The sequence below is a fragment of the Mesoterricola sediminis genome (assembly GCF_030295425.1).
Taxonomy (GTDB): Bacteria; Acidobacteriota; Holophagae; order Holophagales; family Holophagaceae; genus Mesoterricola; species Mesoterricola sediminis.
This window is the reverse complement of the sequence record NZ_AP027081.1, coordinates 4,108,098-4,331,552: the sequence shown is the minus strand read 5'-3', so window position 1 is coordinate 4,331,552 and position 223,455 is coordinate 4,108,098. Positions and strand designations below refer to the sequence as shown.

The following is a 223,455-nucleotide window of genomic DNA, read 5'->3' as shown; positions in this document are numbered from 1 at the left end:
CTGCGAGAGCTGGAGGCTGTCCCCGACGAAGTCGGCCAGGTCCTGGATCTCGGGCTCCTGGTAGTAGTGGGCGAGGATGACGGCGTTGCGCTCCCGGCGCAGGCGCGCGATCTCCGCCGCCAGGTCCAGGGCGGGATCGATGCTTTCCAGGTCGGGGACGTAGGGGAGGGTCGGCGCGCTCATGGGCCCATTGTACCGCGTCCTCCCAGCCCTTCCCGGGCGCCCGGGCGGTTTGTTCCCTTGAGGCGGGGGCGGGGGACGCCTATGCTGGGCCAGCATCAAACCGCCACCGGTACTTCTCCGTCGGTCCATCCCCAGGAGGGCTCATGACCACAGGGCAAACCGTCAAGGGAACTGACATCCGGAGGCTGGACCAGATGAAGGCCAGCCGCTACTTCGGATGCAACACCTTCAATGAAAGGACCATGCGGGAGTGCCTGCCCCGGGAGGTGTTCAAGGCCCTGCGGGCCAGCCTCCGGCGGGGCGAACCGCTCGCGCCCGAGACGGCCCAGGGCGTGGCCCAGGCCATGATGGCCTGGGCCCTGGAGCACGGGGCCACCCACTTCACCCACTGGTTCCTGCCCATGACCGGGGCCACGGCGGAGAAGCACGACGCCTTCATCGGCTGGGACGAGCCCGGCGTGGTCATCGAGAAATTCAGCGGGGCCCAGCTCATCCAGGGGGAGCCCGACGCCAGCTCCTTCCCGTCCGGTGGTCTGCGCGCCACCTTCGAGGCCCGGGGCTACACCGTCTGGGACGCCACCAGCCCGGCCTTCCTGATGGAGAACCCGCTGGGGACGACCCTCTGCATCCCCACCGCCTTCGTGGGGTACCACGGCGAGGCCCTGGACAACAAGCTGCCCCTGCTGCGGTCCATGGAGGCCGTCGGCAAGGCCGCCCTGCACGCCCTCGGCCACTTCGAGCGCAAGGCCACGGCGGTCATCCCCCAGTGCGGGCCCGAACAGGAATATTTCCTGGTGGACCTGGAGCTGGCCCGGCAGCGGCCGGACCTCACCTTCGCCAACCGCACCCTCCAGGGCGCCCGCCCCCCCAAGGGGCAGGAGCTGGAGGACCACTACTTCGGCAGCATCAAGGAGCGGGTGCTGGGCTTCATGCAGGAGGTGGAGCTGGCCTGCTTCAAGCTGGGCATCCCCGCCAAGACCCGGCACAACGAGGTGGCCCCCAACCAGTTCGAGCTCGCCCCCATCTACGAGCCGGCCAACCTCGCCTCGGACCACAACCAGCTCCTCATGGAGATCCTGAAGGGCGTCGGCGAGCGCCACGGCCTGGCCGTGCTCCTCCACGAGAAGCCCTTCGCGGGCATCAACGGCAGCGGCAAGCACGTCAACTGGAGCATGGCCACCGACGAGGGGCACAACCTCCTGGATCCGGGCCGGACGCCGGCGGAGAACCTCCAGTTCCTCTACTTCCTGGGCGCCGTCCTGAAGGCCATCCACCGCCACGGCGGCCTCCTGCGGGCCGCCATCGCCTTCGCGGGCAACGACCACCGCCTGGGCGCCAACGAGGCGCCGCCGGCGATCATGAGCGTCTACCTGGGGACCCAGCTCAGCGCCATCCTCGACGCCATCGAGCGGGGCGACGTGGCCGAGGCCACCGAGAAGCAGCTCCTCGACCTGCGCCTGGGCAGCCTCCCCGCCCTGGAGAAGGACGCCACCGACCGGAACCGCACCAGCCCCTTCGCGTTCACGGGGAACAAGTTCGAGTTCCGGGCCGTGGGCAGCTCCCAGGCCATCGCCTTCCCCCTGACGGTCATCAACGCCGCCGTCGCCGAGGCCCTGGACGCCATGAACGTCCGGATGGACGAGGAAATGGCCGCCGGGAAGCCCACGCGGGCCGCGGCCATGGCGGTGATCCGGGAGGCCGTCACCGCCACCCGCGCCATCCGGTTCGAGGGCAACGGCTACGCGGAGGCCTGGGCCCAGGAGGCGGAGCGCCGCGGCCTGCCCCACGCCCGCGACACCGTGGCCGCGCTGCGCATCTGGGAGGAGCCCGCGAGCCAGGAGGTCTTCGCCCGGGCCGGGATCCTCACCCGGGAGGAGCTGGAGGCCCGCGTCCACATCCGCCACGAGCAGTACCAGAAGGCCATCGCCATCGAGGCCCAGGTGCTGCGCGAGATGGCCGAGACCCTCCTGCTGCCGGCGGTCATGGACGACCTGGCCGCCCGGGCCGACGCCCTGGCCAAGCTGGCCGCGGCCGGCGTCCCGGCCCCCGAGTCCCTGCGGGCCGCCCTGGCCACCCAGGCCAGGCTCGCGGGGGTGGCCCAGGACCGCCTCGCCGCCCTCAAGGAGGCCATGGTGGCCGCCGACGCCCGGGAGGACCTGCACGCCCGAACCGAGGCCTTCGGCGGCCCCGTCCGCCACGCCCAGGAGCTGCTGCGGGACGTCCTCGACCAGCTCGAGAAGGACTGCGCCGCCTCCCGCTGGCCGATCCCCGTCTACCGGGAGCTGCTCGCGCCGCTGATCTGATCCGGCCCCCGGGCCAGCAGGGTGGGCTCCGGCCGGGCGCCGGGGCCCGCCCCGCGCTCCTCCAGGAGCACCCCGCCCCGGGCGTCCCGGAGGACGACCGTGGAGGCCCGGGTGCCGTAGTCCGGCGAAGCCACGAAGACGGCGGAGAGCATGCGCTCCCAGGCCAGGCTCACCCCCGTCGCGGGCAGGAGGGGGTCGGGCACGATCTCCCGGTCCCCCAGGAGGGTGAAGAGGCCCTCGCGTCCGGGGAGGGCGCCCAGGGCTGCGCGGAAGGCCTCCTTGGCCCGGGTCAGCTTGGGCCAGGGCGTGTCCAGGAGGTGGTTGGAGACGCCGTAGACGCCCGGCTCCAGCCGCCGGGGCGGCCCGTCCCGGTTGGTGGCGTACCAGAGCTCGTCCCGGTCGGCGACCAGCAGGTTGAACCCGGAATGGCGCTCCGGCTCCAGGGCCGCGGCGTAGGCCCCCGGCGGCGCGTCGCCGAGGAGGAAGGCCCGGGTGAGGCCGCCCCGGGAGAGGGCGCCCCTGGGGGCGCCCGGCTCCCGCACGTTGGTGACGGCGGCGAACCGCCCGTCCTCGCGGATCCCCAGCCAGGTTCCCCCGGCCTCCAGGTCCCGCCCGGCGAGGACCCGGGGGTCCCCGGGCCAGGGCGCCGCCGCCGCCGTGGGCCGGGCGTAGAACTCGTCCCGGTTGGCGGCCACCACCAGGGGGAAGTCGGGGTGGGCCTTCCAGGCCACCAGGATCAGGCACATGCGCCCAGTCTGGCAGAGCCCGGGACGGATTTCGCGTTCGCCGCGGGCGCCATTGATGGGAAGATCGAAGACTGCGCGCCGGTCATGCCCATGGATCACGAAATCACCCTCCACGTCGAGCCGCCCATCCTCGCGTCCGCGTCCCCGCGGCGCCGCCAGTGGATGGAGGCCCTCCGCATCCCCTACGAGGTCTGGGCCCCCGACGTCGACGAGACCCCCCTGCCCGGGGAGGACCCCGAGGCCATGGTGGCGCGCCTGGCCCGGGCCAAGGCCGAGATCGTCGGCATGGTGAACCCCGGGCGGTGGGTCATCGCGGCCGACACCACGGTGGCCTGCGACCACCACAACCTGGGCAAGCCGGTCGACGAGGCCGACGCCGCGCGGATGATGGCCCTCATCCAGGGCCGGGCCCACCAGGTCCACACGGGCCTCTGCCTGCGCCGGGACCGGGAGTGCCACGTCCTCGTGGACACCGCCCAGGTCTTCCTGAGGCCGGTCAGTCCCGCCCAGGCCCGCTGGTACGCGGCCACCGGCGAGCCCAGGGACAAGGCCGGGGCCTACGCCATCCAGGGCATCGCCGCGCTGTTCGTGGAGCGCATCGAAGGCAGCTTCGCGACGGTGATGGGCTTCCCCGTGGAGCGGTTCGCCGAGCTGGCGGGCCGGCTCGGACTCCTGAAGTACTGGATCGGGATGCCCTGAGGCTCAGTCCCGGGGGGCGGTGCGCCCCTTCTTGGGATTGAAGTCCTCGAGCATGCGGAACTTCACCCCCTCGACGTCCTGGAACTGGCCGTCGCGGATGGCCCACAGGGCGAAGAGCACGAAGCCGGCGGCGAAGGCGAGCCCGACGGCGGTGAAGACGATGATGAGGGTCCAGTTCGGGGTTTCCATGCTAGTTCGCCACCAGGAAAAGGTCGAACTTCCAGGCCAGGAAGAGCGGCACGAAGAGCATCAGGACGAAGAACAGGATCATCTGGGCGAGGAACCGGTTCTCCTTCAGGATCCGGAGGAGGGAGACGGTGTCCTCGTCCTCCCGGGGCCGGGCGTGGGTTTCGGGATCGGGGGGCAGGGTCACGGGTTCACCTCACTTCTCGGCCACTTCGCCGAACAGCCCGACGAGGTAGAGGAGTCCGAAGAAGAACACGTAGAAGAGCAGGTAGCGGAGCATCACCACGTAGTCCACGGGGCGCGCCTCGGCCTTCTTCGCGGGGGCGGGCATGGTTCACTCCTCCTGGGCGGGGCGGGCGTCGAGGCCCGCCTTGAATTCGGCTAGGGCGGCGAGGAAGGCGGTGCGGTCCTTCATGGTGACGAAGAACATGCCCACCTTCCGGCGGTCGGTGGTCTTGCGGAGCTTGGGGCTGCGCTTGCCTTCGAGGCGCTCGCGGATCATGAGGTTCCCGGTCCGGTAGTGGCAGTCCCCGATGGCGCATCCGCACACGAAGGTGGCGTCGGCGCCCTTGGCCAGGGCCGTCTCCAGGAAGGTGGGCTTGACCATCCCCGAGCAGGGGACGATCACGACCTTCGTGTCCGGGTCGTCGAGGAGGGCCTTCCCCCCGTCGAGCATGTATTCCAGGGGCAGGCTGCGTTCGCAGACGAATCCGATGATGGTCTTCTTCGCGTCGGACATTCAGGCTCCCTTCTTCACGAGGTCCAGCAGGTCGGCCTCGAGGGTCTTGGAATGCAGCTCCGGCAGCTCGATGGCCTGGAAGGGGCACGCCCCGACGCAGATGCCGCATTCGCTGCACCTTGCCGCCTGGACGACGGCGATCTGCTTGAACTTGCTGCCCGGGGCCCGGTCGACCATCGTGATGGCCTCGAAGGGGCAGTCCTGGCTGCAGAAGGTGCACCCGGTGCACTTGGCCTCGATCACCTCGGCGATGTTGGCCCGGCGGTCCTTGGGGTAGAAGGGGGCCACGCACAGCAGGAGGGTCGCGCCGCCGAGGATGAGCCAGGTCCAGGTCACCCCCACGTTCTGGACGAGCCAGTAGGGGAACATGTACCAGGCGTCGTAGCGGATGGTGTCGACCAGGGTGCCGATCTGCGCCGGGGCGTCGCTGGCCACGTAGAGGGCCTGGGCGGCGATCCGGGGGTCCGCGGCGTACTTCTGGAGCAGCTCGCGGGTGATGTTGATGGCCGGGAGGGTGCCCGCGGCGACGAGGATGAAGCCCAGGACCATGAAGTTGGTGGCCCGGCTGGGGGTCGCCACCGGCTGCTTGAGCCGGATGAAGTGCATCCACACCAGCAGGAAGATCAGGACCGCGCCGCCGACGTGGAAGAAGAGGAACCGGGTGAGGGTGTAGTCCGTGATGCCGTCGCCCCCGACCAGGAAGCGGGAGAGGGCTGCGCCCGCCACGGGCACGGCCTCCAGGAGGCGCTGGGTGGCGACGACGATGTAGTAGGCCCGGGCGTCCCAGACGAGGAGGTAGCCCGTGAGCCCCACGAAGAGCACGAAGGCCAGGAGGGCGACCCCGGTCACCCAGGGCAGCCAGCGCCAGCTCCGGTGGCGGTCCGTGAAGTAGACCCGGAGCATGTGGAGGATCGTCGTGATCATCATCCCCGCGGCGCCCCAGCGGTGGATGCCGCGCACCACGGCGCCGTAGGGGATGCCGGCGGCCTCGTTGACGGGATCGCCCGGGACCGGCAGGGCCGAGATGTAGTTCACGCTGGACCAGGCGCGGTCCAGGGTGGGGATGTAGTACATCCACAGGAGGATCCCCGAGAAGATGAGGAACCAGAAGATGTAGAGCGGAAGGGCGCCGTGGAAGTAGAGGGGGTTGTGCTCCTGGGTCGTCAGGAAGTTGACGACCTTCTCGAAGCTGACCGTGAGGCTCTTGGTGAGGCGCAGGAATTTGCGGTACATGTCGTCCCCTACTGGTCCACGGTGGTGGACGGGCGGCGCAGGTAGGCGGCGCCGACCTCGGCGAGGGCGGCGGCGACGAAGGCCCAGCCCAGCCACTTGATCACGTCGAACTGCCGGAAGGGCTCCTTGTTCGTCGTCTCCAGGACCAGGTCCTTGGGCACCGGGAGGCCCGGGGGCGGGCCGGCCTCGGTCAGGAGGCCGCGCCCGAGCAGGTACCCGAACAGGCCCAGCCCGGTCAGGAGGAAGATCACGCCGAAGACGGGTCGCTTGCGCATGGGATCACCGGGATTCAGGTTCGTGGCGGGGGAAGAAGCGGTTGGCCCAGCGTTCCAGGCGGGGGCGGGACCGGTTGAGCCGGCCCCGGGCCCGCTCCTCGGCGTAGACCACGACGGCCAGGGACGCGAGGAGGGCCAGGAGGGCGGTGAGGGCCAGGAGGATGCCGGCGTAGGTGAGGGCGCCGGGCGCGGCCTTGAAGGCGTTCCACCGGGAGAAGGTCGCGCTGAGCAGGACCACCGCCAGGGCGGAACCGGTCCACTTGCAGGCCTGGATGCGCCGGAGCTCCGTCATGGCTCACCCCTTCGCCGCGGCCTTGGCGGCCTCGGCGTCCTTGGCCCGGCCCCAGCGGCCCAGGCCGATGAAGGTGCCGGACACGATGATCCCGATCCAGGCGATCACGTGGAGGAGCCAGAGCTCCATGCCGGCGGGCTTGTTGGGTCCCTTGTGGCTGGTGAGCCAGAGGTTGAGGCCGGGCCGGTTCTTCTCGAGCCATTCGTAGGCCTGGTCGGGGGTGGCCAGGGGGTTCGCCTTCTGCAGGGTCTCCAGCACCCTCGGCATCTCGTCCTTGGCGAGGACGTTCCACTCCCGGATGTCCCCGAAGTAGTGGTAGAGGGTGTTGGCCGACATGCACACGAGGATGAAGGCCACGAAGAACACATGGAAGGTCTCGTGCCACCGCTTCCCGTCCCGCCGCATCACGTAGGCCCAGTCCTGGACGTAGCCGATCAGGAGGAACAGGCCCATGGAGTAGTACCACAGCGGGGCATCCCGGTGCAGGTCGGCGATGCCGTTGAGGATGAGGAAGCTGAAGACGACGAAGTAGATGAGGCCGGCGACGCCGATCCAGTTGGGGATCTGGCGGGCCCCCCACTCCCGCTCCGGACGGCGGTCCAGGAACATGGCCAGCAGCACCAGGAAGGGGATCGCCACGGTGAGCACGGTGGCCAGATAGGGGTCCTGGAGCTTGAGGAAGTGGTACATCGCCAGGAAGTACCAGTCGGACAGGATGGGGTTGGGGGTGACCTCGGGGTTCGCCGGGCTGCCCTGGGCCGCCGGGATCATGATGGCGATGGCGAGGATGATCCCGAACGTGGCGAGCTTGGCCCACCTGCTGATGTTCATCCGGCGGAAGCCGCGGCGGTAGACCCGCAGCTCGAAGAACACCATGGGCACGAAGCTCAGCATGAAGTGGAAGGCGTAGAAGCGCGTGACGGTGGCGGGGCCGATGCTGGTGCCGCCGAGGAGGATCTGGGCGGTGGTCTTGCCCTGGTTGGTCCAGTTGATGAAGTCGCCCAGGGGGAGCCAGCTGGGGTTCTGGTCCAGGTAGGTGGGGAAGGTGGCCATCACCTTGGTCGCCCAGAGGGCGCGCTGGTTCCAGATCAGGAGGTAGCCGGTGAGGCCCGAGTACATCCCGATGATGAGGATCAGGAGGGCGATGATGAAGCTGAACTCGTTGCCCTGCTTGTACTCGCCCGTGAACCACATGCGGTAGACGCGCAGGGTGGCCAGGATGATGAAGGCGTCGGCCCCGTACTTGTGGAGGCCGCGGACCAGGGATCCGATGGGAACGGGGCCCCAGCGCCAGTTCTGCTGGATGCGCTCGATGGAGTGGTAGGCCTGGTCCGTGACGGGGATGTAGTAGATCATCAGCACGACGCCGCTGAGGATCACCAGCATCCAGACCCAGTACCACATGCCGCCGATGGCGTACCACGGGTTCGTGCGCGCCTTGACGACGTTGCCCTCGTCGAAGAGATCCATCTTCTCCCAGCGCGTGCGGAACCAGTCGCGGAAGGTGGCGGGGGCGCGGAGGAGACCGCGCAGCAGGTGGGGAATGGCACTAACCAACGCCGCCTCCTTCCGTTCCGGTGATGAGGATCTGGCCGTCCTTGATGTCGAAGGTCATGGTGCGGGGCGGGCGCGGGGCGGGGCCCGAGACCACCTTCCCCGGCAGGGCGCCCTGGAGGGCGACCTCCTGCTTCCGGGTCGGATCGTAGACCGACAGGTGGCAGGGGCAGGCGAAATAGGGGTGGGTGGGCGCGGGGGGCTTGTAGTTGTAGCCGCCCGAGAGCTCCTCGGGGCTCTTCACGAAGTTGAAGGTGCACCCGAGGTGGGGGCAGATGCGCTGGACGACCACGAACTTCGACTTGGGGTCCTTGGGGTCCGTGAACTCGTCGGGAACCCGGACGACGAACCCGGGGATCTTGGCGCCCTGGATCTTGCGGCTGGAATACTCCACCGACTTGCGGATGTAGATGAACTCCTTGAAGTCCCAGGGCTGGGTCAGCTCGGAGAGCGAGGCCACGGCCTGGATGCTGCTGCCGGCCTCGTCGGGGGGGGCCACCAGGCCCTTGGGGCCGCCCACCATGGTGGGCTTGAAGTAGCGGAGGATGGCGGAGGCCGCCAGGACGGCGCCCCCGAGGATGGGGATGCCGGTCACGATCCTGAGGAAGGTCCGGCGGGCGTTCTCGGTCATTCGGAGCCTCCTACTCGTGCTCATAGGTCCGGCTGCGGACGCCGTCCACCAGCATCCACCGCTGGTCCTCGGTCAGGACGCCGCGCCAGCTGGGCATGGCCGACCACTGGTGGACGAACTGCTGCAGGGCCTCCGGCGACATGGAGCGCCGCACGGCGGGCGGGATGGACTCGAACTGGCCGCCCTCGGAGATGCGCCAGAAGAGGAAGGCGTCCGTCGTCTGGGCCAGGGCCTTGCGGTCCGAGAAGTTGAAGGGGGGCGGATTGAGCGTCCGGGCCAGGGGGCCGTTGCCCTGGGCGGTGTCGCCGTGGCAGACGGAGCAGTTCTGGCCGTAGATGTCCCACACCTCCTTGAACCGGGTGGGGCCGGCGGCCGCGATGGCGCGGCTCCAGACGTAGTAGACGGCGTTCCAGACCGGGACCGGGTCGCCCGTGGCCACGAGCTGGTCGCCGCGGAGGTCCTTGATGGCGCGGATCCAGCCCTCGCCCATCCTGCCGCTGGGGCCGGGGTGCTCCATGCGGCCCTGGGAGGGGTCGCCCTCCATGCGGGGGGCGCTGCCGTAGGCGATGAGCTGGAAGAGCTGGCCCGGGGTGCGCTGGAAGCGCCAGGCGCGCTGGAGGAAGTCGGGTCCGCCCCGGCGGGCCTGGACGGGCCAGCGCCCTTCGGCGGCGAGCTCGCGCTCCTTGGCGCCCCGGTCGGGGTGCCCGGCGGGGAGGGCGGCCTGCTTCTTCAGGTCGGCCTCCTCGGCGGCGGTGAGCAGGGTGCCGTGGCAGGACGCGCAGTTGGCGGTGTAGACGGCCCGGCCCTTGAGGGCGGAGGGGAGGCCCAGGGGGTAGGGGGCCCGGTCGGCGCCGGGCTCCAGGCCCTTGGGCGCCGCAGTGGCCGACAGGACCACGCCCCCGGCGCCTTCGCGCCGGGTGCTCAGGCCCTTGTCGGAGCAGGCCAGGAGGAGGAGGGGGAGGAGGAGGGCCGTGGCCCGGGAAACAGTGCGCATGGGTGCCGCTCCTCAGGTGCCGCTGGGCCGGATCCAGGCCAGCACGGCCCAGACGAGGATGACGAGATACATGATCACGAGGGCGAAGGGCGCCTTGCCGTGGCCGACCTTGGTTCCGGAGACCTCTTCCATGAGGTCCTCGTCCTCCCGGTTGTCCTTGAGGGGATCGCTGGTCATGGTCGCCTCACTTCGCGCCTGGATGGGTCGTTTCGGGGGGAGCCGGGGCCTTCCCGTAGTCGGCGGGGACGCCCTCCAGCTTCCCGAGGCCCTTGTTCTGGGCCACGTAGCGGAGGAAGGCCGCCAGGGTCAGGCGCTGGTTGGCGTCGAGGGTGTATTCCCACCGCGGCATCTGGGTGCCGGGCACGCCGCGGCTGATCCGCCAGTACCAGGCGTCGACGGTGAAGCCGGCGTACTTGTCCTCGGTGAAGTTGGCGGGGCGCTTCGTCATGGAGAAGGCCGCCTGGCCCTTGCCGTTGCCGGTGACGCCGTGGCAGGGCGCGCACTGGTTGTTGAACAGGCCCTTGCCGTAGTTGGCCAGGAGGCGGTTCTTGTCGGTGATCTGCCCCTCGCGGAAGCTGTTCTCCGTCCAGGCGCGGGCCTCGGGGTCCTTGAGCCGGGCCTCCTCCAGGGCCTCCTTGTTCGGGAAGACGGGGGTGGCGAGGCCCTGCAGGGCGCCCTTGGCGTTGGCGGCCTCGTGGCTGGAGCCGTACATCAGCTCCTCGATCTCGGCGGAGTACTTGAAGGGCACCTCGGGGTGCTCGCCGTAGAGCTGCTCGTTGAGGGCGCGCTGGTGGGCCACGTCCAGCTTCCAGAAGGCCACCTTCTCGGTGACGCCGTCCAGGGGGCCGCCGACCCAGGTGTAGTCGCGCACGTAGGCCCAGCGGGTCTCGCCGGTGGCCGCGTAGCGGTCCTTGCCGCCCTCCACGTCCAGGGCGCGGGTGCCGTAGGGGCCGAGGCTCTGGAGGTAGGCCGTGAGGTCGGTGAGGTCCTGCTCCGGCAGGTAGTCGTACCGGGGCATGATCGAGCCGGGCTTCACGTAGCGGGGGTTCTTGTGGTGGAGCATGTGGTACTGGTCGGGGAACTTGCCGCCGATGTTGGCGAGGTCGGGACCGGACCGCTCCGAGCCGAGGAGATGGTAGGCGTCGTAGAAGTAGTCGGAGGAGCGCGAACGGCGGCCGTGGTCCCAGTCCTGGGGCCGGCTCACCATGGAGTGGCAGTACCAGCAGCCCTCCCGCTTGTAGATCTCGCGGCCGCGGAGCTCCTGGGCCGTGTAGTCGCGGAGGTCCCTCGGCTCGGGGGGCCTGAAGGTCCAGCGCGGGACCAGGACCACCACGAAGATGATGGAGGCCATGATCAGCGTGAGGCCCAGGGCGGGGTAGAGGTAGTTTGCGCGTGGCGTGGTCATGGATTCCCCGGACTCAGGACTGTGCGCCGGCGGGCTGGGCCTGGGGGGCGTCCTCGAGGGGCCCCTCCACCGCCTCTTCCGCGGCCACGAGCGTCTTGTAGACGTTGTAGACGAAGAGCACCTGGCCCAGGACGATCAGGAGTCCCGAGAAGGCGCGCATGAGCATGAAGGGGGCCACCATGATCACGCCGCGGTAGACCGGGAGGCCCTCCTCCCAGGCCGAAGCCTGGATGAGCCCGGCCACGGTGAGGGCGATGATCATGAGCGTGGTGCCGATGAGGGAGAGCCAGTAGTGGGCGTTGGCCAGCCGCCGGGAGTACCACTGGCGGCCCGACACCCGCGGCGCCACGTAGTAGATGGCGCCCCAGCCGATGAAGCCGAAGGTGCCCAGCAGCGCGAAGTGGGCGTGGCCGACGACCCAGTGGGTGAAGTGCAGGTACCAGTTGATCCAGCGGGTGGCCTGGAAGGGCCCCGTGAAGCAGGTCAGGAGGTAGAAGCCGAGGGCCGTGATGAAGAACCGCAGGGGGAGGTGGGTCGCCATCATGCCCCACTTGCCCTTCATGGTGAGGAAGAAGTTCACGAGGACGCTCATCACCGGGACGAGCAGCATGACGGAGGAGATGACGGCCACCGCCTTCAGCCACTCGGGGACGGGGCTCTGGAGCAGGTGGTGGGTGCCCGTCGGCGTGTAGAACATGGCGATCGTGGAGAAGCCGACGATGCTGAGCAGGTGGCTGTAGAGCGGATTGCGGGTGATCTTCGGCAGGAAGTAGTAGGCCAGGCCGATGCCGTTGGTGGTGAACCAGAGCCCGAGGATGTTGTGCCCGTAGAACCAGTTGGCGATGGCGTCGCCGATGCCGGGCACCGAGAAGAACACCCGGTTGCCGATGAGGTAGACGACGGGGAACCACAGCGTCGTGCCGGCGATGTACCAGATGGACACGTAGAGCTGCCGCTCCTTCCGGCTGAGCACCGTGCCCCACACGATGACGATGTAGAGGATCAGGGCCGCCATCACGGGGATGTCGATGAACCAGGGGAGCTCGGCGTATTCGCGGCCCTCGGTGATGCCGTTGGTGAGGCAGAGGATGCCGGCGAGGATCACGGTGTTCCAGGCCACCATCAGGACGTTGGCCCAGCGCTCGCTCCAGAGCCGGGTGCGGCACAGCTCGGGCACCACGTAGAAGATGGCGCCGATGTTGGCCATCGAGATGAACCCGAACGCCACGACGTTCACGTGGGTCGGCCGGAGGCGCCCGAACTGGAGCTGCGGCACGTTGTGGACCAGGTCGGGCCAGTAGTACTCGGAGGCCGCGAGCAGCCCCAGGAAGGTCCCGACCAGGGCCCACACCGCGGCGCTCACGAGGAATCGCCTGGACGCGCTGTGCTCCTCATCGAACCACAGGGCGAGCCGTGTGTCCCATGAGTTGACAACTTCAACCTTTTCAGTCATCTGGCACGCTCCGCGTTGTCAGGGCCCGGCACCCCGTATCTTAGGCGTTCTCCTCCGGGAAGCTGCACAAGGATGTCAATCGACGAACATGATTCTGCGTATCGATCGCAATCACGTCAAAGGAAAAGTGATGCTGGAATTCCGCGTACCTGCTGGGTTCAAACAGGATATTGCCGTCGTGTTTTGCCGCCGGGGGGTGTTCCGGACCACCTGGTACAATCGCGCCATGAATTCTCCGCGACCCGAGACGAGCCCGACCCCTTCCGGCGCGGAGGCCTGATGGGGCGCGGGTGGCGGCTCGGGGGCCGGTGGTTCGCGGAGGTGCGCGAGCTGGACGGACCCGCCACGGGGGCGGGATGCTCCTTCCGCGTGGTGCGCCAGGACGGGGAGGGTCCCCGGCAGCTCCTCCAGCTCTGGGAGCCCCTGCCTCCGCCCCGGGTGCTGGACGCCATCCGGGAGGACTTCCTGCGCGCCTTCGACCAGGCCTCCCCCCTGGACCCGGGCCCGGCCCGCATGGGCCACGACGCCAAGGCCGCGTGGTTCCTCCAGAAGCTGGAGGGCATCCCCTACCCGCGCCTGTGGGGCTCCGTGGACGCGCCCGGGCGGAAGGCCCTCGAGGCCGCCGTCGCGGAGGCGCTGGCCTCGTCCCGGACGCCCCGGCTCGCGGATCCGGAGGTGGTGGGCCTGAAGCCGGGCCGGGTGCTGGCGCCGCGGGTGCTGGGGCCCGAGCCCTGGCCGGGGCCGGGCCTGGCCCTCCCGGACGCGCCGCCCGGGCCCGGGACCGCGCGGGTCTGGGAGGACCTCCAGGCCCTGGCGGACCCGGCCTCGGTGCCGATCCGGGGCCGTTCGCGTGAGCTGACCTACCTCAAGTCCCTGATGCTGGGCCTCGGGTCCCCGGCCACCCCGGAGCGCGCGGTCTTCCTCACGGGGGAGGAGGGCCTGGACCAGGACCGCCTCTGCGACTGGGCGGGCGCGGCGGCCCAGACCGAGGGCCGGTGGGTGGTGGATGTGGAGCTCCTGCCCGGGGAGAGGGCGGGGGCCTTCCTGGGGCGGATCCTGGGGGAGGCCCTCACGGGCCTGGAGGCGGACCTGTACGCCGCGGAGCCCGGCCTGGCGAGGTCCCTGGCGCGGAGGATGGCCAGCTTCGCCTTCCTGAGGGGCGGGCGCAAGCCCGTCGCGCCGGACCGGCGCCTCGAGGTGGACGAGGTGGAAGCCGCCCTGGGGGCCCTGGCCTGGGCCGACGCCCTGCACCCGAGGCTCTTCCTGCTCCGGGGCCTGGAGCTCATGGGCGTCGATGTGCTGGACCTCCTCCGCGGCCTGACGGGGCATTCCCGGCTCCCCTGGATCCTGTCCTTCCGGGGGGCCGGCACCTGCCAGGGCCTCAAGTCCTGGCTGGATTCGGCGGGCAACGGGCCCGGGGCGGCCATCGTGGTCCTGGACCGCGTGGACGAGGCGGGCCTCCAGGAGACCCTGACGGACGCCCTCGGCGCCCACCGGTTGCCGGAGGCCTACACCACGGCGGTCTGCGCCTCGGCCCTGGGCAATCCCGGCCTCCTGCGCCGGATCCTCGACATGGCCATCCTCCGCGGGGACCTCGTCAGGGAGGGCGGCGCCTGGACCCTCGCGCCCGGGGCGCCCCCGCCGCCCGGACCCGGGGAATCGGAGATCCAGGCCATCCTGGCGGCGCGGGCGGCCCGCCTCGAGCCCCAGGCCCGCAGGGCCCTGAAGGCCCTCGCCCTCGCCGAGGCCCCGGTGGCGGCGGCGGTCCTGGCCCGGGTCCTCGGCCAGGATCCGGATGCCGCGGAGGCGCCCCTGCAGGCCCTGCAGGACGCCCAGCTCGCCGTCGCCGCGGATGGGCGGCTGCGGGTCCCGTCCGCGCTGGTGCGGGAGCTGGCCCTGGAGGGCTCCGCCCCGGGCGAGCTCCGCGCCGTGGCCGCCGCCCTGCTCCGGGCCCTGGAGGCGGAGGCAGGGAGCCCGGTCCTCGCGGTGCGCCTGCGGGCCCGGGCCCAGGATCCCGTCTCCGCGGTGGAGCAGGTCATCGAGGCCCTCCGGCGGGAACGCCCGGGGCCCGCGGAGGCCCAGGCCGCCGTCGATGAGGCCCTCGGGCTGGGGCCCGGACCCGTTCCCAGCGCGCGGCTCCACGCGTGCCTTTCCGACGCCTGGGCGCAGGTGGGCGACCTCGCCCGGGCCCGCGCGGCCCTGGCCGAGGCCTTCGGCGCCCTGGGCGAGCCGGCCCCGGGTTCCACCGAGGAGGAGTGGGCGGCACGCTTCCACCGGAAGGCGGCCTGCCTCGAGATCGGCCTGCGCGCCTTCAAGGCGGCCCACCAGTCCATCCGGTCCGCCGCGGCCTGCCTCGCGGACCATCCCTTCCACGGCGAGCAGGTGCGGCTCCGCCTCGCCCTGGGGCGCCTCCACGCGGCCCAGGGCGCGGTCCCCAAGGCCGCCAGGGCCCTGGAGGAGGGCCTCCTCCTCCTGGCCCGGCGGGAGACCGCGGATGGGCGCGAGGACCACGTGGCCCTCCTCCTGGAACTGGGCCGGGTGCAGGGCCAGCGCTGCCAGTTCGAGCAGGCCCTGGAGACGCTCCAGTCCGCCCGGCGCTTCTTCGAGCACGCCGGGGACCGCCGGGGGCTCGCGGCCGTGCTGGGCGCCCTGGGCCAGATCCACCTGGGCATGGGCCAGACGGAGGCGGCGTGCCGCCTCCTGGACGAGGCCCTCGTCCATGCCGGGGCCCAGGAGGATCCGGGCCTGAAAGCCGCCTGCCGGCTGGACCTGGGGATCGCCCGGGGGTTCCAGCAGAGCCTCGGGCCGGCCCTCGCCCACCTCGACAGCGCCCTCCGCCGGTTCCAGGGGCTCCAGGACCCGGTGGGCGCCTCCCGGGCCCTTCTCTGGAAGGCCCGCACCCTGGCGGTGCTGGGGGACCTGGTGCAGGCCGACTTCCTCGCCGCCCGGGCCGCGGAGGTCCGCGAGGACCTGCTCACCCCGCAGGAGCGGGGCGACGCGGCCTTCATCGCGGGCGAGCTGGATGTCCTCCGCGGGGATTGGCCCGCCGCCCTGCGCCGCTTCCAGGAGGCGGCGAACCGCTACGGCGAGGCCGGCCTCGTGTGGCGGGAGCGCCTGGCGCGCCTGCGCTACGTCCAGGCCGAGGCCCTGGAGGGCGGCGAGGCCGCGGAGGCCGCGTGGACCCACCTCGAGCGCCTCAAGGGGCCCGTGGAGGGATCCGGCTCCCGATGGCTGGAGGTGGAGTGGCGGCGGGCCCACGCGCTGCTCCTGGAGGGGGCGGGGCCCGCGGAGGCGGTGCTGGCCGAAGCGCTCTCCGCCTGGGGCGACGTGCGGAACCTGGCCCGGGAGCTCCGGTTCCCCCACCTGGCCATGGAGGCCGGCACCCGCGAGGCGGACCTGCTGCTGGCCCGGGGTGAGCGGCTGGGCGCACGGTCAACCATCCAGGACGCGGCGGCGACCTTCCAGGAACTGTGGTCGAGGGTGCCCGCCCATCTGGAGGCGGCCTTCGCGGGCCGGGCCGATGTCCGGGCCTTCCGGTCGGCGGCGGAGGCCGCCGGCGTTCCCTTCCTCCTGCCGGCCAAGTCGGATCCTCTGGCAGACTGGAGCCCGACCCAGGCGAACCTGCCGCTGCCGACTCCGCTCCGAGGACACCCATGAGCCACGCACCCGCCTCCGGACGAGGCATCACCATCCCCGACCTGCAGCGGATGCGGGACGAGGGGCGCCCCATCGTCATGACCACGGCCTACGACGCCCCCACCGCCTGGATCGCGGACGCCTCGGGGGTGGACGTCCTCCTCATCGGCGACAGCGTCGGCAACGTCTGCCTCGGCTTCGAGAACACCCTGCCCGTGACCCTGGCCATGATGGCCCACCACCTGGAGGCCGTGGTCCGCAGCAGGCCCCGGGCGCTCGTGGTCGTGGACATGCCGTACCTGAGCTACCACCTCGGCTGCGAGGACGCCGTGCGGAACGCGGGCGGCCTCGTGCGCCTCGGGGCCCAGGGCGTGAAGCTCGAGGGCGGCGCGCGGCGGGTGCCGGTGATCCGGGCGCTGGTGGACGCGGAGATCCCGGTGATGGGGCACCTGGGCCTGACGCCCCAGAGCCTCAACCGCATGGGCGGCTACAAGGTGCAGGGCCGGGAGGCCGGTGCCGCGGTGGAGCTGCTGGAGGACGCGCTCCGGCTCCAGGACGCGGGCTGCTTCAGCCTCGTCCTCGAAGGCGTTCCGGCCGAGCTGGCCGAGCGGGTCACGCAGGAACTTTCCATCCCCACCATTGGCATTGGCGCGGGCGCCGCGTGCTCCGGGCAGGTACTTGTATTTCATGACATCCTTGGGTTGATTCCCACAACACCGCCAAAATTCGTGCGCACTTATATGAATGGATTTGAAGCGCTTCGGGAGGCGCTCGCCCGATGGGGCGAGGATGTCCGGGGGGGAAGGTTTCCAGGCCCCCAGGAATCCTATATCCTTCCAGAACCGGCCCGGGAGGAACTCCGGGCCTGGAAGCAGCGAGGGCAGGACGACTAGATGCGCATCATCCGCACGATCCCCGAACTGAAGGTCGCCCTCAAGGCGCTCCGGGACAGCCACAGGAGCATCGGCTTCGTCCCCACCATGGGCTTCCTCCACGAGGGGCACGCCTCCCTCATCCGCCAGAGCACCGCCCGCTGCGACGCGACCGTCGTCTCCGTCTTCGTGAACCCCACCCAGTTCGGCCCCTCCGAGGACCTCTCCCGCTACCCGCGGGACCTCGAGCGGGACCAGAACCTGTGCCTGCGCCTCGGCGTCGCCATCCTGTTCATGCCGGAGGCCTCCGAGATCTACCCCACCGGGTTCAGCACCTCCATCTCCGTGGGGCCCATCGCGGACGCCCTGTGCGGGGCCTTCCGGCCCGGGCACTTCCGCGGGGTGGCCACCGTCGTGGCCAAGCTCTTCAACCTCGTCCAGCCGGACCTGGCCTTCTTCGGCCAGAAGGACCTCCAGCAGTGCGCCATCATCCGGCGCGTGGTGAAGGACCTGAACCTCCCCGTGGACATCCTCGTGGCCCCCACCGTCCGCGAAGCCGACGGCCTCGCCATGAGCTCGCGGAACAGCTACCTGGTCCCGGCGGACCGGGAGCGGGCCCTCGGGGTGAGCCGGGGCCTCGCCAAGGCCGAGGCGGCCTTCAGGGCCGGGGAGCGCGACGCCGCCGCCCTCGAGGCCATGGCGCGGGCCGAGATGTCGGCTGCCGACGAGATCCAGTACTGCAGCCTGGTGGACCTGTCCACCCTCGATTCCCTCGCCGGGACCGTGACCCGGCCCGCGGCCCTCGCGGCCGCCGTGGTCATCGGCGGCACCCGCCTCATCGACAACGTGATCCTGGCCCCCTCCGGGGAGGCCGCGCAGTTCATCAGCCACCAGGAGCCCTGATCCCGGTACCATGGGCCAGACTCGGCACAGGGTACAGATCGATCCGGGAGGTGGTCCGTGGGCGCAATCCGTGGCGTGGCGTGGATGCTGGCCGCCCTCCTCTGTCTCGCGGGGACGCGGGCCGGGGCCCAGGAGCGGCGCGCGGAGGGCGTCACCGGCCTGAAGGCCGGCGCGACCATCCTCGTCATGCCCCTGGATGTGGAGCTCTACGCCCTCACCGCGGGCGGCGTCCGGGAGCCCAAGGCCGAATGGACGGAGAAGGCCCGGACGAACCTCCTGGAGGCGCTCCGGGGGCGGGAACGCCCCGGCGGGCTGCGCTTCATCCCCTTCGAGGGCCCGGCGGACGAAACGGTCGCCGAACTGGGCCACCTCAACGCGGCGGTGGCGGAGGCCATCTGGTGGCACCACTTCGGGCCCATGCACCTGCCCGCCAAACGCGGCCAGCTGGACTGGACGCTGGGTGAGGAGGCCGCCGCCCTGGCCAAGGCCACGCCGGCCGACTACGCCCTCTACCTCTTCCTCCGGGACAGCACGGCCACCGGCGGCCGGGTGGCCACCATCGCCCTGATGGCGGTGGCCGGCCTGAACGTCGGCGGCGGATCCCAGGTGGGCTACGCGGACCTGGTGGACCTCCGCACGGGCCAGGTGGTGTGGTTCAACCGGCTGGTGCGGATGAGCGGGGATGTGCGGGAACCCGCCGCCGCGAAGGCCACCCTGGACAACCTCCTGGCGGAATTCCCCGAATGAGGAAGTCCGGCCTGTTGCTCGCGCTCCCGCTCCTCGCGGGGGCGGGCGCCGCGGCCCAGGATCCGCCGGCCAAACCGCACGCCCCGGCCCTCGGGTCCGAGGAGGGGGGGCTCCGGGCCCTGTGCGACCGGGAGGAGGCGAAGCTCCTCCAGAGCCCCCTCCTCGTCCGGGATCCGGCCCTCACGGCCTACGTCCAGGCCGTCTGCTGCCGGCTGGCGGGACCCCTCTGCCCCGAGGTGCGCGTCCACATCCTCCGCACCCCATACTTCAACGCCAGCATGGCGCCCAACGGGATGATGCAGGTCTGGACGGGCTTGCTCCTGCGCTGCGCGGACGAGGCCCAGCTGGCCACGATCCTCGGCCACGAGATCGCCCACTACCACCTGCGCCACGGACTGGACCAGCTGCGGGACGCCAAGTCGCGCTCGGCCTTCGCGACCCTGGCCCTCATGGTGCCCATCGCGGGGCCCCTGGCGAGCCTGGGCGCCGTCGCCGGGGGCTTCGCCTACTCCCGGGACCACGAGCGCGCCGCCGACGCCGAGGGCCTGGAGCGGCTGGCGGAGGCCGGGTACCCCGCAGGGGAGGCCCCCCGGGTGTGGTCCAACCTCCTGGAGGAGCTCAAGGCCGAGGGGGGCGGGGACGCCGCGAAGCGGAGCCGGCTCTTCGCCACCCACCCGCCCGAGACCGAGCGCCAGCGCGCGCTGGAGGCCGCCGCCGCGCGGATGGCCGGCGCGGACCGCGACCCTGGACGGGCCGCCTTCCGCGCCGCCATCGCCCCTTTCCGGATGGGCTGGATGGAGGACGAACTCAAGCGGCGGCGCTACGGCGAGAGCGTCGCCCTGCTGACCCGCCTCTGCGGGGAGGACCCCCAGGACGGCCTGGCGCGGTACTTCCTCGGGGAGGCCTGCCGCCTCCGGGATGGGGACGGCGACGCGGAGCGGGCCCGCAGGGCCTACGGGGAAGCCCTCGAGCTGCCCGGCGCGCCGCCCGAGGTCCACCGCGCCCTGGGCCGGCTCCACCGCAGGGCGGGGCGGATGCCGGAGATGCGCGCGGCCTACGCCCGCTACCTGGCGCTCCGCCCCGACGCGGAGGACGCGGAGATGATCAAGACCTACCTGAAGGAGACGCCATGAAGAAGCTGGGCGCGGCGCTCACCCTCCTGCTGCTGGCGGCCTGCCAGAAGCCCGCCGTCTGGACGGCGGTCACGCCCCTCGAATCCGAGCTCCCAGGGGGCCTCCGGGTCCGCGGCGAGGCGGGCTGGAACCGCCTGGACACCCACCAGGCGGGCACCTGGAACGTGCGCTGGACGGTCAACGGGGAGACCCTCGACCGGCTCTGGTTCTTCGCCGGCGTCCCCGCGGGGCAGCCCCTCGTGCGGGTCCGGGGCGAGGTTCCCAAGGGGGCCGCGGTCTTCAAGGAGGGGATGCAAGCCGAGGACGTGGCGGAGCTCTTCGAGTCCTTCCTCAGCGCCGGCGGCAGCACCTTCCGCCGCGACCGGCTCGCGCCCCATCCCTTCGCGGGCGGCGACGGGTTCCGCTTCGACTACACCCTCATCCGCAAGGCCGACGACGTGACCCTCAAGGGCTCGGCCTTCGGCGCCGTCCGGGGCGGGAAGCTCTACCTCATCGTCTTCCAGGCGCCCCGCGTCCACTACTTCGCCGCCCTCCTCCCCCGCGCCGAGGCCGTCGTGAAGTCGGCGCGCATCGAGCCGTAGGGAAAAAATCGAGGGTGGACGAACGGGCCAGGGAGGCCCATGCTAGGGGGTTGGCCGGGACCCCCTATCCTGGGGCCTGGACCGGAGGTGCCATGCTTCGTCAATTCCTTCTTGGCAAGATCCACCGGTGCGTCGTCACCCGCGCCGACCTGGACTACGTCGGATCCATCACCATCGACCCCGTGCTCATCCGGGCCGCGGGCTTCCTCGAGAACGAGAAGATCGACATCTACGACGTGACGAACGGCGCGCGCATCAGCACGTACGTCATCCCCGGCCAGGAGGGCTCCGGGGAGATCGGGATCAACGGCGCCGCCGCCCACCACGTGAACGCGGGCGACCTGGTGATCCTGGCCGCCTACGGCTGGATGTCCGAGGAAGAGGCGGCGGACCGCCGTCCCCGGGTGGTCTTCGTGGACGACAAGAACCGCATCGTCTCCACCCATGACCGGGAGCGGACCCCCGCGCACGCCTAGACGTCCCCCCGCTGCCGGAGGGCGCTGAGGGCGAGGATCGACAGGCAGTTCCAGTCGTCCGTCCAGGGCCGGAAAGCCCGGGCGGCGGCCTCTCCGGCGTCCAGGCGCCTGAGGGCTTCCCGGGCGCGCGCGTCCGTGCCTTCGACCCGCGCGCCGGGCAGGAAGGCCATCTGGGCGGCGCCCAGCAGGGCGGGCTCCAGGAGCCGGGCCGGATCCCGCGCCAGGACCACGAAGCTGCTCGCCTTGTGGAAGGGCGGGAGGACGGCGGGGTTCTCGGGGCTGGGGGTGAAAGAGGAGGAGCGCTCCCAGGAACGAGAGGGCGCCGGCGAACCCGGAAACTCCAGTACCGACTTTTTCTGATCGGTCTTCCCATATTTGCATAGACTTGCTAAAAGAGTCTCAGCCCCTGGTCTGGTACGGCCGGGAGTGACTGGGGGATCGCGCGAGGCGGTTCCGCCGACTTCTGAAGAGGTAAAAGCCATGGAAGTCCGACGGTCCCTCGTGGTCAATGCGACCCCGTTGGAGATGCGCATCGCGCTTCTCGAGAACGGGCAGCTCTGCGAACTTTTCATCGAACGCACCACCCAGGTGAGCCAGGTGGGCGACGTCTACAAGGGCCGGGTGGCCAAGCTCCTGCAGGGCATGCAGAGCGCCTTCGTCTCCATCGGGGGCGCCAAGGACGGGTTCCTCTACCTGGACGAGCCCGAGACCCACCGGCTCCCCACGGAGGAGGCCGCCGACGAGGACGAGGCCGCCGAGGGTTCCGACCTGCCCCCCGCGCCGGTGCCCCTGCCCCCCGTGAAGGAGGGGGAGGAGATCCTCGTCCAGGTGGTCAAGGACCCCATCGGCAGCAAGGGGCCCCGCCTCTCCCGCCACATCAGCTTCCCGGGGCGGTTCCTGGTGCTCATGCCCGGCATCGAGCACGTGGGCATCTCCCGCAAGATCACCAATCCCGCCGAACGCGAGCGGCTCCGGAACCTGATCAAGGCCCATGCCCAGCCCGGCGAGGGCTTCATCGTCCGCACCGCCGCCATCGGCGAGAAGGACGAGGACCTGATCGGCGACGTGACCTACCTGCGCGAGCTGTGGAGCGACCTCCAGGCCAACTGCCAGAGCCTCCCGGCCCCCAGCCTCGTGTGGAAGGACTTCCGGCTCCTCCAGAAGGTCCTGCGGGACCTCTTCCGCGAGGAGGTCGCCAGCTTCTGGGTGGACCGGGACGACACCTACCGCGAGGTCGTGGACTTCGTCAGCCGCCTGCACCCCGAGTGGGTGGGGCGCATCAAGCACTTCACCAGCGACCTGCCCATCTTCGAGGCCTTCGCCATCGAGAAGGAGATCGAGGCCGCGCGCCAGCCCAAGGTCTTCCTCAAGCACGGCGGCAGCATCGTCATCAACCAGACCGAGGCCCTCGTCAGCGTCGACGTGAACACCGGCAAGTTCGTCGGCAAGAAGGACCTGGAGGAGACCGTCTTCCTCGCCAACATGGAGGCCATCCCGGAGATCGTCCGGCAGCTCCGGCTCCGCAACCTGGGCGGGATCGTCGTCATCGACTTCATCGACATGATGGACCCGGCCCACCGGGAGTCGGTGATGAAACGCCTCCAGGAGGAGCTGGAGCGCGACCGGAACCACGCCCGGGCCGTGGAGATCAGCGACTTCGGCCTCGTGGAGATGACCCGCAAGCGCACCGGACCCAGCCTCGAGCGCCTCCTGACCTCCGCCTGCCCCCACTGCGAGGGATCGGGACGGCGGCTCAGCGCCGAGACCGTGGTCCTGGCCGTGTATCGGGAGATGGCCCGGCAGGGGGAGCGGTTGAAGGGGGCCCAGATCCGCCTCACCCTCCACGCGGAACTCCGGGCCGCGCTCCAGGCCGAGACCCGCGAGGGCGTCAATCAGCTGGCGCGCGCCCTGGGCGCCCACGTGCAGTGGCAGGAACGGAACGACGGTCCCGTGCATCACATCGACATCGAGGTGATTCCCAATCGCTAGGAGGCCCCCCATGAGCCGCGCGGCCCTCAAGGACGACGTCTTCCTCCGCATGGCCCTGGAGCTGAGCCGGCTGGGGACCTGCTGCCGCCTGAAGGTGGGGTGCGTCCTGCTCCGTTCCGACGGCGGCATCGCCTCCGGCGGCTACAACGGCGCCCTCCCTGGCATGCCCCACTGCACCCCCGAGACCTGCGGGGAGGGCATGCGCTGCCTCCACACGAGCCACGCCGAGGAGAACGCCCTGGGCTTCTGCGACGGCCCCATCCACACCGCCTACGTCACCGACGAGCCCTGCCTGACCTGCACCCGGGCTCTGGTGCGGCGCGGGGTCCGGCGCGTGGTCTTCCTCCGGCCCTACGCCAGCATCGCCGAGCAGGAGCGCCAGGAGCGCCAGGGCATCCTGGACCACTTCAAGGTGAGCTGGGAGGCCCTGGACCTGGCCTAGGCCCGCAGTCCCCGCCGCCGCCTCCCCGGGGAGGCGGCGGCGGGGGCCGGCTCAGGGCTTCGGTTCCGTCGAGGCCTTCAGGAGGTCCTCGACGGCGGCCTTCTCCTTCCGGAACGTGGCCTCGTCGACCTCCCGGGCCTTCTTCATCTCGTAGCCGTCGTAGACGAACTCCATGGCCCCGCCCGCCTTCAGGGGGCGGAAGACGGTGAGGGCGCTCCCCTCGGCCCGCGCGACGCTGGCGTCATGGGCCCGCTCCTCGGCGCTCTTCGTGTACTCCAGGTACCAGATCCCCTCGGGCGCCACGTAGGTGTTCACGGCGAGGTCCTTCTCGGGCTCGCACTTGAAGTCGAAGGGCTCCTTGCCGAAGGCGTCGCTGCCCACGGAGTGGTAGCGCACGGGGGCGACGGGCAGTTGGCGCTCCAGGATGGCCGCCGTGGGGGCTTCCTTCGTCCGGAGCCAGTGGGCCACGGCCATCCGCAGGGCGAGGAGGCTGATCGTGGCCTCCCGGGGCTGGGGCTCGACCCGGTCCGAGAAGCCGGGGCCCGCGGCGAGGAAGGCGCAGCGGAGCTCCCAGGGGTCCAGGCCGTAGCCGTGGTTGCCCTGGAGCTGGAAGCCGTCCACCACCGTCCGGAAGCGCTCCCCGTGGTCGGAGAAGAGGAACCGGGCGGCGCCGGCGTAGTCCGGATCCCGGGCGAGGCCGTTCCAGATGGGCTCCCAGGCCCTCAGGATGCTGTTCATGCGGATCTTGTAGGCGAGAAAGGGGTTCCGCCGGGGGTCGGGGGCCTGGACGTCCGTTGGCTTGACCTGCTGGACGGAGGCCCGGGGCTCGAAGGCGGCCGGGCTCATGGCCCACCAGCGATGGACGCCCTTCAGCTCCTGGCGGTCCAGGAAGATGGGCTGGTGGGCGAGGCAGGAATGGAACATCACCCAGCCGCTCCCCCGGCCCAGGCGGAGGGCCTCCTTCAGGCCGGCCTCGTGGGGCGCCCAGGGGTTGGTGGTGGGGAAGGGCTTCAGCCAGTTCTCCCACACCGCGTAGATGGGGAAGCCCACCGCCAGGTTGGAGTTCACGAAGTTCTCCCAGCCGGCGGCGGGGGTGATCACGTCGTCCATGTCCACGTGGCGGCCGGCGAGGCTGATGGTGCCCCCGTCATCCATGTAGAACCGGGGCTTCTCCCCCTGCTGGTAGGCGTCCCGGATGAGGGTGAGCCCGTGGGGCTGGCGGATCTCGTCGAGGGTCGCCCCCACGTGGCCGATGGTGTAGAAGAGGGGATCGCCCCCCCACAGGAGGTGCCAGAGGAGGCGGGTGGCGGGGATGGGGGTGTAGGCGTTGCGGTACCGGAGGCCCTGGAGGCCGCCGGCGCTTTCGAGGAAGGTATCGGAGCGCAGGCCGTCCAGGCCGACCATGAGGACCTGGCACTTCCGGTCGCCCGGGCGCGCCGCGGGGGCGGGGCGGGGGAGCCAGCCCGGCAGCAGGGGGAGGGCGGTCCACAGGACCAGCCACCCCGCCAGGGTCAGCCCCCGTCGGCCGGGGGTCGCGGGGGCCTGCCGCAGGAGCCACCCGATCGGGTAGGCCAGGGCCAGGGCCACCAGCACCGGGAAGAGGAGCCAGAAGGGGAGGGCGCGGAAGCCGGGCAGCACCCACAGGGCCGTGGGCACCTTCCACCACAGGACGAGGTGGGCCCACAGGAGGGCGGAGGCGCCCATGGCGAAGGCCTGCCGGCCCTTCCAGTCCCGGCTCCAGGCGGGCCGCGTGAGCAGGCCCGGGAGGTACGCGAGGATCCAGCTGAAGAGGCCCGCCATCACATACACGGGCAGCAGGATGCGGAGGCCGTACTGGACGCCGAACGCCTTGATGGGCTTCAGGGTGAAGGACATGGCCAGGAAGCCATTGATGCCCGCGTCCGCCAGGTGGAAGCGCAGGAGGGCCATCAGCACCAGGGCCACCAGGAAGGCGGGGCCGATGAGCAGCACGGCGATGAGGCGGGTCGGACGGACATCCCTTCCAAGGTTCATGAAGCGGCACCTCGACGTGGTGGAACAAAAAAAGGAGAGGGCCGGGCCCTCTCCTTTCGAGTCTAGCAAGACCGGCCGGGGACTACTCGATGGCCGTGGCCTTCTTGAAGGTGGTGCTGTTGTTGACGGTGTTGCCGAGCTTGACGGCGCCGCCGATGAAGCCGGGGGTGGTGCCGGTGGGGAACTGGATCGCCAGGGCGATGGAGCCGTTGTTGCTGGGGGCGCCGATGGTCCCGAGGAAGGCGGACTGGGTGGCGGAGCCGCCGGCGGCGGAGGTGATCGTGGAGGGATAGGCCGCGTTGGCGGGATTCCAGGGGTTCTTGTCCTTGCTGTGGTTGTTGGTCAGGTAGGTCTCGAGGGAGGTCTTGATGGTGGTGTTGCCGGCCTCCTTCAGCTTGTCGTACTGGCCGACCAGGTCGCCGATGACGCCGGTCAGGTTCTCGATGGCCGCCTTGTCACGGGCCCGGGCGCGCTGGCTGAGCAGGGCGGGGATGGCGATCGCGCTGATGATGCCGATGATGGCCAGCACCAAGAGCAGCTCGATGAGGGTGAAGCCGGACTGTTTCTTCATGATTGCTCCTTTTTTTGTCGCGGACCCCTATCCCAAGCAATGGCGGTACCAGGATTGGAAGGGCAGCCGGGTTTGTAGGCATAACCATAGCCCTACATGTTTTTCATGGGAAGAAGAAGTTTTCGGGTCCGCCCGGGGATCGACCGTTTCCGACCTGGACCTGCCGTCTCGCGTCACCTTCCTGGACGCAACGCGGCAGGTGAGCCCCCGGGGGAGGACGAATGGTTAATTATTGGCGCCGGGGCGCGAAGGCGGTCGAAAGGGGGGGGCGGATCTTGTAACGTCTAAAGGAACCAGTCCGTGGCTGGACCCTGAAGGGCGTCCCGTGAAACTCACCGGCATGAAAGGCATTGTCCTGGCAGGGGGGAAGGGCACCCGCCTCCACCCCCTCACCAAGGTAACCAATAAGCACCTGCTCCCCGTGGGGCTGGAGCCCATGATCTTCCATCCTGTTCGCCAGCTTGTGGGGGCGGGCATCCAGGACATCCTCATCATCACGAGCACCGAACACATGGGGGAGATCGTTCGGCTCCTCGGAAGCGGCAAGGACTTCGGCGCCCGGTTCACCTACCGCGTCCAGGAGGAGGCCCTGGGCATCGCGGACGCCCTGGCCCTGGGCGAGGACTTCGCGGGGGACCGGCCGATCACCGTCCTCCTGGGCGACAACATCTTCACCCATTCCATCGCCGGGTTCGTGGACCGCTTCCTGGCCCAGGGGCGGGGCGCCCGGGTGCTCCTCAAGTCGGTGGATCAGCCCTCCCGGTACGGGGTGGCCGCCCTGGACGAAAAGCAGGTCATCGAGATCGAAGAGAAGCCCGAGCGCCCCAAGAGCCCCTACGCGGTCGTGGGCGCCTACTGCTATGACCCCCAGGTGTGGGACATCCTCCGGACCATGGGCCTCTCCCCCCGAGGGGAGTACGAGATCACCTCCGTCAACAACCGGTACATCCAGCTGGGGGAACTGGCCTACGACATCGTCGAGGGGGGCTGGACCGACGCAGGGACGTTCGAAAGCCTCGCCGAGGCCAACGCGATGATGCTGGCCTGCGGGAACCGGATCACGGGCCTGGCCCTGGAAGGGAAGACGCGATGAAGGGACGGATCCTCGTCACCGGCGCGGGCGGTTACATCGGCAGCGTGCTGGTGCCCAAGTTGCTGGGCAAGGGCTACGAGGTCCGGGCCCTGGACCGGTTCTTCTTCGGGCGGGACAAGCTTCAGGACGCGCCCGGCCTCACCTGCGTCATCGAGGACGCCCGCCGGATCCAGGCCTCGCACCTCGAAGGGATCGACGGCGTGGTGGACCTGGTGGCCATCTCCAACGACCCGAGCGGAGAGCTGTACCAGGACGCGACCGCGGCCATCAATCACCGGGCCCGCGCGGCGACGGCGCGATTGGCCAAGCGGATGGGGGTGAAGCGCTACATCCTCCCCTCCTCTTGCAGCATCTACGGGTTCCAGGGGGGGGACCGGGCCGTGGACGAATCGGCACCGACGAATCCGCTCACCACCTATGCCCGGGCCAACGAGCTCGCCGAACAGGCCGTCCTGCCCCTGGCGGACGACGCCTTCACGGCTGTCGTGATCCGCCAGGCGACGGTCTATGGGCACGCTCCGCGCATGCGCTTCGACCTCGCCATCAACGGCATGACCCTGGGTGCCTGGAAGAACGGCGTCATCCCCCTCATGCGGGATGGGACGCAGTGGCGCCCGATGGTCCACGTCCAGGACACCACGGATGTGATGTGCCTCCTCCTGGAGGCCGACCCGGCCCGGATCAACGGCCAGATCTTCAACGTGGGCTCCGACCGGAACAACTACCAGCTGGGGCCGCTGGCCGAGGAGATGGTGGGGGTCATGCCGAAGCCCGTCACCATCGCCTGGTACGGGGACCCCGATCACCGCTCCTATCGCGTGGACTTCAAGAAGATCGAGCGGACCCTGGGGTGGCAGGCCCAGTGGACGGCGGCGGAAGGCGCCCAGGAGATCTGGCGGGCCCTGGAGGAGGGACGGGTCCAGGTGGGGGATCAGACCATCACCCTGACCTGGTACCGGGAACTGGAGAAATGGCACCGGATCATCCGTGACGTCGAACGCTATGGCGGGATCCTGGACATTTCCTGACTACAGGTTGAACAGGGCGACCCCGACGAGGATGATGGCGGCTCCCGCCCACTGTCTGCGGCTCAGCCGCTCGCCGAGGAAGACCCAGGAGAAGGCCCCCACCAGCACGTAGTTGAACGGCTGCACCACGGCCGCGAACCGCAGGGGCAGGGTGGCGTACGCGTAGAGGTTCACGAGGAAGGCCGCCGCCATGGCCGTCCAGGCCGCGAGGGCCGCCGGGGACCCGTAGAGCATCAGCCAGGAAGCTCCGCGCGTCCGGGTCGCGTTGCGCTTCAGGAGGACCTGGGCGACCGCGGTCAGCAGGACGGCCAGATAGGCATAGAGAAGCCGCTCAATCATGGCGGGCCTCCCGGCGGTCCGAGAGCAGGACCAGGAGGCCCGCGGCGATGGTGATCGCGCCCGCCAGGTTCCCGGCCGATAGGGGTTCGCCGAACACCCAATGGCTCACGGCCGGGATGGCCACGAAAACCAAAGTGGTCGCGAGGTAGGACCAGAAGAGGGGGTATCGGCGGAGGACCAGCGGCCAGATCAGGGCCTGGCAGGCCAGGCAGAGGACCGAGGCCAGGAGGGGCGGGTTGTGGAGCAGGTTGTCCAGGGTGAAGGGACGCATCCGGAGCGCAGCCATCTTGGCCAGGACGAGAACCAGGAGCTGGAGGGCGAGGGAGGTCAGCAGCCAGTGCACGGCAGGGAGGGCCTAGGGATAGAGTTTTCTCAGCACCGCGGACGTCTGGAGGACCCGGAAGCCCAGGCGGCCGATTTCCAGATTGAACACAGCGTGGTTGGCCGCGGAGATGTGCGTGATGCCACGCCTGACACCCGCCTCGAAGAGCACGTTGAACTCCAGGTACTCGTTGAGCAGGCCGAGGCCCATGGCCTTCACCTCGGGATGGACGCCGCCCAGCAGGAACAGGACGCTGCCGTCCTCCTGGAGGCGATGGGTCTTGAAGGCCAGCACCCGCCCCGTGGCCAGGTCCCTCAGGCGGTAGACCCGCTCCCTGGGGTCCTGGAGCGAGTTCCGGACGTAGGCGCGATAGCGCAGCCCGGCGAGTCCCGGCGGCAGGCCGGGATCGATGGACCACCGGTCGTGGGTGAAGGTCGAAGCTGCGATGTCCAGGACCTCCGCGAGATCCTCCTCCCGCTCAACCTGTTCGAAGGCGTAGCCGGGAAACGCGGACACGTCGAAGGGGCGGCGGAGCCTGACGGAGGATTGGATCTGGCACTCGATCCACTGGAACCCCTCCGATTCCAGGCCGTGGATGAGCGGAATCGAGGCCAGGGGGACCTTGGCATAGGCGTAGCCGGGGTCGAACTGGGCGACATAGTCCGCCTCGAAGGCCCGGAAGCCGGGGGCGGGCTCGGGGATCGTCAGGGCGACGACGTTCCGTCCCAGGACGTCCGAGTCGATGGGAATCCGGACCGCTTTCAGCATGCGTCCGCCCAGTGGAGGAGAAGGGGAGGGTTCACAGGGCCACCATCCTGGCCACGGGGAAGGTGGTGTCCCGGTCCATCGGATCGTGGGCGATGTAGGCGTGGACGTCGGCAGTCAGGTGCTCCCGGATCGTCTCCCAGGCCTCGGGCTCCCCGACACAGGAGATGCTGCTGTCGCCGCACGGCACCCACCTCAGGTGCCCGCGGTCCAGGAGGGTGGACTGCAGGAGCCCGTCGTCGGCCGGCACCACGCCCGCGTACCGGACGAACAGGGTGTAGGTCTCCTCCCGGGAGCGGTCCCCCTCCTGGATGCGTCCCTTGAATGGCCGGCGGTACCGGTACGGGACATCCAGGCGTTCCTCGACGTAATGGGTGTAGGTGAAACATTCCCGCGGGGTGGTGCCGAAAAACAGGAATTTGACGTCCTTCCCCTTCGCGTGAAGGCGGTCGAATGTCGACCCCGCCCCCACGGAATGGCGCCCCACCTCCAGGATCAGGTCCCGTCCGGGGCCCAGGACCACGTTGGACATGAGGGGATCCACGGACCGCGCGGCGCCCGGCAGCAGCCGGAGGTGCTCGTTCAGGGCCCCCATGCGGGAGCGGGACCGGGCCACGTCGAAGGCCTCGCCGGCGCAGAAGCTGAAGGTGAAGGCAGGCAGGCACAGGGTTTCCGCGCCGAGTTCCTGGAGGAGCTGGTGCAGGTGGTCCAGCAGCCGCGTTCTCGGCAGCTCCAGGTTGGGCAGGCCGAAGGTCATGCCGGTGTGGATGTAGAGCACGGGACAGCCGCCCGCCCCGGAGGCTTCCAGGGCCCGGCGCAGGTCCGACGAGGTGATCCACGATCCATCGGAGGCGAGGAACAGGTTCAGGTCATGCATGCGCGCCCCGGATCATTTGAGGGGGAGATGGATGGTGCGCCCGCCGTCCACCGTGAGCGACTGGCCGGTGATCCAGCCCGCGTCACGGGAGAGCAGGAAGGCCACGGCTCCGGCGATGGCCTCGGGGGTGCCGATCCCGAGCGGATAATCCGTCTCCAGGCGGGTCCGGACCTGGGGGTCCTCCAGGGCCCGCCCGGCCATGGGGGTGTCCACGGCGCCGGGCAGGACGGCGTTCACCGTCACCCGGGGGGCCAGGTCCACGGCCAGGCCCCGGGTCAGACCCTCCAGGGCGGCCTTGCTGACGACATACGCGGTATGGCCCTTCGCGGCGAACGGGCCCCAGATGCTGCCGATGAGCACGATGGACGTGAGGCTGGATCCATTGATGCGCTTGAGCGACAGCAGCCTGGCGATCTCCGCGGCGGCAAGGACATGGAGGGTCAGGGGCTCCAGCAGCTGGTCGGGAGTGACGTTGCGCAGCGGAAGGGGGTTCACGGACCCGGCGCAGTGGACGAAGGCGGAGATGGGGCCTTCCCGGGCCAGGGCCGCCACGGCCTCGGGAAGCCCTGCGAGGTCCTGGAGGTCGTAGGCCCAGGAACGGGCGGGGTGGGAACGGCGGCACTGGGCCGCGGTCCGCTCGAGTCGCGGGAGGTCCCGTCCCCCGAGTACGAGCGGGGACGATTCCGACAGCCGGAGGGCCACGGCGGCCCCGATGCCGGAGGAGGCGCCCGTGACGAGGATGGATCCGGCGGCCTGGGCCATGGATCAGTTGCCCTTCCGGGCCATCACGCCATCGAAAAGCGCCTGAACGGTCTTTCCGCCCTTGAGGTCGGCGGCGGGAAGGTTCACCCGGTACTGGCTGCTGAGAAGGGCGATCACGGAAAGGGCGGCCAGCGAATCCCACTCCTCCAGGTCCTCCAGGACGGTGTCCGGCCCGAGTTCGTCGACGTCGAGGGTCTCCTTCAGGCGGTTCAGAAACTCATCCATGGTGCCTCCCGTCATTTGAAATCGATCATCTCACAGAACCTGAGCGGGCCTACGTCGGCCAGCATGGCGCCCCAGGTCAGGCCTACGCCGAACCCCGCGAAGCAGGTGCGCAGGGTCCCGGACAGCACCTCGGCGCGGTGGTTGTGGGCGAGGGCCAGCGGAATGGTCACCCCGCTGGAGTTGCCGTAGTGCTCGACGATGTTGTTGGGCATCCGCTCCCGGGGGACTCCCATCCGGTCGGCGAGCTTCTCGAGCATGAACCGGTTCGGCTGATGGAAGAGGAAGGTGTCGATGGTGTCCAGGCCCCTGCCCGCGCGGGCCAGCAGGTCCTCCACCAGGGGCGGGACCTCGACCTGCACGAAGTTGAAGACGGCGGAGCCGTCCATCACCAGGTTGTCCGGAGCCCGGAGGTTGCCTTCCGGATCCTCGGCCATCACGGCGGTCCCGGGACTGGACGGCTGGCGGAACCCCCCTGCCGGGATCATCAAGGCCTCCCGGCGCGTGCCGTCCATCTTCAGGCTCAGGTGGATCCTGGGCGCCCCCGGGCGCCGCTCGAGCACGGTGATGGAGGCGGCATCGCCGATGAGCGGCCAGCTGTTGCGGTCCTGCTTCGAGACCTTCCGGCTGAGCAGGTCCGCATTGGCGACGACGACTTTCCGGATGGAAGGCTGGGCGAGCAGGAGGAAGCCCTGCATCAGGCCGATCAGGAAGCCCGCGCATCCCTGGTTGATGTCCAGGCAGAGGACATCGTGGCCGAGGCCGAGGCGCCCCTGGACCACATTGCTGGTCGGCGGGATGAAGTGGTCCGGCGACTGGGTCACCAGGATGAGCGCGTCGAAGCCGTCCCGTTCGAGCAGGCCCCGCTCGAACAGGTGCTCGAGGCCCCGGCAGACCAGGTCGGAGGCGCAGACCGGGCCGTCCACGATGCGGTGGCGGTCGTATCCCATGACCTCTTTCAGCTTGAGGGAACGCTTGAGCGGAGCCTTGTAGGCTTCCATTTCTTCCAGGAAGGTCCGTTCATGTTCGGGCAGGACCGTCAGCAGGCCGGTGATGGCGCAATCCTCGAAAGCCAGCATCATGGCTTGACCCCGTAGCGCTCGAGGAGGGCATGGATGCCCTCGAGGCTCGAGAAATGTTCCGGAAGGATGTCGATTCCCGCGATGGAAATGCCGAAGGCCTTGTCCAGTTCGGAGACCAGGGTGACGACGTCCATGGAATCGAGCATGCCGTCTTCGATGAAGTCCGTGGAGGTGGAGAAGTCGAATTCGGGCCGGATGTCCTTCAGGATGTCCAGGACTCTGCTCATGCGATGCCTCCCGGGCCGGCGGCCCCTTTCACCATGATCATGTCGACGGCCGGGTCCATGTGGAACCCGTAATGCGCGTACTTGGCGATGCTGTCGGCATTGTGGGCCAGGACCCACAAGGTCTGGCGGGTGCAGCCCCGGGTCCTGTCCAGGAACGTCCGCAGCAGGGCCGAGCCCGCGCCCCCGCCCCGGAACCGCGGATCCACGTGCCAGTAACGCAGATGGGCGGACCGGCCCTGCACGTGGTAGGCGAGCATTCCCGCCAGGGTGTCCCCGCGCCGGACCGTGAGCATCTCGCCGTCCGCCGCCCACCGGGCCACCTCCCGGGGGGATGGGATGCGCTCCGCAAGGGGATCGAGGAGCCGGCGGAGCATGGCCACGACGGCGTCGGCCTGGCCAGGAAGGGCCTCGTCGCAGACCGAGGGGTCCGGCGGTGCCGGGAGAGGGGTGCCCACGCGGATCATGCGCAGGAGGGAACGGTGGTGACGGAACCCGCAGGCCGCGTAGATCCCCGCTACGTCCGTCAGGGCCTCGGGCCGCCCGACGAGGTCGGACACCCAGGGCTGGGTTCTGGGCGGCTCGGGAAGGCGGGCCAAGGCTTCGGCCAGGGCCCCGGGGCAGGTGGCGGCGTGGAACAGGCGGTCGAGTCCGGCCTCCCGTTGCCTGACCAGGACGGCCCCCGGGCCACGCATCCAGGCCAGCCCACCTTCCGCGAACCAGCCGGCGATCTGGTCCAGGTTCAGGAACAGGTTGGTGTGGTAGGCCGCCGCCGCCGCCCGTGTGGAGGCCAGAGCCTCCACCAGGACCTCCGGGGACGGAACCGGGATCATGAGGCCGGTCCCTCCAGGCCCGCGGCGAGTCCGCTCCTGTCGATCTTCCCGTTCGGATTGCGGGGGAGGGCGTCCATGGGATGGTAGGCGGTCGGAACCATGTACTTGGGGAAGGCCTCCGCCAAGGCCGCGCGGACCCTGGCCGGGGTCACCGAAGGATCCTGGGCCTCGTAGAACAAGGTGATCTCCTTCCGTCCCTGGTTGTAGAGCACGCAGGCCTGGGCCACCCCCGGCACCTGGAGGGCCTGGTGCTCGATCTCCGGGAGCTCGATCCGGTACCCCAGGTGCTTGATCTGGTAATCCTTCCGGCCGACGAACATGATCTCCCCGCGCGGATTCCGCCAGACGAGGTCGCCGGTGCGGTAGATGGTCTCGGGGTAGGCCCGGTTCAGGGGATTCTGGACGAAGGCCCTGGCGGTCTTCTCCGGGTCGTTCCAGTACCCATGGGCCAGGGAGGAACCCCGCACGCACAGTTCTCCCTGGAGGCCATCGGGGCAGGACCGGCCTTCCTCGTCAAGGATGAGGATGTCCGTGTTCCGGCAAGGGAATCCGATGGGGAGGGGCTCGTCGTCCGCGAAGGCCCTGTCGACGATGAAGTAGGTGCAGTCCACGTGGATCTCGATGGGGCCGTAGAGATTGACCCAGGTGACCCCGGGCAGGGCCTTCCGCCAACGGTTGAAATGGCGGGTGGGGAAGACCTCGCCCGCGAAGAAGACCGTCCGGAGGCCGGGAAGCGGAATCTCCTCGAGCAGTCCCTGGTTCGCGATCGCCACCAGGATGGAGGGGACCCAGAACAGGAAGCTGATGTGCATGTCCCGCAGGAACGCCATCAGGGCGGCGGGGAAGGCCGCGTGGGATTCGGGAATGAGGACGAGGGTGGCCCCCCGGCCCAGGCACAGGAAGAGCTCGAGGAGGTAGATGTCGAAGTGGAAGGGCGAGAGGCTCCCGATGCGCTCGCTGCCGTCGACCGGCAGGGTATCGAAGACCCAATCCATGAAATCGACGGTGCCCCGGTGATGGAGGACGACGCCTTTCGGCGTCCCCGTGGAACCGGACGTGTTGATGATGCAGACGGGATCCGTATCGACGCGCGCCGGGAGGGGCAGGCGCTCGTCGGGCAGCCCTTCGGGCAGGTCCTCGAGGAGGAGCAGGCGCGAGGGCTCCAGCCCGGCTTCCTGGAGTCTGGAAGCCAGGCTTCTGGACGTCACGACCAGAGCCGGGTCCAGGTTGTCGAGGATGTTCTTGATGCGCCGGTTCGGCGACTTGACGTCCAGGTTCGAGAACATGGCGCCGGCCAGCATGCCGCCCAGGTTCGCGAACACCACCTCCGCGCACTTGGGGAGGAAGACCGCCACCGGCCTCCCTAGGTCGAGGCCCCGCGACCGGATGGCGGCCCCATAGGCGTGGGCCGCCGCGAGGACCTGGGCGAAGGTGAAGGTGCGTTTCGGCTCCACAAGGGCGACTCGGTCCGCCCACTCGGGGCGGGCGGCGGAAGCGAGGAAATCGAGCAGGGTCCTGGCCACGGTCACGCCTCCAGACCGTTGGCTTGGTCGCAATTCGGGGTGCCGTCCACGTTCCGGGTCTCCCGGACCAGGTAGATGGGCCTGGCCTTGACTTCGTCGAAGACCTTCCCGAGGTAGAGGCCCAGGATGCCGAGCACGACGAGGATGACACCGGACAGGAAGTAGAGGGACACGGTGATGGTGGTCCATCCGGCCACGGGAATGGCCCAGAACAGGTACCGGATGATCAGGTAGATCCCGTACAGGAAGGCCAGCGTCGCCATCCCGAAGCCCAGGTTGATGGCCATCCGGAGCGGCTTGTTGGACAGCGAGGTGATGGACTCCATGGCCAGCTGCAGGGAGCGACCGAAACTGTAGGCCGATGCGCCGGCAAAGCGGGAGCCGTGCCGCACGGGCACATAGCCCACCTTGTAGCCGCACCAGAGGATGCCCAGGCCGTAGGAGCGGGAACACTCCCTCATGCGGCGGTAGCTGTCCGCGACCTGTCGGGTGACGATGGAGAAGTTGCTGATGGCGGGGTCGATGGGGAGGGTGCTGAGGGTGTTGACCAGCCGGTTGAAGCAGCGGGACAGGGAGACCTTGAGCCAGGTGTCCTGGCGATCCATTCGGCGCGCGAAGACCACGTCCCAGCCCTCCTTCCAGGCATGCTCGAACAGCCTGGGAATCTCCTCGGGCTGGTCCTGGAGGTCGCAATCCATCACGGCGATCCAGTCCCCCTGGGCGTGGTCCATGCCCGCGGCGATGGCGTGGTGCTGGCCGAAATTGCGGGAGAGGTTGATCCCCTTGACCCTCGGGTCGAGGTCGGCGAGTCGGCTGATAACCTCCCAGTCCCGTTCCGGACTGCCGTCGTTGACGAAGATCAGTTCCAAGGAGGCGCCCGGGATGCCGCCGACGGCCTCGACGACCCGCCGGTACAGCTCCTCGATGCAGGCCTCGCAGCGGTAGGCGGGGGTGACGATGGACAGGAGGAAGGGACGGGGGGACATGGTTCAAAGGCCCATCAGTACCAGTTGATGAACAGTTCGCGATGGTCGCCGAGCTCGAGCTGCGGCATCGTGGTCAGCCGGGGCCCGATCCAGGCCACCACCTTCCTCGTGGCCCCCCTGGACTCCACCCGGTGATCGCCCTTGTCCATGTAAAGGATGACGGGATTGGCATAGTCCCTGCCGTCGATCCTGAGCACCCCGGGCTGGGCCACGCCCCCGGGCTGGATTTCGTGGAAGATCTGATACCGGCCAGGGTGGAGGCACGTCCAGGTGGTGGCGCCCGCGGGAAGCACCTGGCCCGCGACCAGCAGGTCGTCCGCGACCGGGATGTAGTGGGCGGATAGGAAGGCCTGCTCGTCCTGGCTCAGGCTGTCCAGTCGGTAGTTGGGGATGACGACGGGGGGAGGATCGGACTCCAGCAAGGACAGGATGGACGGCCAGGTTCCATCCCTGAACCGGCCCAAGGTGATCGAATGAATCAGCCACTGGTAACCGACTGGGTGACGGGTCGGGACCAGGCCGGTGCCGTCGAACACGGGGTCGGTCGCAGGATCGGTCAGAGCTTCCGCCGCCTCCTGGATGCGGATCTGCCGGTCCTGGGTCTTCTCGAAGTGCCTCGCCGTCAGCAGGAGGAAGGGCAGCAGATGGCACGCCGCGAGGACGGCCAGCGTCGCCGGCAGGACGGGGCGGGAGGCCAGGACGCCCCATTCGGGTGCGCGGAGGAGGGCGGCGCTGGCGACCAGGAGGAAGGGCGCGAACAGGACGAGGTTGTAGGGGAAGGGCGTGGGGTTGACCACGAAGGCCGCCAGCAGGAAGGCCAGGAGCGCCAACTCGGGGAAGGGAGCCACCCAGGTCAAGGTGGAGCTGCCGGCCTTCCGCCGGGTCAGCGCCCAGGAAAGGGCGAGCCCCAGGCCGCCGGCCACAAGCAGGGGGGCCTGGCGGGCAAGCCGAGCGAGCACCGGCAGCGGCGAGAATCGGGTGGTGGCCACGGAACTGGCCACCCCCATCCCGAATCCCTGGATCGCATCATGCCAGCCGCCGCTCAACGCGTAGATGCCCCGGACGGCGACCAGACCCGCCCCCAACCCCGCCAACAGGAGGCCCAGACGCCGCAAGGGCCGGATGGAGGCCAGGGAGGGCGGGGGCGCCACCAGCAGGACCAGGAGAAAGGGGGCCCAGTAGAGGAAGGATTTGAAGGACAGGAATTGGAGGGCAACGGCCAGGGGGCCAGCCATGAGGAAGGCCGCCCAAGGGTGGCGCCACCGGCGCATCAGGCAGAGCCAACCGAGGAGGAGCCCGGTCAACAGAACGTTGTCATGGCGGATCTCGAAACCATAGTCCCAGAGGGGCACGATCGTCGCGGCGCCCAGCGTCCAGCCCAGGATGGACCGGGACCGCCACCCGCCCGCGCAGATCCTGCCAATCAGGGCGATGTTGACCCAGAACACCGCCAGGTAGAGGAGGCGGTTCAGGAGAAAGAGGGACTTGGAGGTGTGGCAGGCCTTGGCGATCCACGCCATGGGGCCCAGATGGTGCAAGGGCGCGTAGACGAAATACCGGGCGGCCTCACCCCGGGCGAGGATGCAGGCCTGGTTGACCTGCTGGGCCTCGTCCACCTGCAGGATGCGGTGGGTGGCGAGATGAAGGGAGGCGAGGCCGAGGATGGCCAGGGCCGCCCACCCAAGGACCCTGGGGAAGCGGGACGGACGGAGGCCGGCTTGGGGGTCGGAACTGCTGGAAGTCATGCGTGGCCTTGGATAAAGGTGGCGGGTTTCCCTCCATGATGACAGAACCGTCCTGCCGGCACGGGGAACCCCTGGGCCAAGCCTCCCTTCGGCCTTCCGCCGGGTGTATTCAGGAGAGGTGCGCCGTGACCGACGCCACCACCCGGTCCACCTCCTCGTCGGTCAGGGATGCGAACAAAGGCAGCCTGAGCAGACAATCGGAGAACCGGTCCGAGTTGGGCAGGGGGCGGCCGTCGTGGTGGTCCTGGAAGTAAGGGCTCTTGTGGAGGCTCTGGTAGTGGAACACGGCGCTGATGCCGTCGGCCTTGAGGTGGGCCATCAGGCGGGTCCGGGTTGCGAGGTCGGGGGTGACGACGTAGAAGACGTGGCCGTTGTGGCCGTGGCCTTCGGGCAGCTCGGGCAGGGCGATGCGGCCGGCCCGGGCCAGGGGGGCGAGGGCTTCGCGGTAGCGCTCCCAGAGGGCGATGCGCCGGGTGTTGATCCGGTCCAGCTCCTCGAGCTGGGCCACCAGGACGGCGGCGGCGAATTCGGAGGGCAGGTAGCTGGATCCGAGGTCCACCCAGCCGTACTTGTCGACTTCCCCCCGGAAGAAGGCGGCGCGGTTCGTGCCCTTCTCCCGGACGATCTCGGCCTTCAGGTCGAAGCGGGGGTCGTTGACGACCAGCGCCCCGCCTTCTCCGCAGGCCACGTTCTTGGTCTCGTGGAAGGAGAAGGTCCCGAAGGCGCCGATGCTCCCCAGGGGTCGGCCCTGGTGGCGCGCGCCGATGCACTGGGCCGCGTCCTCGACGAGAAGGAGCCCATGGCGCTCCGCGAGCCGCTCCAGGGCGTCCATGTCACAGGCGGTGCCGCCGTAGTGCATGGCCACGATCACCCGGGTCCTGGGGGTGACCAGGGCTTCCACGGCCGCGGCGTCGAGGTTGGGGTGGGTGGCGAGGCTGTCGGCGAACACCAGCCTGGCCCCGCGCAGGGCGAAGGCGTTGGCCGTGGAGACGAAGGTGTAGGAAGGGAGGATGACCTCGTCGCCGGGACCGACCCCGGAGAGGAGGGCGGCCATCTCCAGGGCGGCGGTGCACGAGGGGGTGAGGAGGGCCTTGCGGAAGCCCTGGGAGGCCTCCAGCATCGTCTGGGCCTTGCGGGTCCAGGGGCCGTCGCCGCACCAGCGTCCGGAGGCCAGGCAGGCCTGGAGGTGCTCCGCCTCCCGGCCGGCGGGGACGGGACGGTTGAAGGGAATGGGGGAAGCGCTCATGGGCATGGCCGGGCTGGTTCATTCCACCATGCCAGCCATGGATGGCCTTTTCAGGAAATTTCTTTGAGCAGCTTCTGGGCCCTGGAATCCTTCGGGTCCAGGGCCAGGGCGGCCTGGGCCGCGGCCCGGGCCTCGGCCTTCCGGCCCAGGTCCTTCAGGATCTGCCCCTTCCGCCAGTGGGCGGTGCCGTAGCCGCCGGTGCCGCCTTCCAGGGGCTCCCGGAGCACCTGGTCGAGGGAGGCCAGGCCCGCCTCGCGGTTGACGCCGCTGCGGGCGGCGATCTTGCCGAGCTCCAGGCGCAGGACGCTGGGGGCGTCGGCGTGGGGGATCGCCGCCGAGGCCGCGGCCCAGGCCTCCTGGCCCCGGCCCGCGTCCAGCAGGGCGTCGCACACGCCCGAGAGGGCCCGGGCGTTGCTTCGCGCGGCGGGGAGGAGCCGGGTGGCCTCCTGGGAGAGCCGGGTCTTCTGGGCCTCCTCCCCCAGGGCCTTCCGGGTCTCCCGGCTCCCGAGGGCGTCCAGGTAGGCGTAGATGAGGTCGGGATCGCGGGGGGCGATGGCGAAGGCGGTCCCGAAGGCGCGCTCGGCGCCGGACCAGTCGCCGTCCATGGCCAGGACGGTGCCCCGGAGGGTGGCGCCCTTGACGGGGTTGAGGTGGTCCAGGGCCTCGGCGCAGGCATGGGCCCGGCGGGTGGAACCGCCGAGGATGCCCGGGAGCTGCTGGTAGGCCACGCCCAGGGCCATCCAGGCGGCGGCGAGGGTGGGGTCGGCCTTCACGGCGGCGCGGAGGTCGTCCATGGCCGCGGAGACGCCCCGGAGGGTGCCGAGGTTCTTCTGCTGGAGGGCGAGGCCGGCCCGGGCCAGGGCCCTCGCCAGGAAGCCGTCGGCGAGGCCGGGCTGGAGGGCCAGGGCCCGGTTGGCGTCGGCCAGGGCCTCGGGGAGGCGCACCAGGGCCGTGAGCGCCTGGCTCCGGGCGGCGAGGGCCAGGGCGTTGTTGGGATCGCGGGCCAGGACGGCGTCGGCCTCGGCCTGGGCCTTCAGGTAGCGTCCGGCGTCCAGGTCGACGCGGGGGGAGTAGGCCGCCTGCGCCCCGAGGGCGCCGGCCAGGAGGAGGAATGCGGTCCGGCGGATCATGCAGGGAGTATAGGCCAAGGTGGCACCCGGGACCCGTTTGGGGTATTTTGAGCCTTTGTCGCAAATGGAAGGGAGGCGGCCATGCTCATGAAAGGCAAGCGCGGTTTGGTGGTGGGGGTCGCCAACAAGTGGTCCATCGCCTGGGGGATCTCCCAGCGGCTGATGGAGGAGGGGGCCGAACTGGCCTTCACCTACCAGAACGAGCGCCTCGGCAAGAACGTGCGCGAACTGACGGAGGGTCTTGAGAATCCCATCCTCATTCCCATGGACGTGACGTCCGACAAGCAGATCCTCATGACCTTCGAACTCCTGAAGCGGGTCTGGGGGCATCTGGACTTCCTGGTCCACGCCGTGGCCTACGCGCCCCGCGCGGCCCTGGAGGGGAGCTTCGTCGCCACCACGCGCGAGGACTTCCGCATCGCCCACGACATCAGCGCCTACTCCCTCGCGGCCCTCTGCCAGAGCGCCCAGGGCCTCATGGGCGAGGGGGGCTCCGTCGTGGCCCTCTCGTACCTGGGCAGCACCCGGGTGGTGCCCAACTACAACGTGATGGGCGTGGCCAAGGCCTCCCTGGAGGCCAGCGTACGCTACCTGGCCAGCGACCTCGGCCCCCAGGGCATCCGGGTCAACGCCGTCTCGGCGGGCCCCATCAAGACCCTGGCCTCCTCGGGCATCTCGGGCTTCGGCGGCATGCAGCGCCACCACCGCAACCGCGCCCCGCTGCGGCGGGACACGGAGACGGCGGAGGTGGCCGACGCCACCCTCTTCATGCTGAGCCCCCTGTCCCGGGGCGTCACCGGCCAGGTGCTCTACGTGGACGGCGGCTTCAGCATCATGGGCGACTGAGTTCGGCCAGCTTGGCCAGCACCGCCTCCACGTGGCCCTTCACGCTCACCTTGGGCCACACGTGGCGGACGACGCCCGCGGGATCGACGAGGAAGGTGGAGCGGATGATGCCCTCCACCTCCTTGCCGTACATGACCTTCCGGCCCCAGGCCCCCAGGGGGGCCAGGAGGGTCTTGTCGGGGTCGGAGAGGAGCCGGAAGGGAAGGCCCTGCTTTTCGATGAATTTGACATGAGAGGCCACCGAGTCCCGGGACAGGCCGTAGACCCGGGCGCCCGCCGCCTGGACCCGGGACCAGGCGTCCCGGAAGTCGCAGGCCTCCGTGGTGCAGCCGGGGGTGGCGTCCTTGGGGTAGACGTACAGGACGGTCCAGGCACCCTGGAGGGTGTGGGGGGTGACGGTGGTCCCCTGGTCGTCCTGGAGGGCGAACGCAGGAAGGGGGGTGCCGGTCTGGATCATGGGGCCTCCAACCAGGGCAGGGTACACTGATCCCGGGAGGAAACGTGGCAGCACCTTCATCCGTTCGCGCGCCCTGGTGGTGGAAGCTGGTGGCGCCCCACCGGCGGAGCCTCGTCCTGGGTTTCTCGGCCACGATCCTGTGCAGCCTGGCGGCCGCCTGGGTGCCCTACTGGAGCGGCCGGGCTGTGCACGCCCTGGAGACGGGGGCCTATCCGGCCAGCCGCCGGGCCCTGGCCTGGATGCTGGCCTTCACCATCGTGGCCGGGGTCGGCCGGTACCTGATGCGCAACATCCTCATCGGCCTCTCCCGGGAGGTGGAGCGCCTGCAGCGGCAGGAGCTGTACGATTCCCTCCTGGCGCGGTCCTTCGCGTTCTTCGAGCAGAGCCGGATCGGCGATCTCATGAGCCGGATGGGCGACGACGTCAACACCGTGCGCATGGCCACGGGGCCCGGGCTCATGAGCCTGCTCCAGACGGCGAGCCTGCTCCCCATGACCTTCTTCCTGATGCTCCACGCCAGCCCCCGCCTGGCCATGGCGGTCATCGGGCCCTTCTCCCTCCTGGCGGGGGGCTTCTACGTGATCGGGAAATGGAGCCACCGGCTCCAGCAGAAGATCCAGCTGGTCAACTCCCAGCTCAACACCTTCAGCCACGAGACCATCAGCGGCGAGAAGGTGGTCCAGGCCTTCGGCCTCGAGGACCTGCGGGTGTCGGTCTTCGAGGGGCTGAGCCGGAAGCAGGCCCGCATGGGCATCGCCCAGACCATGCTGTACGGGGCCTACATGCCCCTCTCCGCCCTCACCGCGGCCATGGCGGCCCTGGTGCTGGTGGCCTACGGCGGCTCCCTGGTGCTCAAGGGGCAGCTGACCCTCGGCGACCTCACGGCCTTCACGGGCTACCTGGCCACGCTGGCCTGGCCCATCATGAGCCTGGGCTGGAGCGCCAACCTCTTCCAGCGCGGCCGCGCCGGGCAGGAGCGCATCGACCAGGTCCTCCACGACGCGACCCCGTTCCTCCCCGCCCCCGGCGAGGTGGAGGTGCCCGCGGGTCCCGCGGCCCTGAAGCTGGAGGGGGCGGTCCACCGCTTCGAGTCGGGCCGGGGCGTCGGCCCCCTGGACCTGGACCTGGCCGCGGGCTCGCGGCTGGCGGTGGTGGGCGGCATCGGCTCGGGCAAGACGGTCCTGCTCCAGATGCTGGCCGGCCTCCGCACCCTCCAGGGGGGCAGCCTCCTCCTGGACGGGGCGCCCCTGGACGAGGGGCGGCTGCGGTCGCACTGGGCCGGCATCGGCTGGGTGCCGCAGGAGGCCTTCCTGTTCTCCCTCTCCCTGCGCGAGAACCTGGCCCTGGGCCGGCCCGGGGCCCCGGAGGAGGACCTGTGGGAGGTGGCGCGCGTCGTGTGCCTGGACGACCTGATCCGGCGGCTCCCCGGGGGGCTGGACACGGTGGTGGGCGAGCGCGGCGTCATCCTCTCCGGCGGCGAGCGCCAGCGCACGGCCCTGGCCCGCGCCCTGCTGCGCCGGCCCCGCCTCCTCATCCTGGACGACGCCCTCTCCGCCGTGGACGCGGAGACGGAGAGCCGCATCCTGGAGAACCTGCGCGGCTTCCTGGGGGACACCACCCTGGTGCTGGCCACGCACCGGGTCTTCGTGGCCGAGTTGTGCGACCAGGTGCTGGTGCTCGAGGACGGCGCCGCCGCCCAGCGGGGGACCCCCCAGGAGCTCGCCCAGGAGCCCGGGCACTTCGCGCGGATCAAGCGCCTCCAGAGCCTGGAGCGGGAGATCCTGGGCGAAGCGGCTTCCTGACCGGGCCGGAGCCGGCCTGATCCCTCACCGGTCCGGGACCTCCGGCCAGGCATGCTTCGGGTACCGGCGGGAGAGGGCCGGTCTCAGCTCCTTGTAGGCCCGCTGCCAGAAGCCCGCCAGGTCCGTGGTGACCTGGACGGCCCGGTGATTGGGGGCCAGGAGGTGGAGGACGACGGGGACGGCGCCGCCGGCGACGCGGGGGCCGGCCTTCAGGCCCGCGAAGTCCTGGAGGCGGGATTCGAGCCAGGGCTGGGCGCCGTCGTAGTGGACGCGGACCTTGCGTTTGCCCAGTTGGACGGTCTCGGGGGCCCAGGTCTCCAGGAGCCGGGCGGCCTCCCCGCCCAGGGCCTGCCGGGCGACCTGGGTCCAATCGGTCCCGCCGAGCTCCCGGAGGGAGGCGAGGCCCGAGCAGGCCTGGACCATGAGGGCGCGCCGCAGGGCGTCATCCTCCGGGATCCCCAGGTCGGGGCGGACGCCCCGCAGGAAGGCGATGCGGGCCAGGAGGGGGTCGAGGGTATCCGGGACCGGGGCGGCCTGGGCCAGCAACTCGGAGGCGCCGGGGTGGCCGGGCGGGGCCGGCCTGCGGCTCTCCAGGAGGGGCAGGTCCTGGAACCAGAGGCAGCTCTGGAGGTCCACCCGGCCGGCGGAGGCGTTGAAGGCGAGGACCTCCGTCTCGCGGATGGCGTCCGGGAAGGCGTCCAGGAGCCAGTCGGGCTCGATCCGGCTGGCGGCCTGGACCACGGCCTGGGCGCCCTGGCCCTCGGCCTCCAGGGCCAGGATCCATTCGGCCCGGCGGACGCGGCAGGCCGGACCCAGGCGGGCGCCCCCGCCTCCGGCCAGGGAGCAGGTTCCCTGGCCGCCCACCTTCGCCACCCGATCGGGGTAGGCCGCCAGCAGGGCCTTCAGGAGCGCGTCCTCGTCCGCTTCCAGGGGGCCGCCGCCCAGGGCCTGGAAGGCGAGGCGGGCCTGGCGCAGGGCCGCGGGATCGGCGCCGTGCCGGTCCGTGAACTGATCCAGGCGGGCGAGGAGGTCCGAGTCCAGGGCGTGGCCCGGGGACCCGGGGCGGGGGCCCAGGTCCTGCCGGGCGCCCAGGTCCCCCGTCTCCAGGAGCACCGCCGCGAGGCGGGCCAGGTGGGGGATGCCGGCGTCCTGGCCGGCGATGACGAGCCGGGCCAGGCGGGGGTGCAGGGGTAGGCGGGCCATGCGGCGGCCCAGGGGGGTGATGGCGCCGGCCGCGTCCAGGGCGCCCAGGCGTTCCAGGAGCGTTTCGCCGCCCGCCAGGGCCTCCGGGGGCGGGGCCTCGAACCAGGCCAGGGCGCGGCCGTCGAGGCCCAGGTCGGCCAGGGCCAGCAGGGGCTCGGCGAGGTCGGTGCGCTGGAGTTCGGGGGCGTCGAAGGCGGGCCGGGCATGGAACTCCGGCTGGGTGAAGAGGCGCTCGCAGCGGCCGGGGCCCGTGCGGCCGGCTCGGCCCGCCCGCTGGACGCACCGCGCCTGGCTGATGCGCACGGTCCGCAAGCCCGGCAGGCCGGACCAGGGGGAATGGAAGGCCTCCCGCCCCAGGCCCGAATCCACGACGGCGGCGACCCCCTCCAGGGTCACGGAGCTCTCCGCCACGTTGGTGCTGAGGATGACCTTGGGCTGGCTGGAGGGCGCGACGGCCGCCTGCTGGGCCTCCGGGGAGAGGCTGCCGTGCAGGGGCAGGAGGCGCAGGCCGTGCCGCTGGGCGATGGGCTCGCAGGCCCGGAGGGCCCGCCGGATTTCCGCGGCGCCCGGCAGGAAGACGAGGATGTGCCCGTCCAGCCCCTCCTGGTGGAGGCGGTCCACGGCCGCGGCCACCTGGTCCTCCAGGGGGGCCTGGGTGGGCCGGGGGGCGTGGCGGATCTCGATGGGGTAGGGGCGCCCGGGGCAGGTGAGGATGGGCGCGTCCAGATAGGCCGCCACCGGTTCCGCGTCCAGGGTGGCGCTCATGACGGCCAGCCGCAGGTCCGGCCTGGGGCCCGCCTGGAGCCGCCGCAGGAGGGCGATGGCCAGGTCCGTCTGGAGGTGGCGCTCGTGGAATTCGTCCAGGAGGACGGCGGAGATGCCCCGCAGCTGGGGGTCGTCCTGGAGGCGGCGCAGGAGGAGCCCCTCGGTGACGAAGCGGATGCGGGTGCGCCGGGAGGCCTTCTGCTCGAAGCGCACGGCGTACCCGACGGTCCCGCCCAGGGGCTCCCCCAGCTCGTCGGCGACCCGGCCCGCGGCAAGGCGCGCAGCCAGCCGTCGAGGCTCCAGGACCCAGCATTCCCCCGCGTCCAGGAGGCCGGCGTCCAGCAGGGCCCGGGGCACGCGGGTGGTCTTTCCGGCGCCGGGTTCGGCGCCCAGCACGAGGCGCCCCCGGGTGCGCAGGGCCTCCAGGATGGCCGGCAGGTGGGCGTCGATGGGGAGGGGGGCCAGGCTCACCGGCCCCCCAGGGCCTGCGCGAAGCCCCGGAAGAGGCCCAGGGCGGAGACGCCGGCCGGGTGGTCCAGGGTGACGAGGTTCTCGGGGTGCCACTGGACGCCCACCACCCATCGGTCCGGGTCCGGGGCCTCGATCCCCTCCACCAGCGGTTGGCCGTCCCGTTCGGTGGCGGCATGCCAAGCAGACAAACGAAGGACCGGAGCCAGGCGGCCGGCGGCCTGGTGGTGGCGGCTGTTCACGAACACCTCCCCGGGGCCGACCAGGGCCCGGAGGCGGGAGCCGGGGTCCACCTCGACGCCGTGGGCCAGCCGGGGGCCCTCCTGGGAGGAGCCCAGGCGGTGGAGGCCCGGATGGCAGCCGTAGTGGGAGGGGATGTCCTGGATCAGGGTGCCGCCCAGCGCCACATTCAGGAGCTGCTCCCCCCGGCAGATGCCGAGGATGGGCAGGCGGCGCTCCCAGGCGGCCCGGGCCAGGGGGAGCTCCAGGGCGTCCCGGGCCGCGTCGGGTTCGGCGGTGGGGTGGAGGGGCTCGGCGGGGTCCCAGCGGCAGGGGTGGATGTCGTCGCCCCCCGTGAGGAGGAGGCCGGCGGCCCCGGCCAGGTCCACGGGGTCCCCGGGAGCGACCAGCTCGATGGGGCCCTGCCAGCCACCCAGTCGAATGGCCGGGAGGTAATGGGCCTCCACAGAGGATTTATTCCGGCACGTCACGACAAGCCTTGACACGTCCACTCCCGCTATCATGATTGACACCCTACCACCAGCTCAGATGGACTGAGGCGCTCGGTGAGGCGGAGAGCTCCGCCGGTCAAAAGGAGGAAGGCATGTCCGGATCGTTGAACAAAGTGATGCTGATCGGCAACCTCGGGCGCGACCCCGAACTGAAGATGACCCCCTCCGGCCAGGCCCTGGCCCGCTTTTCCGTGGCCACCACCGAAACCTGGAAGAACCCCCAGGGCGAGAAGCAGACCAAGACCGAGTGGCACAACGTGGTCGTCTGGGGCAAGCAGGCCGAGATCGCCGAGAAGTACCTCCGCAAGGGCAAGCAGGTCCTCATCGAGGGCCGCATCCAGTACCGCGAGTACACGGACCAGTCCGGCGCCAAGCGCACCGCCTGCGACATCCGCTGCGACAACTTCGTGATGCTGGGCCGCATGGAGGACGGCGGCAGCCGCCCCTCCGCCGCCGACCGCGGCATGGACGAGGAACCCTACGGCGCCCCCTCGCCGGTACCCGCCTCCTCGGGCGGCTACGACGAGGACATCCCCTTCTGAGCCCGTCCGGAGCCCAGGAACGAGAAGGCCCGCCGCGTGCGGGCCTTTTTCGTGGGGGGCGGGAGCCTGGGCTCGCCCCCCGCCCGGAGGCGCCGCCGGGTTGGGCAAGGGGCGGGTCGGGTGCCTGGAGGGATGCTCCTGCGCCGGGGGCCCGGGTCGTCCCAGGGGAGGGAGCCCTTGGGTGCAGGGCGGAATTGATTTACCTTGGGAGCATCATGAGGCCGGACTTTCAAAGGAAGAAACGCAAGCGCATCGGCAGTTGGCCCGATGGAGAAAGCGACCCCGGGACCCTCGCCGAAAGGGTCCGCTACATCGGAAGTCCCGAGCACAAGGACCACCCCAGCGATGCGGGCCCCGGTCATCTGCGAAGCTCATGAGGATCATCCTTCGCCCAGAGGAGGCCCCGGGCGTCCGGGATGGACGCTTGCGCGAGACCTGGGCCTGGCTGTCCATCCAGGTGAATGACACCACCTGCCTGACGGAAGGGATGCTTCAATCCGGGCTGCGCGCGGAGGGCGTCTATGGATCCTATCTGCCGCTCCTTGAATGGTTGTTAGAAAATTGGTGGTCCCTCCTTCACGAAGGGGCTCCGTCCGCTGTCCCCTTTGCGCGGTCCTTTTTCCCCTCCGACGCAGCCTGGGTGCGAAGGCACAACCTGGTCGCGGCCCGGGAGGGTTTCGCGCTTCCGGATTGTTCCATCTTCGCGGATGAGGATGTGATCAGGCTTCAATGGCACCCGGAACCGGCCCAGGAGGGCCAGCGCATCCGCTTCATCGGAAGCGGCGAGGCCCGGATCGGACGGGAACCCTTCACGGCCGCCCTCCGTGGGTTCATCGAGGCGGCGCTCGGGCGGTTGCGGGATGCCCTCGAAGGTGGAAGGCTCGTGGACACCCCGGACCTCCGGCAGTTGTTCGCGGCCTGGCATGCGATCCGGGAGGCGAAGGGAGCCGAGGCGGCGTTCTGCCGGGTCATGGGGGCCCTGGGCGTTGATCCCTATGACCCGGACGCGATACCGGAATCGCTGGCGGGGGTGGTGGAAGGCGTCATCCGGGATTTTGCCGATCCCCTCAGAGACGCGCTCGTGGCGGGAAGCGGGCCGGAGACGCTTGCCTCCAGGCGCGGATGCGCACCTACGATCATCTGGATGGGAAGGGGGCAGGCGGAACCCACCCAGCCAGGCGCGCCTTCGAAGCTGGTTATGAATGCGCCCGAAGACTTCGGGCCGAATGGGTCAGGTCCCAGGACCCCCTGCTGGATCTTGAAGGGTTCTTCAGGCATTGGGTCGGAGGCTTGGAAACCGAGGTGATCGAGGCGGAGCAGGTGAACGTCCAGGGCTTCCTGGGGCAGGGCGGGAACCGCCTCGTGCTCGCATTGCCGCAAGCTTTGCCGGCGCCTGCCCGACGGTTTGTCACAGCCCGGGCCGCCTATGGCCTGGCGACCCAGCTACCTGGAGGACCGCCGGGCCTCGTGACGGAGGCGGCCACCTGGACCCAGCGGGCGGGGCGCGCGTTTGCGGCGGAATTCTTGGCGCCGGCGCAGGCGTTGACCGAGAGGACGCGTGGCCTTCCGGTGCATGAGACCCAGGTCGAGGCCCTGGCCGGAGAGTTCCAGGTCAGCCCCGCCGTCATCCGGCACCAGCTCCAGAATTTCAGGATCGCCCCCATCACGCTCTGACCCCGGCCCCTGGCGGATGACGGATCGTCGGAAGCCGCCCAGGGTTCCACCCCCCGGACCCCGAACCCTTCGCCCCGTGGCGGCACCCCTCCTGCACCCGCCCTGGAGCCCCGATGTCCGAATCCCTCCGTCCCGCGCCCCCCTCGCCCTGCGTCACCCGCTCCGGCCTCGCGGGGGACATCCGGGCCCTCGGCTTGCAGCCGGGCCGGGCCGTCATGCTCCACGCGTCGGTGGGGGCGCTGGGCTGGGTGGTGGGCGGGCCCGACACGGTGATCCAGGCGGTGCTGGATGTCCTGGGGCCCGCGGGGACGCTCCTGATGTTCACGGGATGGGAGGACGACACCTTCGCCCTGGACACCTGGGACGAGGCCCGGCGGCAGGCCTACCTGCGGGAGAAGCCGCCCTTCGAGGCGGGGCGCTCCCGGGCCGACCGCCACAACAGCATCCTGGCCGAATACCTGCGCACCTGGCCGGGCGCCTGCCGTAGCGATCATCCGGAGGCCTCGGTGGCCGCGGTGGGGCGCCTGGCGGTGGACCTCACCCGGGATCACCCCCACGATTACGCCTACGGCCCCGGGTCCCCCCTGGCGCGCCTCGTGGACGCCGGCGGGGCCTCCCTCGTCCTGGGCGCGCCCCTGTCCCGGATCACCGTCCTCCACCTCGCCGAGGCCACGGCCCGCCTGGAGGGGAAGCGGGTGGTCCGGTACCGCATGCCGGTGCTGAGGGCGGGCGTGCGGACCTGGGAGACGTTCGAGGACTACGACACCACCCAGCGGCTCGTGGCGGGGGCCCCGCCCGACTATTTCGGCCTCATCGCCCGGGCCTTCCTGGAGGCCGGGCAGGGCCGGGAGGGCCGGGCGGGCGCAGCGCCAGCCTGCCTGCTGGACGCGCGGGATCTGGTGGCCTTCGGGGCGGCCTGGATGGAGCGGCACCTGGCGGGGGACGGCCGTCCGAACCCGCAGGCGCCTTGAGGTTCAGAAGCCGGGGCCGATGCGGGTTCCGGCGGGCAGGACGGCGTTCTTGGGCACGACGACGATGCCGTCCTGGACGACCCAGTCGCCGTGGTCCATCTCGGTGCCCCGGGGGAAGGGCTTGATGATGGAGCCGGCGCCGACGCTGGCGTTCTTGTCGAGGATGGCGCCCTCGATGTGGCAGTCGCTCCCGATGCCCAGGGGCGCCTGGTCCCGCTGGCGCTGGTAGTAGTCGGCGCCCATGACGATGCTGTCCTTGATGAAGGCGTTCCGGCCGATCTGGCTGCGGAGGCCCACGATGGAGTGGCTGATCTCGGCCTGCTGGACCACGCAGCCCTCGGTGAGGAGCACGTCGGAGAGCTTGGAGTCGTTGCAGATGGAGCCCGGCAGGAAGCGGGAGTGGGTGTAGATGGGGTGCTGGGTGTCGTAGAGGTTGAAGGGCGCGTCGGGGCGGGTGAGCTCCAGGTTCACGTCGTAGAAGGAGCGGATCGTCCCGATGTCCTGCCAGTAGCCGTCGAAGTCGAAGCCGGAGACCTTGAGCCGGTCGATGCTGTAGGGGATGACGTGGTGGCCGAAGTCGTCGAAGTCGGGGTGGGAGGTGAGGAGGTCCACGAGGACGTCGGTGCGGATGAGGTAGATGCCCATGGAGCCCAGGTAGGGGCGCTCGGGGTCCTCCCGGCTCACCATCTTCGCCTGGGCCTCGGGGGTCTTGGGTTTCTCCACGAAGGAGGTGATCCTGCCGCCGGGCTCGCGCTTGAGGAGGCCGAAGCGGTCCGCCTCGTCCCGGTGCACGGGCTGGACGGCCACGGTGATGTCGGACCCGCTGGCCACGTGGCTCGCGACCATGGGGGCGTAGTCCATGCGGTAGAGGTGGTCCCCGGCCAGGATCAGCACGTGCTCGGTGCCCACCACCTGGATCTGGAAGAGCTGCTTGCGCACGGCGTCGGCGGTGCCCTGGTACCAGCCCTCGCTGGTGGGGGTCTGCTCCGCGGCCAGCACCTGCACCCAGCCGGTGTGGAAGACGTCGAACTTGTAGCTCTCGGAGATGTGCCGGTGCAGGGAGACGGAGTTGAACTGGGTCAGGACGTGCATCCGGAAGATGCCCGAATTGATGCAGTTGCTGAGGGGGATGTCGATCAGCCGGTACTTGCCGGCGATGGGCACGGCGGGCTTGGAGCGCAGCTTGGTGAGCGGGTAGAGGCGCGCGCCGCGCCCCCCGCCGAGAATGACCGCCAGGACATTGCTGAGTTTGGGCATGGGAACTCCTGCCTTACGGTGTTTTCAGGGAAGGTCCGTATGCACTCAGGTTAAGCCGGTTCCCCGGCCCGGGGGGGACGTTTCAGAAACTTTTCTTCAGCGGTCGACCTTGATGACGATCGAGGAGGAGAACATGTCCTGGAAGCCCTTCCGCTCGGACCCGAGGATGAGCAGGTAGGGGAGGCAGGCCAGCCAGCCGCTGACCAGGTGGCCCACGTAGCGGAGGATCGCCTGGCCCCAGTCGATGTTGCCGGCCGGGTTGGCTTCGGGCACGACGCGGAGCCGCATCATCTTCTTGCCGATGGTGGCCCGGAAGACCACCGTGCACCACAGCTGGAAGACGAGGTAGCCGAGGCCCACGAGGGGGTAGAGGGCGCAGCCCAGGCAGCCCAGGATGCCCTTGGAGACGGCGCCCAGCACGGCCACCGCCACGAAGAAGACGAGGCCCAGCGCGAGGCCCACGCCGGCGTCGATGAGCCAAGCGAGGAAGCGGGTTCCGAAATCGCCCCGCTCGATGCCGCCGCCCGCCAGGAGGGGCTGGGCGTCGTCGGGGACGGGGGGCAGGTAGGGCTGGAGGAAGTCGGGGGCCGGGTTGGACGCGGCGGAAGGCCGGGGCGCCGGGGCGGGCGGGGGCGGCAGGGGGCGGGGCGGCGGCGGCACGGCCGCCAGCACGGGGGCGGGGGTGGGCGCGTCCGGCGCGGGCAGGTCCTGGGGGGGCAGGGGGGCGGCCTGCATCTTGGCCATGTCCTCCAGGCTCATGCGCACGGTGCCCAGGGGGCTGGCCGGGGCCGGATCCTCGAAGGTGATCTGCATCTGGCCGAGGGTGAGCCGGTCCCCGTCCTTCAGGGGGGAGACCTCGAGGCGCACGCCGTTCACGAGCACCCCGTTGCTGCTGCCCAGGTCCTGGATCTCGTAGGCCCCGTCCTTGCGGCGCAGCACCGCGTGGTGGCGCGAGATGCTGGGGTCCGCGAGCCGGAGGGCGTTGTCCAGCTCCCGGCCGACGGTGACCTCCTGGTCCACGAGCTCGAACTCACGGACTCCGTTACTCTCCTGGATGAGCAGCTTGGCCATGGTGTCCCCTCGGTTTCGGATATCAACGACAGTCTAGGGGCGGAGTCTGGGGCATGCAAACGCCCAGCCGCTCCCCGGCCCGGTTTTTTTCTAGGCCGGCCCTTGCAACTTGACCGGGCCCACCGGTTCAGCCAATCTGGCACCATTCTCCCCCCGGGAGGCGGAATGGTGCTCTTCAACGCGGCCACCAAGGAGCTGACGGCCAAGATCGTGTATTACGGCCCCGGCCTCTGTGGCAAGACGACCAACCTACAGCATGTGTATGACTCCCTTCCCCAGGACGGCAGGGGGAAGATGCTCAGCCTGGCCACCCAGACGGACCGGACGCTGTTCTTCGACTTCCTGCCCATCGAGCTGGGGACCATCCGGGGGATGAAGACCCGCATCCAGCTCTACACGGTGCCCGGGCAGGTCTTCTACGACGCCACCCGCAAGCTCGTGCTCCGGGGCGCGGACGCCGTCGTCTTCGTCGCCGACTCCCAGGCCCAGGCCCTGGACGGCAACCGGGAGAGCTTCCAGAACCTCATCGACAACCTGCGGGAGCAGGGCTCCGACCTGGAGAAGCTCCCCCACGTCATCCAGTTCAACAAGCGGGACATCCCCGGCGCCCTGCCGGTGGAGGTCCTGGACCGGGAGATCAACCGCTTCGGCGCACCCACCTTCGAGGCCTGCGCCACCCGCGGCCAGGGCGTGCGCGAGACCCTCTCGGGGGTGGCCCGGCTCGTCCTCAAGCACCTGACGGAGAAGTACGGCGGCGGGGCCCCGGCGGTGGAGGCCCCCCAGGCCGACATGTTCCCCTCCCCCCGGCCCGAGGCGGATGCCGAAAGGCAACCTCTGGAGGTGGAGGAGTTGGGTGCCGGCGAGCTGCTCGAGGAGATCGAGGAGCTGCCCGTCACCGAAGGGGGCGGGGTGCCGGCGGGTGAGCCCGGCGCCCATCCCAGCACGAGCGTGGTGGAGGTGCCCGTGGTGCTGGACCGGAGCCTCTTCAGCAGCGCCGGCCCGGTGGAGATCCGGCTCAAGCTCTACCTCAAGTAGCCGCCAGGGCTTGGGAACCCGGCCTTCCTAGGGCAGACTAGAAGGTTCAGGTCCGAGGTCCGGATGTCCAAGCCCGTCGTCACACGATTCGCTCCCAGCCCCACCGGCATGCTCCACATCGGGGGCGTGCGCACAGCGCTGTTCTGCTGGCTCTACGCCCGCAGGCACGGGGGGACCTTCATCCTGCGGGTGGAGGACACGGATCTCACCCGCTCCACCGACGACAACATCCGCATCATCGAGGAGGGCATGGCCTGGGTGGGCCTGGACTGGGACGAGGGTCCCATCCCGGGCGAGACCGACCAGTACAAGGGCCCCCACGGCCCCTACCGCCAGATGCTGCGCATGGACCTGTACCAGGCCAAGATCCAGGAGCTCCTGGACAAGGGCCTGGCGTACCGCTGCCGCTGCTCCAAGGAGGACCTGGACGCCCGCCGGGCCCAGGCCGAGCGGGAGGGGAAGGCCTTCAGCTACGACGGCCGGTGCCGGGAGATGGGCTATGACGCCTCCGTGCCCGCCGCCATCCGCCTGAAGATGCCCCGGGAGGGCGAGCTGGTGGTGGAGGACCTGGTCAAGGGTCCCGTCGCCGTGCCCGCGGCCACCCTCGACGACTGGATCATCGCCCGCCAGGACGGGACGCCCACCTACAACTTCTGCGTGGTCGTGGACGACGTGGACATGGGCGTCACCCACGTGGTGCGCGGCGACGACCACGTGGCCAACACCCCCAAGCAGATCGCCCTCTACCAGGCCCTGGGCTACGACCTGCCGGCCTTCGCCCACGTCCCCATGATCCTGGGCAAGGACAAGCAGAAGCTCAGCAAGCGCCACGGCGCGGCCAGCATCACCGAGTTCCGGGACATGGGCTTCCTGCCCCAGGCCGTGCGCCTGACCCTGGCCAAGCTGGGCTGGACCCCCAAGGTGGGGGGCAAGGCCGCCGAGAGCGCCGAGGAGGAGATCCTCTCCGACCAGCAGCTGATCGAATGCTTCGCCCTGGACGAGATCCAGAAGGCGGCCGCCGTCTTCGACCTGGACAAGCTCACCTGGGTGAACCAGAAGCTCATCCAGCGCCTGGACTGGACCGAGATCGAGCCCCACCTGCGCTGGCAGTGGCACCTCCGGGGCCTGGAGGAGGCCTGGGCCGCCCGGCCCGCGGCCTGGAAGGAACTGGCCATTGGCTGCAACAAGAACCGGGCCACCCTCAAGGACATGGCCGACACCCTGGCCTTCCTCTTCACCCGGCCGGAGACCTTCGACGAGGCCGCCCGGACCCGGTTCCTCACGGAGGCCGTGAAGCCGGCCCTGCGGGAGGTGATGGCCCTGGAGGACTACGCCCACGACACCCTGAAGGCGGACCTGGAGGCCATCCTCCAGCGCCACGGCCTGAAGCTCAAGGACCTGGCCCAGGCCCTCCGCGTCGCCTTCACCGGCACCGTCGTGAGCCCGCCCATCTACGACACCCTGGCCCTCCTGGGCCGGGACGAGGTCCTGGCCCGGCTCGCCCCCTGGGCCTGATCCGCTCCCGCGTGGCATCCGGGCCCAGCCCGGATACCATGTGAATTATGACAAGCGAGACCCCAGCCCCCGAGACCCGCAGCCTCCACTTCATCGAGGAGATCATGGAGGCGGACCGCGAGAGCGGCAAGCACGGCGGCCGCGTCCACACGCGCTTCCCCCCCGAGCCCAACGGCTACCTCCACATCGGCCACGCCAAGTCGATCTGCATCAACTTCGGCCTGGCGAAGAAATACGGCGGCAGCACCAACCTGCGCTTCGACGACACCAACCCGGTGAAGGAGGACGTGGAGTACGTCGACTCCATCCGGGAGGACGTGCGCTGGCTGGGCTTCGAGTGGGCGGGCGAGTACTACGCCTCCGACTACTTTCCCCTCCTCTATGATTACGCCGAGTACCTGATCCAGGCGGGCAAGGCCTACGTCTGCGACCTGGACGAGGAGGGGATCAAGGAGTACCGGGGCAACTTCTTCAAGCCGGGCCGCAACAGCCCGTACCGGGACCGCACCCCCGAGGAGAACCTGGACCTGTTCCGGCGCATGCGCGCCGGGGAGTTCCCCGACGGCTCCCGGACCCTCCGGGCCAAGATCGACATGCAGAGCCCGAACATGAACATGCGGGATCCCCTCATGTACCGCATCAAGCGGGCCCACCACCACCGCACCGGCGACGCCTGGCTCATCTACCCGATGTACGACTTCGCCCACGGCATCTCCGACGCCATCGAGAAGATCACCCACTCCATCTGCACCCTGGAGTTCGAGGACCACCGGCCGCTCTACGACTGGTTCCTGCAGCAGGACGTGGACGGGAAGTTCTTCCACCGGCCCCACCCCCGCCAGATCGAGTTCGCGCGCCTGAACCTCACCCACACCGTGATGAGCAAGCGGCGCCTCCTCCAGCTCGTGACCGAGAACCACGTCCGCGGCTGGGACGACCCCCGCATGCCCACCATCTCCGGCCTGCGCCGGCGCGGCTTCACCCCCGAGAGCGTGCGCGCCTTCGCCGAGCGCGTGGGCGTCGCCAAGCGCGACATGGTGGCCGACGTGGGCCTCCTCGAGCACTGCGTCCGGGAGGACCTCGCCGGCAAGGCGCCGCGCGCCATGGGCGTCCTGCGCCCCCTGAAGCTCGTGATCGAGAACCTGCCCGAGGGCGAGACCCACTGGATCGAGGTGGCCAACCACCCCGAGCGGCCCGAGCTGGGCCGGCGCAAGGTGCCCTTCACCCGCGAGGTCTACGTCGAGCGCGAGGACTTCCAGGAAGTGGCGCCGAAGAAGTGGTTCCGCCTGGCGCCCGGCGCCGAGGTCCGCCTGAAGGGCGCGGCCCTGGTGACCTGCCGCGAGGCCGTCAAGGACGCCGCCGGGGAGGTCGTCGAGCTCCGGTGCACCTGGGATCCGGCCTCCCTGGGCGGGGACGCCCCCGATGGCCGCAAGGTCAAGGGCACCCTCCACTGGGTCTCCGCGGCCCACGCGGTGAAGGCCGAAGTCCGCCTCTACGACCTGCTCTTCACGGCCAAGGACCCCATGGACGTGCCGGAGGGCGGCGACTGGCGGGACGGCCTGAACCCCCAGAGTCTGGAGATCCTGGCCGACGCCCGCCTCGAGCCCGCCCTGGGTGAGGCCGCGCCCGGCGCGACCTTCCAGTTCGAGCGCCTGGGCTACTTCGTGGCCGACCCCGACGGGAAGCCCGGGGCCCCGGTCTTCAACCGCACGGTGGGCCTCAAGGACTCCTGGGCCAAGGCCGAGGCCAAGTAGGGCCAGCCGCCCCCACCGGAAACCCCCGCCCCGAAGGGCGGGGGTTTCCCTGTACGGCCCGGGGGAACCTCCGCCGCCCCGGTGGCATTGAAGGCTGGATGCAAATAAAATATTTATGAAAAATCCAGCCCTCCTCCTCCTGACCCTCCTGGCGCTGGCCCTGGCCTGTGGAGGCGGCGGTTCCGCCGCCTCCCCCGGGGCCGAACCGGCCCCCGCGCCGGCCCCCGCCCCGGTCCCGGGCTCCCTGGCCCTGGTGGTCTCGCCCCCATCCGCGACCTGCCTTCCGGGCCTCCTCCACGCCTTCCTTCCCACCTTCCAGGGTGCGGACGGCGTGACGGTCCCGGTGGCGAAATTCACCGTGTCGGCGGTGTGGGAGGAGACGGGGACCGACGCGGGCGCGTTCAGGAGCCTCCTGGGGGGTACGATCCCGGTGATCAGCTTCAGGACGCCCTCCACCACCGGCCCGGCCACCCTGCGGGTCACGGCCGAGGTGGACGGGGCCCTGACGGCCCCCGTGCGGATCCCCCTGACCCTCGCCGCCGGGGATCCCACCCAGCCCTTCCAGGTGACGCCCTCCCTGGTCCAGGTGGCGCCCGGCGCCAGCCTGACGTTCATGGTCAAACCGGTGACCGTGGAGCCCACGGCCTACGCCTTCTCCCTGACCCCCACGGACCCGGCCGGCGGGACCGCGGTCAAGCTGTCGGACAGGGGCTTCCTCTACACGGCCCCCTCCACCCCGGGGACCTACACCCTGGAGCTGCGGAACCCACCGGACCCGACGGTCGTCACGGCGACCGTGACCGTGGTCGCGCCCGGACCCTGATGGGCCGCCGGGCGTGGTCGGCTCCAGCCCCCTCGAGGGCCCTTTTCCCGTTTGCAAGGTGCTCATGAACAAGACGTTCCTCCTCCTGCCCCTCCTGGCCGCGGCCCTGGCCTGCGGCGGCGGCGGATCCCCTTCGGCGGGCCTGGCGCCGGTGCCGGCCCCCACGCCGGCGCCCAACCCGGAGCCCGGCCCGACGACGGTGGTGCCCACCCTGGGCCTGTCCCCCCAGGCCCTGACCGCCCGGGTGGGATCGGTCGTCGCCATGCCGATCGAGTTCACCGCCTCAAGCGAGCCGGTGAGCTTGACGGGGTACAGCTTCAGCGCCACCTGGGTGGACACCGGGGCGACCCAGGCCATCGGGAACATCACGCCGAGCGGCACGGCCCTCGCGACCTTCACGGCCCCCGCCCTGCCCGGAACGCACACCCTCAGCGTCAAGGCGGCGAAGGGGCAGCTCGTCACCGCCGCCGTCCCGGTGGAGGTGACCCTCCTTCCCGAGGACCCGGGCGCGGTACTCCAGATCACCCCGTCCGCGGCCCGGGTGGCCCCCGGCAAGCAGGTGGTCTTCGCGGCCAAGGGCACCAGCGACCCGGGCACCGTCGCCCAGTTCACCCTGAACGTGGTCGAGCCGGACGGAGGCACGATCACCAGGCTGAACCGCGTGGTCTATGCGTACCAGGCGCCGGAGGCCCCGGGCACCTACCATCTGGTCCTGCAGAAGGTGGGGGATGGCACCCAGGTGACGGCCGAAGTGACGGTGGCGGCCCCGGCCCCCTGACCCTGGGTCCCGGTTGGCGGTATGCTTCAGCACCAGAACCGGGGCGACCATGATTCCAAGATGGGCATTCCTTGTGGGGCTGTTCTTGGCTGTCGGCCTGGCGCCGGGGTGCCGGAGGAAGGCCGCCGCGCCGCCCACGCCCTGGCTGGCCCTGGACACGCAGCCGCCGGAGGAGGGAGCCCTGGGCATCCTCACCGGGCCCGGCCGGGGCCAGCAGGCCTTCACCGTCACCTGGGTGAAGAAGCGCCCCGGCGACAGCCTCCCGGGGCTGGAATTCCTGGCGTGGTTCCGGGGGCCCAAGGCGGAGAAGATCCTGGCCGTGGAGTGCCTCAGCCTCTCCCAGCCCCTGGTGTCGGGGGAACCCAGCGAGCACCCCGCGGTCTTCGCGGTGGACGGGAACCGGGCCCTCATCTGGGGCGGGCCCTCGGGCTGGGGGTGGGTGGACCTGGCGAAGAGCCGGGCCCGGGTGGAGACCCTGGACGCCCATTTGGAGACCCTCCTGGCGGGCATGAAGGAGGCGCGGGAGCACCGCACCAGCGCGGAGGGGTGGACCCTCCACAACCGCCTGGTCCTGCTGCCGGCCCAGCAGGCTGTGCGCACGGAGCCCCAGGACGGGGCCCCCTTCGCCGCCGCGGGGTTCCCCGCGGGGGGGCTGGAGGGCGAGGGCGTCTGGCGCACCTCCGCGCCCAAGGAGTTCTCCCCCGGCAGCAACCGTCCGCCCCGCTCCCTGGGGGACCTGGACGTGCAGCGCGCCGCCCGGCCCATCCGGGAGGTGGTGGCCCTGCCCTTGGCGCGCCAGGGCGACTGGGTGCAGGTGGCCTTCCCCGAGGCGGGAACCCCGACCTACCGGGTGGATGCCGTGGGCCTGGGGGAGTCGGCCGAGAACCAGGCCCTCCTCGTGAAGTGGGCCCCCCCCGCGGGCTGGATCCGCCTCTACGCCCGGGGCCCGGTGGAGGGCACCCGGGTGCGGCGCTGGTCCTGGGTCTATTTCGGCGCGCAGGACTAGGGTCAATACTGTCGGTACAATGAATCATCGAGGCCGCCGGCGATGCCCTTTGGGGTTCCGGTGCCGGGGCTGAGGTGTCTCCAGGACCTCGATTTCGAATTCGACTCGCCTTGTCCCGGCCCGACTTCGTAGTCGGGTCGGCCAGTTGCTCATTTTCCTCTTGATGGCCCTGGGATTCATCCGGTCGCGGCTACAGCCTGCAGGTTCGCTCAGCAGCTCAGATAGGACGCTCTGATGGAATGCTGGCCTTTCCCGAGGGGGGGAGAGACGCGAAACGCGTCAGCTTGCGGCGAATCACCCGAACTGCGTGCAGGAACGATAAACGATCGGGATCGACATCCCCCTTCAGGGCCGCTTCATGCATCAGGCCGCGGATGGAAAAGTGGGCCATCATCATCCCGTAGAACTCCTGTCTGACCAGGTCAGGCGTCTTGCTTCGAAGGGTTACCTGGCGACCCCGGAGATGGGTCTTCAATTCATCGAACGCACTCTCGATCTCCCATCGCTCGTGATAGAGGGCAGCCAATTCCCTGGCTGGGGCTTTCTCTGGATCGAGGATGGTAGTCGCCAGGCGGTAGATCGGTTCCGCTCCCTCCATCCCCTCCAGGGTGTATTCCACAACGCGGACCCGAATTCCATTCGTGGACTTCTTCCGGTCATACCAATACTCGTAGAAGGTGCTCAGGTAGCTTCCATCCTGCAGTTGCTTCTCCCTGGGCAGGTTCATGTCCTTACGCAGGCGCCAAAGGAGATCAGCCCCGGTTCCTTGGGCCAACTTCCATAGCTTGAAGCAATTGAATCCGCGATCGGCCAGGCAGAGCATCCCTGGTTCGAGCAGGGGTAACACGTCCTCCGCCAAGGCAACCTCTCCGACCTCATAGGAATCTACGCAGCTCCCGAACATCACATGGGTCCCAAGCTCGCAGAGGCAAACAAACCGGACCTTCGGGAATGCGACTTTGCCTCGTGATGACTCTATGGATCCGAAGGCTGCCTCGTTCTCAGCCTCATCTGGAACATCAAGGGTGCTTCCGTCAATGCTCACCAGCCGCCAGTTTCGAAACCAGGCACCCCGTGTCTGAGGCGTCGCGATAGGCTTGACGATCTCGTCGTGAAGCACCTTCATCGGTTCCCAACCAAGCCGAATTCGGGCCTGGGAAATGCTGGATTTGTGGGAGACCTTCGGCTCGACAGCCTTGTCCATCAACCATTGGACGCCTTCCAGCAGGCACCTCAGCACCTCACCGTAGGAAGCCTGCATGAATAACGCGAGAGCGATCACGTAGTAGACGACGACATGGGCGGGGAGGTCCCGTTGCCGCGCACTGGTCTTGCCTGTGCGTTTTAAAACATCGTCAACGTGGGTTCGGGGGAAGGTCTTTGCCACTACCCCCAAGCTCATGTAATCGGTGATCCGACTCCCTGCCGGGAGCGTCGCCGCAGTCCTCGCCATGGTCGCCTCTTCTTGCAACTATAGGCTACCGAGGCGTCTTGGCAAGGCTTGTACCGACAGTATTTGGACTAGGGTGTGTTCGTAATCTAGGATAGTAATGGCTAATACCCATCCGTGCCGGAGCATGGAGGAGCTGGAATAGTGAGTCTGTGCTGCAGTGCCTGATGGCGCCGCGCATTCGATAGAGTCCCAGGGAGTGGTGTAAGAGCCGGGTAGGCAGACAGATGGCCACCGTCCTCCGTATGTTTGTTTTTGCGGAAACAACATAGGAGCGGAGAACGATGGCCAGAGAAAGTGTGGAGGGTCTTGGGGCCCTGGGCAAGGCTTTGGAGGAAGGCAGCGGGGATTTCCTGCGCCAGCTCGTGATGATGACCCTGGAACGGATCATGGCAAGCGACGTCACCGCTCTCTGCCAGGCGGAGGCCGGGGAACGTTCGCCCTTGCGCGAGAATCAACGGAACGGGTACCGGGACCGGGCCTGGGAAACCCGCCTGGGGACGATGCCGCTGCGGATTCCGAAGCTTCGTCAGGGAAGCTACATGCCAGACTTTCTGGAGCCGCGCAGAAGCTGGGAAAGGGCCTTCCTGAGCGTGGTCTCGGAAGCCTACGTGCTCGGGATCTCCACCCGCAAGGTGGAGCACCTGGTCGAGGCCATGGGGGCCAAGGGGATGTCGAAAAGCGAAGTCTCCAGGCTGGCCAAGGACCTGGATACCGAGGTGACGGCGTTTCGTGAAAGGCCCCTGGAGGGCCCCTACCGCTACATCTGGCTGGACGCCATGTATCCGAAGGTTAGGGAAGGTCAGCGGGTGGTGGGCCTGGCAGTGCTCGTGGCCATTGGCGTGAACCAGCAGGGATACCGGGAGGTGCTGGGCCTGGAAGTTGCTGATGGCGAGATGGAATCGGCGTGGAGCGGCTTCCTGGAGGGCCTGGTCAAGCGCGGGCTGAAGGGCGTCGAGCTGGTGGTTTCGGACGCCCACACTGGGCTGAAGGCGGCGGTGCGGCGGGTCCTGAACGGTGTCTCCTGGCAGCGGTGCCGGGTTCATTTCATGCGGAATGCAGCGACGCGGTTGCCCAAGGCGGCGCAGGAGGAGCTTCTGGACCGCCTGAAGCAGGCCTTCCAGGCGCCCTGCAAGGAGGATGCGCAGCGGTTGTTCGCAGCCCTGGCCCTGGATACCCAGCGCAAGCACCCCGGCTTCTCGGCCCTGCTGGACGAGGCGGTGGAGGACGTCCTGGTCTACATGGATTTCCCCAAAGCCCACTGGCGAAAGATCCACTCGACCAACGTGCTGGAACGGGAGAACCGTGAGCTTCGCCGGCGATCCGACGTGGTGGGCATCTTTCCGAACCGGGCCGCAGTGCTGCGCCTTCTGGGCTCGTTGCTCGCGGACCAGCATGCTGAGTGGGTTTCTGCCCGGTTCCCTTACTTGAAGGTGAAGGCGTGATGGCCCTGGGGCGAGGTCGCGACCCACCCGGCCGGGGCGGTGCGCGGGCATGGAAAGGCTGATGGATTGCCCGCTGGATTTCGCTGCGCGAAACGGGCCTCCGGCCCGCCCTCCGGGTCCACAGGCAACGCCCCTGCGGGGCGCCCTTCGGGTCCACAACCTTCCAACACCCGCGGGCTTCGCCTGGAAAACGCTGGCGCGTTTTCCACACCGCCCCGGCCAAAGGTCCATCAGCAGCAGCATTTCATTGAAATCGGATCATACGGGTACGGCGGCGCTTCGCTGGCCGCTCTTGCTACACCACTTGACGGGACTCGGGCGCGCATTCGCAGCATCCTATTGGAACGCGGAGGCGCGGAGGATCTCGCTGAGGCTCGCGGAGAAAGGATCAAGCCCACAAGCCCCCTCCACTCGATATCCAGGAAAACCTCCCGCTTCACCTTATGGCCGGCCAGTCTCAGGGAGTGCGCCAGACAGACCTTGTAGGGATCTTCCAGGAGTCCGTGCCCCAGAGCCTTCTGGATCTCGATGGCCTCCCCGATGATGGCCTGGGTGATCTCCTTGTGCGGATGATCCTCCCCGTCGACCTCTCCCCAATGCCTTCCCATCACGCCTCCCGTTGGGACGTGTCATTGGGAGGTGGCAGGTTCCAGGAGCGCTTTCCTCCGCGACCCTCTGCGAGATCCTCCGCGCCTCCGCGTTTCATAGGATCAATGAGGATCCGGAACGCTTGTCACCCTCCGCTCATAGCCTCAGCCAGATCACGATGCAGGCCAAAGCCACCTGGGCTGAGAAACTTCGCGCCGTTTTGTCGAACCTGGTGGCCAGCGCCCTGAACTGTTTGAGCTTGGCGAACCCATGCTCGATGGCATGGCGGGCCTTGTATAGGTGTGAGTCCCAGGCCGCCGGATTCTTGCGCCGGGGATGAGGTGGGATGACGGCTGTCGCACCCATGGCCTCGATCGCCTTCCTTACCGGGTTCCCATCGTAGGCCCGATCTCCGGACACGTACTCTGCCTGCCAACCGCACAGCAATCCTTCAGCAGACCGGCTTTCATGGGCTTGCCCCGGAGTGACCAGGAAATCCAAAGGATTACCGTGGGCATCGCAGATCAAATGGATCTTGGTCGAGCATCCACCCCGAGATCGTCCGAGCGCCTGGTTCCAGAGCCCCCCCTTTTGCCTGCTGAAGGTTGATGAGCGCGAAGGATGGTGCCATCCGGCATGACCCACTCCAGGTCGGCTTCCTTGCGCAGGAACTCCAGGATCCTTTGCCACACGCCGCGCTTGGTCCAGGCCTCAAATCGCGTGTACACGCTTGTCCAAGGTCCAAATTCCTCCGGCAGGTCCCTCCACGGCGCCCCAGTCCTGTGCCTCCACAGGATCGCCTCCACCATGGGACGGTTGGGGTGACGGGATCGCCCCATCCCTCCACGCTCTGGCGGAAGGAGCGGTTCAAGCTTTGCCCACATGGCATCGGTCAGGAAACTTCTCGGCATCGTTACCCCAGGAAAATTCGTGGTGTACGAGCCTTTACGTATGAGTACAAGTTAACTATTTATCTAATCTATAGATTCCGAACACAGCCTAGCCCGCCGCGCCGGCCCAACGAAAAGGACCGGGCCGGCGCGAACGCCGGCCCGGTCCAGCAGGCAGGACCCGGATCAGGCCTGCTTCCACTTCCAGGCGGCGAGGGCCGCCTTCACGGCGAAGACCGCCACGGCCAGGGCGCCCAGGCCGAAGATGACGTCGCCGGGGACGCGGAGCCAGGTGAAGCTGCGCATCAGGGGGCTCTGGACCACCTCGGCGCTGCGGGCGTACCAGGTGCCGTACTGGAGGCTCTGGACGATCTGGTGCAGGCCGCTGGGGATGAGACTCATGACGAGCATCAGGACGAGGCCGCCGTTGAGGCCCCAGAAGCCGATCTTCAGGAGCCGCGCGTCCCAGCCGGAATCGGGGGTCATGCCGCGCAGGCTGAAGAGCATCAGGGCGATGGCGAGGAAGCCGTAGACGCCGAAAAGGGCGGCGTGGCTGTGGATGGGGGTCGTGTTCAGGCCCTGCCCGAAGTAGAGGATGGAGGGCGGGTTGATGAGCATGCCGAAGACGCCGGCGCCCACCAGGTTCCAGAAGCAGACCGCGGCGAAGTAGCGGAAGGGCCACTCGTAGCCGCTCCCCAGGGCGCGGCCGGCGCGCAGGCTCTGGGCCAGCTCATAGCCCACGATGGTGAGGGGGACGATCTCCAGGGCGCTGAAGGTGGCGCCCAGGGCCGAGATGAAGGCCGGGGAGCCGGTGAAGTAGAGGTGGTGGAAGGTGCCGATGACGCCCGAGCCCAGGAAGAGGATCATGCTCAGGTTCACGCTGCGCAGGGCGGTCTTCTCGCGGAGCAGGCCCATGCGGGTGGAGAGGAGCGCGATGGCCACGGTGGCGAAGACCTCGAAGAAGCCCTCCACCCAGAGGTGGACCACCCACCAGCGCCAGTACTCGGCCAGGGCGATGTGCGTCTCGCGGTTGTACATGAAGCCCGCGGAGTAGAAGAGGGGGATGGCGACGGCGGCCAGGAGGAAGAGCTTCAGGAGGCCCAGCCGGCCCTTCTCGGCCGCGAGGGCGGGGCGGAGGGCCCGGACGACGAGCACGAGCCAGCCCACGAGGCCGACGGTGAGGAGGATCTGCCAGAGGCGGCCCAGCTCGACGTATTCGTAGCCCTGGTGGCCCAGGAGGAAGGACCCGGAAAGGCGGCCCAGGATCGCCTGCTGGCTGCCGGCGAGGGCGCCGACCACCACGACCACGAGGGCGAGGAGCAGGCCGGCCACGCCCAGGGCCTGGCCCTTGGGTTCACGGCCGGCAAGGCGGGGGCCCAGGAAGAGGCCGGTGGCCAGCCAGCAGGTGGCGATCCAGAAGACCGCCAGCTGGAGGTGCCAGGTGCGGCTGGCGGCGTAGGGCAGGATGCGGGACAGGTCCACCCCGTAAAGGGCGTTGGACTCGATCCCGAAGTGGACGGTCACCACGCCCATGAGCACCTGGACGAGGAAGAGGGCCATGGCCACGCCGAAGTAGATGGCGGACCAGCGCTGGCTGGGGGTGGCGGGCTGGGGCGCCAGGGCCTGGGGGGCGGGGAAGGGCTCCTCCTCCCGGGAGGCCTGGTACCAGACCATGAGGCCCACCCCGAGGATCAGCAGGACGATGGAGAGGATGCTCCAGAGGTGGCTGATCGGGGTGATCTGGTTGCCGGTGAGGGGCTCCTGGGGCCAGTTCTGGGTGTAGCTGACGGCCTCGCCGGGGCGGTGGGCCGCGGCCGTCCAGGCCGTCCACAGGAAGAAATCGGCCACCCGCTCCCCTTCCGCGAGGGTGGGGATCCAGCGGGCGGGGATGGACGCGTCCTTGTCGCCTTCGACCACGGTGCGGGCCAGTTCGAAGCGGGTCCGGGCGTAGGCCGACGCCTGGACCGGGTCCAGGGCCAGGGTGCCGGTGGCCGGATCATAGGTGTTGGCCTGGAACAGGGTCCGGGTCCGGGCCCGGGCCTCGGCCTCGGACAGGCCCTGGGCCCGCAGGCCCGCCAGGGTCAGCTCGGCCCAGCGGTGGAGGGCCTTGGCCGTCCAGTCCGGGGCCAGGTAGGCCCCGTGGCCCCAGATGGAGCCGATGTGCTGGCCGCCATGGCCCAGGTAGCTCTTCTGGCCTTCCAGGATCTGGCCCGGACCCACCAGGACCCCCTCGGGGCCCTGGACCGCCGCCGGGATGGGCGGGGCGTTCCGGGCGATGGACCTGCCGCCGATGCCCAGGACGCCGAAACTGGCGATGAGGACGAGGAACAGGATCAGCCAACGTTGTTTCATGGTTACCTCCGGCCTCCAGCCTGGGGGGCCGGGGCCGGGGGTGCCTTGACGGGCGTCAAGGGAACCCGCTTTTCCCCTTCCGGGAAGCCGCTATCCTAGGATCCACGCCGTTTGTCCTGACGACATCCCCCTGCTAATTTGGAAGCGCGGTGCTTCACCTTCGGAAGCCTGCCGGAAAGCTGCCTGATGGAACATTTCGCCCAACTCCTGCACCTGTCGCCCGCCATGGCCTGGATGGTCGTCAAGCTGATCATCGCCTTCGCGGCCCCCCTCGTCCTGGCCGCCGTCCTCACGTGGGTCGAGCGCCGGGGCGCCGCCATGATCCAGGACCGCATCGGTCCGAACCGGGCGGCGATCCTGGGCCGCTGGCGGCTGCTGGGCCTGGTCCAGCTCGCCGCGGACGGCATCAAGTTCTTCCTCAAGGAGGACCTGGTCACCCGCGACGCCAACAAGACCCTCTTCTGGCTGGCCCCCTTCATGGCCTTCGTGCCCGCCATGATGGGCTTCGCCGTGATCCCCTTCGGGCGCAGCTTCGTGGAGAACGGCACCGCCTACCACCTGAGCCTGCTGGATCCCGGCAACGGCATGGGCATGCTCTACCCCATGGCCATCGGGTCCGTGGCGGTCTACGGCATCCTCACCGCTTCCTGGAGCTCCAACAACAAGTGGTCCATCCTCGGCGGCATGCGCAGCTCCGCCCAGATGGTGAGCTACGAGATCGGCATGAGCGTGGCCGTCCTGGCCATCTTCATGACCACGGGCGGCTACGACCCCCACCAGATCATCGCCGCCCAGGATTCCGTCCTGCACTGGAACGTGGTCCGGCACTTCTTCGGGTTCCTGGTCTTCTTCACCTGCATGTTCGCCGAGACGAACCGCCTGCCCTTCGACTTCGCCGAGGGCGAGAGCGAGATCGTGGCCGGGTTCCACACGGAATACGGCTCCATGAAGTTCGCCCTCCTCCAGCTGTCGGAGTACGTGCACATCGTCGTGGCCTCCAGCCTCATCGTCACCCTCTACTTCGGCGGCTGGCAGGTGCCCTTCGTCAAGGATCCCGCCGTCCTCCTCTCCGTCCTCTCCTTCGCGGGCAAGGTCGTGTTCTTCTGCTGGGTCTTCATCTGGATCCGCTGGACGCTGCCCCGCTTCCGCTTTGATCAGCTGATGTTCCTGGGCTGGAAGGTCATGCTTCCCCTCAGCCTGGCCAACCTCCTGGTCCATGCTTACTTCATGCACCGCTGGGGTTGATCCATGGCCGTCGTCGTCAAGAAAGTCGAACTCAACTGGGTGGACCGCACGTACGTGATCCCCGTGCTCAAGGGGATGGCGATCACCATCGGCCACTTCTTCCGCCAGATCTTCACGCCCAGCCGGAAGCGCTTCACCGTGCAGTACCCCGACTGGAAGCGGGAGCCGGCCCCCGGCTTCCGGGGCCTCCACGAGCTCAAGCGCTTCGAGGACGGCTCCATCAAGTGCGTGGCCTGCTTCATGTGCGCCGAGGCCTGCCCCGCGCGGTGCATCACCATCGAGGCCGACGAGTTCGGCGACCTGAACCGGCTCCAGGGATTCGCCGAGAAGCGCCCGAAGAACTTCCAGATCGACATGCTGCGCTGCATCTACTGCGGCATGTGCGAGGAGGCCTGCCCCAAGGACGCCATCTGGCTGCGCAGCGACTACGAGCAGGCCTCGTACGACCGCCTCGGCATGCTCTTCGGCAAGTGGGACCTCATGAACACCTATGCGGACAAGGACGGCAAGGCCCGGATCACCCAGGATCCGACCCCCAGCGTCCCCCGCGCTCCCGGAAAGGCCTAGGCGCCATGTTCGCGATCTTCGCCCTCATCACCCTGTTCGGCGCCCTCTCGGTGGCCTTCCAGAAGAACCTGGTCGTCGCGGGCCTCTGCATGGTCCTGACCTTCTTCGGGGTCGCCGGGCTCTACCTGCTCCTCTCCAACCCCGTGGCCGCCGCCCTCCAGATCATCGTCTACTCCGGCGCCATCGTGGTGCTGGTGCTCTTCGTGATCATGCTGCTCAGCGCCCACGAGGAGGAGCCTGCGGGGCGGACGATGCCGATCCAGCGCTGGGGCTCCGCCGTGGTGGCCCTGGCCCTGGCCGCCGGCGCGGTCCGGGTCGTGCTCACCTCCGGGTTCATGCAGGCCATGAAGCCCCTGAAGATCCAGGGCCCCATGAACCTCAACCTGGTCGGCGTCGAGCTGTTCCGCGGCCACCTCGTGGCCTTCGAAGTCGCCGGCCTGCTCCTGCTGGCCACCATGATCGGGGCCGTGGCCCTGGTGAAGAAGGACCTCTGATGACCTCCCTGACCCCCATCCTCCAGGGAAACCTCCAGGGCTACATCCTGGTGGCCCTGCTCCTCTTCGTCATCGGGCTCTTCGTCGTGCTGAGCCGCCGCACGGTCCTGATCCAGTTCATGGGCGTCGAGCTGATGCTCAACGCCGCGAACGTGGCCCTGCTGGCCTTCGCCCGCGCCCGCGGCAACGACGTCCAGGCCACCGTCTTCTACCTCTTCATCATCGCGGTGGCCGCCTGCGAGGCGGCCGTCGGTCTCGCCCTGGTGGTCGGCCTCTTCCGCCTGCGCCAGACCACCGATTCCGACCGCGCCGACGCGCTCAAGCTGTGAGGGCCTGATGCTCAAGACCGCCTGGCTCATCCCCATCCTGCCCCTCCTGGGCTCCGCCTTCCACGGGCTCCTCGGACGCCGCGCCGGCAAGGCCGCCGTGACCGCGGTGGCCCTGGGCACCGTGCTGGCCTCCTTCGCCCTGGCCCTCATGGCCTTCTTCGCCGCCAAGGCCGCCCCCGGCCACCGGCTCGACCTGGTCTACTTCGACTGGATGGCGGTGGGCTCCCTGCGGGTGCCCTTCGGCCTCGTCTTCGATCCCCTCTCCACGGTCATGGCCCTGGTGGTCAGCGGCATCGGCGCCCTCATCCACCTCTACTCCGTCGGCTACATGTGGGAGGAGGAGGGCTATGCCCGGTACTTCTGCTACCTGAACCTCTTCGTCTTCTTCATGCTCACCCTGGTGCTGGGCTCCAGCCTGCCCCTGCTCTTCGTGGGCTGGGAGGGCGTGGGCCTCTGCTCCTACCTGCTCATCGGCTACTACATCGAGACGGACTACGCGCCGGCGGCGGGCCTCAAGGCCTTCCTCTTCAACCGCGTGGGCGACCTGGGCATGACGATGGGCATGATGGCCCTCTTCGGCGCCTTCGGGACCCTGACCGTCTCCGAGATCCTCGGCAAGGCGGGCCACCTGCCCCAGGAGGCCACCTTCGGCCTGCTCACCTTCGCCACCCTGATGATGTTCCTGGGCGCCACCGGCAAGAGCGCCCAGATCCCCCTGTACCTCTGGCTTCCCGACGCCATGGCGGGCCCGACCCCGGTCAGCGCCCTCATCCACGCCGCCACCATGGTCACCTCGGGCATCTACCTCATCTGCCGCCTGGCGCCCGTCTTCGTGCTGACGCCCACGACCCTGACGGTCATCGCCTGGACGGGCGGGGCCACCGCCCTCTTCGCGGCCACCATGGGCCTCTTCCAGCGGGACATCAAGAAGGTCCTGGCCTACTCCACCGTCTCCCAGCTGGGCTACATGTTCCTGGGCCTGGGCGCCGCGGGCTTCGCGGCCGGCTTCCTCCACGTGTTCACCCACGCCTGGTTCAAGGCCCTCCTCTTCCTTGGCGCCGGCAGCGTCATCCACGGCCTCCATCACCAGCAGGACCTGTTCCGGATGGGCGGCCTCAAGGCCAAGATGCCCGTGACCTTCTGGACGATGGCGATCGCCACCCTCTGCATCATGGGCTTCCCCGGCACCTCCGGCTTCTTCAGCAAGGACGAGATCCTCTACCTCGCCTACCTGAAGAGCCCGGCCCTCTGGGCCGTGGGCCTCGCCGGCGCCGCCTGCACCGCCTTCTACATGTGGCGGCTCATGGGCCTGGCCTTCTGGGGCGAGCCCCGGGACCACCACGCCTACGACCACGCCCACGAGAGCCCCTGGACCATGACCCTCCCCCTGGCCCTCCTGGCCGTGGGGGCCCTGGCCGCGGGCCTGCTGGGCATCCCCCGGATCTGGGGCGGCACCTTCGCCATCGAGCACTGGCTCGAGCCCTCCGTCACCTTCGGCATGGCCGAGGCCGGGGAGGCCGTGGAGCACGGCTCCCACGCCCTGGCCTGGGGCCTGATGGGGATCAGCACCGCCGTGGCCCTCGCCAGCGGCTTCCTGGGCTGGTCCATCTACCGCAAGGGCACCGCCGCCGAGGAGGCCTTCGAGGGCCGGCACCCCTTCCTCTACAAGGTGCTGGCCAACAAGTACTTCGTGGACGAGGGCGTCGAGGCCTTCATCCTGGCCCCGACGCGCTGGATGGCCAACCTGGCCTGGAAGTTCTTCGACGTCATCCTCATCGACGGCGTCGGGGTCAACCTGCCCGGCGCCGTCACCCGCATCGCCGGCGACTTCACCGCCCGCACCCAGACGGGCCGGGTCCGCAACTACGCGCTGGGCATGGCCTTCGGGACCGTGCTCCTGCTCTGGATCTTCTTGAAGTAGGACGCCCACGTGATCACGCCCTGGCTCAATTCACACCTCCTCACCTTCCTCGTGTTCGCCCCGTTCATCCTGGGGGCGGTCCTCCTGCTGTTCCCGGAGCGGCAGGCGCCGCTGGCCAAGCTCCTGGCCATCCTGGGCGCGACGGGCCTCCTGGCCATCGCGGCCGCCCACCTCTTCCGGATGCAGCCCGGCGCCGCCGGCGCGCTCTTCGTGGAGCGGAGCTACTGGTTCACCGCCGTGGGCGTGCCCGTGGAATACCACCTCTCCCTGGACGGCCTGAACTTCTGGCTCGTGATCCTGACAGTGTTCCTCGTGCCCCTGACCATGCTGGGGACCTGGAACAGCCTCACCAGCCGCGCCGGATCCGCCTTCGCCCTCTTCCTCATGCTGGAATCCGGCATGCTGGGGGCCCTGGTGGCCCAGGACCTGCTCCTCTTCTACCTGTTCTGGGAGGCCATGCTGCTGCCGATGTACTTCCTCATCGGCGTCTGGGGCGGGGCCGAGCGCAAGTACGCCGCCACCAAGTTCATGCTCTTCACCCTGGCGGGCTCCCTCCTCTGGCTGGTCGCGCTCCTGTATACGGCCGGCCACGCCGGGAGCTTCTCCCCCGAGGTCATGGCCCAGGCCGCGGCCCGCATGCCCGTGAAGGCCCAGAACCTGCTCTTCCTGACCTTCGCCCTGGCCTTCGCGGTCAAGGTCCCCCTCTTCCCCCTGCACACCTGGCTCCCCGACGCCCACACCGAGGCCCCCACCGCGGGCTCGGTCATCCTCGCCGGCGTGCTGCTGAAGCTGGGCTCCTACGGGTTCCTGCGCTTCGCCATCCCCATCTTCCCCGGGTCCGCCGTGCACTACGCCGGCACCCTCGCCGCCCTCTCCACGGTCGCCATCATCTACGGCGCCCTGGTGGCCATGATGCAGACCGACATCAAGAAGCTCGTGGCCTACTCCTCCGTGAGCCACATGGGCTTCGTGATGCTGGGCATCGCCTCCTTCACCGTGGTGGGCACCCAGGGCGCGATGCTCCAGATGCTGAACCACGGCATCTCCACCGGCGCCCTCTTCCTCCTGGTCGGCATGATCTACGACCGGGCCCACACCCGCCGCATCGCCGACTTCGGCGGCGTGGCCCTGAGGATGCCCGTGTTCACGGCCTTCTTCCTGATCGTGACCCTCAGCAGCATCGGCCTGCCCCTCACCAACGGGTTCACGGGCGAGTTCCTGATCCTGAACGGGACCTGGCTCTCCGGCTTCGGCTGGGGCCGCGCCACGGCCTGCTTCGCCACCCTGGGCGTCCTCCTGAGCGCGGCCTACATGCTCTGGATGGTCAAGCGCGTCTTCTGGGGCCCCGAGAATCCCGACCCCGAGAGCGGGACGCATCACCTCCACGCGGACCTCACCCCCCGCGAGATCGCCGTCATGCTGCCGCTGGTGGTCCTCATCTTCTGGATGGGCATCCACCCGCAGACCTTCCTGGGCCATTCCGAGACGCAGGTGTCGCGGGCCCTCGTCCAGGCCCAGGCCCCCGCGGCCCGGACCCCCGTGTTTGATGCCGAGGTGAAGTGATGTACCTCTCCGCGGGCGAATTCTCCGCCATCCTGCCCCTCCTCATCCCGGCCCTGGGGGCCTGCCTCCTGCCGCTGGCCGCCCTGGACAAGGACCAGGCGACGGTGAAGTGGGTCCGGGGCGCCATGTTCCTGATGGCCCTCTTCAGCCTCGCTGGCGGGTTCCTGTACGTCGCCCGCCTCTGGGCCTCGGGCGCCCAGCCGACCTACGGCCCCCTCCAGATGGACCGCCTGGGCCAGTTCGCCTGTATCTTCACCTACGTCGCGGCCGCCCTGGCGGTGCTCCAGCTGTGGGACCACCTCCACCAGGAGGGCTGGGTGAAGGGCGAGACGCTCTCCCTGCTGCTCTTCTCGGCGACCGGCATGGTCCTCTTCGCCAGCAGCTCCAACCTGATCCTCCTCTTCCTCGGCCTGGAGCTCCTGAGCATCCCCCTCTATGCGCTCACGGCCACCGTCCGCACCCGCCCCCAGGCCTTCGAGGGCGGCATGAAGTACTTCCTCACCGGCGCCGTGGCGGCGTCCTGCTTCCTCATGGGTTCGGTGCTCCTCTACGGCGTCACCGGCTCCATGGAGCTGTCCACCATCGGCCAGTTCATCGGCGCGGCCCGCCCCGACCCCCTGGTGCTGGTGGGGACCGCCCTCGTGCTGGGCGGGTTCCTCTTCAAGATCAGCGCCGTGCCCTTCCACCAGTGGACCCCCGACGTCTACGAGGCCGCGCCCCATCCCATCACCGCCTTCATGTCCGTGGCCACCAAGGCCGCGGCCGTCCTGGCCCTCCTGCGGGTGCTGGGCGCCGGCGTGCCCGCCCCGGGCGCCCTGCGCATCCAGAGCGCCGTGGCCGTGGTCGCCATCCTGACCCTGGTGCTGGGCAACCTGGCCGCCCTGGCCCAGGAGAACATCAAGCGCATGCTGGCCTACTCCAGCATCAGCCACGCGGGCTACCTCCTGCTGGGCGTGGTGGCCGGCACCGCCGAGGCCTACACGGGCATCATCTTCTACCTGGCCGCCTACCTGGCCATGAACATGGGCGCCTTCGGCCTCCTCAGCTGCTTCGGACTGGTGGGCGACCGAACCACCTTCGATGACGTGAAGGGCCTGGGCTGGAAGCGGCCCGACCTGGCCGTGCTGGCCACCCTCTGCATGTTCAGCCTGGCCGGTATTCCGCCCCTGGCGGGCTTCTATGGCAAGTACATGATCTTCAAGGAATTGATCCTCCAGGGCCACGTGGGCATGGCGGTGGCCGGCGTGCTGGCGAGCCTCGTGTCGGTGTACTACTACCTGCGGCTCCCGGTGGCCCTCTTCCTGGACAAGCGCAGCGAGAAGGCCGAGCGCGAGGATGCCGAGCGTCCCGGGTTCCGGGCGCCCCTGGCCGGTGCCGCCCTCCTGGTGTGCGGTTTCCTCGTGGTGGTGATGGGGCTCTTCCCCGGCACCCTCTACAAGGGGTTTGCCAAGCGGGTGGTCGAAGACGCCTTCCATATCGTTCGTTGATCGACCCCGTCCGCAGGCCCCCGGCGCCAAGGCACCGGGGGCCTGCGATCGTTTGCACAAAATCCGGAGACGTCTCAACCTTTTTGCCAATTGTTGCCTCACATGGCAAGGTAGAGATGTCTGAACCCTTGGTGGCGAGGTAGTCATGAATCGTAAGGCTTGGATTGGCGTCGGCGTGGCCATCGTCGCGGTGGGCGGCGGGGCCGCCCTCCTGATGCGGGGCGACAAGGATGAGGTGAAGTGGCGCACCGGGAAAGTGGACCGGGGCAACATCACCGCGCGCATCAGCGCCACGGGCACCCTCAACGCCCTCATCCAGGTGCCGGTGGGCACCCAGGTGTCCGGCCTGGTCACCAACCTCATGGCCGACTTCAACAGCCTCGTGAAGAAGGGGCAGGTCATCGGCAAGATCGACGAGACCCCCTGGATCGCCGCCGTCAACGACGCCAAGGCGACGCTGGAGCGGGCCAAGGCCAGCCTCTTCAACGCCGACAGCGACTACAAGCGGAACAAGCGCCTGTGGGAGCAGAAGCTCATCTCCGACGCGGACCTGGACGCCAAGGACCTGGCCCTGAAGACCGCCAAGGCGGCCGTGGATTCGGCCAAGGCGAACCTGGACCGGGCCAAGCTGAACCTGGACTACTGCACCCTCCGGGCCCCCGTGGACGGCGTGGTGGTCGCGCGCCTGGTGGACGTGGGCCAGACGGTGGCCGCCAGCTACTCCACCCCCAACATGTTCAACATCGCCGCCGATCTGTCCAAGATGAAGGTCCAGGCGGCCATCGACGAGGCCGACATCGGCCAGGTCCAGGTGGGCCAGCGGGCCTTCTTCACTGTGGATTCCTACCCCGAGAAGCAGTTCCGGGGGGTCGTGAGCCAGGTCCAGCTGAACCCGGTCATCAACCAGAACGTGGTCACCTACAACGTGGTCATGGAAGTCACCAACGAGCCCCGGGTGGCCGGCAGCGCTCCCGCCGAAGGCAAGGGCGGCGAGGCCAAGGGGGGCGAAGGCCGGCACGGCGACCGCCCCTGGAAGCGGGGCGAGGCCCCCGCCGGCAAGCCCGGTGAAGGCCCCGGCGCCCACCGCGGCGGGCCCCACGCCGGTGGGCCCCAGGCCGGGCCCCGCATGGAGCGCCTCGGCGGTCCCAAGACCGGCCTGACGGGTTCCCCCGCCACGGACCTGGAGGCCGGCACGGCCCGCTACATCGTGCCCGGCAGCCTCATCTACCGGGGCGACCTGGCCCTCTTCCCCGGCATGACGGCCAACTGCGCCATCGTCACCATGGAGCGCCAGGACGTGCTCCGGGTGCCCAGTTCCGCCCTGCGCTTCAACCCCAACGCCTTCCTCAAGGACACGCCGGCCCAGGGCCCGCGCCCGGCCCAGGGCGCCCCTGGCCAGGCCGGCGCGCAGGGCAACCGCCCGGCCGCGGCCCCGGGCAACCGCCAGGGCGGCGGCAAGGGCATGGTGGCCCGCCGCGAGGACCGCATCTGGATCCTCGAGAACGGCAAGCCCAAGGCCATCCCCGTCAAGGTGGGCGCCAGCGACGGCATGTTCACCGAGATCAGCGGCGACGGGATCACGGAGGGCATGAGCATCCTCCTGGGCGTCGAGGACCTGAAGAAGGCGGCGATGCCCGCGGCCTCGCCCCTCGGAGGCCCCGGCGGGCCGCGCCGCTAGGGCGCGCATCCGGGAGATCCGCCCATGAACATCCTCGACTTCATCAAGCTGGCCTTCTCCTCCATCGTCCGGAACAAGACCCGGGCCTTCCTCACCATGCTGGGGATCATCATCGGCGTGGGCGCCGTCATCGCCATGATCGGCATCGGCCAGGGCTCCAAGAAGGCCTCCATCGAGATCATCCAGAACATGGGCTCGAACATGCTGACCATCTTCAACGGCGGCGGCGGATCCAATTCCCGCATGGGCCCCATGGGCATGGGGTCGGTCCCCATCCTCCTGGAGGACGACGCGGCCCTCATCGAGCGGGAGCTCTCCAACTCGAGCGTGGTGGCTGCGACGCCCCAGGTGCGCGCCAACCGCGCCTGCATCTACCAGAACAACAACGCGGTCACCACCATCCAGGGTTCCGGCGTGCAGTTCCTCCAGATCCGCGGCTGGGAGGTGCTCAGCGGGCGCTTCTTCACGGAGCAGGAGGTCAAGGGCCAGGCCAAGGTCTGCGTGCTGGGGACCACGGTCCGGGACGAGCTCTTCCCCGACGGGGAGGACCCCGTCGGCAAGACCATCCGCATCGCGGCCCTGCCCTTCGAGGTGGTGGGCGTCCTGGAATCCAAGGGCGCCGGCATGATGGGCGACCAGGACGACGTCATCGTCGCCCCCTACAAGACGGTCATGCGGAAGATCATCGGCGTGGACCGCATCCAGAACATCATGGTCAGCGCCCAGGAGGGCAAGGCCGACCTCGCGGAGATGGAGATCACGGCCCTGCTCCGGCAGCGGCTGCGCCTGACCCCCAAGGACGAGAACCCCTTCATGATCCGCAAGCAGGACGACTGGGTGAAGATGCAGGACCAGCAGGCCAGCGTCCTCACCACCTTCCTGGCCATGGCCGCCAGCATCTCCCTCATCGTGGGCGGCATCGGCATCTCCAACATCATGCTGGTCAGCGTCACCGAGCGCACCCGGGAGATCGGCGTGCGCCGGGCCCTGGGGGCCACCCGCCACAGCGTGCTGATGCAGTTCCTCACCGAGGCCGTGGTCCTGTCCATCCTCGGCGGCCTGATCGGCGTCGGCCTGGCCTACCTCATCATCTGGATCCTCAAATACTTCGCGGTGCTGCCAGCCGTGGCCGAGCCCTGGGCCGTGGCCCTGGGCCTCGGATTCTCCGGCGTGGTGGGCATCATTGCGGGCTTCCTGCCCGCGCTGAAAGCGGCGAAGCTGGACGTCATCGACGCCCTGCGCTATGAGTGACGACCGCCACGATCCCTACCAGGCCCTGAGGTTTCCCGAGTTCCGCTGGTTCCTGGCGGGCGTGGTGACCCTGACCATGGGGACCCAGATCCAGACCCTCGTCATGGGCTGGCAGGTCTACCACATCACCCACGACCCGCTGAGCCTGGGCCTCATCGGCCTGTCCGAGGCGATCCCCTTCCTGACCCTGGCCCTCTTCGGCGGCTGGATGGCGGACCGCGAGGACCGCCGCACCATCGGCCTGCTGACCACGAGCCTGCTCCTCCTCGGGGGCGGCTCCCTCCTGGTCCTGAACGCCCGGGGGCTGGTGGACTCGGCCTGGCCCTTCTACGCCATCCAGGCCTTCGCCGGGGTCGCGCGGGCCTTCAACCGCCCCGCGACCCTCGCCCTGTCCACGGAGCTCGTCCCCCGCGAGGCCTACCAGAACGGGACCACGTGGCGCAGCTCCTCCATGCAGATGGCCCAGATCACCGGGCCGGCCCTGGGGGGCCTGCTCTACGGCTTCGGGAGCGCGGTCATCGCGTACTCCGCCGAAGTGGTCCTGATGGCCTTCGCCTTCTTCGCCCTGCTCCACATCCGCCCCCGGCCCCGGCAGGGCACCCAGGGGCCCGTCCTGAAGAGCCTCACGGAGGGGGTGGTCTTCGTGTTCACGCGCCGGGTCATCCTGGGCGCCCTGTCCCTGGACCTCTTCGCGGTGCTCTTCGGCGGGGGCGTGGCCATGCTGCCCGTCTTCGCCGCGGACATCCTGCGGGTGGGCCCCCAGGGGCTGGGCGTGCTCCGGGCCGCGCCCGCGGTGGGCTCGGTGGCCATGGGCCTGTGGCTGGCCCACCACCCCCCGCGCAAGCGGGCCGGATGGGTGCTCCTGGCCTGCGTGGCCGGGTTCGGGCTCTGCTGGGCGGCCTTCGCCCTGACGCCCTGGTTCGTGCCGGCCCTCCTCCTGCTCTTCGCCAGCGGCTGCATGGACGCGGTAAGCATGGTCCTCCGGGGGACCCTCGTCCAGATGTCCACCCCGCCGGAGATGATGGGGCGGGTTCAGGCGGTCAACGGCTTCTTCATCGGCTCCAGCAACGAGGTGGGCAGCTTCGAGTCGGGCGTCGCGGCCCGGCTCCTGGGGGTCGTGCCCTCCGTGGTCTTCGGCGGGCTCATGACGCTGGGCGTGGTGGGCGTCATCGGGTGGCGGGTCCCCGAACTGCGACGGCTGAAGCGGATCACGGGCTGAGCTTGATCCCCGCGGGCCCGCGGGGGAGCATGGGAAGGTGCGCCACCGGACCCCGCTCATCGCCGCCGCGGCCTTCCTGGGCCTGGGCCTGGCCGCGGCCCTCCAGGCCTGGACGGGCCTGGGCGGCTGCGCCTTCCGGGAACTGACCGGCCGGCCCTGTCCCACCTGCGGCGGCAGCCGCGCCGCCCTGGCCCTGCTCACCGGCCACCCCCTGGCGGCCCTGGCCTGGAACCCGCTGGCCGTGCTGGCCCCGCCCGTCCTTCTCCTCCTGGCGGCCTGCCGGCGCCGCCTGGACGGAGTCCCCCGCCGCGTTTGGATCCTCGGCGGCGTCGCCACGGTCCTCGCCAACTGGCTCTACCTCCTGGTCCGCGGCTGACCACCGTCCGGCCCCCGCGGCGCGCCTGGGGGGCGCGCCGCGGGGGCCTGCCAGGGCGAGGTCCGCTGTCTACAGGACGGCCAGGGCCTTGGTGTAGTCGGGCTCCTGGGCGATCTCGGGCACCAGCTCGGTGTGGAGGACCTTGCCGGCCTCGTCCAGGACCACCACGGAGCGGGCCAGCAGGCCGCGCAGGGGGCCGTCCACGAGCGTGACGCCGTAGGCCTGGCCGAACTCGGGGCTCCGGAAGGCGCTCGCGGGCACGACGTTGTCGAGGCCCTCGGCGGCGCAGAAGCGGCCCGCCGCGAAGGGCAGGTCTTCGGAGACGCAGAGCACGACGGTGTTGGGCAGGGCGGAGGCCTTGGCGTTGAAGGTGCGGACCGAGGTGGCGCAGGTGGGCGTGTCGATGCTGGGGAAGATGTTCAGCACCACCCGCTGGCCCTTGAGGTCGGCCAGGGTCGCGTCGGAGAGGTCCTTGCGGGTGAGGGTGAACGCGGGGGCGGGGGCGCCGACCCGGGGCAGCTCGCCGGACGTGTGGATGGGATTGCCTTTGAGGGTCACTTGGGCCATGGTCGACTCCTTGGGGCTCCTGGGAGCCCAGGTGAGGCATTCTAGCACGTTTTTTTAATAACCCCACCCGATGGGGTAAGTCTTCTGGACCACGTTGCCCCCGGCCATGACGGTGTTGGCGTCCATCCAGGCCGGGGCCGGGATTTCGCTGGGCAGGGGCAGCCGGGGCCGGAAGAGCTTCAGGTTCCCGTCGAAGACCTTGATCCCGGCGGCGAGGGTGGGGAGGGGAAGCCCGGCCTCGCCCTCCACGACCACCACCGCCTGGCCCACTTCCTTGAGCGACCAGCGGACGTAGTCGGCGACCCCCGCCCCCTGGGCCAGGGGCTTGATCAGGCCCTTCACGGGCGGCGGGGTCGGGCCGGGGGAGGGGGCGGCTGACGCGTCGGGCACGAGGGCGAGAGCGAGGACCAGGGGCAGCATGCCCCTAGCATGCCGCAGGCCGCCGGGTGGGTTCCCGGTCCCCGCCCAACGGTGGGCCGGGACCGCCCAATGCGGCTTCCGGTCCGCCGGGGATGCCACCTGTCACAGGGGGAGGCGCCTACACTGGGGGCAGGAGATCCGTCATGAAGCTGCTGCGCGTCAATCACCTGGGCATCGCCTCCCCCGCCTTGGCCGAGGCCATGGACCGCATGGACCGCCTCTTCGGCATGGCCGCCGACCACGTGGAGGAGGTCCCCGACCAGCGGGTCCGCACCGCCTTCTTCCCCGTGGGGCCCAGCACCCTGGAATTCCTGGAGTCCACGGATCCCGAGGGCCCCGTGGGCAAGTTCCTGGAGAAGAAGGGGCCCGGCATCCACCACATCGCCTTCGAGGTGGACGACGTCGACGCCGCCGTGCAGGAACTGCTGGCCAAGGGCGTCCGGATGATCGACAAGGCCCCCCGGGCCGGGGCGCACGGGTGCCGCATCGCCTTCATCCACCCGGCCGAGACCGGCGGCGTCCTCATGGAGCTCTGCCAGTCGCCCCATTAGGCTGGCGGCGGCGTCCGCGGGCCGGGGGGGCGCGGCTCCCCCGGCCCGGAGGCGCGCTACCGGGGCGCGGCGTTGATGTTCGCCTGGAGGAAGCTCCAGGCCCACCAGCAGAGCTGCCCCGCCACCAGGATGGCGATGAACCACTTGACCAAGGTCCAGGCGGTAAGGCTGGACTGGGGCTTCCGGCGCTTGCGGGCCTCCTCCCAGCCCGGGGGGCGGGTGGCGGTCGGCGAGGCGGTCTCCAGCTCGATCTTCACGGGGCTCGGCTGGGTGTAGGAAGGGACGGGACGCGCGGGGGTCGCCCGGGCCCCGGGGAGGGTGTGGCTGCCGGACCAGCCCGAGGAACTGGCCCCGGCGGGGGGCTCGGGGGTCGGGACGCCGGGCCGCAGGCGCCGGAGCGGCACGATGTCCCCGGCGTGGTCGTCGTGGCGGAAGAGCTCGTCCACGCGCTGGCGGGCCACGGGATCCAGGGGATGGGCGTCCACCAGGGGGAGGAGGAAGTCCATCAGGGTGGCCTGGCGCTCGTCGGGATCCTGGGCCAGGGCCTGGCGGAAGACCTTGGCGATGTCCCCGGACATGCCGGCGGGGAAGACGGGGGGTTCGGTGAGGATGTGGGTGATGACCGCCGCCACGTTGCCGCCGGGGTGGGGCAGCTGGCCGGTGAGGAGCTCGAAGGCCGTGACGGCGAAGGCGTAGCGGTCCGAGGCGGGGGTGGGGTCGCCGCCGCGGAGGAGCTCGGGGGCGCTGTAGGCGGGGGAGCCCAGGAACTCGCCGGCGTTGGTGAGCCGGGGGGCCATGGTCTTGGCGATGCCGAAGTCCATCAGCTTCACCCGGCCGTCCTCGGCGACGAGGATGTTGTCGGGCTTGACGTCCCGGTGGACGATGGCGTTCCGGTGCGCCGCGCGCAGGGCGCGCATGGTCTGGATGAGGATGCCGAAGCGGGTCTCCAGGTCCAGGCTGGCGTCCCGGATGAACCGGCCCAGGCTGTTGCCCTCCACGTACTCCATGGCGATGAAAGGGCCGATGCTGGGCTCCTCGCCCACGTCGTAGACCGTCACGATGTTGGGGTGGTTCAGCTGGGCCGAGATCTCGGCCTCCCGCTTGAACCGCTCCAGGGCCTGGTCCCGCTCCTCGCCGGTCGCGCGGACCACCTTGATGGCCAGCCGCCGCTTCAGGAGGGGGTCCTCCGCCAGGTAGACGACCCCCATGGCGCCTTGGCCGATGGCGCGCTTCACGGCATACCTGCCGATGGTCCTGGGAGTTTCCGCCATAATCTGGGGCCCTGGCCCCCATCATAACGATGGTGACGGATATTTCCCATCTTCTTCCGTGGGCGATTCTTGGGGGGGAGCGGACGATCGGGGATCATGGCACCATGGACCCTGGGGCCCGCCAGAACCGCCCGACCGTTCCGGCCGGCTCTGTGGGAAACTGTTGCACCGAGGAATCCATGGCCGCACTTATCGAAGCGATCTCCATCAAGCGAAAGATGTTCTTCGAATTCGAAGACACCCCCTTCCACTGCCTCGACGCGGAGGTCAGCACCCCCACCGCCCGGGGCGGCCAGACCCTGGTCCGGCTCAAGATGCGCAACCTGATCACCCGCGCCGTCTTCGACAAGACCTTCAAGGCCGGGGACAAGTTCAAGGAGCCGGATCTCGTCATGGTCCAGGCCTCCTACCTCTACTCGGACGGCGACGGGTCCCACTTCATGGACCAGGAGAGCTACGAGACCCTCACCCTCGACGGCGAGATGGTGGGCGACGCCCTCGACTTCCTGGTGGAGGGGGCCATCATCCAGATCCAGAAGTTCAACGGCAACCCCATCGGGCTCCAGCTCCCCACCCACGTGGAGCTCGAGGTCACCTACACCGAGCCCGGCGCCCGCGGCGACACGGCCAGCGGCAACGTCACCAAGCCCGCCAAGCTCGAGACCGGCATCGAGATCCGCGTGCCGCTCTTCATCAAGGAGGGCGAGAAGGTGAAGGTGTCCACCGAGACGCGGGAGTTCGCGGGGCGGGCCTGATGGTCCGGAAGTTCCGCCTCGGGCAGAGCCGGGACGCCCACGAGCTGGACGCCCCGGACGCCTACGCCCGGGAGGGCCGGGCCCAGAGCAAGCGCCGCCAGCAGACGGCGGAGAAGCTCGCCACCGAGGCGGAAGTCCACGATTCCGAATCCATGCTGCTCCTGCCGGACGCGTCCCCCTGGGCCCACCTGCAGGAGGCGACCCTCGTGTGCCGCCACAGCCAGATCGTGGACCTGGAGCTGGAGGGGCGGGTCCCCCTGCGGGCCACCCTCGCGGGCAAGCTCAAGGGGGTGAAGCTCGTGGTGGGCGACCGGGTCCGGTTCTCCCCCGTGCCGGTGGAGGCGGCCGACCCCGGCCTGCCCCAGGCCCAGGTGGTCGCGGTCCTGCCCCGGCGGACCCTCCTGAAGCGGGGGGGCATCGACGACCGGGAGCCCTGGCAGCTCATCTGCGCCAACGCCGACGAGCTGTGGGCCTGCGCGGCCGTGGTGGATCCGCCCCTGCGCCCCGGCCTCCTGGAGCGCGCCCAGACCCTGGCCCTGGCCGCGGGCATGGGCTTCCGGGTGATCGTCACGAAGCGCGACCGGGCCTCGGTCCGGGACACCCTTCCGGAACTGGACCCCCTGCGGGCCCAGGGGCTCCCCATCCTGGAGACCAGCGTGAAGACGGGACAGGGCCTGGACGCCTTCCGGGACCTGCTGCGGGGGCGGTCGGTGGTCCTGGTGGGCCACAGCGGCGTGGGGAAGAGTTCCCTGGTGAACGCCGTCGCGCCCGACCACAACCTCCGCACCGGCGACGTGAGCCGCTACGGCACCGGGCGCCAGACGACGACGAGCGCCCGCTGGCTGCCGGCGGGACCGGACGCCACCCTCATCGACACCCCGGGCATCCGGACCCTCAGCGTGCGCGGCTTCCCCCGGACGCTGCTGCCCACGGTCTTCCCCGAGTTCCCGGCCGAGTGGATCGAGGATCCCATGGCCCTGGACCCGGAGGACGAGGCCCTCGGCCTCGACTACCCCGAGCGCCTCCAGAGCCTCCAGCGCCTGTGGGCCGAGATGGAGGAGCGCAACCCCAACCAGAACGTGCACCGCTAGGCTGTGTTCGGAATCTATAGATTAGATAAATAGTTAACTTGTACTCATACGTAAAGGCTCGTACACCACGAATTTTCCTGGGGTAACGATGCCGAGAAGTTTCCTGACCGATGCCATGTGGGCAAAGCTTGAACCGCTCCTTCCGCCAGAGCGTGGAGGGATGGGGCGATCCCGTCACCCCAACCGTCCCATGGTGGAGGCGATCCTGTGGAGGCACAGGACTGGGGCGCCGTGGAGGGACCTTGCCCCGTGGAGGGACCTGCCGGAGGAATTTGGACCTTGGACAAGCGTGTACACGCGATTTGAGGCCTGGACCAAGCGCGGCGTGTGGCAAAGGATCCTGGAGTTCCTGCGCAAGGAAGCCGACCTGGAGTGGGTCATGCTGGATGGCACCATCCTTCGCGCTCATCAACCTTCAGCAGGCAAAAGGGGGGGCTCTGGAACCAGGCGCTCGGACGATCTCGGGGTGGATGCTCGACCAAGATCCATTTGATCTGCGATGCCCACGGTAATCCTTTGGATTTCCTGGTCACTCCGGGGCAAGCCCATGAAAGCCGGTCTGCTGAAGGATTGCTGTGCGGTTGGCAGGCAGAGTACGTGTTCGGAGATCGGGCCTACGATGGGAACCCGGTATGGAAGGCGATCGAGGCCATGGGTGCGACAGCCGTCATCCCACCTCATCCCCGGCGCAAGAATCCGGCGGCCTGGGACTCACACCTATACAAGGCCCGCCATGCCATCGAGCATGGGTTCGCCAAGCTCAAACAGTTCAGGGCGCTGGCCACCAGGTTCGACAAAACGGCGCGAAGTTTCTCAGCCCAGGTGGCTTTGGCCTGCATCGTGATCTGGCTGAGGCTATGAGCGGAGGGTGACAAGCGTTCCGGATCCTCATTGATCCTATGAAACGCGGAGGCGCGGAGGATCTCGCAGAGGGTCGCGGAGGAAAGCGCTCCTGGAACCTGCCACCTCCCAATGACACGTCCCAACGGGAGGCGTGATGGGAAGGCATTGGGGAGAGGTCGACGGGGAGGATCATCCGCACAAGGAGATCACCCAGGCCATCATCGGGGAGGCCATCGAGATCCAGAAGGCTCTGGGGCACGGACTCCTGGAAGATCCCTACAAGGTCTGTCTGGCGCACTCCCTGAGACTGGCCGGCCATAAGGTGAAGCGGGAGGTTTTCCTGGATATCGAGTGGAGGGGGCTTGTGGGCTTGATCCTTTCTCCGCGAGCCTCAGCGAGATCCTCCGCGCCTCCGCGCTCCAATAGGATGCTGCGAATGCGCGGCGCCATCAGGCACTGCAGCACAGACTCACTATTCCAGCTCCTCCATGCTCCGGCACGGATGGGTATTAGCCATTACTATCCTAGATTACGGACACACCCTGGCGCAGCGTCCGCAAAGCGTCCGGGACACGGGCGATTGCTTGGCCACCCTCCTGGTGGGCTAGTCCCAGGGCACGGGCGCCGCGAAGGCCGGGGCGGGGGGCAGGATCTTGAGGATCTGGAAGCTGGCCGAGAGGTCGAAATCCCGGGGCATGATGTAGCTGGGGTGGCGCACGGCGAAGGAGCCGCCCCGGGCGGTGCGGGCCACCGGGGGCTGGACCGCGAGGCCGGCCCGGTAGAAGGCCTTGGCGATGAGGGCCGAGCAGATCACCTCCCGGCTGGTGGAGCTGCCCAGGTAAAGGCTGCGGGGGCGGAACCGCCGCGGCAGGAGGTGGAAGGGCAGCAGGTAGCGCGCCAGGTCCAGGATGTTGCGCTGGTCGTAGCGCACGCCGAGGTGGTCGAAGAGCTCGGCCATCACCCGGTCCAGGCTCCCCGGGCGCAGGCCCTGGGGCCGGCAGATGCGCAGGTTGCTCTCCAGGTACTTGGAGAGGGGGACGACGACGACCCCCTCCTTGAGGTCGCTCTCGACGATGAGGTGGGCGGCCTCGCTGCCGTAGCGCTCCAGGGCCCGTTCCGCGTGGGGGCCGCCCCACCGCAGGAGGGCGTCGCCCACGTAGATCGCCGCGTGGCTCCAGCTGCTCTGGGTGAGGTACTTGATGACCTGGCTGATGCGGGTGTCCCCTTCCACGAGGACCACGTCCCCCGGCCTCAGGCGCTCCTTGAGCAGGGCCAGGTCGTTGGGGATGCGCCGCTGGTAGCCGGGGACCTGGGCGGTGAGGTACGCCACCATCGCTTCGGTGAGGGCGTCGTGGAGGAACATCAGAGCTCCACCAGCTCCACCGTCTCGAGGGGCTCGCCCAGGAAGCGCGCGCCGATCTCCTGGAGCCGCGTTCCCGCGTCGGTGAGGAGGATGCGCAGGTCCCCGCGGGCGCTGCCCGTGCGGAAGCCCAGGGAGCCCCGCAGGATGTCCTCCACCGCCTGGGCCGCGAGCTCGCCGCTGTCCAGCCACGTGGTTCCGGGCCGCGTGCGGGCCAGGCTCGGCATCAGGATCGGGTAGTGGGTGCAGCCCAGGACGATGGTGCGCACCTCGAAGGGGATCTGGTTCAGGTACCGGCGGCAGATGGCGTCGGTGATGGGATCGTCCAGCCAGCCCTCCTCCGCGAAGCTCACCAGGAGCGGGCAGGCGAGGCTGTGGATGAGGGCGCCCGGGTTCCGCCGCCGGATGGCGTCCTCGTAGGCGCCGCTCTGCACCGTGGCCAGCGTCCCCATGATCCCCACGGGGCCCTTCGCGGCGGCGGCCGCCTCGGCGCCGGGCTCGATGACCCCGATGACGGGGCAGGGGGCCGCCGCCTGCAGGGCCGCGAGGCCGTGGGCGGAGGCCGTGTTGCAGGCGATGACCATGAGCTTGGGGTCGTGCCGCCCCAGGATCTGGCCGGCCTGCAGGGCGTAGCGCTCGATGGTGGCGTGGGACTTGTTGCCGTAGGGCACCCGGGCCGTGTCGCCGAGGTAGACGATGCGCTCCCCGGGGAGCAGGCGCCGCAGCGCGCGCACCACCGTGAGGCCCCCGATGCCGGAGTCGAAGACGCCGATGGGCTGCTCCGCCCGGCCGGGGCCCCGGCTCACGCCGTCCGCTCCGCGAGGATGGCGATCCAGGCCCCTTCCTGGACGACCCGCAGAGGCCGGAAGCCGTAGGCCACCAGGCTGATGAGGGCCTCGTCCTGGCGCTCGGCGAGGATGCCCGAGGCCACCAGCCTGCCCCCGGGCGCGGTGATGTCGGCCATGCGGGGCAGCAGCATCTGGATGGTCTCCAGGAGGATGTTGGCGAGGACCGTGCACCAGGGCCCGTCGGCGCGGGGGTCGTCCAGGAGGCCCACGAAGTGCGCGTAGGGCCGCGCCCCGCCCAGGACGCCCTGGTTCAGCTCGATGAACTCCTCCATGGCCGGGCCGCAGTCCGGGTCGTTGTCCAGGGCGGTGATCCGCCGGGCGCCGCAGAGCCACGCCGCGAGGGAGAGGATCCCGGTGCCCGCGCCGATGTCGAGGACGGGGTCCTGCAGGCGGCCCTCGTCCCGCAGGTCCTCCAGGAGGGCCATGCAGAGGCGGGTGGTCTCGTGGCCGCCGGTGCCGAAGGCCAGGCCGGGATTGACGACGACCGGGGTGCGGCCGCCGGGGGCCTCGCCGCGCGCCCACAGGGGCTGGATGTGGAAGCCCCGGCCCACCTCGAGGGATCCGAAGCCCTCGCGGCTCCTGGCCAGCCAGTCCTCGTCCTCGAAGCGCTCCTCCCGGGCCAGGGCGACCCCGGGGAAGGCCGCGAGCCCGGCGGGATCGGGGGGCGTCAGGCCCGGGGGGAAATAGGCATAGAAGGTCCGGGCGCCGTCGGCCTCGCGGTAGGTCGCGGTCGCGCCGCGCTCGGTGAGCCAGTCGCCCAGGGAGTCCTCCGCGGCCTCCGGAACCACGAGCAGCCATCGGGTGTGGAGGGGTACGTTCGCCATGCCTCCAGCCTACCAGATGGCATGGGGGCCTGGCCGGCTCAGCCCTCGGCGCCCTCGGGGGCGGGGTCCTCCAGGTCCAGGCGCTTCATCTTCTCGAGGAAGGTGGTCCGCTTCAGGCCCAGGAGTTCGGCGGCGCGCTTCTTGTTGCCCCGGGTCACCTGGAGGCTCTGGAGCATGAGCTTCTTCTCCATGTCCGAGACCACCTGGTTGAGATCCACCCCTTCGGCGGGCAGGTCCAGGGAGGGGACGGACGGAACGGCGGCCGCCAGGGAGAAGCTCTCCACCGGGGGCAGCTCCTGGACGATGCGGGGCCCCTCGGGGAGACGCTCCGTGAGGAAGGTGAAATCCTCCCGGGTGAGCACGGGCCGGGCCGCGGACAGGACGATGGCGCGCTCGATGGCGTTCTCCAGCTGGCGCACGTTGCCGTTCCAGGGCAGGGCCATCAGCAGCGAATCCACGCTGGGGTGCAGGGCCTTGGGGTAGAGGCCGTGTTCCCGGGCCTTGCGATTGAGGAAGTGCTGGGCGAGGAAGGGGATCTCCTCCCGGCGCGTCCGGAGGGGGGGCAGGGTGATGGGCACGACTTCCAGGCGGTAGAAGAGGTCCTCCCGGAAATGGCCCTCCTGCACCCGCTGCCAGAGATCCTGGTTCGTGGCGGCGATGACGCGCACGTCCACCTTGACGGGGCCGCCGCCGCCCAGGGGCTGGACCTCGCGCTCCTGGAGGACCCGCAGCAGGCGCACCTGGGCGCCCATGGGCATGGTGCTCACCTCGTCCAGGAAGATGGTGCCCCCCGAGGCCTCGCGGAACTTGCCGGGGGCGTCCTTGCGGGCGTCGGTGAAGGCGCCCTTGGTGAAGCCGAAGAGCTCCGATTCGATGAGGTTGTCGGGGATGGCGCCGCAGTGGACCGGCACGAAGGGCTGGTCGGCCTGGCCGCTCATGGCGTGGATGGCCCGGGCGATGATCTCCTTGCCCGTGCCGCTCTCGCCCTGGAGCAGCACCGTGGCCCGGGTGGCGCTGGCGGCGCGGGCCTTGCCGAGCACGTCCTGCATGGCGGGCCCGATGCCCACCAGGCCCAGGGCCAGGGCCTGGGTGACGGACAGACTGGGCGAAGGCTGGACGGCGGGCCGGAGCCCCGGCTGGGGCGGGTCATCCTGGAGGAGGCCCCACCGGACTGAACCCAGGGCGCTCCACTGGGCGAGCACGGCGGGCGGCAGGGGCGCGGCGGCCGGATCCAGCACCAGGAGGATGGGCAGCGACCCCACTTCCGCGGCGGCCCGCACGAGGGCCGGGGGCGGTTCCGGGGCGCCGGCGGAGATCACCCAGAGGTCCGTGTCCCGCGGCGGGACAGCGGGTTGGCCGCTGCGATCCACCGTGAGATCCCATACGCCGGCCCAGCGATGCTCGAGCCCAAGGGTGGGCTCGCCGAGGGTGGACCAATGCAGACGGAGGAGGGAGGGCATCAAGGGTTTCGTAGTTGTAAATAGGCTAGATCCTCCGTTGCAAGGGTCAAGTCAAAAACATGACACATGGCGGGATTCCTTTTCCGGGAGGCCGCCCCGGGGCATCCTGGAGGCTGATCCGGAGGTCCCCATGCGCATGCGCCCCACCCTCGCCCTGGCCGCCCTGGCCCTGCCCCTGTCCGCCCAGGCCTGGGATGTCCGGCTGGAAGTGCCCATGCCCCAGGGCCAGAACCTGCCCGATACCCTGATCCAGGGCACCTCCCAGCTCATCAGCCAGAAGCGCCTGGACACCGGCCGGGGCTTCATCCTGACGGCCAGCCATCGCATCATCCGGGTGGGGCCCGTGCTCAAGTTCGAGTGGGGGGCCGAGTTCGCCAGCTGGCAGGCCGACGGCGTCGTCGCCAACGGCGCCGTGACCGCCGACAGCCGCCTCAAGCAGGTGGGGTTGGGCCTGGGCGTGAACGCCCAGTTCTGGGTGCCCTTCACCGGCCTGGCCGGGGAGATCGGCGCCATCGAGCGCTTCCAGTCCTACAAGCTGGACGTGGGCGGCGCCCGCCAGGACAAGGACATCGCCCGCCCGTGGCTCCGGGTGGCCCTCCGGTACAGCCTCCCCCTGCCCGTCGTGAACCCCTACCTCACCGCCAGCTACCAGCAGCCCATCACCAAGGACCGCCCCGTGAAGGTCTCCAGCGTCTCCGACCTGGGGTCCCTGCTCAGCGCCCAGGGCTCCGGGCAGGAATTCGAGCGCATGTGGACCTTCGGCGTGGGAATCGCGTTCTGATCCGCCCCGTCCCAGCTGATTTTGGGCCGGGGATGCGCGGGGAGGCCTGGGAGGGGGGCGGGAACCCCCCGGGTCCGCCCCGCCGTGCTGGCGGCCCCGCTATCGGGCGACCACCCGGAAGACGAGCCCGGCCAGGCCGAGGGCGGCCAGGACACGCCACCCGGGGAGGCGGGCCAGGATGGGGCCCATGACCCGGGGGCCGGCCTCCACCTGGCGGGTGCCCGTGTCGAGGACGAGGAGCAGCCCGGGCGCGACCCGGCCGGCCAGCTCGGGGGCCACCCGGGCCACCTCGCCGTTCTGGCTGGGGAAGGGCACCACGAGGCCTTCCCGGTCACGCCGGGCGACCCAGTCCGCCAGGCGGCGGCAGCGGGCATCCTCGGCGTCGTAGACCAGGACGAGGGGACTAGGCATGCGCGGCTTGGGTCGCCGCGGCCAGCTCCTTCGCCCAGGCGGCCACGGTCTTCACGCCCTTGGGGGCCTGGAGGGCCTTCTGGTAGCGCTTGAGGACGCCCTCGTGGTCGATGACGAAGTCGGCCTCCTCGAGGAAGGTGGTCACCGGCAGGGTCGCCGTGGCGAGGCCGCTGAGCTCGCCGGGGATCGGCTCGAGGACCAGGCTGAAGGGCGCGGCCTCGACGATCTCCCGCAGTTTCGCCGCCTCGGCCCGGCTGGAGAAGGCCTCGTCGTGGAGCAGGATCACCGACCGGACCTCGCCGCCCTTCACCTTGGCGAGGAGCTCGTCCAGGTGCCCGAAGCGGTAGCCGCGCTCGGAGAAGCCCCGGCGGTTCAGGACCCCGTCGCTGCTGAGCTGGAGGGCGGGGAACTGGATCTGGACCACCCGGTCGCCGCTGCCGTAGCGCAGCTCGGGGGCGGAGGCCAGGTCGCCGAGGCGCTGGGCCGAATCGCAGCCGAAGGTGCCCTGGCCCACCACGGCCGTGGCGCCCTCGCGGAGCGCGGCCGCGACGGCCTCGACGGAGGCCGGGGCCCCCCGGAGCACCGGGGTGGCGACGCGGACGGCGGGGTCGAGGTCGTACCGGTGCCAGGCCAGGCGCTCCTCGTCGAACATGTAGTGGGTGCTGACCTGGGTGCCCTGGGGCCGGGGCCGGAAGCGCCACACCCGGTTCTTGTCCACGTCCGCCCACATGGGGTTGGCCATGGGGCTGTGGCGGTTGATGGTGGGCACGGGCTTGAGGTACCAGACGCGCTTGTTGAAGCGGAAGTCCCGGCTCGTGAGGGCCCCCACGGGGCACAGGTCCACGACGTTCCCGGCCAGGGGGTTCTCGTCCATGCTGCGGCCGGCGTACGTGGTCACCTCGAGGTTGGAGCCGCGGTTGGCCACCGTGAGCTCGTAGGTGCCCGAGATCTCCTTGGTGAAGCGCACGCAGCGGGTGCAGTGGATGCACCGGTTCTTGTCGATGACGATCTTGGCGCCCAGGTCCTCGTAGCGGTAGCGCCGCTTGGGCTCCACCATGCGGCTGTCGTCCTGGCCGTACTGGTAGCTGTAGTCCTGGAGCTTGCACTCCCCGGCCTGGTCGCAGATGGGGCAGTCCAGGGGGTGGTTGATGAGGAGGAACTCCATGACGCCCGCTCGCCCGTCTTTGACGGCCGGGGACTCGGTGAACACCTCCTGGCCGTCCGCGGCCAGGGTGGTGCAGCTGGTCGCCAGCTTGGGCTGGCCCTTGATCTCCACCACGCACATGCGGCAGGTCGCCACCGGGGTGAGGGTCGGATGGTAGCAGTAGCTCGGCACCGGGAACCCGGCCTGGGCGCAGGCGTCCAGGAGGAGCGTTCCGGGCTCCACCTTCACTTCGACATCGTTGATCTTCAGCGTTGGCATGGTTCTTCCTGCTTCACGGCCTTTAGCATGAGGCATCCGGGCTTTTTGGACCAGGGGGGATCAGGCTTCGGCGGGGGAGGCCACCAGGCAGTGGCGGCAGAAGGCCAGGAATTCGTCCAGGTCGGGGATATCGATGTTGACCCCCGAGGGGACCACGTTCCGGATCTCGATCCGCTTGCGGAGCTCCCCGCAGGCCTCCATGGAGAACACGAACCAGGCGAAGCGCTCCGCCTCGGTGGAGAGGTTGAAGCTCACGATCCGGGTCTCGAAGAAGAGCTGGGGCCGGGTGTCCGCGTCCATGACCCGCCAGGCGGGGATGTGGGCCCGCTTCACGAAATGCTCCTTCAGCTCCTCCAGGGTGTGCTGGACCGTGAACTGGACCTCCACCTGAACGTCCATCGATGCCTCCTCCCACCTCTTCGGCGGCTCAATCATTATCCCTGAATATCTTCAAGGCCCCGGCGGGGGACCGCCAGGGTTTTCCCGGCCGCCCCTCCATGAAAGAATGGATCTTTGCGGGGATTGACATGGCTACGGCGCTGCTCTCGGTGTACGACAAGACGGGGCTCCTGCCCCTGGCGGAAGGCCTGCATGGCCTGGGCTGGCACCTGCTGGCCACCGGAGGCACGCTGAAGGCCCTTCTGGAGGCGGGGCTGCCGGTCCAGGAGGTGGCGGACTACACCGGCGCCCCGGAAGCCTTCGGCGGGCGGGTCAAGACCCTCCACCCCCGCATCCACGGCGGCCTCCTGTACCGCCGGGAGGAGGCCTCCCACGTGGCCGACGCGGAGCGCCTCGACATCCCGCCCATCGACCTCGTCGTCGTGAACCTCTACCCCTTCGAGGCCACCGCGGCCCGGCCCGGGGTCACCCCGGCCGAGTGCATCGAGCAGATCGACATCGGCGGCCCCAGCATGATCCGCTCCGCCGCCAAGAACCACGCCGCCGTGACCGTCCTGACCGACCCGGGTCAGTATGAAATGTTCCTGTCCAAGCTGGCCGAGGGCACCTGGTCCCTGGCGGACCGGAAGGCCTGCGCCCTGGCCGCCTTCCAGCGCACGGCGGCCTACGACGCCGCCATCAGCGCCTGGATGGCCATCGCCCTGGACGCGGAGGCCCTGCCCGAGCGCTTCAGCATCGGCCTGGAGGCCAAGCAGGGGCTCCGCTACGGCGAGAACCCCCACCAGCACGCGGCCTTCTACGTCCGGCCCGGCGCCCCCGAGGAGGGGATCGCCGCCAGCCGGCAGCTCCAGGGCAAGGAACTGAGTTTCAACAACCTGCTGGACGCGGACGCCGCGGCCCGCACGGTCTTCCAGTTCGCCGCCCCCTCCTGCGTCATCGTCAAGCACAACAACCCCTGCGGGGTCGGCCGCGGCCCGCACGTCCTCGAGGCCTTCCTGAAGGCCCAGGCCGGGGACCCGGTCTCCTCCTTCGGGGGCATCGTCGCCTTCAACCGCCCCGTGGGCGTCGAGGTCGCCCAGGCCATGGTCCAGAGCTTCTGGGAGGTCGTCATGGCCCCCGGGTTCTCCGCCGAGGCCCTGGCCATCTTCGCCGCCAAGAAGCAGCTGCGGATCCTGGAGACCCCCGCCACCTGGCCCCTGTCGGCCCACGGGCTCGACCTGCGCAGCATCGGCGGCGGCTTCCTCGTCCAGCGTCCCGACGACGCCTTCACCCCGGTCGAGCAGTGGCAGGTCAAGGCCACCGGCCGCGGCCCCCGGCCCCTCATGGAGGACATGGTCCTGGCCCAGACCGTCGCCAAGGCCGTCAAGTCCAACGCCATCGTCCTCGTGCGGGACGGCGGCACCGTCGGCATCGGCGCGGGCCAGATGAGCCGCGTGGATTCCGTCGAGATCGCCTGCCGCAAGGCCGGGGACCGGGCCAAGGGCGCCATCCTGGGCTCCGACGCCTTCTTCCCCTTCGCCGATGGCCTCGAGGTGGCCGTCCAGCACGGCGTCACCGCCTTCATCGAGCCGGGCGGCAGCCTCCGCGACAAGGACGTCATCGAGGCCGCCCAGCGCCTCGGCGTCTGGCTCTTCTTCACCGGCACCCGCCACTTCCGCCACTAGAGACCCAACGACATGAAGACTTCCGAACTGCGCGCACGTTTCCTCGACTATTTCGCCCACCGGGGCCACCGCGTCGTGGCCTCCAGTTCCGTGGTCGGCCCCGCCGACGATCCCACGGTGATGTGGACCAACGCCGGCATGGTCCAGTTCAAGGACCTGTTCCTGGGCAAGGAGAAGCGGGACTACACGCGGGCCGCCTCCAGCCAGAAGTGCCTGCGCGCGGGGGGCAAGCACAACGACCTCGACCAGGTCGGCTTCACGGCGCGCCACCACACCTTCTTCGAGATGCTGGGCAACTTCAGCTTCGGCGACTACTTCAAGGCCGACGCCATCCGGTTCGCCTGGGAGCTGGTCACCGGCCCCGTGGAGCAGGGCTTCCTGGGGCTGGATCCCTCCCGCCTCTGGGTGACCGTGTTCGAGGGCGCCGAGGGCATCCCGGCCGACACCGAGGCCGAGGAGATGTGGGCCGCCGCCGGCGTGCCCCGCGACCGCATCATGCGGTTCGGCAAGAAGGACAACTTCTGGCAGATGGGCGACACCGGCCCCTGCGGCCCCTGCAGCGAGATGCACTATGACCGCGGCCCCCAGTTCCCCGGCGACGACCTCCCCAACGGCGAGGGCGACCGGGTGATGGAGATCTGGAACCTCGTGTTCATGCAGTACGAGCGGGACGCGAAGGGCGTCCTCACCCCGCTGCCCCGTCCCAGCATCGACACGGGCATGGGCCTGGAGCGCGTGGCCTCCATCCTCCAGGGCGTGGACAGCAACTACGAGATCGACCTCTTCCGGCCCATCTTCGACGCCATCTGGAAGCGGGCCAAGGTCGACGCCGGCCAGCGCGCCGAGACCTCCAACCGCACCGCGAGCCAGGTCATCGCCGACCACATCCGCGCCGCCACCTTCATGATCTTCGACGGCGTCGTGCCCTCCAACGAGGGCCGGGGCTACGTGCTCCGCAAGATCATCCGCCGGGCCCTGCGCTTCGGGCGGAAGCTGGGCATCGAGGGGCGCTTCTTCGCGGACCTGGCCCCCTCGGTCTTCGTCGCCATGGGCGACGCCTATCCCGAGCTGGAGGGCGAGCTCAACCGCATCATGAAGGTCCTGTCCCGGGAGGAGGGCCAGTTCAGCCTGACCCTCACCACCGGCCTGAAGCAGCTGGAGTCCCTGGACGTGAGCGGCGGGTCCATCCCCGGCGCGGAGATCTTCAAGCTCTACGACACCTTCGGCTTCCCCGTCGACCTGGTCGAGGACTGGTGCCGCGAGCGGGGCCTCGTCTGCGACCTGGAGGGCTTCAACGACGAGCTCCGCCAGCAGAAGGCGAAGAGCCGGGCCGCGATGAAGGTGCACGACATCCGCCTGGGCGGCGACCTCGGCGCCCTGGCCGACCTCCGGGCCACCGTCTTCCAGGGCTACGAGGCCACCGAGGGGATGGGCAAGATCCTCGCCCTCTTCGACGCCGAGAACCGCCGCGTCCGCGAGCTCACCGGCAAGGGCTCCGTCGTCCTGGACCACACCCCCTTCTACGCCCAGGGCGGCGGCCAGGTCGGGGACACCGGCCTGCTCAAGGCCGAGGGCGCCACCGCCGAGGTGACGGACTGCACGGCCCCGGCCCCCCGCCGGCACCTGCACCACGTCAACGTCACGGGCCGTCCCCTCCGGGAGGGCGAGACCGTCCTGGCCTCGGTGGACGCCGAGCGCCGCGCCCGCATCAAGGCCCACCACACCGCCACCCACCTCCTGCACGCGGCCCTCCGCGAGGTCCTGGGCACGCACGTGAAGCAGGCCGGGTCCGTGGTCGACGCGGACCGCCTCCGCTTCGACTTCAGCCACTACGCCCCCCTCGAGCCGGACCAGGTCGCCGAGATCGAGCGCCTCGTGAACGAGCAGACCCTGCGGGCCTTCCGCACCACGAGCCAGATGATGCCCATCGAGGACGCCCTGGCCGCGGGCGCCATGGCCCTCTTCGGGGAGAAGTACGGCGACACCGTGCGCGTGATGACCGTGCCCGGCTTCAGCCGGGAGCTCTGCGGCGGCACCCACGTGGACAACACGGGCGAGATCGGCCTCGTGAAGATCGTCAGCGAGGGCGCCGTCGCCGCCGGCGTGCGCCGGATCGAGGCCGTCGCCGGGGCCGCCGCCCTGCACCGGCTGCAGGAGGACGAGCACGTCCTCCAGGCCCTGGCCCGCCAGGCCAACGCCCCCCGCGAGAACCTGGGCAATGTCCTCCACGCCAAGGAGGCCCGCATCCAGCAGCTCGAGAAGGAACTGAAGGAGGCCCGGCTGAAGGCCGCGGGCTCCGGCGGCGCCTCCGAGCAGGTGGAGGAGGCCGGAGGCCGCACCCTCGTCACCATGGCCGTGGAGGGCATCGACGGCAACGCCCTGCGGGAGATGATGGACCAGGTGCGCACCCGCCACCGGAGCGCCGTGATCGCCCTCGCCTCCAAGCTGGCCGAGGACAAGCTGGCCCTCCTCGTGAGCGTCAGCCTGGACCTCCAGGGCGGCGCCGACGCCGGCGCCCTCCTGAAGCTCATGGCCCCCCACGTGGATGGCCGCGGCGGCGGGAAGAAGGAGCTGGCCCAGGGCGGCGGCGCGAACCCCGCCGGCATCCCCAAGGCCTTCGAGGCCCTGCGCGCGGCGCTGAAGTAGGGCGCCGCCCTCAAGCCAGATAGCGATCGCCCGAGTCGGCCAGGACGGCGACGACGACACTGCCGGGGTGGAGGCCCCGCGCCAGCCGAACGGCGGCGTGGACCACCGCCCCGGTGCTGGGCCCCACCAGCAGGCCCTCGGCCTGGGCCAGCCGCGTCGCCATGGTGCGCCCCGCCACCGTGGCCACCTCCGCGACCGCGTCCGCCGCGCGGGGGTCCCAGATGGCCGGGGCCCGGACGGACGGCAGGTGCCGGAGGCCGGGGAGCCCGTGGTCGGGCCGGTCGGGAATCACCGCCGTGACCCGCACCGAGGGCTTGCGCCCCTTCAGGAGGCGGGAGGCGCCCACGAGGGTCCCCGACGTCCCCACCCCCGCCACCAGGTGCGTGACGGTCCCCCGCGTCTGGTCCCAGATCTCCGCCCCGGTGCCGTCCCGGTGGGCCTTCCAGTTGGCGTCGGCGCCGTACTGGTCCAGGAGGCACCAGCGCCAGGGCTCCTCCCGGGCGAGGCGGGCCGCCTCCGCCCGGGCCCCCTCCGACCCGGCCTCCGCGGGCGTCTCCAGGACGCGGGCCCCGAAGGCCGACAGCATCTGCCGGCGCGCCGGCGTGGCGCCCGCGGGGAGGCAGAGCGTGACCGGGATGCCCAGGGCCGCCCCCACCATGGCGTAGGCGATCCCGGCGTTGCCGCTCGTGGCGTCCAGCAGGGCCATGCCCGGGCGCCACCGCCCCGAGGCGGCGGCCTCCAGGATGAGGGCCCGGGCGGGGCGGTCCTTGAGGGAGCCGCTGGGGTTCAGGTGCTCGGCCTTCCCCAGGAGCAGCACCCCCGGGGGCAGGGCCGGCGCGATGCGGCGCAGGGGCAGGAGGGGCGTGTTCCCGATGATGTCCAGGAGGGGGTGGGCGGAGGCGCTCATGGGCCGCCATCCTGGCAGGACACGGCCCGAAACGGAAAAAGAGGCTCATGAAGCGACCCGGAGCCAGGCTCCTCGTGGAGGTGGATCGAATCATCGGAACGATCGTGTCCCGTTCCTTCGTAACGGCACGGGTAAGTAAACAACCCGTACACCGAGTGCGCCGAGATGCGGAGTCACGCGGAGTCGGCTTCGCGGTTCAGCACGCCGACCCATCGCGCCCAGGCCCTGGCCCGCTATTGCGGGCCGCGATGCTGCGCATCGCTCGGCTGGGGGCTCCGGGCCTTCCGCAGGCACGCCTGCGGGTGCCCTGCGCCCCCAGCCTTGGACGGGCCTGGGTTTGAGGTTCGACCCGCCGCCGACCAGCTCCAGGTGGGTTACAACCCCGTCCGGCGGTGGCGAAAGGCCAGCCTCGCGGCGGAGCGCAAGGTTCAACGGGCAGGCCCAGACGTTGAGAAGCCGTCCCACCTCCTTGGCTTCCACGATCACCGGGTCATCGATCATGGGATCGAGCAGGTAGGAGTCGGGAATCAGAAGCCCCTCGAAGGTGATGTCCAGGAGGACTTCCAGCAGGTCGGCGCGGTGGATCGCGAAGCCGGCTCAGCGCAACTCGGTGTCTCGGCGTACGGGTTCTTGACTTACCCTTGCCGTTACGAAGGAACGGGACACGATCGTTCCGGTGATTCGATCCATCCGCGCTAGCGCAGCACCCCGAGGTAGGCCATCCACAGCGCCGGCCCATAGAAGACCACCACGGGCGTCGCCAGGGCGAGGGTGCAGCCGAAGGGGAGCATCGTCTGACCGCCCGTCTTCCGGAAGAGCATCAGGGGGAGGCCCACGGCGCTGCCCAGGAGGGCGCCGCCGAAGAGGATGCCCAGCATGGGCCCCCAGCCCCAGAAGGCGCCGAGCCAGGCCAGCATCTTGAAGTCGCCCATGCCGATGCCGTCGGTCTTGCGCACGGCGCGGTAGACGCGGTTGAGGAGCCAGGGCACGCCGTAGCCGATGGCCAGGCCCAGGAGGCTGTCCAGCCAGGTGACGCGGCCGCCCAGGAAGGGCCAGGCCGGGGCGGGCTGGATCCCGTTGGCCGTGGCGTCCACCTGGAGGAGCGAGGGCCCGGGGGCCCAGACCGAGACGAGGCGGAAGGGCCACGCGAGCTGGGGCAGGGTGAGGAGCACGCCGAGGCCCATGAGGGGGAACTGGATCGCGTCGGGCAGGATGAAGGCCGTCAGGTCCGTGAAGAAGAGGACGATCAGGGCGTAGCCGCAGATGACGCCCTTGGCCCAGATGAGGGTCCCGATGGGGAACACCCACACGGAGCCGGCCAGGAGCGCGCCGCCCAGCAGCTCCACCAGGGGATAGCGGATGGGGATCCGCGCGCCGCAGGCCGCGCACCGCCCCCGGAGCCAGATCCAGCTCAGCACGGGGATGTTGTGGACGGGCCGGATGCGGGCCTTGCAGGCCGGGCAATGGCTCGGCTTGCGGACCACGTCCCGGTCCGCCGGCGCTTCCAGGGGCAGGCGGTGGATCAGGACATTGGCGAAGGAACCCAGGAGCAGCCCGAAGGGGGCCAGGACGAGGGAAAGGAACCACGTGGGGAAATCGACCGCCGGCATGGCAAAAGCATAGCAAGGGGGGAACCTCGGCGCCTTCCCTGACATTCTTGAGAAATAAATCACTTAGAATGGGCCCCGGGAGTTGTCATGAAAGCCGTCCTCGCCGCCATCCTCGCCTTCGCCCTCTGGCCCGTTCCCGCCGCCGCGCAGGCCCCCGTCCCGGAGGCCCCGAAGGCGGAGGCTCCGAAGGCGGAGACCCCGAAGGCGAAGCCCCGGGTGCGGCTCGTCACCAGCTACGGCCCGGTGGAGGTCGAGCTGGAGCCCGCCCTCGCGCCGGAGACGGTGGCCAACTTCCTCGCGTACGTGCGCTCCGGCTTCTACGCAGGCACCATCTTCCACCGGGTCATCCCCGACTTCATGATCCAGGGCGGCGGCCTGGACAAGGACCTCCAGGAGAAGCCGGGCCGGGCCTCGATCCGCAACGAGGCGGCCGAGACCAGCGCGGGCGGCCTCCGGAACGTCCGCGGGACCATCGCCATGGCCCGCACCGACGCGCCGGGCTCGGCCACCTCCCAGTTCTTCATCAACGTCGTCGACAACCCCGCCCTCGACCACAAGGACCGCTCCGACGCCGGCTACGGCTACTGCGCCTTCGGCCGCGTCGTCTCCGGCATGGAGGCCGTCGACAAGATCGCGAAGGTCACCACGGTGATCCGCAAGGGGATGCAGAACGTCCCCGAGTACCCCGTGCGCATCAAGAGCGCCGAGGTGGTCGCCGAATGAGCCGGGAGCCGGTGGTCAAGCCGTTCCTGACGCTCCTCTACGCCTTCTTCATGCTCTTCGTGTTCACCACGTGGGGCTACGTGCTGGCGCCCTTCATGGGGCGCCGCAAGGCGATGTGGCACATCGGGGAGGCCTACTTCCGGCACATGAGCCGCATCTGGGGGGTCGAGCACGAGATCGAGGGGCTGGAGAACCTGCCTCCGGAGATCCTGGACGGGCGCCAGCCGGTGATCTACATCGCCAACCATACGTCGTACCTCGACGCCATGATGCTCACCTGCTACCTGCCCAACCGCCCCACCTTCCTCGCGAAGGTCGAGATGCTCTTCATCCCCGTGCTGGGCGTGGCCTGCTGGATGGGCGGGGTCATCTTCATCAACCGCCGGAACCGCCCGAAGGCCATCGCGTCCCTCAAGCGCGCCGCTGAGCGCATCCGCGGCGGCGCCACCATCGCGGCCTTCCCGGAGGGGACGCGCACCCGGGACGGCCAGCTGCTGCCGTTCAAGAAGGGGATCTTCAACCTGGCCCTCGATGCCGGGGTTCCGCTGGTCCCCATCGGCCTCACGGGGGGCTTCGAGATGCTTCCGGCCGGCAGCCTGAGGGTGAAGCCGGGGACCTTCCGCATCCACGTCGGCGCCCCCATCCACCCCTCCGAACATCCGGACCTGGAGGTCCTCAGAGACGAGGCCTGGACCGCGGTGAAAGCATTGGTGGCCAAAGGATAGGGAAGGATGGGAACATGGGGGCTGGTCTTTCACAGCCCGTGCACCAGGAGTTTCCCATGGCTCAATTCGACCTCATCGTCATCGGTTCCGGACCCGGCGGCTATGTCGCGGCCATCCGCGGCGCCCAGCTCGGCCTCTCCACGGCCATCGTGGAGAAGGATTCCGGCCTCGGCGGCACCTGCCTCTGGCGCGGCTGCATTCCGGCGAAGACCTGGCTCGAGACCGCCCACCGGTTCGAGCAGATGTCCGACCTCGGGGACTACGGCATCGCGGGCGTGGACGTGTCCGCGCTGAAGGCGGACCTCGCCACCATCGTCAAGCGCAAGAACCGCATCGTGACGAAGAACGGCAAGGGCGTCGAGTTCCTCATGAAGAAGAACAAGATCTCCGTCCTCAAGGGCTTCGGCAAGCTCCTGGGCGGCGGCAAGGTGGACGTCGCCGGCGAAGTCCACGAGGCGAAGCGGATCATCCTCGCCACCGGGTCCGTGCCCCGCGAGCTGCCCGGCCTCGAGGCCGACGGCAAGCGCGTCCTGAACAGCGACCACCTCCTGGACATGACGGAGCTGCCCAGCCACCTGGTGATCCTGGGCGCCGGCGCCATCGGCGTCGAGTTCGCCTCCGTCTTCGCGCGCCTCGGCTCCAAGGTGACCCTCGTCGAGCTCATGGACCGCCTCCTGCCCATCGAGGACGCGGCCGTGGGCGAGGAACTGGCGAAGATCCTCGCCAAGCGCCACAAGATGGACATCCGGGTGAAGACGAAGATCGCCTCCGTGGAGCGCCTCGACGACAAGGTCGTCTGCCACCTGGAAGGCGAGAAGGGCGGGGTCGTGGAGGGCTCCCACCTCCTCGTGGCCGTCGGCCGCGGGCCCGTCACCGCCGGGGTGGGCCTCGAGGCGACCAGGGCCGTCGTCGAGAAGGGCTTCGTGGGCGTGGACGCGTTCATGGCCACGGCGGAGCCGGGCCTCTACGCCATCGGCGACATCGTCCGCACCCCCATGCTGGCCCACGTGGCCTCCGACGAGGGCATCGTCGCCGCCGAGCACGCCGCCCGGAGCCTCGGGAAGGACGTCCATCCCCATCCCATCAACTACGACCGGGTCCCCAGCGTCACCTACTGCGACCCCGAAGTGGGCTGCATCGGCCTCTCCGAGGCCGCCGCGAAGGAGCGGGGCCACGACGTCCAGACCGGATCCTTCCCCTTCATGCCCCTGGCCAAGGCGAACATCGTGGGCGAGCCCCACGGCTTCGTGAAGATCGTGGCCGACCGCAAGTACGGCGAGATCCTCGGCATCCACATCATCGGCCCCAAGGCGACGGAACTGGTGGCCTCCAGCCTCGCCCTCCTGGGCGGCGAGTACACGGTGGAGGAGCTCATCAACACCATGTATCCGCACCCCACCCTCAACGAGGCGATTCCCGAGGCGGCCCGCGCCGTCCAGGGCCGGGCGATCAACGCGTAGGCCCCTGTCCAGCACCTTCACCCCGGCCTCGGCCGGGAGGCCTGGTCGAGCCGGGCAGGAGCAACGGCAGCCTCCGGGCTCAGACCAGCCGGAGGCGCCCGCGCATCGCGATGGCCTGCTCGTAGGCACGGCGGATGGTGTCCAGGAGTGAGGGCGGGCCGGCCGGATGGCGTTCCTCCGGGGACGGCAGGAGGACGGAGGCGGCCTGGCCCACCACCCCGGCCAGGCGGCGCGCCTCCTCCTCCACCCGGGCCCGTTCCGCCCGGTCCAGGAGGGCGGTGACGCCAAAGGCCAGGGTGTCCGCCAGGGAGGCCAGGAGGCGCTGCTCATCCAGGCAGAAGGCGTCGGGCTGACGCGCGTACAGGGTGAGGGCGCCGAAGGTGTGCCCGCCGGCCTTCAGGGGCAGGGCGATGGAGGAGCCGAACCCCGTGCGCCGCGCCTCCTCCCGCCAGGGGCCCATGCGCGGATCCGTGCGGATGTCCCGGGCCACGGCGGCCTTGCCGGTGCGGATGGCGATGCCGGTGGGGCCCTGGCCCTGGGGTTCGTCCGCCCACCGGACCCGGAGGGTGTCCAGGTAGGCCATGTCCGGGCCGGCCTTCGCCACAAGGCGGACGTCGCCCTCGGCGTTCCCATCGCGGTAGCCCACCCAGGCCAGGGTGTACCCCCCCTCCTCGGTGAGAAGCCGGCAGGCCGAAGCCAGCAGTTCCTCCGGATCCTGGGCCGACTGGAGCGTCTGGTTGATCTCCTGGGTGAGGCGGAGGATCCGGACCGTCCGCCGCAGCTGGTGCTCTGATTCCCGGAGTTCAGCGGTGCGCAGGGAAATCTGCCAGTCCTGGTCCTCCCGCACACGGATCAGGCGCTCCGACATGCGAAGCCGCTCGGTGATGTCGGCGATGAAGGTCACCCGGCAGCGGCGCCCGCCCAGGCGGAGGGGGTGATTGGAAATGTGGACATATATGATTTGTCCATCACTCTTGCGGTGGCGCCACAGGGCGGCATGGGCCTGGGAGGATCCCCGGGCGTCCGCCGTGTAGGCCAGGAGGCGGGGGATGTCTTCCGGCGGCCGGATATCCAGCATGGTCATGGATTTGAAGGTCTCCCGCGGGTAGCCGTAATGGGCCTCGGCCGCGGGGTTGACCTCGACGATCTGGAGGGTCTCCTCGTCGAAGATGAGGATGGGATGAGGACTCAGCTTGAAGAAGGGCTGATCCGGCGAGAAGCGGGCCCGGCGCAGGGCGAGCCGCTTCCACTGTCTTCCCGGCTGCTGCGCCTGGTCCATGCGTCCTCCCGGCGGCCCCTGGGCCGCGTGTCTTGTCAGGAGAAATTATAAACCATTCAATGAAATCTGCAACCGGTTCCGGATCAGGGCCGGAAGACGACGAAGCCGGTGATCTCCGGGTTGGTGAAGGTCCCGCCCTTCTCGGTGAATCCGAAGCGCCAGCGGGGCAGGTTGCGGTGCCGGAAGACCCAGGTCTGCTGGAGGCCGTACTTGTCGATGCGGACGAGGCCGGTGCGGTAGGGGGTCTCGGCATAGGCCCAGGACAGGTCCAGGCCCAGGCCCCGGAGGAGGGACCCGCCCGGTCCCTCGAAGCTGGCGCCGGCGTAGGCCCGGAAGACGTGCCGGCGGCTGATGACGGCCTTGAGGGGGCTGTGCTCCGGCAGGTCCATCCAGGCCTGCTCCGCCTGGGCCCACACCCGGATGGGGCCGAGGGTGCGCCAACCCGCCAGGCCCGCGAGGAAGCCCAGGCCGCCGCTGCTCTGGAGGGTGTCCAGGTGGCCGGTGGGGATCTGGAGGCTGGCCCCGGCGCGGCCGCCGTTGGCGCCCGTCCCGAAGGGGAGCACCCAGGCCGCGTCCACGCCCTGGATCTGCAGGCGCGGCTTGCGCAGGTCGAAGACGGTCACGCCGTCGCGGTCCAGGTGGTAGACATCGTCGAAGGTGGGTGCCTGGTCCCGGCCGCCCTGCTCGACGCCCAGGAGGTCGTGCCAGTTCATGATGGCCCGGCTCGCGATGCCCGAGGACCGGTAGGTCACCCGGGTCCGCAGGTTGAACCGCCCGGGGCCGAGGGCGCAGGCCAGGTCCGAGACGAGGCTCCAGTCCTCGCCCTGGAGGTACGCGTGGGTCCGGCCGTCGGCGGTGTCCCGCCGGTCGGGGCGGAGGAACTGGTTGCTGCCCTCCAGGGCGAACTGGGTGGTCCCCTCGGGCAGGGGTTCGGGCAGGATCGACAGCCAGGCCAGACGGTTGGGGTGGGGCGTCTCCTGGGCGCCCAGGCCCAGGGACACGGCGAGGGCCGCCAGGGCGGACCGGACGTTCAGCTTCATGGCGGGTCCTATTTGAGCGCCATCTGCTCGGTGAGCACCGAGGAGAAGGCGGCGTCCAGGGCGTAGGGCCGGACGATCATCTGGTTCACGCCGTTCCTCCGGGCCGCGAGGACGATGGCCGTGGAGATGTCCTCCGCGGCCAGCACGATGGGCGGCAGCTCGTGGAAGGCCCCCCGCAGCTTCTGGACGAATTCCAGGGACTCCATCACGGACATGTTCCCGTCCAGGAAGAGCACGCCCAGGTTGGGCTGCCGCAGGAGCTCGACGACCTCCTCGGGGAAGGTGGTGGTCAGCACCCGGCCGAACCCGTCCTCCTCCAGGAAGCCCTTCAGGATCTCGTTGAAGGCGGCGGACCGGCTCAGGGCCACGACGGCGCGGCTCCGCTTCTTGAGGCGGAGGAGGGTTTCGCTCCGCCCGGCCTGCTGGGCGGCCTCGGCCTCGGCGGCGGAGGCCTCCGGGGCCGGATCCGGGGCCGGCGGAGGTGCGGCCGGCGGGGGCGGGGCGGGGGCGGCCTTGGCGGGGGTGGGCCGAGGCTCCGGCTCGGACCGGCTGGCGCCGCGGGAGAGGGGGACCAGGGGCTCGTCGTCCAGGCCGCCTCCGGAGGCTTCCGGCCGGCGGCGGGTCTTGGGCGGCAGGGAGGAGGGGATGGCCGAGGCCCGCGAGGAGACGAGGTTCCGGATGGACGACGCCACGTCGGAGCGGACCTTGCCGAACTTGATGCCCAGGGTGAGGCCGCTCGAACCGAGGTCCAGGTACACCGCCGTGCCTTCGAGTTCCAGCACCGGCGGGCACTTGGGCACCTTGTTCAGCTTGATGAGCATGAACGGCTGGCCCACGGGGACGAGGCCGGTGGCCAGGGGCAGCTTCTTCTCCCCCTTGATGCTCATGGCCTTCTCGACGCGCACCCGGGCGCCGCCCTCGGAGATGTTCTCCAGGACGCCCGTGATGCCAACGCCTTCGAAGAGGCCCGTGAGGGCCGTGAGCGTGGCGCCCTCCTTGGGGTTCAGGCGGGCCCGGGGGTGCTTCCGGCGCTCGGCCAGGTCCAGGGTGTCCGGCAGTTCCAGCACGGCGACCCCGGGGCGGCTCTCCAGGAGGCGGGCGCTGCCCCCCACGCGCAGGCTCTCCTGGATGAAGGTGAGCTCGATGGTCTGGCCCTTGTCGGCCATGAGGGGGCCCGTGATCTGGAAGGTGACCGTGCCCGCGCCCTCGTCGAGGGACTGGAGGATGGCGGGGGTCTCCGTCTTGCGGGGGCCGGCGAGGATGAAGGGGGCCCGCACGCGCTGGGCGTCCTCCAGGTAGGCCAGGACGAGCTCCTGCCCGTTCCCGCCGTCCTTCTTGTCCTTCCCGAAGCCGAAAAGGGCCATATCACCTCTGGGTTTGCTTCATGATGCACCGGAAGCCCGGATGGGTCCATGGACTCCGGCGGACCCGACAATTGATGGTAACCTCGTTGCCTATGCCGGAACTGCCCGCTCGATGTTACCTGATCGCCCACCAGGGGCCCCAGGATCATGACCATGATATCGAAGTGCACCTGACCGAGCTGGAGGAGCTGGCCCGGGCCTGCGACCTCGAGCCCGCGGGGCGGGAGCGCCTCAAGCGGGCGACGATCGACTCCCGGACCTTCTACGGCAAGGGCCAGATCGAGGCCGTCGCCGCGAAGGCCCGGAACCTGGGGGCCACCCTCCTCCTCTGCGACAACGAGCTCTCCGGGAGCCAGGTCCGGAACCTCGAGAAGGCCACGGGCTTCACCTGCCTGGACCGGACCGGCCTCATCCTCGCCATTTTCGAGCGCCGGGCCCAGACCCGGGAGGCCAGGGCCCAGGTGGAGCTGGCCCGGTACGAATACGAGCTGCCCCGCCTGAAGGGGGCCTGGACCCACCTGGAGCGCCAGGTGGGCGGCGTCGGCGTCCGCGGCGGCGCGGGCGAGACCCAGATCGAGGTGGACCGGCGCATGACCCGCCTCCGGATCAGCCAGCTCAAGCGGGAGCTGGAGCACCTGCAGCGGGTGCGGCGGACCCAGGGGCAGGGGCGGAGCCCCAAGGTGCCCCGGATCGCCCTGGTGGGCTACACCAACGCGGGCAAGACCAGCCTGCTCAAGGCCCTCACCGGCGAGGGGGAGCCCCGGAACCTGCTCTTCGCGACCCTGGACACGACGACCCGGAAGGCCTGGCTCGGCGTGGACGAGGAGACCCACGAGCCCAGGCACGCCCTCGTGTCGGACACCGTCGGCTTCATCCGCAAGCTGCCCCACCAGCTCGTGGCCGCGTTCCGCTCCACCCTGGGCGAGGTCCGCACCGCCGACGCGCTCCTGGTGGTCGCCGACGCGTCCAGCCCCGAGCTGGAGGACCATCTCAAGGTGGTCGGGTCCACCCTCAAGGAGATCGGCTGCGGGGACCACCCCCGCCTCCTGGTCCTCAACCAGGTGGACCGGGTGACCCGTCCCCGGCGCCTGGACCTGAAGCGCGCCCATCCCGGGGCCGTCCAGGCCTGCGCCCTCACCCGCGAGGGGCTGGAGGAGGTCCGGGAATGGCTCCTCGAACTGGTCCCGGGCCCGCCCCGCCCCCGGGAGCTGGAGCCTTGGGAGATCTAGCGGGTCCTGGTTCAAATTCGGCATACCGTTTGTCCGGCTGGTGTAGCATGGCGTGCGGGAGTGGCTGATGAACAGGCAGAAGCTCGCTTTCAAGATCTTCCTTTCCGTCGGGGCCGTCCTGGCCGCCGTGATCGTGGCGGTGATCTGGGTGGTGAGCGCCCGGGAGGAGGGTCTCCTGGAAGCGGCCTTCGCCGACAACCTCACGACGCTCTCGGTGGCCTCCCGCAACATGTTCCACCAGAGCGCGGAGCAGTACTGCGCCGCGCGGGGCATGACCTACCACCGGGTCGACCCGTCCCGGCTCAGCCAGGGCCCCACGGGCCAGGTGGAGCGGGCGGCGCTGGACGCCTTCCACGGCAATCCCGCGCTGGACGCCTTCTCCGGCGAGTACCGGGGGGAGAAGGGTGAGGAGTTCAAGTACGTGCTGGCCCCGGCGCGCCTGAAGGAGGAGTGCGTCCTCTGCCACACCGCCGTGGGCCTGGACACGTACAAGGACCGGAAGCTCGGCGACATGGTGGGCCTGTTCGGGGTGTCCGTCTCCACCGAGGAACTGCAGCGCGGCGTGCGCCGCACCCGCCTCGTGGCCACGGGGGCGGGCCTGGCCCTGCTGGCCGTGGTGAGCCTCCTGGTGACCACGTCCGTGAAGCGCCATGTGCTCCGGCCCCTGGGCGGGCTGTCGGAGTCCTTCGGCCGCATGGCCCAGGGGGACCTGCGGGCCCGGGCCGAGGTGGCCAGCCGGGACGAGATCGGCCAGCTGGCCGGGTCCTTCAATGCCATGGCCGAGCAGCTCAGCGGCGCGCTTCAGCAGGTACGGCAGGCCTCCCAGGAGGTGGCCTCCGGCAGCGTCCAGCTGGCCGCGAGCGCGGAGGAGATGAGCCGGACCGTGGCCGAGGTGGCGGGCACGAGCCTGGACCTCAAGGCCTCCGGCCGCGGCGTCCAGGAGGCCCTGCGGCGCCTGGACGCCAACGTGGAGCGCATGGCCGGCGAATCCCGCCACACGGGCGCCGAGGCCGACGCGGCCGTGGCGGACACGGACAAGGGCGCCCAGGAAGGCCGGGGCACCTCCGAGGGCATGCGGGCCATCCAGGACGCCACCACCCGCATCGTCAGCGCCGTCCAGGCCATCCAGGGCATCGCCCGCCAGACCAACCTCCTCTCCCTCAACGCCGCCATCGAGGCCGCCAAGGCCGGGGCCGCGGGCAAGGGCTTCGCCGTGGTGGCCGAGGAGGTGCGCAAGCTGGCCGAGCGCAGCGCCCAGAGCGCCCGGGAGATCGAGGGCATCATTCGCGTGACCGAGGACGCGGTGGCGAGCGGGGACACCTCCGTCCGCACCACCCTCGCCCACCTGGAGGCCATCCGCCGGCGCATTTCGGAGATCGCCACGCGCATCCAGGGCATCGGCGGGCTCAGCCAGGAGCAGGCGGGCACCAGCCAGGCCGTGGGCCGCCTGATGGACGCCACCACCCTCCAGCTGGACCAGAACGCCGCCGCCGCCCAGCAGATGGCCACCGCCGTGAAGGAGGTCGCCCGCACCGCCGAGGACCTCTCCCAGGTGGCCGAGGGCCTCAAGACCGTCGTGGGCCGCTTCCGGCTCTAGTCCTGGAGGTCGATCGAATCACCGGAACGATCGGGTCCCGTTCCTTCGTAACGGCAAGGGTAAGTAAACAACCCGTACACCGAGTGCGCCGAGATGCGGAGTCACGCGGAGTCGGCTTCGCGGTTCAGCACGCCGACCCATACCGCCCAGGCCCTGGCCCGCTCCTGCGGGCCGCGATGCTGCGCATCGCTCGGCTGGGGGCTCCGGGCCTTCCGCAGGCACGCCTGCGGGTGCCCTGCGCCCCCAGCCTTGGACGGGCCTGGGTTTGAGGTTCGACCCGCCGCCGACCAGCTCCAGGTGGGTTACAACCCCGTCCGGCGGTGGCGAAAGGCCAGCCTCACGGCGGAGCGCAAGGTTCAACGGGCAGGCCCAGACGTTGAGAAGCCGTCCCACCTCCTTGGCTTCCACGATCCCCGGGTCATCGATCATGGGATCGAGCAGGTAGGAGTCGGGAATCAGAAGCCCCTCGAAGGTGATGTCCAGGTGGACTTCCAGCAGGTCGGCGTGTGTGCCCGAAACCGAGGTTTACCGAGCCGGCTGAGCCCAGGCCCGTCCAAGGCTGGGGGCGCAGGGCACCCACAGGCGTGCATGCGGAAGGCCCGGAGCCCCCAGCCGAGCGATGCGCAGCATCGCGGCCCGCGGCAGCGGGCCAGGGCCTGGGCGGAATGGGTCGGCGCGGTGGATCGCGAAGCCGGCTCAGCGCAACTCGGTGTCCCGGCGCACTCGGCGTACGGGTTCTTTACTTACCCTTGCCGTTCCGAAGGAACGGGACACGATCGTTCCGGTGATTCGAGCTACCGCCTTTAGCGGCCAGGCTCCTGATCGGCCCTGCGGGGGAGGGCCGCGACCCCGGCGGCCAGGCCCAGGGCGAGGAGGAGGCGGATGAACATCAGCTGCCGGCTGATGGCATGGGCCTTCTGGTAGGCGATGCGATCAGGGTGATCCTGGGGCAGGGTCTCCACGGGCGCGGCCATGCGCGCGCGGGTGCGGCCGAGGCTCGCGGTGACGATCCATTGGCTGGTGAAGGTCATGAGGAGGGCCACCAGGAGGGCGGCGGCCCACAGGCGCTGGGGACCGACCGGGGCGTCCTCCCGCACCTCCTGGAGCCAGCGGGGGAACAGGGCCAGGATCAGGGCGGCGCCGAAGGCCACCCAGGCGGCGATGTCCAGCCGATTGACCACGCGACCAGCAATGGCCCCGGCCACGTCCCGGCTCGGGAGGGTGGAGAAGAGCAGGGGGGCGACAAGGAAGGCGAAGCCCAGGACCATGCCGACCCAGAGAAGCAGGCAGGCAGCAGCCAGGGCGTCGAACCGGGCGAGTTTGCGCATGGTCACCACTCGTTGTAGGGGATCTGGTTCTCACCGACGTCGGTGGAGCCGCTCCGGATCCGGAAGATGCCCACTTCGGCGTCGGGACTGTCGGGGTCGGGGGATTCGAACTCCGTCACCCAGGTGTCCTTGGACTGGGTCATGGGGTCCACCGGGATGTCCCGGATGTAGCCCTGGTCCCGCAGCGCCGAGATGGAGGTGGGGTACTTGCCCTTGTCCGCCCGGAATTGCTCCAGGCAGTGGTTGAGCTGGAAGAGGTCCTCCTTGAGGACCGCCTCCTTGGTCGCTCTGGTGTGGCGCCGGTACCCGACGATGCCCACCGTGGCCAGGATGGCCATGATGGTCATCACCGTGAGCAGTTCGAGAAGCGAGAAACCCCTTTGACGACCGTGCATGCTTGGACCTTACCAGAGTATGCGCCCAGGGGCGGCCAGGTTCACCGGAATCAGGAAAGGCTGGTGGCGGCCACCTTCTCCCGGGTGAAGAACTCCAGGATGTCGCCTTCCTTCAGGCCCGTGAAGCCGTCCAGGTCGATGCCGCAGTCCAGGCCGTTCTTGACCTCCGAGACCTCGTCCTTGAAGCGCTTGAGGGTCTTCAGGCTGCCTTCCCAGAGGACGTCGGTGCCGCGCTTGACGCGGACCCTGAAGGCCTTCTGGACCTTGCCCTCGGTGACGAAGCTGCCGGCGATGACCGACTTGCCGACCTTGAAGATCTGCCGGACTTCGGCGGCGCCCTGGATGGTCTCGCGCTCCTCGGCGTCCAGCAGGCCCATCATGGCCGCCGTGATCTCCTCGGTGACCTTGTAGATGATCTCGTGGAACCGGATGTCCACGCCCTCTTCCTGGGCCAGCTCCTCCGTCTTGCGCTCGGCCTTGACCGAGAAGGCGATGATGGTCGCCTTGGAGGCCTCGGCCAGGAGCACGTCGTTCTCGGTGACGGTGCCGGCGGCGGCGTGGATGATCCGCACCCGCACCTTCTCCGTGGAGAGGCGCTCGAGGCTGCCCACGAGGGACTCGACGGAGCCCGAGGTGTCGGCCTTGATGATGAGGGGCAGTTCCTTGATCTGGCCTTCCTTGAGGGTGCTGAAGAGGTTCTCCAGGGTGACGCGCTGCTTGAGCTGCGCGGCGGCCTTGGCCTTCTCCTGCCGGAAGCTGACGATGGTGCGGGCCTTGGACTCGTCCTCGACGACCTGGAGGTTGTCGCCCGAGACGGGGACGGCCTCGAAGCCGAGGATCTGGACGGCCATGGAGGGGGTGGCCTCCTCGACCTTGTCGCCCCGGTCGTTGAACATGGCGCGGACGCGGCCCATGGTGGCGCCGGCGACGAAGGTCTCCCCGGCGCGCAGGGTGCCCTGCTGCACGAGGACGGTGGCCACGGGACCGCGGCCCCGGTCGAGCCGGGCCTCCAGGATGCTGCCGGCGGCGGCGCAGTCGTAGACCGCCTTCAGGTCCTTGAGGTCGGCCACGAGCAGGAGGGTCTCGAGCAGGAGGTCGAGGCCCTGCTTGGTCTTGGCGCTGACGTGGACGCAGGGGACCTCGCCGCCGTAGGCCTCGGTCTGGACGCCGTACTGGAGGAGCATCTGCTCGACCTTGTCGGGGTTCGCGCCGGGCTTGTCGATCTTGTTGACGGCCACGACCATGGGCACGTCGGCGGCCTTGGTGTGGTTGATGGCCTCGATGGTCTGGGGCATCACGCCGTCGTCCGCCGCCACCACGAGGATGACGATGTCGGTGACCTTGGCGCCCCGGGCGCGCATCTTGGTGAAGGCCTCGTGGCCCGGCGTGTCGATGAACACCACCTGGCGCTCCTTGCCCTCGCCGTCGTGGACGTCCACGTGGTAGGCGCCGATGGCCTGGGTGATGCCGCCGGCCTCGCCCGCGGCGATCTTGCTGGTGCGGACGGCGTCCAGGAGGGAGGTCTTGCCGTGGTCGACGTGGCCCATGATGGTGACCACGGGCGGACGGCGGAGCTTCTCGCCCTGGACCTCGCTCGCTTCTTCAGCCGCCAGCTGGACGTCCTCTTCGAAGGAGACGATGTCGGCCAGGTAGCCGAACTCACGGGCGATTTCCTTGGCCAGCTCCGTGTCCAGGGGCTGGTTGATGGTGGCGAAGACGCCCCGGTGCAGGAGCTTGGCGACCACGTCCTTGGCGGGGCGGTTGCACTTCTCGGCGAGCTCCTTCACCGTCACGCCCTCGGAGAGCATCACGATGCCGATCTCGTCGGCCACGTACTCCGTGGCGATCTGCTGGGCGCGGCTGCGGGGCTGCCGGAGCTTCAGCTCCAGCTCCTCGGCGACCTTCTCGGCCTTGGAGCGCTTGTCGTCCTTCTTCTTGCCGGTGAAGTGGCCGCCGCGGCCGGGGCCCTTCTGGGCGTTGGGATCGATGGAGGTGGTGGTGGGCAGGCTCGGGCCGCGGCCAGGGCCGCCGGGCCGGCCGGGACCGCCAGGACGGCCGGGGCCGCCGGGACGGCCGGGACCGCCGGCGCGGGGGCCGCCAGGACCGCCGGGACGGGGACCGCCGGGGCCGCCAGGCCGACCGGGGCCGCCGGGACGGGAGCCGGGGCCGGGACGCTGACCGCCGGCCGGACGGGCCTGGGGCAGCTGGATGTAGCGGGCGGGCTCCTGGGGCTTGGGGGCCGGCGCCGGGGTGTCCGACATCTTGATCCGGGTGAAGCCCGTGTCGGGCCTCAGCTCGGTGATGCTGGGCGGAATGAAGGGACGGCGGGCGGGCTGCTGCGGCTGGGCCGGCTCGTGGCGGACCTCCCCCTTGCCGGTGTTGGAGGCCATGGGGAGCACCGTCTTCTCGGGCTGGGGCTGGCCGGAGCGCTGGACCTGGGGCTGCTGGCCGGGCCGCTGGATGACGGGCCGGGCCCCGGCTTCGGGGCGGACCTTGGCGGCGGCGGGCTGGGGCAGCTGGATGTAGCGGGCCGGTTCCTGGGCCTTGGGGGCCGGGGCCGGGGCCTGGGAGACCCGCAGGCGGGAGAACTCGGGCTGGGCGGGGACCTGACGGGCGGGCGCCTGGGTGGGCGCGGGTCGGGTGGGCGCGGGCTGCGCTGGCCGGGGGGCGGGAGTGGGCTCGGACTGGCGAGCTACCACGGGCGCGGCCGGGGCGGGTTCCTTGACCACCGGGGCGGCGGGGGCGGGGGCCGGCACTACGGGCTCCTTGGCCACGGGTTCGGCCTGAGCCGGCGCCGGGGCGGTGGGCTCCTGGGCCACGGGGGCCGGAGCAGGCGGAGGCGGAACCGGCGCGGGGGCGGGTTCGGCCTTCTTGATGAGGACCGGCGGGGCCGGGGGCGGAGGCGGCACGGCGGCCGCGGGGGCCTGGGCCGGCTTCACGATGCGCACGGGGGGAGGCACCGGCTTGGGGGCCGCGGGCTCCTCGGAGCCGCCCTTGCCCGTCATGACGCGCCGCAGCGAGGACACCTGGTCATCGGTCAGGTTGGAGCTGTGGCTCTTGCCCTGGATGTTCAGGCGCTTCTCGAGGGCCTCGATGACCTCGTGGTTGCTTACGCCAAGCTCTTTGGCTAACTGGTTGATGCGCAGCATGAAGGGGCATACCTCGATAGGTGGAAGGGACGGAAGGGGCGCGGGGGGCGGACCCCTGGGCTACTCTCCGAACCGGTCGTGCACGGCGTCGATGAGTCGGATGGCGAGATCCTGGTCCATCCCTTCGATGGCGAGCAGTTGCTCTACCGTCACAGTGTACAGGGATTTGGCGTCCAGATGGCCAGCGTTGGCGAGGTTTTCGACGAGCTCCTCGGTGAGTCCCTCGATGGGACCCAGCTCCTCGAGCAGGCGGCTCTGGGGCCGGACCTCCTCGGTGAAGGCGGGGGCGGCCAGGGCCTGGCCCATGGCCGCCTCGGTGTCCTTGCGCTTCTCGGCCTCGGAGCGGACGTCGATGTTCCAGCCGGTCAACTTAGCGGCAAGGCGGACGTTCTGGCCCCGTTTGCCGATGGCGATGCTCAGCTGCTCGTCGTCGACCACGACCTCCACCCGGCGGTGCTCGGGGTCGGTGACGGTGACGCGGAGGGCCTTGGCCGGGTTGAGGGCGTTGGCGATGTAGCGGCTGTTGTCGTCGTCGTAGCGGACGATGTCGATCTTCTCGTTCTTGAGCTCGCGGATGATGGCCTGGACGCGGCTCCCCTTGAGGCCCACGCAGGCGCCCACGGGATCGACGTCGGGATCCAGGCTGTGGACCGCGACCTTGGCCCGGTCCCCGGCCTCGCGGACGCAGGAGCGGATGACGACGGTGCCGTCGTGGATCTCGGGGACCTCCTGGTCGAAGAGCTTGATCAGCAGCCGCGGATCGGTGCGGCTCACCTGGACCTGGGGATCCTTGGCGGACTTGTCCACCGCGGAGATGACGACCTTGATGCGCTGGCCCTTGTCGAAGCGGTCGCCGCGGAGGGCCTCGCTGCGGCGCAGCATGGCCTCGACCCGGTCGACCTCGAGGATGATGGCGCTCTTCTCGAAGCGCTTCACCTCGCCGACCACCACCTCGCCGATGCGGTCGGCGAAGTCGGTGAAGATCCGGTCCCGCTCGGCCTCGCGGACCTTCTGGACCAGGACCTGCTTGGCGGCCTGGGCCGCGATGCGCCCGAGCTGGGAGGTGTCCTGGGGGAGCCAGAGGGTGTCGCCCTCGGCGGCGTCGGGATTGAGGGCCTGGGCCTCCTCGAGGCTGATCTCCAGGTCCTCCTCCTCGACGACGGGGACGACCTGCTTGAGGGCGTAGACGTGGAACTCGCCGGTCTCGCGGTCCATCTGGGCCTGGAAGTTGCCGTAGAAGTCGAAGCCCTGGAAGTACTTCTCCGCGGCCTTGACGAGGGACTCCTCGACGGCCTTGAAGACCTCCTCTTCGGGGATCCCCTTTTCGGCCGCGATCATCTTCACGCTGTCGAAAAAGCTGGTAGCTACGAGTGCCATGCTGTCTCCTCGCCGGCGCTTTTCTCTACGCCGGCATCCAGGGGTTGTTCCGGCGCATGCCGGGGTTTCGGCGCCTTCTCCTCGTCGAAGGGCGCCAGACGCGCTTTCTGGACCTGGTCCAGGGGGATGGTCTTCAGGACGCCGTCCTCCTCCACGGTCACGGCCTCGTCGGCCACGGCCTGGATCCAGCCCTTGAACCGCTTCTGGCCCGCGAGGGGGGCCAGGGTCTGGATGCGGCAGAGGCGGCCCATGAACCGGCGGTAGTGGGCGGGCTTCACCAGGGGACGCTCCAGGCCGGGGCTGCTGATCTCGAGGCCGAAGGCCTCGCGCAGGCTGGGGAACTCCACGTCGAGCCAGGCCACGAGGCCGTCGTTGGCGGCGACGCAGTCGTCCAGGGTGATGGGACGGGCGCCGTCCAGGTGATCGATGTAGAGGCGGAGCACCTCGTCCCGGCCCTCGCGGGCGGTCTCGAGGCAGACCAGCTCGAAGCCCAGCAGGCCGAGCTGGCGTTCGATGGGTTCCTTGAGCTTCTTGAGATCCATGGGGTACCGGGGGAAAGGCTGGGGGAGGCGGGACGGACCCACCCGACACGTCTCTTTCAAGCTCCGGGTGCAGCGGCCGGTATTCCACCGATTGCCCTTGAGCCCGGAAGATCCAGGCCGAATTCAGCAGGAAAGATTATCGCCCTTTGGTCCTATAAACAAGGAAATAATCCTTGAATTCCAAACCATCCAGGCCTCCTGGCGGGGAGGAGCTTGTGGGAACATGGGGGGGTGACGGAGACGCGACCATGACCCTCATCCTGGACGGCAAGGCCCATGCGGAACGCATGCTCGCGGAGGTGGCCGCGGGCGTCGCCGACCGGATCGCCCGGGGGCACCGCCCCCCGTGTCTCGCGGTGGTGCTGGTGGGGGAGGATCCCGCCAGCCATGTCTACGTCAGGGGGAAGGTGGCGGACTGCGCCCGGACCGGGATCCGGTCCGTGGAGCACCGGCTGCCGGCCGAGACCCCCCAGGCGGACCTGGAGGCCCTGGTCCGCACCCTCAACACCGACCCCGCCGTGGACGGCATCCTCGTCCAGCTCCCGCTGCCCGCTGGCCTGGACGCCAAGCGGGTCCTGCACCTCCTCGATCCGGCCAAGGACGTGGACGGCTTCCATCCCGTGAACCAGGGCCTGCTCCTGGAGGGCCTCCCCGGGCTGCGCCCCTGCACCCCCTCGGCATGCATGAGCCTGCTCAAGGCCCACGGCATCGATCCCAAGGGCACCCGCGCCGTCGTCCTGGGCCGCAGCGAGATCGTGGGCAAGCCCATGGCCCTCATGCTCCTGGAGGCCCACGCCACCGTCACCATCGCCCACAGCCGGACCCGGGACCTGCCCGGGCTCTGCCGCGAGGCCGACATCCTGGTGGCCGCCGTGGGGCGCCCGGGGATGGTGGAGGGGAGCTGGGTCAAGCCCGGGGCCGTGGTCATCGACGTGGGGATCAACCGCGTCGAGGACGTGGCCCTCGGGGAGCGCATCTTCGCGGCCGATCCCGCCCGGCTCGCGACCCTCAAGGCGAAGGGCGGCGTCCTGTGCGGCGACGTCCGCTACGCCGAGGCGGCCCTGGTGGCCGGGGCCATCACCCCCGTGCCCGGAGGGGTCGGCCTCCTCACCCGCGCGGGCCTGATGGCCAACACGCTGCAGGCCTGCCGCTGAACACGCAAGGAACCGGAGGAACCATGACCTACAAGCGCCGCGAGGCGTTCCTGCCCTTCACCCGCCCCATGGTCGGCCAGGAGGAGATCGCCGAGATCATCGATTCGATCGAGAGCGGCTGGCTCACGACGGGCCCCAAGGCCGCGAAGTTCGAGGAGGCCCTCCAGGCGTACAACGGGATCCCCCACGTCCTGGCCATGAACAGCGCGACCACGGCCCAGGAGATCACCATGCAGTGCCTGGGCATCCAGCCCGGGGACGAGGTGATCACCACGGCCCTCACCTGGGTCTCCACCCTGAGCACCATCATCCTCCAGGGCGGCATTCCCGTCCTCGTCGACATCGACCCGGTCACCCTCAACCTGGACCCCCGGGGCCTGGAGGCGGCCATCACCCCCCGGACCAAGGGGATCATCCCGGTCCACCTCACGGGCCTGCCCTGCCCGATGGACGAGATCTGGGCCATCGCGGAGCGGCACGGCCTCTGGGTCGTGGAGGACGCCGCCCAGGCCATGGGGGCCTCCTACCGCGGCCGGAAGATCGGCGCGGACCCGCGCTCGGTCTTCTCCGTCTACAGCTTCCACCCCAACAAGAACATGACCACGGGGGAGGGCGGCGCCATCGCCTTCCACGACGCCGCGCACGAGCCGCGCATCAAGCGCCTGCGCTTCCACGGCATCGAGCGGGACGCCTGGAAGCGGTTCGCCAAGGAGGGCAGCCCCCACTTCGACGTCACCGAGCCCTCCCGCAAGGCCAACTTCATGGACATCCAGGCCGCCATGGGCCTGCACCAGATCAAGAAGCTCGACGGGTTCAACGCCCGGCGCGGCGTGCTCTTCCGGCGCTACCTGGAGCTCCTGGCCGACCTGCCCGAGGTCGTCCTCCCCTCGCCCGGGGACGACGTCCACGCGCACTGCTTCCACCTGTTCGTGCTCCGCATCCGGCCCGAGAAGGCCGGCATGGACCGCGACGCCTTCGTGGCCCGCCTGAAGGACGAGAACATCGGCACGGGCATCCACTACCGCCCCGCCCACGTCCATTCCTTCTACCGCGACTTCTACGCCGCCCATCCCGGCGCGCTGCCCAAGGACGGCCTGCCCCACACGGAGTGGAGCGGGGAGCGCCTCATGAGCCTGCCCCTGTGGCCGGGCCTCACGGAGGACGACCAGGACCAGGTGGTGGCGGCCATCCGCCAGATCCTGGCGAAGTAGGCGATCCGGACCAACCTGGAGGGGGTGGACCCGCACGTCGCCCCCTTCGCCCTCCTTTGCCTTCTTCAAGCGCCGGCCCCGCCCCGGCCCGCCTGGGTGGAGTCCCTCCCCGAGGCGCCGGGGCGGATCTATGCCCTGGGCACGGCGGAGCTGGGCGACCAGGAAGGGCGGGCCATCGCCCAGGCCTCGGACCGCGCCCGCTTCAATGTGGTGGCCCGGCTGGGGGCGACGGTGCGGGGGGAGACCCGGGTGGCGACCCGGCTGGTGGAACCCCGGGGGGCCGGAGCGAGCGGGCGCCAGGTGTGGGAGGACGTGCAGGTCGGCGCCGCGGCCGTGGACCTGCCCGGCCTCGGGGTGGCCCGGACCTTCACCGACAGGGCGGCCCGCACGGTCTTCGCCCTGGCCTACCTGGACCTCGACCAGGCCCGCCGGGCCCTGGCCGTTCGCTTGGATCGGCTCCGGGAGGCCCGGCTCCGCCTCGGGCCCGAGGTGAGCCGCCGGGCGCTGTGGCGGACGCGGCAGGCGGCTTCGGACCTGGACCGCCTGGCGCTCGACGCCGAGCGGCTGGAGGCCGGTCCGGACTTATTGGCGGCCATGCGCGCGGAGCAGGCGGTGGTGGCGGCGCGCCTGGAGGAGCTGGGCCGGGCGCCGCTGCCCCCCCTGGACCTGGCGAAGCTGACCCTGGCCCTGCGCACCAACGCCGAGTTGCCCCCCGGCGTGGAGGCCTACCTCCGGGCCCTGGCGGCCAGCTGCGGGCCGACGCCCCGGGATGCGGCGCCCGACCTGGTGCTGGACCTGGCCTTTTCAGGCGGGGCGGCGGGGCCGGCGTTCATCTTCGCCAGCCCCGACGGCGCCCGCGGGGCCACCTACCACCTGGAGGCCCGGGCCACCCTCCTGGACGGGGGCGGGGCCGCCGTCACCCGCCCGGTGCCCATCGTCCTCGTCCAAGGGGAGACGCCCGAGGGCCTGGTCCAGCGGTTCCGGCACCAGATGGACCGTTGGCTCCCGCGGCTCCTGGATGAGGCCAAGGCGGCCTGGCGGAGGGGAGGCTGCTACTCGAGGACGACCCAGACGCGCCGGCTGTCCTTGACGCCCTGCACGAGGCTCATCATGGCCTCCGAGAGCTGCTTGCCCTTGGAGGAGCCGTCGGCCAGGTCGACGACCATGACCACGTCCTCGCTGCCGGCCGGCAGGCTCACGCTCCGGGGGAACTCGCGATCGACCTTCGCGGATTCCGGGTGCGAGGGCGGATCCGGAATCTTGAAGCCCGTGCCCGCCTCCAGGGCCTCGGTGCTCGTGCGGAACAGGGAGGCCAGCGCGACGATGGCGGAGCCCGAGGGCTTGATCTTGTCGCGTTCCCAGAAGGAGATGGAGGCCTGGTCCACGCGGAGGGCCTCGGCCATCTCCTCCTGGGACCATCGCCAGGTAAGTCGTACGGCCTTGATCCGGTCACCCAGGGTAGCCGTGGAAAGCGGGGCTTCGGAATTGGAATCGAATCGCTTCAATTTGGACGCTCCTGGTTTCATGACAGCATGACTAAATGCCCTACCTTATGCAACGGCACGGGTCTTTGATGAACAGAAACTGAAGCCTGTTCCATGCATTTTCAAGACCCGCCCTGGTGAAAAAGCTTCAGGCCTGCTCGTGCGGAAGTGTCGGAACCGGTGCATAAAGTGCGGTTGAGGGATCAACCATATACAGGTTACTGATCCGCCCAGTGTACGCGCAAGCATAGGTTTGGATCTGGTCGGCAAAGCGGGTTTGGTCGTAACCGTCCCGGAATATGCTTCCCCAGGGGCGATTGAAGGTGGCCTCCAGACGTTCGTCCAGCTGGGCGATGCGGGCGCTGTCGCGGGCGGCCGCCTCCAGGCGGGCATCCCGTTCCGACCGGAGTTGGACGGCTTCTAAGTCGAGCGCGTGCATGGCTTCAGGAGAAAGACGCCCGGAGAGGAGGTGGCGGTGCTCCCGGTTCCGCTTCAGGAGGTTGTCCAGGAAACCGGCCCGGAGTTCGGATTTCCTCCGGTCGGCTTCCAGGCGCATGAATTCCTGCAGTTCGTGCGCCTGCTCTTCGAATTGCTCCAAAGTCGCTGTGAGTTCTGGGATTAGAAGCATGGTGTGCCAGCTGACGTTCTTCTTGGAGCGGAGGATGTCGCCGTAGATGTGGTCGCCCACGTACAGGATCTCCTCCCCCCGGGCATCCAATAATTCTTCCATCCAGAGGGCATTGCCGCCCCGGTAGGCGGCCGTCTGCCCGGGAAGGGGTTCGGGCTCGGGCGTTTCCAGGAAAAAAACGGGCTTCCGGGCACTTACGACGACCAAGTCGAAATAATCGGTCCAAAGCGGCCGGCCCGGATCCTGGCCGTCCAGCAAGTAGCTGAGCACGCCTTGTGTAAAACTCCATTCACTGTTGCTGACGACGAAGAGCTTTTTACCCGCCCGCTTCCACCGGTCCAGGGCCGCGGGCAGGTCCGGGTCCCTTATGATGAACAAATCAAGATTTCCCAGGATCTCGGCTTTCATGACGCCCAGGCGGTGGGCGGAATCGATGGCCCAGCGGACATCCTGGAAGAGGAGGAGGGGGTCCTTACCCGGCAGACGACCCGCCTCGGCCGCGTCCACCAGGACGGCGTAGAGGTGGCATTCGGGGATCTCGAACAGGGTGTCGATGCTCCGGTAGCTGCCGCCCCGGCTGATCAGCCGCCGGCGTTCATAGGTGGCGTCGATCTCCTCCCGGGTGAGGGGCCGGGTGCCATGGGACGCCCGGACCACCTGGCGCTCGCTGTTCAGCTTGAGCAGATTGCCCCGCCCGCCGTCGAGCACCAGCCCGCGGATGGCGAAGGCGGGGTCGAAGCGGGTGTCGAGGAGCCAGGCGGGGTAGCCCTTCTCCGCCACCAGGAGCCGGACGGAGTGCTGGTAGGCCAAGTCCTCGATCTCGGGGGACCGGTAGTGGCTCAGGGTGTAGTCCATGTCGAACCCGACGGCCTTCACGTCCCGGAAGTGGAGGTTCCGGAGGGGGAAGATGCGCCGGGCGTGGGGGATCTCGGTGGGGCCTTCCTGGAGCGCGGGGCGGGGGGTGGGCAGGAAGGAGGGGATCAGGTTCTTCATGGTTCCGCCCGGACGGCGAAGGGCTTGAATCCGTGGTTCTTCAGCTTCTTGGCTGTCGCATCGGCCACGGCGCGCTTGGCCGCCGGTTGGACCCGGACCTTGTACAGATTCTTTTCATGGACCGTCTGGGCCTGGAAGCCCGCGGCCCTCGCCTTGGCCAGCATGGCCTTGGCCTCCGCGGCGTCCGGGGTCGACACGATCTGGAGGACCCAGAGGCCCTCGGCCTCCGCCTCCTTGGCCGGGGCCGGCTCCGGGTCCTTGCGGGCCGGTTCGGGCGCGGCGGGGGCCTTCGTCTCGGCCGGCGCCTCGGGCTTGGGCTCGACCGGCTTCTGGGGCTTGGTGAAGCCGGCGCCAGCGCCCGTCTGTTCCAGGGCCTTGAGCTGGTCGGCCAGACTCGCGGGCAATTCGTCCAGTTCCTCCCCAGCGCCCTTGGACAGGGGCCGGCGGAGGGCGGCGCTCTGCTTGCCGACCTGCACGCCAAGCACGTAACAGAGGGTCAGGAGCCCCACCCCCACCGCCGTCACCAGGAGGATGGCCTGCCGGCTGAGGACGACGGTCTGGGAATCGCGGATGGCCATGGGGGGGATTATAGCGAGGAGCCCGGGGCAAAACCCCGGCACTTGAGGCTATGATCATGGATTGGCGCTCCGACGCCCCGGAACCCCCATGACCGACACCTCCCACCCCTTCCTGCCCGTTCTGCTGCTGCTCCTGCTGGCGGCCCTCGTCGGCGCCGCCATCCTGGTGGTCTCCGGCAAGATCCTGCCCGGCCTCCTCAAGCCGGAGAACCCCCAGCCCTACAAGCTGACCCCCTACGAGTGCGGCGCCCCGCCCCTCCAGGAGGGCGCGCGGCACCGCTACAGCATCAAGTTCTACCTGGTGGCCATGCTCTTCATCCTGTTCGACGTGGAGGCGGCCTTCCTCTTCCCCTGGGCCGTCCAGTACAAGGCCCACCTCTGGACCTTCTGGGCCTGCCTGAGCTTCGTGGCCACGCTCCTGGTGGGTTACGCCTACGCCTGGGGCAAGGGCGCCCTGGAATGGGAGCGCTGACATGACCGGCATCCACCTCGACGATTCGGTGATGACGACCCGGCTCGACGCCGTGGTCAACTGGGCCCGCAAGAACAGCCTGTGGCCGCTGCCCTTCGGCACCGCCTGCTGCGCCATCGAGTTCATGTCCATGATGGCCAGCCGCTACGACTTCTCCCGCTTCGGGGCCGAGGCCCTGCGCTTCTCCCCGCGGCAGAGCGACATGCTCCTCGTCCTGGGCACCATCACCAACAAGCAGGCCCCCATCCTGCGCCAGGTCTACTCCCAGATGGCCGAGCCCAAGTGGGTCCTGGCGGTGGGCGTGTGCGCCTCCAGCGGGGGGATGTACCGCACCTACTCCACCCTGCAGGGCATCGACCGCGTGGTGCCGGTGGACGTGTACGTCCCCGGGTGCCCGCCCAGGCCCGAGTCCATGATCTACGGCGCCATGAAGCTCCAGGAGAAGATCACGCAGGAGACCCTCAAGGGCCGGCGGGAGCACATCGAGCGGTTCTACGCGTCCATGGCCCGGCAGGAGGCCCTCCAGGAGGCCCGGGGCCTTTCCAATCACCAGGTGGTCCGCGAGATGGTGCTGGCCGCCGGTGAAAACGGCGATCAACGGATCTGGTGAGCTTCGAGGACGCGCGCATGGTGACTGAACGCATTGACGAAATCCTTCCCGGGGCCGTGCTGGACAGGCACGCCTTCCGGGGCGACCAGACCATCGTCGTCGGCCGCGACCGCTTCCTGGAGGTGATCGACCTGGTCTACCGGGAGGGGTTCCAGCTGCTCCTCGACGTGACCGCGGTGGACGGCGGGCAGCGGGATCCCCGCTTCGACGTCGTCTACCACCTCCTCAACCTGGCCAGCCAGGAGCGCCTCCGCATCAAGATGCGGGTGGGCGAGGGCGAGGCGGTCCCCAGCCTCGTGAGCCGGTTCAAGTCGGCGGACTGGGCCGAGCGGGAGACCATGGACATGTTCGGCATCCCCTTCGAGGGCCACCCCGACCCGCGCCGCCTCCTGATGTGGGAGGACTTCCCGGGCCACCCCCTGCGCAAGGACTTCCCGCTGGACGGCGGGGACGTGTTCTGCAGCCAGGACATCGGCGCCTCCTATTCCCCCGACGCGAGATCCCTCAATGTCTAAGACGATGGCACCCAACCCCACCGCCCAGGCCTCCGACGGCGACCGCATGATCGTCAATATGGGGCCCTCCCACCCGGTCACCCACGGGACCCTCCACATCGTGCTGGAGCTCGAGGGCGAGATCATCGTGAAGGCCACCCCCCAGATCGGCTACCTCCACCGGGGCGTCGAGAAGCTGGGCGAGAACCTGACCTACCAGCAGTTCATCCCCCTCACGGACCGCCTGAACTACTGCAGCTCCCTCATGAACAACGTGGGCTACACCCTGGCGGTGGAGAAGCTCCTGGGCGTGCAGGACCCGCCCCGCTCGCGGGTGCTGCGGGTGCTCTGCTCGGAACTGGCCCGCATCGGGGACCACCTGGTCTGCATCGGCATCAACGCCGTGGACATCGGCGCCTACACGGCCTTCCTCTACATGTTCAAGGAGCGGGAGACCATCTACGACCTCTTCGAGATGATGGCCGGCCAGCGCCTGCACTCCAGCTTCACCCGCATCGGCGGCCTCTTCCGGGACATCCCGGCGGAGTTCGAGCCCCTGTGCGGCCAGTTCCTCGAGAGCTGCGAGCGCACCATCGACGAGATGGAGAAGCTCCTCACCCACAACCCCATCTGGGCCGACCGCACCAAGGGGGTCGGCGCGATCACGCCCGAGAACGCCATCAACTGGGGCTACACGGGCCCCTGCCTCCGCGCGGCCGGCGTGGCCCACGACCTGCGGGTCGCCCAGCCCTACCTGGACTACGAGACCTACCAGTTCGACATCGCCGTCGGCACCACCGGCGACGTCTACGACCGCTACCTGGTCCGCACCGAGGAGATGCGCCAGTCGCTGCGGATCGTGCGCCAGTGCCTGGACCGGCTCAAGGAGATCGGGCCCGGCCCGGTCATCGTGGACGACTACAAGGTCGCCCTGCCGCCCAAGGAGAAGGTCTACACCCGCATGGAGAGCCTGATCCACCACTTCAAGCTCATCATGCACGGCATCGAGATGCCCGTGGGCGAGGTCTACTCGGCCACCGAGGCCGCCAACGGCGAGCTGGGCTTCTACATCGTCTCCGACGGCACCAAGAGCCCGTACCGCATCCACGTGCGTCCGCCCTGCTTCCCCATCTTCAGCTCCTTCGACGAGCAGGTGAAGGGCCGCCTCATCGCGGACGCCGTCTCCGTCCTCGGCGCCATGAACATCATCGCGGGCGAGATGGATCGCTGAGCCCCGCCGGGTCCTCCTCCGGACGGGGGTAGGCCGCGGCGAAGGCGAGGGCCCCGGCGACGCAGCCGAGGCCGCCGAGGGCGACGGTGAGGGGGGCCCCCAGCCTGTGGGCCAGGAGGCCCATGACGAGCGCGCCGATGGGCATGGCCACCGTGAAGGTCATGGCGTGGAAGGCCATCACCCGGCCCCGCATGGCGTCCGGGATCAGCATCTGGACGAGGGTGTTGTTGCTCGTCATGTGGGAGACCATGGCCATGCCCGCCGGGACCATGAGGACCATGGAGAGCCAGAAGACCCTGGAGAAGGCGAAGGCGGTGAGGACGATCCCCACGGCGGCGGCGCCCACCCAGGCCGTGCGCTCCAGGCCCGCGTGCCCCTTCCTCCCGGCCAGGGCTGCGGCGCCCAGGACGGCGCCGAGGCCGGAGGCGCCCATGAGGAGGCCCAGGCCCCTGGCGCCGCCCTTGAGGATGCTGTCCGCGAAGATGGGCATCAGCACGGTGTAGGGCATGGCCATGAGGCACACGACCCCCAGGAGCAGGAGGAGGAGGCCCACCCGCCGGTTCGCGGCCACGAAGCGCAGGCCTTCGGCGATGTGGGTGAGGACGGGGGGATGGTCGTCCCGGGACACCCAGGGCGGGAGGTCCATCATGGCCAGGCCGGCGATGACGGCCAGGAAGCTGACGCCGTTGGCCAGGAAGCACCAGCCCTCGCCGATGGCCGCCACCAGGAGCCCCGCCACCGCCGGGCCCAGGACGCGGCTGCCGTGGAAGATGGAGCTGTTGAGCGCGATCGCGTTGGGCAGATGCTCCCGGTCCACGGTCCGGGCCACGAGGACCTGGCGCCCCGGCAGGTCGAAGGCGTTGATGACGCCCAGCCCCGTGGCCAGGGCGAGGATCTGCCAGGGGCGGATCCACCCCGTCAGGGTCAGCGCGGCGAGGACGAAGGCCTGCGCCATCTGGAGGGCCTGGGTGAGGATGAGGAGGCGCCGGGGATCGACCCGGTCCGCCAATACCCCGCCGAAGCTGCCCAGGAGGAAGATGGGGATCTGGCTGGCGAAGGCCACCAGGCCCAGGAGGGCGGCCTTGCCCGTGAGGCGGTAGACGAGCCAGGACAGGGCGACGCTCTGCATCCAGGTGCCGATCAGGGACACCAGCTGGCCCATGAAGAAGAGGCGGAAGTTGCGGAACCCGAGGGATCGCAGGGATTCAGGCATTCGGGACATGGCGCTCCGGCGGGCCCGGGGGGCCCCTTCGATCATAGGACGCCGGACCGTCCGGAATATTTGCAAAAGTGCCGTCCGCGGGCAGAACCGCTCCCGGTCCCCGTGGTTAACTAAACGAACGACCCCGGCCCTCCGTTTATTGTCCATGGGCCGCGGTCCGGGAGGTCGTTTCGATGAAACCCAAGCAGATGTGGATTCTTGGCGGCGGATTGGCCGCCGTCGTGGTCATCGGGATCGCGGCCAGCCGCGGTGACAAGGGCCTTCCCGTCCAGGTCGCCACGGTCGCCAAGGAGAACATCCAGGCCAAGGTGAGCGCCAACGGCAAGGTCCAGGCCGTCAAGAAGGTGGACATCACCGCCAATGTGATGGGTCCGGTCACCCAGCTCAAGGTCAAGGAGGGGGACGTCGTCCGCAAGGGGGACCTCCTCCTGGAGATCGACCCCGTCCGGTCCAAGGCCACGGTGGCGAGCCTCCAGGCCTCGTACCAGGCCACGAGCCACGATTTCGAGACGGCGAAGGCCCGGCTGGAGCAGGCCCGCTCCGACTTCCGGCGCGCCGAGGCGAACCACAAGGCCGGCATCATCTCCCAGAGCGACTACGAGCAGTCCTCCACCGCCTTCCGCACCGCCCAGTCCGCCTTCGCCGGCGCCCAGCAGCGCGTGGACCAGGCCAGGGCCGATCTCGCCGGCGGCCGGGACACCCTGAACAAGACCCGCATCACCGCCCCCATGGACGGCGTCGTCACCGCCAAGCGCATCGAGCTGGGCGAGACCGCGGTCATCGGCCTCCAGAACCAGCCCGGCACCGTGCTGGTCACCGTCTCCGACATGAACAAGGTCGAGGCCGAGATGGAGGTCGACGAGGCCTCCATCCCCACCGTCCGCCTCGGGCAGGAGGCCCAGGTCCGCATCGACGCCTACCCCAACCAGGTGTTCCAGGGCGTGGTCACCGAGGTGGGCGGCAGCCCCATCGTCCAGACCAGCACCAACGAGGCCATCAAGTTCAAGGTCAAGGTCCAGATCAAGAACCCCCCTATCACCATCAAGCCCGGCCTCTCGGCCCAGGCCGACATCTTCACCGGCAGCCGCGACAACGTCCTGGCCGTGCCCCTCCAGGCCCTCGTGATGAAGGAGATCAAGCTCAAGCCCGGGCAGACCTTCAAGCCGGGCGAACCCCGCGAGGAGGAGGGCGTCTTCGTGATGGAGGGCGGCAAGGCGGTGTTCAGGCCCATCAAGACCGGCCTCACCGGCGACATGAACGTGGAGGTCGCCAGCGGCCTCAACGGCGGCGAGAAGCTGGTGATCGGCCCCTTCAAGGTCCTGCGTGACCTCAAGGGCGGCGAGGACATCCGCGTGGAGAAGAAGAAGGCCGCCGCGCCCAAGAAGGAAGGCTGATGAAGCTGTACGAGCTGGTCCTCTCCGCGCTGAGGGCCCTCAAGGCCCACAAGCTGCGGAGCTTCCTCACCCTGCTCGGGGTGGTGATCGGCGTGACCACGATCGTGGGGGTCGTCGGGGTGATTTCCGGCCTGGACGCCTTCGTGAAGGAGAAGGTGATCACCTTCGCCCCGGAGGTGTTCATCATCGACCGGTTCGGGATCATCCAGTCCCAGAAGGACTTCATCCAGGCCCTCAAGCGTCCCCTGATCACCTACGAGGACTTCGAGCGCCTCAACGCCGCGGGGCTGCCCCACGTCTCCCAGGTGGCGACCCGGGCGGTGAAGTCCATGAAGGTCACCGCCGGCGCCCGGCACCTGTCCAACACCCTCATCGTCGGTTCCACGTCCAATTTCGCCACCCTCTTCCGCTTCGAGTTCGAGGCCGGGCGGTACTTCACCCAGACCGAGGACGACATGGCGGCCAACCTCGCCGTGGTGGGGGCGGACGTCAAGGACGAGCTGTTCCCCGGGGTCGACCCCATCGGCCGGACGATCCTCATCGGGGGCCTCCCCTTCCGGATCGTCGGCGTCTTCCCCCGGCAGGGCTCGTCCATCGGGTTCAGCCGGGACACCGTCGTGTGCATCCCCATCCAGGTCTACCGGAAGAACTTCCTGTCCGCCAAGGATTCGCTCCAGATCTCGGCCCAGGCTTCGGGCGGCGTCGAGGGCCTGGAGGAGGCCCTGGACGAGGTCCGGTCCTTCATGCGGGCCCGGCGGCACACGGCCTTCCGGGATCCGGATCCCTTCGGCCTCCTCACCCAGGATTCCCTCCAGGAGCTGTGGAAGCAGATCAGCCAGGCGGCCTTCATCCTCATGCTCCTGGTCTCCTCGGTGAGCCTGGGGGTCGGCGGCATCGTCATCATGAACATCATGCTGGTGAGCGTCGTGGAGCGGACGACGGAAATCGGGATCCGCATGGCATTGGGGGCCCGCAAGCGGGACATCCGGCGGCAGTTCCTCCTCGAGGCGGCCATCCTGAGCCTGGTGGGGGGCGTCGTCGGCATGCTCCTGGGCTCCTTCGCGACCTGGGTCGTGCGGGTGGCGGCGGGCTTCCCCGCCGTGATCACGCCGGGCATCGTGATCTCCAGCATCGCCGTTTCCACCCTGATCGGGCTGGCCGCGGGCTTCCTGCCGGCGCGCAGGGCCTCCAACCTGCCCGTCATCGACGCCCTCCGGGCCGAATAGGGGACGGCATGTTCAAGGCCATCCGAAACAGCCCCTTCCTCCACGCCCTGGGCCGGGAGAACGTTCTCTTCGCCTTCCGGGCCATCGTCTCGCAGAAGCTGCGCAGCTTCCTGACCCTGCTGGGCATCGTCGCGGGGGTGGCCACGGTCATCGCCATGGTGAGCTTCGTGGCGGGGTTCAACGAGGCCGTCACCGGGGCCTTCTCGGCCTTCGGGACGACCCTGGTCCAGTTCCAGAAGTACGAGCCGCGCTTCGGGGGGCCTCCGGGGCTCATCCCCGAGGACCAGCGGCGCCGGCGCGACCTGACGCTGGAGGACGCCGCGGCCCTCAAGCGCCTGGCGACCCTGGCGGGGGCGGTCTCCCCCGAGCGGTACTACCAGGCATCGGGCACCGGGGCGGTGAAGAACCGCCAGGGCACCGAGGCCAACGGCCCCACCATCGGCGGCGTGGTCCCCGACTACCTCACGGCGAACAACAGCACCCTGGAGGACGGCCGGTTCATCTCCGAGACGGACCTCACCCACGGGGCCCACGTGTGCGTGATCGGCTGGGACGTCGCCAAGCCCCTCTTCCCCGGGCGCGATCCCATCGGCCAGGAGGTGCTGGTCGGCGGCGTGGCGCTGCGGGTGATCGGCGTGCTCGAGAAGAAGGGCTCCCAGATGGGCGGCAGCGCCGACAACCTCATGCTCATCCCGCTGACGGTCTTCGACGAGATGTTCCCCCAGATCAAGAACGGGCGCGGCGACACCCTCCACATCGCCACCGTCCCCCGGGACCCGGAGCAGGTGCATGAGATGACGGACCAGGAGGTGGCCATCCTCCGCGCCCACCGCGGACTCAAGGCCCACCAGCCCAACGACTTCGCGATCCGGACCTCCGAGGAGGGCCTCCAGACCTTCCAGCAGGTCACCGGCGGCGTGACGATGGCCATGGTCCTCATCGCGGCCATCGCCCTCCTCGTCGGCGGGGTCGGCATCATGAACATCATGCTCGTCAGCGTCACCGAACGCACCCGGGAGATCGGCGTCCGCAAGGCCCTCGGGGCGACCCGCAAGGACATCGCCGCCCAGTTCCTGGTGGAGGCGGTGGCCCTCACCTGCACGGGCGGGGCCGTGGGCATCGCCGCCGGCTTCGGCATCGCCTTCCTCGTGCGGTACGCCTTCGACTTCCCCGCGGCCGCCCCGCTCTGGAGCGTGGTGCTGGGCTTCGGCATCAGCACGGCCATCGGCCTGGGCTTCGGCCTCTGGCCCGCGATGAAGGCCGCCGCCCAGGATCCCATCGACGCGCTGCGCTACGAATGACCCGCGGCGTCAGCCCTGGGGACGCCGGCGGGGGGTGGCCTCCACCCCGGCGAAGTAGTGGCGGATGCCCTGGGTGATCGCCTGGGCCGCCTTCCTGAGGAAGATGGGATCCCGGGCCCGGGCCTCCTCCCGCGGGTTGGAGATGAAGACGGTCTCGACGAGGACGGCGGGCATGGCGGCGCCCCGGAGCACGACGAAGGGGGCCTGCTTCACGCCCCGCTGGCGGACGCCCCCCAGGCGGTTGAGCTGGGCCTGGATGGCCACGGCGAGCTTCTCGGATTCCCGGAGGTAGGCTTCCTGGGCGAGGTCGTCCAGGATGCCGGCCACCACATTGGCCGGATCGGGGCTCAGGGGACCGGGGCCGGCGCCGTTCTCCTGGGCCGCGATGGCGGCGGACTCCCGGTCCCCGGCGCCCAGGCTGAGGAAGTAGACCTCCGACCCCTTGGCCGCTCGGGTGCGGGCGGCGTTCAGGTGGAGGCTGACGAAGAGGTCGGCCCCGGCCTGGTTGGCCATGCGGGCCCGGTCCCAGAGGGGGACGAAGGCGTCGGCGTCCCGGGTGAGCCGGGCCTCCATGCCCGAGGCCTCCAGCTCCCGCGCCAGGGCGGCCGCGAGGTCGAGGACGGCGTCCTTCTCCCGGAGGCCCCGGGGCCCCTTGGCGCCGGTGTCCTCCCCCCCGTGGCCCGGGTCGACGTACACGACGAGCCGGGCCCCCTCCCCGGGGCGCTTGGGGGTTTGGGCGGGAGCCAGTAGGCTGGTAAGCAGCAGCGGAATGATTCCGTGGAGTTTCAAGATGGCCCAATCCGTCAAAGGCACGCGCGATTTGTTCGGGAAGGAACTCGACTGGTTCCAGCGTATCGAGGATACCGCAAGGCGCGCCTTCCACCGCCACGGCTACCGGGAGATCCGGACCCCGATTCTCGAGGAGATCGAGGTCTTCAAGCGCAGTGTGGGGGAAAGCAGCGACATCGTCCACAAGGAGATGTACGACTTCGTGGACAAGGGCGGGCGCCACGTCGCCATGCGGCCGGAGAACACCGCGGGCGTGGTCCGGGCCGCGATCCAGCACCGGATGCTGGAGGCCAGCGACCCCCAGCTCCTCTACTACATCGGCCCCATGTTCCGGTACGAGCGCATGCAGGCCGGCCGCTACCGCCAGTTCTGGCAGATCGGCGCCGAGAGCTTCCAGGTGTCGACGCCGGAATCCGAGGCGGAATCCCTGGTCATGCTCTACGACTTCCTCCGGGAGCTGGGCCTGGAGCACCTCTCCTTCAGCATCAACTCCGTCGGGACCCCCGAGTGCAGGCCGGCCTTCCACGAGGCCTTCCGGGCCTTCTTCCAGGCGCGCGAGGCCCAGTTCTGCGACGACTGCCACCGGCGCATCCAGGAGAACCCCCTGCGCGTCCTGGACTGCAAGAACGCCTCCTGCCAGGTGGCCCTCGAGGGGCACCCGGTCATGGTCGACTTCCTCGACCCCGCCTCCCGGGAGCACCACGCGCGCCTCAAGGAGGTCCTCACGGAGCTGGGGCTGCCCTTCCAGGAGAACCCCCGCCTGGTCCGGGGCCTGGACTACTACACCCGCACGGCCTTCGAGGTCCTCTCCTCCGACCTGGGGGCCCAGTCGGCCCTGCTGGGCGGTGGCCGCTACGACGGGCTGGTCAAGCAGCTGGGCGGCCCCCAGGTGGCGGCCTTCGGCTGGTCCATCGGCCTGGACCGGCTGGCCATGCTCATGCAGCAGCTCCACGGGGAGACCCGGGGCGCCGCCCTGCCGGTCCTCATCCCCCTGGGACCCGTCGCGGCCCTGAAGGCCCTCGCCCTTGCCCGCACCTGGTGGGCCCAGGGCGCCGCCTTCACCCTGGAGACCCGGGGCTCGGCCCTCAAGAAGGCCCTCACCACCGCCAACCGCACGGGAGCCCCCCTGGCCCTCCTCCTCGGGGAGGGGGAGCTGGAGAAGGGGGAGGTCACGGTGAAGGACCTGGCGGCCGGCACCCAGGCCGCCTGGACCTGGGACGAGGTGGCCGAGCGGCTCCGGGCGCATCAGGACTGATCCGCTCGGGCAGGTAGATCGAATCACCGGAACGATCGTGTCCCGATCCTTCGGTAGGTAAAGGACCCGTAGGCCGAGTGCGCTGAGCCGCCGAGTCAGCGTGACCCGGCGTCTCAGCGCACTCGGCGTACGGGTCCTTTACTTACCCTTGCCGGCACGAAGGATCGGGACCCGATCGTTCCGGTGATTGGATGTACCTCCACTAGACTTATATCATTCATATGAACGCCTCCCCTGGATGCCCCGAATGGGCGTGTTTTGAAGTTATGAAAATGAAAATTAATTCATATGCCCAGCGTTGAGATTATGAATTGAATTTGTAAACGTTGTAATGCATAAATATGCCATTCCGGTTGTAAATGTGCAGCTGCCTGCGGGGTGGCCTGGCACATGCGCTACGGAATAGTATTTTCTGTGCCCTTTCACGGGGTTCCAAGCCGGGGGCGGCTGATGGGCGGTGGTCTGTGGAAGAAGAAATGGATAAAAGTTTTATTGACAAGCCGCGTTTTTGAATGATAATTCAATACGTCAAGTCCCCCACAGCCTGGAGGGTAAGGGTATGTCCCACTCATCAGAAATAGGCCTGGCCATCTCGAACATCGGGATGTTGATCGTCGCGGCTCGACGGTCCATTCGTCAGCTGGTCGCGGCCAAGGCCGTCCCCCTGGACCTCACCCCCCACCACGTGTGGATGCTCCTGGTGATCTCCCGGGCCGCGCCCCTCTCCCTCGGCGAGCTGGCCCGGGCCATGTGGATGGACAATCCCACCATCTCCCGCATGGTCCAGCAGATGACCCAGCGGGGTTACCTGGTGGTGGGGCCCGACCCCAATCACGGGCGCCGCATCCGGATCCGCCTCACGCCCGAGGGCGTCACCCTCTGCGAGCAGCTGGAGGCCCTCGGGGAGGGGCTCCGCCTCCAGTCGGAGCGGGGCATGACCGAGGAGGAGACGGAGGCCCTCCGGGCCCTCCTCACCAAGTACATGCGCAACCTGGACGTGATGGTCGCCAACGACCTGCCCGGGATGCCCATCCGCCCCCACCCCAAGGACGCGGAGCCCGGAAGCCTCTCCTCGGTGTCCTGAAGGACCCGTGTGCCCCGGCGCCCCGCCCCTTCCGGCGGGGCGTCCCTATAATGGGACCCCGGAGGCTCCCATGCGCGTCCGCTCCCTTTGGCCCCTGGCCACCCTCCTGGCGGTTCTTCCCCTCCAGGCCCACCCCCGGCACCGGCCGGCGCCGACCGCCCAGGAGGAGAAAGCGATCCACCGGGTGGAGAAGCTCTCGGACCACGCCTACGTCCTCTTCGGGCAGGGCGGCAACGTGGGGCTCTTCGTGACGGACGCCTACGCGGTCCTGGTGGACGACCAGTTCGAGCACCTGGCGCCGGGCCTGCTCAAGGCCATCCGCTCCGTGACGGACAAGCCCATCCGCTACCTGGTGAACACCCACGCCCACCCCGACCACGTGGGCGCCAACCTCGTGCTGGAGAAGCAGGTGATGGCCATCGTCGCCCACGCCAACGTCCGGCGCCGGATGGTGCTGGCCCAGGCCCCCCTGGAACCGGCCAAGCGAGGCGGCCTGCCGGAGCTGGCCTTCGGCGAGGAGGATCCGCGGATCCGGGCCCGGCTCGACATCCACCTGGGCGGGGCCGAGTTCCACCTGCTCCACCTGGGGCCGGGCCACACCGACGGCGACGTGCTCTTCGGCTACCCCGCGGAGCGGGTGCTCCACATGGGGGATCTCTTCTTCCATGGGCTCCTCCCCTACATCGACACGGACAGCGGCGGCAGCTTCGAGGGCCTGGTGTCCCAGGTGGAGGCCGTGGCGGGCTGGGTCCCGGAGGGCGCCCGCATCATCCCCGGCCACGGGCCTGTGGCCGGCAGGAAGGAGCTGCTGCGCTACCGGGATTTCCTGAAGGCCGTCCAGGCCCATGTGAAGGCGAACCCCGGCAAGGCCCCCGCGGCCCTGGCGGCGGCCTTCGACACGGGGGCCTGGTCCGACTACCGGCCCAGCCCGGGCTTCGTCTCCTGGGAGAACCTGTTCGCCGTCGCCAGCGGGCAGGGTCCCGGCAGAACGCCCCGGTCCTGACGCCGGGATCCTTGAGCCGGAGGCGTCCGGGTGCGATCCTAGAAGGCTATGAAACTCGATCCCTTTGGCGACTTCCAACGTACTCACCGCAACGGCGACCTCCGCATCGGGGACGCCGGCAAGCGCGTGCGACTCCTGGGCTGGTGCAAGCGCATCCGGAACCTCGGTTCCCTGGTCTTCCTGGATCTGCGGGACCGCTGGGGCGTCGTGCAGCTGGTGGCCAACGAGACGGAAGTCTCCCCCGAGCTCCTGGCCCGCCTCAAGGCGGTGCGCGGCGAGTTCGTCCTGGGGGCCGAGGGCGTCGTGGCCGAGCGGGAGCAGAAGAACCCCAACCTGCCCACGGGCGACATCGAGGTCCGCCTCACCGACCTGCGCATCCTCAACACCGCCCAGACCCCGCCCATCCCCGTGGACGACTCCGCCGAGGCCAACGAGGACCTCCGCCTCAAGTGGCGCTTCCTCGACCTCCGCCGCGAGAGCCTCCAGCGCAACATGCTCCTGCGGAGCCAGGTCGCCCAGATCGTCCGCAGCTACTTCCTGAAGCACGACTTCGTGGAGGTGGAGACCCCCATCCTGGGCAAGTCCACCCCCGAGGGCGCCCGGGACTACCTCGTCCCCTCCCGCGTGCACCACGGCGAGTTCTACGCCCTCCCCCAGTCCCCCCAGCTCTACAAGCAGCTGCTCCAGGTGGCCGGCTTCGAGCGCTACGTGCAGATCTCCCGGTGCTTCCGGGACGAGGACCTGCGCGCCGACCGCCAGCCGGAGTTCACCCAGGTGGACGTGGAGATGAGTTTCGTCCGCGCCCAGGATGTGCAGGACATGATGGAGCCCCTGCTGGTGGAGCTCGCCGCCCTCGTGGGCCGGAAGGTCCAGGCGCCGTTCCCGCGCCTGCCCTACCGGGACGCCATGGAGTGGTACGGCTCGGACAAGCCCGACACCCGGTGCGCCGTGAAGATCCAGGACGTCACCGGCGTCTTCGCCGAGAGCGCCTTCAACCTCTTCCGCGCGGCCTCCGAGTCCGGCGGCCAGCGCCGCGTCCGGGGCCTCTTCTTCCAGGGAGAGCAGGCGGGCGCGATGAGCCGCAAGCAGCTGGATGAGCTGCAGGATGTCGCCAAGCACCTGGGGGCCGGCGGCCTTCCCTACGTGAAGTGGGGGAAGGACGGCCTCTCCTCCAGCTTCAAGAAGTTCATCGACGCCGGCCTCGAGGCCAGGCTGAAGGCGGCCCTGGGCGTGGACGGCGAGGGCCTCGCGGTCTTCGCGGTGGGCGCCGACGACCAGACCTCCAAGGTGCTCGGCGAGATCCGCCTGCGCCTGGCCCGGTCCCTGGGCCTCATCGACGAGTCCACGTTCGCGTTCCTGTGGGTGGTCGATTTCCCCCTGCTCGAGTGGAGCGAGGAGAACGGGCGCTTCGTGGCCTGCCACCACCCCTTCACGAGCCCCCACCCCGACGACCTGGACCGCCTGGAGACCGATCCCGGCAGCTGCCGGGCCATGGCCTACGACGTCATCCTCAACGGCTTCGAGCTGGGCGGCGGCTCCATCCGCATCCACGACGCCGACGTGCAGAACCGCCTCTTCAAGGCGATCGGCTTCCAGGAGGACGTGATCCAGGAGCAGTTCGGCTTCCTCCTCAACGCCCTCTCCTACGGGGCCCCGCCCCACGGCGGCATCGCCCTGGGCCTGGACCGGCTCGTCATGCTCCTGGTGGGCGCCACCAACATCCGGGAGGTCATCGCCTTCCCCAAGACCGCCCAGGCCCGCTGCCTGATGACCAGCGCCCCCTCGCCGGTGGATCCCCGCCAGCTGCGGGAGCTGCGGGTGCAGATCGAGCAGGCCCAGCAGTGGCGGGCCGGGGTCATGTTCTTCGAGAGCGTCCCCGCGGAGGTCCAGGCCCCCCTGGGCGCCCTGCGCACGCTCACGACCGCCAACGCGCCCACGTCCACGAGCACGGTCGTGCTGGACGGCGAGGTGGTGAAGGTGGAGACCACGCGCCTGCCCCTGTAGGGGCCTCCGGAGCACGCATGACCTACAAGCTGGCGATCGTCGGGTTCGGCACCATGGGGCAGGCCATCTGCGGCGGCCTGGTGGAGGCCGCCGGACGACCGCCGGCGGAGGTCATCGTCTGCGACAAGGGCAAGGGCGTGCGCGCCCGGGCCGAGGCCCTGGGCGTGGCCTGGGCGGCTTCCCCCGCGGACGCGGCCCGGCAGGCCGAGGCCGTGCTCCTCTGCGTGAAGCCCAAGGACCTGGGGGCCGTCCTGGACGGCCTGCGGACCGCCGGCGCCCTGGACCACGACCCCCTCGTCGTCTCCATCGCCGCCGGCGTGGACCTGGCCTACCTGGAAGGGCGGGTGAAGCCCACCACCCCGGTGGTGCGGGCCATGCCGAACACCCCCTGCTCGATCCGCATGGGCACCACGGTCCTGGCGCCGGGCCGGGAGGCCACGGAGGCCCACCTGGCCGTCGCGCGCACGTTCTTCGAGCCCCTGGGGGCCGTCATCGAGCTGGAGGAGCCCCACTTCGACGCGGTCACCGGCCTCAGCGCCAGCGGGCCCGCCTTCATCTTCGTCATCCTGGAGGCCCTGGCCGAGGGGGGCGTGCAGTGCGGCCTGCCGCGGGCCGTGGCCGTGGAGCTGGCGGCCCGGATGACCCTGGGCTCCGCCGCCATGGTCCTCCAGACGGGGCGCCACCCGGCGGCCCTCAAGGACGAGGTCACCACCCCCGCCGGATGCACCATCGCCGGGCTCCTGGCCCTGGAGGACGGCCGCATCCGCTCCGTCCTGGCCCGGGGCATCGAGCGTGCCGCCCAGGTGGCCGGGGGACTCGGCAAGTAGCCTGCCTCTCCTCTGGGACGCGCCGTCCCGGAAGTGGGACGGCGCGGCGCCCGGCCCGGAGGATGGGCGTTGGCCTAACCTTCCCATCCTGAGCGTTTGAAGGATCCGGCACGGGGTTCGCTATCCAGGGGCAGCCCCGGAGTGCCCATGGATTTCGCCCGGACCCCCCAGCCCAACCGCAAGAAGGCCCTCGCCCTGGGCGGCGCCGGCCTGGGCGTCGTCCTGCTCACCGTGGGCCTGGCCCGGCTCAAGCCCGCCGTGCCCGTCGTGGAGCGCCCGTCCATCCTCGTGGACACGGTGAAGCGGGGGCCGATGGTGTTCCAGGTGCGGGGCACGGGCACCCTCCAGCCCGTGGAGGTGCGCTGGATCGCCACCAGCTTCGACAGCCGGGTGGAGAAGATCCACGTGTGGCCGGGCACCCCCGTGAAGGCCGACACGGTGATCCTCGAGCTCTCCAACCCCGAGCTGCAGCAGGCGGCGCTGGACGCCCAGTGGCAGTACCGGGCGGCGGAAGGGGAGTACACCAGCGCCAAGGCCCGGGTCCAGGAGGCCCTGCTGGACAAGCGCGCGGCCCTGGCCACGGTGAAGGCCGGCAACCTCGACGCGCGCATGGATCTGGAGGCCAAGGAGATCCTGGCCCGGGACGGCTACGTGGCCCGGCACGTGGTGCTCCAGGCCCGGGGCCGGGCGGAGGAACTCTCCACCCGGTACCAGATCGAACAGGACCGCCTCAAGCTGGGCGAGGCCTCCCTGGGGGCCCAGTTGGCCGCGAGCCAGGCGAAGGTCGAGCAGGCCAAGGCCCTCTGGCTCCTCAAACAGAGCCAGGTGGCCGCCCTGAAGGTGCGGGCGGGTCTCACCGGGGTGCTGCAGGCGCTGCAGGCCCAGGTGGGCCAGCGCCTGGCCCCCGGGGCCTCCCTGGCCCGGGTGGCCGAGCCCACCCGCCTCAAGGCCGAACTCCGGATCAGCGAGACCCAGGCCAAGGACATCGTCGTGGGCCAGCCGGTGGCCGTGGACACCCGCAACGGCGTCGTGCAGGGCCGCGTCATCCGCATCGACCCCGCCGTGGTGAACGGCACCGTCACCGTGGACGCGAGCCTGGAGGGGCCCCTGCCCAAGGGGGCCCGGCCCGACCTGAGCGTGGAGGGCATCGTCGAGCTGGACCGGGCGGCGGACGGGGTCTTCGTGGGGCGGCCCGTGCAGGCCCAGCCCTACGGCACCGTGAGCCTCTACCGCCTGGCCCCCGGCGGCGCGGAGGCCACGCGGGTGACGGTGCGCCTGGGGCGCGGCTCCGTCTCCACCATCGAAGTCCTGGACGGCCTGAAGCCCGGCGACCAGGTGATCCTGTCGGACACCAGCGCCTGGGACGCATCCGACCGCATCCGCATCAAGTAACCGACCCGAGGAGACCGCCATGGCCGCCCGATCCCTGATCTCGCTGGAAGGCATCAAGAAAGTGTTCACCACCGACGAGGTGGAGACCCACGCCCTGTCCGACATCCACCTGGACATCAGACAGGGGGAGTTCATCTCCATCTCCGGCCCCTCGGGGTGCGGCAAGTCCACCCTGCTGTCCATCCTGGGACTGCTGGACACGCCCACCGCCGGGGCCTACACCCTCAACGGCAAGGCGGTGGCCGGCCTCAGCCTCTCCCGGCGGGCCCGCATCCGCAACCACGAGATCGGCTTCATCTTCCAGAGCTTCAATCTCATCGGGGATCTCAACGTCTACGAGAACGTGGAGCTGCCCCTGATCTACCGCGGCCTGTCCGCCGGCGAACGGCGGCCCCGCGTGCTGGAGGCCCTGGAGGAGGTGGGCATGTCCCACCGCGCCAAGCACGTGCCCAACCAGCTCTCCGGCGGCCAGCAGCAGCGGGTGGCCGTGGCCCGGGCCCTGGCGGGCCGTCCCTCCATCCTCCTCGCCGACGAGCCCACCGGGAACCTGGACTCCACCAACGGCGAGGCCGTCATGAACCTCCTGAAGGACCTCCACCGGCGCGGATCCACCCTCTGCATGGTGACCCACGACACCCGCTTCGCCCAGCACGCGGAGCGCACGGTCCACCTCTTCGACGGCCGCATCGTCGAAGACGCCCCCTGCCAGGCCTGACCCCGGCGCCCGAGGAGAACCCCATGCACGGAACCCTCCACCACCTGCGCTGGGCGCTGCGGTCCCTCCGCAGGAGCCCCGGCTTCGCCATCACCGCCGTCCTGATCCTCGCCCTCGGCATCGGGGCCAACACCGCGATCTTCAGCCTCGTGGACCGGGTCCTGCTCCAGCCGCTGCCCTTCCCGGCGGCGGACCGCCTCGTCTCCATCGAGGGCGCCAACCCCGCCCGGGGCCGCGCCATCAACCCCCTCTCCGCTCCCGACTTCCAGGACTGGCAGCGCATGGGGACCCAGCTCGAAGGCATGGCGGGCGTCGACAACACCGTCCTCACCTACACCGGGGGCGGGGAGCCGGCGCTGGTCCCCGCGGGGCAGGTCTCCTGGAACTTCCTCGGGCTCCTCCGCGTCCAGCCGGTGCTGGGCCGGGACTTCCTGCCCGAGGAGGACCGGGAAGCGGCCCCCCGCGTCGCCCTCCTCACCCATGAATTCTGGATGCGCACCTTCGGCGGCGATCCGGCCCTGGTGGGACGCTCCATCCGCCTGGACGGCCTGGACACCCAGGTGGTGGGCATCCTGCCGCCGGGCTTCCGGTTTCCGCACCGCATCGGCAGCGCGCGGATCCTCGTCCCGCTGAGCCTGACGAAGGAACAGCTCGGCCAGCGCGGCAACCACTTCATGGGGGCCGTGGGGCGCCTGAAGCCCGGCGCCACGGTGGCCTCGTGCGCCCAGGACCTGCGGGCCGCGGCCGCGCGCCTGGAGACGGCCTACCCCGACACCAACCTCCATTTCACGGCCAACGTCGTCCCCCTCAAGGACCGGGTCGTCCTGGGCAGCCGGGGCACCCTCCTGGTGCTCATGGGCGCGGTGGGCTGCGTCCTGCTCATCGCCTGCGCCAACATCATGAACCTCATGCTGGCCCGGAGCGCGGGCCGGCAGCGGGAGATGGCCATCCGGGCCGCGCTGGGCGCGGGTCCGATGGAACTCGTCCGCAGCGCCTTCGCGGAGAGCCTCGTCATCGGCCTCCTGGGGGGCGCCGCCGGGTTGCTGCTGGCCCGTTGGACCCTGGCGGGGCTGGTGGGGCTCCTGGGCTCCCTGGTGCCCGGCCTGCGCCAGCCGTCCCTCGGGGCGGGGCCCGTGGCCTTCACGCTGGGGCTCTCGCTGGCGGCGGCCCTGCTCTTCGGCCTCATGCCCGCGTTCAACCTGCGGAACATGCGCCTCGCGGACTTCCTCAAGGAAGGGAAGGGCGGGGGCGGCAGCACCCATCCCCGCCTCCGGGGCCTCCTGGTGGCCTCGGAGACGGCCCTGGCCACGGCGCTCCTCGTGGGGGCCGGCCTCATGCTCCGCAGCTTCCAGCACCTGAGCACCGTGGACCCCGGCTTCAAGGCGGACCACCTCCTGGCGGCGCGCTTCACCCTGCCCGCCTACAAGTACGGCGAGGCCGCCCGCCGGATGGCCCTCCTCGACGGCCTCCTGCAGCGGATCCGGCAGTCGCCGGGCGTGGTCGCGGCCTCGGCGAACGACACGACCCCGTTCCTGGGCTCCACCCGCACCAGCAGCTACAGCCTGAAGGGCCGCACCGACGACGCCCTCGAGGCCATCCATCACCAGGTCAGCTCCGGCTACTTCGCGGCCATGGGCATCCCGGTCCTGCAGGGACGGGACCTGGCCCCCTTCGAGACCAACGCCTGCGTCGTCAGCCAGGCCTTGGCCCGCCGGGACTTCCCCGGGGGCGACGTCCTCCAGGGCGCCGTCTCCGTCGCCGGCGATTCGGGCCCCTTCCTGCCCATCGTGGGCGTCGTGGGGACGGTGCGCCACGACGGACTGGCCCTGGCGCCCCGGCCCGAGGTCTACTTCCCGGCGGCCTACGCCCAGGGGCCCGGCGCGAACATGGCCCGCTTCGCCCTGCTGGTGCGCACCACCACCGCCCCCTCCGCCATGGCCGGCGTCCTCCGGAACGCGGTGCGGGAGCTGGATCCCGACCTGCCCGTGGGCGCGATCCTGACCATGGAGGAGGCCGTCGCCTCGGACCGCGACGCGGCCAGGTCCCGGAGCCTGCTCCTGGGCGCCTTCGCAGGGCTCGCCCTGCTCCTGGCGGGGGTGGGGATCTACGCGGTGATCAACTTCCTGACGGCCCTGCGCACCCGGGAGATCGGGGTGCGGATGGCCCTGGGCGCCCAGGTGGGGAGCGTGCTCGGCCTGGTCCTGGGCCAGGGGCTCCGCATGGCCCTGGGCGGGATCGCCGCAGGCGTGGCCCTCTCCCTGGTCCTGGGCCGGTTCCTGGAATCGCTGATCGTCGGCGTCCGCCCCTGGGACCTGTCCACCTTCGGCCTGGTCACCGCCGGCCTCGCCCTCGTTTGTGCTGCGGCCTGCCTCTTGCCCGCCCTGAAAGCCGCCCGGGTGGACCCCTTGGTCGCCCTCCGGGACGAGTAGGATAGGGAGGTCCTCCTGAAGGGTTCCATGCCCACCTCCGCCGCCCGCATCCTGATCTCCGACGACCAGACCGGTGTGCGCGAGAGCCTGCGCCTCCTCCTCAAGTCCGAGGGCTACAAGGTGGAGACCGCCGCCTCCCCCGAGGCCGTGCTGGCCGCCCTGGAGGGGCCGCGGCCGGACCTCCTGCTCCTGGACATGAACTACACCCGGGACACCACCTCCGGCCAGGAGGGCCTGGACCTGCTCGCGCGGGTCCAGGCCCGCGAGCCCGAGCTCCCCGTCGTCGTCATGACCGCCTGGGGGAGCATCGACCTGGCGGTGGAGGCCATGCGCCGGGGCGCGAAGGACTTCATCCAGAAGCCCTGGGAGAACGCCCGCCTCCTGGCGACGCTGCGCACGCACCTGGAGCTGGCCGGGGCCCTCCGCCGCACCCGCCAGCTGGAGGCGGAGAACCAGCTGCTCCGGGAAGGCGCCCCCACCCTCGTGGCGGCCTCCCCCGCCATGCGCCGGGTCCTGGACCTGGTGGCGCGCATCGGCCCCTCCGACGCCTCCGTGCTCATCACCGGCGAGAACGGGACCGGCAAGAGCCTCCTGGCCCAGGCCCTCCACGCCGCCAGCTCCAGGGCGGACCGGCCCCTGCTCACCCTCAACGCGGGCGGGCTCGCGGAAGGGGTGCTGGAGAGCGAGCTCTTCGGGCACGCGAAGGGGGCCTTCACCGACGCCAAGGCGGCGCGGGCAGGGCGTTTCGAGCTCGCGGACGGGGGCACCCTCTTCCTGGACGAGATCGCCAACGCCCCGCTCACGCTCCAGGCCCGGCTCCTGCGGGTGCTGGAGACGGGCGAGTTCGAGCGGGTGGGCTCCAGCCGCACCCTCCGCGCCGACGTGCGCGTCCTCAGCGCCACCAACGCCGACCTCGAGGCGGAAGTGGAGGCGGGCCGCTTCCGCCAGGACCTGCGGTACCGCCTCAACACCATCGAGATCCACGTGCCCCCGCTCCGGGAGCGCCCGGAGGACATCCTGCCCCTGGCGGCGCGGTTCCTGGAGGCCCGCGCGGGGCGCTACCGCAAGGCCGTGGCGGGCTTCGACGCGGGGGCGGAGAAGGCCCTGCTGGCCCATTCCTGGCCCGGCAACGTGCGGGAGCTGACCCACGCCGTGGAGCGGGCCCTGCTCATGGCTTCGGGCCCCTGGATCACCGCGGCGGACCTCATGCTCGCCCCGGGGAACGGCCGGAGCCCGGCCCTGGAGGACCTCAGCATGGAGGACATGGAGGCCCTCCTCATCCGCAAGGCCCTGGCGCGGCACGGCGGCGCCGCCGCGGCGGCGGAGGCCCTCGGCCTCTCCCGCAGCGCGATGTACCGGCGCCTGGCCAAGCTGGGCATCCGGGCATGACCCACGACCGGCGGGTCCAGCTCGGCGCCCTCCTGGGGGCCCTGCCGGCCCTGGTCCTGGCCGGGATCCTCCTGGCGCGGGCGCCCTGGCCCCTGCCCTGGAAGCTCCTGCTCTTCGCCGCCTGCGCGGCGGCGGCGGCGGTGTCCCTGCGGGCCCTCCGGCGCCGGGTGCAGCGGCCCCTGCAGACGCTGGCCAACATCCTCACGGCCATCCGCGAAGGGGACTACTCCTTCCGGGCCCGGGAGCCCGCCGACGCCGACGCCCTCGGCGAGGTGTACCACGAGCTCAACGTCCTGAGCGAGCTCCTCCAGCAGCAGCGCATGAAGGCCATGGAAGCGACGGCCCTGCTCCGCGCCGTCATGGCCGAGATCGACGTGGCCGTGTTCGCCTTCGACGGGGAGGATCTCCTGCGCCTGGTGAACCGGGCCGGGGAGGCCCTCCTGGGCAGCCCCCAGGAGCGCCTCCTGGGGCGTCCCGCGGCGGAACTGGGCCTGGCCGCGGCCCTGGACGGGGAGGGCGCGCAGCTGGCGGACATGGCCTTCCCCGCCCGGGCGGGGCGCTTCGACCTCCGCCGGGGCACCTTCCGGCAGGGGGGGCGGGTCCACCGCCTCCTGGTGGTCTCCGACCTGACCCGCCCCCTGCGGCAGGAGGAGCGCAAGGTCTGGCACCAGGTCATCCGGGTGCTGGGGCACGAGATCAACAACTCCCTGGCCCCCATCCAGTCCCTCTCCGAGAGCCTCCTCCGCATCCTGGAGCGCCAGGGCGAGGACTGGATGGACGACACGCGCCAGGGCCTGGGCATCATCGCGAGCCGGGCCCAGGGCCTGGGCCGCTTCATGGAGGGCTACACGCGCCTGGCCCGCCTGCCGGAACCCTGCCGGGCGCCCGTGGACCTGGAGGTCCTGGTGCGGCGCGTGGCGGGCCTCGAGCAGCGCTGCGAGGTCCGCGTCCACCCGGGGCCCCCCGTGACCCTGCAGGCCGACGGGGACCAGCTGGCCCAGGCCCTCATCAACCTCGTGCGCAACGCCGTGGACGCCGGGGCGCCCGTGGACCTGGGTTGGACCGTGCAGGGGCCCGCCGTGGAGCTCCGCGTGGAGGACCGGGGCCCGGGGCTGCCCACGGGCGGGAACCTCTTCGTGCCCTTCTTCAGCACCAAGGCCGGGGGCAGCGGCATCGGCCTCGTCCTCAGCCGCCAGATCGCCGAGGCCCACGGCGGCAGCCTCGGCCTCGCCAACCGCGAGGGCGGCGGGGCCTGCGCATCCCTGAGGCTGCCCCTCGGCTGACCTCAGGCCCGGGCCCGGGGGAGGGCCGCGATGAAGTACACGAGGACGAAGGCGCCGGCCGCGAAGAGGGTGTCCCCCGGCACCCGGAGCCAGCGGATGAGGTTCATGCCGTCCGACTGCAGGAAGGCGGCGCTGCGGGCGAACCAGTACCCGTGCTCCACGGCGGCCCGGGTCTGGAGGAGGCCCAGGGGCAGGATGCTGAGGACGATCATGGCCATGAGGCCGCCGTTGATGGCCCAGAACGCGAAGCGCAGGGGCCCCTCCCGCCAGGGCTGGCCGGGGCGCAGGGCCCGGAGGCAGAAGAGCATCAGCCCGATGCCCAGCATGCCGTAGACCCCGAAGAGGGCCGCGTGGCCGTGCACGGGGGTCGTGTTCAGGCCCTGCATGTAGTAGAGCGCCACCGGGGGATTGATCATGAAGCCGAAGAGGCCGGCCCCGACCATGTTCCAGAAGGCCACGGCCACGAAGCAGTAGATGGGCCACCGGTACTGGGCGACCCAGGCCGCGGCCCGGCCCAGGCGCAGGTTCTCCCAGGCCTCGAAGCCCACGAACATGAGGGGGACCACCTCCAGGGCGCTGAAGGTGGCGCCCAGGGCCATGACGGCGGCGGGGGTGCCGCTGAAGTACAGGTGGTGGGCGGTGCCGATGATGCCCCCCGACAGGAAGATGGCCGAGGAGAGGAGGACCGCGCGGCTCGCGGATTCCGTGCGCAGGAGGCCGAGCCGGGTGAAGAGGAAGGCGATGACCACCGTCGCGAAGACCTCGAAGAAGCCCTCCACCCACAGGTGGACCACCCACCAGCGCCAGTACTCGGCCACCGCCAGGTTCGTGTGGCGGCCGTAGCCCAGGGCGGCCCCGTAGAACCCGGCGATGGCGAGGGAGGCGAGGAGGAACATGCCCAGCAGGGGGCGGGTGGCCGCGTCGGCGGTGGCGAAGGCGGGGCGCACGGCGCGCGCCACGAGGAAGAGCCAGAGGAAGAGCCCCACCAGGAGCACCACCTGCCAGAGGCGGCCCGTGTCGATGTACTCGTACCCGCTGTGGCCCAGGTAGAACCAGGCGGTGCCCGTGCCCAGGCGGTGCATGACGCTCAGCCACTGGCCGGCCATGGAGCCCGCCACCAGGACCAGCACGGCCCCGAAGAGCAGGTTCACGCCCAGGGCCTGGCCCGCGGGCTCCCGGCCGCCCACGGCGGGGCCGATGTACAGGCCCGCCGCCAGCCACGCGGTGGCGATCCAGAGGACCCCCAGCTGGGTGTGCCAGGTGCGGGTGAGGACGTAGGGCAGCCACCGGGCGAGGGGCACGCCGTAGAAGCCGTTGCCCTCCACCCCATAGTGGGCCGTGACGACCCCCATGAGCACCTGGACGAGGATGAGGGCGGTGACGGCCCAGAAGTACTTCACCGTGGCGCGCTGGCTGGGCGTGGGGACGGCGCGCAGGAGGGGATCGGTGGCCGGGGCGGCCACGGGGGCCTCCTCCCCGTGGGCGTGGCGGGCCGCGTGCCACCAGGCCATGGCGCCGATGCCCGCGAGGAGGAGCAGGATGCTCACGCCCGTCCAGATCCAGGCGTCCCCCGTGAGGGTGTTGCCCACGAGCGGCTCATAGGGCCAGTTGTTCGTGTAGGTGATGCGCTCCCCGGGGCGCTCCGTGGTGGCGGCCCAGGCCGTCCAGAACACGAAGGCGGCCAGCTGCCGGCGCAGGACGGGGTCGGGCTGGGCCCCGGCGGGAATGGCATAGGCGTCGCGGCCCCGGGAAAAGACGTCGTCCAGGTGCGCGGCCGTGGCCTGGATGGCCCGGGCCCGCTCGGCGTCCACCACGAGGGTGCCGGTGGCGGGCTGGTAGCGGTTCTGCCGCATGTGGAGCCGCAGGCGCTCCTGGTACCCCGCGCGGGTGGCGGGATCGAGGGCCGCCAGGGGGGCGCCGCGCTCCGCCAGGGCCCAGGCGTCCAGCAGGGTGGTGGCCTCCCGGTGGAGCCAGTCCGCGGTCCAATCCGGCGCGACGTAGCTGCCGTGGCCCCAGATGGAGCCCAGCTCCATGCCGCCCATGGACTGCCAAACGTTCTGGCCGGCGGCGATGTCCCCGTCCTCGAAGACCCGCTCCCCGGTCGCCGTCACCACCCGCGCCGGCACGGGCGGGGCCCCCTGCCGGATGCGCAGGCCGAGCCAGCCCAGCACGGCGAAGGACAGCCCCATCACGGTGAACAGCAGGATCCAAAGCCGGCGCACGGGACCTCCCTCCCAGCGGGCACACCGAACCCAAGGCGACCTTCCTGGGCTGGATGGGCCCAGGGCGGGACGCGGGGCGGACACCCGGAAATTGATGCAAGCATAGGTTCTTGACTGGGTTTGGCAAGTATTTAATTATTAATAAACATGGACTTGTTCCCGTGGGGCGAGGCTGGGAGGGGAAAAAAGCGGGCCGGTTCCGGGCGGACGCCGTGCTACAAGGAAGGATCCCCCGGTGTCCCATGGCCTCCCTCCCGCCCACGCTGACCGCCCACCTCTTCCGGCCGCTCCACGACCAGCTGATGGACGTCCTGGGGGCCCTCCCCGCCGAGGCCTGGCGGCGGCCCACGGTCTGCGGCCCCTGGACGGTCAAGGACCTCGCCGCCCACATGCTGGACACCCAGCTCCGCCTCCTGTCCCATGGCCGGGACGCCGAGCCGCTGCCGCCGCCGGACCGGCCCATCGCGGGCTACGGAGACCTGGTGGCCTTCCTGGACGGCCTCAACGCCGCCTGGGTGGACGTCGCCCGCCGGCTCAGCCCGCGGGTCATCCTGGACCTGCTGGCCGCCGTGGGGCCCCAGCTGGCCGACCACCTCCAGGCCCAGGACCCCGAGGGCCCGGCCCTCTTCCCCGTGGCCTGGGCCGGGGAGACGGCCTCCGCCGCCTGGTTCGACATGGGGCGGAACTACACCGAGTACTGGCTCCATCAGCAGCAGATCCGGGAGGCGGTGGGCGCGCCGGTCCTGGCCGGCCGGGCCTGGCTCCACCCCGTCCTCGAGCTGTTCATCCGGGCGCTGCCGCGCACGTACGGCCCGGTGACGGCGCCGGAGGGCACCGCCCTGGCGGTGGCGATCACCGGGCCGGCAGGGGGCACCTGGCACCTGGTCCGCGCCGAGGACGGCTGGCGGCTGGATACGGAACCCGCCGGCCAGGTGCGGGCGCGCATCGAGCTGACGGATGATGCCGCCTGGCGCCTCTTCTCCAAGGGCCTGAAGGGGGAGGAGGCCCGCCGGCGCGTGCGCATCGACGGCGACGCCGCGCTGGGGGCGCCCTTCCTGTCGGCCCTCGCCATCATGGGCTGACGGCGGCCGGGGGCAGTGCTGCGATCCACGCGCGCAGCCGGGCCAGGGCCTCCGTGTCCGGCAGGGCCGTGCCCAGGGGCGGCATCTGGGAGGCGGGCCTGCGGGAGGCCATGCGGTGGAGCAGCGTGCTGCGTCCGGGATCGCCGGGCTGGATGCGCGGGGCCCTCGGAGCGCCGGGCGTCTGGTACAGGCTGGGGCGGCCCACGGTGGTGCGCAGGGCCGGAACCTCGGCCTCCCCGCCGGAGGGCCGGAGGTCCAGGTCCAGGCCCGTCAGGGGCCGCTCCGGGCGATGGCAGGCGGCACAGTTGCCGGCCAGGTATCCCAGGATGGCGCGGGTGGTGGGGTTGTCCGCCAGAATGCGTGGCGGTCGGGTGAGCAGGTCCGGCCGGGCGCCAACGAGCAGGCGGCGCGCCACCAGCTCCCGCAAGGTCACGCCGCCGGGTGGGACCGGCTCGCCGTGGAGGGCGCCGGGGTCCCGGTCGGGGGACAGCTGGAGGGCCGTGAGGCCCAGCAGGTCGACCTGCCCCTGGCCGTGGCAGGTCCGGCAGTCGGCCCGGGACGGGAGGTCATGCCGCGCGCCCGCCCCGAGGTCGACGGCGCCGGGCCGGCCTTCCTCGGGCACGAGGAAGGCGTCGGTCTGTTCGGCGTTCCAGGCGTAGGTGGCGAGCACCCAGGTCCGGGGCCCGGTCTTCCAGAGGAGGCGCGTCTCCACCTTCCGGCCCTGGAAGGCGAATTCCTTCCAGGCCTTCGTGCCCACGGGGAAGACCCAGGCCGCCTCGTCCCGCCCGTCGATGGCGGTGCCGGCGGGCAGGTGGAGCCACCGCGCCTTGGCCGCGCCGTCGGTCCACAGGGGGTACTGGGGCGCGTAGGCGAGGTTCCGGGCAGCCACGAGGCCCGGCGCCGCGTAGAGCCCCGTCTGGGACAGGCGGGGGGGTGCTTGGAGGGTGGGCCGGGCGATCCCCGGCGCGAGGCCGAGGAGCGCCGCGCCGAGCAGGCTTCGGAGGCGCATGGACGATCCGCTCAAGGGACCGTGGGTTCGGTCGCGGCGGGCACCCGGTTGGACACCGGGGCGATGGATTTCAGGTAGGCGAAGAGGGCCTTCTGGTCCGCCTCGGTGGCGGCCCGGAGACTGTGCACCGACATGGGGGGCAGCACCGGGCGGCCCTGGCCCAGGTGGCGGCCGGTGCGGATCATCTGCAGGAACTGGGCCTCGGTCCACGCGCCCAGGCCCGTCTCCTTGTCGGGGGTCAGGTTGGCCGCATAGCTCACGCCCCAGGGGCCGGCGAAGGCGGTGGACGTGGCGGCCATGGTCACCGCCCAAGGCCCCTCCGGCAGGACGGGGGCCGGGGGCATCTTCAGGGCCTCCGGGTGGCCCGACAGCATGCGGGCCAGGTCGGGCTCGGGGCCCCGGGGGCCCAGCTTCAGGGGGGTATGGCAGTCGTTGCAGCCGCCGATCTGGACCAGGTAGGCGCCGCGGCGGAGGACGGCGTCGGGGGTGCCCGCCTGGGCCACGGCGGCGCCCAGGAGGGCCAGGAGGAAGGGGCGGGTCAGGGTCATGTTCACCTCATTGGGGGGTGGGTTGGGGGCAGGGCGGGGCCCGCCCGGGGGGCTCCCGCCGGCGCGGGGCGCCGGGGAGCCGGAAGGGGCTCGGGGCCGGGACTCCGGTCAGGCCGGGCGGCTCAGGGGGTGCGCCGGCGCATCCAACTGGGGCCCTGGTCGACACCGGGGCGGACGATCCGGCGCAGCTCGGGGCTGTGGGGGGCCTGGAGGTAGATGTCGGTCTCCCCGTCCCGGAGCCCGCTGAAGGCGATCCATTGGCCGTCAGGAGACCAGGAGGGGGCGTAGGCCCGGCCGTCGAAGTCGAAGAAGGCGGGCGATCCGCCATCGGCCGGCAGGAGGCCGATGCGGGCGGCGTCCTGGGAGAGGCGCTGGAAGGCGATCCACTGGCCATCGGGGGACCAGGTGGGGAAGTAGTCGCCGTGGGTCGCGCTCGTGGGCGTCAGCTGCCGCGCCTGGGTCCCATCGGCGGCCATCACCCAGAGGGCGGGACTGCCGGAGCGGTACGAGGTGAAGGCCAGGCGGGTGCCGTCCGGAGACCAGGCGGGGGTGACGTCGGGGGAGATCTCGGGATCGCCGGGCTGGCGCGGCGTGAGGTTGGTCCGGCCTTCCAGCGCTCCGTCCCGGAGGCGGGCCACGAAGATGTCCCCATCCGGTTCGTCCTGCTGGGAGTGGAAGGCGAGGCGGGTGCCGTCCGGGGACCAGGCCCCCTCCCGTTCGCCGACGCCCGGGGGGGAGAGGCGGAGGGCCGGCTGGCTCAGGTCCGTGACCAGCATGAGCTGCATGGGCGCCGTTTCCGTGGGGAGGCTGGCGTACACGAGGGCCAGGCCGTCGGGACGGGCCTGGGGGCGGGTGCCCAGGTAGCCACGGCCCAGCACCTGGGGGGCGCCGCCCTCCGGCCGGGCGTAGTACAGCATCCGGGAGCCGTCGGGGTTCTGGCCATCGAAGATCACCTCGTAGGCGGGGGGCGGGGCGGAGGCCTGGCTGGCCGGACCGCCCCCACATCCGGCCACGAGGGCCAGGGCCGCGGCGGCCAGGGCCAGGCGGACCGGAAGGGGACTGTGGAACCTGGGGTGCATGGAGGCCTCGATCGGATTCTGACAAGTGACGGACGGACCCGTCTGACCTTCAGGGTTCGCGAAAAAGGGGCCAAGGTGTAGCCGGCAAGTTGCCAAACCGCCGGCAGAACGCCAGAATGCGGGATGCCCAAGCGCGACCTGGACGACATGGACCGCCGCCTCCTCGCCGAACTGGGCGCGGACGCCCGCTTGACCCAGGTGACCCTGGCCGCCCGGGTGGGCCTGTCCCGCTCGGCCGTGCAGGCGCGTCTCCGGCGCCTGGAGCGGGAGGGCGTCATCCTCGGCTACACCCTGCGCCTGGGCGTGGAGAAGCGGCCCGGCATCCGCGCCTACCTCCTGGTGAACGGCAGCGGCCCCAGCCACGACCGCGCCGTCAAGCTCCTGGAGGCCTTCCCGGAGGTGCGGGTGGCCGATTCCGTGAGCGGCGACATCGACCTGGTGCTCCAGGTGGAGGTGGAGCGCCTCGAGGACCTGAACCGCCTCCGGGACGACCTGGCCCGGATGCCCGGCGTGGCCTGCACCCGCACCCTCCTGGTCCTGGCGCCCCGCTTCGACCGGCGGTAGCTACACCGTCAGCTCCAGGCGGTTCCCGTCAGGGTCCAGGACGGTGCTTTCGTAGTACCCGTCCCCCGTCGTGCGGGGCCGGTCCAGCACCGGGCGGCCCATGGCGGCCAGGCGCGCCGTGAGGGCATCGACAGCCTCCGGGGAGCCGAGGGAGAAGGCCAAGTGGGTGAGGCCCAGGCGCTGGGCGCCCGGGGGGGCCGTTTCCAGGGTCAGCTGGCGGGTCTCCATCAGCTCCAGGGTCGGGCCGCCGTCGAAGGCGAGGAAGCGGGAGGCGAAGCCGTGGGCGGGGTGCTCGTAGCGTTCGCCCACCCGGGCGTCCAGGACCTCCGCGTAGAAGGCCGCCAGCCCTTCCAGGTCGCGGGTCCAGAGGGCCACGTGGGCGATGTGGGGCATGAAGGCCACCTCCTCGACCAGGATTGCCGGGCCGGTCGCTGGATGCGACTGGCAGGTTGCCGGAAAGCCGTCATCCTGCCCAATCCGGCCGGAACCTTCCATAATCGAAGGATGCTCGTCACCGTCCGTCACCAGGCCCAGGCGATCCTCCGGGCCGCGGGCTGGGACCTGCGCCCCTGTCCCATCGTGTGGTCCCCCCGCATGAGCCGTTGCGCGGGCCTCTTCGTGGTGGAGAAGGACCGGCGCGGGGTGTGGCATCCGGAGATCCGCCTGTCGATTCCGCTGCTGCGCCGGCGCGACCGCGCGTGGCCCGTGCAGGTCTGCGGCTGCCACTGCCGCACCCCGGAGGAGGTGGTGCGCCGCATCCTCGAGCACGAGCTCATCCACTACAAGCTCTGGGCCGAGGGCGTGGACTTCGGGCACACCGACCGCTTCCGCCAGCTGGCCTGGGAGGCCTTCCAGCATTCCGCCATCACCCACGGCATCGGGCACGAGGAGCCCTGAAGGCGGCCCGGGACGACGCCGCCCAGGCGCGCGTCGGGGACGCTGCCCTGGGGCGTGTTCGGAAGGTCCAATCAGGGATGGCTAGGGTCAATACTGTCGGTACAATGAATCATCGAGGCCGCCGGCGATGCCCTTTGGGGTTCCGGTGCCGGGGCTGAGGTGTCTCCAGGACCTCGATTTCGAATTCGACTCGCCTTGTCCCGGCCCGACTTCGTAGTCGGGTCGGCCAGTTGCTCATTTTCCTCTTGATGGCCCTGGGATTCATCCGGTCGCGGCTACAGCCTGCAGGTTCGCTCAGCAGCTCAGATAGGACGCTCTGATGGAATGCTGGCCTTTCCCGAGGGGGGGAGAGACGCGAAACGCGTCAGCTTGCGGCGAATCACCCGAACTGCGTGCAGGAACGATAAACGATCGGGATCGACATCCCCCTTCAGGGCCGCTTCATGCATCAGGCCGCGGATGGAAAAGTGGGCCATCATCATCCCGTAGAACTCCTGTCTGACCAGGTCAGGCGTCTTGCTTCGAAGGGTTACCTGGCGACCCCGGAGATGGGTCTTCAATTCATCGAACGCACTCTCGATCTCCCATCGCTCGTGATAGAGGGCAGCCAATTCCCTGGCTGGGGCTTTCTCTGGATCGAGGATGGTAGTCGCCAGGCGGTAGATCGGTTCCGCTCCCTCCATCCCCTCCAGGGTGTATTCCACAACGCGGACCCGAATTCCATTCGTGGACTTCTTCCGGTCATACCAATACTCGTAGAAGGTGCTCAGGTAGCTTCCATCCTGCAGTTGCTTCTCCCTGGGCAGGTTCATGTCCTTACGCAGGCGCCAAAGGAGATCAGCCCCGGTTCCTTGGGCCAACTTCCATAGCTTGAAGCAATTGAATCCGCGATCGGCCAGGCAGAGCATCCCTGGTTCGAGCAGGGGTAACACGTCCTCCGCCAAGGCAACCTCTCCGACCTCATAGGAATCTACGCAGCTCCCGAACATCACATGGGTCCCAAGCTCGCAGAGGCAAACAAACCGGACCTTCGGGAATGCGACTTTGCCTCGTGATGACTCTATGGATCCGAAGGCTGCCTCGTTCTCAGCCTCATCTGGAACATCAAGGGTGCTTCCGTCAATGCTCACCAGCCGCCAGTTTCGAAACCAGGCACCCCGTGTCTGAGGCGTCGCGATAGGCTTGACGATCTCGTCGTGAAGCACCTTCATCGGTTCCCAACCAAGCCGAATTCGGGCCTGGGAAATGCTGGATTTGTGGGAGACCTTCGGCTCGACAGCCTTGTCCATCAACCATTGGACGCCTTCCAGCAGGCACCTCAGCACCTCACCGTAGGAAGCCTGCATGAATAACGCGAGAGCGATCACGTAGTAGACGACGACATGGGCGGGGAGGTCCCGTTGCCGCGCACCGGTCTTGCCTGTGCGTTTTAAAACATCGTCAACGTGGGTTCGGGGGAAGGTCTTTGCCACTACCCCCAAGCTCATGTAATCGGTGATCCGACTCCCTGCCGGGAGCGTCGCCGCAGTCCTCGCCATGGTCGCCTCTTCTTGCAACTATAGGCTACCGAGGCGTCTTGGCAAGGCTTGTACCGACAGTATTGTGGCTAGGGTGTGTTCGTAATCTAGGATAGTAATGGCTAATACCCATCCGTGCCGGAGCATGGAGGAGCTGGAATAGTGAGTCTGTGCTGCAGTGCCTGATGGCGCCGCGCATTCGCAGCATCCTATTGGAACGCGGAGGCGCGGAGGATCTCGCTGAGGCTCGCGGAGAAAGGATCAAGCCCACAAGCCCCCTCCACTCGATATCCAGGAAAACCTCCCGCTTCACCTTATGGCCGGCCAGTCTCAGGGAGTGCGCCAGACAGACCTTGTAGGGATCCTCCAGGAGTCCGTGCCCCAGAGCCTTCTGGATCTCGATGGCCTCCCCGATGATGGCCTGGGTGATCTCCTTGTGCGGATGATCCTCCCCGTCGACCTCTCCCCAATGCCTTCCCATCACGCCTCCCGTTGGGACGTGTCATTGGGAGGTGGCAGGTTCCAGGAGCGCTTTCCTCCGCGACCCTCTGCGAGATCCTCCGCGCCTCCGCGTTTCATAGGATCAATGAGGATCCGGAACGCTTGTCACCCTCCGCTCATAGCCTCAGCCAGATCACGATGCAGGCCAAAGCCACCTGGGCTGAGAAACTTCGCGCCGTTTTGTCGAACCTGGCGGCCAGCGCCCTGAACTGTTTGAACTTGGCGAACCCATGCTCGATGGCATGGCGGGCCTTGTATAGGTGTGCGTCCCAGGCCGCCGGATTCTTGCGCCGGGGATGAGGTGGGATGACGACTGTCGCACCCATGGCCTCGATCGCCTTCCTTACCGGGTTCCCATCGTAGGCCCGATCTCCGGACACGTACTCTGCCTGCCAACCGCACAGCAATCCTTCAGCAGACCGGCTTTCATGGGCTTGCCCCGGAGTGACCAGGAAATCCAAAGGATTACCGTGGGCATCGCAGATCAAATGGATCTTGGTCGAGCATCCACCCCGAGATCGTCCGAGCGCCTGGTTCCAGAGCCCCCCCTTTTGCCTGCTGAAGGTTGATGAGCGCGAAGGATGGTGCCATCCAGCATGACCCACTCCAGGTCGGCTTCCTTGCGCAGGAACTCCAGGATCCTTTGCCACACGCCGCGCTTGGTCCAGGCCTCAAATCGCGTGTACACGCTTGTCCAAGGTCCAGATTCCTCCGGCAGGTCCCTCCACGGCGCCCCAGTCCTGTGCCTCCACAGGATCGCCTCCACCATGGGACGGTTGGGGTGACGGGATCGCCCCATCCCTCCACGCTCTGGCGGAAGGAGCGGTTCAAGCTTTGCCCACATGGCATCGGTCAGGAAACGTCTCGGCATCGTTACCCCAGGAAAATTCGTGGTGTACGAGCCTTTACGTATGAGTACAAGTTAACTAATTATCTAATCTCTAGATTCCGAACACAGCCTAATCCACCGTCTTGAGGAGGCGCTTCTCGGCCAGGCGGAGCCAGTGCTCGGCGGCCAGGACGCCCTCGCCGTGGTGCAGGCGCTGGAAGTGGCCGAGGACGTGGCGGAGGGTGCGGGGGATGGCGGGGGCGAAGCAGGGCTTGCCCCGGCGCACCACCTGGTAGCCGAAGGTCCCGAGGGCCTTCAGGTTGCGCTGGAGGCCGCTGAGGTTCAGCTCCTCCCACAGGAGGGTCTCGCTCCAGCCCAGCTCGTCCATGGCGCCGCGGACGAGGATGCCCTGGGCCTCGGGGGACCAGTCCCAGTAGCCGTCGAAGAGGATGGAGGCCAGGTCGTAGGTGGCCGCGCCCTTGCGCGCGTCCTGGAAGTCCAGGGTCACGAGGCGGTCGCCCCGCACCATGAGGTTGCGCACGTGGAAGTCCCGGTGGGCCAGGCTGTGGCTGCGGGAATCGAGGCCGCGGTGGACCTCGTCCATGAAGCGGTCCAGCCACAGGGGCGGGTCCTTCTGGAGGAAGTCGCCGAAGAAGTGATCGCGGCAGAAGGCCCATTCGAACTCGAACTTCGCCAGGTCGAAGCGGCGCAGCATGAAGAACGCCCGCGGGGGCGCGCCCTCGGTGAGGAGGCCCAGCCATGTGCCGAGGAGGGAGGCGACTTGGGCGGCCCAGGCGCCCTCTTCCTCCGGGTGCTCGGTGAGCCGCTTTTCCAGGGTGGTGTCGCCCAGGTCCTCCACGAGCATGGCGCGCAGTTCGTCGTCGTGCTGGATGGTGGTGGGCACCCGGACGACGGGGTCCAGGTAGGCCTGGAGGGCCCGGTACTCGAAGTAGGGGTCCTCGTTGCCCGAAGGGTCGGCCGGGGGCGGGTACAGGACGACGAGGGCCGTGCCCAGCTGGGGGTGCTGGACCCGGAAGTACTGCCGCAGGCCGGCGTCGCCGGAGAGGGGGACGGGGTTCCTGCACCCCCAGCGGTCGAGGACGGTCTGGAGCACGGCGTTCATGGATACAGTCTATAGCGCCAGCCGCACAAGGTTACCCCCTTCCTCGAACCAGAAGGCGTCCCGGTCCCGCACGGCGGGCGGAACCCGGGCCCCCGGCCCCAGGACGCAGCGGGTCAGTACGGCAGGAGGTTCGGCCGTTGGGTGGACGTACGAGCCGGGGATCCGCCCCTCCGCCTCCGGGGCCACGCGGCCGGCGGCCTCGATGAGCTGGTCGGGGGAGCCGATCTCCCAGAAGGGGAAGGGCTCCACCACGATGCCGAAGGCCCGGTCCAGGTGGGGGAGCACGTGGGCCTTGGTGTCGGCGGGGCCCTCGTCGGGCAGGAGGGCCAGGGCCCGGGGGCCCCAGAGGGCGGGGCCGCAGAAGTGGTAGGGTCCCTCGCCCGTCTCGCCCGGCGGGAGGATGCGGCCCTCCCGGGAAAGCCAGACCGGGTTCCAGGGGCCGCCGGGGTGGGGCACGAGGAGCCAGCTGAGGTCCGCGCCCAGGGCCCGGTGGGCCTCCAGGAAGCGGGCCCAGGGGGGATCGGCCAGGATGTCCCCGTTCCAGACGGCCAGCGGATCGGCAGCCCGTCCCCGGGCGTGGCGCAGGCCGCCGGCGGAGCCCAGCAGGGTGGGTTCCTCGAACACCTCCACGTCCGCCTCCGCCGCGGCGGCGCGGAGGGGCCCGGGCAGGTGGTGGGCGTTGCAGGCCAGGCGGACCAGGCCCGCGCGCCGCAGGCTGTCGGCCCCGTGGGCGAGGACGGAGCGTCCCTTGAGGGGCCAGGCGGGTTTGGGCAGGGCCCTGGACAGGGGGCCCATGCGCGTGCCCAGGCCCGCGGCCAGGATGAAGCCCTCAATCGTCTCCGGCATGGTCCTCCTCGGGCAGGGGCTTGAGGAGGAACTTGCGGGGGGCCATGCCCCGCATCTCCAGCACCCGGATGCGCCATCCGGCGGTGCGCAGCTCGTCCCCGGCGCGGAGGATCCGCCCCAGGCGCTCCTGGAAGAACCCGCCGAGGCTCACGGAGCCCGCCTCCGCCTCGAGGCGGAGGCCCAGGTGGTCCTCGAGCTCCTCCAGGGCGACGTTGCCCTGGGCGAGCCAGGCGCCGCTCCGGGTCCGCCGGAGGTTGACCACCTCCCGGTCGAACTCGTCCTGGATCTCGCCGACCAGCTCCTCCAGCACGTCCTCCAGGGTCACGAGGCCGTCGACGCCGCCGTGCTCGTTCACCACGAGGGCCAGGTGCTGCTGGCGCTTCTGGAAGTCCAGCAGCAGGTCCTGGATCAGGCGCATCTCGGGGACGAGGAAGGCCGGGCGCGCCACGGACCGCAGGTCCAGGTCCTCGCCCCGCTCGTTGAGGGCCCAGAGCAGGTCCCGCAGGTGGATGACGCCGAGCACGTGGTCCAGGTCCCCGTCCACGAGGGGGAGCCGGGTGTTGGGGCAGGTGCGCGCGAGGGCGAGGTTCTCCCCGAGGCTCCGCTGGACGTCGAAGCAGGCCACCTGGGTCCGGGGGACCGCCACCTCCTTCACGGTGCGGCGGGAGAAGTCGAAGAGGTTGCCGATGAGCTCCTTGCGGCTGATCTTCATGCCGCTGCGGCTGAGCATCCTGCGCAGCTCCTCCTCGGTCGGGGCGGACTCCTCGGGTTCGGCGGGCATGTGCAGGGCGCGCTCGAGGCCGTGGGTGAGGCCGGTCAGGAGGCGGGTGACGGGGTAGATGGCCCTGGACCACATCAGGAGGGGGCCCGCCGTCCGCAGGGCCCAGGCCTGCGCGTTCCGGATGGCCACGCCCCGGGGCAGGAGCTCGGCGAGGACCACCTGCAGGAGGGTGATGAGGACGATCCCGAGGACGGTGCCCGCGATCCAGCCGGCCCGCGGCCACGGGGTGAGCCCGAAGAGGTGGCGGAAGGCCTTCACGAACACGTCCTCGCCGACGGCGCCGAGGCTGATGGTGAGCAGGGTGATGGCCACCTGGATGCTGGAGAGGTGGCGGTCCAGGTTCCGGTGCACCTCCAGGGCCCCCGCGGCGCGCGGGTCCTCGTCGAGGAGGCCCTCGAGCTGGGTGCTGCGCACGCGCACGGCGGCGAACTCCGCGACCACGAAGAAGGCCGTGGCCAGGATGAGCAGGGGCGTGGCGATCAGGGCGCCTGGATTCATGATCAGCGCGAGACGGACTTGGCCAGGTCCATGGCCTGCCGGGCCTTGGCTTCCAGCTCCGTGAGGACGGCGTTGATGGTGTCGAGGCGGGCGTCGCGGCCGTGGACGAGGTCGGCCAGTTCGGCCTTCTCGCGCTCGACGGCGGCGACCCGGTCCTTCAGGGCCTCGATCTCGGCGCCCAGGGCCCCGAGCTGGCCGTCGCGGGCGTCGATGCCGGCCATGAGCTCCATGCGCTGGGCCTCGTGGGCGGTCTCGGAGGCGTCGGCCTGGGCCTCCAGGCGGGACACGGCGGCCTCCAGGGAGCCGCGCAGCTCGCGCAGGCGCTCCAGCTCCTCGGCGGCGTCGCGGGAGGCCCCTTCCAGGAGGGCGACCTTCTCCTGGAGGAGGAGGGTCTCGGCCCCCTGGCCCTGCAGGGCCTCGTCCTGGCGGTCGCGCTCCTCCCGGAGGCGGTTCCGCTCCTCCACGAGGTTGTGGATGGTGAGGTCCTGGAAGCTGACCTGGTCCTGGGCGGAGGCCAGCTCGGCCTCCAACGTCTTCAGCCGTTCGGCCTGGGCGCCCGTCTCGGCGGCCTGGGCCTCCCGCTCCGCGAGGCGGGCTTCGAGTTCCTCCAGGCGCCGCTCCAGGTCCCCGGCGCGGCCCTCGGCCCCGGCGGCCCGGGCCTCGTGGGCGGCGCCGTGCTCCCGGGCCTCGGCCAGGGCGGCCTCCAGGGCCTGGACCTGTCCGGCCCCGGCCTCGGCCTCCTCCAGCCGCGCCTGGAGCTGGCCATGGGCCTCCTCCAGGTCCTTCAGGCGCTCCTGGGCCACGTCCTGGGCGGCCTGCAGGGTCTCCAGGGAGAGGGTCTTCTCGGCGAGGGCCTCCTGGGATTCGTCCAGCTGCTCCACGAGGCGCTTCTGCTCGTCGAGGGCGTCCTGGAGGTCCTCCCGGAGCCGTTCGGCCTCCCGTTCCAGGCCCTCGGCGCGCTCCCGGTGGGTCTCGGAGGCCTGGAGGCCGAGCTGGGCCTCGTCCAGGTTGCGGGTCACGGCCGCGCTGGCCTGGCGCAGGGCCTCGATCTCCTCGTCCTTGCGGGCCGCCTCGTCGAAGTGGTGGGCCAGCTTCTGCTCCAGATCCTTGACCCGCCAGATGAGCAGCTCGACTTCGCCTTCGTTGCGGGCGGGGGGGACGGGCGCCGACCAGCCTGGGGCGGGGGCGATGGCCTGGGGGGCGGCCGGGGTCGCCGGGGCGGGCGCGGGGGCGGCGGGCAGCTCCAGCTCGCTCCGGAGGCTCTCCAGCCACTCCTCGCCCAGGTCGACACCGGCCAGGTCGCCCAGCGGGTTGTCCGGATCCACCTCCCGCATGGGCACCAGGTCCGCCAGGGCCGGGATGAGGAGGCTGGAGACGATGGGCTTGTGGAGGTAGAGGTCGGCCCTGCCCTTGGTCTGGCGGTGGCGGGCGTATTCCTCCTCGGAGGCCTTGGCGCTGATCAGGGCGATCTTCAGGTCCCCCGGGGGCGGGGTGCGGCGGATGGCCAGGCAGAGGCCGTAGCCCTTGTTGTCGCTGGTCTCGACGCAGAGGAGGACCGCGCCGTACTCGCCGGATTCCAGCTGGGTGAGGGCCCCTTCCGTGGTGAACAGGAAGTCCACCTCGAACGCCGCCTCCAACTGGGCCTTGTGATCCTGGATGAATCTCCTATCGCTGTCCACCACGAGGAGACGCTTGCCCATGTGCGATCCTTGGAAATGCCACTCTAAGATAGCGCCTATGTAAAAAAACTGCCGGGAAAGATTCCCGGCAGTCGCGTCGGAAGGCGAAGCCCTAGCGCGGGGGGATGGCCAGGGTGATGGCGCCGCCCCGGTGGGCCTTGACGAGCAGGAGCAGGGGCTTCTTCCCGCCGGCCTTCTTCACTTCGGCGTTGAACTGGGCCAGGTCCTCCACGTCCCTGGGGCCGACGGCGGTGATGACGAGGCCGGGGGCGAGGCCCTTGTCGGCCGCGCCGGAGCGGGTGGCCACGTAGGTGACGACGACGCCCTTGACGTCGTTGGGGATGCCGAACTGGTGGCGGTTGGCGGGGCTCAGGGCCTCCACGGTGAAGCCGTAGGACTTCTCCAGGTTCAGGGTCTTCTCGCCGCCCTTGGAGTCGTTCTCGGGGGCGGGGGCGCTCTCCTCCTCGTCGGCGTCGCCCTTCTGGAGGTCGCGGCGGTCGCCCAGGACGACCTTGATGTCCTTGAACTTGCCTTCCCGCCAGACGGTGACGGTGACGGACTCCCCGGCGCGGCGGCCCGCGATGGCGGCCACCAGCTCATCGCCGCTGCGGATCTTCTGGCCGTCCACGCCCGTGATCACGTCCAGGCGCTGGATGCCGGCCTTGTCCGCGGGGGTGCCCCGGTCCACGTTGGAAACGACGGCGCCCTCCTTGATGCCCAGGCTTGACTGGAACTCGGCGTCCATGGGCCGGGTGCCGACGCCCAGGTAGCCACGGCTGACGGGCTTGCCGGACTTCAGGTCGGGGATGATGCGCTTGATCATGTTCACCGGCACCGCGAAGCCGATGTTCTGGCCGTCGGGGCGGATCGCGGTGTTGATGCCGATGACCTCGCCCCGCAGGTTGAGCAGGGGGCCGCCGGAGTTGCCGCGGTTGATGGCGGCGTCGGTCTGGATGAAGGACTCGAGGCCGGGCCCCGTCAGCTGGCGGCCCTTGGCGGAGATGATGCCCTGGGTGACCGTGTGCTCCAGGCCCAGGGGGTTGCCGATGGCCACCACCCACTCGCCGATGCGCATGGCGTCGCTGTCGCCGAGCTTGGCGTAGGGCAGGTGCTTGGCGTCGATCTTGATGAGGGCGATGTCCAGTTCCTTGTCCTTGCCCAGGATCGTGGCCTTGAAGGAGCGCCCGTCGGAGGTCTTCACCTCGATCTGGGTGTCGGAGCCGCGCACGCCGTCGATGACGTGGTTGTTGGTGAGGATCTCGCCGTCGGGGCTGATGATGACGCCGGAGCCGGCGCCCTGGACCCGCTGCTCCTCCTCCTGGGGGGCGCGCTGGCCGGGGCGCTGGGGCCCGAAGAACCAGTTGAAGAAATCGTCGCCGAAGGGGTTCTCGCCGCCGCGCCCGCGGGTCTTGACGAAGCTCGTGTTGGTGATGGAGACGACGGTGGGGTTGAGCTTGTCGGCCACCTCCGCGATGGGGGGGAGGCGGTCGAGACCCTTGGCGTCCACCGTCACGGGCTGCTCTTCCTGGGCCTTGGCCACCCAGTGGTAGCTGAGACCCATGCCTACGGCCATGCAGGCGCCGGCGAAGGCGGACAGCATGAAGAGTTGCTTGATGTGACGTTTCATAGATGGTCCTCGCGAAAGGTGCCCTGCCCGGGCCGGGAAGCGGGATTACGGATACTGGATGTTCAAAAACTGCAATAGGTTCCTGCGAGCGGGGGAGCCGCGGCACCTAGTATAGACGGGGAAAAAACCGGAGCGTTTAACGGAAGGACCGGGGGTCCGCCCATTCAGGCTTTCCAAACCGGCCCGGCCAGGGTATTCTGTCCAGTCCAACGGCGGATGTAGCTCAGTTGGTTAGAGTACTGGATTGTGATTCCAGGTGTCGTGGGTTCGAGTCCCATCATCCGCCCCAGATCGAAGGCCCCGCGACGCGGGGCCTTTTCCATGCGAGGCCCGCGGGGGTCAGGGGACGAAGGCCCGCCGGAGGATCTCCTCGGCCGCCATGCCGGCCTCGGCCTGGTGGCGGGCCGTGGCGAGGCAGAGGCCCACGTTGTGGCCCAGGCCGTGGCCCTCCAGCCGGAGGGACCCGTCGGGGAGGAGTTGGGCGGCGCAGGCGTTGCTGGGCCAGGTGGCCCAGCCGAAGGACCGGCCGGCTGCGAGCCGGAGGTCCTCCACGGGGTAGGGGCCGCTGGGCCCCAGGCGGAGGCCCCGCTGCCCGGGGGCGAGGCCGGGCCGGACCTGGCGCTTGAGGGCCTGGACCTGGGCGGGGGTGAGGCTGCGGGTCCAGGCGGCCCAGGGATCGCCGGGAACGGCGGCTCCGGGGGGCGCGTCCACCGGCCCGCGGCCCCACACGGCCGCGGGGGCGAGGGAGACCCCGCCCTGGGAGGCGCAGAACCAGATCCAGCCCGGTTCCGCCCGGGGGGCGGCGGCCGCCGATTCCCGGGCCTCCGGGGAGCCCGGGCCCCGGATCACGGCGCAGTGGGTGAGGGGGCAGAGGCTGCCGTCGGGGTGGTTGCCCCCCGGATGGGCCGCGAGCCAGGCGCCGAGCACGGCCGCCAGGGCGCGGCGGGCCTCGGCGGGCGCCCCGGGGCCCAGCTCCCCGTCCACGGCGGCGGCGATCCAGGCGGAGGCGGGCACCTTCCAGGCCACCCGCCAGCTCCTGCCCGCTGGTTCGATGCGCACCTCCCCCTCCAGGCGCGCCACGGGCGCCCCGGGGCCGAAGGTGACGCCTTCCCGCCAGGTGCGGGGCGGGCCGGGCCGGAGGGGTGCTCCGTTGACCGTCAGGTCCCGGGGGAAGCGATCGACAGGCCATACAACCGTAACCCGGGCCTCGGGGCGGTCCTCCCGCCAGCCGGGGGCTTCCGGGGGGGCGGCCGGCCGATGGGAGGGGGGCGGCATCCCCGCCAGCCAGGCCCGCAGGTACGCGTAGGCCCAGGCCTGGGCCCGGGTGGTCCCCCTGGCGAGGGCCTGGTCCAGGGCCGCCTGGTCCGCCCCCTCCGGGGGCGCGGGCCAGACGGCGGGAGGCGCGGCCTGGGTTTCGGCGGCCAGGCAGCGGGCCTCCTCCTCCCAGGGGCGGAGCCCCGCCCCGGCGAGGCGGCGGTGGACCAGTTCGTGGCGGAGGAGGGCGCCCAGGTCGCGGCGCTGGAGCTGGGCCAGGGGCCGCAGGTGGAGGGTGGCGCCCACCCAGAGGGCGGCCCGCTGGGGCGGGGCCCCCGTGGCGGCCTCGAAGGCGCCGGGGCGGGTGTGGAGCTGGACGGTCCAGGTGCCGGCGGGCCAGGGGCCCCAGGCCCGGGTCCCCTCGGCCGCGGCGGCCAGGGGCGCCCGGAGGCGGGCCTCCCCGTCCGGGTCCCCGGCGAAGACGGGCGGGGGATCCCCCGCTGCGAGCGCGTCGGCCACCGCCCGGAAGCGGGCCAGGCCCTCCGCCTTTCCCCGGCCCTCCGGAAGGCGGAGGACGAGGATCCGCCCTTCCCGGACGCCGGCCGCCCAGGCCCAGGTCCGCTGGGGGTCCGTCACCGCGGCCGCGGTGCCCGTCTTCACCCACCCGCCCCCGGCGTCGGCCAGGAGCCCGGCGGCCTGGGACCGCAGGCCGCCCTGGGCGGCGAGCCAGGCCGCGAAGGCCGCGGGGCTGGTGCGCAGCAGGGTGCCGGTGCCGATCCAGGCGGGGCCCAGGGGGCCGGCGGGGGGTTCCCGCGGGCCGAGGAAGGGGCGGAAATCCGCCGCCAGGGCGCTCCGGGCGGCGGAGGGGCCCTGCCGGGCTTCGGCCCGGGCCAGGTCGGCCCGGGCCCAGGCGAGGAAGGCGAGGTTGCAGCTGGCCTGGGCCGCGGCGGCCAGGTCCACGGGCCCGTGCCCCTCCCGGTTCCAGCAGGGGAGGCCGTCCCAGTGGCCATCGCAGCGGAAGGTGACGGCCCGGGCCGCCCAGTCGGGCCCGGACCGGGCCAGCCAGACCAGTTTCGCCAGGCTGCCCATGGGGGTCTCCCGGCCGGCCTCGCCCCAGACCCGGACGGGGCCCTCCGCCTCCGCCACCGCGAGGCCCTCCCCGGGCAGGAGGCGCGGCTCGCCGGCGCCGAGGCGGGCGGCGAGGGCCAGACCCGCGAGAAGCCCGAGCCTCATGGGTCCACGCCGCCGGGGCCCAGGACCTGCCCGCCCCTGAAGGGCGGACGGCCTTGGCGGCGGCGGGCGATCCGCGCCCGGTCCGGGTGGGCGCGCATCACTCCTCCACGTCCACCGTGCCCAGGACCACGGGGCCGGCCCCGGGGAGCAGGAGTTTCCGGAAGGACCACCGGCGTTCCCGCTCGGTGCCCGCGTCCAGGACGGCCTCCACGGTGATCAGGCCGGGCTTGCCGCCGCGCCAGACGCCGGTCCAGCGCAGGGTGTACGTGCCCGCGGGCGGGTGGGGGTGGGTGTAGCGGTTCCATTCGGCCATGCCGCCCGAGGCCGTGCGGCGGTAGGAGGCCGCCAGGGCCCCCCCGGGTTCCACCACCTCCAGGGTGCCGCCGGGGCTGTCCCCGTCGGCCGCCTGCTGGACCACGAGCCGGGCCCGGCCCGAGGCCGCCCACCAGGTCCGGACGAGGCGCTGGCCCGAGGCGGGCTCGAGGATCTCCAGCCGGTTCTCGCCGCCCAGGCAGGTGAGGCGTTCTTCCAGGGGGTAGCCGACCCGGATGAAGCGCCGCCGCTCCTCCCCGTTGAACCAGAGGATGACGGTGCGGTCCCGCCAGGCGTTCCGGGCGCGGCGGGCTTCCCAGGCGCGCTCCCGGGCCTCCCAGCGGGCCCGGCGCTGGACCTCCGTTTCCGCGGCGCCGCCCTCGTCCATGGGGTCGTCCTCGTCGGGCGCGTCATCCCAGGCGGCGGCGCCCTCCCGGGGGGGCTCGGGGTCGTTGGGGTCCACGACCTTCAGGCGGAGGGTGACGACGGAGGCGTCCATCCAGCCGCCGAGGCCGGGGGACACCTCCAGGCGCCAGGCGGACGGGTCGGGGCGGTAGGGGGGCGGCGCCGCCGCCAGGGCGGCGCAGGCGACGACGGCGAACAGGGCGGGCTTCACTGGGCACCTCCTTCGCGCACCGCGAGGTCCGCGCCGTCGCAGGTGACCCACTGGCCTTCGCTGGACATCAGGCTGAGGCGGGCCGGGCGGATGCGGTAGGTCCCGGCCATGCCGGCCCGCAGCAGGATGCGGACCCGCTGGGGGCTCCAGGGGTAGAACTTCTGCCAGAGGAAGGTCACCCGGTCCGGGTGGACCTCCACCCGGGGCTTGTCCCACCAGGCGTCGCTGGCGTCGGCGTTGGAGAAGGGCCGGCCCTCCAGGACGAAGCCCTCCAGCTTCACGCTGGGGACGAGCCCGGCGGGGATGGGGACCTCCAGGAGGGCGTAGCTGGCCTCGTGGTCACCCCCGGCCTCCAGTTCCATCCAGGCCTCGTCCCCCACCGCCAGCTTCCCGGTCCAGGGCCGGCGGACCCAGCCCCTGCGGGCGTTCCCGGTGGCCTGGGGGGAGGAGAGGGCCCAGAGGCCCCGCTTCAGGGAGAGGCGCGCCGCCCCCGAGGCGTTGGCGGCCTGCGGGGGCCTCGCGCTGCCGGGCACCTGGTAGGCGTACGTCCACACCAGGACGCCCCGGCCGGACCCGGTCAGGCGCAGGGGCTTCGGGGCCTCCATCGGCAGGAAACCGGGGCGGGGCTCCCGGGAGCCCCAGCGCCGCGGCCGGGGCGCCTCGGCGCTGGAGAAGTCCCAGGCGGGCCCGCCGTCCACGGCGGCCTTCAGGTCGCCGCCGGACCACGTCAGCGGGCGGGTCCGGGCGATCAGGGGAAGGAGGTCCAGCACCTGGGCGGTGTTCCAGGTGGACTCCCAGCCGTAGCCCTGGAAGCGCGTGGCCAGGAAGGCCTCGCCCCGGGGGATGAGGGGCGACGCGGGCCGGCCTTCCAGGAGGGCCTTGAGGGCCGCCACGGTGGGGAAGACGTCGCCGGAGCTCCACTCCAGCCAGGTCCTGCGGTTCCCCTCCCAGTGGGCGAGGCCGCCCTGGGCCTGGGCGGACTGCTCGAGGCGGTCCAGCAGGGCCCCGGCGCGGGGGTGGCGGGAGGCGACGGCGGCCTGGGCCGCCAGCGCGGCGACGTGGGCGCCCGCCCATTTGCCGGCGAGCACCTTGGCGGCGGTGGCCTCCACGAGGCCGGCGACAGGCTCCCCGGTCCGGGCGAGGGCCTGGAGGAGGAAGGCCGCGTCCCCGGCGGGATCCGCCGACTCCCCCCGCTCGGGGACGGCGCCCGGGGCGAGGGCGTCGGCCCGCCGGGCACATTCGCGGAAGAGGCTGAAGGCGGCCTGGACGCCGCGGCCGTAGACCGCGTCGTCCACGGGGTAGCCCAGGGCCCGCATGGCCGCGAAGCTCTGGAGGGCGTAGCCCGTGGTGTGCGGATTGGCCTGGAGGCCGAAGTCATGGGGCGCGTACCAGCCCCAGCCCCCGTTCGCCATCTGGTAGCCGTAGACCCGGAACACCCCGTCCCGGATGTTGCGGTCCAGGTCCACCAGCTGTTTCCAGTCCACCGCGGGCATGGCGCCCTTCTTGACGAGGGCGGCCACCTGGAGGTTGGGCATGAAGCTGGAGAGGGTCTGCTCCACGCAGCCGTAGGGGTAGGCGATGAGGTAGGGGAGGCTGGGCAGGCAGAGCTGCTCGAGGCTCCGCACGGGGGTCACCACGAGGCTGGTCTCCCCGGTCGCGCCCGGGGGCACGGGGATATCCACCGCGGCGGACCCGCCCTGGAGCTGGAGGAAGCCGCTGACGCTGGCGGGCACGAGGGGATCGGCCACGGCCACGGTGCGGCGCTCGGCGTCCTTGAGGCCCCCGCCCTCCACCCGCGCGGTGACGGTGAGGGGGCCCCTGGCGGCCGTCGAGAGGGGCAGGCTCAGCCGGTGCTCGCCCTGGTCCTGGAGGTCGAAGCCGGTGGAGGTGGTCCCGCCCAGTCGCCCATTGGTCACTTCCAGCCAGAGCCTGCCCTGGAGGGGTTTCCCGCTGAGGTTGCGCACCTGGGCCACGGCCCGGGCCTCCTCGCCCAGGGACAGGGTCCGGGGCAGGGTGAGGCTCACCTGGAGGGGCTTGGAGGCGGTCCGCTTGTCCCGGCCCACCCCCGCGCGCGTGTCGGCGGTGACGGCCGTCGCGGTGGCGCGCCACGCCGTGAGGTTGTCGGGGAGGACCAGCTGGGTGGAGGCGCGCCCGTCGGATCCGGCCGCGAGGAAGGGGACCCAGTGGGCCGTGTCCTTGAAGTTCTGGCGGACCTTGTCGGCGTCGTCGCTCTTGAACTCGCCGCGGCGGGTCTGGCGCAGGGCCCACACCGGGCGCTGGCGGCGGAGGATGTCCCAGAAGCTCCATTCCGTGCTTCCGGTGCGCAGGACGGCGTGGTGGCGGGTGGGGTTGAAGAACCGGACGATGTCGGGATGGAATTCGGGGCTGAGGGCGTAGATGGCCTCGTCCACCACGCCGACGCTGAGGTCGGCGGCGGCGGGCCGCCCCTGGTGGTCCTTGACCTGGACGGCGAGCTTCATGGGCTGGCCGGGCTGGTAGGCGTCGCGGTCCGCCTTCACCTCCACCTGGAGGCGGCGGTCGGCGCGGGGGGCGCGGATGGGCACCTCGGCCAGCTGGCGGCGGCCCTCGGACACGATCTCGAACACGGCCCAGGCGTTGGGCTGGAGCTCGGGCGTCACGGGGACCTCCACGACCGCGGTGGTCCCCTCGATCCGGCGCGCGTGGTGGCGCGCGAGGCCTTCGTGCTCCACGGTCCAGTGGAGGGTGAGGCGGGGACTGGGCAGGCGCACCAGGATCCGGGCCGTCTCGCCCGCCTGGTACAGGGTCTTGTCGGCGGAGGCGCGCAGGTCGGGGACGGCGGGCAGGGGGGTGCCTTCGGCGGCGACGGTGACCATGCACTGGGCCGTGATCCGGCGGCCCTTGGAATCGAGGGCCTCCGCCACCACGAGGTAGGCGCCGCCCTCGGCGATCGTCAGGGCGGAACGGGGGCCGCGCGCGGAGGCCACGGTCTCCCCCGGCTTGAGGGCCGAGGTCCGGGCCCACCAGTCGCGGCTCTCCTTTTCGGCCACGATGCGCGCGGCGCGGAGGGAGATGTCCACGGCGCGGAGTTCGCGGCCCTCGAGGTCGACGGCCCTGGCCGTGGCCTGGAAGGGCCTGCCGGGCGCCGCCACGGCGCGGTCCGTGCCCACGAAGAGCACCATGTCGCCCGCGGAGGCGCGCACCTGGGCGCTGCCGGAGTTCTGCTGCCCGCTTCCGTCCGTCACCTTGACGACGAAGCGGTACAGGCCGTCCTCGGCGGCCTTGAAGACGGGGCTGGCGGCGCCGCCGTCCTCGTCCAGCTCCAGCTGGCCGCTCTCCATGAGCTCGGGGGCGGGGCCCTCGTCCTCCTCGGGGGTCCACCAGCCCTGGGCGCGGGGCACGACGCGGTAGAGGAACCAGTCCGCCTTGGCCTTGCGGACGGCGGCGCCGTAGAAATAGCGGGCCGCGACCTTGAAGGCCATGGGATCGTCGAGGCCCACCTTGGGGGCGTCGGCGGTGACCGCCACGGCGAAGGCGGGCTTCACGAACTGCTCCACCTTGAATTCGGCCTGGGCGGGCCCCTGCGGGCCCTGGAAGACCCAGCGGTAGGCCCCCAGGCGCCCCTGGCCGGGGAGGACGACGCTGGCGCCGAAGGTGCAGGTCTCGGCGCTGAGGAGGCGGGCGCGCCCCTCGGCCACCTTGGTGTCCTCGGGGTCGAGCACGGTGTAGGGGAGCTCGGCCACGCCCCTGGGAACCCGGTTCTCCCCGCCCTCGACGGTGCGGAGGACGGCCTTCACGAAGACCTCCTGGCCGGGCCGGTACAGGGGGCGCTCCGTGTAGGCGTAGAGGCGCTGGCGCACGGCGGCGGAGCCCTGGCCCTCGCTGGCCAGGAGGGCCAGGTTGCGCCCGGCCTGGGCCAGGACCACCCGGCGCACGCCCGGACTGGCCTGCGTCTGGGCCTCCCCGTCCCCGCCGAAGGGGAGGGGACGGGCCTGGGCGCCCTCGAAGAGGCGGCCCTGCACGCCCGGGTAGGGGGCGCCGTCCCGGGCGCTCACGGCCCGGACCTGGAGGCTGGCGCCGTCCTGGGCGCCCAGCAGGGCCAGGTCGGTGACGAGCCAGGGCACGTAGGCGGCGTCGCCGTCCCGCAGGATCTCCACCAGGTAGACGCCGGCCTCCTGGGCCGGGAGCTCGATGCGGCTCAGGTGGCCCTCCTCGCGCTCGCCGCCGCCGTCCGCGCGCTTGGGGCTGCGGGCGATCTCCTCCGTCACCCGGGGGACCACCTCGGACACGAAGGTCAGGCCGGGCCTGCCCGCGAGGGGCACCGCCGCGCCCTCCCGGGGCTCCGTGGCGGACTGCAGGGGGGGGCGCAGGGTTCCCGCGCCCCGGGCGGCGTCCCGCAGCGCGCGGGAGGCGGTGCGGTGGACGGTGACGAAGGCCCGGCGCCCGCCCCAGAGGAAGGCCTCCCGGAGGACGTCGAGGGGATCGAGGCCGGCGCGGCTGCCCTCCAGGGCGGGATCGCCGGCGGGGGTGGCCAGGAGGCGCGCGAGGAAGGCGGGGGGATCGTCCACCCGGTGGAGGCGGAGGCGCACGTCGGTGGGGATGGGGCCCGAGGCCTCGAGCCAGGCGGCCTGACCCGGCAGGGCGGGCCGGGGCACCGCGAAGGCGCCGGTCCAGCCGCGCTCGCGCCAGGGGGCCTCCGGGGCGCGGGAGGAGGAATTGAGCATCCCCCCCAGGAGCAGGGCCGCGGACATCAGGAGCACGGAGGTGGACCAGCGCATCACAGCACCTTTCAGGGAGTCGGGTCGGCCAGCACCTTCCAGCGGTAGACACCGAGGAAGGCGGGGTTCTCGGGCACGGGGCGGAACGTGCCGTCGGGGTGGTGGAGCAGCTCGTCGAGGCGGACGCGGCGCACCTCGCCCTCCGCGCTGCCCTCGGGTCCGGTGTGGTAGAGGAGCACGGGCTGGCCGTCCACGTCGGGGCGCACGAAGGCCATGGCGTGGTCCGGCGTCGCGCGGGGGCCGCCCCGGGCGAAGAAGACGAGGTCGCCGGGGCGGGCGGCGGCGGTGTCGCGGCCCAGGTCCACGCAGGCGAGGCGCCGAAGGTACGCGCCCTTGGCGAAGGCGTTCCACCCGTCGGGGGTGGGGAAGGCCTGGGCCCAGGGGCCGGCCAGCTCCCGGGCGGGGTCGCCGCCCACGGGGGATCCGGGGAAGCCGGTGCGGGCGCGCCAGGCCTCGGTGTGCGGGGCCCAGGCCTCCCGGAAGGCGAAGCGGAGCAGGCCCGCGCAGTCGCGCTGGGCGGGCTCCCACGCCGGGCTCGGGCCGTCCAGCTGGGCCTCCAGGATCGCCACGAACCAGCGCCGGAAGGCGTCCCGGTCGCCCTGGTCCGCGCGGGCCGCGGGCATGGCGCCGGGATCGGCGGAGGGCGTCAGCGCCACGTCCCGCCGGAAACCGGGCCAGGCGGAGATCCGCACGCGGCCGGGGGCGGTCGGCGCCGCGAAGAAGCCCTCGCGGGCGCCGCCCCAGGCGGGCACGTCCCCGCCGGCGGAGGCGAACCAGGCCGTCCGGGCCAGGCCCAGGAGGGACCGGCTCTCCAGCCGGATGCGCTGGACCGGGTTGCCCTCGGCGCGCTCCACGCGCACCCGGTGGCGCACGGGCGCGAGGAGGGCGGCGGCGGCCAGGACCGCGCCCGCGGCGGCGAGGGCGCGCTTCATCGCGGCGTCGCCTCGAATCCGCCCGCGGTGAGCTCGATCTGGACCTCCCGGCGGCCCAGGGCCTTCACGGCTCCCAGGAAGGGCCCGAAGGTGGAGGCCACCTCCGCGGCGGCCTCGTCCCCGGAAGGCTCGGGCTCGCCCATCCACCAGTAGCCCCCGCCGCGGTTGGCCCGAAGGTAGGCCAGCAGCAGGACCTCCAGGTCCCGGGCCGCCCGGGGCCCGTCGAGCTCCGCGCGGCCGTAGGCGCGGGACGGGGCGTCCGCCAGGCTCGGGGCCTGGCCCAGGATGCCCGCCAGCATGGCCTTGGCGGCCTCGTCGTCGGTGGCCAGCACCAGCACGTCCCCGGCCAGGGCCCAGGAGGGCCGGAAGGCCTGGTCCGTGAGCACCCGGTGCAGGGGGACGCCCTGGGCGTAGTCCCTGGTCTGCTGCCGCCCCTTGAAGAGCCGCGGCCACAGCTTCGCCACGGCCTCCCGGACCTCGCCCCCGCGGCCCGCCTTCACGGGGAGCCCCAGGGCCAGGGCCGGCGCGAGCCCGGGCTCCAGGAACCCGCCGTACACGTCCACCTGCCGGTGGGCCAACAGGTCCGCGGCCTTCCGGGGATCCGTCTTCCGCAGGCGCTGGAAGTCCGCGAGGGCGGCGCGCTGGGCGGCCGTGAGGGGCTCCGGCGCGGTCCAGCCGTTCCAGAGGAAGGCGGCGCCGCGCAGGTCCAGAAGGCCTAGCAGGGCGCCGAGCTCCTTCTGGAGGCCGCTCCGGTCCTGGCGCCGCCGGGCCAGGGCGTCCCGCTCGCGCTCCCAGGCCTGGCGCTGCGAAGCCTGGACGGGCAGGTTGCCTTCGGGCAGGGGGGAGAGGGCGGGCATGCCGTCCTGGTCGAAGCGCAGCGCGGCCTGGAGCAGGGCCTCCGTGGGCCCCGCGCCCAGGGCCGCGGACAGGGCGCCGGTGCGGGGCGCGGCCTTGGCGATGCCCGGGTTGGCCCAGGTGGGCTGGTCCGCGCCCAGGAGCCGGCGGCGCAGCATGGCCCGCTCGAAGGCGGCCCCGGCCCCGAGGCGGGGCAGCACCCAGAGGGAGGCCTCGGTGCCGGGGCGGAGGCCGGCCAGGGCCACGCCGCACCAGGCCTGGCGCTCGGCGAGGGTGACCAGGGGGGAGGGGAAGGCCACGGCCCGCAGGGGGGCCTCCCGGTCGCAGATCCAGGTGCCCCCGGGCCCCGCGAGCAGGTGCAGGACGCCGCCCGCCCCGCGGACCTGGGTGACCTGGGCCTTGCCGCCCCGGCCGTCCTCCCAGGTGACGGTCCGGGAGCGGGCGCCGACGGTGGTGGGATTCAACTTCAGGAGGCCGAGGGCCAGGGAAACCCGGCCGGGCAGGTCGCCGGGAAGGAACACGAGGGTGCCCTCGGCGGGGGCGAAGCCCCGGGCCAGGCCGTAGTGGAGGATCCAGGCCTCCCGGTCGGCCAGGCCCTCGAGACCGCCCTTGTCCAGCCAGGGCCCCAGGTGGCGGAGGAGGAAGCCGGCCCGGGTGCCCTGGGCCAGGGCGGCGGGCAGGCCCTCGCTTCCGCCCGCCAGATCCCTCAGGCGCTGGAGCCCCGGCCGGAGGTGGGCGAGGCGCAGGAGGGCCGTGGGCGCGGGCGCGCCCTCCAGCGCGGGGGGCAGGGCGCCGCCGGCTTTGCCGGGCAGGAGGGCGGCTGAGGGGATCCACTGGAAGCGCCAGGCGGCCCCCTCCAGGTGGAGGCCCAGGCCCTGGGTCCAGGGCCGCTCCAGGCGGGAAGCGGGCTCCAGGTAGAGGAAGGGCTCCCGGTCCGGGAAGCGGTAGCCGTGCCGGTAGAGGTAGAGGGCCACTTCGTCCCGGCAGGCGTCCTTGCGCAGGCCCCGGGGGCCCCAGTCGGCCAGGGGGCGGGTGCCCAGCACCACGAGGGCCGCCCGCCGGTTCCGGGCGTCGCCCGTGGCCAGCTGGTCCAGGAGGGTGGCGTTCTGCGCCTCGTAGCCCGCCCCCATGAAGGGGGTGGCGTCCCAGAGGGGGTTCCCCTGGAGGTCGCGCTTCTGGAGGCGCCAGGTCTTGACCACGTCCCAGGCCCAGGCGCGGACCTGGGGCGCGTCCAGGGAGGGCTGGGCCAGCAGCGGCAGGACGACTGCCGCCGCGAACAGCGCGCGAACGTGACCCATCACGGTTTCCTCCAGGTTGCTGCCGACATCCTAACAGTGTGTGCGGCCAGGGAGGCGCCTCGTTCCCACCCGGCGGGCGGGGACGCCGGCCCAGATTTCCCCGGGCCCCACCCGGGTGCCCTTGGACAAGACCGAGCCGGCGGCCAGGATGGACCCGTCCCCCAGGACGCACCCGGGGAAGATCACCGCCATCAGGCCCACGGTCACGTTCCGGCCGATGACCACGGGGGCCGCGTGGAGGCGGCCCCGCTCGGCCACGTGGGCCACCAGGGTCACGTCGCCGCCGATGACGGTGTCGTCCCCGATGGAAATGAGGTTCTGGTCCGCCACCACGGCCGTGTTGATCTGGACCCGCTTCCCGATGCGCATGCCCATGAGGCGGTGGAAGGCCGGCAGGAGCGGCGTCAGCCGGATCCAGTGGACGAAGGTGAAGCGCAGGAAGAGGGTGAGGGCGTTGTAGCTGGCCCAGCGCCAGCCCTGCCAGCTCAGGTAGCTGTAGGTGCCCACCGGGGTCCCGGCGGCGAAGGTGATCCAACGGGCCAGGGGGAGCAGGACCAGGAGGGCCGCGCCGAAGACGAACCAGGCCGCGCCCAGGGCGAGGCCCAGTCCCAGGAGGCGCAGGTCCCCCCGCAGGGGCAGGTCCAGGCTCCATTCGATCACCTTGAGCGCCGGGAACGCCGCCAGGCCGAAGATCGCCGCGGCCTCCACGAAGAGGGCCCCCGTGAGCAGGACCTGGATGGGGGTGAGGAACCGCTTACGCCAGCCCGGCTGGTTCATGCGTGGCCTCCTGGAGGAATGCCCCAGTGTAGGCCGGCGGACGGTCAGATGCGGTACTTGGCCACCTTGGCCGCGAGGTTCTCGGCGACCCCGGCCAGCCCGTTGGCGGCGCCGGCGGCCTCGTCGACCCGCTCGGCGATCTGCCGGGAGGTGGCCCGGTTGTCCTCGATGCCGGCCTCCGTGGCCTCCACCTGGCGCTGGACCTCGTCCCGGGTGTGGATGCCGTCGGCCATGGCGGTGGCGATGCGCTCGGCGGACCCCGCCAGGGAGGCGATGTGCTCGCCGATGGCGCGCAGGGCCGCGACGTTCTGGTCCACCGCCTCGGCGCCCTGGAGGACGACGAGGTCCACGTCCTCGATGGTGGCCTGGATCTCGCGGGTGGACTGGGCGCTGCGCTCCGCCAGCTTCCGGACCTCCTCGGCGACCACGGCGAAGCCCTTGCCCTGGGCCCCCGCCTTGGCGGCCTCGATGGCGGCGTTCAGGCTGAGGAGGTTGGTCTGGCGCGCGATGTCCTGGATGACCGCCACGGCCTTGGCCATGCGCGCCGTGGAGCCCCGGATGGCCTCCATGGCGCGGGCGGCGGCCTCGCCCGAGCTGATGCCGCTGTGCGAGGCGGTCACGGCCTCGCCGGTGCGGGCGCGGGAGTCCTCCACCCCCGCCTCCACGTCGCCGATGATGCGGGCCAGCTTGTCCATGGACCGCGCGACCGCGGCCATGCTGGCGCTCTGGGCCTCGCCGCCCTGGGCGATCTCCCGGGAGGCGGCGCGCATGTCCTCGAGGGTCGAGCTGATGCGCAGGGAGCCCCCGGCCACCGATTCGGAGTCCTCCACGAGGCCCTGGAACACGGTCTGGAACTGCTCGTTGCTGGCGTTGTAGGCGCGGCCCAGGTCCCCGATCTCGTCGTCGGTCCCCGCGTCGATCCGGCAGGTCAGGTCCTTCCGGAGGATGCCGTCCAGCACCGCCTTCACCGGCCGGGTGAGGCGCGCCTTGACGATGGCGTTGAACACGAAGCCCACGGTCACGGACCCGGCGATGCCGATGGCCACCGTGATGAGGCGGATGCGCCAGAGGAAGTCCGTCACGTCCTGGTCGGCCATGGCCGCCGAGATCCGCCAGCCCCACGCCGCGTAAGGCCGGTCCTGGACCCGCCAGTCGAGGCCCTCCGCCCGCGCCCCGCCCAGGGCGGCGGCCACGGCCGCCGGCGCGCGGTGGGCGGGCCCGAAGAGGACGCGGCCCTCCCGGTCCTGGATGGCCAGGAAGCCCCGGTCCAGGACCTTCATGCGCCCGACCACCTCCGCCAGGTGGCCGAGCGTGGTGATGGGGATGCCCGTGTAGGCCGCGCCCACGACCCGGCCCCCGGCGTCCTTGAGGGGCTGGTACGACGTGATGTAGGGCTGGTCGAGGATGGTCACGAGACCCTGGAAGCCCTCCCCGGCGAGGAGGTGCTGGATGGCCTTGCCCTTGGGGTCCAGGAGGGTGCCCACCGCCCGGGAGCCATCGGGCTTCTTCACGTTGGTGGCGATGCGGATGAAGCTGTCGCCCCGCCGGGTGAAGAGGGTGGCGGTGCCCCCCATGTGGGTGGCCACCTCGTCCACGAGGGCGTTCTGCCCGTGCTGGGACTTGCCGCCCAGGACCAGGTCCGGGGCGGTCTCGGGCCCGACGGTCACGGGACGGCCCGGGGCCGGCGCGCCCAGGCGGCGGATCTCCAGCAGCAGCTCGCCCATGCCGGTGGCCACGCGCTCCGTCATCATGCGGTCCGTGGTGGTGAGGACCAGTTCCACGGTGTCGAGGGCCGACCGGGCCTCCTGGGCCGCGGTGCGCCGCGTGAGGTAGCCGCCGTAGGCCGAGAAGGCCCACGCCGCCGCGAGGGCCGCGGCGAAGGTCATGCCCACGGCGGGCCCCAGGATCTTTCTGGCCAGGGTGGTCGTCATGGGGACTCCCGTAGACGGCAAACCGGATGTGGGGAAGCGTCAGGAAAGCCTGATCCTAGCAGCTCCGGGAGCCTCAGATCATCCAGGCGTCCCCGCCGGCGGAGGCGGCCCGCATCCGCTCGGCCAGGTCGGCCAGCGTGTGGCGGCGCAGGACGGCCTCCATGGCCTCCCCCATCTCCCGCCACACCTCGCGGGTGACGCAGGCGTCGGACCGCTTGCAGCCCTCGGGCCCCGCGTCGCAGTCCACGGGTCGGACGGGCCCCTCCAGGGCCTCCACCACGTCCAGGGCGGTGATGCGGGAGGCCTCCCGGGCCAGTTCCAGCCCGCCGGAGGGGCCGCGCTGGGCCGTCACGAGGCCCGCGGCCTTGAGGCCGCCCACCAGGACGTGGATGTACTTGGCCGGCAGCCCCTGGTTCCGGGCCACGGCCGTCACCTGGACGGGGCCCGCGCCCTCCCGGAGGGCCAGCTCCATCATGATCCGAAGCCCGTAGCGTCCCCGGGTGGAAACCTTCATCGCCGACCTCCCCTCCCAGTATAGGGGGCAAAGGGGTTTGTTCCTATTGTCTATGGAAAAACTTGACAATACGGATCCGCCCCTCCATCCTGGGGTTCCTGGGCCACCGCCCCGAAAGGAGACCTGACATGCCCCGTCCCAACCGTGTCGACCATGCCTACGAACTCATCGGGCAGACGCCCGTCGTCCGCCTGAACCGCCTCGCCGAGCCGGGCAGCGCCACCATCTGGCTCAAGCTGGAGAGCGCCAACCCCGGCGGCAGCGTCAAGGACCGCATCGCCCTCTCCATGATCGAGGACGCCGAGGCCAAGGGCACCCTGAAGCCCGGCATGGAGCTCCTCGAGGCCACCAGCGGCAACACCGGCGTGGGCCTGGCCTTCGTCGCCGCCGCCAAGGGCTACCCCATCACCCTCGTCATGCCGGACACGATGACGCTGGAGCGCCGGGCCATCCTCAAGGCCTACGGGGCCACCCTCGTCCTGACCCCCGGCCCCCTGGGCATGAAGGGCGCCGTCGAGAAGGCCGAGGAGCTGGCCGCGGCCGATCCCCGCTACTGGGTGGTGCGGCAGTTCGACAACCCCGCCAACCCCGCCGTCCACCGCCGCACCACGGCCCTGGAGATCCTGGAGCAGGTGCCCGAGCTGGACGCCTTCGTGGCGGGCATCGGCACCGGCGGAACCATCACCGGCGTGGGCGAGGTCCTGGCCGAGAAGAAGCCCGGCACCCTCGTCGTGGCCGTGGAGCCCGTGGACTCCCCCCTGCTCACCCAGGGCAAGGCGGGTCCCCACAAGCTCCAGGGCCTGGGCGCCAATTTCGTCCCCACCATCCTGAACCGCCAGGCCTTCCAGCGCGTCGAGGACGTGGGCTACGAGGACGCCATCGCCACCGCGCGGCGGCTGACCCGGGAGGAGGGGGTCTTCACCGGCATCAGCACCGGCGCCATCGTGTTCACCGCCCTGAAGGTGGCCCGCGAGCTGGGCGAGGGCAAGACCGTGGTGGCCGTCGTCTGCGACACCGGCGAGCGCTACCTCAGCCACCCGCTCTTCGCCGAGGCCTGAGCCCGCGCGCCGTCCCGGGGGGCCCTTCCGCTGCGCGGGGGGGGCCCCCGGTGCTATGGTGTTGCAACCCGGTCCCGGGGGTGGGGGCCGCGGCGCGGGCGAGGTGGGGATGCTGGTCGAGGAGGCCGTCCAATTCCTGTCCCAGGTGCCCCCCTTCCAGTTCCTGGAGCGGGGCGAGCTGGAGGACCTGGCCCGCCACCTCGACCTGGTCTTCCATCCCCGGGGCGCCGTCATCCTGGAGCAGGGCGGGGCCACCGCCGACGCCCTGCCCATCATCCGGGAGGGCGCCGTCAAGATCACCCTCCGGGGCGGGGACGCCGGAGAGGAGCGCCTCGTCGACACCCGGGAGCGGGGGGAGACCTTCGGTCTCGTGTCCCTCCTGGGCGGGCGCCAGAAGACGACCATCGTGGCCCTGGAGGACACCCTCGTCTACCGGCTGCCCCGGGCCCGGCTCAACGCGCTGATGGCCTCGCACCCGGCCGTCACCGAGTACCTCCTGGCCTTCCACCTGGCCAAGTACGCGGGCGTCGCCGCGCGGGAGATGCAGGGGCGCAGCCCCTTCCTGGGGGGGAGCGACCGCCTCCTCTTCACGGCGACCCTGGGGGAGATCGCCCGGGCCGGCGCCGTCACGGTGCCGCCCGGGGCCCCGGTGCGGGAGGCGGCGCGGCGCATCACCGAGGCGCGGGGGAGCGCGGCCTTCGTCCTGGGCCCGGGTGGCGAACCCGTGGGCATCGTCACCGATTCGGACCTGCGGGCCCGGGTCGTGGCCGGCGGCGCCTCCCCCGAGGCGCCCGTGGCGGACATCATGAGCCGGCCCGTCGTGGCCATGGACGCGGGCGCCCCGGCCTTCGAGGCGGTGCTCGCCATGCTCCAGGCCGGCATCCACCACGTGGCCGTGACCCGGGACGGGGCCCTCGCCGGCGTGGTGTCGAACCACGACTTCATGGTGCTCCAGGGCCGGAGCCCCCTCGCCTTCTCCGAGGACATCGAGGGGCAGGCCACCCTGGAGGGCCTCGCCCCCGTCGCGCGCAAGGCCCTGGGCGTGGTCTCCTCCCTCCTGCGGGAGGGGGCGCGGGCCACGGCCGTGGTGCGGATCCTCTCCGAGCTCAACGACCGCGTGACGCGCAAGGTGCTGGCCCTCGCCGAGCGGGAGCTGGGCCCGGCCCCCGTGCCCTGGTGCTGGCTGGCCCTGGGCAGCGAGGGCCGGAAGGAGCAGACCTTCCGCACGGACCAGGACAACGCCCTCCTCTACGAGGACCCGCCCGCGGCGGACCGGGACCGGGTGGAGGCCCACTTCGCCGCGCTGGCCGGGCGCATGCGGGACGGACTGGTGGCCTGCGGCTTCGAGCCCTGCCCCGCCGGCTGCATGGCCGTGAACCCCGACTGGCGCCGCCCGCGCAGCGCCTGGGAGGCCCTCCTCGAGGCCTGGGTGTCGGAGCCCAGCCCCCAGGCCGTGCTCCGGGCCCTCATCTTCCTCGACTTCCGGCCCCTGGCCGGGGACGCGGACCTGGCCTGGGGCCTGCGGTCCCACCTGGACGCGTGCATCCGGGAACAGCCGGCCTTCCTGGGCTTCCTCGCCGCCGCGCTGGTGCGGAACCGGCCGCCCATCGGGTTCTTCGGAAACGTCTCCGTTGAACGCACCGGCGAGCACAAGGCCGGCCTCAACCTCAAGGTCCGGGGCCTCGCCCCCCTCGTGGACCTCGCGCGGCTCTTCGCCCTCGAGCAGGGGATCCGCGCCACCTCGACCTGGGAGCGCCTGGAGGCGCTCCGGGACGGGCCGACCCTCGCGGCGGACCGCGTCGACGAGCTCCAGCAGGCCTTCGAATTCCTCACCCTCCTCCGCACCCACCACCAGGCCCGCCTCCTCGAGGAGGGCCGGCCCGTGGACAATGTGGTGCCCCTCGCGTCCCTCAGCCACCTGGAGCGCACCTCCCTGAAGAACGTCTTCCGCCTGGTCCTGAAGGTCCAGGACGACGTCGCGGAGCGCTACCGGGCCTTCATCGTCTGAGGCGGCGGTGGGCTGGCGGGAGCGGATCGCGCGCCTCCTGGACCCCGGCGGGCCCGGCCTCGAGGCGGCGCGGTTCACCGTCCTCGACACGGAACTGACGGGCCTGGATCCGGCCCGCGACGGCATCGTCGCCCTGGGCGCCGTGCGCATGGAGGGCGGGCGGATCCGGGTGGGCGAGACCTGGGACGCCCTCGTGCGGCCCGGGGCGGTCCTGGACGAACGGAGCATCGTCATCCACCGGATCATGCCCGGCCGGGTGGAAGCGGCGCCGCCCATCGACGAGGTCCTCCCCGCCTTCCTGGCCTGGGCGGAGGGCACGGTGCTGGTGGGCCACTGCGTGGCCATCGACCTGGCCTTCCTGGGCCGGGAGGCCCGGCGCCTCCGGCTTCCCGTCCCGGGCCGGCGGGCGGTGGACACCCTCGCCCTCTACGGCTGGCTCCGCCAGCGCCTTCCGGCGCACCCCGCCCTCCACGCCCCCGTCCAGGCGACGACCCTCTACACCCTGGCCCGGGCCCTGGGCGCGCCGGTGGCGGGGGCCCACACCGCCCTGGGGGACGCCTACCTCACCGCCCAGGTCCTCCAGCGCCTCCTGCCGCCGCTGGCGGAGGCCGGGGTGACGGGCCTGGACGGGCTCCTCCGGGTGGGAGACCCCCGGCGGCAGGCCCAGGGGCTCCTGCCGCCGGAGGGGGGCGTCGCGTTCTGAACGGCGGGGGCCGCGCTCAGTGCCCGGAGGCGCCGGCCGCGCCGATGCCGATGAAGGTGCGCACCTTCTCGGCCTCGAACTTCTCCTCGGCCTCCTTCTCCCGCGTGAGGAGGGAGACCACGATGCCCATGAAGAAGGCCCCGAAGATGGAGAAGACGCCGGGGTTCTTCATGGGGAAGGGCGCCGGCCGCACCGCCGCGTCGGCGGTGGTCCTGGCGGCCCGCGCCTCGGCGAGCGCCGCCGGGAGCCCGCCGTCCTGGACCAGGGCCAGGTCGGCCTGCAGTCCCTTGAGCTCCGCGGTCCGCTTCACCCGGGCGGGCTCCGGCAGGCCGGGGGCGGCCAGGCCCTGCGTCGCCGCGAGGATGCGGCCCTGCAGGTCGGCCTCGGCCCGGGCCGCGTCGCGGGCGTAGCCCTCGAGCCGGACCGCCCGCGCCGACGCGGCGGCCCGCGCCTTCACCTTGCCGTCCTGGAAGACGTCCTCGTAGACCGTGGGGGACAGGGCGATCAGGGTGACCGCGACCGTCAGCCCCGTGAAGATGCTGGCGACGGCGCCGGCGGTGGTGAACCGCTTCCACATCACCGACATCACCAGGGCCGGGAAGTTGGCGCTGGAGGCCACGGCGAAGGCCAGGCCCACCATGAAGGCCACGTTCTGCTTCTGGAAGAGCAGGCCCAGGAGGATGGCGAGGATGCCCAGGATCACCGTGGACACCTTGGCCACCCGCATCTCCTCGCGTTCGTTGGACTGGCCGTGCCGGAGCACGCCCGCGTAGAGGTCGTGGGAGAGGGCCGAGGCCCCGGCCAGGGTGAGGCCCGCCACCACGGCGAGGATGGTGGCGAAGGCCACCGCCGCCAGGAAGCCGAGGAAGACGCCGCCGCCCAGGTGCTCCGCCAGGGCCAGGGCCGACATGTTGCCGCCCGCGTCGATGGCGGTGATGGCCTTCTGACCCACGAGCACGGCGGCCCCGAAGCCGATCGTCACGGTGAGGATGTAGAAGTAGCCGATGAAGCCCGTGGCGTAGAACACCGACTTGCGCGCCTCGAGCGCGTCGGGGACGGTGTAGAAGCGCATGAGGATGTGGGGCAGGCCGGCGGTGCCGAACATGAGCGCCAGGCCCAGGGAGAAGGCGTCGAGCGGCTTGGTGACGAGGCCGCCTGGCTCCAGGAACTTCGCACCGTACAGGGAGGAGGCCTTGGAGAACAGGGCCGGGTAGCTGAAGTCCACCTGGGCCATGCACAGCACCACCAGCAGGGTGGCGCCGCCCAGGAGGAGCACGGCCTTGATGATCTGCACCCAGGTCGTGGCCAGCATGCCCCCGAAGAGGACGTAGGCGATGATGAGTCCGCCGACGAGGAAGATGGCGGCCTCGTAGGGGAGGTTGAACATGAGCTTGATGAGCGAGCCCGCGCCCACCATCTGGGCCGTCAGGTAGAAGAGCACCGTCACCAGCGAGCCGATGGCGGCGGCGGTCTTGATGGGCTTCATGCGGAGGCGGAAGGCCACGACGTCGGAGAAGGTGTACTTGCCCAGGTTGCGCAGGGGCTCGGAGATCAGGAACATGACGATGGGCCACCCCACGAGCCAGCCCACGGAGTAGATGAGGCCGTCGTAGCCCTTGAGGGAGACGAGGCCGGCGATGCCCAGGAAGCTCGCCGCGCTCATGTAGTCGCCCGCGAGGGCGAGGCCGTTCTGGAAGCCGGTGATGCCGCCGCCGGCCGCATAGAACTGGGCGGCGCTCTTGGTGCGCCGCGCGGCCCAGTACGTGATGCCGAGGGTGACCAGGACGAAGGCCATGAAGAACGTGATGGCCAGGGGGCTGAGGGTGCCGATGACGGACTGCTGCGGAGCCTGCATGGTCACCTCCCCACCTTGTCCTTGATCCGCCGGACCATGACGTCGTAGCGGCTGTTGGCCCAGAAGATGTAGATCCCCGTCAGGATCCAGCTCAGGACGATCACCCCCACCGCGATCGGGATGCCGGCGGTGATGGCCGACGCCCCGAGGGTGCGCGCGAGGAAGGGCTTGTCGTAGGCCACGAGGCCGATGAAGCCGAAGTAGAGGACGAGCTCCACGATCGTGAGGACCACCGTGACGGTGTTCTTGCGCCTGACGAGGCGGATGAATTCCGGGTCCTGGAGGATTTGATGCGCGCTGGGTGCTGTCATGTCCTCTCTCCTGCCTGAAGGGGAAAGCCCCCGCGGGGGGGGCCATGGGGGGTACTGCCGGGCTGGGCGGAGCCGAGGATAGGACGGAAGGGGAGGGATAGAAAGCACTAATAAAAATTATTTCTCAATCTCAATTCGAGAGTTCATCATCCGGAAAAAGCCTTGAGGCTCAAGGGATTTCCAGGATCGCCCGCCGGGTCAATCCCAGCCCAGTTCCTCCAGGCGCGCCTCCTCGATGCCGAAGCGGTGGGCCACCTCGTGGAGGACCGTGGTGGCCACCTCCCGCTCCAGCTCGCCCCGGTTCCGGGCCGCCTCCAGGTGGGGGAGGCGGTACACGATGATCCGGGCGGGCAGGTCGCCGAAGCCCGGGACCTCCTCGTCCAGGGCGGGGCCCTCGTAGAGGCCGTAGAGGGTCTCGTCCAGGGGCACCTCCATGGCGTCCAGCAATTCGTCCGAGGGTTCGTCTTCCACGACCACGGGAATCCCCGCCAGGTAGGGTTGGAAGTCCTCCGGGATCAGGTCCAGGGCCCGCGCCACCACCGCCTCGAAGTCCTGCCGGTTCATTCTCATGGGGGCAGTGTAGCGTCCCGGGGCCCGGGACAGCCGATGTCGTTCCCGCGGCGGCATGCTGAATCCGGAGGATCCCATGCCCACACCCTGCCGCCCCGAGCCCGCCTCCCCCTGGACCGAGCTGCAGGCCCGCTTCGGTGGCGGGCCCAGGGTCCTCTACCTGGCCGGCCCGTTCCGCGGCGACGGGTCCAGGCCCGCCATCCAGCGCAACCAGATGCGCATGATGGCCCGGGCCCGGCTCGTGCAGGACCTGCTGCCCGAGGCGGTGCTCGTGCTGCCCCACACCAACTTCGCGTTCCTGGACGAATCGGGACCGGGGGGGCTGGCGGTCCGGGACCGGGCCCTGGCGGCCTGCGAGCGGCTGCTCCTGCGCTGTGACGGGCTCGTCCTCTGCGGCCGCACCCTCACCGAGGGCATGCGCCGGGAGCGGGACGCGGCCTTGGCGGCGAGTCTGCCCATCGTCCAGCTACCCGACCTGCCCGACAGCAGATGGGCCGCCCTCGCCGAGGCCCTGTGAGGGTTTGCGGGCCATGGCGACGGCCCGGTGGAAGTGGAGCCAGAGGTGGGGCCGTCCGGCCTCCTCGAGGGCGGCGGCGATGCGCCGGTCCAGGGCCTCCGGGTCCCACCGGTTGCGCAGGTAGGCCCGGGCCAGGGGGACGATGACCTCCCGGGCGCAGGTGCCCGCGGCCGCGCCGTGGAGGGCGGCGCCGTAGGCGCGCAGGGAGGGGGCCTCCAGGCCCATGCGGTCCAGCTGGTGGACGATGGTGAGGCCGACGCCCAGGTCCGAGCCCCGCTCCCGGGCCACCTCCAGGATCTGGTCCCCCAGCAGCTCGAGGTTGGGGCACGGCGGCTGGACCGAGCAGAAGCGCCGCCCCTGCTCCACGGGCTCGAAACAGGCGATCCAGCCTCCGGGCCGGATGGCGGCGGTGAGGCCCGCCAGGGCGGCCTCCAGGTCCGGCGCGTGGGCCAGGGTCAGGGACGTGAAGACCAGGTGGAAGGCGTTCCTCGGCAGGTCCAGGGCGCGGAGGTCCTGGCAGAGGAAGGAGGCCCGGGGGCCCAGGGCGGCCAGGCGCCGGCGCGCCAGGTCCAGGAGTTCGGGGGACCGGTCGAGGCAGGTGATCCGCCCCCGGGGGGCGAGGGCGGCGAGGCGCAGGGCCCAGAAGCCGGTTCCGGAACCGGCGTCGAGGATCTCCGCGTCCTCGGGCAGGGGCGGGAGCTGGGCCAGGGGATCGGCCTCCTCGAAGAGGCGGCTCTGGGCCTCCAGGCGGGCGGCTTCGCCGCCGTCGCTGTCCTGGTGGAGGCGCTCGAAGGCATAAGGGATCAAGGCGTCGGGATCGGCGCCGGAACCGGGCGTGGCGTTCATGGGACTCTCTGGGAATTGGGCGTCTGAAAAGCTCCGGGACGATCCCGGAGGGCCCCAGCATGCCACGCCCGCGTCAGGGTTTCCAGGCCCCTTCCGCCACCTCGATGTCCGCGTCCGTGCGGGCCAGGATCCACTCAGGCGGATGGGGTCCCAGGCATTCCCGCAGGAGGAACCGGCCTTCGCGCACCTCGAAGAGGCCCAGGTCCGTGACGACCAGGTCCACCTCCCGCGCCGCCGTCAGGGGCAGGGCGCAGCGCCGCCGGAGGCGCGAGGCGCCCGAGGGCTCGAAGTGCAGGGTCGCCGCCACCACGGTGCGCGCGCCGGCCACCAGGTCCATGGCCCCGCCCATGCCCGGGACGAGCTTCCCGGGCACCTTGTAGTTGGCGAGGTTGCCCTCCTGGTCCACCTCCAGCACGCCCAGGACGGTGTAGTCCACGTGGCCGCCCCGGATGATCCCGAAGCTGGCCGCGGAGTCGAAGAAGCAGCCCCCCGGCAGCACGGAGATGGGCGCGCCCCCGGCGTTCACCAGGTTCCGGTCCTCCTGCCCGGGCGCGGGCGCGGGGCCCAGGCCCATGAGGCCGTTCTCGGACTGGAGGACGATCGTCACGCCCGCGGGGAGGTGCTCCGCCACGAGGGTGGGGAGCCCGATGCCCAGGTTCACCACGTCGCCGGACCGGAAGAGCCGCGCGATGCGGCGGGCGATGACGGCCTTGTCGGGGGTGTAGTCCATGGTCACGGCTCGAGGCGCTCGGCGCGGACGAGAAGGTCCACGAAGATGGAGGGGGTGTGCACGTGGTTGGGGTCGAGCCCGCCGATCTCCACGATCTCCTCCGCCTCCGCGATGACGAGGTCGGCGGCGGTGGCCATCAGGGGGTTGAAGTTGCGCGCCGTGCCCGCGAAGACGAGGTTCCCGGCGCGGTCGGCGCGCGCGGCCTTGACGAGGGCCACGTCGGCCCGGAGGGGCAGCTCGAGGAGGTAGGCGCGGCCCTCCACCTCGATCACGGTCTTGCCCAGCTCCACCTCGGTCCCCGCCCCCGTGGGAGTGAGGATCCCGCCCAGGCCGGCGCCCCCGGCGCGGATCCGCTCCGCGAGGGTGCCCTGGGGCACGAGGACCACCTCGGTCTCCCCGGCGTTCATCTGGCGCTGGGTCTCCTGGTTGAGGCCGATGTGGCTGGCGATGATCCGCGCGAAGGCCCGTTCCCGCACCAGATGGCCGATGCCGGTGACGCGGCCCGTCCTGGCGTCGTGGATGGCCGTGTCGGTGCTGATCAGGGTGAGGCCCTTCAGGCCGCGTCCGCAGAGGGCCTGGATGAGGGTGTGGGGCGCGCCGCAGCCCATGAACCCGCCGGACATGACCACCTGTCCGTCCCGGATGCGGTCCGCGGCTTCGCTGGGGGTGAGGAGGGGTTTCTCGAGCACGCCAACAGGCTAGCGCGTCCTCGGAAAAAGAAAATGGGTCTCAAGATACATGTGCTTCTGGAGGCGCTGGCTCAGCACCTTCATGGCCGCGTGGATGCGCCCCTCGGCGCTGGCCGGGTCCGTCTCCCCCGCGAAGCCGAGCGTCAGGTCCCGGATGGAGCGGAGCAGGCCGGCCTCGGCCTCGTGGTCCCCCTCGAGCACCTTCTTGAGGGAGGCCAGGGCCTCGGGGGTGAGGCCGGGTTCCACGCCGGCCTCCCTTGCGAGGATGTAGGGGAAGAGGGTCCGCTCCTCCAGGGCCAGGTGGGCCCGCATGCCGGCGCAGAACTTCCCGATGAGGGCCCGGATCTCCAGCAGGCCGGGACTCGGCGCCTGCTCCTCCAGGGAGATCAGCTCCACCAGCGTCTCGAGCCGGGCCATGTCCACCCGGCACTCCTGGTGGCAGGAGCCCACGATGTGGCGCACCAGATCGGACAGGGGCGCGGCCTTCCAGGCTTCGCGTTCTTCCTTTTCGCCGTGCAGCACAGGGGACTCCGCAAGAATCACCCATGGTACGCAGGCGGGCGTGTGATTTTCGACAAAAAGACAATATGAAAAATTTGTAAGCACCTGATAAAGAATCATTTATTACCGGTCACCCGCCAAGAAGCGCGGTGCATCCAAGGACCCGGCGAGACGTTTCCGCCGGAGGCCCGCCCATGCTCCTGTTTTTGCCAACCCCACCACCGGTCGTCACGCTGCCAGCTCCCCTGGACCCGCCCCGCCTCCGGGTGGACCCCCCGGGGGAGGTGGACCTGGGCAGCCTGGGACCAACCGAGCGAAGGGCCCAGGCCTACCGGATCCGCAACCGCAGCGACCGGCCCATCGCCCTCCGCCTCCTGGACGTGCCCCCGGGTGTCCGGGTGGAGGGCCCGGCCCTGGAGGCCCCCCTGGCCCCGGGCGCCGAGGCCCCGCTCCGCCTGGTCTTCGACGCGGCGGGCCTGGAGGGCTTCCAGGCCCGGGACGTGCGGATCGGCACCGACGACCCCCGCCAGGGCCGGTACCACCTGCCCGTGCGCGCCCAGGTCCGGCCGGACCTGGCCGTGGACGGGACCGACCGGGACCTGGGCACCTTCCTGGCCCACGAAAGCCCCCGCTGCGTCTTCTCCTTCCGGCGGGAATCGGGGGCGCCCGCCGGCCTTCGGCTCGCCGAGGCCCCGCCGCCGCACCTGGAGCCGGACCTGGCCGAAACCGGAGGCTCGGCCCAGCTCGGCTTCACCTTCCGGGCGGACCGGGTGCCCGCGGGGGTCCGGCGCGGGGTGGACCGCCTCCGCGTCGCCACCGCCGCCCCCCTCCAGCCCGCCTTCGAGCTCACCGTCGCCTGGCGGTTCCGGCCCGCCGTGGACGCGACGCCCCCCCGCGTCGTCTTCCAGGATCCCGCGCGGCGGAGCCGCGTCCTGCGCCTCGAGGCGGCGGATGGGGGGCGGCCGTCCATCGCCTCCCTCCAGGTGATCGGCGCCGGCTTCCGGGTCGTGCCGCTCCGGGGCGGGCGCCTGCGCGTCCTCCGCGTCGGGGAGACCCCGGGCCGGGCCCTCCTGCGCCTGGGCTTCCGGGACCGGCCCGGGGTCCTGGAGGTTCCGCTGGCCTACCTGCCCTGCCGACCCCTCAAGTCCGGCGCTCCGCCACCGGGGCGGCGGCCTCCGGCTTCAGGGTGATGTGGATGACCTTGCCGGCGCGCAGCACCTCGAAGTCCAGGGTCTGCTCCGGCGGGGTGAGGTCCAGGAAGTCCATCAGGTGGGCGTCGGAGCTGAGGGTCAGGCCGTTCACCGTGAGGATGACGTCCCCGACGATCACGTCCTCGGGGGCGTAGGGGGCCTTGCTCCCCTCCTTGTAGGTGAACCCGCGGAGCCCCGCCTTGTCGGCGATGCCGCCGGGGGTCACCTCGAAGACCGCCACCCCCCGGCCGATGTTGAGGACCGGGTTCTGGTACGAGGGCAGGGCCGAGAACCCCAGCACGGGGCGGTAGGTCTGACCCCGGGCGATGAGGATGGGGACCACCTTGTTGAGGGTGTCCACGGGGATGGCCAGCCCGACCCCGGCGCTGGCCCCGGAATTGGTGGTGATGGCCGTGTTCATGCCGATGAGGCGCCCGGCCCGGTCCAGGAGGGGCCCGCCCGAGTTGCCCGGGTTGATGGCCGCGTCGGTCTGGATGGCCCCCGTGATGTGCGTGCCGAAGCTGGTGGGGATGTCGCGGCCCAGGGCGGAGATGATGCCGGTGGTGAGCGTGTGGTCCAGGCCGAAGGGATTGCCGATGGCCAGCACGTCCTGACCCACGACGAGGTCCTTGGAGGTCCCGATGGGCAGGGGCTTCATGGCGTCCAGCGGCGCGAAGACGTGGAGCACGGCGATGTCCTGCGCCAGGTTGCGGCCGATGACCACGGCCTTGTAGACCCGGCCGTCGGCGAGGGTCACCTGGAGGTTGTCGGCCTCGCCCCCGGGCCTGCCGGCGGGGTCCTCGTACGAGATCACGTGGTGGTTGGTCACCACGTGCCCCAGGCTGTCCCACACGAATCCCGTGCCCGACGCGGGGGGGATCGCGTAGACGTCCCCCCGGTTGGAGGTGTAGTAGCCGTCCGTGATGGAGTGGATGAACACCACCGAATTGCGGGCCTGGTTGAAGCTGCGGGCCCGCGCCTTCTCCTCGGCCGTGAGCGGGAGCCGCGGGAGCGGCGTGCGCGGCCGGGCCAGGCGGCGGTTGTAGTCCACCGTCTCCTGCTCCTTGGGGCTCAGCTGGGTGCGCGGATGCTCGAAGCCCTCCTGGGCCGCCAGCGGCAGGACCAGGGCCAGCGCGATCGCCACCCTCCGGAACCCCGTCCCCCGATCAGCCATGCGCGCCTCCGCAACCCTCAGACATCATGCGACAAACGCCGGCCGTCCCCAAGCAGGCACCCCGTCCGGTGGGGTCCGGACGGGGTGCCTGGGGCAGGGGGGGCTCAGGGGACGTCGGGGACCGGGGGGACCGGGGGGACCGGCGCCGCGGGGGGCGCGGGGGGTTCGGGGGGGGCGGGCGGCGGCGGCGCCAGCTTCTCCAGCCGGGCCTTGAGGCGGGCCACCTCGGCCCGGAGCGCCTCCACCTCGGCGGCCTGCGCAGGCCCCAGGCGCTTCAGGATCACCTGGTGATCGGCCGCCTCCCCCTCGCGGCCGCGGATGACGATGCGGTGGGTGCCGGAGGCGGCCAGCCCTTCCAGGCGCGCCGTGTCCCCCTTGAGGTCCTCCAGGTGCTTCAGGGCCTGGATGTCCACCTTGAGGTGCTCCAGGTCCTTCAGGCGGTGGACGTCCACCTTGAGCTGCTCGAGCCCCTTCAGGCCGGCCATGTCGGGCACCTCGACCTCCCGTGCCTCCACGTGGATGGCGGGGATGCGGACCTTCGTGGTGCGGCGCGCGGCCTCGGCCATGGCCCGCGCCTTCTCCCGCAGGTCCTTCTCCAGGCGCTCCAGCTCGGGATCGGGCTTGGCGTCCTTGCGGGCGGCTTCGGCGCGCTTGCGGAAGGCGGTGGCGGCGGCCTCCAGCTCCCGGGCGCGGCGGTCCAGGTCGGGGGCCTTCTCGGCCCGGGCGGCCGGGGCCTTGGGGGCGGCGGGTGCGGCCGGCGCCGCCGGCGCGGCGGGAGCCGGCTTCTCCTGGGCCAGGCCCAGGCCGGTGGCGGCGCCGAGGGCGGTCACCGCGAGGAGGGAGAACAATCCGGCCCGCCCCGCCGGCGAGGGCGGGAGGCTGGGCAGGAGGATGCGGCGGATGCGGTTCATGAGATGACCTCCGGTGGCCGCGGGCGCGAGCCCGGGCCGGGGTGCGATGGGAATGCGGAGCTCCTCCAGCGACGCGAGGGCGCGGGCGTAGAGGATGCGGTCACCGCAGGCGCGGACCGCCGCATCGTCGCAGCAGTGCTCGCGCTCGGCGCGGATCTGGCGGGAGATCCACCAGATCGCCGGGTGGTAGAAGAACAGCGCCTCGGCCACGGACTGGGCGAGGTTCCAGAGGTAGTCGGCCCGTCCCACATGGGCGAGCTCGTGGGCGATCACCGCCTCCAGCGCGGCCGGATCCATGGCGGCCAGGGCCGCGGCGGGCACCAGGATCACCGGCCGGATCCAGCCGAGGACCATGGGCGCCAGCGCCGTGCGGGAGCTGAGGAGGACCGCGCCCCGGCCGATGCCCATGCGCCGCGCCAGATCCGCGCAGCGCCGGGCCCAGGCCTCGGGCGCGGGTTCCGCGCCCTGGGTCCGGAGCCGCTGGATCCAGGCCCAGCCCCCGAGGAGGCGAAGGCCCATCACCGCGACCCCGGCCATCCACGTGGCCACCGCGTAGGGCAGGACGGGGGCCAGGGCCTCCCGCCAGGTGATGCCCCGGATCGCGGGGGCCAGCGGCGCCGGACCCGGGTCCAGGGGCGCGGGCCAGGCCAGGACCAGCGTGGCCAGGGCCGCCAGGGGCATGGCCGCCAGGGCCGCGCCGGCCAGCGCGTAGCGCGCCTCCGGACGCCGTCCCCGGAGGAGGCGGAGCCCGGCCCAGGCCAGGAGACCCAGGAGCGCCCCCTGCCAAAGGGAATGGACCAGGGTCCAGCCCAGGGCCTGGAACAGGGCGGATTCGGCGAGGCGGATCATGACGTCCTCCCCTCCGCGCCGTCCAGCAGCGCGCGGATGGCCTCCAGTTCCTCCCGGGAGGCGGGCCGCTCCGACAGCGCCTGCATGACCAGCTGCGCCGCAGAGCCGCCGAAGGCCCGGTCCATCAGGTCATGGACCAGGTGGGCCCGCGTCGCATCCGCGCTCTGGGCCGACCGGTAAACGTGGGAACGCTCGCGATCGTCCCGCGCCACCAGCCCCTTGTCCGTCATCACCTGCAGCAGCTTGAGGACCGTCGTGTACCCGAGGTCCTTGTCGGCCGACAACACCTCGTGCACCTGCCGCACCGTGGACGGCCCCCGGTCCCAGAGCACGCGGAGAATGGCCAGTTCGCCGTCCGTGGGTCGGGGCAGGGGATGGTTCATGGGAGGGGCCTCCAGGTCTACGAAGATATGTGTACGACGATCTTCGTAAGACGCAAGTCCCTTTTTTTCTTTCCGCCCCATTGTCGATCTCCGCATGTCGGTCGCCTCGCCTCGCAGGGCTGTGTCAACGGAGGCGGCAGGTTCCATCCAGGGCGTTTCCTGCCCGATCCATGGTTCGAAATCGCCGAGGGCCTTTCGCGGGGAGCGTTCCCAGGCTTTTGAAGGCGGGTAGGGGTCGGCTTTTCATGCGGGCCGCGATTCGGACACGCCGCGGAAGGCGGTTGGCGTCCGGGCCTTGCGCGACTGGCGTTGCGAAGGATCAAGCGGCTACCTTCTGGAGGTGAAGACGTTTGATGGTGCCGACTGGCGCATAGCCCGTTTGGGAAAGTGGAGTACTTGGGGCAGGGGATTGTTGCAACGCTTGAACCAGTTCTTCCGACAGGTCCGTGCATCTTCCCCGCGCCTCAAGGCGTCAGGGGATCCATTTCCCTGCTTGGCGCAAGGCGCCGCCGAATCGAAGGAGAATCCCATGACATCCCGCTTCTCAACGCTTGCGTCGATTGGCGCCCTGCTGGTCGCAGGCGTTTCCGTGCATGCGCAGTCGCTTCAGACAGGCGAGGTAACCGGCACGGTCCGGGACAAGTCCGGGCGGCCCGTGCCGGGCGCGAAGATCACGGCGAAATCCGGCCAGGTCTCCCGCACAGCCGTCACCAGCGCGGCCGGTGAGTACCGCCTGCCCCTCCTCAACGCTGGTCGATGGAACCTCACCGCCCTCCACGATGGATTCCAGGTGGCATCGGCCAGCCTCCAGGTCAGCATCAACGAGACGCGCATCGCCAATTTCTCGCTCGTCTCGGTGCAGGCGGTCGTGGTCGAGGTGGTCGACAAGCTCGGGGAATTGGACACGACCTCCACTCAGGTGGGGGTGAACCTCTCGGGGGAAACCCTCGCCACGATCCCCATGGACATGACGAGCATGAACGCCCTTGACGGACTCATGGCCTCCGTTCCCGGTGTGCGCGTGGCCGATACGGGCGTCTTCCAGGTCATGGGTGGCTCCAACGACCAGAACGCCTATGTGGTGGACGGCAACCTGACCAACAAGACGTATTCCAACACCTCGACATCCAACGGGGTGGGTGCCTCCGTGCAGCCGGCCCGGGAGTTCATCGAGACCGTGGAGGTGGTCACCAACGCCTTCGGGGCGGAATACGGCGTCTTCGGCGGCGTGGTCAACGCCCTCACCAAGAGCGGCTCCAACACCTTCACGGGCAGCCTCTTCTACGGCACCAACTTCCCGAAGTCCGCGGCCCTCCCCTACTATGCCGAGGGTTGGACCCCCCAGCGGGCCCGGACGGCCGAGGACGACAAGTACCACCGGTACGGCTTCACGGTCGGCGGTCCCATCATCAAGGACAAGCTCTTCTTCTTCGTCGGCTTCCAGGGCTTCCGGGACGTCGTGCCCCCCACGACCTTGGCGACGGGCTCCCTGAACTGGAACGGGCTGAAGTCGGACGACACGAAGATCTCGGGCCCCAACCAGTGGACCGCCAAGCTGAACTGGTACATCGATGCCTCGAACCAGCTCATCCTGAGCGCCACCCGCAGCCACTACCGCTCCAACACGGGCCACCAGTACAGCGACTACGGGACGCTCGATTCGGGGGCCATCCGCGAAAGCACCAACCAGAACGTCAACCTGACCTGGAACTGGCTGCCGACCTCCGACTTCTACCTGGTCGCCAGCGTGGGCAACTTCAAGAACCCCTCCAGCACGAGCCCCATCACGGGTGTCGATTACCCGGTGATGTACTACGACGGCCGCTATTTCGTCGACGGGCCCGGCAGCGCTCTCGCGAACAAGCCCGCCCAGCCGGAGTACGCCTCGTACACAACGGGCACCGGCGGCCTGTTCAACTCCCGGGGGGACAACCCCAACACCCAATACCGGGTGGACGCGTCCTGGACCCTGGGCCGGCACAACCTGAAGGCCGGTTACCTGCGCCAGGTCACGACTTATGAGGACTTCACCGGCGGAGAGGACATCTATTCCATCGGGAACTCGATCACCTCGCCGTACAGTTGGTACTTCCTGTACCGGCTCCGGTGGTCCTCGAGCTACACGAAGTACAACGGCGTGCTCCAGGGCCACTACCTGAAGGACGTGGTGACGCTCGCGCCGGGCCTCCGCCTCGACGCCGGCCTGCGGTATGACTCCTTCAACTACAAGGGCGCATTCGGACCCTACGACGGCATGCATCTGGCCGACTACGACAAGCCGGGAAGGCAGCTCCAGCCGAGGATCGGCCTCGTCTGGGACGTGGACCAGGACGGCCGGAAGAAGATCTTCGCCCACTTCGGGCGCTACTTCATGTCCATGCCCATGTCCGCCGTCTCCTGGGCCAAGACCAGCGGCATCTACTACGACATGTGGTTTCCGGGCAGTTGGACGTACAACCAGGACTACTCCGGAGGCCCCATCACCCTGGGATCGCAGACGCCGGATATGACGATGCTGCTCCTCGGCGGGACAGGGAAGCCGCAGCCTCACGCCACGGACCTACGCCTTCCCCGGAAGAACGCCTGGACCGTCGGGGCCGACTGGACGCTGGCCAAGGGCCTGAGCGTCGGTGGTTCCTGGACATTCTGGGAACTGAAGGACGTCATGGACGACAGCTACTTCCTGAACGAGGACGGTTCCGCGGCCTTCAGTGCCTTGAGCGCCACCAAGGTCATCTGGAACCCGCATCCGGGCGCCGTGACATTCGTGGACTCCGACGGCGTCCAGCACACCTGGAACAGCAACTTCCCGGAGCCCAAGAACCGCTATATCGGCCTCAACCTCCACGCCTCCATGCAGGGGGAGCGGTACGGCGTCACCTTCAACTACACCTGGACCCATCACTACGGCAACTACCAGGGCGAGAGCCAGAACTACCTCACCTACGCGACGACCGGTAACCAGACCGGAGCCGGCTCCGCGGGCCTCACCTACGACTTCGACTTCGCCAAGGGCATCGCCGACGGCAACATGGAAGGCGATCCGGTCCACGAGTTCAAGCTCCAGGGATCATGCAGGTTCGCGGTACTGGGTCACGACTTCACGATGGGCCTGACCAGCATCTATCAGTCCGGCGTCGGCCTGACTTCCACCATGAATGCCGGGGCCCGGTGGGCGGCAAGCGCCACCAGCGGCTTCGGCGGCCTCCCGACCAGCTACGTCACCGTCAACAACCTGCGTGGCGACATGGGCAATGCGCCCTGGAACCTGCTCGTCAACACGGACCTGAGCACCTCCATCCGCTTCAAGGGCATCGAGGTCCGCCTGAACGCCTCCATCCACAATGTCTTCAACAGCCGCACCGTCCTCGGCCGATGGGGCGGGAAATACGAGGGCAGCTACCAGTCCGAGATCACGGCCGACCCCAACTATGGCCTTGTGATCCGGGGCATGGCGGGACGCTCCGTTACCGCCGGGTGCTCCATCCAGTTCTGATCCCCAGCCTCCACGAAGTCGCGCCCCGGTCCTCCGGGGCGCGTCTGCGTTCGGTCCGATCCGGTGGCCAAGGCCTCCGACCCCATGAAAACTGTTAGCAATTCCGGGGGCAGGTACCGGTCGGCCATGCGTGCATGACGGCCCCAGCCCCCCAGAATTGCGGGGTTGAACAAGCTCGTTCGCAGCGGAGCCGGCGCGCTCGTTATGCGGAATTCGGGGTGGGTCGGGCTCCCTTGGGCATGCGGAGGGCCCCGACGATGCCCTGCATGGTCCGCAAGGTTCTCTGGCGACAGCCTGGTCCCGGGCTGCCGACCCATTCGGGCCAGACCCTTCCCAATCCGGGCAGGGACGCCAGGCACGGGATGGTGGTGATGGGCGCAGTAGGGACGGCAGTCATGCTGGTGTCCCCTCGGGTGGCGCCCGCGGCCTGGGCAGGTGCTTGCGGGCCATCATCGAGCCACAGTCGGGGCACAGCATGTCCCGGCATTCGACGATGGCGATGAGCCGATCCTCCACGCCATCGTCGGGAGCGGGCTTTCGCCAGAGGTCCGGGATGGCCTGGTCGCCGAGGTGGGCCTTGGCCTTCTCCAGCAGCTTGGGCGAGGCGTATAGGCCGTAGTGCCTGACCTTGGTGAACTGCTCCGGAAGCACATGGAGCAGGAACCGGCGTAGGAAGGCCACCTCCGGCAGGGTGGCCGTGGCCTTGCCCTTGGTCCGGAAAGTCACCTGGCCATCGGCAACCTCGAGGAGTCTCGAATTGGAGATCCCCACCCGGTGAACGTAGCGGCCCAGGTAGGCGAGGGCGTGCCAGGCCTCCCGGTAGGGGCGCTTGGCATAGACCACCCACTTCCGCTTGGCGAGCCTTGCCATGAGCACATTGAAGGCCACCCCCGTCAGGCCCAGTTCGCCCCGCTCCTGAGCCTCGCGCAGTAGGGCCATGAACTTGCCCTTGAACAGGGCGCCCAGGCGATGGACGTGGAACAGGAATTTCTGGGAGGTCGGGACCCACCGGCTCCCGTCCAAGGCGATGCCGCCGGCGGAGACCAGGGCATGGGCGTGCGGGTGGTAGCGGAGGTCCCGGGTCCAGGTGTGGAGCACGAACGTCACCCCCAGGGTGGCTTCCAGGTGGGTGTGCCCCAGTTCCAGGAGCGTGGCGCTGGCCGCCTGGAACAGGATCCCGTGGAGCAGGCGCGCGTGGCTCATGGCGATCGGGCGCAGTTCGGACGGCTCGGTGAACACCAGATGGAAGTGCGCTGCCGCCAGGAGCCGCCTGGCCCGGGCCTCGATCCACTTCTCCTGGGCCAGGTTCTGGCATTTCGGGCAATGCCGGTTGCCGCAGGAGTTGTAGCTGGGGTGCTCCCGGCCGCAGTCCGGGCAGACGTCCACATGACCGCCCATGGCGGCCGTGCGGCAGCGGCTGATGGCCCGGAGGACCTTCGTCTGGCGATGACCCAGGGATGCGTCCGCCTCCAGTTCAGGGAGATGGCGCCTGACGATATCCGCAATGTCGAACCGGGGTCGGGAGTAGGCCACCGCCTACGGGACCAGGTCCTCCAAGGGACTCCGGACGGCAGCGATCTGGCTGGCCGAGACCTGGGTGTAGATCTGGGTGGACTTGATGGACTTGTGGCCGAGCAGGACCTGGATGGTCCTCAGGTCCGTGCGGTTCTCCAGGAGGGAGGTGGCGAAGCTGTGCCGGAGCATGTGGGGCGTGACCACCTTCCCGATGCCCGAGGCCGCCGAGGCGCACAGGAGGGCGCGACGGGCCGTCTCCGGGCAGAGGGGACGTCCGAAGCGGGTTGAGAACAGCAGGGGTGGCGTGGGGCGCTCGTACTTCCAATATTCCCGGAGCATATCCAGCAGGACGGAGCGGAGCATGACTAGGCGCTGGCCCCCACCCTTGGCATGTCGGACGTGGATCACCCCCCGCAGGGCATCGATGTCCTGGGTCTCCAGGCCGATGGCCTCGCTGATCCGGAGGCCCGTGGCGTAGATCAGGGCGAAGAACACGCTGTACTTGGCCACAGTGAAGGACTTGAGCACCCGGCCCACCTCGGCCGCGGTCAGGATGGTGGGCAGCGGGGCATCCTTCCTGGGCATGGAGATGAAGGCCACCTTGTCGGGCTGGCCCAGGGTTTTCCGGAATAGGAAGGCCAGCGCCGAGTAGTGGCATAGCAGGCGTTCCGGGCCGATGGGCTGGGCCTGGAGGTGCTCCACCCAGCGGCGGATTTCCGCCTGGGAGGCACGGTCGGCCGACTTGCCGACCATCTCCTGGAACCGCCGGATGGAGGCCAGATATTGCTGGATGGTTCCTTTGGCACGCCCGGCCATCCTAAGATCGGACTCGAGTCGCGACAATACGGGGTTGTGGCTCATGATGAACCTCCTTGAATGTGGGGTACGGTGCTGTAACACCGCCACATTCAAGGAGCCTCATTTCAGCCAATTCCGCTAGCCGGTTCCGAATCCCTCACGCTGCCGGCGCGATCCTCCTCCGGCTGCGAGCGCAGCCTTCGTTCAACCGGCCCCTTGCGGGGCCGGTTTTCATGGAGCCCCCAGGGGGCGACAGTCGAGAAGGCACTGCCTTCCCGACGCCATAGGGGGCTATGCCCCCGATGGAAGGGCAGCGGCCGCTCCCCTCGGATGATTCAGGCAACTTTGCGGACGCTTCACTTGGGCAGCTTCTTGCGGTAGGCCTCGAGGGTGGCCTGGTAGCCCTCCACCAGGTCCTTGGTGAAGTGGCCGTCGCCCGCCTCCAGGCCCTTGCGGGCGAGGCCGAGGGCCTTCTCCTGGGAGGCGAAGGCGTCGGCGGCGCGGCCCATCCGGTCATAGATGATGCTCAGCCAGTTGAGGATGAGGGCGTCGGGCAGGCCCGGGCTGTAGGTGCCCTTGGCGAGCACGTCCTGGTACTCCTCCACCGCCGCCTCCAGGACCCGCGGGTCCAGGTCCCCCGACTTCACCTTGAGGACGGTGTCGGCGACGATGAGGCCCATCTTCGGGTCCGCTGCCTTCAGGGCCTTGCCCAGGTCCAGGAAGCGTCCGGCGTCGGACCTCACATAGACCCGCAGGCGCATGGCGTCCAGGCTCCCCTTGAATTCCGGGCCCAGCTTGGGGCCACCTTCGTCGATCAACCGCAGGGCCTTGGCGTAGTTGCCCACTTCCACTGCGCTGTTGACGCCCATGGAGATCTGCGAATGCAGCTTCATCTGGGGCGAGAGCTCCTGGTCGCGCTTGACTTCAGCCTGCAGCTTCCGGGCGGCGGCGCCCATATCGTAGGTCCCGGCCTCCACCTGTGCGAGCACCTCGTCCAGTTCCATGGGGTTGCCGATCCACACGACCTTTCCGCCCTTGACGAGGAAGCTGGCGGGGATGCCCTTCTGGCCCGCGGCCTCCATCCACTGGCGCGTCATGTGGAGGGTGCGGGTGTCCATGGCCACGTTGTAGTCCATCCGGTCGCCCATTTCTGCCACGAAGGCCTTCACCTTGGGCAGGAATTCCTCGTAGGGCTTGTCCAGGTAGCCGGATTCCCATACGTTGACGCCGATGAAGTCGATCCGCCCGCGGTGCTTGCGGGCCAGTTCGGAAAGGTGGGGCATCGCCACCCGGCACGGGGCGCACCAGGTGGCCCAGAACTCCACGACGTACATGCGGTCGGGACTGAATGCGGCGATGGGGCCGCCCTTCACCCATTTCACGGTGAGGGCGGGGGCGGGATCCCCGATGGCGAGGGGCTTGATGGGCGCCGTGGGGGGGGCCGCCAGGAGGACGGTGCCTCCCACGGCGGCGGCGAGGGTTTCGCGGATATGGGTGCGCATGGGCTTCACCTGGAAAAGGCCCCGGGCGGGGCGGGAGGGGCTAGGGCCGGCTCGCGGCGGCAGCTTCGTACGTCTTGAGGGCGGCCTCGTACTCGGCGAGGAGGGAGGGGTTGACCTGACCCTTGAACTGGCCTGCGGCAAGGGCGGCCCGGGCGGTCTCCAGGGCCTTGCCTTCGCTGGCTGCGGCCCCCTTGGGGTCGTTCATGTGGGCCTTGCAGGCGGCAATCAGGTGGTGGATGGCGGGCGTCATAACGCCGGGTACGGCGAGGAAGGGTTCCAGGATCTCCAAGGCGAAGGCGTAGGCCTCGGGGACCAGGCCCTTCCGCTCTGCGATCTCCAGGGCCAGGCCGCGCCCGACGCCGGGCTCCCTGGCGCTCTCGGCCCGGGCGAAGGCGAGGGCCCGGCCCGCGTCGAACTTCAAGAGGGTAGAGGCCTCGAGGGTGAGGAGGGCCTGCCGGAAGGCGGGATCCACCTGGTCCCTGCCCTTCTCGATCAGGTCCAGGGCCCGGGGCAGGTCCCGGGCGGCGACCGCTTCGGTCACTGCCTTGTTCAGGGCGATGTAGGGGCCCACCATCTTCTGGGACTTCTCGGCCTCCTCCTTGAACTTCCGGGCGCCGGCGGCCATGTCCCAGGTACCCTTGAGGACGGCTTCAAGCACGCCGTCCAGGTCCTTGGGGTGGCCGATCCACACGATTCGCCCCTTGTTCACGACGAAGGTCGCGGGGATGCCGTTCTGCCCCGAGGCCAGCATCCAGGCCTGGGCGGAGGGGGTGCCGTCAACGTCCATGGCCACCCGGTAATCCATCTGGTCGCCCATCTCGCCCACGAAGGCCTTCACGGCCGGGAGGGCTGTGGCATAGGGCTTGTCGCCGGTCTTCTCGAAGACGTTGAGGCCGATGAAAACGGCCTTCCCGGCATGCTTGCGCGCGAGTTCCGAGAGGTGCGGCATCGCCGCGCGGCAGGGGCCGCACCAGGTGGCCCAGAATTCCACCACGTAGGTCATGGTGGGATCGAAGGCGGTGACGGGGGCTCCCTTGATCCAGGCGACCTTGAGAGCGGGAGCCGGGTCACCGACGCCCAGGGCGGGTGCCTGGCTGAAGGCGGGCGCGGCCCCGAGGGCCACGAGAACCGGGGCCAGGCGGCGCAGGATCAGGGTGCGTGGGTTCATGGGGGACTCCTTCCGTCGGGCGCGGCCCGAAGGCCGTCAGCATCCAGCCTCCACCCGCAGGCGACCCTGGAAGGGCTCCAGTTCTGAACGTCGCAGGTACGCCAGTGACTGTCAGTCCAGGGACTTGCGCGCCTGCACCAGACGGTCCACCGCAAGGCGGAGTTCGGCCTCGTCGGCCTGGGCGAAACCCATGCGGAAGCAGGGGAGGGGCTCGTCCAGGCTGAACCAGGCCGGCGGGTTGAGGCGGAGACCCTGGACGCGCGCCGCGTGGACCCATGCGTCGGCGTCGAGGCCCTCCCGGACCTTCAGCCAGAGCCCCATGCCCCCGGTGGGGAGTTCGAAGGTCAGATCGCCGCCCAGGCGCACCCGCAAGAGGTCCGCGAGGATGTCCCGGCGGTGCTCGAAGATCCTTCGCGTGCGCCGGAGGTGGCGGGACAGTTCGCCATCCCGGATGAGGTCGCCGATGGCCCATTCCAGGGCGGCATCCCCCTGCTCCTCCAGGTGCTGTTTGACGTTGGCGAGGAAGGGTGCGAGGGGAGCCGGGACGACGAGGAACGCGATGCGGAGGCCCGGCGCGATGAGGCGGGAGAGGGAGCCGAGGTGGATGACGAGGCCTTCCCGGTCCAGGGCCAGGAGGGGCGCGGCGCGGCGGTCGCCGAACGTGATCTCGGCGTCGTAGTCGTCCTCCAGGATCGCCACGCGGTGGGCCGCCGCCACCTTCAGAAGGGCCTCGGCCCGGTCCTGGGCCAGGGTGGCGCCCGTGGGGAACTGGCGGCGCGCCGTCAGGTAGAGAAGGCGGATGCGCTCCGCACGGCACCGGCGATCGATGCCTTCGACGTCCAGGGCACCGTCCCGGGGCGGGATGCCCTGGATGGTCATCTGGGCCCCCGCCTGGAAAACGTCCCAGGCGGAGCGGTTTCCGGGCGTCTCCACGAGGACGGTCTCCCCCTGCTGGAAGAGGGCATGGGCCAGGAGGGAGATGGCGCTGCGGCTGCCCCGTGTGAGCAGGATCCGGTCCGCGTCCACGGCTACGCCGTGCCGCTCTGAGATCCAGGCGGCGATCTGCTCGCGCAGGAGGGGATCGCCCAAGGGATCGCGGCCCTGGAGCATGGCGGCCCCATGGCGGGCCATGGCCCGCTGGTAACCGCGGGAGATGGCCTCCCCGGGCGCCAGGCGTGGGTCGGGGGCACCGTCCGCCAGGAGCAGGGCCCCGGTCTGGGACGTGGAGACGGGCCGCATCAGGCTGGGCAGGTCGAAGCCCAGTTGGGTGCAGGGGCCGGGGGCCTTGGGGGCGGCGCGGGCGCCGGAGGGGAGTTCGTCGGCCACGACGGCGCCCTTGTAGGGCTCGGTGACGATCCAGCCCTCGGCCTCCAGGCGCTGGAGGCCAATGACGACCGTGCGCCGGTTCACGCCCAGCATTTCCGACAGGGCCCGGGTCCCCGGGAGGAGGGTGCCCGGCCCGAGGCGCCCGTCGAGGATGGCCGCCCTGACGGCATCGGCCACCCGGGCGTAGAGCGTGCCGGAGCCTGCGGGGATCTGGAGGAGGAGGTCGCGGGGGCGCATGGCGTCACCTTGGGGTCTGGAAGCGGCGGGCCTCGCGGAGGAGGGGGGCCAGGCGGGGCTGCAGGTCCGGGCAGAGGTGAAGGGCCCGCGTGAGGTCGCGCATGGATTCCTGGGCAGCCCGGCGCCGGGCGGCGCCCTCCAGCTCCCGGGCGAGGCAGAGGCCCAGTTCGCCTCTGAGGGCGGCCACGGGGCCCGGCCCCTGCACCGTGAGGCTGGCGCGGAGCAGGTCGGCGAAGGGGATCCGCCGCTTCATGTGGGCGAGCACCGCGTCCAGGTTGGCGATCCCCTCTCGCGCCTTCTGGGCGCTGCCCCGGCCGGCCCGGGCCCAGGCAAGGGCCACCTGCCCGGCCAGGATGCGGGCGCGCAGTTCCGTGATGAGGTCGCCGGAAGGGTCGGGACGCGCCAGTTCCGCCAGAGGGGAGAGGAAGACGCCGGGGTCCTGGCCCGCGGCCGGGGCGTGCTCGCCCAGGAGGAGGCCGGCCTGGGTCCAGGAATCCCCCGCCGCAACCGCCTGGCCCTGAGCCTTGACCCGTTCCGGCGCCTCGCGGAAGGCCTGCTCGAGGTCGTTCCAATCCGCCTTTGAGCCCCGGGCCCGCGCCCGGAGGAGGGCATCCTGGAGCTTCGACCGGACGGGCTGGGGTTCCTTCTCGAATTCCTGGGCGCGGGCCGCCTCGAGGCGCTCCAGGTCGACGTCCATGCCCCGGCCTGCCTGGACCCGGTGATCAGCTTCCATGACGGCCAGGGTCCACGGCTTCCACGCCTCGAACCCCACCCCGGGCGTGCGGAGGATGGGGCCGGGATCCTGGCCCTGGAACCCAAGGCACTGCCCGAGGACGAGGAGGTACAGACGGGCGTTGGGGATCCTGGACCAGTCCTGGCGGCAGGCCAAGGCTTCCCGGGCGAGGGGCATCAGGTCCTTGTCCCGCCAGGCGCCCTGGGGCCCGTACAGGAAGACCGCGAGGAGGACCTCGTCCCAGGGCCCCGGCGGCCTGGCCCCGATGCGGCGGATCTCGGCCCGGAGGGGCTCCACGGGGCCCGCGTCCTCGAGGATATCCCGCACCATGCAGCCGATCCGAAGCATGCCCAGGCGGGTGTCGTCCGGAGAGATCGCCAGGCCCTTTTCGACGCTGTCCCGGGCGCGGACGCGCAGCGTTTTCATGGGGGCGGGGTCCAGGCCGGGGAGATCCAGGGCGAGGTCGCAGGCATAGGCCAACCGGGCGTGGAGGCCGGGGTGGCTCGGCGCGCTGGTGAGGCCCTCATCCAGGAGGTCCCGGAAGAGCTTCCACTGGGCTTGGAGTTCGCCCAGCGACCTGCGGGGCTTCTCGTCGCTGATTGCATGGCGGACCACAAAGGCCCGCGCGTCCAGCTCCTCGAGCAAGGCCTCCAAATCCTGGGGCATCTGGCGCCGGTAGGCGGCGGCCATTTCCACCGCCCGCTCTGGCTGGGCGGGAGCCTGCGCCGCCCTTTCGGAGACCTGCATCTCCACCTGGTCCACCAGGTGCGCCATGCGGGTCTGGTCAGAGTTCCGGTGCCCCTGGAGCATCTGGCGCGCCGGTTCCAGGAAGCGGATACGCAGGGTCTCCTGGCCCGCGGCGGTGTTCGAGCCCGCCGAACGGTGGAGGGCGTCGAGGGCCTCCCGGTACGCGCGCAGGAGGGCGTAGGCATACCAGGTGCGGGCCCCCTCCGTGCGGAACCCTGCGTCCCATGCGGCCTTGAAGTGGGCCGCGACCTCCGGGCCCTGGGCCTCCCGGAGCAGGGCCAGCTGGCCCAGGGCCAGGTGGGCCGGGCCCGCCACCAACCGCCCGCCGCGGTCCAGCTCGCCCTGGATCTCGTCCGCAATGGCGCGGACCTGGGCCAGTTCCGGGCGGATATCGTGGGGCGGGCGGCGGTAGGCCCGCTCCAGGCCCACCCGGGCCTCCTCCACCCGCTTCTGGAAGTGCCGGTCCCAGTCGGTGCGTTGGGCGGTGCGGGCCTCCCGCCAGGCGCCCGCTCCCAGCGCCAGGACGAGGAGCGCGGCGCCAGCGAGGATGGCGCGCGTCGTGAAGCGGTTGCGCTGGGCGCAGCGCAGGGTCCGGTAGACCAGGCTCCGTCCCATGACGCGGAGGGGGAGGTGGCGCAGGAACCGGTCGAATTCCTGGGCCAGTTCCGCGGCGCTGGCGCAGCGCTGGGCGGGGTCCTTCCGCAGGCACTGGTGGACGAGCCGGGCCAGATCCTTCGGGAGGCGCGCCGCGCACCGCTCCAGGGGGAAGGGCTCGGCCTGGACCATGGCCACCAGGAGGGTTTCCAGATCCGGCGCCTCGAAGGGTGTCCGGCCGCCCAGGAGCACGTAGGCCATCATCCCGATGGCGTACACATCCGTTGGCGGGCCGATGCGGGCGGGATCCCCCGCGAGCTGCTCGGGGCTCGCGTAGGGAGGCGTGCCCAGGGGACAGACGTCCGGCGGCTCGCCAGAGGTGCGCACCACCATGCCGAAGTCGCTCAGGAGGGGGGTGAAGGTCCCATCCTCGTTGGCCTGAATGAGGATGTTCCCCAGCTTGAGGTCCAGGTGGAGGAGGCCCCGCTGGTGGGCGGCGTGCACCCCCAGGGCGATGTCCCGCAGACAGGCAACCTTGGCCCGCAGGTCCATGCGGGGGGCCAGGTCCGCGAGGGAGGGGCCCTCCACGAGCTGCATGACGATGAAGCCACGGCCGACCTCGTAGACCCGGCACACGTTGGGGTGCTCCACCTGGGCCTGGGCCCGGGCTTCGGTGAGTGCATGGCCTGCGCCCTCCTTGAGGGCCTTCAGGGCTACCCAGCGCTGGAGGAGGGTGTCAAAGGCCTTGAAGACCGTGCCCGCGGATCCCTCGCCCAGGAACTGGAGGTTCACGTAGCGTTCACCCAGCCCCTGCAGTTCGGCGATGGGCGCCGGGCCCTGGAAGAGCGGGTCCAGCCAGGAACCAGCCTGTCCTCCCATGCGCTCCCAGGGGATCCGGGCGAGGACGCGCTCCGAGATCTCCCCGGTGCGGGTGAGGGAGGCGAGGTCCGTGATCCAGGGGCCGGTTCCCGCAGCGGGACCGGGACCGGGCGGTTCCGGCGGGCGGGGCGGTTCCCCTTTCCCGGGGACGGGCTGGTCGGGAGCCATGGGGGGGGATCGGATCCTGCGGCGTGCGCCGGGATGCTCTGAAGTATAACCTCCTTATACGGGCGGGACGGACTCAGGGTCGGAGGGCCCCGGCCAGGGTCTTCTCCAGCTCCGCCTCCCGCAGGGCCGCGCCTTTCGCGACCAGCCGCCCGTCAGGGCCAATGAGGAAGAGGCTGGGGTAGCCCGTGACGCCGTAGGCTTCCACCATCGGGTCCTTGTGGCCGGGGCGCTCATCAAGCAGACCGTGCCGCCAGGGCATGGGGAATCCGGGTTTCCTGCGGAAGGCCGCCACAGTCTCGGCCTTGGCCTCCTTGGCCACGGAGAGGATCTCCAGACCCTTGTCCTTGAATTTGGCGTACACCGCGTGGGTGGTGGGCAGTTCCTTCACGCACCAGCCGCACCAGGTGCCCCAGAAGTCCAAGAGGACGTAGCGTCCCCTGAAGTCGGCCAGGGTGTGGAAGCGGCCGGGGTTCTCGAGGTCGGGCACGCGGAAGTCCGGGGCGGGCTGGCCGAGGGTGGTCTTGAGGCTGCCGGCCACCATGGCCGCCACCATCTTCACCAGCTGGGAGGCGGGGGCCAGGGCCTGGGCCTGGTCGACGGCGGCCTTGGCGTCCTGGGGCCGGCCCTCCTCCTCCAGGAGGCGCATGGCGTCCAGGGCGAGGAAGGCGGCCCGGACTTCGGGAATCCCTCGGGCGCGAAGGGCGGCCACATAGGGCTTCGCCTCAGCGCCCAGGACCTGCTCGAGGTGCGGCGCGAATTCGGGCGCGATCCTCCATGCTTCGGAGGCAGGGGAGATCTCCTTCAGGATCCGGTCCTTGAAGGCGGAGGGGAGCTGGCAGTTGGCGGCCAGGACGAATTCCTGGAGCATCGCCGCCTCCCGGCGCGCGCCCACGGCGCCTTCGGCGCGGGTCCGGAAGGGTGCCAGGACCGCCGGATCCACCTTGAATGGTTCCTTGGCGCCCCCGGCGCGATGGGCCTGGGCTGCCTTCTGGATCCCGGCGAGCACATCCGCCGATTCCTTCGCGAGGGAGGCATGGTCCACCGGGCCCAGGAAGCGGGCCAGCGTGCCCTCCAGATCCTTGTGGAGCGTGTCGTGGTCCGCTGCAACCCTGCCGTCGGGACCCACGAGGACCATGGTGGGAAGGGTGTGGACACCGTAATCGTGGGAGATCGCGTAGGGGCGGGTGCGGGTCTTCGGGTCGTAGACGTTGACCACGTGGTGCCAGGGCATGGGGGTTCCGGGCTGCCTTCGGAAGGCCTGGACGACCTCCGGACCCTTGTCGTCGGCCACGCTCAGCACCACCAGCCCCTTATCCCGGTATTCCGCATGGACCTTGTGGAGGTCGGGGAGCATGGCTTTGCAGGGCCCGCACCAGGTGGCCCAGAAGTCGATGAGGAGGTACTGGCCCTTGAAGGTCTCCAGGGTGGTCTCCAGTCCGGGATTCTCCAGGGTCCTCACCCGGAAGGCGGGGGCCGGGGCCCCCACCTGGACGCGCACCGCAGCGTAGTCCCGGGCCGTGGCGGTGACCTCGGCCTTCGGGAACTCCTCCTCGAGCCGGGCCAGGGCCTTGGCGGCGGCGGCTGTGTCCTTGGCCTGGTGGGCGGTCATGAAGGTGCCGAAGAGGAGGCCTTGCCGGACCTCCGGCACCGTGGTGCGGTCGGTGAACCGGGCCAGGAATGCCTCCGCCTGGGCCGCATCCTTGAAGTCCTGGGCCAGGAGGCCAGGCCCATGGGGCAGGAGGATCCAGAGCGGGGATTCCATGGGGATGGTCCGCAGGAAGGCCAGGTCGCGGGCATCCAGGGGGACGCGCTTCTTGACGTCCATCACCTTGAAGGCACAGACGGCCATCCCGAGGGCCATGCGGGCTTCCGGACGCTTCTCCTGGTCGAGACGCGCGCGGAAGGCCGTCTGGTCGGCTTCCAGGGAATCCGGGAAGGCCTGGATGGGCTTGCCTTCGGACAGGTGGGCGTAGACGGCCTTCTGGTAGGCCTCCAGGCGGGTTTTGGCCTCCTGGAGGATGGACTGGACGGTGGGCGATGGGGGTTTGGTGGCCAGCAGGGTGGGCGCCAGGCACAACAGGACGACAGCGGGCTTCATGGGGGACTCCGGAGACGTGGGAACCAGGCGGGCTTGGCCTTCCCAGTCCATTTTCCGCCCGGCCTCCCGGAGCCCAGGGGTCCAGTTCCCGCAATGGGTTCCGCACCAGTCAGGGCGGGACCATCCCGCAGCCCCCCTGGGCGATCCAGGCGGTGAGGAGCCCGACGGCCTCCTGGTCCACCAGGACCGTGCCGGTGGGGGGCATGCGCTGGAGGGGCGAATGGGAGCGCATGCGGGCCAGGAGGAGGCTCTCCTCCGGAGAACCGGGGGCGATGGCCAGGGTGCCGGCGCGGCGTCCGGGGAGCTGGCTGTGGGTGGGCCGCCCCAGGGCCGTGGAGAGCGCGCGGGAGCCCCCTTCCCGGTAGCGGAAATCCAGGTCCACGTGGGGGATCGGGTTCCCTTCGCGATGGCAGGATCCGCAATTGACGTGCAGGTAGCCCAGGGCCGCGCGGGCGCGGGGGTCCGCGGCCTGGATCCGCGGGGCGAGGTCCGGGGGGGCGGGGCGCAGGAGGCCCCGGTCCGCCAGGGTGGCCAGGGTGGCCTGGCCCGGGCGCAGGGGCTCCCCGTGGAGGGCGCCGGAATCCCGGTCCACGCTCAGCTGCAGGGCGTCGAAGCCCAGGGGCCCCGGGGCCGGATTCTCGTGGCAGGCGCGGCAGTCGGCGTGGCCGGGGATGGTGTGGTACACCCCCGGGGCGATCTCGGCCGCCCGGGGCAGGCCCTGGGGTCCCACCAGGTCCGCGTCGGACTGGTCGTCGCGCCAGGCGTAGGCGGCGTAGGTCCACGTGGTCGCCGAGGAGCGCCAGAGCATGCGCGTCTCAACCTTGCGCCCGCCGAAGCTGAATTCCTTCCAGAAGCGGGTGCCCACGGGGAACACCCAGGCCCCGGGGTCCGTTCCGTCGATGGCCGCGCCCCGGGGCAGCAGCACCCACCGGGCCTTGGCCGCGCCGTCGGACCAGAGGGGATACTGGGGCGCGTAGGCCAGGACCCCCGGGGCGATCCCGCCGGCGGGCCCGTAGAGGCCCGTCCGGGACAGCCGCTGGGGGGCCGCGTCTCCGGCGGGGATCCGGACCAGGGCGGCCAGGACGGCGAGGGTCATCCAGGGGGGGACCACGGGCGGGGCCTCAGGGGTGGGCCGGCGCCGAGGGGTCGGGCACGGCGTTGGCGATGGGCCGGATGGACCGGAGGAAGGCGAAGATGGCCTTGAGGTCCTCGTCCGTGGCCTGGCCGATGCCCTGCCAGGGCATGGGGGGCAGGATCGGGCGCCCCTTTCCGGCGTGCTTGCCGGCGCGCAGGGAGGTCACGAAGTCCTGCTCGGACCAGGCGCCCAGGCCCGTCGCCGTGTCGGGGGTGAGGTTGGCGGCGTAGCTCACGCCCCAGGGGCCGGCGAAGGCGGTGTTCGTGACCGCGCCGTGCCAGGCCCAGGGATCCTTGGGATCGAAGGCGGGGGCCGGGGGCATGACGAGGGCGGAGGGGTGGCCCGAGAGCATGCGGGCCAGGTCCGGCTCGGGGCCCCGGTCCCCCATCTTCATGGGGGTGTGGCAGTCGTTGCAGCCCATGAGGGTGACGAGGTAGGCGCCGCGCTTGACGGGGGTGGGACCGGCGGCCCAGGCGGGGACCAGGCCGAGGGCGAGGACGAGGAGGGTTCGGTGCATGGAGGCTCCAGAAGGGGAGGTGGGGTTCAGGCCAGGGTGGCGGCGGGCTCGGTGCGGCCCACCAGGTCCAGGGCCGCGGCCAGGATGGCGGCGGGCTGGGGGCTGAAGGCCTGCTCGAGGAGGAAGCTGGAGGGGGCGGGGGCGTCGGGGCCCGTGAGGCGCAGCACCGGGGCCCGGAGGCTGGCAAAGGCCTGCTCCGCGACGAGGGCGGCCACTTCCGCGCCCACGCCGCAGAGGCGCCCCGCCTCGTGGACGACGATGACCCGGCCCGTCCGGCGCGCGCTGGCGAGGATGGTGGCTTCGTCCAGGGGCTTGAGGGTGCGCAGGTCCAGCACCTCCGCGGAGACGCCCTGGGCTTCCAGGGCCGCGGCGGCCTCGAGGCAGGCGGGGACGGTCTTGGCGTAGGCGATGAGGGTCACGTCGGTGCCCTCCCTGCGGACGGCGGCCACGCCCAGGGGCACGGTGACGTCGCCCTCGGGCACCTCGCCGGGGGCGAAGGCCAGGGCCATGTCGGTGAAGAAGATCACCGGGTTGTCGTCCCGCACGGCGGATTTCAGCAGGCCCTTGAAGTCGGCGGGGGTGGAGGGCATGACCACCTTCAGGCCGGGGCTGTGGACGAACCAGGCCTCCAGGTTGTGGTTGTGCTGGGCGCCGACGGTCCAGCCGCCGCCCGTCATGGCCATGACGACCATGGGGAACTTGAACTGGCCGCCGGACATGTATCGCAGCTTGCCGGCGCTGTTGACGATCTCGTCCATGGCGAAGCAGAGGAAGGGCGCGAAGAGCAGGTCCGCGATGGGCCGCAGGCCCGTGGCCGCGGCGCCCGCCGCGGTGCCGGCGATGATGCCCTCGGCGAGCGGGGTGTTGCGGACCCGGGCGCGGCCGAAGGCCTCCACGAGATCCGGGCGCTTGGTGGCGACCCCCTCGCCGAGGAGGATGACCCGCGGGTCGCGGGCCATCTCCTCGCGGAGGGCCTGGTGGATGGCTTCCTGGACGTTGGCGGGAATCATGGGTGTCTCCTCAGGCATACACTTCGGTTGTGAGCTCTTCGGGCGCGGGCATGGGCGAAGCCGCGGCAAAGGCCTCTGCGGCGTCCACGACGGCGTCCGCCTCCGCCTCCATGGCGGCGATATCTTCCGGGGTGGCCTCGCCGCGCTCCAGCAGGGTCCGCTTCATGCGCGCGATGGGGTCCTTGCCCAGCCAGTGCTCCAGCTCCTTCGGGTCCGCCCCGGCCGCGGGCTCGGGCTCCATGTGGCCGCGCAGGCGGTACGTGTAGGTCTCCAGCAGGAAGGGGCGGGAGGTCTCCCGGACCTTGCGGGCGGCCTCGAGGGCCGCGGCGTGAACGGCCTCCACGTCGTTGCCGTCCACGGTGAGGCCCTCGATCCCGTAGGCCGCCGCGCGGGGCGCGATGAAGGCGCCGCGCATGGTCTCGTCGCGGTGGACGAAGGCCTGCCAGTGGTTGTTCTCGCACACGTAGAGCACCGGCAGGTCCCAGACCGAGGCCAGGTTCACGGACTCGTGGAAGATGCCCTCCGCCGCCGCGCCGTCCCCGAAGAAGCACGCCACGATGCCCTTCTCCTTCAGCATGGACTTGGAGAGGGCCACCCCCGTCGCCAGGGACAGCTCGCCGCCGACGATGGTGGAGGTGAGCAGGACGCCCAGCTCCTTCGCGGAGATGTGCAGGGTGCCGCTCTTGCCCTTGCAGTAGCCGGTGGCGCGCCCCATCACCTCGGCCAGCATGCGGCCCGGATCGGCGCCGCGGGCCAGGAGGTGGCCGGCGCTGCGGTGGTTGGTGAGGATGCGGTCCTCCTCCCTCAGGGCGGCGACCACGCCCACCGCGGCGGCCTCCTGGCCAACGCAGGTGCACACGTGGGGGAACGGGCCCTTTCCGCCCAGTTCCACGATCTTCATTTCGTAGGCCCGGATGAGCAGCATCTGCCGCAGCATCTCGATGGGGCCCGCAACAGGGTTCGACGACGACACGGCGTCCTCCTCCTCGGATCCGCAGCGGCCGCGCACCATGCGCTGCCTCCGGCTGCGGAACAGGGTGAGGATGGCGTCCGCGGGGCGGGGGCGCTTCTTCAAAGTTCCTTAATAAGGAAATTTTAAGAATCCGCTATGGAAAACATAGGGATGCCGGATTTTGCCATGCCCTAACCTGTCCAGGACGGGCGTCGACCCGCATTCCCGAGGAGCATCCCATGACCCACGCCGCCGCCACCCTGGCCCTTCCCGCCGCCGGGGCCCGCTACGACATCTACGCCGACATCCACAAGGCCCTGCGCGGGCTCATGTGCGACACCCTCGCGAGGCTCGGCTCCCTCGATCCCGGGGATCCCGTGGCCTGCGGCGCGGTCCTGGACCAGGCCCAGGACCTCCTGGACCTCTGCCGGGGGCACGTGGAGCACGAGAACGCCTTCCTGCACCCCGCCATGGAGGCCCGCGAGCCCGGGTCCTCCGCCGGCACCGGCGAGGACCACGCGGGACACCTGGAGGCCATCCGGAGCCTCGAGGAGGCCCTGGAGGCGGCCACCGCCTCCGGGCCCGGCCGGGACGCGGCCCTGAGGGCCCTCTACCGGCGCATGGCCCACTTCGTCGGGGAGAACCTCCTCCACATGGCCGAGGAGGAGGAGCGCAACACCGGGGTGCTCCACGCCCGCTACTCGGACGCGGAGCTGGAGGCCCTCGAGCGAGACCTGGTCGCCACCATCCCCCCGGCCGAGATGGGGCTCATCCTGTCCTGGATGCTGCCTGCCCTGAATCCCGCCGAGCGCCTCCGCAAGCTGGAGGACATCCGCGCCGGGGCCCCGGAGCCGGTCTTCCGCGGCGTGCTGGGCCTGGCCCAGGCGCGCCTCCCCGAGGGCGAATGGCTGCGGCTGGAGCGGGAACTGGCCTAGCCGGGAACCTGGAACTCCTGGAGCCGGAGGGCGCGGTCCACCTGCAGGCGGAACCGGCCCCGGCCCACCCGCTCCATGCGCACGCAGGCGCCCTTGTCCACGAGCCTGCGGCCCAGGAGGATGAGCCGGGCCTCCAGGTTGTCGCTGAGGTCCGGCAGGCGGATCCGCGGGTCCAGGCGCAGTTCGCGGTTGGAGAAGATGCACTGGCCCCGTTCCGTGTGGTCCTTCAGCAGGGTCCAGAGGATGCTGCCGGCGACGCCCTTGATCAGGTAGTCGTCGCCCAGGAAGACGCTGTCGTTCTCCGCGTAGTACCGCACCAGCACCGGCCCCTCCCCGGGCGCCGGCCCGGGGCAGGGCTCCGGCGCCGGGGCTTCGGGGGCCTCCTCCGGGGCCGCGTCCAGGGCGGCCTGGATCCGCTCCATGGCCATGCCGAGCTGGGCGGCCAGCAGCACCATGGCGTCCTCGTCGTCGTAGGAGAAGCGCAGGTCCAGCGGGCTCTCCACGTAGAGGACGCCCAGCAGCCTGCCCTGGCCCCGGATGGGCACCGCCAGCTGGCTGGAGGACTCCGCGAGGCCGGGCAGGGGGATCTGCTCCTCCAGGAGCGCGCCCAGGCCGTGGGCCTCGGCCCGGGCCGCGATGGCCTTGCCGTAGACGTACTCCTCCGTCATCCGGCCGATGCGGATGGGCGTCCCGGCCTGGGCGCACACGCCGATGACGCCGTGGCCCAGGGGGATCTCCGAGCCCGCGCCGGAATCGGGGTACCCCCGGCTGGCCACGGTGTAGAGCTTCCCGCCGCTCCCGTCCAGGAGGAGGATCATGCTCTGGTTCATGCCGAAGGCCTCCTCCAGGCACGCCAGCGTGCCCGCGAAGAGGGTCTCCAGGTCGCAGGCCGCCCCGACCCGGGCGAAGGCGGCGCGCAGGGCCGTGAAGAGGTTGGGCCGCTGCGGTGGCGGGAGGGCCGCGCCCGGGACCTGCTCGAACCCCAGGACCCGGTACACGTCCGCCCCCAGCAGCCGGAAGACCCCCCCCATGCCCGTGTGGGAGGCGATGCCCGAGAGCTTGGCCCGCATGCTCTCGAACACGGGCCCCTCCGTCTCGGTGCGCAGGTAGCGCAGGCGGAACCGGAACTGGGCGGCGGTCAGGGGGTGCACCGCCAGGAGCGTGACCTGGGGGTTGGCCAGGATGTTCCTGCGGGTCTTGTTGAAGAACTGGTACGAGAGGGCCACGTGTCCGGGATCGATGTACTGCGCCTGGGACAGGAAGATGGCGTTGGGGATCCCGTCCGCGGAGCAGGTGGCCGCCAGGCACGGCACCACGCCGTCGAGGCACTCGCGGAAGGCGTCGGGTCCCAGGGTCACGGCAGGGCCTCCAGGGGCGCGCCGGCGTCCTTGCCGGGGGTCTGGAGGAAGCCGGAGGTGGGGGTCACCGTGAGCCGGAGCAGGTCCTCGGGCCGGAAGGCGAGCAGGGTCCGGACGAGCTCCTCGGGGAAGCCCAGGGGCCGCACCTCCTCCACGAAGCGCCGCTGGTAGGCCTCCACCCGCCGGGCATCCCCGGGGCGGGGGCCCGTGACCTGGGCGTCCACCCCCTTGAACTGCCAGGACTGGTGGGTGCTGGGCTGGCTGAACACCACCGCCAGGGTCCCATGGGCCTGGATGTCCTTCACCAGGGCCCGGGCCTGGGAGGCGAGCACGAAGAGGGTGATGCGCCGGCGGTCCGCGGAGACCAAGCAGCCGAGGGCCCGCGCCAGGCTGGGCTCGTTCGCGGCGGAGCGGGAGGCCAGGCCTATGGAGATTCCGCCAGACAAACGCTCGGCGGTGGGCGGGTCGATGAGGGGGGCGGGGGAACGGGGCATGGGAAAGAAGACCGGGGTCGGCCAGCAAGGTTCAACTATCAAACCAGCAAGCGACTGAGAATCAAACTTGAATTTCCAGGCATGTCCGTTAGTTTGCTTGGACGGAAGCTTCCTTCCGGGGCCTGCCCTGGCGGCTATCTTGGTAGGTGCCGGCCGTTCCTGGCCGAACGAGGCCCCCATGTCCCTCCGCGCCTGGCTCCTGACCCCCCGGGGAACCGATCCCCTGCCGGATCCGGCGGCCCTGCCGCGGCTGCTGGGGGAGGGGGTCCCGGTGTGGCTGGACCTGACGCTTCCGGACGTCCCGGACCTGGGCCCCCTGCGCGCATGCTTGCCTGGTCACCCGCTCAATTGGGAGGACGCGGGCAAGCCGGGTCAGCGGCCCAAGCTGGAGGATCATGGCGATCACCTGTTCCTCATCGTCCGCAGCCTGGACACCCGGGAGAAGCGTCTGGCCCGCCAGCTCCAGACCCTCCAGGTGGCCTGCTTCCTGACCCCCCGTCTCCTGGTGACCATCCGCAGCGGCCCCCTGGAGGTCCTGGACCAGGTTGCGGCGCGTTTCGCCTCGGGCCAGTCGCCGGTGCCCCCCGGCCCCGACGCCGTCCTCCACGGCCTTCTGGACGGCATCGTGGACGCCTTCGCGCCGCACCTGGAGCAGTGGGAGCTGGAGGTGGAGCGCCTGGACCAGGAGGCCCTGAGGGACCCCCGGACCCCGGTGCTGGAGCGCATCCTCTCCATCCGGAAGCTCATGGTGAGGCTGCGGCGCCTCGCGGCGGGCCAGGCCGACCTCGTCCTGCACCTGGCCAAGGGGAGGGAGGGCATGGTCCAGCCGGAGGTGCGCCCCTACTTCCAGGACGTGCACGACCACCTCATGAACGTCCTGGAGGGCGCCGACAGCCTGCGGGACTCGGTGACCATCGCCGTGGACATCTACCTGAACAGCGTCAACAACCGCCTCAACGAGATCATGAAGATCCTGACGGTGATGAGCTCCATCATGCTGCCCCTGGGCCTCGTGACGGGCGTCTTCGGCATGAACTTCCTCCGCATGCCCGGGCTCCAGCACCCCGCGGGCTTCTGGTGGACCCTGGCCGGCATGGGCCTCCTGACGGCCGGACTCCTCCTGGCCTTCCGGCGCTACCGGCTCCTCTGAGCCCGCCGGGGACGGCTTGTTCCAGGTCGTCTGTTCCCAGGGTTTGGAAGCGCGTTGCGCCCCGTTAAAACCCTCCGGAAATGTCACCAGTTTTCAGGAGCCTCCTTCCGGGAGGCCGGGGTCCAATGGCAGGTGCGCGGCGGCTTGCGCGGCGCCCCTCCAACCCCCTTCCGCGAGGTCCAGCGTGTCCCTCTCCTCCAGATCCCTCCTCGTCCCCGGCCTCGTCGCGTCGGCCTTCGCGCTGCCCCTGCCGGGCCAGACCCTCCGGATCGGCGACAAGGCGCCGGCCCTCGCCGGAATCCACTGGATCAAAGGGGCGCCGGTGTCGGCCTTCGAACCCGGGAAGCTGTACGTGGTGGAATTCTGGGCCACCTGGTGCGGTCCCTGCAAGGCGACGATCCCGCACCTGACGGAGCTGGCCGCGAAGTACAAGGGTCGGGTCCAGGTCTGCGGCATCAGCATCAAGGAGAAGCGGAAGGGGCCCCAGGACACCACGTACCTGAAGGGGGTGGAGGCCTTCGTCCGGGACCAGGGGGACCGGATGGCCTACACCGTGGGTGCGGACGGGGTGGAGGGCCGCATGGCGGCGACGTGGTACGAGGCGTCCTCGCCCCAGGGCATCCCGACGGCCTTCGTGGTGGACGGCCAGGGGCGGATCGCCTGGACCGGGCACCCCAAGGACCTGGAGCGGGTGCTCGAGGCCAGCCTGGCCGGGACCTGGGATCTGCCGAAGGCGGCCCGGGACCAGGGGGTGGCCAGGGCCCAGCAGAAGAAGGACGAACCTTTGCTGAAGGCCTTCTTCGAGGCCCTGCGGAAGGAGGATTTCGCCACCGCCGACAGGGTGGGCGGCGAGCTCTTCCCCGCCAGCAGGCCGGCGGAAGCGTCATTCGGGTACGTCTATTACACCGCCCTCACCCACACGGACGCGGCGCGGGCCACCGCCTACGCGAAGCGGCTGGCGGAAGGCGTCTACCGCGGGAGCGCGCCCGGCCTCGCCATGCTCCTGGACGCCATGGCCCGGAACCCCAAGGAGGATCCCGCCGCCCTGCTGGCCCTTGCGGCCCGCGCCGCCCAGGAGATCCGGGCGCCCGGGGACCCCTTCTTCCTGGCGGCGCTGGGCCGGGTCTACGCCCGCTGCGGCCAGCCGGCGGAGGCCCTGCGCTACGACCGGGAGGCCCTGGCCGCCGCCGAAGCCCAGCCGGCGATCGACGCGGCCTTCAAGGCCACCCTCCGCGCCCGCGTCGAGGCGGCCGGCAAGTAGGCGGCCCCTCCGGGAGGCCGGCCCGGGCCGGTTAGACTGGGGCAGCGCGCCCGGGCCGCCGGGTCCGGGCGCGCGCGAGGAGCCCCCTTGATCCAGATCTACATCGATGCGGATGCGTGCCCGGTCAAGGAGGAGGTGTACCGGGTGGCGCGGCGCCACCGCCTGGGGGTCGTCGTGGTGGCCAACGGCTTCCTGAACCTGCCCCGGGATCCCCTCATCCGGCGGGTGGTGGTGGGCGGGGGGCTCGATGCGGCCGACGACTGGATCGCGGAGCAGGTGGACGCGGAGGCCCTGGTCGTGACGGCGGACATACCCCTGGCGGACCGCTGCCTGAAGCGGGGCGCCCGGGTGCTCGACCCCCGGGGGCGGCCCTTCACGGAGGCCTCCATCGGCGACGCCCTCGCCAGCCGGGAGCTGAGCGCCTTCCTGCGGGACATGGGCGCCGTGGGCGGGGGCCCCCGGCCCTACGGACCGCTCCCGCTTCCTGGGGGCCCTGGAAAACCAGATCCAGGCCCTGCTCAAACTCCAGCGCGCCCGCCCGGATCGACCCTGACCCGGTTCCGCCCCGCCGCCTTGGCCTGGTAGAGCGCCTTGTCGACCTGGAGGAGGAGTTCGTCGAAGGTGGCGCCCTCCTCCAACCCGGCGACGCCGATGCTGATGGTGAACCGCACGGGGACCCCCTCGTCGGAGGGGGTCGTGAGCCCCTTCTCCACGTGGACGCGCAGGCGGTTCGCCAGGATCTCGGCCCCCTCCGGACCGGTGCCGGGCAGGATGGCGAGGAATTCCTCCCCGCCCAGGCGGCCCACCACGTCCGTCTCGCGCACGCTGGCGACCATGGCCCGGGCCAGGGTCTGGATGACCCGGTCCCCCGTGGGGTGGCCCCAGGTGTCGTTGATGGCCTTGAAGCGGTCGATGTCCACCATCAGGAAGGAGAGGGGGTACCGGTTGCGCAGGGCCTTCTTCACCTCCATGGCGCCCATCTGGGTCAGCTGGCGCCGGTTGGCCACCCCCGTCAGGGGATCGGTGATCGCCAGCCGCTTCATCTCGTCCCGCTGGGCACGGGTATGCAGGTGGCTGCGCAGGGTCAGGACCGTCAGGCAGACCATGGCCAGGTAGCCCGCGGCCAGCTGCCAGGCCCGGTGCCGCCATTCCTCCAGGGCCTGGGCCTTGTCGAACCCGACGATGATGCTGATCGGGATGCGCTCCACCCGGCTGATGCCGTAGATGCGCTCCCGCCCGTCGTTGGGGGAGGTGTTGGTGAAGGTGGCGCTGCCGCCCGAATTGCCGAACCTGGGCTGGGCGGAGAGGTCATGGAGCTTGCCGCCGATGGCCGAGGGCCGGGGCGGATTCCGGGCCAGCAGGGCGCCCTCCCCGTCCACCATGGCCAGGGTGTCATGGCGCTGGACGGGGAACGCCTCCAGCCATTCCTGGGCCGTGCTCAGCAGGATGGCCGCGAGGGCGCCGCCCTGGAAGGACCCGTCCGGGGAAGGCAGGGGCCGCGACACCAGGAGGGCCGGCAGGTTGTTGGCGGATCGCTGGGCCGGCACATATTCCACGTGCAGCCGGGGGTCCAGGAGCCATCCCGCTTCTTCCCGGAGGCGGGAGTGGGATGTGTGGCCGACCAGGCTGGGATCGGCCGCCGCCACGTAGACGCCGCGGCGGTCCACCAGGCCCAGGCCGTAGACCCCGGGCAGGGTTTTCAGTTTCCCGTCCAGCAGGGCGGAGAGTCGCTCCCGCTCAGCCGCGCCGGTCCGGGCCCGGTCCAGCTCGGCGGGGCCCACCCGGGTCGTCACGTCCCGGAGCACGAAGTCCGCGCTGAGGAGGGTCGTCCCGAACCACTGGCACATGAACTTGCTGGTCTGGAGGGCCAGGGCGGCGCGCTCGGCAAGGATGTTGGATCGGCTGGTCATCAGGTCCGTGACCAGCCACACCCCGATGCCGCCAAAGATCACTCCAACCAAGCCATAGGCCAGGAGGACGGACCTCCCCCAGCGCTGGATGGCCCGGATGGGCGTGGACATGGCCTGCTCCTGAATCCATCCTACCCGCCCCGTTCCCACCCCGGAATTTGGCCGTCCGAGGGCGCGCCGCGCGGTCCTTCAGGGTGGAGAAAAGCCTTCCGGGGCGGCGGATGCGAGGCGCTCGACGCCCGGATCGGGGACCCGGCGCGCCGGGCAGGCCCAGAGCGTGCCGGTGCCTGGTACGCGGAGGTTGCTGTAGGGTGGAGGGATCCCCCCAGGAGTTTCCATGTTGCTCTTCCCGTTGACCGCCCTGGTCCTGGCGGCGCCCCCCGTGCCTGGGGCGCCGAAAGCCTTGAACGCGATGTGCGAGGAGGCCGTCGCCAAGTTCCGGGAAGGCTCGCTGGGCGCGGGGTTCGCGCTGCTGGACGCGGCCCAGAAGGCCTACCCCGGAGCTTCCCAGCCGCACGCCTTGCGGGCCCAGGTCTACCAGGCGATCGCCAGGAAGGCGGCGCCCCCCGCGGCGGCCTATTTCCGGGTGCGGACCGAGGACGAGTTGGAGGCCGTCTATCTGAACCCGTCCCTTTCCAGGGACGGCAGGGCCCAGGTCCAGGTGGAGCTGGAGGCGGTGCACGCCCATGCCTTTCCGTCCGTGACCTCCCGGGATCCCAAGGCCCTGGCGGCCTTCGAGGAGGGGGAGCGGAGCTTCGGCGCCCGGGACTTCCAGAAGGCCCGGGAGGCCTACGGGAGGGCGCTGGCCCAGGATCCCGGGTTCGTCCTGGCGATGCTCTACCTCGGGGACACATACCACAGCGAACGCCATCCCACGGAGGCGCTCACCTGGTACCGCAAGGCCGCCCAGGCCCAGCCGGCCTTCCCCAAAGCCTGGCGCTTCCTGGCCGACGGTTGTGCTGCGGCCGGCCGGGCCCAGGAGGCCGAGGAGGCCCTCCTGTCGGGACTCGAGGGGAATCCTGGCAACCGGTTGCTCTGGCTCAAGCTGGCGGATCTCCTCGACGCGCAGGGCCGGGCCCCGAAGAAGCTGGTGTTCGACCCACCGTTCCGCCCCTCCTGGGGTCCGGAGGGTCAACTGACCCTCCAGGCCACCGTCCCGGACCCGGGGGCCGAGGGCCTGGCGATCTGGGCGCCGCTCCTCACCGGTCTTCACGGAGGGGCCCAGGTGAAGGTGGAGCATCCCGGCCCGGGCGCTCCACCCCTGGAGACCCCCTTCCAGCTGGCCCGCTTCTTCTGGACCCTGGCCCTGGGCGCCCTGGAGGCCCAGGTCCAGAAGACCGGGACGCCCGTCCAGGACCGGTACCTGGCGGCCTTCCTGCGCTTCAAGCAGGAGGGCCGGCTGGACGCGGCCCTCTTCGTGCTGCGCTTCCAGGAGGCTTTCCGACCCGATTTCGAGGCGTGGAAGCGGGCTCACCCCGGGGAAGTCCAGACCTTCATCCGGACCTACGGCCTCCGCCCCTAGGGAGACCTTCGGGGGGGCCGGGACCCCCGCCGCTCAGAAGATGGACCAGCCCGTCCGGGTGGTGAAGACGTCCAGGGCTTCGAGCCCGGCGAGGGAGTTGCCCCGGGGGTCCAGGGCCGGCGCCCAGGTGGCGAGCACGCCCCGGCCGGGCAGGACGGCCAGGAGTCCGCCGCCCACGCCGCTCTTGACGGGGAGGCCCACCCGGTAGGCGAAGTCGCCGGCGGCGTCGTAGGTGCCGCAGGTGAGCATGACCGCGTGGATGCGCTTGGCCTCGCTGCGGGTCAGCAGGGGGCTTCCGTCGGCGCGGAGGCCGTGCCGCGCCAGGAACAGCCCGGCCCGGGCCAGGTCCTCGCAGGTCATGCGGAGCGCGCAGGTGCGGAAGTACGCGTCCAGCACCGTCTCCACGGGGTTCTCCAGGTTCCCGAAGCTGGCCATGAAGTGGGCCAGGGCGGCGTTGCGGCTGCCGTGGGCCGCCTCCGAGGCCGCGACCTCGGGGTCCATGTCCACCGCCGGATTGCCCGATTCCGCCCGCAGCAGCTCCAGCACGGCCCCGGCCGCGTCGCCGGCGAGGGAGAGGAGGCGGTCCATCACCACGAGGGCGCCGGCGTTGATGAAGGGATTGCGAGGGATGCCCCGCTCGTGCTCGAGCTGCACGAGGGAATTGAAGGGGCTGCCGGAGGGCTCCCGGCCCACCCGCGACCAGAGCCGCTCCCCGTCCCCGGCCACCACGAGGGCCAGGGCGAAGACCTTGCTGATGCTCTGGATGGAGAAGGGCGTCCGCCAGGCGCCGGTGCCCTCGATCGGGCCGTCGATGGGCGCGAAGGCCATGCCGAACTGGCGGGGCTCCACCCGGGCGAGCGCGGGGATGTACGAGGCCACGCGCCCCTGGTCGAGGAGGGGATCCACATGCTGGGCGATGGTGTCGAGGAGGGCCTGGATGGACATGCCTCCATTCTACGGGTTGACGGCCTGGATGGGATGACATAATGTTATAACAAGTTGGAGTTCTCCCATGCTCGATCCGGAAAGCCGCCTGCCCCTCTACCACCAGGTGGAGACGCGCCTGCGGGAGGACATCCAGGCCGGGCGGCTGCGGGTGGGGGAGGCCATCCCCCCCGAGCGGGAGCTCATCGCCCAGTTCGGGGTCAGCCGCATCACCATCCGGCAGGCGCTCGCCAACCTGGCGGCCGAGGGGCTGCTGATCCGGCGCCAGGGGCGCGGCACCTTCGTGGCCGGCACCCGCGACCGGGCGTTCACGGAGTCCCTGGCGAACCTCACCGGCCATCTGGAGGAGCTGCAGCTCCGGGGCCTGGATCCGGAGGTGAAGATCCTGGCCCTCGCGCGCCGGGCCCTGCCCGCGGACGCGGCCGCTGCGCTGGCCCGCCCGGAGGGGGAGGAGGCCGGCTTCGTCCGGCGCCTGGTGTGGGTGGGGCACGCGCCGCTCATGCTGTCCGAAATCTGGCTGCCCGCCTCCCTGGGGGTGGAGCTCACGCCGGACCAGGCGGCCGCGGAGGGCATGGCGCCCCTCCTCACCCGCCTGGGCCAGCCGCCCCGCTTCGGGCGCCAGCGCATCGGCGCGGAGCCCGCGGCGCCGGAGCCGGGCCGCCTGCTGGAGGTGCGCCCCGGGGACCCGGTCCTGCGCGTGACCCGCGTGCTCTACGGGGAGGGGGAGCGGCCCCTGGCCTACCTGCGCACCCTGTACCGCGCGGACCGCTACGAGTACGCCATCGAACTTCGCCGGTTGAACGGGAGGCACTGACCATGACGAGCCTGCTCATCTTCGGGTTCTCGATCCTCGCCGGGATCGTGGGCGCCATGCTCGGTCTGGGGGGCGGCATCATCCTCGTGCCCCTGCTCACCCTCGGCTTCGGGGTGCCCATGCGGACCGCCGTGGCCGCCTCGACGGTCTCCATCATCGCCACGTCGACGGGGGCGGCGATCTCGTACCTGTCCGAACGGCTTTCCAACGTGCGGGTGGCCATGTGGCTGGAGATGGGCACGGCCACGGGCTCCCTCACCGGCGCGCTGGTGGCGGCCTACCTCAGCCCCCGCCTCCTGTCGCTGCTCTTCGGGGGGCTGCTGGCCTTCTCCGCCGTCAACATGTTCCGGACCCGGCACCACGAGCTCCCCCACGGCGTGAAGCCGGACGCCATCTCCCGGCGCCTTCGCCTGGGCGGGGTCTTCGAGGACCGGGTGGCCGGGGTCTCCGTGCCCTACGAAGTGACCAACAGCCTGCCGGGTCTCGGCCTGATGTACATCTCCGGCGCGGCCGCGGGCCTCCTGGGCATCGGGGCCGGGGTCTTCAAGGTGCCGGCCATGGACCAGGTGATGAAGCTGCCCTTCAAGGTGTCCACCGCCACCTCCAATTTCATGATCGGGGTGACGGCGGCCTCCGGGGCGATCGTCTATTTCGTGCGGGGGGACGTGGATCCGGCCCTGACCGCGCCCGTGGTCCTGGGTGTGCTCCTCGGGGCGCTCCTGGGCTCCCGCTTCCTCCTCCGGCTCAAGAGCTCCTTCGTCAAGAAGCTCTTCGTGCCCGTGGTGGCCTACACCGCCTTCATCATGATCTACAAGGGACTGCGATGACCCCCGCCGACGCCCCGCCCCAGCCCGTGGAAGTCTTCCTGGTCCGCGCCCTCCGGGCCGGCTCCATCCTGTCCGCGACCCTGCTCGTCCTGGGCCTGGGCTTCCAGGTGCTGCACCGCGCGGGCCCGGCGAACCGGCTCACGGTGGCCGGCCTCCTGATCCTCCTGGGCACCCCCGTGCTGCGCGTCGTCGTGGCGGCGGTCGTCTTCGCCCGTCAGCGCGAATGGCTCTTCGTGGGCTTCTGCACCGTGGTCCTGGCCGCGCTGGCCCTGGGCTACAAGCTGGGCGCGGTGGGCTAGGGCCGCGTCCGCTCCCCTCGGAGGATTCAGGGCTGCTTTGCGGACGCTGCACTGGGCGCGTTCCCCATCCTTTCCGGTTCCGGTCGTTCCGGTTTCGGGGCGACCCACGGGCAGACCAGCTTCCCATCCGGATCGAATCCGAAGCTGAACCTGTCGGCGTCCTGCTTCGATTTCAAGAAACCTGGGGCGTTGCCAACCAGGTCAAGCTCGGCCTTCATGACTTCTCCCGGGAGGGGGTCCACTTCCACCCACTCGATTTCAGGGAACAGGATGAGGGCGCCCCGCTGCTCTTTCTCTCCCCTCTCATCGGCATGAGCGTCGCTGGCTTGGGGCTCGATATCAAAATGCTTGTATGATTCGTTAGTGGCAGATTCGCTCCGCTTGGCCACGAGCAGGTGGCCGTTGGGAAGGGGCTGGATACCAAGAATGACATTTGGAAAGGGGTGAACCCCGCCAACAAACGCGTCGCCCAGGCGATTCAGGTTGAGGGTCCTGCTGGGCCTGGTCGCTCCGTCCTTGATGACCCACACTATTCCCGACTTCAAGGAAACGAGGACGAACGCACCCGGCACCCGGATGGGGTCATCCAACAAGGGAAACAAGCCCGGCAAGTTCTTGTTGCCGAGCGCGAAAACGGGCTTGCCGTCCTTCTTGAATGGAACCATTGCAGGATGACCGTTGAACGTTACTTCAATCAGGCTTTCAAGCCTCAGTGTTCCCTTGTCTCCGCGCTTCCACCACGAAAAACAGGAGGCCTCCCCGTCCTTGGTGAACCCGCTCTCGACATTGATCCCCAGATACAAGTCGGGTTCATATGACTGGAAAAGCCTCATTGGAAAACCCCATTGGCCCGGGGTGGCCCCGATTTCGATTTCGTGATCTTCCCAGGGGCCATGAGAGGGGATGTAATAGGACCCGTAGTAAAATTTCTTATCAATTAGTCTTACCTCGGTAATGCAGTCAAAGGCAATGGTCATCCCCAAGGAATCCCTGCGCAAACTGAAGGTCTTATAAAACCCACCCTGTTCACGGCTTCCAATGCGTGCAGATAAGCCCAAATTTTCCACCACCGCGAGCGATCCGTGATCCCAGGTCAAAACGGGTTGACGGTTTGCCTTCGGCATCGCACTCAATTGAGCGAGCAGGGGTGTGCAAATCCACCCAATCGAAAATCCGAGGATCCATCGACGCATTGATCTACATCCTATGAAAAGGGTTCCTCGTTGGCACCTTTGAAAACGGCTGATATCGATCAATCGTGCCTCAGGCTGCAATCCACGATGCATCCTGTTCGCTTGATGGACGCTGCACCGATACCTGGTTCTGTTGGATTTTTTAAGCAATCATCTATATATGTGTTATGGCATTCACAAACGCATTGTGCTCCCAAATCGTGAGGGTACTTCTGGGCGCAGTCGACTTTAGCTGCATCACCTCCTCCAGCATAAAGGGGGTCATCAGGAAAGTACTTCTGTTGAATGCCGGGATGTCCACCAGTAGGGGGTTCAATGATGCCAGAATACAAAGGAACGACCAAGGCGATAACGAAAATCGATGTATTAATTTTGAGTGACACATAACATCCAATTTATGAGTGCAATTTCAGCTCACATGATAATTACAGTCCGAGTCCCGTCAAGTGGCAGGGCCGCCGCATGACCCATTCAGGAATGAGCTGCACCTGAATTCGCAAGCGGGAATCCGAGGAGCGCAGCCATCCGGTCGTCGGGGGACATGGCGGCCTGCATCCGTCTGAACGCTTACTTTCCTCTTAGCCTGCGGCCACGCGGTTCCGCCCGGCGCCCTTGGCCGCGTAGAGGGCCTGGTCGGCCCGGGAGAGCAGGGCGTCCAGGGTGTCGCCGACGGTGAGCTGGGCGGTGCCGAGGCTGGCGGTGACGGGCAGGAGCGCCTCCGCGTCGAGGCGCATCGGGGCGTCGGCGAAGGCCTGGCGGACCCGCTCGGCGGCCGCCGCCAGGGCCGCGGGGGAGGCATCGGGCAGGAGCATCGCGAATTCCTCCCCGCCGATGCGGGCCACCAGGTCCGTCGTCCGGAGGGCCTGGGTCATGCGTTGGGCCGCTTCGCAGAGGACCCGGTCCCCGGCGGCGTGGCCGAACTGGTCGTTGATGCGTTTGAAGTGGTCGATGTCCAGCATGATGAGGCCGAGGGGGTGCCCGTTCCGGGCGGCGAGCCCGAGCAGCCGGCGCCCGGTGTCCATGAAGGCGCGACGGTTGTCCAGCCCCGTGAGCGGATCGTGGACGGCCAGGGCCTGGATCTCCTGGACCTGGGCCCGGGCCTGGTGGAAGAGCCGGTTCAGGAGGACCTTGAAGTAGGCGAAGATGACGAGGATGGGGACCAGGATGGCGTAGTAGTCGAGCAGGGGGAACGCCTGGGCATAGGTGGCCCGGGCGATCAGGGGCACCGCGAGGGAGCCGGCCACTTCCAGGGCCGTCTGGCGCAGGGTGAAGGGCATGCTGAGGAGCGCGCTGATCAGGCCGGGGAAGACCAGGAGCCACAGGTTGGCCCGGACGCCGCCCGGCAGGCCCGGAAGGGCCCAGATGACGGCCACGTTCATGGCGGAGACCGTGCCGAAGAGCAGCCAGGGCAGGACGCGGCGGCTCAAGCCGATCTGGATGGCCACGGGGTAGAGGAGGCCGGCCAGGGTGGAGCCGGCGAGCCCCAGGATCGGCCGCCGGCCGAGGTCCCGCTGGAGGTGCCCGAAGAACAGGGCCAGGGCGGGGGGGACGAAGGTGGTGAAGTAGCCCAGGCGGATGGCGAAGTCCCGGAACGTCAGGAATCGGATTTCGGCATCATCCGCGGCGGCGGGGGGGGACGGCACCATGGCGCCTCCGGCAGGCTGGACGCTAGTGTGCATGAATCGGACCAGAAGGGAAGGAAACGATTGGGCCTGGGGTAGACTGGAAGGCCAACCGGAAAGGAGGTCGTGATGAGCCAGCCTGGCGAATGTGCCCCAGCCCACGCGGAACCTCCGTCCGGAGGTCTCCGCGACGAAGCCTGAACGCCCTGGCGGATCGCGTCCCGCCGGGGATCCGAAGCCGATGCCGTCCCTGGAGCCGATCATGCGCCGAACCTTCCTCCGCCGGGCCCTGCCCCGGGCCTTCGCGGGCCTCCTGGCCCTGAGCCTTCCCACGCCCCGCCTCCGGGCCGCCGACGATCCCGGGGCGACCCTGTTCGTGCACGGGCAGACCACGTACGTCCTCCAGGGCCACGGGGCCTTCCCGTCCCCCTACGCGGGGCCCGCCAGCTTCGCCAGCCGGCGGGAGGTCGCGGGCAGCTTCAGCGCGACCCTCTGCCTGGGCTGGCGGCCCTGGACGGGGGGCGAGGTCGTCGTCACCCCGGAGCTGCTGGGGGGCAAGGGCGACAGCCGCGTGCAGGGCCTGGCCGGCGCCCCCAACGGCGAGATCTACCGGGTCAGCGATCCCAAGGTCGCGCCCAACCTGTCGCGGGTGTTCCTGCGCCAGACGTGGGCCCTGCCGGGGGCCGGGGCGCGGGAGGCGGAGGGGGGGCCGCTGGCCTTCGGCGGTTCGCGGCACTCCCGGCGCCTGACGCTCACGGCCGGCAAGATGGCCATGAACGATCTCTTCGACCTCAACGGCTGGGCCGGGGATCCCCGCACGGCCTTCCTGAACTGGTCCTTCATGGACACCGCCGCCTGGGACTACCCGGCGGACACCCGGGGCTACAGCTGGGGTCTCGTGGCCGAGGTGGCCTGGGAGGCCTGGTCGGTCCGGCTGGGCAGCTTCCTGGAGCCGCGGGCGGCGAACCAGATGGCCTTCGATCATCAGGTGTCCCGGGCCCACGGCGATGTCCTGGAAGTGGGGCGGGAGCACCGGTGGGGGGACCTGCCGGGGCGGGTGGCCGTGCTGGTGTTCGCCAACCACGCGCGCATGGGGGTGTACCGGGACGCCTTGGCCCTGACGCCTCCGGCGGTGGACGCCACCCGGGCTCCCGGGCGCACCAAGTCCGGCGCCGGCCTGAATGTGGAGCAGGATCTGGCGGAGGGGACCGGCGTCTTCCTGCGGGCCGGCTGGAACGACGGCCGGACCGAGAGCTGGGCCTTCACGGAGGCGGACCGGTCCCTGGCGGCGGGCCTTTCGGCGGCCGGGAAAGCCTGGCACCGCCCCCAGGACCGGTTGGGGGTCGCCTTCGCCGCCAACGGCCTGAGCCGGGACCACGCGGCCTACCTGGCCCAGGGCGGCCAGGGCTTCCTGCTGGGCGACGGCCGCCTGGCAGAGGGCGCCGAGCGGATCCTGGAGGCCTTCTACGCCGTGGCCCTGGCCCCCGGGATCACCGTGACCGGGGATGCGCAGCGCCTCTGGAACCCCGGCATGAACCGCGCGCGGGGGCCGGTCCAGGTGTTCGCGCTGCGGGTGCACGGCGCGTTCTGACGGCCCGGGGCGCCATGAATAACCATTGACCCCGTCGGCGATTGACGGCGTAATGGGACCCTTCCCCTTCTGGACCGCCATGTTCCTGTCCGCCATGGGCCCTGCCGCCCCCCCTCCGGTGCCCTCCTCCCGGCCCGCGGAGGGCGGCGCCGAGGTGGGGCCGTGAAGCTGCGGCTCCGGAAATTCCCGGCCTGGATGGCCCCCGCCTTCGTGGCGGCCTGCGGGGCGGTGATCACCTTCGCCATCTGGCGGTCCGCCCGGGCCGACGCCATCCAGGACGGCAAGGTCCAGGTGGAACTGGAGATGCAGGACGCCATGGGCCGCATCCGCCAGCGCATGGACGCCTACGCCCAGATCCTGCGCGACGGGCGGACCCTCTTCCGGTTCGCGCCCATGGACCGGGCCCAGTTCCGGGCCTACGTGGACGGCGTGGATTTCGACCGCGCCTTCCCCGGGATCCAGGGCGTGGGCTTCGCCGCCTGGATCCCGCCGGGGAGCAAGGCCGTCCACGAAGCCCGGGTGCGGGCCGAGGGGTTCCCCGACTACGCCATCCGGCCCGACCCGGGGGCGGGTCCCGCCACGGCCATCGTCTACCTGGAGCCCCTGACCGGCCGCAACCTGCGGGCCTTCGGCTACGACATGTACACCGACCCCGTGCGCCGCGCCGCCATGGACCAGGCGGCGGCCCAGGACGACATCGTCGTCAGCGGCCCGGTGACCCTCGTCCAGGAATCGGGGAAGGACCTCCAGGCGGGCTTCCTCATGTACCTGCCCGTGCGGCGCCCCCAGGACCTGCCGTCCACGCCCCGCCCGGCCGCGGATCGGCAGCAGGGTCTCCTGGGCTGGATCTACGCGCCCTTCCGCATGGCCGACCTCTTGGAGGGTACCCTGGGGCCCCTGCCGGAGGACCTGGCCGTCACCCTGCACGACGGCCCCGCGGACGGGGCCGGCAGCCTCCTTTTCCAGGCCGGAACCGCCCCGGTGGGGGCCACGGCGCGCGGGCGTCTGGAGGTCGGCCATCGGACCTGGACCGTCACCGCGTGGCGCCGGGAGCCCGGCGTCCTGGAGCGCCTGCGGGGCCGCGAGGGCG

198 protein-coding genes, 1 tRNA gene and 6 pseudogenes (2 of these 205 running past the window's edge) are annotated in these 223,455 nt (G+C 70.6%); 91 read left to right on the top strand and 114 right to left on the bottom strand.

The features are described 5' to 3' along the window. Window positions 1-183, bottom strand: partial view of a quinolinate synthase NadA gene (gene nadA / locus R2J75_RS18870; protein WP_243331805.1) — the start only. The gene continues 789 nt to the left of window position 1, outside the view; only the first 183 of its 972 coding nucleotides appear in the window; the start codon lies at window positions 181-183; its stop codon lies beyond the left edge, outside the window. Window positions 184-326: 143 nt separating this feature from the next. Between nadA and R2J75_RS18865 the strand changes: the two genes are divergently transcribed. Further along, the gene (locus R2J75_RS18865; RefSeq protein ID WP_243331803.1) at window positions 327-2,486 is read left to right on the top strand and encodes a glutamine synthetase III family protein; all 2,160 of its coding nucleotides are present in this window, start codon (window positions 327-329) and stop codon (window positions 2,484-2,486) included. On the opposite strand, the gene R2J75_RS18860 is transcribed toward R2J75_RS18865, so the two are convergent. Further along, window positions 2,456-3,232 carry an NRDE family protein gene (locus R2J75_RS18860; RefSeq protein WP_316410797.1) on the bottom strand — a complete coding sequence of 259 codons (777 nt, stop codon included), beginning with the start codon at window positions 3,230-3,232 and terminating at the stop codon, window positions 2,456-2,458. The genes R2J75_RS18865 and R2J75_RS18860 overlap by 31 nt on opposite strands. Before the next feature lie 90 nt (window positions 3,233-3,322). Between R2J75_RS18860 and R2J75_RS18855 the strand changes: the two genes are divergently transcribed. Beyond that, window positions 3,323-3,931, top strand: coding sequence for a Maf family protein (locus R2J75_RS18855; protein ID WP_316410796.1), 609 nt, complete (start codon window positions 3,323-3,325; stop codon window positions 3,929-3,931). 3 nt (window positions 3,932-3,934) lie between these two features. Here the strand turns inward: R2J75_RS18855 and R2J75_RS18850 are convergent, their stop codons facing one another. Genes R2J75_RS18850 through R2J75_RS18790 form a run of 13 tightly spaced genes read right to left on the bottom strand, consistent with a single transcriptional unit; the run spans window position 3,935 to window position 12,603 of the window. Beyond that, window positions 3,935-4,120 carry a cbb3-type cytochrome oxidase assembly protein gene (locus R2J75_RS18850; protein WP_316410795.1) on the bottom strand — a complete coding sequence of 62 codons (186 nt, stop codon included), beginning with the start codon at window positions 4,118-4,120 and terminating at the stop codon, window positions 3,935-3,937. A gap of 1 nt (window position 4,121) precedes the next feature. Beyond that, window positions 4,122-4,304, bottom strand: coding sequence for a hypothetical protein (locus R2J75_RS18845; RefSeq protein ID WP_243331796.1), 183 nt, complete (start codon window positions 4,302-4,304; stop codon window positions 4,122-4,124). A 9-nt stretch (window positions 4,305-4,313) separates the two neighbouring features. Then, the gene (locus tag R2J75_RS18840) at window positions 4,314-4,448 is read right to left on the bottom strand and encodes a hypothetical protein (protein ID WP_279341992.1); all 135 of its coding nucleotides are present in this window, start codon (window positions 4,446-4,448) and stop codon (window positions 4,314-4,316) included. Between the two features lie 3 nt (window positions 4,449-4,451). Further along, entirely contained in the window at window positions 4,452-4,856 is a 405-nt protein-coding gene (locus R2J75_RS18835; RefSeq protein ID WP_279341991.1) for a hydrogenase iron-sulfur subunit, read from the bottom strand. Beyond that, the gene (locus R2J75_RS18830) at window positions 4,857-6,089 is read right to left on the bottom strand and encodes a cytochrome b N-terminal domain-containing protein (protein ID WP_243331794.1); all 1,233 of its coding nucleotides are present in this window, start codon (window positions 6,087-6,089) and stop codon (window positions 4,857-4,859) included. A gap of 8 nt (window positions 6,090-6,097) precedes the next feature. Then, entirely contained in the window at window positions 6,098-6,364 is a 267-nt protein-coding gene (locus R2J75_RS18825) for a hypothetical protein (protein ID WP_243331791.1), read from the bottom strand. 4 nt (window positions 6,365-6,368) lie between these two features. Further along, on the bottom strand, window positions 6,369-6,656 hold the full coding sequence (locus R2J75_RS18820) for a hypothetical protein (protein WP_243346469.1): 288 nt from the start codon (window positions 6,654-6,656) through the stop codon (window positions 6,369-6,371). Window positions 6,657-6,659: 3 nt separating this feature from the next. After that, the gene (locus tag R2J75_RS18815) at window positions 6,660-8,213 is read right to left on the bottom strand and encodes a cytochrome b N-terminal domain-containing protein (protein WP_243331787.1); all 1,554 of its coding nucleotides are present in this window, start codon (window positions 8,211-8,213) and stop codon (window positions 6,660-6,662) included. After that, the gene (locus R2J75_RS18810) at window positions 8,206-8,841 is read right to left on the bottom strand and encodes a QcrA and Rieske domain-containing protein (protein ID WP_243331785.1); all 636 of its coding nucleotides are present in this window, start codon (window positions 8,839-8,841) and stop codon (window positions 8,206-8,208) included. Before R2J75_RS18810 ends, R2J75_RS18815 begins: the two co-directional genes overlap by 8 nt. 10 nt (window positions 8,842-8,851) lie before the next feature. Beyond that, window positions 8,852-9,835 (bottom strand): c-type cytochrome, encoded by a 984-nt coding sequence (locus tag R2J75_RS18805; RefSeq protein ID WP_243331782.1) that lies wholly within the window; start codon window positions 9,833-9,835, stop codon window positions 8,852-8,854. Between the two features lie 12 nt (window positions 9,836-9,847). Further along, window positions 9,848-10,012 carry a hypothetical protein gene (locus R2J75_RS18800; RefSeq protein ID WP_243331780.1) on the bottom strand — a complete coding sequence of 55 codons (165 nt, stop codon included), beginning with the start codon at window positions 10,010-10,012 and terminating at the stop codon, window positions 9,848-9,850. A 7-nt stretch (window positions 10,013-10,019) separates the two neighbouring features. Next, a complete protein-coding gene (locus tag R2J75_RS18795) occupies window positions 10,020-11,240 on the bottom strand; it encodes a cbb3-type cytochrome c oxidase subunit II (protein ID WP_243331777.1) in 1,221 nt (406 codons plus the stop codon). A 13-nt stretch (window positions 11,241-11,253) separates the two neighbouring features. Beyond that, window positions 11,254-12,603 (bottom strand): cbb3-type cytochrome c oxidase subunit I, encoded by a 1,350-nt coding sequence (locus tag R2J75_RS18790; protein ID WP_243346467.1) that lies wholly within the window; start codon window positions 12,601-12,603, stop codon window positions 11,254-11,256. Between the two features lie 178 nt (window positions 12,604-12,781). On the opposite strand from R2J75_RS18790, the gene R2J75_RS18785 reads away from it, so the two are divergent. From R2J75_RS18785 to panD, 8 genes are all read left to right on the top strand, one after another. Then, window positions 12,782-12,973, top strand: a complete 192-nt coding sequence (locus R2J75_RS18785) for a hypothetical protein (RefSeq protein ID WP_243331773.1) — start codon at window positions 12,782-12,784, stop codon at window positions 12,971-12,973. Continuing rightward, window positions 12,973-16,350: an ATP-binding protein gene (locus R2J75_RS18780; protein ID WP_316410794.1), complete on the top strand. Its 3,378-nt coding sequence runs from the start codon at window positions 12,973-12,975 to the stop codon at window positions 16,348-16,350. Before R2J75_RS18785 ends, R2J75_RS18780 begins: the two co-directional genes overlap by 1 nt. Beyond that, window positions 16,347-17,222, top strand: a complete 876-nt coding sequence (gene panB / locus R2J75_RS18775; protein WP_243331770.1) for a 3-methyl-2-oxobutanoate hydroxymethyltransferase — start codon at window positions 16,347-16,349, stop codon at window positions 17,220-17,222. Before R2J75_RS18780 ends, panB begins: the two co-directional genes overlap by 4 nt. Continuing rightward, window positions 17,223-18,104, top strand: a complete 882-nt coding sequence (gene panC / locus R2J75_RS18770; protein ID WP_243331768.1) for a pantoate--beta-alanine ligase — start codon at window positions 17,223-17,225, stop codon at window positions 18,102-18,104. It abuts the gene before it with no gap. A gap of 57 nt (window positions 18,105-18,161) precedes the next feature. Then, on the top strand, window positions 18,162-18,851 hold the full coding sequence (locus R2J75_RS18765; RefSeq protein WP_243331766.1) for a hypothetical protein: 690 nt from the start codon (window positions 18,162-18,164) through the stop codon (window positions 18,849-18,851). 14 nt (window positions 18,852-18,865) lie between these two features. After that, window positions 18,866-19,984: a M48 family metallopeptidase gene (locus R2J75_RS18760; protein ID WP_243346464.1), complete on the top strand. Its 1,119-nt coding sequence runs from the start codon at window positions 18,866-18,868 to the stop codon at window positions 19,982-19,984. Continuing rightward, window positions 19,981-20,565, top strand: coding sequence for a hypothetical protein (locus tag R2J75_RS18755; RefSeq protein ID WP_243331762.1), 585 nt, complete (start codon window positions 19,981-19,983; stop codon window positions 20,563-20,565). Before R2J75_RS18760 ends, R2J75_RS18755 begins: the two co-directional genes overlap by 4 nt. Window positions 20,566-20,657: 92 nt before the next feature. Then, window positions 20,658-21,041 carry an aspartate 1-decarboxylase gene (panD, locus tag R2J75_RS18750; protein WP_243331760.1) on the top strand — a complete coding sequence of 128 codons (384 nt, stop codon included), beginning with the start codon at window positions 20,658-20,660 and terminating at the stop codon, window positions 21,039-21,041. Here panD and R2J75_RS18745 read toward each other — a convergent pair. After that, window positions 21,038-21,271, bottom strand: a complete 234-nt coding sequence (locus R2J75_RS18745; RefSeq protein WP_316410793.1) for a hypothetical protein — start codon at window positions 21,269-21,271, stop codon at window positions 21,038-21,040. The genes panD and R2J75_RS18745 overlap by 4 nt on opposite strands. 250 nt (window positions 21,272-21,521) lie before the next feature. Between R2J75_RS18745 and R2J75_RS18740 the strand changes: the two genes are divergently transcribed. After that, a complete protein-coding gene (locus R2J75_RS18740) occupies window positions 21,522-23,030 on the top strand; it encodes an Rne/Rng family ribonuclease (RefSeq protein WP_243331757.1) in 1,509 nt (502 codons plus the stop codon). A 10-nt stretch (window positions 23,031-23,040) separates the two neighbouring features. Then, window positions 23,041-23,472, top strand: coding sequence for a deoxycytidylate deaminase (locus tag R2J75_RS18735; protein WP_243331755.1), 432 nt, complete (start codon window positions 23,041-23,043; stop codon window positions 23,470-23,472). Window positions 23,473-23,523: 51 nt separating this feature from the next. On the opposite strand, the gene R2J75_RS18730 is transcribed toward R2J75_RS18735, so the two are convergent. Next, entirely contained in the window at window positions 23,524-25,485 is a 1,962-nt protein-coding gene (locus R2J75_RS18730) for a hypothetical protein (protein ID WP_316410792.1), read from the bottom strand. A gap of 82 nt (window positions 25,486-25,567) precedes the next feature. Beyond that, on the bottom strand, window positions 25,568-26,056 hold the full coding sequence (locus tag R2J75_RS18725) for a prepilin-type N-terminal cleavage/methylation domain-containing protein (protein WP_316410791.1): 489 nt from the start codon (window positions 26,054-26,056) through the stop codon (window positions 25,568-25,570). Between the two features lie 340 nt (window positions 26,057-26,396). On the opposite strand from R2J75_RS18725, the gene R2J75_RS18720 reads away from it, so the two are divergent. After that, entirely contained in the window at window positions 26,397-27,149 is a 753-nt protein-coding gene (locus R2J75_RS18720) for a sugar phosphate nucleotidyltransferase (protein ID WP_316410790.1), read from the top strand. Next, on the top strand, window positions 27,146-28,177 hold the full coding sequence (locus tag R2J75_RS18715; RefSeq protein WP_316410789.1) for an NAD-dependent epimerase/dehydratase family protein: 1,032 nt from the start codon (window positions 27,146-27,148) through the stop codon (window positions 28,175-28,177). Before R2J75_RS18720 ends, R2J75_RS18715 begins: the two co-directional genes overlap by 4 nt. Here the strand turns inward: R2J75_RS18715 and R2J75_RS18710 are convergent, their stop codons facing one another. The 14 genes from R2J75_RS18710 to R2J75_RS18645 form a co-directional block, all read right to left on the bottom strand. Continuing rightward, a complete protein-coding gene (locus tag R2J75_RS18710; protein ID WP_316410788.1) occupies window positions 28,178-28,516 on the bottom strand; it encodes an EamA family transporter in 339 nt (112 codons plus the stop codon). Next, the gene (locus tag R2J75_RS18705) at window positions 28,509-28,859 is read right to left on the bottom strand and encodes a hypothetical protein (RefSeq protein WP_243331748.1); all 351 of its coding nucleotides are present in this window, start codon (window positions 28,857-28,859) and stop codon (window positions 28,509-28,511) included. The genes R2J75_RS18710 and R2J75_RS18705 overlap by 8 nt, the downstream gene beginning before the upstream one ends. Before the next feature lie 12 nt (window positions 28,860-28,871). After that, window positions 28,872-29,606, bottom strand: a complete 735-nt coding sequence (locus R2J75_RS18700; protein WP_243331746.1) for a hypothetical protein — start codon at window positions 29,604-29,606, stop codon at window positions 28,872-28,874. Window positions 29,607-29,637: 31 nt separating this feature from the next. Beyond that, window positions 29,638-30,480, bottom strand: coding sequence for an AAC(3) family N-acetyltransferase (locus R2J75_RS18695; RefSeq protein WP_316410787.1), 843 nt, complete (start codon window positions 30,478-30,480; stop codon window positions 29,638-29,640). A 12-nt stretch (window positions 30,481-30,492) separates the two neighbouring features. After that, entirely contained in the window at window positions 30,493-31,242 is a 750-nt protein-coding gene (locus R2J75_RS18690) for an SDR family NAD(P)-dependent oxidoreductase (protein ID WP_243331743.1), read from the bottom strand. Between the two features lie 3 nt (window positions 31,243-31,245). Beyond that, window positions 31,246-31,467, bottom strand: coding sequence for an acyl carrier protein (locus R2J75_RS18685; protein ID WP_243331742.1), 222 nt, complete (start codon window positions 31,465-31,467; stop codon window positions 31,246-31,248). Window positions 31,468-31,478: 11 nt separating this feature from the next. Further along, complete coding sequence (locus R2J75_RS18680) at window positions 31,479-32,546, bottom strand: 3-oxoacyl-ACP synthase III family protein (protein WP_243331740.1); 1,068 nt, start codon at window positions 32,544-32,546, stop codon at window positions 31,479-31,481. Continuing rightward, entirely contained in the window at window positions 32,543-32,773 is a 231-nt protein-coding gene (locus R2J75_RS18675; protein WP_243331738.1) for an acyl carrier protein, read from the bottom strand. The genes R2J75_RS18680 and R2J75_RS18675 overlap by 4 nt, the downstream gene beginning before the upstream one ends. Then, window positions 32,770-33,603, bottom strand: coding sequence for a GNAT family N-acetyltransferase (locus R2J75_RS18670; RefSeq protein ID WP_316410786.1), 834 nt, complete (start codon window positions 33,601-33,603; stop codon window positions 32,770-32,772). Before R2J75_RS18670 ends, R2J75_RS18675 begins: the two co-directional genes overlap by 4 nt. Then, complete coding sequence (locus R2J75_RS18665; RefSeq protein WP_316410785.1) at window positions 33,600-35,126, bottom strand: amino acid adenylation domain-containing protein; 1,527 nt, start codon at window positions 35,124-35,126, stop codon at window positions 33,600-33,602. Before R2J75_RS18665 ends, R2J75_RS18670 begins: the two co-directional genes overlap by 4 nt. Window positions 35,127-35,128: 2 nt before the next feature. Then, a complete protein-coding gene (locus tag R2J75_RS18660) occupies window positions 35,129-36,112 on the bottom strand; it encodes a glycosyltransferase family 2 protein (protein WP_316410784.1) in 984 nt (327 codons plus the stop codon). Window positions 36,113-36,126: 14 nt separating this feature from the next. Then, a complete protein-coding gene (locus tag R2J75_RS18655) occupies window positions 36,127-37,857 on the bottom strand; it encodes a hypothetical protein (RefSeq protein WP_316410783.1) in 1,731 nt (576 codons plus the stop codon). 109 nt (window positions 37,858-37,966) lie between these two features. Beyond that, window positions 37,967-39,103 carry a dTDP-4-amino-4,6-dideoxygalactose transaminase gene (gene rffA / locus R2J75_RS18650; RefSeq protein ID WP_316410782.1) on the bottom strand — a complete coding sequence of 379 codons (1,137 nt, stop codon included), beginning with the start codon at window positions 39,101-39,103 and terminating at the stop codon, window positions 37,967-37,969. Window positions 39,104-39,153: 50 nt separating this feature from the next. After that, window positions 39,154-40,251: a tetratricopeptide repeat protein gene (locus R2J75_RS18645; protein WP_316410781.1), complete on the bottom strand. Its 1,098-nt coding sequence runs from the start codon at window positions 40,249-40,251 to the stop codon at window positions 39,154-39,156. Between the two features lie 63 nt (window positions 40,252-40,314). On the opposite strand from R2J75_RS18645, the gene R2J75_RS18640 reads away from it, so the two are divergent. After that, window positions 40,315-41,079, top strand: coding sequence for an enoyl-ACP reductase FabI (locus tag R2J75_RS18640; RefSeq protein WP_243331705.1), 765 nt, complete (start codon window positions 40,315-40,317; stop codon window positions 41,077-41,079). Here R2J75_RS18640 and R2J75_RS18635 read toward each other — a convergent pair. After that, window positions 41,066-41,536 (bottom strand): peroxiredoxin, encoded by a 471-nt coding sequence (locus R2J75_RS18635; RefSeq protein ID WP_243346447.1) that lies wholly within the window; start codon window positions 41,534-41,536, stop codon window positions 41,066-41,068. The genes R2J75_RS18640 and R2J75_RS18635 overlap by 14 nt on opposite strands. A 44-nt stretch (window positions 41,537-41,580) precedes the next feature. On the opposite strand from R2J75_RS18635, the gene R2J75_RS18630 reads away from it, so the two are divergent. After that, window positions 41,581-43,338 carry an ABC transporter ATP-binding protein gene (locus R2J75_RS18630; protein ID WP_243331701.1) on the top strand — a complete coding sequence of 586 codons (1,758 nt, stop codon included), beginning with the start codon at window positions 41,581-41,583 and terminating at the stop codon, window positions 43,336-43,338. Window positions 43,339-43,362: 24 nt separating this feature from the next. Here R2J75_RS18630 and hrpB read toward each other — a convergent pair whose 3' ends face one another. Both hrpB and R2J75_RS18620 read right to left on the bottom strand, forming a co-directional pair. Then, window positions 43,363-45,777 carry an ATP-dependent helicase HrpB gene (hrpB, locus tag R2J75_RS18625; RefSeq protein WP_243331699.1) on the bottom strand — a complete coding sequence of 805 codons (2,415 nt, stop codon included), beginning with the start codon at window positions 45,775-45,777 and terminating at the stop codon, window positions 43,363-43,365. Beyond that, window positions 45,774-46,460 (bottom strand): gamma-glutamyl-gamma-aminobutyrate hydrolase family protein, encoded by a 687-nt coding sequence (locus R2J75_RS18620; protein WP_243346445.1) that lies wholly within the window; start codon window positions 46,458-46,460, stop codon window positions 45,774-45,776. Before R2J75_RS18620 ends, hrpB begins: the two co-directional genes overlap by 4 nt. Before the next feature lie 137 nt (window positions 46,461-46,597). Here R2J75_RS18620 and R2J75_RS18615 point away from each other — a divergent pair, with 137 nt between their 5' ends. From R2J75_RS18615 to aac(3), 4 genes are all read left to right on the top strand, one after another. Then, window positions 46,598-47,047 (top strand): single-stranded DNA-binding protein, encoded by a 450-nt coding sequence (locus tag R2J75_RS18615; RefSeq protein ID WP_243331695.1) that lies wholly within the window; start codon window positions 46,598-46,600, stop codon window positions 47,045-47,047. A 424-nt stretch (window positions 47,048-47,471) separates the two neighbouring features. Continuing rightward, complete coding sequence (locus tag R2J75_RS18610) at window positions 47,472-48,353, top strand: hypothetical protein (RefSeq protein ID WP_316410780.1); 882 nt, start codon at window positions 47,472-47,474, stop codon at window positions 48,351-48,353. Beyond that, window positions 48,338-48,721 (top strand): ImmA/IrrE family metallo-endopeptidase, encoded by a 384-nt coding sequence (locus R2J75_RS18605; RefSeq protein ID WP_316410779.1) that lies wholly within the window; start codon window positions 48,338-48,340, stop codon window positions 48,719-48,721. The genes R2J75_RS18610 and R2J75_RS18605 overlap by 16 nt, the downstream gene beginning before the upstream one ends. Before the next feature lie 113 nt (window positions 48,722-48,834). Continuing rightward, window positions 48,835-49,692 carry an aminoglycoside 3-N-acetyltransferase gene (aac(3), locus tag R2J75_RS18600; RefSeq protein ID WP_243346442.1) on the top strand — a complete coding sequence of 286 codons (858 nt, stop codon included), beginning with the start codon at window positions 48,835-48,837 and terminating at the stop codon, window positions 49,690-49,692. Between the two features lie 3 nt (window positions 49,693-49,695). Here the strand turns inward: aac(3) and R2J75_RS18595 are convergent, their stop codons facing one another. Further along, window positions 49,696-50,949 (bottom strand): glucose-1-phosphate adenylyltransferase, encoded by a 1,254-nt coding sequence (locus R2J75_RS18595; protein ID WP_243331687.1) that lies wholly within the window; start codon window positions 50,947-50,949, stop codon window positions 49,696-49,698. Window positions 50,950-51,045: 96 nt separating this feature from the next. Then, on the bottom strand, window positions 51,046-52,020 hold the full coding sequence (locus R2J75_RS18590) for an FHA domain-containing protein (protein ID WP_316410778.1): 975 nt from the start codon (window positions 52,018-52,020) through the stop codon (window positions 51,046-51,048). 165 nt (window positions 52,021-52,185) lie between these two features. Here R2J75_RS18590 and R2J75_RS18585 point away from each other — a divergent pair. The 6 genes and pseudogenes from R2J75_RS18585 to R2J75_RS18560 all read left to right on the top strand — a co-directional run. Next, window positions 52,186-52,758: pseudogene (locus R2J75_RS18585) on the top strand (GTP-binding protein); the annotation flags it as partial. Window positions 52,759-53,118: 360 nt separating this feature from the next. Beyond that, window positions 53,119-54,570: a glutamate--tRNA ligase gene (gene gltX, locus R2J75_RS18580; protein WP_243346440.1), complete on the top strand. Its 1,452-nt coding sequence runs from the start codon at window positions 53,119-53,121 to the stop codon at window positions 54,568-54,570. Window positions 54,571-54,617: 47 nt separating this feature from the next. Beyond that, a complete protein-coding gene (locus tag R2J75_RS18575) occupies window positions 54,618-56,324 on the top strand; it encodes a glutamine--tRNA ligase/YqeY domain fusion protein (RefSeq protein WP_316410777.1) in 1,707 nt (568 codons plus the stop codon). Window positions 56,325-56,439: 115 nt separating this feature from the next. Further along, entirely contained in the window at window positions 56,440-57,147 is a 708-nt protein-coding gene (locus R2J75_RS18570; protein ID WP_316410776.1) for a hypothetical protein, read from the top strand. Window positions 57,148-57,211: 64 nt separating this feature from the next. Next, window positions 57,212-57,925, top strand: coding sequence for a hypothetical protein (locus tag R2J75_RS18565; RefSeq protein WP_316410775.1), 714 nt, complete (start codon window positions 57,212-57,214; stop codon window positions 57,923-57,925). An 85-nt stretch (window positions 57,926-58,010) separates the two neighbouring features. Beyond that, entirely contained in the window at window positions 58,011-58,931 is a 921-nt protein-coding gene (locus R2J75_RS18560) for a hypothetical protein (RefSeq protein WP_243331677.1), read from the top strand. Window positions 58,932-59,148: 217 nt separating this feature from the next. On the opposite strand, the gene R2J75_RS18555 is transcribed toward R2J75_RS18560, so the two are convergent. Then, entirely contained in the window at window positions 59,149-60,384 is a 1,236-nt protein-coding gene (locus R2J75_RS18555; protein ID WP_316410773.1) for an IS4 family transposase, read from the bottom strand. A gap of 281 nt (window positions 60,385-60,665) precedes the next feature. Between R2J75_RS18555 and R2J75_RS18550 the strand changes: the two genes are divergently transcribed. Further along, a complete protein-coding gene (locus tag R2J75_RS18550) occupies window positions 60,666-61,826 on the top strand; it encodes an IS256 family transposase (RefSeq protein ID WP_316410508.1) in 1,161 nt (386 codons plus the stop codon). Between the two features lie 230 nt (window positions 61,827-62,056). Here the strand turns inward: R2J75_RS18550 and R2J75_RS18545 are convergent, their stop codons facing one another. The 3 genes and pseudogenes from R2J75_RS18545 to R2J75_RS18535 form a co-directional block, all read right to left on the bottom strand. Next, on the bottom strand, window positions 62,057-62,434 hold the full coding sequence (locus R2J75_RS18545) for a GxxExxY protein (protein WP_316410772.1): 378 nt from the start codon (window positions 62,432-62,434) through the stop codon (window positions 62,057-62,059). A gap of 136 nt (window positions 62,435-62,570) precedes the next feature. Continuing rightward, window positions 62,571-63,298 (bottom strand): annotated as a pseudogene (locus tag R2J75_RS18540) (IS5 family transposase). Window positions 63,299-63,490: 192 nt separating this feature from the next. Continuing rightward, window positions 63,491-65,656 (bottom strand): nitric-oxide reductase large subunit, encoded by a 2,166-nt coding sequence (locus R2J75_RS18535; protein WP_316410771.1) that lies wholly within the window; start codon window positions 65,654-65,656, stop codon window positions 63,491-63,493. Between the two features lie 186 nt (window positions 65,657-65,842). Between R2J75_RS18535 and nuoH the strand changes: the two genes are divergently transcribed. From nuoH to R2J75_RS18480, 11 genes are all read left to right on the top strand, one after another. Beyond that, entirely contained in the window at window positions 65,843-66,901 is a 1,059-nt protein-coding gene (gene nuoH / locus R2J75_RS18530; protein WP_243335558.1) for an NADH-quinone oxidoreductase subunit NuoH, read from the top strand. 3 nt (window positions 66,902-66,904) lie between these two features. Further along, on the top strand, window positions 66,905-67,468 hold the full coding sequence (locus R2J75_RS18525; RefSeq protein WP_243335559.1) for a NuoI/complex I 23 kDa subunit family protein: 564 nt from the start codon (window positions 66,905-66,907) through the stop codon (window positions 67,466-67,468). Between the two features lie 5 nt (window positions 67,469-67,473). Next, window positions 67,474-67,962 (top strand): NADH-quinone oxidoreductase subunit J family protein, encoded by a 489-nt coding sequence (locus R2J75_RS18520; RefSeq protein ID WP_316410770.1) that lies wholly within the window; start codon window positions 67,474-67,476, stop codon window positions 67,960-67,962. Further along, window positions 67,962-68,291 carry an NADH-quinone oxidoreductase subunit NuoK gene (gene nuoK, locus R2J75_RS18515; RefSeq protein ID WP_316410769.1) on the top strand — a complete coding sequence of 110 codons (330 nt, stop codon included), beginning with the start codon at window positions 67,962-67,964 and terminating at the stop codon, window positions 68,289-68,291. Before R2J75_RS18520 ends, nuoK begins: the two co-directional genes overlap by 1 nt. 7 nt (window positions 68,292-68,298) lie before the next feature. Then, complete coding sequence (nuoL, locus tag R2J75_RS18510) at window positions 68,299-70,212, top strand: NADH-quinone oxidoreductase subunit L (protein ID WP_243335562.1); 1,914 nt, start codon at window positions 68,299-68,301, stop codon at window positions 70,210-70,212. Between the two features lie 9 nt (window positions 70,213-70,221). After that, window positions 70,222-71,775 (top strand): complex I subunit 4 family protein, encoded by a 1,554-nt coding sequence (locus tag R2J75_RS18505; RefSeq protein ID WP_243335564.1) that lies wholly within the window; start codon window positions 70,222-70,224, stop codon window positions 71,773-71,775. Next, complete coding sequence (locus R2J75_RS18500) at window positions 71,775-73,262, top strand: NADH-quinone oxidoreductase subunit N (protein WP_243335566.1); 1,488 nt, start codon at window positions 71,775-71,777, stop codon at window positions 73,260-73,262. Before R2J75_RS18505 ends, R2J75_RS18500 begins: the two co-directional genes overlap by 1 nt. 145 nt (window positions 73,263-73,407) lie before the next feature. After that, on the top strand, window positions 73,408-74,940 hold the full coding sequence (locus R2J75_RS18495; protein WP_316410768.1) for an efflux RND transporter periplasmic adaptor subunit: 1,533 nt from the start codon (window positions 73,408-73,410) through the stop codon (window positions 74,938-74,940). A gap of 24 nt (window positions 74,941-74,964) precedes the next feature. Then, window positions 74,965-76,191 carry an ABC transporter permease gene (locus R2J75_RS18490; protein WP_243335569.1) on the top strand — a complete coding sequence of 409 codons (1,227 nt, stop codon included), beginning with the start codon at window positions 74,965-74,967 and terminating at the stop codon, window positions 76,189-76,191. Then, a complete protein-coding gene (locus R2J75_RS18485; RefSeq protein WP_243335571.1) occupies window positions 76,184-77,410 on the top strand; it encodes an MFS transporter in 1,227 nt (408 codons plus the stop codon). The genes R2J75_RS18490 and R2J75_RS18485 overlap by 8 nt, the downstream gene beginning before the upstream one ends. Before the next feature lie 37 nt (window positions 77,411-77,447). Beyond that, on the top strand, window positions 77,448-77,786 hold the full coding sequence (locus R2J75_RS18480) for a DUF2752 domain-containing protein (RefSeq protein ID WP_316410767.1): 339 nt from the start codon (window positions 77,448-77,450) through the stop codon (window positions 77,784-77,786). A gap of 69 nt (window positions 77,787-77,855) precedes the next feature. On the opposite strand, the gene tpx is transcribed toward R2J75_RS18480, so the two are convergent. Together tpx and R2J75_RS18470 are read right to left on the bottom strand one after the other, a co-directional pair. Continuing rightward, a complete protein-coding gene (gene tpx / locus R2J75_RS18475; RefSeq protein WP_243335575.1) occupies window positions 77,856-78,353 on the bottom strand; it encodes a thiol peroxidase in 498 nt (165 codons plus the stop codon). A 54-nt stretch (window positions 78,354-78,407) separates the two neighbouring features. Then, window positions 78,408-78,773, bottom strand: coding sequence for a hypothetical protein (locus R2J75_RS18470; RefSeq protein ID WP_243335577.1), 366 nt, complete (start codon window positions 78,771-78,773; stop codon window positions 78,408-78,410). A 143-nt stretch (window positions 78,774-78,916) separates the two neighbouring features. Here R2J75_RS18470 and mce point away from each other — a divergent pair, with 143 nt between their 5' ends. Beyond that, on the top strand, window positions 78,917-79,324 hold the full coding sequence (gene mce / locus R2J75_RS18465) for a methylmalonyl-CoA epimerase (RefSeq protein WP_243335578.1): 408 nt from the start codon (window positions 78,917-78,919) through the stop codon (window positions 79,322-79,324). Between the two features lie 56 nt (window positions 79,325-79,380). Here mce and R2J75_RS18460 read toward each other — a convergent pair whose 3' ends face one another. Beyond that, entirely contained in the window at window positions 79,381-80,559 is a 1,179-nt protein-coding gene (locus R2J75_RS18460; RefSeq protein ID WP_243335579.1) for a serine/threonine-protein kinase, read from the bottom strand. 215 nt (window positions 80,560-80,774) lie between these two features. On the opposite strand from R2J75_RS18460, the gene efp reads away from it, so the two are divergent. The 5 genes and pseudogenes from efp to R2J75_RS20025 all read left to right on the top strand — a co-directional run. After that, on the top strand, window positions 80,775-81,350 hold the full coding sequence (gene efp, locus R2J75_RS18455; protein WP_243335580.1) for an elongation factor P: 576 nt from the start codon (window positions 80,775-80,777) through the stop codon (window positions 81,348-81,350). After that, entirely contained in the window at window positions 81,350-82,441 is a 1,092-nt protein-coding gene (rsgA, locus tag R2J75_RS18450; protein WP_243335581.1) for a ribosome small subunit-dependent GTPase A, read from the top strand. Before efp ends, rsgA begins: the two co-directional genes overlap by 1 nt. 88 nt (window positions 82,442-82,529) lie before the next feature. After that, window positions 82,530-82,769 (top strand): annotated as a pseudogene (locus R2J75_RS20030) (transposase); the annotation flags it as partial. Then, window positions 82,769-83,302, top strand: coding sequence for an IS5 family transposase (locus R2J75_RS18445; RefSeq protein ID WP_316410766.1), 534 nt, complete (start codon window positions 82,769-82,771; stop codon window positions 83,300-83,302). The pseudogene R2J75_RS20030 and the gene R2J75_RS18445, both read left to right, overlap by 1 nt. 136 nt (window positions 83,303-83,438) lie before the next feature. Beyond that, window positions 83,439-83,633, top strand: a pseudogene (locus R2J75_RS20025) (GxxExxY protein); the annotation flags it as partial. Window positions 83,634-83,888: 255 nt separating this feature from the next. On the opposite strand, the gene R2J75_RS18440 reads toward R2J75_RS20025, so the two are convergent. The 4 genes from R2J75_RS18440 to R2J75_RS18425 are packed head-to-tail and all read right to left on the bottom strand — an operon-like array spanning window position 83,889 to window position 87,776. Continuing rightward, complete coding sequence (locus tag R2J75_RS18440; protein WP_316410765.1) at window positions 83,889-84,647, bottom strand: YiiX/YebB-like N1pC/P60 family cysteine hydrolase; 759 nt, start codon at window positions 84,645-84,647, stop codon at window positions 83,889-83,891. Then, complete coding sequence (murI, locus tag R2J75_RS18435; protein WP_243332627.1) at window positions 84,647-85,450, bottom strand: glutamate racemase; 804 nt, start codon at window positions 85,448-85,450, stop codon at window positions 84,647-84,649. The genes R2J75_RS18440 and murI overlap by 1 nt, the downstream gene beginning before the upstream one ends. Further along, window positions 85,447-86,316 carry a 50S ribosomal protein L11 methyltransferase gene (locus R2J75_RS18430; protein ID WP_316410763.1) on the bottom strand — a complete coding sequence of 290 codons (870 nt, stop codon included), beginning with the start codon at window positions 86,314-86,316 and terminating at the stop codon, window positions 85,447-85,449. Before R2J75_RS18430 ends, murI begins: the two co-directional genes overlap by 4 nt. Window positions 86,317-86,354: 38 nt before the next feature. Further along, window positions 86,355-87,776 carry a sigma-54 interaction domain-containing protein gene (locus R2J75_RS18425; protein ID WP_243346847.1) on the bottom strand — a complete coding sequence of 474 codons (1,422 nt, stop codon included), beginning with the start codon at window positions 87,774-87,776 and terminating at the stop codon, window positions 86,355-86,357. 130 nt (window positions 87,777-87,906) lie between these two features. On the opposite strand from R2J75_RS18425, the gene R2J75_RS18420 reads away from it, so the two are divergent. Continuing rightward, window positions 87,907-88,557 (top strand): autotransporter outer membrane beta-barrel domain-containing protein, encoded by a 651-nt coding sequence (locus R2J75_RS18420; RefSeq protein WP_243346849.1) that lies wholly within the window; start codon window positions 87,907-87,909, stop codon window positions 88,555-88,557. A 99-nt stretch (window positions 88,558-88,656) separates the two neighbouring features. Here the strand turns inward: R2J75_RS18420 and R2J75_RS18415 are convergent, their stop codons facing one another. From R2J75_RS18415 to R2J75_RS18405, 3 genes are read right to left on the bottom strand one after another with little or no spacing between them, the layout of a single operon-like run. Continuing rightward, window positions 88,657-88,968, bottom strand: a complete 312-nt coding sequence (locus tag R2J75_RS18415) for a thiol-disulfide oxidoreductase DCC family protein (RefSeq protein WP_243332635.1) — start codon at window positions 88,966-88,968, stop codon at window positions 88,657-88,659. Then, window positions 88,961-90,391: a 2Fe-2S iron-sulfur cluster-binding protein gene (locus tag R2J75_RS18410; protein ID WP_243332636.1), complete on the bottom strand. Its 1,431-nt coding sequence runs from the start codon at window positions 90,389-90,391 to the stop codon at window positions 88,961-88,963. The genes R2J75_RS18415 and R2J75_RS18410 overlap by 8 nt, the downstream gene beginning before the upstream one ends. Window positions 90,392-90,451: 60 nt before the next feature. After that, the gene (locus R2J75_RS18405; RefSeq protein ID WP_243332639.1) at window positions 90,452-90,790 is read right to left on the bottom strand and encodes a hypothetical protein; all 339 of its coding nucleotides are present in this window, start codon (window positions 90,788-90,790) and stop codon (window positions 90,452-90,454) included. Window positions 90,791-90,918: 128 nt separating this feature from the next. Between R2J75_RS18405 and purH the strand changes: the two genes are divergently transcribed. Together purH and alaS are read left to right on the top strand one after the other, a co-directional pair. Beyond that, complete coding sequence (purH, locus tag R2J75_RS18400; protein ID WP_243346850.1) at window positions 90,919-92,454, top strand: bifunctional phosphoribosylaminoimidazolecarboxamide formyltransferase/IMP cyclohydrolase; 1,536 nt, start codon at window positions 90,919-90,921, stop codon at window positions 92,452-92,454. A 12-nt stretch (window positions 92,455-92,466) separates the two neighbouring features. Then, window positions 92,467-95,100 (top strand): alanine--tRNA ligase, encoded by a 2,634-nt coding sequence (gene alaS / locus R2J75_RS18395; protein ID WP_316410762.1) that lies wholly within the window; start codon window positions 92,467-92,469, stop codon window positions 95,098-95,100. Window positions 95,101-95,110: 10 nt separating this feature from the next. Here the strand turns inward: alaS and R2J75_RS18390 are convergent, their stop codons facing one another. Both R2J75_RS18390 and R2J75_RS18385 read right to left on the bottom strand, forming a co-directional pair. Next, complete coding sequence (locus tag R2J75_RS18390; protein WP_316410761.1) at window positions 95,111-96,007, bottom strand: PLP-dependent cysteine synthase family protein; 897 nt, start codon at window positions 96,005-96,007, stop codon at window positions 95,111-95,113. A gap of 695 nt (window positions 96,008-96,702) precedes the next feature. Beyond that, complete coding sequence (locus R2J75_RS18385) at window positions 96,703-97,617, bottom strand: prepilin peptidase (protein WP_243332649.1); 915 nt, start codon at window positions 97,615-97,617, stop codon at window positions 96,703-96,705. Window positions 97,618-97,704: 87 nt separating this feature from the next. Here R2J75_RS18385 and R2J75_RS18380 point away from each other — a divergent pair, with 87 nt between their 5' ends. Genes R2J75_RS18380 through lpdA form a run of 3 tightly spaced genes read left to right on the top strand, consistent with a single transcriptional unit; the run spans window position 97,705 to window position 100,525 of the window. Beyond that, on the top strand, window positions 97,705-98,340 hold the full coding sequence (locus R2J75_RS18380) for a peptidylprolyl isomerase (protein WP_243346855.1): 636 nt from the start codon (window positions 97,705-97,707) through the stop codon (window positions 98,338-98,340). Then, window positions 98,337-99,065, top strand: coding sequence for a lysophospholipid acyltransferase family protein (locus R2J75_RS18375; protein ID WP_243332653.1), 729 nt, complete (start codon window positions 98,337-98,339; stop codon window positions 99,063-99,065). Before R2J75_RS18380 ends, R2J75_RS18375 begins: the two co-directional genes overlap by 4 nt. A 56-nt stretch (window positions 99,066-99,121) precedes the next feature. Continuing rightward, window positions 99,122-100,525: a dihydrolipoyl dehydrogenase gene (gene lpdA / locus R2J75_RS18370; protein WP_243332655.1), complete on the top strand. Its 1,404-nt coding sequence runs from the start codon at window positions 99,122-99,124 to the stop codon at window positions 100,523-100,525. Between the two features lie 79 nt (window positions 100,526-100,604). Here lpdA and R2J75_RS18365 read toward each other — a convergent pair whose 3' ends face one another. From R2J75_RS18365 to R2J75_RS18355, 3 genes are all read right to left on the bottom strand, one after another. Then, window positions 100,605-101,804, bottom strand: a complete 1,200-nt coding sequence (locus tag R2J75_RS18365; RefSeq protein WP_316410760.1) for a GAF domain-containing protein — start codon at window positions 101,802-101,804, stop codon at window positions 100,605-100,607. Between the two features lie 83 nt (window positions 101,805-101,887). Then, window positions 101,888-102,844, bottom strand: a complete 957-nt coding sequence (locus tag R2J75_RS18360) for a DUF3187 family protein (RefSeq protein ID WP_243332660.1) — start codon at window positions 102,842-102,844, stop codon at window positions 101,888-101,890. 8 nt (window positions 102,845-102,852) lie between these two features. Then, on the bottom strand, window positions 102,853-104,208 hold the full coding sequence (locus R2J75_RS18355) for a response regulator (protein ID WP_243332662.1): 1,356 nt from the start codon (window positions 104,206-104,208) through the stop codon (window positions 102,853-102,855). Between the two features lie 20 nt (window positions 104,209-104,228). Between R2J75_RS18355 and hflX the strand changes: the two genes are divergently transcribed. Both hflX and R2J75_RS18345 read left to right on the top strand, forming a co-directional pair. Further along, the gene (hflX, locus tag R2J75_RS18350; protein WP_316410759.1) at window positions 104,229-105,437 is read left to right on the top strand and encodes a GTPase HflX; all 1,209 of its coding nucleotides are present in this window, start codon (window positions 104,229-104,231) and stop codon (window positions 105,435-105,437) included. Between the two features lie 67 nt (window positions 105,438-105,504). Next, the gene (locus tag R2J75_RS18345) at window positions 105,505-107,034 is read left to right on the top strand and encodes a methyl-accepting chemotaxis protein (RefSeq protein ID WP_243332665.1); all 1,530 of its coding nucleotides are present in this window, start codon (window positions 105,505-105,507) and stop codon (window positions 107,032-107,034) included. Between the two features lie 803 nt (window positions 107,035-107,837). On the opposite strand, the gene R2J75_RS18340 is transcribed toward R2J75_RS18345, so the two are convergent. The 5 genes from R2J75_RS18340 to R2J75_RS18320 are packed head-to-tail and all read right to left on the bottom strand — an operon-like array spanning window position 107,838 to window position 113,825. After that, a complete protein-coding gene (locus tag R2J75_RS18340; protein ID WP_316410757.1) occupies window positions 107,838-108,362 on the bottom strand; it encodes a DUF4149 domain-containing protein in 525 nt (174 codons plus the stop codon). 2 nt (window positions 108,363-108,364) lie between these two features. Beyond that, entirely contained in the window at window positions 108,365-108,757 is a 393-nt protein-coding gene (locus R2J75_RS18335; protein ID WP_243332669.1) for a type IV pilin protein, read from the bottom strand. Window positions 108,758-108,807: 50 nt separating this feature from the next. Then, the gene (gene infB / locus R2J75_RS18330) at window positions 108,808-111,906 is read right to left on the bottom strand and encodes a translation initiation factor IF-2 (protein ID WP_243332670.1); all 3,099 of its coding nucleotides are present in this window, start codon (window positions 111,904-111,906) and stop codon (window positions 108,808-108,810) included. Between the two features lie 60 nt (window positions 111,907-111,966). Continuing rightward, the gene (gene nusA / locus R2J75_RS18325) at window positions 111,967-113,283 is read right to left on the bottom strand and encodes a transcription termination factor NusA (RefSeq protein WP_243332672.1); all 1,317 of its coding nucleotides are present in this window, start codon (window positions 113,281-113,283) and stop codon (window positions 111,967-111,969) included. Beyond that, window positions 113,271-113,825: a ribosome maturation factor RimP gene (locus R2J75_RS18320; RefSeq protein WP_243332674.1), complete on the bottom strand. Its 555-nt coding sequence runs from the start codon at window positions 113,823-113,825 to the stop codon at window positions 113,271-113,273. The genes nusA and R2J75_RS18320 overlap by 13 nt, the downstream gene beginning before the upstream one ends. 248 nt (window positions 113,826-114,073) lie before the next feature. On the opposite strand from R2J75_RS18320, the gene folD reads away from it, so the two are divergent. Both folD and R2J75_RS18310 read left to right on the top strand, forming a co-directional pair. After that, on the top strand, window positions 114,074-114,979 hold the full coding sequence (folD, locus tag R2J75_RS18315; protein ID WP_316410756.1) for a bifunctional methylenetetrahydrofolate dehydrogenase/methenyltetrahydrofolate cyclohydrolase FolD: 906 nt from the start codon (window positions 114,074-114,076) through the stop codon (window positions 114,977-114,979). A 23-nt stretch (window positions 114,980-115,002) separates the two neighbouring features. Then, the gene (locus R2J75_RS18310; RefSeq protein ID WP_243332677.1) at window positions 115,003-116,190 is read left to right on the top strand and encodes a DegT/DnrJ/EryC1/StrS family aminotransferase; all 1,188 of its coding nucleotides are present in this window, start codon (window positions 115,003-115,005) and stop codon (window positions 116,188-116,190) included. Between the two features lie 1,052 nt (window positions 116,191-117,242). Here R2J75_RS18310 and R2J75_RS20020 read toward each other — a convergent pair. The 3 genes from R2J75_RS20020 to R2J75_RS18295 form a co-directional block, all read right to left on the bottom strand. Continuing rightward, a complete protein-coding gene (locus tag R2J75_RS20020) occupies window positions 117,243-117,593 on the bottom strand; it encodes a helix-turn-helix domain-containing protein (protein WP_394365863.1) in 351 nt (116 codons plus the stop codon). A gap of 229 nt (window positions 117,594-117,822) precedes the next feature. After that, window positions 117,823-119,295, bottom strand: a complete 1,473-nt coding sequence (locus R2J75_RS18300; protein ID WP_243332679.1) for an HAD-IG family 5'-nucleotidase — start codon at window positions 119,293-119,295, stop codon at window positions 117,823-117,825. Next, window positions 119,292-119,873, bottom strand: coding sequence for an SPOR domain-containing protein (locus R2J75_RS18295; RefSeq protein ID WP_243332680.1), 582 nt, complete (start codon window positions 119,871-119,873; stop codon window positions 119,292-119,294). The genes R2J75_RS18300 and R2J75_RS18295 overlap by 4 nt, the downstream gene beginning before the upstream one ends. A gap of 88 nt (window positions 119,874-119,961) precedes the next feature. On the opposite strand from R2J75_RS18295, the gene R2J75_RS18290 reads away from it, so the two are divergent. The 4 genes from R2J75_RS18290 to nuoD are packed head-to-tail and all read left to right on the top strand — an operon-like array spanning window position 119,962 to window position 122,680. Further along, window positions 119,962-120,345, top strand: coding sequence for an NADH-quinone oxidoreductase subunit A (locus R2J75_RS18290; protein WP_243332682.1), 384 nt, complete (start codon window positions 119,962-119,964; stop codon window positions 120,343-120,345). 1 nt (window position 120,346) lies between these two features. Continuing rightward, on the top strand, window positions 120,347-120,955 hold the full coding sequence (locus R2J75_RS18285; protein ID WP_243332684.1) for an NADH-quinone oxidoreductase subunit B: 609 nt from the start codon (window positions 120,347-120,349) through the stop codon (window positions 120,953-120,955). 17 nt (window positions 120,956-120,972) lie between these two features. Next, window positions 120,973-121,470 (top strand): NADH-quinone oxidoreductase subunit C, encoded by a 498-nt coding sequence (locus tag R2J75_RS18280; protein ID WP_243332685.1) that lies wholly within the window; start codon window positions 120,973-120,975, stop codon window positions 121,468-121,470. Beyond that, complete coding sequence (gene nuoD / locus R2J75_RS18275) at window positions 121,463-122,680, top strand: NADH dehydrogenase (quinone) subunit D (RefSeq protein WP_316410754.1); 1,218 nt, start codon at window positions 121,463-121,465, stop codon at window positions 122,678-122,680. Before R2J75_RS18280 ends, nuoD begins: the two co-directional genes overlap by 8 nt. On the opposite strand, the gene R2J75_RS18270 is transcribed toward nuoD, so the two are convergent. Beyond that, window positions 122,655-123,893, bottom strand: a complete 1,239-nt coding sequence (locus R2J75_RS18270) for an MFS transporter (protein ID WP_243332694.1) — start codon at window positions 123,891-123,893, stop codon at window positions 122,655-122,657. The two genes, nuoD and R2J75_RS18270, sit on opposite strands and share 26 nt — an antisense overlap. 182 nt (window positions 123,894-124,075) lie before the next feature. Between R2J75_RS18270 and R2J75_RS18265 the strand changes: the two genes are divergently transcribed. The 3 genes from R2J75_RS18265 to R2J75_RS18255 are packed head-to-tail and all read left to right on the top strand — an operon-like array spanning window position 124,076 to window position 127,823. Further along, window positions 124,076-125,296, top strand: a complete 1,221-nt coding sequence (locus R2J75_RS18265) for an efflux RND transporter periplasmic adaptor subunit (protein WP_243346874.1) — start codon at window positions 124,076-124,078, stop codon at window positions 125,294-125,296. Then, the gene (locus R2J75_RS18260) at window positions 125,296-126,522 is read left to right on the top strand and encodes an ABC transporter permease (RefSeq protein ID WP_243332699.1); all 1,227 of its coding nucleotides are present in this window, start codon (window positions 125,296-125,298) and stop codon (window positions 126,520-126,522) included. The genes R2J75_RS18265 and R2J75_RS18260 overlap by 1 nt, the downstream gene beginning before the upstream one ends. 8 nt (window positions 126,523-126,530) lie before the next feature. After that, the gene (locus tag R2J75_RS18255; protein ID WP_243332701.1) at window positions 126,531-127,823 is read left to right on the top strand and encodes an ABC transporter permease; all 1,293 of its coding nucleotides are present in this window, start codon (window positions 126,531-126,533) and stop codon (window positions 127,821-127,823) included. Window positions 127,824-127,832: 9 nt separating this feature from the next. Here R2J75_RS18255 and R2J75_RS18250 read toward each other — a convergent pair whose 3' ends face one another. After that, the gene (locus R2J75_RS18250; RefSeq protein ID WP_243332703.1) at window positions 127,833-128,612 is read right to left on the bottom strand and encodes an N-acetylmuramoyl-L-alanine amidase family protein; all 780 of its coding nucleotides are present in this window, start codon (window positions 128,610-128,612) and stop codon (window positions 127,833-127,835) included. 1 nt (window position 128,613) lies between these two features. On the opposite strand from R2J75_RS18250, the gene hisS reads away from it, so the two are divergent. From hisS to R2J75_RS18200, 10 genes are all read left to right on the top strand, one after another. Next, window positions 128,614-129,867, top strand: coding sequence for a histidine--tRNA ligase (gene hisS, locus R2J75_RS18245; protein WP_316410753.1), 1,254 nt, complete (start codon window positions 128,614-128,616; stop codon window positions 129,865-129,867). Window positions 129,868-130,471: 604 nt separating this feature from the next. Continuing rightward, window positions 130,472-130,951, top strand: coding sequence for a MarR family winged helix-turn-helix transcriptional regulator (locus R2J75_RS18240; RefSeq protein ID WP_243332706.1), 480 nt, complete (start codon window positions 130,472-130,474; stop codon window positions 130,949-130,951). Between the two features lie 70 nt (window positions 130,952-131,021). Next, complete coding sequence (locus R2J75_RS18235; protein WP_243332708.1) at window positions 131,022-131,954, top strand: MBL fold metallo-hydrolase; 933 nt, start codon at window positions 131,022-131,024, stop codon at window positions 131,952-131,954. Between the two features lie 48 nt (window positions 131,955-132,002). Then, window positions 132,003-133,958: an aspartate--tRNA ligase gene (gene aspS / locus R2J75_RS18230; protein WP_243332709.1), complete on the top strand. Its 1,956-nt coding sequence runs from the start codon at window positions 132,003-132,005 to the stop codon at window positions 133,956-133,958. A gap of 17 nt (window positions 133,959-133,975) precedes the next feature. After that, window positions 133,976-134,785: a pyrroline-5-carboxylate reductase gene (gene proC, locus R2J75_RS18225; RefSeq protein ID WP_243332711.1), complete on the top strand. Its 810-nt coding sequence runs from the start codon at window positions 133,976-133,978 to the stop codon at window positions 134,783-134,785. Between the two features lie 147 nt (window positions 134,786-134,932). Next, window positions 134,933-136,177: an efflux RND transporter periplasmic adaptor subunit gene (locus R2J75_RS18220; RefSeq protein ID WP_243332713.1), complete on the top strand. Its 1,245-nt coding sequence runs from the start codon at window positions 134,933-134,935 to the stop codon at window positions 136,175-136,177. A 19-nt stretch (window positions 136,178-136,196) separates the two neighbouring features. After that, a complete protein-coding gene (locus R2J75_RS18215; protein WP_243332714.1) occupies window positions 136,197-136,892 on the top strand; it encodes an ABC transporter ATP-binding protein in 696 nt (231 codons plus the stop codon). A gap of 23 nt (window positions 136,893-136,915) precedes the next feature. Continuing rightward, window positions 136,916-139,321: an ABC transporter permease gene (locus tag R2J75_RS18210; RefSeq protein ID WP_243347460.1), complete on the top strand. Its 2,406-nt coding sequence runs from the start codon at window positions 136,916-136,918 to the stop codon at window positions 139,319-139,321. A gap of 27 nt (window positions 139,322-139,348) precedes the next feature. Next, window positions 139,349-140,710 (top strand): sigma-54-dependent transcriptional regulator, encoded by a 1,362-nt coding sequence (locus tag R2J75_RS18205; RefSeq protein ID WP_243347458.1) that lies wholly within the window; start codon window positions 139,349-139,351, stop codon window positions 140,708-140,710. Continuing rightward, the gene (locus R2J75_RS18200; protein ID WP_243332721.1) at window positions 140,707-141,993 is read left to right on the top strand and encodes a sensor histidine kinase; all 1,287 of its coding nucleotides are present in this window, start codon (window positions 140,707-140,709) and stop codon (window positions 141,991-141,993) included. The genes R2J75_RS18205 and R2J75_RS18200 overlap by 4 nt, the downstream gene beginning before the upstream one ends. 2 nt (window positions 141,994-141,995) lie before the next feature. Here the strand turns inward: R2J75_RS18200 and R2J75_RS18195 are convergent, their stop codons facing one another. Further along, entirely contained in the window at window positions 141,996-144,215 is a 2,220-nt protein-coding gene (locus R2J75_RS18195; protein ID WP_243332723.1) for a nitric-oxide reductase large subunit, read from the bottom strand. A gap of 242 nt (window positions 144,216-144,457) precedes the next feature. Here R2J75_RS18195 and R2J75_RS18190 point away from each other — a divergent pair, with 242 nt between their 5' ends. Then, a complete protein-coding gene (locus tag R2J75_RS18190; protein ID WP_243332726.1) occupies window positions 144,458-145,297 on the top strand; it encodes a maleylpyruvate isomerase N-terminal domain-containing protein in 840 nt (279 codons plus the stop codon). Here the strand turns inward: R2J75_RS18190 and R2J75_RS18185 are convergent. From R2J75_RS18185 to R2J75_RS18175, 3 genes are all read right to left on the bottom strand, one after another. After that, a complete protein-coding gene (locus R2J75_RS18185; protein ID WP_316410752.1) occupies window positions 145,287-146,306 on the bottom strand; it encodes a hypothetical protein in 1,020 nt (339 codons plus the stop codon). The two genes, R2J75_RS18190 and R2J75_RS18185, sit on opposite strands and share 11 nt — an antisense overlap. A gap of 11 nt (window positions 146,307-146,317) precedes the next feature. Continuing rightward, window positions 146,318-146,854, bottom strand: coding sequence for a hypothetical protein (locus R2J75_RS18180; RefSeq protein WP_243332729.1), 537 nt, complete (start codon window positions 146,852-146,854; stop codon window positions 146,318-146,320). Window positions 146,855-146,976: 122 nt separating this feature from the next. After that, complete coding sequence (locus tag R2J75_RS18175; protein WP_316410751.1) at window positions 146,977-147,933, bottom strand: TolB family protein; 957 nt, start codon at window positions 147,931-147,933, stop codon at window positions 146,977-146,979. Window positions 147,934-148,056: 123 nt separating this feature from the next. Here R2J75_RS18175 and R2J75_RS18170 point away from each other — a divergent pair, with 123 nt between their 5' ends. Then, window positions 148,057-148,497 carry an Lrp/AsnC family transcriptional regulator gene (locus R2J75_RS18170; protein WP_243332733.1) on the top strand — a complete coding sequence of 147 codons (441 nt, stop codon included), beginning with the start codon at window positions 148,057-148,059 and terminating at the stop codon, window positions 148,495-148,497. On the opposite strand, the gene R2J75_RS18165 is transcribed toward R2J75_RS18170, so the two are convergent. Next, on the bottom strand, window positions 148,498-148,890 hold the full coding sequence (locus R2J75_RS18165; RefSeq protein ID WP_316410749.1) for a VOC family protein: 393 nt from the start codon (window positions 148,888-148,890) through the stop codon (window positions 148,498-148,500). It abuts the gene before it with no gap. Between the two features lie 111 nt (window positions 148,891-149,001). Between R2J75_RS18165 and R2J75_RS18160 the strand changes: the two genes are divergently transcribed. Then, window positions 149,002-149,394 carry a SprT-like domain-containing protein gene (locus R2J75_RS18160; protein WP_243332737.1) on the top strand — a complete coding sequence of 131 codons (393 nt, stop codon included), beginning with the start codon at window positions 149,002-149,004 and terminating at the stop codon, window positions 149,392-149,394. Between the two features lie 302 nt (window positions 149,395-149,696). On the opposite strand, the gene R2J75_RS18155 is transcribed toward R2J75_RS18160, so the two are convergent. From R2J75_RS18155 to R2J75_RS18125, 8 genes and pseudogenes are all read right to left on the bottom strand, one after another. Beyond that, window positions 149,697-150,932, bottom strand: coding sequence for an IS4 family transposase (locus R2J75_RS18155; RefSeq protein WP_316410748.1), 1,236 nt, complete (start codon window positions 150,930-150,932; stop codon window positions 149,697-149,699). A gap of 25 nt (window positions 150,933-150,957) precedes the next feature. Further along, complete coding sequence (locus R2J75_RS20015; RefSeq protein ID WP_394365862.1) at window positions 150,958-151,392, bottom strand: GxxExxY protein; 435 nt, start codon at window positions 151,390-151,392, stop codon at window positions 150,958-150,960. A gap of 139 nt (window positions 151,393-151,531) precedes the next feature. After that, window positions 151,532-152,256 (bottom strand): annotated as a pseudogene (locus R2J75_RS18150) (IS5 family transposase); the annotation flags it as partial. 115 nt (window positions 152,257-152,371) lie between these two features. Then, on the bottom strand, window positions 152,372-153,364 hold the full coding sequence (locus R2J75_RS18145; protein ID WP_243334591.1) for a phosphotransferase: 993 nt from the start codon (window positions 153,362-153,364) through the stop codon (window positions 152,372-152,374). A gap of 9 nt (window positions 153,365-153,373) precedes the next feature. Beyond that, on the bottom strand, window positions 153,374-154,210 hold the full coding sequence (locus tag R2J75_RS18140; protein WP_316410747.1) for an NTP transferase domain-containing protein: 837 nt from the start codon (window positions 154,208-154,210) through the stop codon (window positions 153,374-153,376). Next, a complete protein-coding gene (locus tag R2J75_RS18135) occupies window positions 154,194-155,489 on the bottom strand; it encodes a hemolysin family protein (RefSeq protein ID WP_243334589.1) in 1,296 nt (431 codons plus the stop codon). Before R2J75_RS18135 ends, R2J75_RS18140 begins: the two co-directional genes overlap by 17 nt. 2 nt (window positions 155,490-155,491) lie before the next feature. Next, a complete protein-coding gene (locus R2J75_RS18130; protein WP_243334588.1) occupies window positions 155,492-157,189 on the bottom strand; it encodes a hypothetical protein in 1,698 nt (565 codons plus the stop codon). A gap of 91 nt (window positions 157,190-157,280) precedes the next feature. Next, on the bottom strand, window positions 157,281-158,795 hold the full coding sequence (locus R2J75_RS18125) for a Do family serine endopeptidase (protein ID WP_243334587.1): 1,515 nt from the start codon (window positions 158,793-158,795) through the stop codon (window positions 157,281-157,283). Between the two features lie 212 nt (window positions 158,796-159,007). Here R2J75_RS18125 and R2J75_RS18120 point away from each other — a divergent pair. Next, window positions 159,008-159,084, top strand: a tRNA-His gene (locus tag R2J75_RS18120). Between the two features lie 50 nt (window positions 159,085-159,134). On the opposite strand, the gene R2J75_RS18115 is transcribed toward R2J75_RS18120, so the two are convergent. From R2J75_RS18115 to R2J75_RS18080, 8 genes are all read right to left on the bottom strand, one after another. Beyond that, a complete protein-coding gene (locus tag R2J75_RS18115; protein WP_316410746.1) occupies window positions 159,135-161,282 on the bottom strand; it encodes a YML083C domain-containing protein in 2,148 nt (715 codons plus the stop codon). Window positions 161,283-161,379: 97 nt separating this feature from the next. Continuing rightward, on the bottom strand, window positions 161,380-162,210 hold the full coding sequence (locus R2J75_RS18110) for a hypothetical protein (protein ID WP_316410745.1): 831 nt from the start codon (window positions 162,208-162,210) through the stop codon (window positions 161,380-161,382). Further along, window positions 162,207-166,967 (bottom strand): alpha-2-macroglobulin family protein, encoded by a 4,761-nt coding sequence (locus R2J75_RS18105; RefSeq protein WP_316410744.1) that lies wholly within the window; start codon window positions 166,965-166,967, stop codon window positions 162,207-162,209. Before R2J75_RS18105 ends, R2J75_RS18110 begins: the two co-directional genes overlap by 4 nt. Window positions 166,968-166,978: 11 nt before the next feature. Further along, window positions 166,979-167,899 (bottom strand): DUF1175 family protein, encoded by a 921-nt coding sequence (locus tag R2J75_RS18100; RefSeq protein WP_316410743.1) that lies wholly within the window; start codon window positions 167,897-167,899, stop codon window positions 166,979-166,981. Next, window positions 167,896-170,052 (bottom strand): hypothetical protein, encoded by a 2,157-nt coding sequence (locus R2J75_RS18095; protein WP_316410742.1) that lies wholly within the window; start codon window positions 170,050-170,052, stop codon window positions 167,896-167,898. Before R2J75_RS18095 ends, R2J75_RS18100 begins: the two co-directional genes overlap by 4 nt. Window positions 170,053-170,082: 30 nt before the next feature. Continuing rightward, complete coding sequence (locus tag R2J75_RS18090) at window positions 170,083-170,829, bottom strand: DapH/DapD/GlmU-related protein (RefSeq protein WP_243334583.1); 747 nt, start codon at window positions 170,827-170,829, stop codon at window positions 170,083-170,085. A 44-nt stretch (window positions 170,830-170,873) separates the two neighbouring features. Then, complete coding sequence (locus R2J75_RS18085; protein WP_243346068.1) at window positions 170,874-172,760, bottom strand: methyl-accepting chemotaxis protein; 1,887 nt, start codon at window positions 172,758-172,760, stop codon at window positions 170,874-170,876. A 73-nt stretch (window positions 172,761-172,833) separates the two neighbouring features. Beyond that, the gene (locus R2J75_RS18080) at window positions 172,834-173,274 is read right to left on the bottom strand and encodes an RrF2 family transcriptional regulator (protein ID WP_243334579.1); all 441 of its coding nucleotides are present in this window, start codon (window positions 173,272-173,274) and stop codon (window positions 172,834-172,836) included. Window positions 173,275-173,402: 128 nt separating this feature from the next. On the opposite strand from R2J75_RS18080, the gene cysK reads away from it, so the two are divergent. From cysK to R2J75_RS18065, 3 genes are all read left to right on the top strand, one after another. After that, a complete protein-coding gene (gene cysK, locus R2J75_RS18075) occupies window positions 173,403-174,332 on the top strand; it encodes a cysteine synthase A (protein WP_243334578.1) in 930 nt (309 codons plus the stop codon). 109 nt (window positions 174,333-174,441) lie between these two features. Beyond that, entirely contained in the window at window positions 174,442-176,340 is a 1,899-nt protein-coding gene (locus R2J75_RS18070) for a DUF294 nucleotidyltransferase-like domain-containing protein (protein WP_243334575.1), read from the top strand. A gap of 7 nt (window positions 176,341-176,347) precedes the next feature. Next, the gene (locus R2J75_RS18065; RefSeq protein ID WP_243334572.1) at window positions 176,348-177,043 is read left to right on the top strand and encodes a 3'-5' exonuclease; all 696 of its coding nucleotides are present in this window, start codon (window positions 176,348-176,350) and stop codon (window positions 177,041-177,043) included. A gap of 16 nt (window positions 177,044-177,059) precedes the next feature. On the opposite strand, the gene R2J75_RS18060 is transcribed toward R2J75_RS18065, so the two are convergent. The 3 genes from R2J75_RS18060 to R2J75_RS18050 all read right to left on the bottom strand — a co-directional run bounded on the left by R2J75_RS18060 (window position 177,060) and on the right by R2J75_RS18050 (window position 179,779). After that, a complete protein-coding gene (locus tag R2J75_RS18060; RefSeq protein ID WP_316410741.1) occupies window positions 177,060-178,898 on the bottom strand; it encodes a sodium:solute symporter family transporter in 1,839 nt (612 codons plus the stop codon). A gap of 2 nt (window positions 178,899-178,900) precedes the next feature. Further along, window positions 178,901-179,209 carry a DUF485 domain-containing protein gene (locus tag R2J75_RS18055; RefSeq protein WP_243334568.1) on the bottom strand — a complete coding sequence of 103 codons (309 nt, stop codon included), beginning with the start codon at window positions 179,207-179,209 and terminating at the stop codon, window positions 178,901-178,903. A gap of 198 nt (window positions 179,210-179,407) precedes the next feature. After that, a complete protein-coding gene (locus R2J75_RS18050) occupies window positions 179,408-179,779 on the bottom strand; it encodes a metallopeptidase family protein (protein WP_243334567.1) in 372 nt (123 codons plus the stop codon). Between the two features lie 76 nt (window positions 179,780-179,855). Here R2J75_RS18050 and R2J75_RS18045 point away from each other — a divergent pair, with 76 nt between their 5' ends. Continuing rightward, window positions 179,856-180,296, top strand: a complete 441-nt coding sequence (locus R2J75_RS18045; RefSeq protein WP_243334566.1) for a DUF7768 domain-containing protein — start codon at window positions 179,856-179,858, stop codon at window positions 180,294-180,296. Here R2J75_RS18045 and R2J75_RS18040 read toward each other — a convergent pair. The 4 genes from R2J75_RS18040 to R2J75_RS18025 form a co-directional block, all read right to left on the bottom strand. Further along, window positions 180,246-181,142 (bottom strand): class I SAM-dependent methyltransferase, encoded by an 897-nt coding sequence (locus tag R2J75_RS18040; protein WP_243334565.1) that lies wholly within the window; start codon window positions 181,140-181,142, stop codon window positions 180,246-180,248. The two genes, R2J75_RS18045 and R2J75_RS18040, sit on opposite strands and share 51 nt — an antisense overlap. Window positions 181,143-181,215: 73 nt before the next feature. Beyond that, a complete protein-coding gene (locus R2J75_RS18035) occupies window positions 181,216-181,872 on the bottom strand; it encodes a 3-oxoacid CoA-transferase subunit B (protein ID WP_243346064.1) in 657 nt (218 codons plus the stop codon). A gap of 2 nt (window positions 181,873-181,874) precedes the next feature. Next, window positions 181,875-182,561, bottom strand: a complete 687-nt coding sequence (locus R2J75_RS18030; RefSeq protein WP_243346063.1) for a CoA transferase subunit A — start codon at window positions 182,559-182,561, stop codon at window positions 181,875-181,877. A gap of 9 nt (window positions 182,562-182,570) precedes the next feature. Next, window positions 182,571-183,083: a hemerythrin domain-containing protein gene (locus R2J75_RS18025; RefSeq protein WP_243334562.1), complete on the bottom strand. Its 513-nt coding sequence runs from the start codon at window positions 183,081-183,083 to the stop codon at window positions 182,571-182,573. Window positions 183,084-183,256: 173 nt separating this feature from the next. On the opposite strand from R2J75_RS18025, the gene R2J75_RS18020 reads away from it, so the two are divergent. Then, complete coding sequence (locus R2J75_RS18020) at window positions 183,257-184,252, top strand: hypothetical protein (protein WP_279341836.1); 996 nt, start codon at window positions 183,257-183,259, stop codon at window positions 184,250-184,252. On the opposite strand, the gene R2J75_RS18015 is transcribed toward R2J75_RS18020, so the two are convergent. From R2J75_RS18015 to R2J75_RS18005, 3 genes are all read right to left on the bottom strand, one after another. Beyond that, window positions 184,203-185,426 (bottom strand): S1C family serine protease, encoded by a 1,224-nt coding sequence (locus tag R2J75_RS18015; RefSeq protein ID WP_243334560.1) that lies wholly within the window; start codon window positions 185,424-185,426, stop codon window positions 184,203-184,205. The genes R2J75_RS18020 and R2J75_RS18015 overlap by 50 nt on opposite strands. Window positions 185,427-185,530: 104 nt before the next feature. After that, the gene (locus R2J75_RS18010; protein WP_316410740.1) at window positions 185,531-187,186 is read right to left on the bottom strand and encodes a M56 family metallopeptidase; all 1,656 of its coding nucleotides are present in this window, start codon (window positions 187,184-187,186) and stop codon (window positions 185,531-185,533) included. Further along, complete coding sequence (locus R2J75_RS18005) at window positions 187,183-187,569, bottom strand: BlaI/MecI/CopY family transcriptional regulator (protein WP_243335966.1); 387 nt, start codon at window positions 187,567-187,569, stop codon at window positions 187,183-187,185. Before R2J75_RS18005 ends, R2J75_RS18010 begins: the two co-directional genes overlap by 4 nt. Before the next feature lie 529 nt (window positions 187,570-188,098). Between R2J75_RS18005 and R2J75_RS18000 the strand changes: the two genes are divergently transcribed. Then, window positions 188,099-191,065, top strand: a complete 2,967-nt coding sequence (locus R2J75_RS18000; protein WP_316410739.1) for a TonB-dependent receptor — start codon at window positions 188,099-188,101, stop codon at window positions 191,063-191,065. Between the two features lie 393 nt (window positions 191,066-191,458). Here the strand turns inward: R2J75_RS18000 and R2J75_RS17995 are convergent, their stop codons facing one another. The 11 genes from R2J75_RS17995 to R2J75_RS17945 form a co-directional block, all read right to left on the bottom strand. Then, window positions 191,459-192,598: an IS91 family transposase gene (locus tag R2J75_RS17995; RefSeq protein WP_316410231.1), complete on the bottom strand. Its 1,140-nt coding sequence runs from the start codon at window positions 192,596-192,598 to the stop codon at window positions 191,459-191,461. 3 nt (window positions 192,599-192,601) lie between these two features. Beyond that, window positions 192,602-193,441, bottom strand: coding sequence for a tyrosine-type recombinase/integrase (locus R2J75_RS17990; protein ID WP_316410738.1), 840 nt, complete (start codon window positions 193,439-193,441; stop codon window positions 192,602-192,604). A 293-nt stretch (window positions 193,442-193,734) separates the two neighbouring features. Beyond that, window positions 193,735-194,880 carry a TlpA family protein disulfide reductase gene (locus tag R2J75_RS17985; protein WP_316410737.1) on the bottom strand — a complete coding sequence of 382 codons (1,146 nt, stop codon included), beginning with the start codon at window positions 194,878-194,880 and terminating at the stop codon, window positions 193,735-193,737. A 40-nt stretch (window positions 194,881-194,920) separates the two neighbouring features. Then, complete coding sequence (locus R2J75_RS17980; protein WP_316410736.1) at window positions 194,921-196,048, bottom strand: TlpA family protein disulfide reductase; 1,128 nt, start codon at window positions 196,046-196,048, stop codon at window positions 194,921-194,923. A gap of 111 nt (window positions 196,049-196,159) precedes the next feature. After that, on the bottom strand, window positions 196,160-197,611 hold the full coding sequence (locus R2J75_RS17975) for an aminotransferase-like domain-containing protein (RefSeq protein ID WP_316410735.1): 1,452 nt from the start codon (window positions 197,609-197,611) through the stop codon (window positions 196,160-196,162). A gap of 4 nt (window positions 197,612-197,615) precedes the next feature. Further along, on the bottom strand, window positions 197,616-200,732 hold the full coding sequence (locus tag R2J75_RS17970) for a serine/threonine-protein kinase (protein ID WP_316410734.1): 3,117 nt from the start codon (window positions 200,730-200,732) through the stop codon (window positions 197,616-197,618). 73 nt (window positions 200,733-200,805) lie between these two features. Then, window positions 200,806-202,830 (bottom strand): TlpA disulfide reductase family protein, encoded by a 2,025-nt coding sequence (locus tag R2J75_RS17965; protein WP_316410733.1) that lies wholly within the window; start codon window positions 202,828-202,830, stop codon window positions 200,806-200,808. A gap of 109 nt (window positions 202,831-202,939) precedes the next feature. Further along, window positions 202,940-203,941: a c-type cytochrome domain-containing protein gene (locus R2J75_RS17960; protein WP_316410732.1), complete on the bottom strand. Its 1,002-nt coding sequence runs from the start codon at window positions 203,939-203,941 to the stop codon at window positions 202,940-202,942. 10 nt (window positions 203,942-203,951) lie between these two features. Next, on the bottom strand, window positions 203,952-204,482 hold the full coding sequence (locus tag R2J75_RS17955; RefSeq protein WP_243328973.1) for a c-type cytochrome: 531 nt from the start codon (window positions 204,480-204,482) through the stop codon (window positions 203,952-203,954). 26 nt (window positions 204,483-204,508) lie between these two features. After that, window positions 204,509-205,492, bottom strand: a complete 984-nt coding sequence (locus tag R2J75_RS17950) for an alpha-ketoacid dehydrogenase subunit beta (protein WP_243328974.1) — start codon at window positions 205,490-205,492, stop codon at window positions 204,509-204,511. 10 nt (window positions 205,493-205,502) lie between these two features. Continuing rightward, window positions 205,503-206,567, bottom strand: a complete 1,065-nt coding sequence (locus tag R2J75_RS17945; RefSeq protein ID WP_243328975.1) for a thiamine pyrophosphate-dependent dehydrogenase E1 component subunit alpha — start codon at window positions 206,565-206,567, stop codon at window positions 205,503-205,505. Between the two features lie 116 nt (window positions 206,568-206,683). On the opposite strand from R2J75_RS17945, the gene R2J75_RS17940 reads away from it, so the two are divergent. Further along, window positions 206,684-207,379, top strand: coding sequence for a hemerythrin domain-containing protein (locus R2J75_RS17940; RefSeq protein ID WP_243328976.1), 696 nt, complete (start codon window positions 206,684-206,686; stop codon window positions 207,377-207,379). Here the strand turns inward: R2J75_RS17940 and R2J75_RS17935 are convergent. Together R2J75_RS17935 and R2J75_RS17930 are read right to left on the bottom strand one after the other, a co-directional pair. Then, window positions 207,376-208,737 (bottom strand): GAF domain-containing protein, encoded by a 1,362-nt coding sequence (locus R2J75_RS17935; RefSeq protein WP_243328977.1) that lies wholly within the window; start codon window positions 208,735-208,737, stop codon window positions 207,376-207,378. The two genes, R2J75_RS17940 and R2J75_RS17935, sit on opposite strands and share 4 nt — an antisense overlap. Continuing rightward, window positions 208,734-209,231, bottom strand: a complete 498-nt coding sequence (locus R2J75_RS17930) for a hypothetical protein (RefSeq protein WP_243328978.1) — start codon at window positions 209,229-209,231, stop codon at window positions 208,734-208,736. Before R2J75_RS17930 ends, R2J75_RS17935 begins: the two co-directional genes overlap by 4 nt. 178 nt (window positions 209,232-209,409) lie before the next feature. On the opposite strand from R2J75_RS17930, the gene R2J75_RS17925 reads away from it, so the two are divergent. The 3 genes and pseudogenes from R2J75_RS17925 to R2J75_RS17915 all read left to right on the top strand — a co-directional run bounded on the left by R2J75_RS17925 (window position 209,410) and on the right by R2J75_RS17915 (window position 212,195). After that, complete coding sequence (locus R2J75_RS17925; protein ID WP_243328979.1) at window positions 209,410-210,381, top strand: magnesium transporter CorA family protein; 972 nt, start codon at window positions 209,410-209,412, stop codon at window positions 210,379-210,381. Between the two features lie 184 nt (window positions 210,382-210,565). Then, window positions 210,566-211,642 carry a TlpA family protein disulfide reductase gene (locus tag R2J75_RS17920; protein ID WP_316410731.1) on the top strand — a complete coding sequence of 359 codons (1,077 nt, stop codon included), beginning with the start codon at window positions 210,566-210,568 and terminating at the stop codon, window positions 211,640-211,642. Between the two features lie 87 nt (window positions 211,643-211,729). After that, window positions 211,730-212,195, top strand: a pseudogene (locus R2J75_RS17915) (YaiI/YqxD family protein). Here the strand turns inward: R2J75_RS17915 and R2J75_RS17910 are convergent. Beyond that, on the bottom strand, window positions 212,161-213,663 hold the full coding sequence (locus R2J75_RS17910; protein ID WP_316410729.1) for a sensor domain-containing diguanylate cyclase: 1,503 nt from the start codon (window positions 213,661-213,663) through the stop codon (window positions 212,161-212,163). The pseudogene R2J75_RS17915 and the gene R2J75_RS17910 overlap by 35 nt on opposite strands. 226 nt (window positions 213,664-213,889) lie before the next feature. Between R2J75_RS17910 and R2J75_RS17905 the strand changes: the two genes are divergently transcribed. Then, entirely contained in the window at window positions 213,890-215,074 is a 1,185-nt protein-coding gene (locus R2J75_RS17905; protein WP_279342596.1) for a tetratricopeptide repeat protein, read from the top strand. Between the two features lie 33 nt (window positions 215,075-215,107). On the opposite strand, the gene R2J75_RS17900 is transcribed toward R2J75_RS17905, so the two are convergent. Next, window positions 215,108-216,019, bottom strand: coding sequence for a glutaminase (locus R2J75_RS17900; RefSeq protein ID WP_243346056.1), 912 nt, complete (start codon window positions 216,017-216,019; stop codon window positions 215,108-215,110). A 67-nt stretch (window positions 216,020-216,086) separates the two neighbouring features. Between R2J75_RS17900 and R2J75_RS17895 the strand changes: the two genes are divergently transcribed. Genes R2J75_RS17895 through R2J75_RS17885 form a run of 3 tightly spaced genes read left to right on the top strand, consistent with a single transcriptional unit; the run spans window position 216,087 to window position 217,959 of the window. Beyond that, complete coding sequence (locus R2J75_RS17895) at window positions 216,087-216,833, top strand: GntR family transcriptional regulator (RefSeq protein WP_316410728.1); 747 nt, start codon at window positions 216,087-216,089, stop codon at window positions 216,831-216,833. Then, on the top strand, window positions 216,830-217,660 hold the full coding sequence (locus R2J75_RS17890; protein ID WP_394365926.1) for a sulfite exporter TauE/SafE family protein: 831 nt from the start codon (window positions 216,830-216,832) through the stop codon (window positions 217,658-217,660). The genes R2J75_RS17895 and R2J75_RS17890 overlap by 4 nt, the downstream gene beginning before the upstream one ends. Beyond that, window positions 217,657-217,959, top strand: a complete 303-nt coding sequence (locus R2J75_RS17885) for a DUF1634 domain-containing protein (RefSeq protein ID WP_243328986.1) — start codon at window positions 217,657-217,659, stop codon at window positions 217,957-217,959. The genes R2J75_RS17890 and R2J75_RS17885 overlap by 4 nt, the downstream gene beginning before the upstream one ends. Window positions 217,960-217,985: 26 nt before the next feature. Here the strand turns inward: R2J75_RS17885 and R2J75_RS17880 are convergent, their stop codons facing one another. Together R2J75_RS17880 and R2J75_RS17875 are read right to left on the bottom strand one after the other, a co-directional pair. Further along, window positions 217,986-219,152, bottom strand: a complete 1,167-nt coding sequence (locus R2J75_RS17880) for a hypothetical protein (protein ID WP_316410727.1) — start codon at window positions 219,150-219,152, stop codon at window positions 217,986-217,988. A gap of 578 nt (window positions 219,153-219,730) precedes the next feature. Beyond that, a complete protein-coding gene (locus R2J75_RS17875; protein ID WP_243328988.1) occupies window positions 219,731-220,798 on the bottom strand; it encodes a GGDEF domain-containing protein in 1,068 nt (355 codons plus the stop codon). Between the two features lie 238 nt (window positions 220,799-221,036). Here R2J75_RS17875 and R2J75_RS17870 point away from each other — a divergent pair, with 238 nt between their 5' ends. Next, window positions 221,037-222,365, top strand: coding sequence for a carbohydrate porin (locus tag R2J75_RS17870; protein WP_316410726.1), 1,329 nt, complete (start codon window positions 221,037-221,039; stop codon window positions 222,363-222,365). A 162-nt stretch (window positions 222,366-222,527) separates the two neighbouring features. Then, window positions 222,528-223,455: the start of a CHASE domain-containing protein gene (locus R2J75_RS17865; protein ID WP_316410725.1), read on the top strand. 3,641 nt of this gene lie beyond the right edge of the window; 928 of the gene's 4,569 nt are visible here — the first part of the coding sequence; it begins with the start codon at window positions 222,528-222,530; its stop codon lies off the right edge, out of view.

Coding starts and splice junctions, on each gene's coding strand:
- R2J75_RS18840 (WP_279341992.1), bottom strand. CDS start 4,448: ATGCCCGCCCCCGCGAAGAAGGCCGAGGCGCGCCCCGTGGACTACGTG.
- R2J75_RS18780 (WP_316410794.1), top strand. CDS start 12,973: ATGGGGCGCGGGTGGCGGCTCGGGGGCCGGTGGTTCGCGGAGGTGCGC.
- R2J75_RS18405 (WP_243332639.1), bottom strand. CDS start 90,790: ATGGACGTTCAGGTGGAGGTCCAGTTCACGGTCCAGCACACCCTGGAG.
- R2J75_RS18340 (WP_316410757.1), bottom strand. CDS start 108,362: ATGCGCAAACTCGCCCGGTTCGACGCCCTGGCTGCTGCCTGCCTGCTT.
- R2J75_RS18090 (WP_243334583.1), bottom strand. CDS start 170,829: ATGAACCAGCCGGGCTGGCGTAAGCGGTTCCTCACCCCCATCCAGGTC.
- R2J75_RS17905 (WP_279342596.1), top strand. CDS start 213,890: ATGTTGCTCTTCCCGTTGACCGCCCTGGTCCTGGCGGCGCCCCCCGTG.
- R2J75_RS17970 (WP_316410734.1), bottom strand. CDS start 200,732: ATGGCTCCCGACCAGCCCGTCCCCGGGAAAGGGGAACCGCCCCGCCCG.
- R2J75_RS18175 (WP_316410751.1), bottom strand. CDS start 147,933: ATGCACCCCAGGTTCCACAGTCCCCTTCCGGTCCGCCTGGCCCTGGCC.
- R2J75_RS18725 (WP_316410791.1), bottom strand. CDS start 26,056: ATGAAGAAACAGTCCGGCTTCACCCTCATCGAGCTGCTCTTGGTGCTG.
- R2J75_RS18520 (WP_316410770.1), top strand. CDS start 67,474: ATGTTCGCGATCTTCGCCCTCATCACCCTGTTCGGCGCCCTCTCGGTG.
- panD (WP_243331760.1), top strand. CDS start 20,658: ATGCTTCGTCAATTCCTTCTTGGCAAGATCCACCGGTGCGTCGTCACC.
- R2J75_RS18385 (WP_243332649.1), bottom strand. CDS start 97,617: ATGCCGGCGGTCGATTTCCCCACGTGGTTCCTTTCCCTCGTCCTGGCC.
- R2J75_RS18615 (WP_243331695.1), top strand. CDS start 46,598: ATGTCCGGATCGTTGAACAAAGTGATGCTGATCGGCAACCTCGGGCGC.
- R2J75_RS18470 (WP_243335577.1), bottom strand. CDS start 78,773: ATGCTGCCCCTGGTCCTCGCTCTCGCCCTCGTGCCCGACGCGTCAGCC.
- R2J75_RS18000 (WP_316410739.1), top strand. CDS start 188,099: ATGACATCCCGCTTCTCAACGCTTGCGTCGATTGGCGCCCTGCTGGTC.
- hflX (WP_316410759.1), top strand. CDS start 104,229: ATGATGCACCGGAAGCCCGGATGGGTCCATGGACTCCGGCGGACCCGA.
- R2J75_RS18685 (WP_243331742.1), bottom strand. CDS start 31,467: ATGGATGAGTTTCTGAACCGCCTGAAGGAGACCCTCGACGTCGACGAA.
- R2J75_RS18710 (WP_316410788.1), bottom strand. CDS start 28,516: ATGATTGAGCGGCTTCTCTATGCCTATCTGGCCGTCCTGCTGACCGCG.
- mce (WP_243335578.1), top strand. CDS start 78,917: ATGAAGCTGCTGCGCGTCAATCACCTGGGCATCGCCTCCCCCGCCTTG.
- R2J75_RS17940 (WP_243328976.1), top strand. CDS start 206,684: ATGACCCACGCCGCCGCCACCCTGGCCCTTCCCGCCGCCGGGGCCCGC.
- R2J75_RS18590 (WP_316410778.1), bottom strand. CDS start 52,020: ATGGCCAAGCTGCTCATCCAGGAGAGTAACGGAGTCCGTGAGTTCGAG.
- R2J75_RS18080 (WP_243334579.1), bottom strand. CDS start 173,274: ATGAAGGTTTCCACCCGGGGACGCTACGGGCTTCGGATCATGATGGAG.
- efp (WP_243335580.1), top strand. CDS start 80,775: ATGGCCGCACTTATCGAAGCGATCTCCATCAAGCGAAAGATGTTCTTC.
- R2J75_RS18360 (WP_243332660.1), bottom strand. CDS start 102,844: ATGAAGCTGAACGTCCGGTCCGCCCTGGCGGCCCTCGCCGTGTCCCTG.
- purH (WP_243346850.1), top strand. CDS start 90,919: ATGGCTACGGCGCTGCTCTCGGTGTACGACAAGACGGGGCTCCTGCCC.
- R2J75_RS18810 (WP_243331785.1), bottom strand. CDS start 8,841: ATGACCGAGAACGCCCGCCGGACCTTCCTCAGGATCGTGACCGGCATC.
- R2J75_RS18415 (WP_243332635.1), bottom strand. CDS start 88,968: ATGCCTAGTCCCCTCGTCCTGGTCTACGACGCCGAGGATGCCCGCTGC.
- R2J75_RS18525 (WP_243335559.1), top strand. CDS start 66,905: ATGGCCGTCGTCGTCAAGAAAGTCGAACTCAACTGGGTGGACCGCACG.
- R2J75_RS17955 (WP_243328973.1), bottom strand. CDS start 204,482: ATGCACCGAACCCTCCTCGTCCTCGCCCTCGGCCTGGTCCCCGCCTGG.
- R2J75_RS18095 (WP_316410742.1), bottom strand. CDS start 170,052: ATGGGTCACGTTCGCGCGCTGTTCGCGGCGGCAGTCGTCCTGCCGCTG.
- R2J75_RS18160 (WP_243332737.1), top strand. CDS start 149,002: ATGCTCGTCACCGTCCGTCACCAGGCCCAGGCGATCCTCCGGGCCGCG.
- R2J75_RS18060 (WP_316410741.1), bottom strand. CDS start 178,898: ATGCAGGCTCCGCAGCAGTCCGTCATCGGCACCCTCAGCCCCCTGGCC.
- panB (WP_243331770.1), top strand. CDS start 16,347: ATGAGCCACGCACCCGCCTCCGGACGAGGCATCACCATCCCCGACCTG.
- R2J75_RS18010 (WP_316410740.1), bottom strand. CDS start 187,186: ATGATCCGCCTCGCCGAATCCGCCCTGTTCCAGGCCCTGGGCTGGACC.
- R2J75_RS18270 (WP_243332694.1), bottom strand. CDS start 123,893: ATGCCTGAATCCCTGCGATCCCTCGGGTTCCGCAACTTCCGCCTCTTC.
- R2J75_RS18740 (WP_243331757.1), top strand. CDS start 21,522: ATGGAAGTCCGACGGTCCCTCGTGGTCAATGCGACCCCGTTGGAGATG.
- R2J75_RS18535 (WP_316410771.1), bottom strand. CDS start 65,656: ATGAAACAACGTTGGCTGATCCTGTTCCTCGTCCTCATCGCCAGTTTC.
- R2J75_RS18290 (WP_243332682.1), top strand. CDS start 119,962: ATGACCGACACCTCCCACCCCTTCCTGCCCGTTCTGCTGCTGCTCCTG.
- R2J75_RS18300 (WP_243332679.1), bottom strand. CDS start 119,295: ATGAAGAACCTGATCCCCTCCTTCCTGCCCACCCCCCGCCCCGCGCTC.
- alaS (WP_316410762.1), top strand. CDS start 92,467: ATGAAGACTTCCGAACTGCGCGCACGTTTCCTCGACTATTTCGCCCAC.
- R2J75_RS18200 (WP_243332721.1), top strand. CDS start 140,707: ATGACCCACGACCGGCGGGTCCAGCTCGGCGCCCTCCTGGGGGCCCTG.
- gltX (WP_243346440.1), top strand. CDS start 53,119: ATGTCCAAGCCCGTCGTCACACGATTCGCTCCCAGCCCCACCGGCATG.
- R2J75_RS17925 (WP_243328979.1), top strand. CDS start 209,410: ATGTCCCTCCGCGCCTGGCTCCTGACCCCCCGGGGAACCGATCCCCTG.
- R2J75_RS18825 (WP_243331791.1), bottom strand. CDS start 6,364: ATGCGCAAGCGACCCGTCTTCGGCGTGATCTTCCTCCTGACCGGGCTG.
- proC (WP_243332711.1), top strand. CDS start 133,976: ATGACCTACAAGCTGGCGATCGTCGGGTTCGGCACCATGGGGCAGGCC.
- R2J75_RS18660 (WP_316410784.1), bottom strand. CDS start 36,112: ATGTCCCCCCGTCCCTTCCTCCTGTCCATCGTCACCCCCGCCTACCGC.
- R2J75_RS20015 (WP_394365862.1), bottom strand. CDS start 151,392: ATGGGAAGGCATTGGGGAGAGGTCGACGGGGAGGATCATCCGCACAAG.
- R2J75_RS18165 (WP_316410749.1), bottom strand. CDS start 148,890: ATGCCCCACATCGCCCACGTGGCCCTCTGGACCCGCGACCTGGAAGGG.
- R2J75_RS17980 (WP_316410736.1), bottom strand. CDS start 196,048: ATGAACCCACGCACCCTGATCCTGCGCCGCCTGGCCCCGGTTCTCGTG.
- R2J75_RS17985 (WP_316410737.1), bottom strand. CDS start 194,880: ATGCGCACCCATATCCGCGAAACCCTCGCCGCCGCCGTGGGAGGCACC.
- R2J75_RS18045 (WP_243334566.1), top strand. CDS start 179,856: ATGCCCACACCCTGCCGCCCCGAGCCCGCCTCCCCCTGGACCGAGCTG.
- R2J75_RS18310 (WP_243332677.1), top strand. CDS start 115,003: ATGACCTACAAGCGCCGCGAGGCGTTCCTGCCCTTCACCCGCCCCATG.
- R2J75_RS18805 (WP_243331782.1), bottom strand. CDS start 9,835: ATGCGCACTGTTTCCCGGGCCACGGCCCTCCTCCTCCCCCTCCTCCTC.
- R2J75_RS18220 (WP_243332713.1), top strand. CDS start 134,933: ATGGATTTCGCCCGGACCCCCCAGCCCAACCGCAAGAAGGCCCTCGCC.
- R2J75_RS18720 (WP_316410790.1), top strand. CDS start 26,397: ATGAAAGGCATTGTCCTGGCAGGGGGGAAGGGCACCCGCCTCCACCCC.
- R2J75_RS18670 (WP_316410786.1), bottom strand. CDS start 33,603: ATGATCCCGGTTCCGTCCCCGGAGGTCCTGGTGGAGGCTCTGGCCTCC.
- tpx (WP_243335575.1), bottom strand. CDS start 78,353: ATGGCCCAAGTGACCCTCAAAGGCAATCCCATCCACACGTCCGGCGAG.
- R2J75_RS17975 (WP_316410735.1), bottom strand. CDS start 197,611: ATGCGCCCCCGCGACCTCCTCCTCCAGATCCCCGCAGGCTCCGGCACG.
- R2J75_RS18850 (WP_316410795.1), bottom strand. CDS start 4,120: ATGGAAACCCCGAACTGGACCCTCATCATCGTCTTCACCGCCGTCGGG.
- R2J75_RS18680 (WP_243331740.1), bottom strand. CDS start 32,546: ATGATGCTGGCTTTCGAGGATTGCGCCATCACCGGCCTGCTGACGGTC.
- aspS (WP_243332709.1), top strand. CDS start 132,003: ATGAAACTCGATCCCTTTGGCGACTTCCAACGTACTCACCGCAACGGC.
- R2J75_RS18835 (WP_279341991.1), bottom strand. CDS start 4,856: ATGTCCGACGCGAAGAAGACCATCATCGGATTCGTCTGCGAACGCAGC.
- R2J75_RS18320 (WP_243332674.1), bottom strand. CDS start 113,825: ATGGATCTCAAGAAGCTCAAGGAACCCATCGAACGCCAGCTCGGCCTG.
- R2J75_RS18070 (WP_243334575.1), top strand. CDS start 174,442: ATGCTGGTCGAGGAGGCCGTCCAATTCCTGTCCCAGGTGCCCCCCTTC.
- R2J75_RS18085 (WP_243346068.1), bottom strand. CDS start 172,760: ATGACGACCACCCTGGCCAGAAAGATCCTGGGGCCCGCCGTGGGCATG.
- R2J75_RS18425 (WP_243346847.1), bottom strand. CDS start 87,776: ATGCCCTCCCTCCTCCGTCTGCATTGGTCCACCCTCGGCGAGCCCACC.
- R2J75_RS17895 (WP_316410728.1), top strand. CDS start 216,087: ATGCTCGATCCGGAAAGCCGCCTGCCCCTCTACCACCAGGTGGAGACG.
- cysK (WP_243334578.1), top strand. CDS start 173,403: ATGCCCCGTCCCAACCGTGTCGACCATGCCTACGAACTCATCGGGCAG.
- R2J75_RS18795 (WP_243331777.1), bottom strand. CDS start 11,240: ATGACCACGCCACGCGCAAACTACCTCTACCCCGCCCTGGGCCTCACG.
- R2J75_RS18205 (WP_243347458.1), top strand. CDS start 139,349: ATGCCCACCTCCGCCGCCCGCATCCTGATCTCCGACGACCAGACCGGT.
- nuoD (WP_316410754.1), top strand. CDS start 121,463: ATGTCTAAGACGATGGCACCCAACCCCACCGCCCAGGCCTCCGACGGC.
- R2J75_RS20020 (WP_394365863.1), bottom strand. CDS start 117,593: ATGGCCGAGGCCCTCCGCGTGGACCAGGCCTCCATCTCCTTCTGGGAA.
- R2J75_RS18295 (WP_243332680.1), bottom strand. CDS start 119,873: ATGGCCATCCGCGATTCCCAGACCGTCGTCCTCAGCCGGCAGGCCATC.
- R2J75_RS17880 (WP_316410727.1), bottom strand. CDS start 219,152: ATGCGTCGATGGATCCTCGGATTTTCGATTGGGTGGATTTGCACACCC.
- R2J75_RS18565 (WP_316410775.1), top strand. CDS start 57,212: ATGAACAAGACGTTCCTCCTCCTGCCCCTCCTGGCCGCGGCCCTGGCC.
- R2J75_RS18215 (WP_243332714.1), top strand. CDS start 136,197: ATGGCCGCCCGATCCCTGATCTCGCTGGAAGGCATCAAGAAAGTGTTC.
- R2J75_RS18375 (WP_243332653.1), top strand. CDS start 98,337: ATGAGCCGGGAGCCGGTGGTCAAGCCGTTCCTGACGCTCCTCTACGCC.
- R2J75_RS18655 (WP_316410783.1), bottom strand. CDS start 37,857: ATGACTTCCAGCAGTTCCGACCCCCAAGCCGGCCTCCGTCCGTCCCGC.
- infB (WP_243332670.1), bottom strand. CDS start 111,906: ATGCTGCGCATCAACCAGTTAGCCAAAGAGCTTGGCGTAAGCAACCAC.
- R2J75_RS18335 (WP_243332669.1), bottom strand. CDS start 108,757: ATGCACGGTCGTCAAAGGGGTTTCTCGCTTCTCGAACTGCTCACGGTG.
- R2J75_RS18420 (WP_243346849.1), top strand. CDS start 87,907: ATGCGCATGCGCCCCACCCTCGCCCTGGCCGCCCTGGCCCTGCCCCTG.
- R2J75_RS18115 (WP_316410746.1), bottom strand. CDS start 161,282: ATGAGGCTCGGGCTTCTCGCGGGTCTGGCCCTCGCCGCCCGCCTCGGC.
- R2J75_RS17910 (WP_316410729.1), bottom strand. CDS start 213,663: ATGTCCACGCCCATCCGGGCCATCCAGCGCTGGGGGAGGTCCGTCCTC.
- R2J75_RS18100 (WP_316410743.1), bottom strand. CDS start 167,899: ATGAAGCGCGCCCTCGCCGCCGCGGGCGCGGTCCTGGCCGCCGCCGCC.
- R2J75_RS18575 (WP_316410777.1), top strand. CDS start 54,618: ATGACAAGCGAGACCCCAGCCCCCGAGACCCGCAGCCTCCACTTCATC.
- R2J75_RS18675 (WP_243331738.1), bottom strand. CDS start 32,773: ATGAGCAGAGTCCTGGACATCCTGAAGGACATCCGGCCCGAATTCGAC.
- R2J75_RS18500 (WP_243335566.1), top strand. CDS start 71,775: ATGTACCTCTCCGCGGGCGAATTCTCCGCCATCCTGCCCCTCCTCATC.
- R2J75_RS18380 (WP_243346855.1), top strand. CDS start 97,705: ATGAAAGCCGTCCTCGCCGCCATCCTCGCCTTCGCCCTCTGGCCCGTT.
- nuoH (WP_243335558.1), top strand. CDS start 65,843: ATGGAACATTTCGCCCAACTCCTGCACCTGTCGCCCGCCATGGCCTGG.
- R2J75_RS18410 (WP_243332636.1), bottom strand. CDS start 90,391: ATGCCAACGCTGAAGATCAACGATGTCGAAGTGAAGGTGGAGCCCGGA.
- rsgA (WP_243335581.1), top strand. CDS start 81,350: ATGGTCCGGAAGTTCCGCCTCGGGCAGAGCCGGGACGCCCACGAGCTG.
- R2J75_RS18280 (WP_243332685.1), top strand. CDS start 120,973: ATGGTGACTGAACGCATTGACGAAATCCTTCCCGGGGCCGTGCTGGAC.
- R2J75_RS17965 (WP_316410733.1), bottom strand. CDS start 202,830: ATGAAGCCCGCTGTCGTCCTGTTGTGCCTGGCGCCCACCCTGCTGGCC.
- R2J75_RS18285 (WP_243332684.1), top strand. CDS start 120,347: ATGACCGGCATCCACCTCGACGATTCGGTGATGACGACCCGGCTCGAC.
- R2J75_RS18365 (WP_316410760.1), bottom strand. CDS start 101,804: ATGGACCAGGCGCAGCAGCCGGGAAGACAGTGGAAGCGGCTCGCCCTG.
- R2J75_RS18130 (WP_243334588.1), bottom strand. CDS start 157,189: ATGGGCAAGCGTCTCCTCGTGGTGGACAGCGATAGGAGATTCATCCAG.
- R2J75_RS18555 (WP_316410773.1), bottom strand. CDS start 60,384: ATGGCGAGGACTGCGGCGACGCTCCCGGCAGGGAGTCGGATCACCGAT.
- R2J75_RS18355 (WP_243332662.1), bottom strand. CDS start 104,208: ATGGCCCTTTTCGGCTTCGGGAAGGACAAGAAGGACGGCGGGAACGGG.
- R2J75_RS18210 (WP_243347460.1), top strand. CDS start 136,916: ATGCACGGAACCCTCCACCACCTGCGCTGGGCGCTGCGGTCCCTCCGC.
- R2J75_RS18635 (WP_243346447.1), bottom strand. CDS start 41,536: ATGATCCAGACCGGCACCCCCCTTCCTGCGTTCGCCCTCCAGGACGAC.
- R2J75_RS18695 (WP_316410787.1), bottom strand. CDS start 30,480: ATGCATGACCTGAACCTGTTCCTCGCCTCCGATGGATCGTGGATCACC.
- R2J75_RS18860 (WP_316410797.1), bottom strand. CDS start 3,232: ATGTGCCTGATCCTGGTGGCCTGGAAGGCCCACCCCGACTTCCCCCTG.
- R2J75_RS18490 (WP_243335569.1), top strand. CDS start 74,965: ATGAACATCCTCGACTTCATCAAGCTGGCCTTCTCCTCCATCGTCCGG.
- R2J75_RS18145 (WP_243334591.1), bottom strand. CDS start 153,364: ATGAACGCCGTGCTCCAGACCGTCCTCGACCGCTGGGGGTGCAGGAAC.
- R2J75_RS18855 (WP_316410796.1), top strand. CDS start 3,323: ATGGATCACGAAATCACCCTCCACGTCGAGCCGCCCATCCTCGCGTCC.
- R2J75_RS18135 (WP_243334589.1), bottom strand. CDS start 155,489: ATGAATCCAGGCGCCCTGATCGCCACGCCCCTGCTCATCCTGGCCACG.
- rffA (WP_316410782.1), bottom strand. CDS start 39,103: ATGAGCGCTTCCCCCATTCCCTTCAACCGTCCCGTCCCCGCCGGCCGG.
- R2J75_RS18005 (WP_243335966.1), bottom strand. CDS start 187,569: ATGAACCATCCCCTGCCCCGACCCACGGACGGCGAACTGGCCATTCTC.
- R2J75_RS18235 (WP_243332708.1), top strand. CDS start 131,022: ATGCGCGTCCGCTCCCTTTGGCCCCTGGCCACCCTCCTGGCGGTTCTT.
- R2J75_RS17885 (WP_243328986.1), top strand. CDS start 217,657: ATGACCCCCGCCGACGCCCCGCCCCAGCCCGTGGAAGTCTTCCTGGTC.
- R2J75_RS18440 (WP_316410765.1), bottom strand. CDS start 84,647: ATGTTCCTCCACGACGCCCTCACCGAAGCGATGGTGGCGTACCTCACC.
- nuoL (WP_243335562.1), top strand. CDS start 68,299: ATGCTCAAGACCGCCTGGCTCATCCCCATCCTGCCCCTCCTGGGCTCC.
- R2J75_RS18570 (WP_316410776.1), top strand. CDS start 56,440: ATGAAAAATCCAGCCCTCCTCCTCCTGACCCTCCTGGCGCTGGCCCTG.
- hisS (WP_316410753.1), top strand. CDS start 128,614: ATGGCCCAATCCGTCAAAGGCACGCGCGATTTGTTCGGGAAGGAACTC.
- R2J75_RS18865 (WP_243331803.1), top strand. CDS start 327: ATGACCACAGGGCAAACCGTCAAGGGAACTGACATCCGGAGGCTGGAC.
- R2J75_RS18730 (WP_316410792.1), bottom strand. CDS start 25,485: ATGAACCTTGGAAGGGATGTCCGTCCGACCCGCCTCATCGCCGTGCTG.
- nusA (WP_243332672.1), bottom strand. CDS start 113,283: ATGGCACTCGTAGCTACCAGCTTTTTCGACAGCGTGAAGATGATCGCG.
- R2J75_RS18830 (WP_243331794.1), bottom strand. CDS start 6,089: ATGTACCGCAAATTCCTGCGCCTCACCAAGAGCCTCACGGTCAGCTTC.
- R2J75_RS18345 (WP_243332665.1), top strand. CDS start 105,505: ATGAACAGGCAGAAGCTCGCTTTCAAGATCTTCCTTTCCGTCGGGGCC.
- R2J75_RS18430 (WP_316410763.1), bottom strand. CDS start 86,316: ATGGCGAACGTACCCCTCCACACCCGATGGCTGCTCGTGGTTCCGGAG.
- R2J75_RS18170 (WP_243332733.1), top strand. CDS start 148,057: ATGCCCAAGCGCGACCTGGACGACATGGACCGCCGCCTCCTCGCCGAA.
- R2J75_RS18190 (WP_243332726.1), top strand. CDS start 144,458: ATGGCCTCCCTCCCGCCCACGCTGACCGCCCACCTCTTCCGGCCGCTC.
- R2J75_RS18185 (WP_316410752.1), bottom strand. CDS start 146,306: ATGCGCCTCCGAAGCCTGCTCGGCGCGGCGCTCCTCGGCCTCGCGCCG.
- R2J75_RS17990 (WP_316410738.1), bottom strand. CDS start 193,441: ATGAGCCACAACCCCGTATTGTCGCGACTCGAGTCCGATCTTAGGATG.
- lpdA (WP_243332655.1), top strand. CDS start 99,122: ATGGCTCAATTCGACCTCATCGTCATCGGTTCCGGACCCGGCGGCTAT.
- R2J75_RS18485 (WP_243335571.1), top strand. CDS start 76,184: ATGAGTGACGACCGCCACGATCCCTACCAGGCCCTGAGGTTTCCCGAG.
- nuoK (WP_316410769.1), top strand. CDS start 67,962: ATGACCTCCCTGACCCCCATCCTCCAGGGAAACCTCCAGGGCTACATC.
- R2J75_RS18155 (WP_316410748.1), bottom strand. CDS start 150,932: ATGGCGAGGACTGCGGCGACGCTCCCGGCAGGGAGTCGGATCACCGAT.
- R2J75_RS18105 (WP_316410744.1), bottom strand. CDS start 166,967: ATGCGCTGGTCCACCTCCGTGCTCCTGATGTCCGCGGCCCTGCTCCTG.
- R2J75_RS18265 (WP_243346874.1), top strand. CDS start 124,076: ATGAAACCCAAGCAGATGTGGATTCTTGGCGGCGGATTGGCCGCCGTC.
- R2J75_RS17870 (WP_316410726.1), top strand. CDS start 221,037: ATGCGCCGAACCTTCCTCCGCCGGGCCCTGCCCCGGGCCTTCGCGGGC.
- R2J75_RS18495 (WP_316410768.1), top strand. CDS start 73,408: ATGAATCGTAAGGCTTGGATTGGCGTCGGCGTGGCCATCGTCGCGGTG.
- R2J75_RS18050 (WP_243334567.1), bottom strand. CDS start 179,779: ATGAGAATGAACCGGCAGGACTTCGAGGCGGTGGTGGCGCGGGCCCTG.
- R2J75_RS18140 (WP_316410747.1), bottom strand. CDS start 154,210: ATGCCGGAGACGATTGAGGGCTTCATCCTGGCCGCGGGCCTGGGCACG.
- R2J75_RS17875 (WP_243328988.1), bottom strand. CDS start 220,798: ATGGTGCCGTCCCCCCCCGCCGCCGCGGATGATGCCGAAATCCGATTC.
- R2J75_RS18785 (WP_243331773.1), top strand. CDS start 12,782: ATGATTCTGCGTATCGATCGCAATCACGTCAAAGGAAAAGTGATGCTG.
- R2J75_RS18260 (WP_243332699.1), top strand. CDS start 125,296: ATGAAGCTGTACGAGCTGGTCCTCTCCGCGCTGAGGGCCCTCAAGGCC.
- R2J75_RS18715 (WP_316410789.1), top strand. CDS start 27,146: ATGAAGGGACGGATCCTCGTCACCGGCGCGGGCGGTTACATCGGCAGC.
- R2J75_RS18550 (WP_316410508.1), top strand. CDS start 60,666: ATGGCCAGAGAAAGTGTGGAGGGTCTTGGGGCCCTGGGCAAGGCTTTG.
- R2J75_RS18020 (WP_279341836.1), top strand. CDS start 183,257: ATGCTCCTGTTTTTGCCAACCCCACCACCGGTCGTCACGCTGCCAGCT.
- R2J75_RS18255 (WP_243332701.1), top strand. CDS start 126,531: ATGTTCAAGGCCATCCGAAACAGCCCCTTCCTCCACGCCCTGGGCCGG.
- R2J75_RS18180 (WP_243332729.1), bottom strand. CDS start 146,854: ATGACCCTGACCCGCCCCTTCCTCCTGGCCCTCCTGGGCGCCGCCGTG.
- R2J75_RS17950 (WP_243328974.1), bottom strand. CDS start 205,492: ATGATTCCCGCCAACGTCCAGGAAGCCATCCACCAGGCCCTCCGCGAG.
- R2J75_RS18735 (WP_243331755.1), top strand. CDS start 23,041: ATGAGCCGCGCGGCCCTCAAGGACGACGTCTTCCTCCGCATGGCCCTG.
- R2J75_RS18640 (WP_243331705.1), top strand. CDS start 40,315: ATGCTCATGAAAGGCAAGCGCGGTTTGGTGGTGGGGGTCGCCAACAAG.
- R2J75_RS18390 (WP_316410761.1), bottom strand. CDS start 96,007: ATGAGCGCCTCCGCCCACCCCCTCCTGGACATCATCGGGAACACGCCC.
- R2J75_RS18545 (WP_316410772.1), bottom strand. CDS start 62,434: ATGGGAAGGCATTGGGGAGAGGTCGACGGGGAGGATCATCCGCACAAG.
- R2J75_RS17930 (WP_243328978.1), bottom strand. CDS start 209,231: ATGCCCCGTTCCCCCGCCCCCCTCATCGACCCGCCCACCGCCGAGCGT.
- R2J75_RS18595 (WP_243331687.1), bottom strand. CDS start 50,949: ATGCCCAAACTCAGCAATGTCCTGGCGGTCATTCTCGGCGGGGGGCGC.
- R2J75_RS18125 (WP_243334587.1), bottom strand. CDS start 158,795: ATGAAACGTCACATCAAGCAACTCTTCATGCTGTCCGCCTTCGCCGGC.
- R2J75_RS18015 (WP_243334560.1), bottom strand. CDS start 185,426: ATGGCTGATCGGGGGACGGGGTTCCGGAGGGTGGCGATCGCGCTGGCC.
- R2J75_RS18690 (WP_243331743.1), bottom strand. CDS start 31,242: ATGGCCCAGGCCGCCGGATCCATCCTCGTCACGGGCGCCTCCTCCGGC.
- folD (WP_316410756.1), top strand. CDS start 114,074: ATGACCCTCATCCTGGACGGCAAGGCCCATGCGGAACGCATGCTCGCG.
- R2J75_RS18820 (WP_243346469.1), bottom strand. CDS start 6,656: ATGACGGAGCTCCGGCGCATCCAGGCCTGCAAGTGGACCGGTTCCGCC.
- R2J75_RS18800 (WP_243331780.1), bottom strand. CDS start 10,012: ATGACCAGCGATCCCCTCAAGGACAACCGGGAGGACGAGGACCTCATG.
- R2J75_RS18755 (WP_243331762.1), top strand. CDS start 19,981: ATGAAGAAGCTGGGCGCGGCGCTCACCCTCCTGCTGCTGGCGGCCTGC.
- R2J75_RS18035 (WP_243346064.1), bottom strand. CDS start 181,872: ATGGACTACACCCCCGACAAGGCCGTCATCGCCCGCCGCATCGCGCGG.
- R2J75_RS18700 (WP_243331746.1), bottom strand. CDS start 29,606: ATGCTGAAAGCGGTCCGGATTCCCATCGACTCGGACGTCCTGGGACGG.
- R2J75_RS17900 (WP_243346056.1), bottom strand. CDS start 216,019: ATGTCCATCCAGGCCCTCCTCGACACCATCGCCCAGCATGTGGATCCC.
- R2J75_RS18055 (WP_243334568.1), bottom strand. CDS start 179,209: ATGACAGCACCCAGCGCGCATCAAATCCTCCAGGACCCGGAATTCATC.
- R2J75_RS18240 (WP_243332706.1), top strand. CDS start 130,472: ATGTTGATCGTCGCGGCTCGACGGTCCATTCGTCAGCTGGTCGCGGCC.
- panC (WP_243331768.1), top strand. CDS start 17,223: ATGCGCATCATCCGCACGATCCCCGAACTGAAGGTCGCCCTCAAGGCG.
- R2J75_RS18040 (WP_243334565.1), bottom strand. CDS start 181,142: ATGAACGCCACGCCCGGTTCCGGCGCCGATCCCGACGCCTTGATCCCT.